Origin of the sequence: Levilactobacillus spicheri DSM 15429, from assembly GCF_001435095.1 — a bacterium.
In the GTDB taxonomy this organism is placed as follows: Bacteria; Bacillota; Bacilli; order Lactobacillales; family Lactobacillaceae; genus Levilactobacillus; species Levilactobacillus spicheri.
This window is the reverse complement of sequence record NZ_AZFC01000015.1, coordinates 73,864-304,549: the sequence shown is the minus strand read 5'-3', so window position 1 is coordinate 304,549 and position 230,686 is coordinate 73,864. Positions and strand designations below refer to the sequence as shown.

General features: G+C 55.9%; 203 protein-coding genes, 2 tRNA genes, 1 pseudogene and 1 riboswitch (1 of these 207 cut by a window edge). Of the genes and pseudogenes, 80 read left to right on the top strand and 126 right to left on the bottom strand.

The window, feature by feature from the left end:
* Positions 1-416 precede the first annotated feature (416 nt).
* The gene (locus FD37_RS05215) at positions 417-1,649 is read left to right on the top strand and encodes an MFS transporter (protein ID WP_045807531.1); all 1,233 of its coding nucleotides are present in this window, start codon (positions 417-419) and stop codon (positions 1,647-1,649) included.
* Positions 1,650-2,078: 429 nt separating this feature from the next.
* On the opposite strand, the gene FD37_RS05210 is transcribed toward FD37_RS05215, so the two are convergent.
* A complete protein-coding gene (locus FD37_RS05210; protein ID WP_056963961.1) occupies positions 2,079-2,570 on the bottom strand; it encodes a Rossmann-fold NAD(P)-binding domain-containing protein in 492 nt (163 codons plus the stop codon).
* Positions 2,571-3,022: 452 nt separating this feature from the next.
* On the opposite strand from FD37_RS05210, the gene FD37_RS05205 reads away from it, so the two are divergent.
* The 5 genes from FD37_RS05205 (at position 3,023) to FD37_RS05185 (ending at position 7,942) form a co-directional block, all read left to right on the top strand.
* The gene (locus tag FD37_RS05205; RefSeq protein WP_056963959.1) at positions 3,023-4,228 is read left to right on the top strand and encodes a betaine/proline/choline family ABC transporter ATP-binding protein; all 1,206 of its coding nucleotides are present in this window, start codon (positions 3,023-3,025) and stop codon (positions 4,226-4,228) included.
* Entirely contained in the window at positions 4,225-4,851 is a 627-nt protein-coding gene (locus FD37_RS05200; RefSeq protein WP_056963957.1) for an ABC transporter permease, read from the top strand. The genes FD37_RS05205 and FD37_RS05200 overlap by 4 nt, the downstream gene beginning before the upstream one ends.
* Before the next feature lie 10 nt (positions 4,852-4,861).
* On the top strand, positions 4,862-5,791 hold the full coding sequence (locus tag FD37_RS05195; RefSeq protein ID WP_056963956.1) for an osmoprotectant ABC transporter substrate-binding protein: 930 nt from the start codon (positions 4,862-4,864) through the stop codon (positions 5,789-5,791).
* A gap of 1 nt (position 5,792) precedes the next feature.
* Positions 5,793-6,455 carry an ABC transporter permease gene (locus tag FD37_RS05190; protein WP_045807536.1) on the top strand — a complete coding sequence of 221 codons (663 nt, stop codon included), beginning with the start codon at positions 5,793-5,795 and terminating at the stop codon, positions 6,453-6,455.
* Between the two features lie 125 nt (positions 6,456-6,580).
* Positions 6,581-7,942, top strand: a complete 1,362-nt coding sequence (locus FD37_RS05185; RefSeq protein ID WP_056963954.1) for a hypothetical protein — start codon at positions 6,581-6,583, stop codon at positions 7,940-7,942.
* 147 nt (positions 7,943-8,089) lie between these two features.
* Here FD37_RS05185 and FD37_RS05180 read toward each other — a convergent pair whose 3' ends face one another.
* The 4 genes from FD37_RS05180 to FD37_RS05165 all read right to left on the bottom strand — a co-directional run bounded on the left by FD37_RS05180 (position 8,090) and on the right by FD37_RS05165 (position 15,025).
* Complete coding sequence (locus FD37_RS05180; protein WP_056963952.1) at positions 8,090-9,424, bottom strand: glycoside hydrolase family 30 protein; 1,335 nt, start codon at positions 9,422-9,424, stop codon at positions 8,090-8,092.
* 24 nt (positions 9,425-9,448) lie between these two features.
* Complete coding sequence (locus tag FD37_RS05175) at positions 9,449-10,708, bottom strand: MFS transporter (protein ID WP_056963950.1); 1,260 nt, start codon at positions 10,706-10,708, stop codon at positions 9,449-9,451.
* 72 nt (positions 10,709-10,780) lie between these two features.
* A complete protein-coding gene (locus FD37_RS05170) occupies positions 10,781-13,006 on the bottom strand; it encodes a beta-glucosidase (protein ID WP_056963948.1) in 2,226 nt (741 codons plus the stop codon).
* A 12-nt stretch (positions 13,007-13,018) separates the two neighbouring features.
* Positions 13,019-15,025 (bottom strand): beta-galactosidase, encoded by a 2,007-nt coding sequence (locus FD37_RS05165; protein ID WP_056963945.1) that lies wholly within the window; start codon positions 15,023-15,025, stop codon positions 13,019-13,021.
* Between the two features lie 164 nt (positions 15,026-15,189).
* Between FD37_RS05165 and FD37_RS05160 the strand changes: the two genes are divergently transcribed.
* Entirely contained in the window at positions 15,190-16,071 is an 882-nt protein-coding gene (locus tag FD37_RS05160) for a helix-turn-helix domain-containing protein (RefSeq protein WP_056963943.1), read from the top strand.
* A 209-nt stretch (positions 16,072-16,280) separates the two neighbouring features.
* On the opposite strand, the gene FD37_RS13145 is transcribed toward FD37_RS05160, so the two are convergent.
* The 6 genes and pseudogenes from FD37_RS13145 to FD37_RS05135 form a co-directional block, all read right to left on the bottom strand.
* Positions 16,281-17,123, bottom strand: coding sequence for an autotransporter-associated beta strand repeat-containing protein (locus tag FD37_RS13145; protein ID WP_225436301.1), 843 nt, complete (start codon positions 17,121-17,123; stop codon positions 16,281-16,283).
* A gap of 33 nt (positions 17,124-17,156) precedes the next feature.
* Positions 17,157-17,498, bottom strand: a pseudogene (locus tag FD37_RS13140) (phosphatase PAP2 family protein); the annotation flags it as partial.
* Positions 17,499-18,205: 707 nt separating this feature from the next.
* Entirely contained in the window at positions 18,206-18,649 is a 444-nt protein-coding gene (locus tag FD37_RS05150) for a hypothetical protein (RefSeq protein WP_056963941.1), read from the bottom strand.
* Positions 18,646-20,148 carry a Y-family DNA polymerase gene (locus tag FD37_RS05145; protein WP_056963939.1) on the bottom strand — a complete coding sequence of 501 codons (1,503 nt, stop codon included), beginning with the start codon at positions 20,146-20,148 and terminating at the stop codon, positions 18,646-18,648. The genes FD37_RS05150 and FD37_RS05145 overlap by 4 nt, the downstream gene beginning before the upstream one ends.
* A gap of 120 nt (positions 20,149-20,268) precedes the next feature.
* Entirely contained in the window at positions 20,269-21,801 is a 1,533-nt protein-coding gene (locus FD37_RS05140) for a hypothetical protein (protein WP_056963937.1), read from the bottom strand.
* Positions 21,802-22,022: 221 nt separating this feature from the next.
* Positions 22,023-24,287, bottom strand: coding sequence for an ATP-binding cassette domain-containing protein (locus tag FD37_RS05135; protein WP_056963935.1), 2,265 nt, complete (start codon positions 24,285-24,287; stop codon positions 22,023-22,025).
* 179 nt (positions 24,288-24,466) lie between these two features.
* Between FD37_RS05135 and FD37_RS05130 the strand changes: the two genes are divergently transcribed.
* The 3 genes from FD37_RS05130 to FD37_RS05120 all read left to right on the top strand — a co-directional run bounded on the left by FD37_RS05130 (position 24,467) and on the right by FD37_RS05120 (position 27,004).
* A complete protein-coding gene (locus FD37_RS05130; protein ID WP_056963933.1) occupies positions 24,467-25,069 on the top strand; it encodes an NADPH-dependent FMN reductase in 603 nt (200 codons plus the stop codon).
* Positions 25,070-25,152: 83 nt separating this feature from the next.
* Positions 25,153-25,671 (top strand): DUF1440 domain-containing protein, encoded by a 519-nt coding sequence (locus FD37_RS05125; protein ID WP_056963931.1) that lies wholly within the window; start codon positions 25,153-25,155, stop codon positions 25,669-25,671.
* A 19-nt stretch (positions 25,672-25,690) separates the two neighbouring features.
* Complete coding sequence (locus tag FD37_RS05120) at positions 25,691-27,004, top strand: glycoside-pentoside-hexuronide (GPH):cation symporter (RefSeq protein ID WP_056963929.1); 1,314 nt, start codon at positions 25,691-25,693, stop codon at positions 27,002-27,004.
* Positions 27,005-27,204: 200 nt separating this feature from the next.
* On the opposite strand, the gene FD37_RS05115 is transcribed toward FD37_RS05120, so the two are convergent.
* Together FD37_RS05115 and FD37_RS05110 are read right to left on the bottom strand one after the other, a co-directional pair.
* Positions 27,205-27,600, bottom strand: coding sequence for an iron-sulfur cluster biosynthesis family protein (locus tag FD37_RS05115; RefSeq protein ID WP_045807548.1), 396 nt, complete (start codon positions 27,598-27,600; stop codon positions 27,205-27,207).
* Between the two features lie 115 nt (positions 27,601-27,715).
* Complete coding sequence (locus FD37_RS05110; RefSeq protein WP_052957209.1) at positions 27,716-28,264, bottom strand: MarR family winged helix-turn-helix transcriptional regulator; 549 nt, start codon at positions 28,262-28,264, stop codon at positions 27,716-27,718.
* Between the two features lie 254 nt (positions 28,265-28,518).
* Between FD37_RS05110 and FD37_RS05105 the strand changes: the two genes are divergently transcribed.
* Positions 28,519-28,749: a hypothetical protein gene (locus tag FD37_RS05105; protein ID WP_045807549.1), complete on the top strand. Its 231-nt coding sequence runs from the start codon at positions 28,519-28,521 to the stop codon at positions 28,747-28,749.
* 339 nt (positions 28,750-29,088) lie between these two features.
* Here FD37_RS05105 and FD37_RS05100 read toward each other — a convergent pair whose 3' ends face one another.
* The 6 genes from FD37_RS05100 to FD37_RS05080 form a co-directional block, all read right to left on the bottom strand.
* Complete coding sequence (locus FD37_RS05100) at positions 29,089-30,564, bottom strand: DUF4097 family beta strand repeat-containing protein (protein WP_056963927.1); 1,476 nt, start codon at positions 30,562-30,564, stop codon at positions 29,089-29,091.
* A gap of 2 nt (positions 30,565-30,566) precedes the next feature.
* Complete coding sequence (locus FD37_RS05095) at positions 30,567-30,914, bottom strand: PadR family transcriptional regulator (RefSeq protein WP_082078046.1); 348 nt, start codon at positions 30,912-30,914, stop codon at positions 30,567-30,569.
* 185 nt (positions 30,915-31,099) lie between these two features.
* The gene (locus tag FD37_RS05090) at positions 31,100-32,266 is read right to left on the bottom strand and encodes a family 8 glycosyl hydrolase (RefSeq protein ID WP_082605130.1); all 1,167 of its coding nucleotides are present in this window, start codon (positions 32,264-32,266) and stop codon (positions 31,100-31,102) included.
* Positions 32,267-32,280: 14 nt separating this feature from the next.
* Complete coding sequence (locus FD37_RS05085; RefSeq protein ID WP_056963923.1) at positions 32,281-33,579, bottom strand: glycosyltransferase family 2 protein; 1,299 nt, start codon at positions 33,577-33,579, stop codon at positions 32,281-32,283.
* Positions 33,572-33,724 (bottom strand): hypothetical protein, encoded by a 153-nt coding sequence (locus FD37_RS12780; RefSeq protein WP_156652726.1) that lies wholly within the window; start codon positions 33,722-33,724, stop codon positions 33,572-33,574. Before FD37_RS12780 ends, FD37_RS05085 begins: the two co-directional genes overlap by 8 nt.
* 14 nt (positions 33,725-33,738) lie before the next feature.
* Positions 33,739-34,602 (bottom strand): GGDEF domain-containing protein, encoded by an 864-nt coding sequence (locus FD37_RS05080; RefSeq protein WP_147007680.1) that lies wholly within the window; start codon positions 34,600-34,602, stop codon positions 33,739-33,741.
* A 387-nt stretch (positions 34,603-34,989) separates the two neighbouring features.
* On the opposite strand from FD37_RS05080, the gene lepB reads away from it, so the two are divergent.
* Positions 34,990-35,574, top strand: a complete 585-nt coding sequence (lepB, locus tag FD37_RS05075; RefSeq protein ID WP_045807555.1) for a signal peptidase I — start codon at positions 34,990-34,992, stop codon at positions 35,572-35,574.
* A 107-nt stretch (positions 35,575-35,681) separates the two neighbouring features.
* On the opposite strand, the gene FD37_RS05070 is transcribed toward lepB, so the two are convergent.
* The 3 genes from FD37_RS05070 to FD37_RS05060 form a co-directional block, all read right to left on the bottom strand.
* Positions 35,682-37,376: an oleate hydratase gene (locus tag FD37_RS05070; RefSeq protein ID WP_045807556.1), complete on the bottom strand. Its 1,695-nt coding sequence runs from the start codon at positions 37,374-37,376 to the stop codon at positions 35,682-35,684.
* 317 nt (positions 37,377-37,693) lie between these two features.
* Positions 37,694-38,401, bottom strand: a complete 708-nt coding sequence (locus tag FD37_RS05065; protein WP_235807853.1) for a hypothetical protein — start codon at positions 38,399-38,401, stop codon at positions 37,694-37,696.
* A gap of 494 nt (positions 38,402-38,895) precedes the next feature.
* Positions 38,896-40,851 carry an acyltransferase family protein gene (locus FD37_RS05060; RefSeq protein WP_056963920.1) on the bottom strand — a complete coding sequence of 652 codons (1,956 nt, stop codon included), beginning with the start codon at positions 40,849-40,851 and terminating at the stop codon, positions 38,896-38,898.
* A gap of 492 nt (positions 40,852-41,343) precedes the next feature.
* Here FD37_RS05060 and add point away from each other — a divergent pair, with 492 nt between their 5' ends.
* Together add and FD37_RS05050 are read left to right on the top strand one after the other, a co-directional pair.
* Positions 41,344-42,384, top strand: a complete 1,041-nt coding sequence (gene add / locus FD37_RS05055; protein WP_056963918.1) for an adenosine deaminase — start codon at positions 41,344-41,346, stop codon at positions 42,382-42,384.
* Between the two features lie 73 nt (positions 42,385-42,457).
* The gene (locus FD37_RS05050) at positions 42,458-43,282 is read left to right on the top strand and encodes a phage integrase N-terminal SAM-like domain-containing protein (protein ID WP_056963916.1); all 825 of its coding nucleotides are present in this window, start codon (positions 42,458-42,460) and stop codon (positions 43,280-43,282) included.
* 136 nt (positions 43,283-43,418) lie between these two features.
* On the opposite strand, the gene FD37_RS05045 is transcribed toward FD37_RS05050, so the two are convergent.
* A complete protein-coding gene (locus FD37_RS05045; RefSeq protein ID WP_056963914.1) occupies positions 43,419-43,922 on the bottom strand; it encodes a prolyl-tRNA synthetase associated domain-containing protein in 504 nt (167 codons plus the stop codon).
* 230 nt (positions 43,923-44,152) lie between these two features.
* On the opposite strand from FD37_RS05045, the gene FD37_RS05040 reads away from it, so the two are divergent.
* Both FD37_RS05040 and FD37_RS05035 read left to right on the top strand, forming a co-directional pair.
* Entirely contained in the window at positions 44,153-45,013 is an 861-nt protein-coding gene (locus FD37_RS05040) for a polysaccharide deacetylase family protein (RefSeq protein WP_082605129.1), read from the top strand.
* Between the two features lie 457 nt (positions 45,014-45,470).
* A complete protein-coding gene (locus tag FD37_RS05035) occupies positions 45,471-46,322 on the top strand; it encodes an alpha/beta hydrolase (protein ID WP_056963910.1) in 852 nt (283 codons plus the stop codon).
* A gap of 140 nt (positions 46,323-46,462) precedes the next feature.
* Here the strand turns inward: FD37_RS05035 and FD37_RS05030 are convergent, their stop codons facing one another.
* Complete coding sequence (locus tag FD37_RS05030; RefSeq protein ID WP_056963907.1) at positions 46,463-47,734, bottom strand: D-alanyl-D-alanine carboxypeptidase family protein; 1,272 nt, start codon at positions 47,732-47,734, stop codon at positions 46,463-46,465.
* A 293-nt stretch (positions 47,735-48,027) separates the two neighbouring features.
* Between FD37_RS05030 and FD37_RS05025 the strand changes: the two genes are divergently transcribed.
* From FD37_RS05025 to FD37_RS05015, 3 genes are all read left to right on the top strand, one after another.
* Positions 48,028-48,474 carry a CopY/TcrY family copper transport repressor gene (locus FD37_RS05025; RefSeq protein WP_056963905.1) on the top strand — a complete coding sequence of 149 codons (447 nt, stop codon included), beginning with the start codon at positions 48,028-48,030 and terminating at the stop codon, positions 48,472-48,474.
* 68 nt (positions 48,475-48,542) lie between these two features.
* A complete protein-coding gene (locus FD37_RS05020; RefSeq protein ID WP_056964135.1) occupies positions 48,543-50,603 on the top strand; it encodes a copper-translocating P-type ATPase in 2,061 nt (686 codons plus the stop codon).
* A 369-nt stretch (positions 50,604-50,972) separates the two neighbouring features.
* Positions 50,973-51,491: a methylated-DNA--[protein]-cysteine S-methyltransferase gene (locus FD37_RS05015; protein WP_056963903.1), complete on the top strand. Its 519-nt coding sequence runs from the start codon at positions 50,973-50,975 to the stop codon at positions 51,489-51,491.
* A gap of 277 nt (positions 51,492-51,768) precedes the next feature.
* Here FD37_RS05015 and FD37_RS05010 read toward each other — a convergent pair whose 3' ends face one another.
* The 4 genes from FD37_RS05010 to FD37_RS04995 form a co-directional block, all read right to left on the bottom strand.
* Positions 51,769-53,193: a C69 family dipeptidase gene (locus tag FD37_RS05010; RefSeq protein WP_082605127.1), complete on the bottom strand. Its 1,425-nt coding sequence runs from the start codon at positions 53,191-53,193 to the stop codon at positions 51,769-51,771.
* 80 nt (positions 53,194-53,273) lie between these two features.
* Complete coding sequence (locus FD37_RS05005; RefSeq protein ID WP_056963901.1) at positions 53,274-53,513, bottom strand: hypothetical protein; 240 nt, start codon at positions 53,511-53,513, stop codon at positions 53,274-53,276.
* Between the two features lie 3 nt (positions 53,514-53,516).
* Positions 53,517-53,774: a hypothetical protein gene (locus FD37_RS05000; RefSeq protein WP_056963899.1), complete on the bottom strand. Its 258-nt coding sequence runs from the start codon at positions 53,772-53,774 to the stop codon at positions 53,517-53,519.
* A 147-nt stretch (positions 53,775-53,921) separates the two neighbouring features.
* On the bottom strand, positions 53,922-54,116 hold the full coding sequence (locus tag FD37_RS04995) for a hypothetical protein (RefSeq protein ID WP_225351238.1): 195 nt from the start codon (positions 54,114-54,116) through the stop codon (positions 53,922-53,924).
* 421 nt (positions 54,117-54,537) lie between these two features.
* Here FD37_RS04995 and FD37_RS04990 point away from each other — a divergent pair, with 421 nt between their 5' ends.
* A complete protein-coding gene (locus FD37_RS04990; RefSeq protein ID WP_056963896.1) occupies positions 54,538-55,911 on the top strand; it encodes a sugar porter family MFS transporter in 1,374 nt (457 codons plus the stop codon).
* Positions 55,912-56,497: 586 nt separating this feature from the next.
* On the opposite strand, the gene FD37_RS04985 is transcribed toward FD37_RS04990, so the two are convergent.
* The 3 genes from FD37_RS04985 to FD37_RS04975 form a co-directional block, all read right to left on the bottom strand.
* Positions 56,498-57,133 (bottom strand): HAD family hydrolase, encoded by a 636-nt coding sequence (locus FD37_RS04985; protein WP_045807572.1) that lies wholly within the window; start codon positions 57,131-57,133, stop codon positions 56,498-56,500.
* A 79-nt stretch (positions 57,134-57,212) separates the two neighbouring features.
* Positions 57,213-57,842 (bottom strand): hypothetical protein, encoded by a 630-nt coding sequence (locus tag FD37_RS04980; RefSeq protein ID WP_056963894.1) that lies wholly within the window; start codon positions 57,840-57,842, stop codon positions 57,213-57,215.
* A 149-nt stretch (positions 57,843-57,991) separates the two neighbouring features.
* Positions 57,992-60,745 (bottom strand): HAD-IC family P-type ATPase, encoded by a 2,754-nt coding sequence (locus FD37_RS04975; RefSeq protein ID WP_056963892.1) that lies wholly within the window; start codon positions 60,743-60,745, stop codon positions 57,992-57,994.
* 364 nt (positions 60,746-61,109) lie between these two features.
* Here FD37_RS04975 and FD37_RS04970 point away from each other — a divergent pair, with 364 nt between their 5' ends.
* The 7 genes from FD37_RS04970 (at position 61,110) to FD37_RS04945 (ending at position 66,938) form a co-directional block, all read left to right on the top strand.
* Positions 61,110-62,318, top strand: coding sequence for an MFS transporter (locus FD37_RS04970; protein WP_056963890.1), 1,209 nt, complete (start codon positions 61,110-61,112; stop codon positions 62,316-62,318).
* Between the two features lie 256 nt (positions 62,319-62,574).
* On the top strand, positions 62,575-63,066 hold the full coding sequence (locus tag FD37_RS04965) for an RNA-guided endonuclease TnpB family protein (RefSeq protein WP_162256117.1): 492 nt from the start codon (positions 62,575-62,577) through the stop codon (positions 63,064-63,066).
* Between the two features lie 640 nt (positions 63,067-63,706).
* Positions 63,707-64,270 (top strand): hypothetical protein, encoded by a 564-nt coding sequence (locus tag FD37_RS12775; RefSeq protein ID WP_147007681.1) that lies wholly within the window; start codon positions 63,707-63,709, stop codon positions 64,268-64,270.
* Positions 64,271-64,318: 48 nt separating this feature from the next.
* Entirely contained in the window at positions 64,319-65,113 is a 795-nt protein-coding gene (locus FD37_RS04960) for a hypothetical protein (RefSeq protein ID WP_045807576.1), read from the top strand.
* Positions 65,097-65,813, top strand: coding sequence for a hypothetical protein (locus FD37_RS04955; RefSeq protein ID WP_045807577.1), 717 nt, complete (start codon positions 65,097-65,099; stop codon positions 65,811-65,813). Before FD37_RS04960 ends, FD37_RS04955 begins: the two co-directional genes overlap by 17 nt.
* A complete protein-coding gene (locus tag FD37_RS04950) occupies positions 65,803-66,462 on the top strand; it encodes an ATP-binding cassette domain-containing protein (protein WP_045807578.1) in 660 nt (219 codons plus the stop codon). The genes FD37_RS04955 and FD37_RS04950 overlap by 11 nt, the downstream gene beginning before the upstream one ends.
* Entirely contained in the window at positions 66,459-66,938 is a 480-nt protein-coding gene (locus FD37_RS04945; RefSeq protein WP_045807579.1) for a hypothetical protein, read from the top strand. Before FD37_RS04950 ends, FD37_RS04945 begins: the two co-directional genes overlap by 4 nt.
* Positions 66,939-67,167: 229 nt before the next feature.
* Here the strand turns inward: FD37_RS04945 and FD37_RS04940 are convergent, their stop codons facing one another.
* From FD37_RS04940 to FD37_RS04920, 5 genes are all read right to left on the bottom strand, one after another.
* A complete protein-coding gene (locus FD37_RS04940; RefSeq protein ID WP_045807580.1) occupies positions 67,168-67,359 on the bottom strand; it encodes a hypothetical protein in 192 nt (63 codons plus the stop codon).
* A 341-nt stretch (positions 67,360-67,700) separates the two neighbouring features.
* Entirely contained in the window at positions 67,701-68,606 is a 906-nt protein-coding gene (locus FD37_RS04935; protein WP_056963886.1) for an ROK family protein, read from the bottom strand.
* A 13-nt stretch (positions 68,607-68,619) separates the two neighbouring features.
* The gene (locus FD37_RS04930; protein ID WP_056963884.1) at positions 68,620-69,963 is read right to left on the bottom strand and encodes an APC family permease; all 1,344 of its coding nucleotides are present in this window, start codon (positions 69,961-69,963) and stop codon (positions 68,620-68,622) included.
* Positions 69,964-70,380: 417 nt separating this feature from the next.
* Positions 70,381-71,229 carry an aldo/keto reductase gene (locus FD37_RS04925; RefSeq protein ID WP_056963882.1) on the bottom strand — a complete coding sequence of 283 codons (849 nt, stop codon included), beginning with the start codon at positions 71,227-71,229 and terminating at the stop codon, positions 70,381-70,383.
* A 372-nt stretch (positions 71,230-71,601) separates the two neighbouring features.
* The gene (locus FD37_RS04920; protein WP_082605126.1) at positions 71,602-72,030 is read right to left on the bottom strand and encodes a MarR family winged helix-turn-helix transcriptional regulator; all 429 of its coding nucleotides are present in this window, start codon (positions 72,028-72,030) and stop codon (positions 71,602-71,604) included.
* A 123-nt stretch (positions 72,031-72,153) separates the two neighbouring features.
* Between FD37_RS04920 and FD37_RS04915 the strand changes: the two genes are divergently transcribed.
* A complete protein-coding gene (locus FD37_RS04915) occupies positions 72,154-72,711 on the top strand; it encodes an NADPH-dependent FMN reductase (protein ID WP_056963877.1) in 558 nt (185 codons plus the stop codon).
* Between the two features lie 75 nt (positions 72,712-72,786).
* On the opposite strand, the gene FD37_RS04910 is transcribed toward FD37_RS04915, so the two are convergent.
* The 7 genes from FD37_RS04910 to adhP form a co-directional block, all read right to left on the bottom strand.
* Positions 72,787-73,212 (bottom strand): SRPBCC family protein, encoded by a 426-nt coding sequence (locus FD37_RS04910; RefSeq protein WP_056963875.1) that lies wholly within the window; start codon positions 73,210-73,212, stop codon positions 72,787-72,789.
* 75 nt (positions 73,213-73,287) lie between these two features.
* Positions 73,288-74,109 (bottom strand): helix-turn-helix domain-containing protein, encoded by an 822-nt coding sequence (locus tag FD37_RS04905; protein WP_235807852.1) that lies wholly within the window; start codon positions 74,107-74,109, stop codon positions 73,288-73,290.
* A 106-nt stretch (positions 74,110-74,215) separates the two neighbouring features.
* Positions 74,216-74,911, bottom strand: coding sequence for a glycerophosphodiester phosphodiesterase family protein (locus tag FD37_RS04900; RefSeq protein WP_045807588.1), 696 nt, complete (start codon positions 74,909-74,911; stop codon positions 74,216-74,218).
* 171 nt (positions 74,912-75,082) lie between these two features.
* On the bottom strand, positions 75,083-76,216 hold the full coding sequence (locus tag FD37_RS04895; protein ID WP_056963873.1) for a vitamin B12 independent methionine synthase: 1,134 nt from the start codon (positions 76,214-76,216) through the stop codon (positions 75,083-75,085).
* Between the two features lie 798 nt (positions 76,217-77,014).
* The gene (locus FD37_RS04890; RefSeq protein WP_056963871.1) at positions 77,015-78,544 is read right to left on the bottom strand and encodes an ABC transporter permease/substrate-binding protein; all 1,530 of its coding nucleotides are present in this window, start codon (positions 78,542-78,544) and stop codon (positions 77,015-77,017) included.
* Position 78,545: 1 nt separating this feature from the next.
* A complete protein-coding gene (locus FD37_RS04885) occupies positions 78,546-79,478 on the bottom strand; it encodes an ABC transporter ATP-binding protein (RefSeq protein ID WP_056963869.1) in 933 nt (310 codons plus the stop codon).
* Positions 79,479-79,724: 246 nt separating this feature from the next.
* Positions 79,725-80,741: an alcohol dehydrogenase AdhP gene (gene adhP / locus FD37_RS04880; protein ID WP_056963867.1), complete on the bottom strand. Its 1,017-nt coding sequence runs from the start codon at positions 80,739-80,741 to the stop codon at positions 79,725-79,727.
* Positions 80,742-81,093: 352 nt separating this feature from the next.
* Between adhP and FD37_RS04875 the strand changes: the two genes are divergently transcribed.
* A complete protein-coding gene (locus tag FD37_RS04875; protein ID WP_056963865.1) occupies positions 81,094-82,326 on the top strand; it encodes an ArgE/DapE family deacylase in 1,233 nt (410 codons plus the stop codon).
* Positions 82,327-82,567: 241 nt separating this feature from the next.
* Entirely contained in the window at positions 82,568-83,062 is a 495-nt protein-coding gene (locus tag FD37_RS04870) for a GtrA family protein (RefSeq protein ID WP_082605125.1), read from the top strand.
* Between the two features lie 185 nt (positions 83,063-83,247).
* Here the strand turns inward: FD37_RS04870 and FD37_RS04865 are convergent, their stop codons facing one another.
* From FD37_RS04865 to FD37_RS04815, 11 genes are all read right to left on the bottom strand, one after another.
* Entirely contained in the window at positions 83,248-85,344 is a 2,097-nt protein-coding gene (locus FD37_RS04865) for a WxL domain-containing protein (protein ID WP_056963863.1), read from the bottom strand.
* A gap of 20 nt (positions 85,345-85,364) precedes the next feature.
* Positions 85,365-86,378, bottom strand: a complete 1,014-nt coding sequence (locus tag FD37_RS04860) for a WxLIP family cell surface protein (protein ID WP_082605124.1) — start codon at positions 86,376-86,378, stop codon at positions 85,365-85,367.
* A gap of 122 nt (positions 86,379-86,500) precedes the next feature.
* Entirely contained in the window at positions 86,501-87,121 is a 621-nt protein-coding gene (locus tag FD37_RS12585; protein ID WP_082605123.1) for a WxL domain-containing protein, read from the bottom strand.
* A 208-nt stretch (positions 87,122-87,329) separates the two neighbouring features.
* Complete coding sequence (locus tag FD37_RS04850) at positions 87,330-87,992, bottom strand: hypothetical protein (RefSeq protein ID WP_056963857.1); 663 nt, start codon at positions 87,990-87,992, stop codon at positions 87,330-87,332.
* Between the two features lie 433 nt (positions 87,993-88,425).
* A complete protein-coding gene (locus FD37_RS04845; RefSeq protein WP_056963855.1) occupies positions 88,426-89,796 on the bottom strand; it encodes an amino acid permease in 1,371 nt (456 codons plus the stop codon).
* A gap of 321 nt (positions 89,797-90,117) precedes the next feature.
* Positions 90,118-90,666, bottom strand: coding sequence for a GNAT family N-acetyltransferase (locus tag FD37_RS04840; RefSeq protein WP_045807599.1), 549 nt, complete (start codon positions 90,664-90,666; stop codon positions 90,118-90,120).
* Positions 90,667-90,692: 26 nt separating this feature from the next.
* Positions 90,693-91,136 carry a flavodoxin domain-containing protein gene (locus tag FD37_RS04835; protein ID WP_045807600.1) on the bottom strand — a complete coding sequence of 148 codons (444 nt, stop codon included), beginning with the start codon at positions 91,134-91,136 and terminating at the stop codon, positions 90,693-90,695.
* A gap of 385 nt (positions 91,137-91,521) precedes the next feature.
* Positions 91,522-92,526 (bottom strand): tRNA dihydrouridine synthase, encoded by a 1,005-nt coding sequence (locus FD37_RS04830; protein WP_056963853.1) that lies wholly within the window; start codon positions 92,524-92,526, stop codon positions 91,522-91,524.
* A gap of 102 nt (positions 92,527-92,628) precedes the next feature.
* The gene (locus FD37_RS04825; RefSeq protein WP_056963850.1) at positions 92,629-93,612 is read right to left on the bottom strand and encodes a DUF4097 family beta strand repeat-containing protein; all 984 of its coding nucleotides are present in this window, start codon (positions 93,610-93,612) and stop codon (positions 92,629-92,631) included.
* 2 nt (positions 93,613-93,614) lie between these two features.
* Positions 93,615-94,253, bottom strand: coding sequence for a DUF1700 domain-containing protein (locus FD37_RS04820; protein ID WP_056963848.1), 639 nt, complete (start codon positions 94,251-94,253; stop codon positions 93,615-93,617).
* On the bottom strand, positions 94,246-94,563 hold the full coding sequence (locus FD37_RS04815) for a PadR family transcriptional regulator (RefSeq protein ID WP_045807604.1): 318 nt from the start codon (positions 94,561-94,563) through the stop codon (positions 94,246-94,248). Before FD37_RS04815 ends, FD37_RS04820 begins: the two co-directional genes overlap by 8 nt.
* Positions 94,564-94,811: 248 nt before the next feature.
* Here FD37_RS04815 and FD37_RS04810 point away from each other — a divergent pair, with 248 nt between their 5' ends.
* The 3 genes from FD37_RS04810 to FD37_RS04800 all read left to right on the top strand — a co-directional run bounded on the left by FD37_RS04810 (position 94,812) and on the right by FD37_RS04800 (position 97,595).
* Complete coding sequence (locus FD37_RS04810) at positions 94,812-95,366, top strand: cysteine hydrolase family protein (protein WP_056963845.1); 555 nt, start codon at positions 94,812-94,814, stop codon at positions 95,364-95,366.
* A gap of 320 nt (positions 95,367-95,686) precedes the next feature.
* Complete coding sequence (locus FD37_RS04805) at positions 95,687-96,529, top strand: C39 family peptidase (protein ID WP_056963843.1); 843 nt, start codon at positions 95,687-95,689, stop codon at positions 96,527-96,529.
* 82 nt (positions 96,530-96,611) lie between these two features.
* The gene (locus tag FD37_RS04800) at positions 96,612-97,595 is read left to right on the top strand and encodes a DUF5776 domain-containing protein (protein WP_056964126.1); all 984 of its coding nucleotides are present in this window, start codon (positions 96,612-96,614) and stop codon (positions 97,593-97,595) included.
* Between the two features lie 211 nt (positions 97,596-97,806).
* On the opposite strand, the gene FD37_RS04795 is transcribed toward FD37_RS04800, so the two are convergent.
* Positions 97,807-98,937 (bottom strand): glycerate kinase, encoded by a 1,131-nt coding sequence (locus FD37_RS04795; protein ID WP_056963841.1) that lies wholly within the window; start codon positions 98,935-98,937, stop codon positions 97,807-97,809.
* 23 nt (positions 98,938-98,960) lie between these two features.
* Positions 98,961-99,941 (bottom strand): AMP-binding protein, encoded by a 981-nt coding sequence (locus FD37_RS04790; protein ID WP_056963839.1) that lies wholly within the window; start codon positions 99,939-99,941, stop codon positions 98,961-98,963.
* 484 nt (positions 99,942-100,425) lie between these two features.
* On the opposite strand from FD37_RS04790, the gene FD37_RS04785 reads away from it, so the two are divergent.
* Positions 100,426-102,156: an aryl-sulfate sulfotransferase gene (locus tag FD37_RS04785; protein ID WP_147007683.1), complete on the top strand. Its 1,731-nt coding sequence runs from the start codon at positions 100,426-100,428 to the stop codon at positions 102,154-102,156.
* A 77-nt stretch (positions 102,157-102,233) separates the two neighbouring features.
* Here FD37_RS04785 and FD37_RS04780 read toward each other — a convergent pair whose 3' ends face one another.
* From FD37_RS04780 to FD37_RS04745, 8 genes are all read right to left on the bottom strand, one after another.
* A complete protein-coding gene (locus tag FD37_RS04780) occupies positions 102,234-102,869 on the bottom strand; it encodes a M57 family metalloprotease (protein ID WP_147007684.1) in 636 nt (211 codons plus the stop codon).
* A 417-nt stretch (positions 102,870-103,286) separates the two neighbouring features.
* Entirely contained in the window at positions 103,287-103,979 is a 693-nt protein-coding gene (locus FD37_RS04775) for a matrixin family metalloprotease (RefSeq protein WP_045807609.1), read from the bottom strand.
* A 108-nt stretch (positions 103,980-104,087) separates the two neighbouring features.
* Positions 104,088-105,023, bottom strand: coding sequence for a pyrimidine-specific ribonucleoside hydrolase RihA (rihA, locus tag FD37_RS04770; RefSeq protein WP_056963837.1), 936 nt, complete (start codon positions 105,021-105,023; stop codon positions 104,088-104,090).
* A gap of 95 nt (positions 105,024-105,118) precedes the next feature.
* Positions 105,119-105,652 (bottom strand): cob(I)yrinic acid a,c-diamide adenosyltransferase, encoded by a 534-nt coding sequence (locus FD37_RS04765; protein WP_056963835.1) that lies wholly within the window; start codon positions 105,650-105,652, stop codon positions 105,119-105,121.
* 10 nt (positions 105,653-105,662) lie between these two features.
* Complete coding sequence (gene nrdJ / locus FD37_RS04760; RefSeq protein WP_371862581.1) at positions 105,663-107,915, bottom strand: ribonucleoside-triphosphate reductase, adenosylcobalamin-dependent; 2,253 nt, start codon at positions 107,913-107,915, stop codon at positions 105,663-105,665.
* A 262-nt stretch (positions 107,916-108,177) separates the two neighbouring features.
* Entirely contained in the window at positions 108,178-108,894 is a 717-nt protein-coding gene (locus FD37_RS04755) for a class I SAM-dependent methyltransferase (RefSeq protein WP_056963832.1), read from the bottom strand.
* Positions 108,895-109,049: 155 nt separating this feature from the next.
* On the bottom strand, positions 109,050-109,391 hold the full coding sequence (locus FD37_RS04750; protein WP_056963830.1) for a hypothetical protein: 342 nt from the start codon (positions 109,389-109,391) through the stop codon (positions 109,050-109,052).
* 65 nt (positions 109,392-109,456) lie between these two features.
* Positions 109,457-109,528, bottom strand: a tRNA-Gln gene (locus FD37_RS04745).
* A 224-nt stretch (positions 109,529-109,752) separates the two neighbouring features.
* On the opposite strand from FD37_RS04745, the gene FD37_RS04740 reads away from it, so the two are divergent.
* On the top strand, positions 109,753-110,730 hold the full coding sequence (locus FD37_RS04740) for a LacI family DNA-binding transcriptional regulator (protein WP_056963827.1): 978 nt from the start codon (positions 109,753-109,755) through the stop codon (positions 110,728-110,730).
* 6 nt (positions 110,731-110,736) lie between these two features.
* On the opposite strand, the gene FD37_RS04735 is transcribed toward FD37_RS04740, so the two are convergent.
* The 6 genes from FD37_RS04735 to FD37_RS04710 form a co-directional block, all read right to left on the bottom strand.
* Positions 110,737-111,150 carry a hypothetical protein gene (locus FD37_RS04735; RefSeq protein ID WP_056963825.1) on the bottom strand — a complete coding sequence of 138 codons (414 nt, stop codon included), beginning with the start codon at positions 111,148-111,150 and terminating at the stop codon, positions 110,737-110,739.
* 669 nt (positions 111,151-111,819) lie between these two features.
* The gene (locus FD37_RS04730) at positions 111,820-112,209 is read right to left on the bottom strand and encodes a VOC family protein (protein ID WP_045807615.1); all 390 of its coding nucleotides are present in this window, start codon (positions 112,207-112,209) and stop codon (positions 111,820-111,822) included.
* A gap of 3 nt (positions 112,210-112,212) precedes the next feature.
* Positions 112,213-112,962: a DUF6198 family protein gene (locus FD37_RS04725; RefSeq protein WP_056963823.1), complete on the bottom strand. Its 750-nt coding sequence runs from the start codon at positions 112,960-112,962 to the stop codon at positions 112,213-112,215.
* Between the two features lie 79 nt (positions 112,963-113,041).
* A complete protein-coding gene (locus tag FD37_RS04720) occupies positions 113,042-114,052 on the bottom strand; it encodes a zinc-dependent alcohol dehydrogenase family protein (protein ID WP_045807617.1) in 1,011 nt (336 codons plus the stop codon).
* Between the two features lie 32 nt (positions 114,053-114,084).
* Positions 114,085-114,960, bottom strand: a complete 876-nt coding sequence (scrK, locus tag FD37_RS04715; RefSeq protein ID WP_045807618.1) for a fructokinase ScrK — start codon at positions 114,958-114,960, stop codon at positions 114,085-114,087.
* Positions 114,961-115,590: 630 nt separating this feature from the next.
* A complete protein-coding gene (locus FD37_RS04710; RefSeq protein ID WP_056963822.1) occupies positions 115,591-116,385 on the bottom strand; it encodes a DUF6198 family protein in 795 nt (264 codons plus the stop codon).
* A 318-nt stretch (positions 116,386-116,703) separates the two neighbouring features.
* A riboswitch (guanidine-I (ykkC/yxkD leader) is annotated at positions 116,704-116,801 on the top strand.
* 64 nt (positions 116,802-116,865) lie between these two features.
* On the opposite strand from FD37_RS04710, the gene FD37_RS04705 reads away from it, so the two are divergent.
* The 3 genes from FD37_RS04705 (at position 116,866) to FD37_RS04695 (ending at position 119,606) form a co-directional block, all read left to right on the top strand.
* Positions 116,866-117,186, top strand: a complete 321-nt coding sequence (locus tag FD37_RS04705) for a DMT family transporter (RefSeq protein WP_056963820.1) — start codon at positions 116,866-116,868, stop codon at positions 117,184-117,186.
* A 5-nt stretch (positions 117,187-117,191) separates the two neighbouring features.
* Positions 117,192-117,506 (top strand): DMT family transporter, encoded by a 315-nt coding sequence (locus FD37_RS04700; RefSeq protein ID WP_045807621.1) that lies wholly within the window; start codon positions 117,192-117,194, stop codon positions 117,504-117,506.
* A gap of 483 nt (positions 117,507-117,989) precedes the next feature.
* Entirely contained in the window at positions 117,990-119,606 is a 1,617-nt protein-coding gene (locus FD37_RS04695) for a putative polysaccharide biosynthesis protein (protein ID WP_056963818.1), read from the top strand.
* Positions 119,607-119,789: 183 nt separating this feature from the next.
* On the opposite strand, the gene FD37_RS04690 is transcribed toward FD37_RS04695, so the two are convergent.
* A complete protein-coding gene (locus FD37_RS04690) occupies positions 119,790-120,623 on the bottom strand; it encodes a histidine phosphatase family protein (protein ID WP_056963817.1) in 834 nt (277 codons plus the stop codon).
* A gap of 782 nt (positions 120,624-121,405) precedes the next feature.
* Between FD37_RS04690 and FD37_RS04685 the strand changes: the two genes are divergently transcribed.
* The gene (locus FD37_RS04685; RefSeq protein WP_147007752.1) at positions 121,406-123,310 is read left to right on the top strand and encodes a leucine-rich repeat domain-containing protein; all 1,905 of its coding nucleotides are present in this window, start codon (positions 121,406-121,408) and stop codon (positions 123,308-123,310) included.
* Between the two features lie 162 nt (positions 123,311-123,472).
* Here FD37_RS04685 and FD37_RS04680 read toward each other — a convergent pair whose 3' ends face one another.
* The 5 genes from FD37_RS04680 to FD37_RS04660 form a co-directional block, all read right to left on the bottom strand.
* Entirely contained in the window at positions 123,473-125,686 is a 2,214-nt protein-coding gene (locus tag FD37_RS04680) for a glycoside hydrolase family 65 protein (protein ID WP_056963813.1), read from the bottom strand.
* A 438-nt stretch (positions 125,687-126,124) separates the two neighbouring features.
* Positions 126,125-127,192, bottom strand: a complete 1,068-nt coding sequence (locus FD37_RS04675; RefSeq protein WP_225436321.1) for an alpha/beta hydrolase fold domain-containing protein — start codon at positions 127,190-127,192, stop codon at positions 126,125-126,127.
* A 32-nt stretch (positions 127,193-127,224) separates the two neighbouring features.
* A complete protein-coding gene (locus FD37_RS04670; RefSeq protein WP_052957219.1) occupies positions 127,225-128,088 on the bottom strand; it encodes an alpha/beta hydrolase in 864 nt (287 codons plus the stop codon).
* Positions 128,075-129,550: an MFS transporter gene (locus FD37_RS04665; protein ID WP_082078050.1), complete on the bottom strand. Its 1,476-nt coding sequence runs from the start codon at positions 129,548-129,550 to the stop codon at positions 128,075-128,077. The genes FD37_RS04670 and FD37_RS04665 overlap by 14 nt, the downstream gene beginning before the upstream one ends.
* Positions 129,551-129,927: 377 nt before the next feature.
* Positions 129,928-130,497, bottom strand: coding sequence for a matrixin family metalloprotease (locus FD37_RS04660; RefSeq protein ID WP_225436322.1), 570 nt, complete (start codon positions 130,495-130,497; stop codon positions 129,928-129,930).
* 698 nt (positions 130,498-131,195) lie between these two features.
* Here FD37_RS04660 and FD37_RS04655 point away from each other — a divergent pair.
* The 3 genes from FD37_RS04655 to FD37_RS04645 all read left to right on the top strand — a co-directional run bounded on the left by FD37_RS04655 (position 131,196) and on the right by FD37_RS04645 (position 134,647).
* Positions 131,196-133,784, top strand: a complete 2,589-nt coding sequence (locus tag FD37_RS04655; protein WP_056963811.1) for a MucBP domain-containing protein — start codon at positions 131,196-131,198, stop codon at positions 133,782-133,784.
* Positions 133,785-133,996: 212 nt separating this feature from the next.
* On the top strand, positions 133,997-134,311 hold the full coding sequence (locus FD37_RS04650; protein WP_056963809.1) for a type II toxin-antitoxin system Phd/YefM family antitoxin: 315 nt from the start codon (positions 133,997-133,999) through the stop codon (positions 134,309-134,311).
* Positions 134,312-134,362: 51 nt separating this feature from the next.
* Positions 134,363-134,647: a helix-turn-helix domain-containing protein gene (locus FD37_RS04645; RefSeq protein ID WP_056963807.1), complete on the top strand. Its 285-nt coding sequence runs from the start codon at positions 134,363-134,365 to the stop codon at positions 134,645-134,647.
* A 159-nt stretch (positions 134,648-134,806) separates the two neighbouring features.
* Here FD37_RS04645 and FD37_RS04640 read toward each other — a convergent pair whose 3' ends face one another.
* The 3 genes from FD37_RS04640 to FD37_RS04630 all read right to left on the bottom strand — a co-directional run bounded on the left by FD37_RS04640 (position 134,807) and on the right by FD37_RS04630 (position 138,598).
* The gene (locus tag FD37_RS04640) at positions 134,807-136,216 is read right to left on the bottom strand and encodes an MFS transporter (protein WP_056963805.1); all 1,410 of its coding nucleotides are present in this window, start codon (positions 136,214-136,216) and stop codon (positions 134,807-134,809) included.
* Between the two features lie 50 nt (positions 136,217-136,266).
* On the bottom strand, positions 136,267-136,467 hold the full coding sequence (locus tag FD37_RS04635; protein WP_056963802.1) for a hypothetical protein: 201 nt from the start codon (positions 136,465-136,467) through the stop codon (positions 136,267-136,269).
* A gap of 79 nt (positions 136,468-136,546) precedes the next feature.
* The gene (locus FD37_RS04630; RefSeq protein WP_056963800.1) at positions 136,547-138,598 is read right to left on the bottom strand and encodes a glycoside hydrolase family 31 protein; all 2,052 of its coding nucleotides are present in this window, start codon (positions 138,596-138,598) and stop codon (positions 136,547-136,549) included.
* Positions 138,599-138,824: 226 nt separating this feature from the next.
* On the opposite strand from FD37_RS04630, the gene FD37_RS04625 reads away from it, so the two are divergent.
* Positions 138,825-139,706 carry a helix-turn-helix domain-containing protein gene (locus tag FD37_RS04625; RefSeq protein ID WP_056963798.1) on the top strand — a complete coding sequence of 294 codons (882 nt, stop codon included), beginning with the start codon at positions 138,825-138,827 and terminating at the stop codon, positions 139,704-139,706.
* 114 nt (positions 139,707-139,820) lie between these two features.
* Here FD37_RS04625 and FD37_RS04620 read toward each other — a convergent pair whose 3' ends face one another.
* Positions 139,821-140,279 carry a nucleoside 2-deoxyribosyltransferase gene (locus FD37_RS04620; protein WP_045807627.1) on the bottom strand — a complete coding sequence of 153 codons (459 nt, stop codon included), beginning with the start codon at positions 140,277-140,279 and terminating at the stop codon, positions 139,821-139,823.
* Positions 140,280-140,304: 25 nt separating this feature from the next.
* A complete protein-coding gene (locus tag FD37_RS04615) occupies positions 140,305-141,447 on the bottom strand; it encodes a MucBP domain-containing protein (protein WP_056963796.1) in 1,143 nt (380 codons plus the stop codon).
* A gap of 628 nt (positions 141,448-142,075) precedes the next feature.
* Between FD37_RS04615 and FD37_RS04610 the strand changes: the two genes are divergently transcribed.
* Complete coding sequence (locus FD37_RS04610) at positions 142,076-142,540, top strand: NUDIX hydrolase (protein ID WP_056963794.1); 465 nt, start codon at positions 142,076-142,078, stop codon at positions 142,538-142,540.
* A gap of 48 nt (positions 142,541-142,588) precedes the next feature.
* Here the strand turns inward: FD37_RS04610 and FD37_RS04605 are convergent, their stop codons facing one another.
* From FD37_RS04605 to FD37_RS04595, 3 genes are read right to left on the bottom strand one after another with little or no spacing between them, the layout of a single operon-like run.
* Positions 142,589-143,083, bottom strand: coding sequence for a GNAT family N-acetyltransferase (locus tag FD37_RS04605; RefSeq protein WP_056963791.1), 495 nt, complete (start codon positions 143,081-143,083; stop codon positions 142,589-142,591).
* Positions 143,084-143,124: 41 nt separating this feature from the next.
* A complete protein-coding gene (gene lepA / locus FD37_RS04600) occupies positions 143,125-144,921 on the bottom strand; it encodes a translation elongation factor 4 (RefSeq protein WP_056963790.1) in 1,797 nt (598 codons plus the stop codon).
* Positions 144,908-145,573, bottom strand: coding sequence for a TetR/AcrR family transcriptional regulator (locus FD37_RS04595; protein ID WP_056963788.1), 666 nt, complete (start codon positions 145,571-145,573; stop codon positions 144,908-144,910). Before FD37_RS04595 ends, lepA begins: the two co-directional genes overlap by 14 nt.
* A 238-nt stretch (positions 145,574-145,811) precedes the next feature.
* On the opposite strand from FD37_RS04595, the gene FD37_RS04590 reads away from it, so the two are divergent.
* The 5 genes from FD37_RS04590 to FD37_RS04570 all read left to right on the top strand — a co-directional run bounded on the left by FD37_RS04590 (position 145,812) and on the right by FD37_RS04570 (position 150,862).
* Complete coding sequence (locus FD37_RS04590; protein WP_056963786.1) at positions 145,812-146,897, top strand: TcaA second domain-containing protein; 1,086 nt, start codon at positions 145,812-145,814, stop codon at positions 146,895-146,897.
* Positions 146,898-147,326: 429 nt separating this feature from the next.
* On the top strand, positions 147,327-147,767 hold the full coding sequence (locus FD37_RS04585) for a zinc ribbon domain-containing protein (protein ID WP_052957223.1): 441 nt from the start codon (positions 147,327-147,329) through the stop codon (positions 147,765-147,767).
* A 21-nt stretch (positions 147,768-147,788) separates the two neighbouring features.
* On the top strand, positions 147,789-149,243 hold the full coding sequence (locus tag FD37_RS04580; protein WP_056963784.1) for a zinc ribbon domain-containing protein: 1,455 nt from the start codon (positions 147,789-147,791) through the stop codon (positions 149,241-149,243).
* Between the two features lie 12 nt (positions 149,244-149,255).
* Positions 149,256-150,119, top strand: coding sequence for a zinc ribbon domain-containing protein (locus FD37_RS04575; protein ID WP_056963782.1), 864 nt, complete (start codon positions 149,256-149,258; stop codon positions 150,117-150,119).
* A gap of 209 nt (positions 150,120-150,328) precedes the next feature.
* Positions 150,329-150,862, top strand: coding sequence for a GNAT family N-acetyltransferase (locus tag FD37_RS04570; RefSeq protein ID WP_056963780.1), 534 nt, complete (start codon positions 150,329-150,331; stop codon positions 150,860-150,862).
* A 55-nt stretch (positions 150,863-150,917) separates the two neighbouring features.
* On the opposite strand, the gene FD37_RS04565 is transcribed toward FD37_RS04570, so the two are convergent.
* From FD37_RS04565 to FD37_RS04550, 4 genes are all read right to left on the bottom strand, one after another.
* Positions 150,918-151,631, bottom strand: a complete 714-nt coding sequence (locus FD37_RS04565) for a response regulator (protein ID WP_056963778.1) — start codon at positions 151,629-151,631, stop codon at positions 150,918-150,920.
* Positions 151,612-153,231, bottom strand: coding sequence for an ATP-binding protein (locus FD37_RS04560; protein ID WP_056963777.1), 1,620 nt, complete (start codon positions 153,229-153,231; stop codon positions 151,612-151,614). Before FD37_RS04560 ends, FD37_RS04565 begins: the two co-directional genes overlap by 20 nt.
* A 63-nt stretch (positions 153,232-153,294) precedes the next feature.
* Positions 153,295-154,293 carry a 2-hydroxyacid dehydrogenase gene (locus tag FD37_RS04555; RefSeq protein ID WP_056963775.1) on the bottom strand — a complete coding sequence of 333 codons (999 nt, stop codon included), beginning with the start codon at positions 154,291-154,293 and terminating at the stop codon, positions 153,295-153,297.
* Between the two features lie 21 nt (positions 154,294-154,314).
* Positions 154,315-155,388 (bottom strand): AEC family transporter, encoded by a 1,074-nt coding sequence (locus FD37_RS04550; protein WP_056963773.1) that lies wholly within the window; start codon positions 155,386-155,388, stop codon positions 154,315-154,317.
* A 508-nt stretch (positions 155,389-155,896) separates the two neighbouring features.
* Here FD37_RS04550 and FD37_RS04545 point away from each other — a divergent pair.
* Positions 155,897-156,553: an EAL domain-containing protein gene (locus FD37_RS04545; RefSeq protein WP_056963771.1), complete on the top strand. Its 657-nt coding sequence runs from the start codon at positions 155,897-155,899 to the stop codon at positions 156,551-156,553.
* A 121-nt stretch (positions 156,554-156,674) separates the two neighbouring features.
* On the opposite strand, the gene FD37_RS04540 is transcribed toward FD37_RS04545, so the two are convergent.
* Positions 156,675-159,422, bottom strand: coding sequence for a BspA family leucine-rich repeat surface protein (locus FD37_RS04540; protein ID WP_056963769.1), 2,748 nt, complete (start codon positions 159,420-159,422; stop codon positions 156,675-156,677).
* Between the two features lie 680 nt (positions 159,423-160,102).
* Between FD37_RS04540 and FD37_RS04535 the strand changes: the two genes are divergently transcribed.
* The gene (locus tag FD37_RS04535; protein ID WP_056963767.1) at positions 160,103-161,746 is read left to right on the top strand and encodes a peptide ABC transporter substrate-binding protein; all 1,644 of its coding nucleotides are present in this window, start codon (positions 160,103-160,105) and stop codon (positions 161,744-161,746) included.
* Positions 161,747-162,245: 499 nt separating this feature from the next.
* Positions 162,246-163,889 carry a peptide ABC transporter substrate-binding protein gene (locus FD37_RS04530; RefSeq protein ID WP_056963764.1) on the top strand — a complete coding sequence of 548 codons (1,644 nt, stop codon included), beginning with the start codon at positions 162,246-162,248 and terminating at the stop codon, positions 163,887-163,889.
* Between the two features lie 911 nt (positions 163,890-164,800).
* Here FD37_RS04530 and FD37_RS04525 read toward each other — a convergent pair.
* Entirely contained in the window at positions 164,801-165,256 is a 456-nt protein-coding gene (locus FD37_RS04525) for a hypothetical protein (RefSeq protein WP_147007742.1), read from the bottom strand.
* 96 nt (positions 165,257-165,352) lie between these two features.
* Positions 165,353-166,363: a LacI family DNA-binding transcriptional regulator gene (locus tag FD37_RS04520; protein WP_056963760.1), complete on the bottom strand. Its 1,011-nt coding sequence runs from the start codon at positions 166,361-166,363 to the stop codon at positions 165,353-165,355.
* A gap of 205 nt (positions 166,364-166,568) precedes the next feature.
* On the opposite strand from FD37_RS04520, the gene FD37_RS04515 reads away from it, so the two are divergent.
* Positions 166,569-168,245: a glycoside hydrolase family 13 protein gene (locus FD37_RS04515; protein ID WP_056963758.1), complete on the top strand. Its 1,677-nt coding sequence runs from the start codon at positions 166,569-166,571 to the stop codon at positions 168,243-168,245.
* A 134-nt stretch (positions 168,246-168,379) separates the two neighbouring features.
* Here FD37_RS04515 and FD37_RS04510 read toward each other — a convergent pair whose 3' ends face one another.
* The 4 genes from FD37_RS04510 to FD37_RS04495 all read right to left on the bottom strand — a co-directional run bounded on the left by FD37_RS04510 (position 168,380) and on the right by FD37_RS04495 (position 171,773).
* A complete protein-coding gene (locus tag FD37_RS04510) occupies positions 168,380-168,994 on the bottom strand; it encodes a LexA family protein (RefSeq protein ID WP_056963756.1) in 615 nt (204 codons plus the stop codon).
* Positions 168,995-169,236: 242 nt separating this feature from the next.
* Complete coding sequence (locus FD37_RS04505) at positions 169,237-169,473, bottom strand: cytochrome b5 domain-containing protein (protein WP_045807646.1); 237 nt, start codon at positions 169,471-169,473, stop codon at positions 169,237-169,239.
* 147 nt (positions 169,474-169,620) lie between these two features.
* A complete protein-coding gene (locus FD37_RS04500; protein ID WP_052957225.1) occupies positions 169,621-170,238 on the bottom strand; it encodes a MarR family winged helix-turn-helix transcriptional regulator in 618 nt (205 codons plus the stop codon).
* Positions 170,239-170,441: 203 nt separating this feature from the next.
* Complete coding sequence (locus tag FD37_RS04495) at positions 170,442-171,773, bottom strand: dihydrolipoyl dehydrogenase family protein (RefSeq protein WP_056963754.1); 1,332 nt, start codon at positions 171,771-171,773, stop codon at positions 170,442-170,444.
* 229 nt (positions 171,774-172,002) lie between these two features.
* Between FD37_RS04495 and FD37_RS04490 the strand changes: the two genes are divergently transcribed.
* On the top strand, positions 172,003-172,419 hold the full coding sequence (locus FD37_RS04490) for a MerR family transcriptional regulator (protein WP_045807648.1): 417 nt from the start codon (positions 172,003-172,005) through the stop codon (positions 172,417-172,419).
* Positions 172,420-172,522: 103 nt separating this feature from the next.
* On the opposite strand, the gene FD37_RS04485 is transcribed toward FD37_RS04490, so the two are convergent.
* The 3 genes from FD37_RS04485 to FD37_RS04475 all read right to left on the bottom strand — a co-directional run bounded on the left by FD37_RS04485 (position 172,523) and on the right by FD37_RS04475 (position 175,228).
* Complete coding sequence (locus FD37_RS04485; protein ID WP_056963752.1) at positions 172,523-173,539, bottom strand: aldo/keto reductase; 1,017 nt, start codon at positions 173,537-173,539, stop codon at positions 172,523-172,525.
* Positions 173,540-173,732: 193 nt separating this feature from the next.
* Positions 173,733-174,920, bottom strand: a complete 1,188-nt coding sequence (locus FD37_RS04480) for an NADH-dependent flavin oxidoreductase (protein WP_056963750.1) — start codon at positions 174,918-174,920, stop codon at positions 173,733-173,735.
* Positions 174,917-175,228 (bottom strand): hypothetical protein, encoded by a 312-nt coding sequence (locus tag FD37_RS04475; protein ID WP_056963749.1) that lies wholly within the window; start codon positions 175,226-175,228, stop codon positions 174,917-174,919. Before FD37_RS04475 ends, FD37_RS04480 begins: the two co-directional genes overlap by 4 nt.
* A 157-nt stretch (positions 175,229-175,385) precedes the next feature.
* Between FD37_RS04475 and FD37_RS04470 the strand changes: the two genes are divergently transcribed.
* Positions 175,386-175,709: an ArsR/SmtB family transcription factor gene (locus FD37_RS04470; protein ID WP_056963747.1), complete on the top strand. Its 324-nt coding sequence runs from the start codon at positions 175,386-175,388 to the stop codon at positions 175,707-175,709.
* 95 nt (positions 175,710-175,804) lie between these two features.
* On the opposite strand, the gene FD37_RS04465 is transcribed toward FD37_RS04470, so the two are convergent.
* A complete protein-coding gene (locus tag FD37_RS04465) occupies positions 175,805-176,200 on the bottom strand; it encodes a winged helix-turn-helix transcriptional regulator (protein ID WP_045807653.1) in 396 nt (131 codons plus the stop codon).
* Between the two features lie 142 nt (positions 176,201-176,342).
* Here FD37_RS04465 and FD37_RS04460 point away from each other — a divergent pair, with 142 nt between their 5' ends.
* The 3 genes from FD37_RS04460 to FD37_RS04450 all read left to right on the top strand — a co-directional run bounded on the left by FD37_RS04460 (position 176,343) and on the right by FD37_RS04450 (position 178,887).
* Positions 176,343-177,434, top strand: coding sequence for a S66 family peptidase (locus FD37_RS04460; RefSeq protein WP_056963745.1), 1,092 nt, complete (start codon positions 176,343-176,345; stop codon positions 177,432-177,434).
* Between the two features lie 145 nt (positions 177,435-177,579).
* A complete protein-coding gene (locus FD37_RS04455; protein ID WP_045807659.1) occupies positions 177,580-178,221 on the top strand; it encodes an FMN-dependent NADH-azoreductase in 642 nt (213 codons plus the stop codon).
* A 207-nt stretch (positions 178,222-178,428) separates the two neighbouring features.
* Positions 178,429-178,887, top strand: a complete 459-nt coding sequence (locus FD37_RS04450; RefSeq protein ID WP_056963743.1) for a hypothetical protein — start codon at positions 178,429-178,431, stop codon at positions 178,885-178,887.
* Between the two features lie 57 nt (positions 178,888-178,944).
* Here FD37_RS04450 and FD37_RS04445 read toward each other — a convergent pair whose 3' ends face one another.
* Together FD37_RS04445 and FD37_RS04440 are read right to left on the bottom strand one after the other, a co-directional pair.
* A complete protein-coding gene (locus tag FD37_RS04445; RefSeq protein WP_045807663.1) occupies positions 178,945-179,919 on the bottom strand; it encodes a cation diffusion facilitator family transporter in 975 nt (324 codons plus the stop codon).
* 428 nt (positions 179,920-180,347) lie between these two features.
* Entirely contained in the window at positions 180,348-181,106 is a 759-nt protein-coding gene (locus FD37_RS04440; RefSeq protein ID WP_225436317.1) for a hypothetical protein, read from the bottom strand.
* Positions 181,107-181,469: 363 nt separating this feature from the next.
* Here FD37_RS04440 and FD37_RS04435 point away from each other — a divergent pair, with 363 nt between their 5' ends.
* The 4 genes from FD37_RS04435 to asnA all read left to right on the top strand — a co-directional run bounded on the left by FD37_RS04435 (position 181,470) and on the right by asnA (position 185,719).
* Positions 181,470-182,642 (top strand): iron-containing alcohol dehydrogenase, encoded by a 1,173-nt coding sequence (locus FD37_RS04435; protein WP_056963741.1) that lies wholly within the window; start codon positions 181,470-181,472, stop codon positions 182,640-182,642.
* A 111-nt stretch (positions 182,643-182,753) separates the two neighbouring features.
* Positions 182,754-183,413: an HAD family hydrolase gene (locus FD37_RS04430; protein WP_056963739.1), complete on the top strand. Its 660-nt coding sequence runs from the start codon at positions 182,754-182,756 to the stop codon at positions 183,411-183,413.
* Positions 183,414-183,597: 184 nt separating this feature from the next.
* The gene (locus FD37_RS04425) at positions 183,598-184,221 is read left to right on the top strand and encodes a hypothetical protein (RefSeq protein ID WP_056963736.1); all 624 of its coding nucleotides are present in this window, start codon (positions 183,598-183,600) and stop codon (positions 184,219-184,221) included.
* A 490-nt stretch (positions 184,222-184,711) separates the two neighbouring features.
* Entirely contained in the window at positions 184,712-185,719 is a 1,008-nt protein-coding gene (asnA, locus tag FD37_RS04420) for an aspartate--ammonia ligase (RefSeq protein ID WP_056963733.1), read from the top strand.
* 146 nt (positions 185,720-185,865) lie between these two features.
* Here the strand turns inward: asnA and FD37_RS04415 are convergent, their stop codons facing one another.
* The 6 genes from FD37_RS04415 to FD37_RS04390 form a co-directional block, all read right to left on the bottom strand.
* On the bottom strand, positions 185,866-186,210 hold the full coding sequence (locus FD37_RS04415; protein ID WP_056963731.1) for a hypothetical protein: 345 nt from the start codon (positions 186,208-186,210) through the stop codon (positions 185,866-185,868).
* A gap of 146 nt (positions 186,211-186,356) precedes the next feature.
* On the bottom strand, positions 186,357-187,523 hold the full coding sequence (locus FD37_RS04410; RefSeq protein WP_082605120.1) for a tyrosine-protein phosphatase: 1,167 nt from the start codon (positions 187,521-187,523) through the stop codon (positions 186,357-186,359).
* Positions 187,524-187,716: 193 nt separating this feature from the next.
* Positions 187,717-189,075, bottom strand: a complete 1,359-nt coding sequence (locus FD37_RS04405; protein WP_056963727.1) for a sugar porter family MFS transporter — start codon at positions 189,073-189,075, stop codon at positions 187,717-187,719.
* A 177-nt stretch (positions 189,076-189,252) separates the two neighbouring features.
* On the bottom strand, positions 189,253-190,077 hold the full coding sequence (locus FD37_RS04400; RefSeq protein WP_056963725.1) for an HAD family hydrolase: 825 nt from the start codon (positions 190,075-190,077) through the stop codon (positions 189,253-189,255).
* A gap of 169 nt (positions 190,078-190,246) precedes the next feature.
* The gene (locus tag FD37_RS04395; protein WP_056964116.1) at positions 190,247-191,389 is read right to left on the bottom strand and encodes an MFS transporter; all 1,143 of its coding nucleotides are present in this window, start codon (positions 191,387-191,389) and stop codon (positions 190,247-190,249) included.
* Between the two features lie 196 nt (positions 191,390-191,585).
* Positions 191,586-192,116, bottom strand: coding sequence for a MarR family winged helix-turn-helix transcriptional regulator (locus tag FD37_RS04390; protein ID WP_056963723.1), 531 nt, complete (start codon positions 192,114-192,116; stop codon positions 191,586-191,588).
* Between the two features lie 152 nt (positions 192,117-192,268).
* Between FD37_RS04390 and FD37_RS04385 the strand changes: the two genes are divergently transcribed.
* The 4 genes from FD37_RS04385 to FD37_RS04370 all read left to right on the top strand — a co-directional run bounded on the left by FD37_RS04385 (position 192,269) and on the right by FD37_RS04370 (position 195,471).
* Positions 192,269-193,204: an ABC transporter ATP-binding protein gene (locus FD37_RS04385; protein ID WP_056963721.1), complete on the top strand. Its 936-nt coding sequence runs from the start codon at positions 192,269-192,271 to the stop codon at positions 193,202-193,204.
* Positions 193,205-193,220: 16 nt separating this feature from the next.
* Positions 193,221-193,982, top strand: coding sequence for an ABC transporter permease (locus FD37_RS04380; RefSeq protein WP_056963719.1), 762 nt, complete (start codon positions 193,221-193,223; stop codon positions 193,980-193,982).
* A gap of 222 nt (positions 193,983-194,204) precedes the next feature.
* On the top strand, positions 194,205-194,624 hold the full coding sequence (locus FD37_RS04375; protein WP_056963717.1) for a MarR family winged helix-turn-helix transcriptional regulator: 420 nt from the start codon (positions 194,205-194,207) through the stop codon (positions 194,622-194,624).
* Between the two features lie 4 nt (positions 194,625-194,628).
* Positions 194,629-195,471: an alpha/beta fold hydrolase gene (locus tag FD37_RS04370; protein WP_056963715.1), complete on the top strand. Its 843-nt coding sequence runs from the start codon at positions 194,629-194,631 to the stop codon at positions 195,469-195,471.
* Between the two features lie 56 nt (positions 195,472-195,527).
* On the opposite strand, the gene FD37_RS04365 is transcribed toward FD37_RS04370, so the two are convergent.
* The gene (locus FD37_RS04365; protein ID WP_056963713.1) at positions 195,528-196,535 is read right to left on the bottom strand and encodes an aldo/keto reductase; all 1,008 of its coding nucleotides are present in this window, start codon (positions 196,533-196,535) and stop codon (positions 195,528-195,530) included.
* Between the two features lie 87 nt (positions 196,536-196,622).
* On the opposite strand from FD37_RS04365, the gene FD37_RS04360 reads away from it, so the two are divergent.
* Positions 196,623-196,994 carry a MerR family transcriptional regulator gene (locus tag FD37_RS04360; RefSeq protein ID WP_056963711.1) on the top strand — a complete coding sequence of 124 codons (372 nt, stop codon included), beginning with the start codon at positions 196,623-196,625 and terminating at the stop codon, positions 196,992-196,994.
* Between the two features lie 94 nt (positions 196,995-197,088).
* On the opposite strand, the gene FD37_RS04355 is transcribed toward FD37_RS04360, so the two are convergent.
* Positions 197,089-197,646, bottom strand: coding sequence for a TetR/AcrR family transcriptional regulator (locus FD37_RS04355; protein ID WP_162256112.1), 558 nt, complete (start codon positions 197,644-197,646; stop codon positions 197,089-197,091).
* A gap of 87 nt (positions 197,647-197,733) precedes the next feature.
* Here FD37_RS04355 and FD37_RS04350 point away from each other — a divergent pair, with 87 nt between their 5' ends.
* The 4 genes from FD37_RS04350 (at position 197,734) to FD37_RS04335 (ending at position 203,139) form a co-directional block, all read left to right on the top strand.
* On the top strand, positions 197,734-199,068 hold the full coding sequence (locus tag FD37_RS04350) for an MFS transporter (RefSeq protein WP_056963707.1): 1,335 nt from the start codon (positions 197,734-197,736) through the stop codon (positions 199,066-199,068).
* Positions 199,069-199,262: 194 nt separating this feature from the next.
* The gene (locus tag FD37_RS04345; RefSeq protein ID WP_147007740.1) at positions 199,263-199,733 is read left to right on the top strand and encodes a hypothetical protein; all 471 of its coding nucleotides are present in this window, start codon (positions 199,263-199,265) and stop codon (positions 199,731-199,733) included.
* Between the two features lie 48 nt (positions 199,734-199,781).
* Positions 199,782-200,177, top strand: a complete 396-nt coding sequence (locus tag FD37_RS04340; RefSeq protein WP_056963703.1) for a hypothetical protein — start codon at positions 199,782-199,784, stop codon at positions 200,175-200,177.
* 334 nt (positions 200,178-200,511) lie between these two features.
* Positions 200,512-203,139: a BspA family leucine-rich repeat surface protein gene (locus FD37_RS04335; protein ID WP_056963701.1), complete on the top strand. Its 2,628-nt coding sequence runs from the start codon at positions 200,512-200,514 to the stop codon at positions 203,137-203,139.
* Positions 203,140-203,331: 192 nt separating this feature from the next.
* Here the strand turns inward: FD37_RS04335 and FD37_RS04330 are convergent, their stop codons facing one another.
* Entirely contained in the window at positions 203,332-203,973 is a 642-nt protein-coding gene (locus FD37_RS04330) for an NAD(P)H-binding protein (RefSeq protein WP_056963699.1), read from the bottom strand.
* A gap of 68 nt (positions 203,974-204,041) precedes the next feature.
* A complete protein-coding gene (locus tag FD37_RS04325; protein WP_056963698.1) occupies positions 204,042-204,902 on the bottom strand; it encodes an aldo/keto reductase in 861 nt (286 codons plus the stop codon).
* A gap of 145 nt (positions 204,903-205,047) precedes the next feature.
* Here FD37_RS04325 and FD37_RS04320 point away from each other — a divergent pair, with 145 nt between their 5' ends.
* Positions 205,048-205,926, top strand: a complete 879-nt coding sequence (locus FD37_RS04320) for a LysR family transcriptional regulator (protein ID WP_056963696.1) — start codon at positions 205,048-205,050, stop codon at positions 205,924-205,926.
* Between the two features lie 74 nt (positions 205,927-206,000).
* On the opposite strand, the gene FD37_RS04315 is transcribed toward FD37_RS04320, so the two are convergent.
* Together FD37_RS04315 and FD37_RS04310 are read right to left on the bottom strand one after the other, a co-directional pair.
* Positions 206,001-207,338: an MFS transporter gene (locus FD37_RS04315; protein WP_056963694.1), complete on the bottom strand. Its 1,338-nt coding sequence runs from the start codon at positions 207,336-207,338 to the stop codon at positions 206,001-206,003.
* Positions 207,339-207,621: 283 nt separating this feature from the next.
* Positions 207,622-208,599 (bottom strand): zinc-binding alcohol dehydrogenase family protein, encoded by a 978-nt coding sequence (locus FD37_RS04310; protein WP_056963692.1) that lies wholly within the window; start codon positions 208,597-208,599, stop codon positions 207,622-207,624.
* A gap of 223 nt (positions 208,600-208,822) precedes the next feature.
* On the opposite strand from FD37_RS04310, the gene FD37_RS04305 reads away from it, so the two are divergent.
* Positions 208,823-209,728, top strand: a complete 906-nt coding sequence (locus FD37_RS04305) for a DNA/RNA non-specific endonuclease (RefSeq protein WP_082605118.1) — start codon at positions 208,823-208,825, stop codon at positions 209,726-209,728.
* A 124-nt stretch (positions 209,729-209,852) separates the two neighbouring features.
* On the opposite strand, the gene FD37_RS04300 is transcribed toward FD37_RS04305, so the two are convergent.
* Together FD37_RS04300 and FD37_RS04295 are read right to left on the bottom strand one after the other, a co-directional pair.
* Entirely contained in the window at positions 209,853-210,812 is a 960-nt protein-coding gene (locus FD37_RS04300) for a DUF5655 domain-containing protein (protein ID WP_056963690.1), read from the bottom strand.
* A gap of 275 nt (positions 210,813-211,087) precedes the next feature.
* Entirely contained in the window at positions 211,088-211,864 is a 777-nt protein-coding gene (locus FD37_RS04295; RefSeq protein ID WP_056963689.1) for an IS256 family transposase, read from the bottom strand.
* A 290-nt stretch (positions 211,865-212,154) separates the two neighbouring features.
* Here FD37_RS04295 and FD37_RS04290 point away from each other — a divergent pair, with 290 nt between their 5' ends.
* Positions 212,155-212,556 (top strand): hypothetical protein, encoded by a 402-nt coding sequence (locus tag FD37_RS04290; protein ID WP_056963687.1) that lies wholly within the window; start codon positions 212,155-212,157, stop codon positions 212,554-212,556.
* 188 nt (positions 212,557-212,744) lie between these two features.
* On the opposite strand, the gene FD37_RS04285 is transcribed toward FD37_RS04290, so the two are convergent.
* Positions 212,745-213,431, bottom strand: coding sequence for an outer membrane protein assembly factor BamD (locus tag FD37_RS04285; protein ID WP_056963685.1), 687 nt, complete (start codon positions 213,429-213,431; stop codon positions 212,745-212,747).
* A 159-nt stretch (positions 213,432-213,590) separates the two neighbouring features.
* Here FD37_RS04285 and FD37_RS04280 point away from each other — a divergent pair, with 159 nt between their 5' ends.
* Positions 213,591-213,968, top strand: a complete 378-nt coding sequence (locus tag FD37_RS04280; protein WP_056963683.1) for a hypothetical protein — start codon at positions 213,591-213,593, stop codon at positions 213,966-213,968.
* 318 nt (positions 213,969-214,286) lie between these two features.
* Complete coding sequence (locus FD37_RS04275; RefSeq protein ID WP_045807706.1) at positions 214,287-214,856, top strand: hypothetical protein; 570 nt, start codon at positions 214,287-214,289, stop codon at positions 214,854-214,856.
* 156 nt (positions 214,857-215,012) lie between these two features.
* Here FD37_RS04275 and FD37_RS04270 read toward each other — a convergent pair whose 3' ends face one another.
* Complete coding sequence (locus FD37_RS04270; RefSeq protein ID WP_056963682.1) at positions 215,013-215,870, bottom strand: KilA-N domain-containing protein; 858 nt, start codon at positions 215,868-215,870, stop codon at positions 215,013-215,015.
* Between the two features lie 501 nt (positions 215,871-216,371).
* Positions 216,372-217,181: a Cof-type HAD-IIB family hydrolase gene (locus FD37_RS04265; protein WP_056963680.1), complete on the bottom strand. Its 810-nt coding sequence runs from the start codon at positions 217,179-217,181 to the stop codon at positions 216,372-216,374.
* 112 nt (positions 217,182-217,293) lie between these two features.
* Here FD37_RS04265 and FD37_RS04260 point away from each other — a divergent pair, with 112 nt between their 5' ends.
* Together FD37_RS04260 and FD37_RS04255 are read left to right on the top strand one after the other, a co-directional pair.
* A complete protein-coding gene (locus FD37_RS04260; RefSeq protein WP_056963678.1) occupies positions 217,294-218,286 on the top strand; it encodes an ROK family protein in 993 nt (330 codons plus the stop codon).
* A complete protein-coding gene (locus tag FD37_RS04255) occupies positions 218,270-219,541 on the top strand; it encodes an MFS transporter (protein WP_235807851.1) in 1,272 nt (423 codons plus the stop codon). Before FD37_RS04260 ends, FD37_RS04255 begins: the two co-directional genes overlap by 17 nt.
* Before the next feature lie 134 nt (positions 219,542-219,675).
* Here FD37_RS04255 and rlmH read toward each other — a convergent pair whose 3' ends face one another.
* The 4 genes from rlmH to FD37_RS04235 all read right to left on the bottom strand — a co-directional run bounded on the left by rlmH (position 219,676) and on the right by FD37_RS04235 (position 223,804).
* The gene (gene rlmH, locus FD37_RS04250) at positions 219,676-220,155 is read right to left on the bottom strand and encodes a 23S rRNA (pseudouridine(1915)-N(3))-methyltransferase RlmH (protein ID WP_045807714.1); all 480 of its coding nucleotides are present in this window, start codon (positions 220,153-220,155) and stop codon (positions 219,676-219,678) included.
* A 529-nt stretch (positions 220,156-220,684) separates the two neighbouring features.
* Entirely contained in the window at positions 220,685-222,025 is a 1,341-nt protein-coding gene (locus FD37_RS04245; RefSeq protein WP_082078059.1) for a S1C family serine protease, read from the bottom strand.
* A 131-nt stretch (positions 222,026-222,156) separates the two neighbouring features.
* On the bottom strand, positions 222,157-222,972 hold the full coding sequence (locus FD37_RS04240; RefSeq protein ID WP_045807715.1) for an MBL fold metallo-hydrolase: 816 nt from the start codon (positions 222,970-222,972) through the stop codon (positions 222,157-222,159).
* Between the two features lie 460 nt (positions 222,973-223,432).
* Positions 223,433-223,804 (bottom strand): hypothetical protein, encoded by a 372-nt coding sequence (locus FD37_RS04235; RefSeq protein WP_056963676.1) that lies wholly within the window; start codon positions 223,802-223,804, stop codon positions 223,433-223,435.
* A gap of 208 nt (positions 223,805-224,012) precedes the next feature.
* Here FD37_RS04235 and FD37_RS04230 point away from each other — a divergent pair, with 208 nt between their 5' ends.
* Positions 224,013-224,534, top strand: a complete 522-nt coding sequence (locus FD37_RS04230; RefSeq protein ID WP_082605116.1) for a helix-turn-helix domain-containing protein — start codon at positions 224,013-224,015, stop codon at positions 224,532-224,534.
* 263 nt (positions 224,535-224,797) lie between these two features.
* On the opposite strand, the gene FD37_RS04225 is transcribed toward FD37_RS04230, so the two are convergent.
* Genes FD37_RS04225 through yycF form a run of 4 tightly spaced genes read right to left on the bottom strand, consistent with a single transcriptional unit; the run spans position 224,798 to position 229,572 of the window.
* The gene (locus FD37_RS04225; protein WP_045807716.1) at positions 224,798-225,649 is read right to left on the bottom strand and encodes a two-component system regulatory protein YycI; all 852 of its coding nucleotides are present in this window, start codon (positions 225,647-225,649) and stop codon (positions 224,798-224,800) included.
* A 17-nt stretch (positions 225,650-225,666) separates the two neighbouring features.
* On the bottom strand, positions 225,667-226,968 hold the full coding sequence (locus tag FD37_RS04220) for a YycH family regulatory protein (RefSeq protein WP_052957230.1): 1,302 nt from the start codon (positions 226,966-226,968) through the stop codon (positions 225,667-225,669).
* On the bottom strand, positions 226,955-228,811 hold the full coding sequence (gene walK / locus FD37_RS04215; RefSeq protein ID WP_045807717.1) for a cell wall metabolism sensor histidine kinase WalK: 1,857 nt from the start codon (positions 228,809-228,811) through the stop codon (positions 226,955-226,957). The genes FD37_RS04220 and walK overlap by 14 nt, the downstream gene beginning before the upstream one ends.
* A 44-nt stretch (positions 228,812-228,855) precedes the next feature.
* Entirely contained in the window at positions 228,856-229,572 is a 717-nt protein-coding gene (yycF, locus tag FD37_RS04210; protein WP_045807718.1) for a response regulator YycF, read from the bottom strand.
* A 1,071-nt stretch (positions 229,573-230,643) separates the two neighbouring features.
* On the opposite strand from yycF, the gene FD37_RS13030 reads away from it, so the two are divergent.
* Positions 230,644-230,686, top strand: a tRNA-Lys gene (locus tag FD37_RS13030) (it continues 63 nt past the right edge of the window).

Genomic DNA, 230,686 nt, shown 5'->3' with positions numbered 1-230,686 from the left:
GTGAACCCTGATGGGACCAGATTTGGTTTCACCAGGGTTTTCATTTGGCCGCCTTTCTGCTGTGATTTTATTCACTATTAGGTCTGCCGGGGCCCGCCGCTACGGGTTGCACGGCAGACGTTCGTCGTTTCCCGCCGCCCAGGTCCCGTTTGTCCGGCCAGTCACCCAACTTAACGACATTGTAATATTTTGACGCTGTCAACCACTCAATCCCGTACTTATCCGCTTTTCGGGTGGGTCCCTGCCAAAATTTTATCAATTGCGAGCGCATACAATAGTTCGCTAATCGTTGACCTTTCAGCCTTATGCGCGTATCTTTAATAGCGATGTTTCCACGATTAAAGACCGTTTAGGGGTCCGCACACGGGTGTCACCCCTGAACAATTCGGTCAGATTTTAGAAGGAGTTGAGTGACTTTGGATGAAGCTGAACGGGAGAGCGGACCATGGCGGCGTAACCTACACGTCCTGTGGTTCTGTACCTTCGTTGCCGGCATGGCCTTCAGCGAAATCATGCCATTTTTATCGTTATACATTAGTAGTCTTGGGGACTACACGAAAGCCCAGGTCACCATGTACAGTGGGCTGGTCTACGCGGCCGACTTCTTCGTCAGCGCGATTGCCTCGCCACTGTGGGGCATCCTCGCCGACCGAAAGGGCCGTAAGATCATGCTGCTCCGGTCGTCACTGGGAATGGGCATCTCCCTAGCGTTGATGGGCTTTGCCACCAGCGTCTGGCAATTGGTCGCGCTGCGGGCCCTGCAAGGGGTCTTCGCCGGGTTCATCTCGAACGCCCAAGCGCTGGTCGCCTCGCAGACACCCCGCAAGCACAGTGGCGCCTCACTGAGTACCCTGATGACCGGACCGACCAGCGGGATGCTACTGGGACCGGTGTTCGGGGGGATCCTCGCACAGATCTTTTCGATTCGGATCACCTTTTTCATCACCGGGTTCCTCTTACTGGTCGCCTTCTTCATGAGTTGGGGGCTGGTCCAAGAAAAGTTCAAGCCGGTCGCCCCACGGCCAGCTGGGGAGAAACGCAGCCACAATCCGTTGGCCGCCTTTCCCAACCCTAAGCTGATCCTGGTGCTGCTGTCGTCGACCATGATCGTCCAGTTCGGGAACATCTCGATCTCGCCGATCATCAGTCTCTACGTCAAGGAATTGATGCATAACGTCGGCCCCATCACCGTGGTCGCCGGCATCATCGCGGCCTTGCCCGGGATCTCGAACATCATCGCCTCCCCACGGCTGGGTCGGTACGGTGACCAGCACGGGTCCGGGAAGGTCCTGCTATTCGGCTACATCTTCGCGGCCATCATGTACGTGCCGCAAGGGTTCGTCACCAGCGTGTGGATGCTGGGGATTTTGCGGTTCATGATCGGGATTTCCGACGGGGCCCTGTACCCCGAGATTCAAACGTTGCTGACCAAGAACTCGCCGGTCGAATTGACGTCGACAGTCTTCAGCTGGAACCAATCCTTCCAGGCCGTCGGGAACATGATGGGCTCGCTGGTCGGTGGCTGGATTGCCGGGGTCTTCAACTACAATGCGGTCTTCATCACCACAGCGCTGCTGATGATCGTCAACCTGGCCCTGGTCTGGTGGCTGATCCCCGAAATTCGCCAACGCAAAACGGCTACGGTCTAGTGTGAGACTGGCCGCTCCACGCCGGCGAGCAAGCCGGCCGAGGTGGGCACGACTTCGCAGCCCCGAAACGCACGGGTCTCCGAAGCTCGGCCTTGATGTAACCTGGCCTAAAACGCCAGGTAACATCAATTTCACCACGGCCAGCAAGTCGCCTCTGTGTCGCTCACAACGACCGGTCATCGTCATTAGCGCGTCACCCACTCGCGGTGCCCTTTCACAACAACGCGTTGACTGATTGCTGTGGGCACGCACACTAGCTCAGCTGGAGGGTCAGCTAAAAACGGGCTCAGGGGGTGAAATTTGTCTTAGTCGGCGTCTTTCAGCCGACCTAGACAAAGGCCGCTTTTAACAGCCGTGCCCACCCCGTTCCAGTCCGATTTTTGGTCGACCCGGAAGTGACTGGTTCAACCAACACATCAAAAAATCCGTTTATCCCGGCAATTGGTCCGGGGTAAACGGATTTTTTTGTGCGGGGTCACGGGGCACCGCGACCGCGGGTTCGGGGAACACCTCTAAGAGCGCCAGGACCCCGGCCAGGCCATCGACCCAGTCGGTCTGGAACGGTGCCACCTGCAACTGACGACGCGCCGCCCGTTGTTCCACCAGCAGCTCGTCCATGTCGTCGGTCCGGCCGACCACCAGCTGGGGCACGGCCACGGCCCGGCCCGCGGTCAGCACCGTCGGCAACAGGCTCGTCAGTTGAATCGTGGGCAACAGGGCCACCACGACGTCTTGGCCGACCATCGCCGCGCTCAGGCCCCCCTCGTCGCTGGGTTCCTGGGTCAGCGCGACCACGTTTTCTGGTAACGTCACGCGACTGGCGGTATACACCGTCAACGCGAGGTCTTCTCGCCGACTGAGCTGGTCGATCACGTGGCGCACTGATACATCCACGGGGCCCGTTAGTAACACGTGTTTCATCAAGATTCCATCCTTTCGTTTGCCGCTGAGAGTCCTAGTATACCGGGTTCGAGTAGGTCGAAGGCAAGCTCTATTTGGGACCATTTTTTCACAAAGTCGGGACCGTCCTCACTAAAATATAAGAGATTGCTTATTAATAACTCATTTAACTATGTTATTGTACTCAGAATACGTTCGAATGATGAATAAATTCGATAGCGTTTAAACGCCGATGATAACTGGATTTTCAACCATTTATAGCATCTATTTATCAACACTAGGAATAGTCATTTCTTGGTAAATGTCCCATTTTCATGTATAATCCAGTTAGTTAAGTTAATTTGCGAAAAATTATAGACGATCGGTCTCCAGGCGTACCCACCTTTGTCGGGACCCCGGTTCATCGGTCGTTTTTTCATTGCTGCCCCGGCTAATCTGCGGGGCCCATCACATTCTAGGAGGACGAACGCTTAATGCTACTTTCAATGGAACATCTACGCAAGGAATACCCCAACGGCAAGATGGCCGTCGACGACTTCAACCTGCAAGTCGACCGCGGTGAGTTCATCTGCTTCATCGGGACTTCCGGCTCCGGCAAGACCACGACCATGCGGATGATCAACCGCATGCTCAGTCAGACATCCGGGACCATCAAGATCAACGGCAAAGACATTTCCCAGATGGACCCCGTCAAGCTGCGGCGGTCCATCGGCTACGTCATTCAAAACGTCGGGCTGATGCCCCACATGACGATCCAAGAAAACATCGAGTTGGTTCCCAAGCTCCTGGGGTGGGAACCAGAAAAGCGCGCCGAACAAGCGCACAAGATGATCCAGCTCGCCCAGTTGCCCGACGAGATGCTCAAACGTTACCCGGGTGAGCTGTCCGGGGGGCAACAGCAGCGGATCGGGGTCGTCCGGGCCCTGGCCGCCGACCAACAGATCATCCTGATGGACGAACCTTTTGGGGCCCTCGACCCGATCACCCGAGAATCGCTTCAAGATCTGGTCAAGCACCTGCAAGAAGACCTGGGCAAGACCTTCATCTTCGTGACCCACGATATGGACGAGGCCCTGCACCTAGCGACCCGTGTGGTCATCATGAGCCAGGGCAAGCAGGTCCAGGTCGACACGCCGGAGAACATCCTGCGGCACCCGGCCAACGAATTCGTCACCAACCTGATTGGGGAAGAACGCTTGATTCGGGCGCAACCGAACATCCTGACGGTCAGCCAGATCATGCGCAAGCACCCGGTCGCCATCTCGCCCGATAAGACCTTGTCCGACACCATCGACCTGATGCACGACAAACGGGTCGACACCCTGCTGGTCACCGACGACCAGGAAAAACTGATTGGCTACATCGACTTGGACGACGTCAGCCGGACCACCGACCCACAAACGCCGGTCAGTCAGCTGATGAACCGCGAAGTCTTTTACGTGCAGGCCAAGGCCCTCATCGGTGACACCGTCCAACGGATCTTGAAGCTGGGCGTGAAGAACGTGCCGGTGGTGGACGACCAACACCGCTTGGTCGGGATCGTCACGCGGACCGCGCTGGTCGACATCGTCTACGACGCCTTACGGGGTGCCCCGGCGACCGACGAACAACCCGCCTCACCGATCAACGCGGACATCCACGCCGCGGCGACCCACGAGGGGAGTGACCCGGTACAATGATCCACTTTTTAGCGACCTACGGCACCCAGCTGCTCGCCAAGACGGGGCAACACCTGTACATCTCGGCGGCCGCCCTGCTTCTAGGCATCATCGTCGCCGTGCCCCTTGGCATCCTGTTGACGCGGATGAAACACGGCGCCAACTTCGTGATGACCCTGGCCGGCGTGCTTCAGACCATCCCCGCCATGGCCCTCTTAGCCATGATGATTCCCATCTTCGGCATCGGGTCAACGCCCGCCATCGTAGCGCTGTTCATCTACTCGCTGCTGCCCATCCTGCGCAACACCTACCTGGGCATGCAGGGCGTGTCACCGACCGTCCGGGACGCCGCGAAGGGCATGGGCATGACCTGGTGGCAGGCCATGCTGCAAGCGGAGATCCCGCTCGCTGCCCCGGTCATCATGGCCGGGATTCGGCTCTCCGCGACCTACGTGATCGCCTGGGCCACCCTGGCGTCCTACATCGGGGCCGGGGGGCTCGGGGACTTCATTTTTAACGGCTTGAACCTCTACCGCTCTGACCTGATCTTAGGGGGATCGATTCCAGTCATCCTGCTAGCGCTCTTGGTCGACTACGTCCTGGGAAAGGTTGAAGTTGCCGTCACACCGAAGCAGATCCGATAAGGAGGTCACCATGCAAAAAAGATTACGTCAATGGCTGGCCGGCTTACTGGTCGTCATTTTACTGTTACCCCTGGGCGGCTGCACGCTGCCCGGGCTGAGCGGGTCGGGTAAGGACACCGTCCGGATCGCCGCGCAGAACACCACCGAACAACAGATCATGGCCTACGTGATTCAGGGCATGATCCAGCACTATACCAAACTCAACACCTCGATCATCAATAACTTGGGGTCCGGGAACGTCAGCTTCAACGCCCTCAAGAACGGTGACGCCGACATCTCATCGATTCGCTTCTACGGGACCGACCTGACCACCATCTTAAACGAGAAATTCGAACGGGACCCGGCCAAGGTCAAGCGCACCGTGACGCGGGATTTCCAGAAACGTTACCAGATGACCTACTTTGAATCTTACGGGTTCGCCGACACCTACGCCTGGATGGTCAAACCATCCTACGCCAAGAAGTATCACCTGAAGACCGTCAGCGACCTCAAGAAGCTGGCGCCGAAGATGACGGTCGGTATCGACCAAATCTGGCAGAACCGGCAAGGCGACGGCTACCCGGCCTTCCAAAAGGCCTACGGGTACCAGTTCGGCACCGTCAAACCCATGCAACTCGGGCTGCTGTACGACGCGCTGGCCGCCAACAAGATGGACGCCGTCTTGGGCTACTCCACCGACGGCCGGGTCGCCAGCTACCATCTGAAGCTGCTCAAGGACGACCGGGACTTCTTCCCGCCGTACGACGCCAGTCCAGTCGCCACGAACCAGGTCTTGAAGCAACATCCTGAACTGCGGTCCGTTCTGAACCGCTTGGTCGGCCAGGTCTCTTTGAAGACCATGCAACGGCTGAACTATCAGGTCGACGATCAGCTGCAGGAACCACAGACCGTGGCCAAGCAATTCCTGAAAGACCACCACTACTTCGAAGGGGGGCACTAATATGAAAGACATGGGACTCTGGTCACAACTCATTTACTATTTTGCGCATAACGGGATGTACGTCCTGAACCAGTTCAACCAAACCTTCCTGGTGTCCATCTACGGGGTGCTCCTCGGGGCCATCGTGGGGATTCCCATCGGGATCTGGACCTCGCAGCACCGGCGGCTCTCGCCGGTCGTCATTGGCTTTGCCAACGTGATTCAGACCGTGCCGTCGCTGGCGATGCTGTCAATCCTGATGCTGGGCCTCGGGCTGGGGCAGAACACGGTCATCGCGACCGTCTTCCTCTACTCGCTGCTACCCATCGTGAAGAACACCTACACCGGCATGCTCAGCGTCGACCGCGACGTGCTGGACGCCGGTAAGGGTATGGGGATGACCCGGATGCAGATTATGACCACCATCCGGATTCCGCTTTCCCTCTCGGTGATCATCGCCGGGATTCGAAACGCCCTGGTACTGGGCATCGGGATCACGGTCATCGGGTCGTTCATCGGCTCCGGTGGCCTCGGGGACATCATCGTCCGCGGGACCAACGCGACGAACGGCGGGGCCATCATCCTCGCCGGGGCGTTGCCGACCGCGCTGATGGCGATCATCACCGACTTAGTCTTATCCTTCATTGAAAAACGCCTGACACCGAAGACGTCTTCGGCGGCTTAGGCGGCTGAAGCGGATGGCGCTGACCATCCGCTTTTTTAGTTATAGGGTGCCCGCTTAAGCGTTCTCGCCCATAACTTGCTATACTAGACCTAATCAAAACGAGTACCTTAAAGGGGGACGCGGTCGTGAACCGCCTTAAACAACTGGGTATCGATGTCTCGGTGGGCACGCTGAACTTCTTGGCGAACACCGGCATCATGTTGCCGTACATTTTAATTCTGTTTCAGTACCAAAAAACGCAGAGTGCCACCTACCTGATCACCCTGGTCGCCGTGTACATCTCGCGGGCCGCCAGCATCTTCTACACCAAGCGGCTCAACCTGCGTTCCAGCACCTACCTGATCCTGACCCTGGTCTTCGGGGCCCTGGGGAGCCTGCCGTTCGCGCTGACCACCTCGCTGGGCTGGTTGATTGCCGGGAGCGTGCTGTGGGGCTACAGTGCCGCTACGATTTGGCCGTACTTCCTGACCGTCAAGCTGCACCTCACGCACACCACCCACTTCAAGATGAAGAGCGTCTACTGGCTGGTTTTCCTGCTGATGGGGCTACTGCTCGGACTGGACTTCTACCTCAAACTCAGCTTCTCACTGTCCTTCGCGCTACTGGCGGTGCTGAACCTGGTGGCGCTGCCCGGCGGACTCCTGTTAAACGAGTTCACCCACGACTTCTATCGCGGGCAACCCAACCAGCGTCACGGGCTCAAGCAGTTCTGGCGGTGGTGGCTCTCGGTGGTCTTCTTCGCCGCAATTGCGCTATTGACCACCCTGCGAAAGGCCAGCCTGAACATCTCCTACTGGGTCACTTTAGGCATTATCCTGGTGGCCCTGGTGATTGCGCTGATCGAGCTTTACGCCGACCGGACCAAGCTGGTCAACTTCAAGTTACGGCTGATCAACCGGGGGTTCATGCTCAGCTACGTCCTGTTGTTCAGTAGTTTCATGGCGTACTACTACTGGGGCAAGCTGGGGATGTACCTGGTCTTCGTGGTCTACCTGATTGGTTTCGAAGGCGGCGCCGGCATTCTCGGCGCGCTGGCCCATCACGATGCGGATCAGAAACGCCGGCTGGGTCAGGGCTTGCTGATTGCCGGCCACCTGCTGGTCCTGATTCCCTGGAAGTGGCCGTACCTGCTGGGGCTTCTCCTGATTGCCCTCTACATCGGGGACGACAACCCAACGGTCAACCGTGAGCTGTACGAGTCCGAAGTGGTCGATGACGACAGTGCCATCATCAATAAGTACCGCTTCTCCACGGCTGGTGGATTGCTCTGCCAGCTAGTCCTGTTCGGCTTGCTGGTCGTGGCCAGCGCCACCCACGGGCTGTCCCTGCTGGCCTTCTTCAAGCCGGCCAACGCCAGTCACTGGTTCCTCTACACTTGGGCCGTCAACTGGCCGTTGGTCCTCTGTTCGCTGGGCATCACCCTCGCGAATATAGTGAACCATCGGAAACAAGCGGCCATGGAAAAAGACGACACGTTGACGGATTAGACATGACTACAAGTAGCGACTGTCGATTGCCTCCGCTCAGCTGGACCGTGACGACCGTGGGCACGACTTCAGCATTCACTTTGATTAACCGAAAAAGCCACACCATCGACAACCGAACATTGTCAATGGTGTGGCTTTTTAATGACTCTAATCAATCACGAACGTGTTAAATGAGTTGGGAGCCAAGGTTGCTTGAACGCCCTTATCCGGGTTCTCCGGATCGGCAAACGTAAATGGTAATTCCCGCTCCAAAGCGTTTTGAACAACTACCACGAGTTGACCGTCCGGGTTGCGGAACGCCTTTCCCATCGAGTTGAAGTGCCCCGTCGTTGCTAACACGTGAGCACCCGGCTTGACGTAGTGGGCGTAGTGCCGCATCACGTAGTATTCAGGGTTGCGCGTAACTTCTTGGGTCTTCGAATCAATGGAGAACAGGGAGTTCTGGTGCCAACCCCAGGTACTGATGGAGTCGCCCAGAATGATGTTCCAGTACGTGTAGGCCGTTGCGCCGGCCGTGAAGTAGTGGTTAACCAGATGGAAGATGTATTCCGCGTAGGACCAGCTATTGTCGCCCATCCCACACTCGGATTCCGTCTGAATCAATTCAATTTCTGGCCAGGACGCGTGCGTCCGCTCAATGGCGTGTTGGCCGGCCCACTGATACCCGATACCCTTGATGTACTTGCGGGCATCTCCGTCGAAGAGAATGTTGTCGACGTACCGGTTATAATTATCGAGTTTCATACCAGTCGGGCTAAAGGAGGTATCCTCAGGGCCGTTCAGGGTTCCCAAGAAGATGTCGGTGTCTAGTCCGGACTTCTCCAAGGTTGGGCCAAGGTAGTCGCGAATAAAGGTTCGCAGATCATCGCTGCTCCACAAGCAGGATGGGAACTTCTGATCGGCAAAGACCTCGTTTTGTGGACAAACCCGTTGCACGTGAATCCCTTGTTCCTCGTAAGCCTGCAGGTACTTCACGAAGTAGTCGGCGTAGGCTTGCAAGTTCTCCGGCGTCATCACGATGCGGCCGAAGTTATAGACCTTCGGGAACTTCATCCAGGTCGGTGGCGTCCACGGACTGGCAAAGAGTTGTAAGTTGGGCTGGTACTTTTGTGCCCGCTTAATGTACGGAATCAGCGTTTGCTTATCATGGTCAACGGAGAAGTGCTTCAACTGGTAGTCGCCCGCCGTTTCATCGTAGCTGTACCAGGTTTCCGCAAAGTCGTTGGCGCCGATGGGCGTCCGGTTAAAGGTGAAGTTTAAACCATCCGGCGAGAACAAGTCCTTGAGGATGTCTTCTTGTTGATCAGCCTTTAATTGATTTAACGGCAAGTAGCCCAATTCATTAAAGCAACCACCGAATCCGCGCAAGGCTTGCAGGGTCTTTCCCGTTAACTGTAAGTCCGCCGATGTGGTGGCGTGCACCCCCGTCAAAGTCTTGGTTTGTAACTGTGACGTTGGCGTACTTTGAATCCAAGTTGTCATAAAAAATTCCTCCTCGTTTTTAACCTACTTCGTAGAACGAATCATTTGAATGAAGATGCAGGCCAGTGCCGCAAAGACAATCGCCGTTGGGAAGACTAGATCGTAGCCGCCCGCCACAACGATGGCACTGGTGACAATGGGACCTGCCGTTTGACCCAGTGTGGTGGCGATGTTTAAAATCCCCAGGTCTTTCCCGGCTTCCGCCTTAGACGGTAACACATCCACGTTCAAGGCTTGATCGACGGCCCCATAGACGGCGTAACCCAGTCCCGCGAATCCGGCGAAAAGTAGCATCGAGAAGGACGACTTCATGACCCAAGGTAAGAGGTACCCAATGGCCAGCAGTACTGACGCCACGATGACCGGTAACTTCCGCCGACCGATAAAGTCGGAGATGGCCCCAGAGGTCAAGGATCCAACCAGGCCGACAATCATCGTAATCACGGACATGATGGAAATGGTGGCCGCTGCGCTGGTCTTTCCCTGGCCGATGTAACTTTCCAAAATGAACAGTTGGTAATTAAAAATCATGTAGTAGCTGAAGATTAAGAGGGTCCGACCAACGAACGCTAACCAGAAATCCCGTGCACCTTTAACTGGAGGCCGGAATGACATCACAAGGTCCTTCATACCACCACTAACGGCGGGCATGTCCTTGGACGACTTCTCTCGTGGCCAGACAATTGCGGTACATAACCCCGCAATTCCCATCAAGACACCGCCCACAACGAATCCTGGAATCTGAATCGTAATGAACCGGGCGCCAATTAAGGTCCCCATGGCGGCCCCACAGGTCGTTCCGGCGGACATAAAGGCGGACATCGTTGCCCGCATGTCGTCGGGAATCCGGTCAGATAACGTCGCAATCACGGGGGCAATCATCATGTTTAACCCGACCATGCTCATGCAGAAGGCAATCCCAATCAACCATGGATTCGCAAAGACCCCAATCAGGAACAGGGAAATTCCGCCAATGATCCCACCGGAGACCACCCAGGGCGTCCGCCGCCCAAAGCGTGAACGGGTTCGGTCCGAGAAATTCCCAAAGATCAGGTTGGCAATCAACGACGTAATGGCCGTGGCCGCACTCAGAACCCCGAAGATGGCGGTGGCCGAGTTTGGTCCCACTAAGTCCTTCAAATGTTGTGGCAACAGCACCGAGTTCACAACGCCCAATCCACTCATCCACAGAAAGGCAAAGATAAAGAAACTGATAGAAAAACGAATGCGATCGGCCTTACCCATCTTACTCGTGGTTTTCGTTTTACTTGCTTGTACGTCCATAATGTTCTTCTCCTTTTATGTAAGAACGTCCGCACCATCACCGATGATGCCGGGTCGTTCCCTGACCAACGCTTACCGGTTCGCTAACCGAATGAACTGCGCGACCTGCTGGCTATCCGCTCCCAGCATGACGGCAGAACGTAATGGAATGTTTTCGAGCAGTTGAGCGTTCTCGGATGAACCGTTTAACGTCGCCAACAGCTTATCCAGGCCCGATTCTTCCAACGCTGCCGTTAAATCACGCCGCCGAATAACGTCACTGAAGTAGGTGTTCTCGGTGACCGGTTGAAGGGTCGTTGAGCCCCATTTCAGAGTCAGCGCTTGACGTAAGACCACGTCCGTGACCGACGTCCCCACTAAGATCTCGTAGGTGCCGGTATCACTTTCCCAGGCTTCGGTCTGCGGATTGAACCAGCTAAACGCCCGTTGATCTAACGTCCGCGTAATGGTCTGACTTTCGCCCGCTTCCAAGGCGACCTTCGCAAAGTCCCGTAATTCCTTGACTGGTTTTTCAATCTGGCTGGTCTGGTTAGCCACGTAAATCTGTGGCGTCGCGACTCCGGCTCGCTGACCGGTATTCGTGACCGTCAATTGCACGGCCACTTGATGGCCCGCAACTTCCTTCACCTGAAGGTCATGGAAACTAAAGGTCGTGTAACTAAGCCCGTAGCCAAATGGGAAGAGAACCGGCAATTTCTTGGTATCGTAATACCGGTACCCTACGAAAAGTCCTTCACGGTAGTTTTCGTCTTCTCGACTGGCGTTAAAGGTCTCGTACGATGGCGTATCCTCAATCCGCAGCGGGAAGGTCTCGGCCAAGTGACCACTCGGGTTGATTGTGCCATCCAGCACATCCCAGGTCGCCTCACCAACGGCTTCACCCGCCAGGTAGGTCTCCAGCACCCCTTTGACCTGGGCTAGCCACGGCATCGTGACCGCCGAACCGTTTTGCAATACCACGACGATGTTGGGGTTAACGGCCGCAATTTTGGTAATCAGATCATTCTGATTAGCCGGCAACTCAATGGTCGTCTTATCGTACCCTTCGGATTCATCCTGTTCAGGTACTCCCGCGAAGAAGATAACCTTGTCCACCGACTTCGCCAACTCTAACGCATCATTAGCCAAGTCGGTATCCACCGTCGTTGTATCTAACGAATAGCCTTGAGCGTAACCGCTTTCAAATCCGTCTGACTGAGCCACTTCTAAGGGAGTCGTGACCTTAAAGGCGTTTACGTGTGAACTACCACCGCCCTGATACCGTGGCTTAGCGGCTAGTTCACCAACGATGCCAACCTGTTCCTCAGGCTTCAATGGCAAAATGTCATCCGAATTCTTTAACAAGACCATGCTTTGTTCTGCCATTTGTTTAGCAAAATCATGTTGTTCGTTTAAGTCATAGTCAACGGTCTCATCGGCCGGCAACGCATAATCCAAGATCATCGTAAGAACCCGTTCCACCGAACGGTCTAGTTGTGCTTCGGCAAGTTGGCCTTGTTCGACGGCCGTGACGATTTCGTCCACGGAGGCCTGACCCTTGCCCGGCATTTCCAGGTCGAGCCCCGCCTTCAACGCCGCCGTATGATCGGCCACTGCGCCCCAATCGGACATCACGAGGCCTTTGAAGTTCCATTCGTCTCGTAAAATATCCGTTAATAACCGCTTATTTTGCGAGTTCAGGGAATGGTTGATGGCATTATAGGAACACATTAACGTAGCCGGTTGTGCCTGCTTGACGATTCGCTCGAAGGCCGCCAGATAGATTTCCCGGAGTGTCCGTTCATCCATGTTGGACGACGCGGTAAACCGTTGATTTTCGCGGTTATTCGCCGCAAAGTGCTTCACACTGACGCCGACGCCCTGAGATTGAACCCCCTGGACGTAGGCCGTTCCCAGTTCTCCGGCGACTAACGGATCCTCGGAGAAGTATTCAAAGTTCCGACCAGCTAACGGGCTGCGCTTAATGTTGATCCCCGGTCCTAATAAAACGGATACCTGGTTGGCCCGAGCGGCGTTCCCCAGGTGCTCGCCCAACTTCTCAAGCATTGACCGGTTAAAGGAACTAGCCGTTAACGCGGAAGCCGGGAAATTAACGGCCTGAACACTCCGATTCAACCCCAAAGCGTCTGCGCTGTCCGCCTGCTTCCGTAACCCCGAGGGGCCATCGGTCATCATGATCTTTTGAAGCCCCAACCGGTCAATTGCTTGGGTAAACCAGAAATTCTTACCACTCACTAACTCGGCCTTTTCCTGTAAGGTCAGTTGGTCGACCAGTGAGGTAACGCGTGTGTTTGTCATTTTTTAAAACTCCTATTCTTTTGGTGAACTTTCAACGATGGCCACACCCCAAGGGTCCAAGCGGACCGGGGCCGTCACCGTCGTATCGGTGATCAACTCTTGTCCTGGTGCCACAAGTTGGGCCGTTTGCGCCTCGCTAGAGTAGTTAAAGTAGAAGGTCACCGTCTTACCGAGTTGATTACGTCCCTGTTTGATAATCACCGGGAAGGTCGCCGCAAACGGCAATAGGTTCAACTCCTGGGCGTACGCCTGAATCACCTGCCGTAAAACGTCCGCCGAAGGGAAGCACCCCAGATAGATGGTTGAGCCGGCGCCAAATTGATTCTTGGTAATGGCCGCATAGTCGTGCCAGTTTGGATCGTCATACTTGGCAATGACTTGGGCCGTGTCGGGCACCAACAGCTCCATCCAATCTTGTAAATGTAGGTCGCTGTGACCGTCGATGGTAGCGTCTTGCGGTACCAGTTGACAGCCATCAGGGTCGACGAATAGCTCGTAGTGCACCCCACAGGCTTCGCTGATAATGCCTGGTTGTTGGACCGTGCGAACCTTTACGTGCTCGTCGGTAAAGCCAGACTTGAAGGTGTAGATAACGTGGCCACCCCGCTTCACGTAGGCGTTCAACGCTTCCAAGAACGTGTCGCTGACGCTGTAGAGTGCTGGCACCACGATTAACTGGTAATCGTCTAACCGAATATGGTGCTCGTCCGTGATGTCCGTCCGAATGTTTAACTTGTAGAACTCATCATAGAGCGCCCGAAAAACGTCGTTGTAGTTACGTTGGTCGGAAAACGGAAAGTTCTGGAGAGCTGACAGGCTTTGATTGCTGACCAGAAAGGCCACGTCGGCTTTCGCCTTTAAGTTCACCAGATGATCCGATAGCTGGGCTAATTGGCCCCCGGTCTGAACAACTTCGTTATAGATCGGGTTTGGCTGGAAATCATGACTGAGGATGCCTTTCCAGTAAGTTTCAGCGGAATTATGGATTGAATGCCAGTGCCAATATTCCACCATGTTGGCACCGGAGGCGATGTGGCTAAAGGCCAATTGGCGAAGCTGACCCGGATAAGGGACCTGCTGCTTAAAGGCTTGGGCCTGCGTCTCCATGATTAAGTAGTTGTCATGCTTCAGGGTTCGTAACAGATCACCGGCGAAGGAAATCTCGGCACCCGTCAGGTGTTTCCGTGACGGGTGATAAACATCCCCACCCGCGTAATCCAACGGTTCGCTGGCCGCAAAGTGATCCACGTCTGGTTGAATGCCGTAGGAGTAACCCCGCCACTCGAAGTCAAAGTTGTGGGTGACGAACTGGTTCGGTTGCTTATACTGGCTGACCAAGTCGACTTGCCACTGTAGGAATTGGGTGACTAAGCCGCGCCGGTACCGGTCAAACTCGGCCTTCAAGCTGCCATTGATGGTCCCGTCCATGGAAGGAAAATCCTCCCAGGCGTTGATTCGATTACTCCAGTAGTCCAAACCGAATTCGTGATTCAGGGCGTCCAGGTCACCATCAAACTGGTCCTTCATGAACTGAACGAATCCCCGTTGAACGTTATCACTTGAGGTACCGTAGTACTTTGTTTCGTTGTCGACCTGATAACCAATCACAGCTGGATGCTGAGCCACATGGCGAATCATCTTACGAATGATCCGTTCGGCATACCGTAAGTAGGCTGGCGCCGTGATGTCAAAAATTTGCCGTGCACCATACGGTTGCCGCTTCCCGTCAATTTGGACCATGATTTCGGGATATTTCTTCGCTAACCAAGTGGGGATGGCGTAGGTCGGTGTCCCCACAATCACCTGAATGCCAGCGGCGTGCATCGCATCTAGCACCTTATCCAGTGTTGAGAAATCGAAGACACCATCCTGCTTTTCGTAGGTGCTCCAAGTACTTTCGCCAATCCGAACGACGTTGATGTGGGCCTTGACCATCATCGCAATATCTTGCTCTAACCGATCATAAGGGAGATACTCATAATAGTAGGCTGTTCCGTAAAGGATCTTTTTTAATGACATAGTTTCCTCCTGCTAACCCGTTTAAAAAGAAAACGCTTTCTTTATCTGAAATCTAGTATGCCAACTTTTTAGAATGGTGTATATCCCGTAATCGAACTTGTAATTGTTCAAATATGACATATAATTAAATTTAATTGTTTTTGGATAGAATTTGGAGGTGTCCCATGGACTTTCTAAAGAACGCCAAACGGTTGCCCGTTTTGGACTGGAATCTGACCTTTTTTGGCGCTCACGAGCAAGCGGTGGCAGACGATTGGACGGTTCCCATCGAAAAACATTCCGCCTTTGAATGCATCTACGTCGTTGCTGGTACCGAACATTTACGTATTCAGCATCACGATTATGACCTCGCCCAAGGTGACTTTTTCCTGATTCCTCCCGAGTTCATTCATCAAGCGTGGGCGGAACATGACCTGACCTACTTTTGTTTTCACTTTGATCTGGATGATCCTAATCTGAAGGCTCAACTAATTCAGGGGCTCACTTACCACTATCCAGCCCAATCACCCCTGTGTAAACGAATCGCACCCCATTTCGACAGATTAGACGGTCTGACGCATCAAGAAAACTTCGACTTCAATACCAAGATGACCATCCAAATTGAACTGTCTAAGATTCTGCAAATTTTCTATAATGCGAGCCGCACTGTCACCAAGAACGGCAGCTCCCCCACCGCCATCGAATACTCTCGCGTGATTGCGGACTATCTCAAAGATGCTCTCACGAACCAAGTTCTCGGTTACGTCAAGAATGGCTACACCCAGCCAGAGACCGGTCTGGTCCAAGCGGCTATCAGTACCGTCGGCATCAGTGACGGTTACGGTTTCCGGATTTTTAAACAAACTTATGGCATTTCCCCCCGCGAGTATCTCACCAAATTAAAGGTCAACGAGGCCAAAAAACTTTTGCTGAAGCCCCAGTATCCGATTGGCGATATTGGGTCCGCCTTGGGGTACACCAACTTAGCTAATTTTAGCCGTCAATTTCACCGCTGGACGGGGATGTCCCCTAAGCAGTGGCAAAAACAACACACGCCGAATAATTGATCGAATAATCAGTTGGTCATCTTTGGATAAGTTTCAAGCGGATTTGGCCTTCTTTTTTCGTCACTATTTTGATGGCATTTAAAATTGGTCTAGTTTTAATGTCTTCTTCTATTCAACCACATTTGATCAATAAAGCCTATCAAAAATCACGGCAATCAGCGCTGAGAGAACGCTGGTTGCCGTGATTTTTTCATTCACTGGTTGCGGAACTAGCCGCGAACGAGTTCTAATTTGTGAGCGGTGTACGTTACGTGCCAGCCCTTTGGTAAGCCGTACACGTGGCTGAACTTCCCTTGGTGACTACCAAAGGTAATCAGGGATTGATGATTCTTCAGGCCTGCCAGGTTCGTCAGCCGCAACGTTCCGGCCAGCTTAGCCTTGCCGTGGATCTTCAAGGCCGTGGTCTTCGTGGTGGTCAGCGCTAACGTCCCACGTTGCGCTTGTTGGTAGCCCCGTTGCAACTTCACGGTCACGGGCGCACTCAGGGTCCCGTCCGTTAACTTCACGTCACCCTTCCCGGCGGCGTTGGCGTTGTTCAGCGTCAGGTTCCCACCATCGACTTGAACCCCACCCGTGAATTGGTTGTTCCCGTTCAGGGCCAGGTCACCGGTTCCTTGCTTGACCAACTTACCGGTTCCCGTCATGTTGTTGCGCCAAACGTCCTTGGCGTTGAAGCCACCCTTGGTCGCATCCATGTTCACCTTGGTCGTACTTGGTAATGCGCCGTAGCCGTTAGCGGCCGAGAAGAGGTCCAGACGGCCCCAACCTTCGACATCGTCTAACAGTGGGTAACCCGATTGAATTTCGGTGGTGGCCAGGGCCATCCGCCGTTGATCATTGCTCAGGTAAGGTAACCGCGTTGCCAATAGGACTTCGGCGCCCTTCGGTACCCGTGGTGCCAGGCCCTTGGCCCCGATTTGCGGCAGGTTGTAGGTCATCCGGTACCGGTAGTTCTTTTGGTTTTCACGGTAACTACTGTAATCATCATGTGCATTAACTAACGGACTAGTTTGTAGATTGCTGGAATGGGCTTCCGCGTAAGCCTGTTTCATGAGATCTTTATTTGCTGGGTCATTTAACACACTGGCTACGACAGCCGTCCCTAACATCCGACCACCCATCGTTGCTAAAGGTGAGTGCCGACCGGCTAAGATACGATCATATCCCACTTCAGAGGAACGCGTAATCAACTGCTGGAAACGTTCTGGGAAAGCGTAAGCAAATGCCTCCCCGGCTTCAAATCCCGCCGTAGTATGTCCACTAGGAAAATCATAGTCCGCTTTCCCAGCTGCACGCATGACGTTATTTAAATATGGGTTAGGTAAAACATCTGGGCTTAATCGGTAAGGACGTTGGTATTGATAGTAGTGCTTAGGCGTTCCCGCAGATCCAAATCTCCCTCGAACAACATTAACTAGCTTAACCATATCACCCAATTTACTATTAGGATCAGCCCATCTTACTCCGGAATAAGGTTTATGTGCTGGATCCGGTGCTGCCGGTAAATCCATATAGGCAGTCTTCGCATCAGCATTTTTGATGAAAGCAGACTCGAAGGGTCCTAAGCCCGCAATCAAGCTATAGGCTAAATCACGCCAATCCGTGAGGTATGACCGCTTTACCTCGGCCGCTGTACGAGTCTGCGTAATCCGAGCTGAAATAGCTGTGTTTTGATTTAAAATGCTAGGGTTTAATTGTCCCTTAGTTGGTGACCAATATTTTGAAAAATTACTCAGCAATCCATCAGCTGGGTTAGTGATGGGATTTGTATTATCATACGTGCTGTTTTTGTAGTTATCAACATAGTAACCATATTGTGCCCGGTGTGGGGCAATTAAATCATCAGTTGACGCCTGGGCGTGAGCAACTGGCGTCATCAAAGGCAACAAAACCAAGGCCGTTGCGAGGGTGGCCCCTAACCGCTGTTTCATTCGCTTCATCAAAAATTCCTCCCTATTCCGTATGGTCAGCGCGCTAACCTGAACCTAGTTTACCTCGTTGAATGGCTGAATTGGGGGGCTTTACGGACTCTGTACATGCCTCATATTAAACATTTACAACCATATAAAAAATCCTATGCAACGATAAAAACGCTGTATAGGATACTATTGAATTGCCAAAATTTATTAATTTTCTAAATAAAGGTCACTGCCTGCAACACCTCAAACGGCAACACCGCTCGATTGACCAGCGTCACCTGCTGGGTCGCGGAATCGACCCCGACGACCCGTGTCTCCAGCGTCCGCGTCTCGCCGGTCTCCGGGTCGAAGTAGGTCAGGCTGACCTTGGGCTTGGTCCGCACTACCCGCGCCAGGTCCCGCAAATGCTGCTGCAGGACCTGGTCCTCCTCGAACGGCAGCCGCGATTGCTGGGCCAAGCGGTGACTGCTCTGCGCCAGCAACTCGTGGTAGCCCGTCAAAGCCGCAAACGGCGCAAACTGAGCGGCCCGCTCGCCGTTGGGCATCTGCGGGTGGCGCGTCGATTCGTGGTGGGGCAAGCGCATGATATCGGCATAGCGGTCCGTGTTATTAAAAAGGGTTGCGGCAATGGCCCGTTTTTCTGCCTGTTCGTGCGTCATGAGCGGTGCCCCCCAATCTCCTGGTTTCGTTTCTTCAACGTCGCGCACGGCTGGAGATCCGCCGCCCGAATCACGGCGTTCTTCCCGAACTTCTCTTGCAACTTCAGAATCGCCTCTTGCGTCTTGCGTTCCTTTTGGCGCGCCTGCTGGACCCGTTGTTGTCGGGCCACCTGATGGGCACTCTGAAACAAGTCGAGTTGCTCGCCGTACACCGTGGCCGCGGCCTGGTCCTCCGAGATGACGTGGTTGACCGTGACCGTGATCTTGCGAATCCGGTACTGGCGGTTCACCTTGGCCGCAAAGATCCGTTCGATGGCTTGCCGCAGCACCTGGGTCGACGAGGTGGGCTCGGTCAAAGTGACGCTGCCGTGCGCGGCCTTGGGCGTCTGACGACCGTAATAGTCGTTGGTCACCGCAGCGGTCGCGGCGGTCAGGCTACTGGTATCGTACGCCACGTGCAGCATCACCTGGTCACAGACCAAGTGTTTTTTCACCAGCTCCAAGGTCAACGAGTCGACCATCTCCCGGGTCACGATTTTCGCTTTGTCATACGGGTACGGCGTCGCCAACACCTGGCCGGACCCAATGCTGTGGTCGCTGGGCTGATAGGCCTTGATGTCGTGCAGTGTGGTCGGTTCATACCCCCAGGCGTGGTCGATAATCAGCTCGGCGACCTTGCCGAATTCCTGGTACAAGTCTTCTTCGTTGTGCCGCTCCGCCAAGCTGCCCAACGACCGGCGGGCAATGTCGCCCATGGTGTGCAGCCCCAGTTTTTCTAACCGCTTGGCGGACCCCCGGCCGATGCGCCAAAAGTCGGTCAACGGCTGGTGGGCCCAGAGATACTTGCGGTAGCTCAGCTCCGTCAGTTTAGCGATGCGGACCCCGTCTTCATCGGCAGGAATCTTCTTGGCCACGATGTCCATCGCGACCTTCGCCAGGTATAAATTGGTACCGATCCCCGCCGTGGCGGTGATACCAGTGTGGTCCTGGACGTCGTGGATGATGGTCTTCGCCAGGTCATGGGCCGTGGTGTGGTACAGCTTCAGGTACTCAGTCACGTCCATGAACACCTCGTCGATCGAGTACACGTGGATCTGCTCGGCCGCCACGTACTTGAGGTAGATCTGATAAATCGAATCACTGACCTGCAGGTAGTAGGCCATCCGCGGCCGAGCAATCAGGTAATCAATCTGATAACCGGGATGCTTCAACAGCCGGTCCTTCTCCACGGCCTTGGGCCCCAAGCGGTGGTGGACCTGCTGGGCGCGTTCACGGTTCAATTGAGCGACCTGTTGTTCCACCTGAAACAGCCGGGGCCGCCCAGGCAGGCCAAAACTCTTGAGCGCCGGGGAGACCGCCAGGCAGATGGTCTTATCAGTCCGCGACTTGTCCGCCACGACCAGGTTGATGTTCAGCGGGTCGAGGTCCCGGGCCGCGCACTCCGCCGAGGCATAGAACGACTTCAAGTCGATTGCAATGTACGTTCGCTGTGTCGCCATCCCGGTTGACCCCCTTCTTGCCCATGTTTCCTTTGGAACCCTATTATACTGGATTTTCCCAAGGGGAACAAGTGTTCAAAAAGTGAAAATAAAAAAAGCCGATCAGCTCCCACTGATTGGCTAGTCGTTTTCGAATAGTTGGTCCACCAGTGCCTGGGTAGCGGCTTGGCGGTGGGCCTGGCGGTCGCGGCGTTGCAGGTAGTACTGTTCCAACGCCGACAGCGTCACGGCCGCCGCCTCTGGCGGCAGATCGTAGAGCCGCGTGAAACGTGCCCGAACCGTCGCGAAGTCCGGTGCTGGCGCCACCAACGCGTGCAACTGGGCGGGCGTTGCGTGGTTCTTGCGGGCCGGGACCCAGGCGTCCGCCGGTTGGACCGCCAGCCGGGTACGCAAGGCCTGGCACAACGCCGGCGGCCAGGTCGCCGGTAGGGTCTGTTCTTGCGTCAGCCGGGCGCGCAGGGTCGCCAGCTCGGCCACCAAATCGGCGGACAACTGGCGCCCCTCCCAGCCTCGCCGGAGCTGGGTCAAGCGGGCTTGGCGCTCGGCTAGCGGCAGGTCAAAGCCGACCGCGGCGTTAAACACGTCGTCGTCCCAATCCCGTTGGCGTTGGGCGGCCAACCGCTGACTTTCCCGGTCCAGGTCGGCCACCAGGTACCGCGGCACGATTTGCAGGCGTTCCGCGCGAATCCGTCCCTGGTGGGCAAATTCACTGGCCATGACGCCCAACTGGTAACCGTTGACCAGCCGGCTCACGGCCTTGGGTGGGGTCACGGTGGCGATTGCCGCTTTGAAGGCGGCCAACGGTTCGCGCCGCACGATCACCGTGGCCACCGCCGTCACCCAGGAACGGTACGGGGCCGACTGGCGCAGCTGCTGTTCGGCCGTGGTCTGAGCGCTGGCCGCGGCCTGCCATGCCGCCTGCTGGGCCCGCTCGGCGGCCGTTCGTTCCTGTGCGACCCGTTGCTCGCGCCGGGCCACGATGGCCGCATGAGCGGCCTGGTCCTTGGCCTGCAGGTCCGCGTAGCCCTGCAGGTACGGCGAAAGCTGCCGTTCGGGCAGGACCGTGGTCCGATGTTCCAGGTAGCCGGTCACCGTGGAGCGGGTGCCCCGCTTGACCCACCGCCGCTGCGCGTGGTGCGCCGCGGGCAGGTCCGGCAAAGCATCCGCCACCCACAAGATCTCGGGGACCTGCGGGTAACGGGCGGCCAGCGCGTCGTACTGGGCCACCGCGTGAAAGTTTTGCTCGGTGGTAATGGTCATCAGGTACTGCATTTCGTCACTCATGAACTTTTTCACACACTCCGACCCCACCACGATTTCCCGGCCATCCGACCGCAAGACCACGTGGTACTCGTAGCGGACGGGCAGGTGGCACAACGCGCAGTGGTGCCACTGACTGCGCTGTTCGCTGGGATTGACGGCGTACGGCAACCGTGCCAGCAGCTTCCAGGCCAGACTCCCCTGGACCAGCCAGTCGACCCGGCTGGCGGTCACGACCTGCTTCGCCCGGGTGGTCAACCAATCACTGTTTGTCTTGACCGTTGGGTGGTCGCGCAGCTGCGGCATCAGCTGGGTCAGCGCGGGGTCCGCCAAGGCGGGATAGGTCAATTGTAAAAACCGGTTCTCAGCCGGCGTCAAAATCGTCGTGGGCACACGCGTCACGGTCCTTTCGGTTGTCAGAATGCTCCTAGTTTACCATAAATCACGCCAAAACAGAACGTACGTTTTCCCAGCATAATGCTTTACGTTCTAAGGCGAGCGCGTGCTTAACCACGATAGGCCCATGAAAAAAGGAGAACCCGAGACGTTGACCCCAGGTTCTCTCTTTTCTTTTTCACTCATTTAGTCACACAGTTAAAATTAAGCGCCAAGGCTTACCGCATCCACTCCCGCAGCGCGACCCCGGTGCGGGACTGCGCCACGTCGACGGCCTGGCGGGGCACCCCGCTGTACTGGATCTGACCGCCGTACCGACCGGCGTCCGGCCCCACGTCGATCAACCAGTCGGCCTGACTGATCACGGCCAGGTTGTGCTCGATGATGATCAACGAGTTGCCCGCCGCGACCAGCTGGTTAAAGAGCTTCAACAGCCGGTCCGTGTCCTGCAGGTGCAGGCCCGCGGTCGGCTCGTCCAGCAGGTAAATGGTCCCCTGCTTGCCCAGCTCGACCGCCAACTTCAGCCGCTGGAGTTCCCCACCGGACAGGGTGGTCAGCGGTTGGTCCAGCGTCAGGTAGCCCAAGCCGACCCGGTCGAGGTTCGCCAGTTGGCGGGCCACGTCCGGCACGTTCTTAAAGAACTCGGCCGCCGCGGTGACCGACAGGCCCAGGACCTGGGCGATGTTGCGGTCGTGGTAGCTGTACTGCAAAGCCTGTTTGCTGTAGCGTTTCCCGTGACACAGCTCGCAAGTCTGCACCACCGGATCCATGAAGGCCATGTTGGTGATGGTGACCCCTTTCCCCTTACACCGCGGGCAGGCCCCCTTACCGTTGTAGCTGAACCAGCCGACCGCCACGCCGTTGGCCTTGCCAAACAGCTTGCGGATGTCGTCCAGCACGCCCAGGTAGGTGGCCGGCGTCGACCGGATGTTGATGCCGACCGGCGTCTGGGCCAGGTCGATGTAGTCGCTGGTCAGCTGCTGCTTCAGCGCGCCCACCAGCGAGCTCTTCCCGGAGCCGGCGACCCCGGAGATCACGGTCATCACGCCCAGCGGCACGTCGACCGCCACGTCCTTCAAATTATTGCGCGTCACGTGACGCAACGCCAAGTGGCCCGTGGGCTGCCGTTCCGGCCCCCACTGGTGCGGCTTGCGCAACCAGGTCCCGGTCAGCGTGTCCGAGGCCAACAGCTCGGGATAGGTGCCGGTAAAGGTCACCTGACCCCCGGCAGTCCCGGCGTAGGGCCCCATCTCGACCACGTAGTCGGCAAAGGCGATCATGGCCGGATTGTGCTCGACCACCAGGATGGTGTTGCCCTTCTCCTTGAGCTTGGTCAGCGCCTGCTTGATCAGCTGAATGTCGTGTGGGTGCAGGCCCACGCTGGGTTCATCCAGGATGTAGACCATGTCGACCAGCGCGCTGGTCAGGTACTTGGCGATCTTGATCCGTTGGGCCTCCCCACCGGACAGGGAGCTGGTCCCCCGGTCGAGCGTCAGGTAGCCCAACCCAATGTCGACCAACGACTGGATCTTGGTGGTCAATTCCCGTACCACGTCGGTCGCCAGCGGTTCCGTGATGCCCTTTAAGAAGGTCAACACGTGGTTCAGGTCCATGGCCGTCACCTCGGCGATGTTCTTGCCGTTGATGTGGTTGGTCAGGACCTGAGCGCGCAGCCGCGTCCCGTGGCAGGTCGGGCAGGGTTTCCGGGTAACGATGGCGTCGATGGCCGCCTTGTGATGGCTGGCCTCCTTCTTGCCGATAATCGACCGGCGAATCCGCGGGACGACCCCTTCATAGAGCGCCGTGCGGGGAAAGCCCTCGCCGGGATGGGCCAGCTTCTGTTGCGGCGCGTGCATCAACAGGTCGTACTCCTCGGGCGTGTAATCCTTGATGGGCTTGTCGTTATCGAACAGGCCGCTGGTCCCGTAGCGCCGCCAACGCCAGGTGTCCGGCGCGAAGCTGACGAAGGTGATGGCGCCCTGGTTCAGCGACTTCTCCGGGTCGATCAGCTGACTTTCGTCGATGTCGTCGACGTAGCCCAGGCCCTGACAGGTCGGACACATCCCCTGCGGCAGGTTGAACGAGAAGGTGTCCGAGTAGCCGATAAACGGCTTGCCGATCCGCGAGAACAGCAGGCGGACCAGCGAGTAGATGCCGGTGTAAGTGGCCAGCGTCGAGCGAGCGTTCTTCCCCAAGCGCTGTTGGGCGATCACGATGGCGACCGGCAGATGGTCAATCTGACCGACGTGCGGCTGCCCGTACTTCGGCAGGTACTGTTGGGTAAAGCTGGGAAAGGTCTCGTTGAGCTCCCGGCGCGAGGCCGCGGCGATCGTGTCGAAGACCAATGACGACTTTCCCGAACCAGACAGGCCCACGAAGACCGTGGTCTGGTACTTCGGCACGCGTAGATTCACGTGCTGCAGGTTATTTTGGGTCGCATCTTGAATATCGATGAACCCTTGTGGAAATTCTGGTGTGTCCATTTTCGACTCCCCTCTCAAACGGTGAAAACAAACGTCTGTTCTCAGTTTAACACAGCGACCTCCCGCACGCCGCTTCCACGTCCTGGACAAAGCACGCGACCGGTGCTAAACTTTTGGAGATTAATTGCTTACTTTTTGTTAGTAAATGATATCACCATTCTTGAGGAGGTATTTCACCCATGAACACGAAAATTGGCGTCATCTTAGGCACATCCCGGCATCCCTCACTCGGCAGCCACCTCTTACGGTACCTACAACGGACCTTTCCCGATAGCGTCGACGTGACCTATACCTGGTTACCGCTGCGCGACTACCCGTTACCCTTCTACGACCACCAGGAGACCCCGCTGGAAACACCCATCCACGACCTGAGCACGCCCGAACAGGCGTGGCTCGACCAGCTGGCGGCGCAGGACGGTTACATCATCTTGAGTCCCGAATACAATCACGCGATCCCCGGCATCCTGAAGAACGCCCTGGACTTCGTGGGACCTGAGGTCGACCACAAGCCCGTCCAGATTATCACCTATTCGCACTTCAGCGACGGCGGCATGCTGGCCGCCGAATCGATGGTCGAGATTCTTCAGATGCTTAAGCTGCTGGTCTTACCAACGCCCGTCTTGCTCTGGAACGCCGACGACAATTTCACGGCTCAGGGTGAGTTGATTGCGACCGCTCCGAACAGCGCCCACTTCGCCCGGCGCCTGCAGGAAGCCTTCGCCGACATCACCTTCTACAGCCGGCTGTTGGCGACCCACCCCTACCGACCACTGTCTAAATAATGTATTGGTAAAGCATATTTCCCGAAAAAAGACCGCGAGGCGCCTATACTCGAGGTAGTCATGAATGAAGGGAGTTTTTTAGTATGTCATTTTGGAAAAACCAACCGGTTCACCTCGCCGCCGCCATCATTGCGGGGGGCGCGGCCGGCATCGTCTCTGGTCTGGTCAAGCTTGGCTGGGAGAACGTCCTGCCTCCGCGGACCGAAGAACGGGACGCCACCAACCCGCCCCAGACCCTGTTGCAGCAGTTCGGCGTGCCGGCCAAGGTGACCCACGCCACCTACCACTATTCCGGTCACGCCCTGCCGTGGGTCAGCTACGTGATCCACTTCGGCTTCTCGACGACCTTCGCCGTGCTGTACCAGATCATCGGTGAGAAGCTGCCCTGGATCAAGAAGGACGCCGGAACCTGGTTCGGCCTGGCCATCTGGATCGCCTTTCACCTGGGCATCATGCCGGCCATGGGCACCGTGCCCAGCGCCAAGGACCAGCCCGAAGAGGAGCACGTCTCCGAAGCCCTGGGCCACATCGCCTGGATGGTCACCAACGACCTAGTCGGCGCCGAGGTCTACCGCCGGCTGGTCGCCGAGAAAAACAAGTAACTAAGGGAAGTGATCGTTCATGCAAACACCTTGGCAAACCAAGTGGCCGGAACGTATCAGCTACGGCATGAGTGACGCGGCGGATAACCTGGTCTTTCAGATGATGACCACCTACCTGCTGTTCTTCTATACCGACGTCTACGGCCTCTCCGCCAGCAGCGTGGCGATCCTGTTCATCGTGGCCCGGCTGGCCGACGTGGTCGAAAGCCTGATCATCGGCCTCATGATCGATCACACCCATTCCCGGTGGGGCAAGAGCCGGCCGTTCTTTCTCTGGTACGCGCTGCCCTACGTGGTCTTCGCGATTCTGACCTTCGTCACGCCCCCGTTTCACGCGACGGGCAAACTGATCTGGGCCTACGTGACCTACCTGGGGCTGGGCTTCTTCTACACCGCCGTCAACCTGCCGATCACCTCGATCCTGCCGACCATGACCCACAACGACCAGGAAATGACCCTACTAGGAGTCATCCGCCAGTTCGGCGGCAGCGCCGTGCAGATCATCGTGGCGGTCTTCACCCTGCCGCTGGTCGCCTTCTTCGGCCGCGGCAACCAGCAAAAGGGCTTCTTGCTGACCATCGTGGTCTTCGGCGGCATCTCGCTGGTCCTGATCTGGAACGCCTTCTGGCAGGTCCGCGAACGGTTCACCGACCCACAACGGTCCCACCAATCCTGGCGGGCGGTCGGGCGCATGCTCCGGCAGAACCAGCCCTGGCTGATCATCTCGGCGGTCATCCTGCTCTACTGGCTGACCACCGCCATCAAGAATCAGACCACCATCTACTACTTTAAGTACCTGTTGCACAACCAGGACCTGGTCCCCATCGCCAACAGTTTCACCTTCGCGGCGCTGATCGGGGTGGTCCTGATCGTGCACGCCGCCGGGCATTGGGGCAAGAAACGCACCATGCTGGGTGGTATCGCCCTGGCCATCATCGGCCAGCTGATCCTGTCACTGGGCACCACGGTGACCCACCTGACCACGATTTTCGTCGGCATCTTCATCAATTCCATCGGTAACGGCCTGATCATCGGGCTGGTCTCGATCATGATTGCCGACACGATCCGCTACGGGGCGACCCTGGGCATCCAAGCCGAGGGCATCCTGGCCTCGACCGACGATTTCGGGGTCAACGTGGGGTTAGGGCTGGGCGGTCTGATCACCGCCGGCCTGTTCCACCTCTCCGGCTACGTGGCCAACCACGGGCAAAACCTGGCGACCCGACACATGATTATCCTGAATTACGCCTGGCTGCCGCTGCTCCTGTACGTCGCAATGCTGATTATCTTGCTCTTCTACGACGAACGCCGGATGCAAGCGGCCCTGGCCTAAACACCAAACGAGCTTGAACGTGACCTGTGACGGTCGCACTCAAGCTCGTTTTTTAATCAGTTTTTGGTAAAAAACATTTCAATCAGGTGCTGATTCTAAACTCTTCAAAAATGGAAGTATCCTTCCATTTTTAGAAAAATTAGTCAAAATTGGAAGGATACTTCCAATTTTTCCGAACCGTCATCGCCCACACGGGACGCCTAGCAGGTCTCCCCGTGTGCCGTGACCCCCTGCTGGAAGGCGGCCAGCACGGCTGGGCCATCGGCGATTTGGACGGCGCTGTCCAGCAGATGGGCGTCGTCCTTGATCAGGATGCTGTGGTGCTGCACGTCCAGGGTCAAGCCCGTGTCGAAGAAGTACAGGTTGTACGCCGACGACCAGAGTCGCAGCCCGCGCTCGTTGTTTATCTTGACCGCGTAATCGGGATCCGGTTGGTCCAGGACGATCAAGGTGAACTGGGTGCCAATCGTACAAGCCCCGCCGTGCAGGGAGTACTTGCCCCCACCGTCATCGGCGATCAGGACCAGGTCCTTGTCGGTCAGGTGCTTGCGCTGCAAGAGCGCCCACATGCTGTCACTTATTTTGATTTGGGTCATTTTAGCCACTCCTATCAGATTGGATTGCTTACTTTTAAGAAGGATTATACACCGTTTTGGCCCACAAAAAAATCCCAACCCTGGGTTGAGATTTTACACAATTAACGACTTCAGTTTACAAGTTGCTCAACCGGCCGCCGTGCTTCTCGGCACTACGGTTCGAGTTGCGGCGCTTGTCGTGCAGGCTGTCGAAGCCGACAAAGCCCGCCGCAACGGCCCGGTCGTTGGCCTTGTGCAGCACGTCGATGAAGTGGATGGCTTCATCGCGGCCAAAGAACCCTAACCAGCGGTGGAACCGTTCGTCCGTGGCCTGGGCCAGGTTGCGTTGGACCCGGCTGCCCGCCGCCGTCAAGGTGATGTACTTCACCCGCCGGTCGTTCGGGTCGACCTTTTGCATAACGTAGTTTTCCTTTAAGAGCACGTTGACCTGCCGGGCAATCGCACTCTTGGAGACCCCCTCCAACTTCGCCAATTCCACCAAGGTCTGACCGTTCTTACTCCGGGCGACGTTTTCCATCACCATGTAAGCCTCAAACGTCAGGTTGTACTTCTGCGTCGGAATTGAGACGAAGTCACCGATGTACTTGAAGATGTGCATGTACAGGTCGTCAAACTCCTGCTTTAATTGTGCTTCCGTGATTGCGTCGTTCGTCGTTTCTGTCATTGTTTTACCATTACTCCTTCGTGGTCTCGCGTCGTGCGGACCAATTTATTGATCTGTCTGCGGCGACTCGGGTTCCCCGCCCTGTGTTCCCAATTGTTCACCATTAAATAACTGCTAAGGGAGTGATTGGACCATCTATTCGATGATTTATCACTAAATCAAATTATCCGATAAAACGAAAAATAGGGTTCCCCAAACCGGAACATATGTTCTATAATGGATTTAATCTTTGTCGCAAGGATGTGGTGAACAACATGCAACGTGCCAGCCAACAAATCAGAACATTACTCCAAACTGCCTACCAAAAAAACCAGATAACCTCTCTCATCTCGCAGGGGATGACCTATACCGGAACCGTGGACTTCATTTCCGCAACCACCGTTTACCTGGGTCTGGCCGCGGGGGAATCCTGCCAGATTCCGCTGGGGCAAATCAGTCGGGTCCACTTACACCAATTTCGGCCTTGGTGGTATCTTTACAATTAACGGTCCCAATTACCCACTCATAGTATCGCCTCTCGGGACGAAAAAATAAACCTTTTTTTAAAAATTGTCGCTTTTTATTTTACAATTTGCGGAAACCTTGTCTTTTCGGGGACCATCCCCGAAAATGGTCTACTCCAAAGTCGTCAATCTTCGGAAAAATGTCCGCCAATCCCTTTTGATTATACTACCCCCATACCAATAAAAGGAACCCCAAATCGTCTTAGATGGTAACAATCCAAATCTTGCATAGAATAACCTTTTCCTAGGAAGCAATACTTAAAACCCTATAACTAAAAAACCGCCGTTCTGTCAATACGCAGAACGACGGCTTTTGGCGTCTTATTTCAATCGAATATTGCCGTGATCGGTGGCCAAGGTGACCTGGGGATGGGACCCCGTTCCGACCGCACCAATTTTGTGATGATCATCATTTAATGTGAGGTGAACCTGCTGGGGGAGCCGGATCTTCCCCCGTTCGGCGACCAGGTCAAAGCGGTAACCAGTCGTGGTCGCGATGGCCACGTCGATGTTACCTGCCCCGTTCACCGCGAGATCTTGCGTCAGGTCCGCCACGTCCAGGTCCAGGCTGCCATGGTGGCTCCGAAATTGGCCGCCACCGTGCAATTCCTGGGCGACCAGGCTGCCGTTGGCCGTGTGGCCGTTGAGCTGGCCGGTAAAGTTGGTAACCTTGACGCTGCCGTTGTGGCTGCTGACCTCGCCGTCACCGGTGAAGTCGCTGACCTTAACGCTGCCGTTATGGGAGGAGACGTTGAGCGCCCCCTGCGCCTCCCGGACCACGACCGAACCGTTCTGGCTGGTGGCCGTCAGCTGGTTGGCCTTGACCTGCTGGACCTTTAGGCTACCGTTCGTCGCCCGCAAGTTTAGCGTCGTCAACTGGTTGTTGAAGACCCGAACACTGCCGTTGGTGGCGTGGGCCTGCAGGTCGAGGGCCAGGTGCAGGTCCCCGATTTCCAGGCTCCCGTTGCCCGCCTCGACGGTCACGGCGCCCTGCAGCTGGGCCGGCAGGAAGATCTCGGTCCGCAGGTGCAACGACCACAGCCGCGGCCGGGCCCCCTGCCGTAACGTCAATTGGTCGTCGCTCTGGTCGGCCTGCAGGAAGTAGCGGGGATTGTCCCGGCTCATGTACTCGTTGACCACGATCTGATCACTGTTGGCCGGGCCAATCTTGACGGTGGCGTCCGGGTAATCGATCCGGACCTTTTTCAAGCCCGTCACGTCAAAGGAGCGGGTGTTCACCAGCTGCAGGGACTCGACGAAGGTCCGCTGGGGACGGTGGCCGTTGATGGTCACGTCGTCTCCATTCACGTCGACCAGCCCGTTGGCGACCCGGACGTGATCCCCGTCGACCTGGACCAGCTTACCCAGGTGAACCTGGTCGCCGTCCACGATGGTGTGGCCGTGCCACGTCACCTTGTCCCCGTGGACCCGCAGGCCGTGGGGGCCCCCGATGGTCACGTCATCGTCGTCATCCACGTTGACGTCCCAGTCGTCACCGGCCTGCTCTTCTTCCCGGTCGCGCCGGTCCTGCGCGGCCTCCTTGGCCCGCGCAGCCTTGTTCGGGTCGGCCGTGGTGCCCGTGATCTCCTTCAGTAAACTGTCCACGTCGCCCAGCGAGGCCATGGCCGCATCGATGGCCTGCGGAACGGCCGCCCCGTCGTTGACCTTTTCGGAAACCGCCTCGGTCAAGTCGGCGACCAGTTCCTCCTTCAGCTCCGTTAACTCCCGGGACGCCGGGTAGCCGCTAAATAGTTGGTCCAACCGCGTCCGAATCTCTAAGGTTATCTTTTCGTCCATGCCTAATCCTCCTTGATCTGACCGGTAATCAACTGGTCGATAATCGGCTTGGCCACCTGCCAGGCCGCCGTATTCTCAGCAAGCACCTGCTCGCCCTTTTCCGTGATGTGGTAGTACTTACGCCGCGACCCCTGGGTCTCATCCCCCCAGTAGTTGGTCACGGCCCCGTTCTTGCCCAAGCGGCGAAAGACCGTGTAGAGGGTCGCCTCATTCAAGTCGTAGTGTCCATCGCTCAACTCGCGGACCCGCTTCGCCACCTGGTACCCGTAGCTATCACCCTGATGTAAAATGTTCAAAATAATCGTGTCCGTGTGTCCCCGGATGAGATCTTTGGAAATCACCTCAGCCAACCCGACCAGCTCCTCTCGTCTTTCTTGCAACTAATGTATCGCCAATTACTGTGTGTGTCAAAGTAATTTATCACAAAAGTCTCGCCAGCACAAAAAAGCCTGAGCACATTGGCTCAGACGTTGGGTGTCTGTTTAGGCTGGTCAGCGGGTAAGCTCCGCTAACCGGCCACCATTTTCGGCCACTCCTAATCGTGGGCCAACTCCCCACTCTGCAGGAGCAACAGCATCTGGAGCGTGGCGGGGTAGTAGGCGTTGCTGGCCCCGACCCGTTTCAGGCTCGGTGCATACCGGGTCACCAGGCGCTGGTGGCCCATGACCTGGGCGGCGTAGGCCACCGGCGCACTGAAGGCCTGGTTGGGATAGGTCTCCACGGGCCGGCCCGTCAGCGTGTACACGGCGGTGATCCGCGACTGGCGGGCGAAGAAGGCCAGCATCTTGGCCGTCACGTCCCGGCTGACCGGACTCCGCGACAGCTGGTAGTCGTAGGCGACCCGCCACGGCACCCGACAGGCGTTGAACCCGTACTGGTTATCGTACGGCGACGCCACCTGCCGCGCGTGTACCGGCCGAATGGTCAGGTGGTCACCACTGACCTGGGTGAAGTCGGGCATCAGGCCGCTCGACCGTTGTTGGCTCAGCTTCTGGAGGACCGTTTGGCTGTTCAGGGCCACCTGGGTCCACTCCCCGTCCTGCATGTAGCGGGCGAACCGCCGGAAGTAGGCCGTCATCAGATCCGACGGGCGAACCAGGTGCTGCGTCGCGGGGGTGGTCGCCCAGTTGCCCACCCGGGGCAGCTGGGTCACGGGATTGATCTCATACTGTTTGATTGCCCGAATCAACTGCTGGGCCAGGCCTTTGTAGTCCACCGACCCGATACTCCCCCACTGGTCGTCGGCCAGGATCAACGCGTAGGCGATATCCAGGTCGCCATCGGTCGCGCTGGTCATCTCGGCGGGCGTGCTGTGCATCCGCTGACCGACCTGCTTTTGCCGCCAAGCCATCAGGGGATTGGTGGGACTAACCCGGTGAGCCAGGTAGTAGGCCACGAGTTGGTCAAAGGTCTGGCGGGTCGGCATCCCGTGCTTGGCCGCGAGCACCGTGATCAGCATGCCGTAGCCCTGGGACTCTGAGAGCGCCTGGGGATGCTCGGCGCCCCGGGTCAGGACGAACTTCTGTTGCTGACCGCTGAGGTACTCGCGTTGCCACTGCCGGTAATGGACCCGAATCAGGTCGTCGTTGACCGTCGTGAGGCTCTTAGGCCGGCGCTGGGTCTGGTAGACGGCCAGGCCCACCATGAAGGCGACCAGCAGCACCAGGCCCCCGATCACCCATTGATATCGATGTCGTTTCATTCATGAACTCCTTGTCAGAATCGCTGTGTCTTGTACCAGTGCGTGTGCCGTTTGCCGGTCAACTTATCGCGCAGGATATCGCCGACGGCCGCCAGCGACACCACGATGAACAGCTGGCTGTAGGTGAAGTAAGCGACCAGGCTGTAGAGAAAGTTCACCACGGTCGCCTGGCCGTAATCGCTGGCCAGCGCGATGTTCATCTGCAGGATGTACAGGTAGAACATCGCGACCCAGTTCAGCAGGAACAGGATCGACAGCGTCTCCCCCATGGCGATCGCCGGGTGCAGCAGCGGCACGTGGCCCTGCAGCACCGTGGCGAGGCCGTTAAACACGAAGAGGCCGTTCGACAGCACGATGGCCGCGTTAAACCAGAAGAAGGTGCACAGGTAATACAGCACCTCGACTTTGATGCGCCACGGCGAGCGGTCCAGCAGGTGTTTCAGGTTGGCCGCCAGGACCTCGTAGTTGCCGCGGGCCCAGCGCTTCCGCTGATTATAATAGGCGAACAGGGTCTCGGGCTCCTGCTGGAAGGCCTCGGCACGGTGGGCCAGGGCAATCAGCTTGCCGGCCCGCATCAGGCTAAACGAAATGGCCGTGTCCTCGGTCAACGCCCCGTGGTGCCAGCCCCCCAGGTCGGTCACCATCTGGCGGTTGATGATGAAGTTGGTGCCCGGAATCCGGCCAATCTTAAATAGTTGCCACAGACCGGTGTGCTGAATCCGCTGCGTGTTGATGATTTCGAGGTTAATGCAGCGCGTCAGGAAGTTCTGCTGGTAGTTCCGGGTCTTATTGCGCCCAAAAGCCGCCGCGTAGCGTTCCGGGTCCTCCAAGACCTTCTGGACCAGGAAATACAGCGCGTTGTGTTCCGGCGCGGCATCGGCGTCGTAGACCCCCAGGTACTCCCCGGTGGCGATCTTTAAGGCGTCGTTCAGCACGCCGGCCTTGCCGCCAGACCCGGTCCGCTCGATGACCCGCACCTGCCGGCCGGCGTACTTGGGCCGCTGCAGCAGGTCACGGACCCGTTCGGCGGTGCGGTCCTGACAATTATCCGCGTAGATCAAGACTTCGAGGCGGTCGGCTGGGTAATGCAGTCCCAGGATGGCCCGCACGGTCTCGCGAATCACCCGCTCTTCGTTATGCGCCGGCACCACCACCGTGACCCGCGGGTAGCGGGAGAGCTCGGGCAACCGCGCCACGTTGGTCCGCCGCAGATGGGTCAGTAAAAAGGTCACCCCACCGGCCAGCGTGACCAGCGTCAGCACCAACGACGCCCAAATCGTCAGGATGGTCAGAATGTATAGGTGTTCAATCATCCGCCGGCCCCTCCACGTTGAACTGCCGAATCGTGGTCCGTAAGATGTGCCACCAGCAGCCCGCCAGGATCACCAGCGCACCGCCAAACGTCAGCAGGATTCCCCAACTGAGGGTCGTGAGCCAACCGCTCGTGTCGTTAATCATGTTATCAATCCCCTCTAAAAGTATTCCTTGACGATGTCCGTCTCCGCACTGCGTTCGAGCAGCGCCAGGACGCTGGCAACGCTGTGCCCCGTCGCTTGCGCTTCCAGCGAGGCCACCTGTCCCACCCGTAGCACCAAAGCACGGCGGGCCAGACCGAAGTCCTCGCCGATGTCGTCGATGTGGTCCTTGACCCGGCGTTTCATCACCGGCAGGTCCGGCGCTTCCAACATCGGTGAGAGCACCACGAAGGTCCCCGCCCCGATGTAGAAGAGGCGGTCGACCGACGAGAGCACCGCCGTCAACTGCCGGGCCGTGACCTGCAACAACTCGTTGAACCGTTCGTGACCCAGGAAGTTGATGACGCTCTCCAGGAAGTCGATCTTGACCAGGGTCAACGCAAACTGGTAGTCCGGTTCGTGGAAACGGGCCAACTCCAGCTCCCGTTCGACCGCCTTTTCCAGCGCCCGCCGGTTAAGAGCCCCGGTCACGGCCTCCAGGTCCGGCTTCTCCTGCTGGAGGTGTTGGAGCTGTTCCCGCAAGGCCTTGCGTTTCAAAAGCCGGTGGTCCAGCAGGTACATCAGGTACGTGGTCAGCGGCGTCAGGGTCACCAGCGCCAGCGCCGACCACAGGTAGGGCTCGCGCGTCATGGGCAACACCAGCATCAGCGCGCCGGCACTGGCACACACGAAAGACAGGATGCTGCCCAAAATAATGTAGGTCGTTCGACCCAACAAGAGGCCCAAAATGAACGCCCCCGTGATGACCACGACGTTGCCCACCTGACCGTCCAGGACGCTCAAATACAGCAGGGTGTTTTGGTAGACCAGCAACAACACCATGCCAAAAAAGACTAAATTATCAACTGATTTAATTTTCATGGTCACTTTCCCGTTCTTTCCTTTAGCTGAGCTTTAGGGTAACACGGTGGTCTAGACAGGTGGTGATTGTGCAAATTTTCTAAGAAATTTCTTTACAGTTTGCGCAACGGAACTATTGGTATCGCTTTATATTTAACCCACTATCAAATATGTAATTTATTGATGCGAATCTTAATAATATCCGGTGCTCATGGGCTAGCAAACGGCAGCTGACGGAACGACTTGTCCAGTCGGCCCAATTGGATGGCCATCCAATCGACCTGGCAACTCCCAATTGCCCTGGCTGAAACCTGCGATTTTGGTTAAGTTTTCGCCAAAGCCGCTGACCGTTTGACCGACTGTGCTACAATGAAGCCAATTTTGCAAAAATGGGAGTAAACCAAACTCATGAAAACATTCCGCAACATTCTCAGCTGGATTGTGCCCATCCTGGTCGCGCTGGTCATCGTACTGCTGGTCCGGACCTACCTCTTCGAAGTCGTTGGCGTCCTGGGCGACTCGATGGAACCGAACCTGGCCAACAAGGAACGGATGATGGTCATCAAGCCCCTCACCCTCAAGCGCAACAGCGTCATCGTGTTTGACGCCTACGGGGAAGACCCCACCGCCAAGCCCAACACCAACTACGTCAAGCGGGTCATCGGGATGCCCGGAGACACCGTCGCCAGCAAGAACGGCCACCTCTTCATCAACGGCAAGCAGGTCAGCCAGTCCTACATCAGCGCCAGTGAGCGCGCGGCCGGCACCGGCAACTGGACGCTCAAGAGCCTGGCTCAACAGCGCAACTGGTCCTACAAGGGCAGCACGGTTCCGCAGGGCAAGTACTTTGTCTTAGGGGATCACCGCAGCGTCTCCGAGGACAGCCGCTACTGGGGCTACGTCGACGCTAAGAAGGTCATGGGGGTCGTCAAGATCCCGTTCTGGCAAAGTACCGCCACCTATCGCAACAACATCAACAGCATGGCAAAGTAACTGCCGTCTTTAAAAAGCGGCCGTTTCCCTCACATCGGGAGACGGCCGCTTTTCGTCTAAAAAACCGCCCCTCCCACCGGAGCGACGGTTTCAGACGCTTAAACTAATTAACTAAACATTTTCTTCGTTGCCCGCAATAGGGTCTTCGGATCCTTGTCGTAGCGCGGTGTGTCGACCAGATTGTCCATCGAGATCCCGGCAAAGTGGTACGCCGCGATTTCACCGGAACGAACGGCACTCTGTTCGGTAAAGATCATCTGGTACGGTTGTTCCGCAAACTCACCGGTGAAGGCTAAGTTGGTGGAGTGCGCCGGAATGACCTCTGGCCGGTCGGTCTTAGCCCGGTTGTTGAAGAGGGCCGAGGCGTATGGCATGTAAACCGGAATGTTGTTGATGATGCTGTCCAGGATTTCCGGTTCCTTGTCCTTGATGTTGTTCGGACCCGGATCGACCTTGGCCAGTTGCCCAATCAACTCCTGAGCCATTTCCTTCCCGGTCATCTTGATGTATGGCTTGTGGACGAACTCACCGGTCCGCCGTGGGTACAGGAAGTAGCCCCAGATGACGGATTCATTCGGCTTCTGGGTCGTAAAGTGGGGTTGGTGGTGCACCACGATCGACATGTTGACGTCCTTGTGGCCCAGCGGCGTGATCGGCGTGGTCGACAGGAAGGAGTTCAGCGCGTTCCCGGGAACCTGCGTGGTGATCCGCGTGATTTCGTTCAACAACAGGTGGTTCTTGGTGGTCAACGTGAAGCTGACCCATTCGGAACTCTTCCGGTCGTTAAAGAACTTGTCCGGAGTCCCCAGGTTGTAGAAGTGCTCGGTGGCCTTCTTCCACAGCGCCGCACTGATGCCGTACTCCATGTTTTCCGGTGCCGGCGTGTTGTAGTCGCCCATCGTTGCGGAGTCGGTGATCGACCCGTTAGTGAAGATGACGGCCGTGTCCCCGTCGATTGGCACAACATCCTCGTCGCCGGTCTCCAGGTTCTTCACGTGCAGTCCGGTGACCGTGATTTCGTCTTGCAACTCGCTGTTCGCAAAGTCCCAATCCGTGACGATCCGGTTGTCCAGGAACGTGACGCCCTGGCCTTCAAGGTACTTGATCAGGGGTAACATCATGCTTTCAAACTGGTTGTAACGGGTCCGGTTGACCCCTACCAGGTGTTCGATTTGCGTAAATTCATAGATCATTTGGTGCATGTAGCGCCGGAGTTCTTGGGCCGAACTCTGAACCCGGAAGGCGAAGGTCGTTTCCCACATGTACCAGAAGTTAGTCTGGAACATGTGCGGGTCGTCCTTGAAGTAGTCCGCGATCGACACGTTGTCGAGCTTAGTCTCTTCGTCGTCCGGCATCATGACCAGCTTGGAGAGCAATACCCGGTCCTTGTTGTTCAGGCCCAGCTTGCCGCCGTCGATGATGCCCTTGCCGCCTTGCAACAACCGGGCCTTGTCATAAGTCCGGTGGTGCGCGTCAAAGTCGTGCGTGTCTTCCGCAGCGGTCATGCCCGATTCCGTGACGGATGGGATCCGGTCTAACAGGTCCATCAGGTCGACGTAGGTCCGGTAGTTCAACATCCGACCGCCCCGCGCAACGTACCCGGTTTGGTTGTCCATCGGGTGGGCTTTATTCCAATATTCGTTGGTAAAGTCACCCGTGGGTCCGCCATCGTTCGCTCCGTGCATATCCGCCCCATAGAAGGTGATTTGATCACCCTGCCAGTGAGCTTCTTGAATCAGATAAACAGCGGCGGCCATGTTTGCCAGGCCGGCACCAATCATTACAGCTTTTGTCTTAACCATAAGAACACCTCCGTATGATCATAGCGCTTTCACACCTTCATTATGCGAGCCTCACCCACGAGGGTCAAGTGATTATGTGAGCGGATTAACGATTCTTACCACTTATTAGCAATTTTTTAGAAAAGCGACCGTTTGGGCGGCTAAATCCCGGCACGGCTATCCTGCTAAACCCTATCAGGTCAAGCTTAACGTGGCCTTAGCTAGCGTTGACCGGGGCCACAGGTTAGCTTGCTCGTGGCGCCTGCTGGTCCCCGACACGAGACCAAAAAGAGTTCGGCACTGGCGCACCGAACTCTTTATTAAAACTGACGCACCATTTAATACTTGCCGGCGATCAGGCTGGATGCCAGGACAAAGCCCTTGGTCTTGCCGTTGGTCACGTAGAGGTACTTCACGTTCTTCTTGTTTTGCTTAACGGTGATTTGCTTAGTTGCGTAGTAGGTCTTGGCCTTTGGCAGAACGCCCCGCTTACTCAGGGTCACCTTGGCTTGGTCCGCCGCGAACTTCCCGGTGAAGTAAGCTGGTTGGGTGCCCTTGAAGTGGTATGCCGTCTTCTTCACGGCTTGGCTCTTGACCAGCGTGTAGGTCTTCGCCGTGGCCTTCTTCGCCGCGCCCTTGGTCAGTGCGCTCAGGGCCACGTAGCCCTTGACCTTGCCGTTAGCGCTCTTTACGTAGACGCAAGTTTGGGTCTTGGCCTTCGCCTTCTTGGTTGCCTTAGTTTTCACGACGATCTGCTTGGTAGCGTAAACGGTGGTCTTCGCCGCTAACGTGCCCTTCTTGGTGAAGGTGACGCTCGCCCGGTCGGCCGCAAAGGCGGCACTAAAGAGGTCGGTCTTCCCGCTCTTCACGTGATAGGCGGTCTTCTTCAAGGTCTTCGCGCTTACTAAGCCCACCGTGGTCTTCGCGGCGGCTTTCTTAGTGGCCGCATAAGCGGTGGTGCTCCCCGTGGTCACCGGTGCCAAAACGCCTAATCCTAAAGGCAGAACCATGGCGGCAGCGGCCGCAACCATTGCAACTTTCTTCATCATATGAATTACCCCCAAAATATTTGATAAATACCCATTTTGAATTCGTTTTCGCGAATCCAGCGTTAGTATAGCAGGTTGCTCGACCGGTGGCGGATTTTTCTCTCAAAAATCGGAACTTTTTGCGTGAACCACGCGGCTTTATCATTAGCGTAATTAACAAATTGGTGGGTGGCAAAGCAGATTATTCGCATCCGGCGCCCTCGCGACCCTCAATCAGTGACTGCCATCGATCGTTTCCACTCAGCCAGATTGTGATAATGGTGGGAATTCACCAGGATTGTCCGCCACTAGAAATGGCCACCCATGAAAAATCATTCCGATGGTCAACAACCTATGTCGCCGGCTTGTTTGGCATCCACCTGTCAGCTGCTACGTGAGCGCAACAGAGGCGACTTGCGGGTCGTGGAGCGCCATCCCCCACACCCCAAGCTCAACCTACCGCATAAGAAAACGCCATCCCTAAATCGGATGACGTCGTTTTTGCAACTTCTTTACTTGGCTGCCGCGTTTGCGTTCAGCTGTTTGGTAATCGTTTTGGCAATCAGAGACGTGAAGTACCGGTTCCCGTGGTCGTTCGGGTGCACGTTGTCGTCGGCGAACCAACTGGTGTGGCCCTTGGCCGTGGTGTACCAATCGATCACGTGGACGTTCTTGTACTTCTTCGCCGTCTTATGAATCATGGCGTTGACCTGACCCTGCCACTCCCGCGTTGGCACGTGAGCCGTGACCCAGAAGATCTGGCGGGTCGGTCCGATGTCGTGAATCATCTGGTCGGCCTGGGCCTGGGTCACCGTGCCGTTGGTCCCGACGTTCAGCAACACGTTCTTCGCGAGTTGCCCCCGTTGGGAAATGCTGGCGATGACGCCCGGCATGGCGGACGCTTGACGCCCGACCTGCCCGTCGACGACGGCGCCCGGGAAGACGTGTTGCAGGTCGGCGGAGTCGTCGAGCAATACGGAATCCCCAATCGCCGTTAACGGCGTGGCCTTGCTGGTGTTCAGCTCGTCAGCCGTTAAGAAGTAGTACTTGGCCGTCTCCTGATCCTTCTTCGACAGCTTGGAGAAGACCGCCTTGTCGTGCTTCTTCTTCGACGCCGCCTTGGCCAGGGCCTTTTGCTTCTTGGCCGCCTCGATGTTCTTCTTCTTCGCCGCTTCCTGCCGCTTGGTGATGGTCTTCTGCAGCGCCGTCGGTTGGGCCTTCGCCGGTTGTTGCACGAAGCCCACCGCCGTTAAACTAAAGCAGATGACCGTCAGCACGGCCAACACGCTGGTGGCCCGGTGTGCCGCCGGATTCATCACGACCTGCTTCAGGTCGCGGAAGGTGTCGCCGTAGCGGTAGTGCCGCAACGGGTTTTCAATCAGACGGTAACTGGCCTCGGTGACCAGCATGATCAGCGCGATCTCGATGATCGAGTTCACCAGCAAATGGTCGCCGATGTTCTTGACCCGGGCTTCGTAGAAGATCATGACCGGGAATTGGTACAGGTAGATCCCGTAACTGCGCTTCCCGATGTAGCTAAAGACCGGGTTGGACAGCAGGCGGTTCATGTCGCTGCCCGGATGGGCCACCGTGGCCACCAGAACGGCGGACAACACGGTGAACCAGAACATGCCGCCCTTGTAGGTGCTGGCAGCCTGGCCGTCCATCGTGAAGAACATGTAAATCAGTGCCAGCAACGAGACGATTCCAGCCGCATCCAGAATCAGCCGGTGGCTGCTGGTAATGTTATCTTTTAATTTATACGCCGGCCAGATGAAGGCCATGGCGGCCCCAATCAGGATGGCGAACATCCGCGTGTCGGTCCCGTAGTAGACCCGGTTCAGGTTGTTCGGGTCGTACAGCAGCGCCATGGCCACGGCCGACGCGATGGCGACGGCCAGCAGCAGAATCATGGACCGCATCTTATTGCGGACAAACAGCAACAGTAAGAGGACCACGATCGGCCACACCAGGTAGAACTGCCCTTCGATCGACAGGGTCCATAAGTGGGTAAATGGTGACTCCCCATTAAAACGGTCGAAATAGGACTGCCCGTGGTTGATTTCAAACCAATTATAGACGTACAGCAGGTTGGTCATCACGGTGCCCCGAATATTCAAGAGCAGCGAGCGCTGAAAGAGCGTAATGTACGCCGTGGTGCCTAGCAACATCGTGACCAACGCCGGGTACAGGCGTTTGACCCGCCGGCCATAAAAACTTAGAAAGTTAATGCCGCCGTGGGTCTCGTATTCTTGAATGAGTAAATAAGTAACCAGGTAACCCGAAATCAGAAAGAAAATCGGGACCCCTAAATAGCCACCCTGTAACGACGATGGCACCAAGTGATAGATAATCACTCCCAGAACGGCCAGGGTCCGTAACCCATCGAACCCCGTAATATACCGTCGTTTTCCAGCGCGCTGATTGCGCCACGAGGCGCGCGTAATCGGCGTGTTCCATTGATCCATATTTTTCTCCCCCTAATAAAAACACCAGTCGTTCAGCCCGTCACACCGGCGTGTCAAGCGATGGCTCATATGCCGTTAATGTTCTTCTCATCGTTAATCATGTATGAATTTTAAAGTCAAAACGTTCGATCGCTGCCGGCCTGAACTCCGGTCGGCGTCTTGGTTGTGCTCCATCTTTCTCAGACAAACCCAATTCTATAATGTTTTGTCCGTGGAAACAACGGTTTTAGCTGAAAAAGGCAAATTGTAAAATTTCAGTCTAAGCCTGTATGCACGGGGATTCGACCAAGTTGCCGTTAAACCGGTCACGCTTAAGCTGCTGAGTCGTTCAGGGGTTAAACCACTCTAATAAGTTGAGTTGCTTAACCGGTCTAGGCCGAGGGGAAACATGCTATACTGTGAGGTAAGTTTTTCCCGGTTGGGGCCATCCCCTCAATCGGCCACAGATGTCGCTTATCGGTTAGTTACATACAAATAGGAGGAGTTCTCAGCATGTCTCAACTTACGCCGTTCACCACGGCTGCCGTTCGTCACTTTCCCAAGGTCGAGTTGCACTGTCACCTCGATGGCTCGCTCTCCTTGGCCGCCCTGCGCCAGATGGCGGCCGTCACCGGGGCCAGTCTGCCCAGCGATGACGCCGACCTGCGTCAGTTGGTCACCGCACCCATGGCGACCGTCAGTCTTCTGGATTATCTGAAACGCTTCAAGCTCGTCACCGACCTGATGCAAACGCCCGAACAACTCGAGATCGCCGGTTACGATATCGTCAAGACCGCGGCCGCCGATGGCCTGATCTACCTGGAGACCCGCTTCGCGCCGGCCATCTCCACCGCTCAGGGACTGACCGTCCCCGCGGTGCTGACCGCCGTGTTGCGGGGCATCCACCGGGGGACCGCCGACTTCGGCATTCCGGTCAACGTCATCGTCTGTGCCATGCGTGACCGGCCGAACGCCGAATCTGCGGCCGTCTTCAACGCCGCCGCCCAGTTCGCCGATCAGGGCGTCGTGGGCCTCGACTTCGCCGGGGACGAAGCCAACTACCCCACCAGCGCCATCGCACCGGCCATCCGCGCAGGGCTTGCGACCGGGTTACCGGTCACCCTGCACGCCGGCGAGGCCGGCCCCGCCCAGAACGTCGCCGACGCGTTAACCTTGGGCGTGTCCCGCATCGGGCACGGGGTCCACATGAGCGGCCATCCTGACGTAATCGCCCAGGCCAAGGCGGCCGGTGCGACCATCGAGACCTGCCTGACCAGTAACCTGCAGACCAAGGCCGTGCAAGGTATCGCCGACTTTCCGCTCAGTGAATTTCTCAGCGCCGGCCTGGCCGTGACCGTCAATTCCGACGACCGCACGGTTTCCGACACCACCCTGACCAACGAATTCTGGCAACTCCACCAACACTACGGCCTTGACTGGTCCCTGCTGACGCGGCTCACCCTCAACGCCATCGCCGGGGCCTTCACCACCGCCGACCAAAAGGCCCACTTGCGGGCCACCGTTCAAGCGGCCGCCCAACAAGTGGGCGTTTAACCCCCGCCCGTCCGCCATCCGTGGACGGGCTGATCACCCCTCGTTAAAGTAATATCTATCAGGAGGAATTTTTATGACCATCCTTTATCCCTACCAGGACGCCTTCGAACGCGCCCTGCAACAGCGCGATATCGCCCAGGCGACCCGCGCCGAATACACCAGCACCCTGCAAGACTTCTTCCATTACCTGGAGAACTTCAACCCGACCTACCAGGCCAGCCACCGGGTCAATCAGCTCCAAACGCAGGACGCCGAGCAGTACCTGGCCATGCTGGTCGATCAACGGCAGATTCAGGCCATGACCTACAACAAGGTGCTGTCCCACCTCAACGTCTACTTCAAGTTCCTCTTCTCCCACGGCTGGACGCCCTACCTGCCCACGCTGGACCTCAAAAGCAAGCCGCTCGCGGAATCCCGTCCGGTCAACTTCCACTGGGTCGACGACCTGCCGGACCTGCTGACCGACCAGCGCCTGCACGTGTACACCCGGGCCACCCTGCTGCTCACGGCCCACGGGGACCCCGCCCAGGTCTTCCTGCGGCCCGGCTACACCGCCCAACTGCAAACGGCGGACTGGCCGGCCAACGAACAAGCCTTTCTCCAGGAATGGCGGGCCTTCGTGACCCCGTTGCAGGCCCGCTTTCAGACCCCCGACTGGTTCCTCAAGCAACGCGCGGCGGCCGACCCGCACCTGACGCTGCCCGGCCTGCACAAGTACCTGCGGCCGAACGAGGCCACCGCGGGCTTTCGCCTCAGCCCCTCGACGCTGTATCAGGGTTACCTGGTCCACTACCTGCGGCGGCACCCCCGGCTCAGCGACCAGGAGGCCACCGACCGGCTGCACCTCGACCCGGACTCGATCGACTACTACCGTAAGCTGGCCCGCCACGCGGAGTAAGGCGGCCTGGCACTTTGCATTCCTCTAAAATTTCTCGCTAAACGCCCAAAATGACCCGTGACCTAGGTTTCCGCCCGGTCACAGATCATTTTTTTGGTTTCTTCACGATAGTCTGTATTCAGTGACGCCGCATCCCTTAGTCTTCCGCGTCGTCCAGGTCTAAGATCTGGTAGTCGTACCCCAGGTTCTGCAGGAACTTCAAGAGGTCCCAGGTCGCAACGAAGATCGTGCTGGTATTAATGTTGGGGTGGAAACTCATGCGGGCCTCGTCCATGATGGCCCGGTCAAAGTAGACCTGCACGTCGTGGTCCGCGTTGTTCAGCAGGCCAAAGATGGACACGATGCCCGGCTGCAAGCCCAGCTTGGCCGCCAGCAACTCGTCCGACGCCATCTTGGGCCGCTTCGCCCCCGTCAGCTCCTGGAACCGGTGAAAGTCCAGGCGCTGGTGATCGTCCATGATCAGTAGGTAGCAGGCCGTCTTTTTCTTGTTCGTCAAAAATAGGGTCTTCGTTCGCACGCCCGCGATGCCCTCGATGTAATGGTCGGCCTCTTCCGTGGTGGTGGCCACCGGATGGTGCACGATTTGGTAAGAAATGCCCATCTTGTCTAATGACTGTTCCACCTGTTCTGCTGGTGCCATCGTCAAGACCCCTTTTCAAGTTAATGTTAGCGCATTCATTATGTGATTTTAGTATAGCACCCCCTCATGGCCTTGAACACACATCACTTTTTATGAATAACTACGATAGTTTTCATTAAATTATGTAACCATCCCAACTGCTCCCTGCGACTGGCGATTAATGGCATTTTAAACTGTTGCCCCTATACTAAGAAGTAGCTGAATCAATTCGTGATTTTGGGGGAATTCACATGCGACATAATTGGAAAATCTGGGGCGGCAGCCTCCTGCTGATCGCCTTGATTGGGGGCGCGGTCGCGTGGCGACAAGCCGTGACGCGCACCGCACCGGCCACCACCACGGAAACCACGCGGGGGACCCACGCCGCCACGGCCTCATCGGCCACCGTGACGCGGACCCGGGCCACGACCTGGCAGACACTCAAGCACCCGCTCAAGTTACCGATCCTGATGTACCACAGCATCTCGCACGGCAATCAGTTGCGGGTCCCCGCGGCCCAATTTCGCCGGGAGATGGTCTACCTGAAGCGCCACCACTACCGGACCCTGACCACCCAGGAGGCCATTCGAGCGCTGACCACCAACACGGTGCCCCAGAAGAAGGTGGTCTGGATTACCCTGGACGACGCCTACCGGGACAACCTTACGCGCGCCCTACCGATCCTCAAGGAAACACACCTGCACGCCACCATCAATGTCATCACCGGCTTCACCCATAAGGCCAATCACCTGAGTCTCGCGGAGATGCGGGCCATGCGCCGGACCGGGACCGTCGACTTCGCCAGTCACACGGTCCAGCACCTCGACCTCAACGCCCTGACGGCGGCGCAGCAGCGCCAGGAGTTGGTCGCCTCGAAACGCTGGTTGGACCATCACCTGGACCAAAACACCCGGCTGTTGTGTTATCCGGCCGGGCGGGCCAACGCGACCACCCGCAAGTTGGCCAAGGCCGCCGGGTATCAGCTGGCCCTGACCACTCAAGAGGGCGTGGCCCAGCTGAAGCAGGGCCGCTACAACCTGGCCCGGCTCCGAATCACCCCGGGCATGACCACCGCGACCTTCGCCGCGCTGGTGAACGTGACCAATTCGTGACACTGACGATAGAATCACGCGCTTGGGATAGCCGTCTCAGGCGCGTTGTTAGTTGTCGAACGGCTGGTGGCACATCGTCACGATCCAGCTGAGCGGAAGCCATCGCCAGCTACCACTATGAATGAGCACGGTGCGTTTTTATAAATATATTTGTAAGCGGTTCCTATTGCGTTATAGCGGGCTTCGCCGTACAATGAAGTTAGTTAGAATGTTCACGAGGGAGGCCGTTCAAATGGGAGACACTGCAACGATTATCACCTGGTCCGCCATGCTAGTTTTGATTGGCGGCGAAATTATTCGGGGAATCTTTATGTTCCGGCACTAAGTTAACTACAGGGTTTGGGCCCAGCGCCCAAGCCCTTTTCGTTTGCCTAAAATTGCGTTGGCCGACCCATCTGCGGTACGATAACCATATTCAGTCGACGCTGCCCGCAGCGTCCCCAAGGAGACGATGTTTATGGAATCAGCTCACCAACTTGCCCAGCAATTACGGGCCCAACAAGCCGCCAAGACCGCTCCGGTGACCGCCGCCGACCTCAGTAGCGTGCTGACGCGCACCCTGATGGTCCCGACCAGCGCCGGCACCATCCCCGTTTACGCGCAGTACCCCCACTTTCACACCGCGACCGGCATGGTCATCAACCTCCACGGCAGCGGGTTCATCTTCCCCCACAACGACCGCGACACCCTCTTCTGCAAACGCCTGTGTCTGGCCGCGAACCTGACCGTGTTCGACGTCGACTACCCGTTGGCGCCGGAACACCCCTTCCCGGTCCCGCTGCAGGCCACGTACGAGGTCGTCCAATTTCTGACCCAGCGGTACCACGACCAGTTGGGCTGGCCCACGCTGATCGGCCATAGCGCCGGGGGCAACCTGGCGATTGGGACCCAGCTCCTAGCTCGCCGGCAGGACAAACCGCTGGTCCAGCAGGTCATCCTGGATTACCCGGCCCTGGATCTGGACACCGACCCCCGGGAGAAATCCTATCCCGCCGGGGCCGCCGACCACATCTCGGCCAAACTGGCCCAGCAGTTCAACGCCTTCTACCGCCCCGACGGTGAAACGGGCAACCCCCTGATTTCCCCGGTCACCGCCCAACCGGCGGACCTCCAGAACTTCCCCCGGACCTTCATCCTGACCGCCGACCACGACACCCTGATGGCCGAGGCCGAACGGTTCGGTCAGCTTCTGGTCGCCGCCAACGTGGCCGTCACGACCCACCGCTACCCCAACTCCCACCACGGGTTCACCGTTGGCGGCGAAGGCGCGGCGGCCCAGGCCTTTCAGGATATCTTGGCTTGGCTATAGGAGGGGGTCTGGCAATTTCGGTCCACAAATTGAGCCCAGTTAAGACGGACATTAAAGCTGATTGAACGCCAAAACAGGAAGCACCCTCTCGAAAAATAACGCGAGAAGGTGCTTCCTGTTTTGATTTAGTTGCCTATTAGTTAACCGGCCAGGTGCGCAAACACCGCCGTTTGTAAGGTCAATCGTTTTAACACCGGATCAACCGTCCGCTGGTGCGCCGTGAAGGTCTGGTGACTGCTGAACAGCGTGACCGGGCTCTGGGCGCGGTAGGTCACGTGCTGGGTGATGCCGGTCTGACGATCGGTCACGGTCATCGTGCCCACCGGATCATCCGCCTGAACCGCCCCGTTCTGCAGCTCCTGACCCGTTAACTGGGTCTTGAAGCTGGTGGTGATCTGGTCGTCCTGCTGGTTCTGGGTCCACGACCCGACCTGGGTGGTCTCCGGCGTGGCCAGGACGGTCGCCCCGTTGGCCAACGTGACCGACCGCGTCGCCAGCGACGTCGCCTGCAGCTGATACTGCTTCTTGACCTGCTTGATCAGCTTATTCATCGCGGTAAACGTGGTGTCGCCCCCCAGAATCGTGGCGATCATCCGCTCCCCGTCAACGGTAAAGGTTGCGGTGTAGCACAGCTTCGCGTTCTCCGTGTAGCCGGTCTTCAAGCCGTCGATGTTGGTGGTCTTGTCGTAGTTGGCTTGGCCCGGCAAGCACCCGTTTTCGTTGTAGATCTTGGTGCCGTTCACCGTCGACTCGGTCTGACTGGAGGTCTTGACGATCTGCGGGTCGGCCTTCAGGAGTTGTTGGGCCACGACGGAGATGGCCTTGGCCGAGACCAGGTTTTCTTCCTTGGCCCCGGTCCCCGGCAAGCGGTAATTGTACTTGTTCAGGTCGGAGTTATCCAGCCCGGACGAGCTGATGAAGTGCGCGTCGATGTTCCAGTCCTGACACTGCTGGTTCATCAGCTGGATGAAGGCGGCGTTACTGCCCGCCACGTAGTCCCCCAAGGCCGAAGCGGCACTGTTGGACGACGCGACCATGGCGGCCTCCACTAATTGCCGCACGGTAAATTTATCACTGCTTTTCATGCGTAACGAGGAAAAGACCGAATTATGGCTCAGGCGGATCAGGTCACTGTCGATGGGGACCTGGTCATCCCAGTTGATTTTGCCGTCGTTGATGGCTTTGACGGTCAGGTAGACCGTCAACAGCTTGCTCAATGAGGCGATGGGGTACCGTTTGTTCGCGTTCTGCTGGTAAAGCACCTGCCCACTCTGGGCGTCCATCACGTAGGCTGCGCGGGCCGGGACCTTCGTGACCCCACTGGCGGCTTGCGCGGGTAAGACGGGCACAAGACCCGCCACCACGGCAAGACCGACGAGGCCGCGAACCAGCCACCGTTTAAAACTTTTCACGAGCGCCAAGCTCCTTTCAGAATTGATGTCTAGGATTCATTATAAGAAGTGTACCAAGAAATAGGGAATAATCGGCTAATCTTGCCAAAAATTTAACTCATTATAAAATTAATTGTTATAACTGTCATCGTTTTGAGATGGGCGTCCAGCCAGGCCACCCGGTAACGCCGGTGACCCCCGTTACTCACAGAAGGCTCCTTCCCCCAGGAGCTTTGCTTGACATGTTTCGACTACAGTTGTAAACTCAAAGCAGCAATTAAGGATTACGTCCGTAAACAAAGGAGCTGAGGACCATGGCGACTACCGAAGTCACCGCCACCATTTCCGATGCGGAATGGCGCGTCATGCGGATTGTCTGGACCCTGAAACGGGCCGACAGCCGCACCATTATTTCATTACTCGAACAACAACACGATTGGAAGGCCCCCACGATCAAGACGCTGATTGGGCGGTTGGTCAAGAAGGGCGCGCTGGCCACCACCAAGCAGGGGCGGCAATTCATCTACACCCCGAAGATTGCCGAACAACCGGCGATGGACAGTGCCCTGCTACGGGAGCTCAATCAGATGTGTGCGATGCACCGGGGGACCGCCCTGGTGCACGTGGTCGACCAGCTCGACTTGAGCCACGCCGACGTCCAGGCACTGCTCGACCACTTACAAACCAAGTTAGAAACCGCTCCGGACAACGTCCCGTGTGACTGCTTGCCCGACGGCTGTGAAGGGAGCTGTGAACCATGACGAAACACGATGAGTCGACTCAGATGGCCATGCCGCATGACCCTAAAAATACCACGCAATCGATGGACATGTCCCAGATGGCGCACTCATCCATGGGGCACGACCACATGCAGATGAACGGCCACGGCGACATGGGTTCCATGGACATGGGCGGCGGCCACATGATGCACATGGGCAACCTGCGGCGCAAGTTCTGGGTCTCCCTAATTTTAACGATTCCGATTATTCTGTTGTCGCCCATGATGGGCATGCGCCTGCCCTTTCAGCTGACCTTTCCCGGCAGCGACTGGGTCGTGGCCCTCATCGGGTCGGTGCTCTTCTTCTACGGTGGGGCACCGTTCTTTAGCGGCGCCAAGGCCGAGCTCGCGCAGAAGAAACCCGCGATGATGACCCTGATCACCATGGGCATCGGCGTCGCCTACGTGTACAGCATCTACGCGGTCATCGCCAACGACGCCCTGCACGTGACGCCGGTCGTGACCGACTTCTTCTGGGAGCTCGCCACCCTGATTGACATCATGCTGCTGGGGCACTGGATCGAGATGAACACGGTAATGAACGCCGGGTCCGCCGTCGATTCGCTGAGTAAGCTCCTGCCCCAAACGGCCCACGTCATCGCCGCGGACGGCAGCGTCCAGGACGTCGCCTTGCGTGACCTGCAAGTCGGTCAGACCGTGGCCGTGCGCGCCGGGGAACAGATTCCGGCCGACGCCACCATCCTGACCGGACGCTCCGCCATCAACGAGTCGCTGGTGACCGGGGAATCGAAGGCCGTCACCAAGGCCGTGGGCGATGCCGTCATCGGCGGCTCGGTCAACGGCACCGGGACCTTCACCGCGAAGGTCACCGGGACGGGAGATTCCGGCTACCTGGCCCAGGTCATGGACCTGATTCAAAACGCCAAGCAGGCCAAGTCGCAGTCCGAGAACCTAGCCAACCGGGTCGCCGGGTACCTCTTCTACGCCGCCCTGTTCGTGGGGATTCTCGCCTTTATCGTCTGGTTGAACCTCACCAGCCTGGCCGTGGCCTTGCCCGTGGCCGTGGCGGTCTTCGTCATCGCCTGCCCCCACGCGCTGGGACTGGCCGTGCCGCTGGTGGTCGCCCGCAGTACCGCGTTAGCCGCCCAAAACGGGTTGCTGATCCGGAACCGGGACGCCATGGAACGGGTCAACCAGCTCAAATTCGCCTTAATGGATAAGACCGGAACCCTGACCCAGGGCCACTTCCAGGTCAACCACCTGCTCAGCCTCGACGCCGCGTACAGCGAGACCAGCGTCTTACAGCTGATGGCGAACCTGGAAAGCGGGTCAAGTCATCCCCTGGCCACCGGAATTCTGACCGCCGCCAAAGCCGCTAAACTCACGGTCACGGCCGCCACGGAAACCCACCAGGAGACCGGGCTGGGGCAATTCGGGACGATTGACGGCACGACCTACGGAGTCGTCGCCGTCAGCTACCTAGATCAGCACCACCTCGCCTACGACCAGGCGCAGTTCAAGACGCTGGCCGCCGAGGGCAACTCGATCAGTTTCCTGGTCGCCGGCGAACGGGTCTTGGGCCTGGTCGCGCAGGGTGACCAGATCAAGCCGCACGCGCAACAGATGGTCGCGGCCCTGAAACGCCGGGGCATCACGCCGGTTATGCTCACCGGGGATAACCAGGAGACCGCCGACAAGGTCGCCCACGCAATTGGCATCGAACACGTCGAGGCCCGCCTGTTGCCGGAAGACAAGGAGCGCTTGGTCCACCAGTACCAGGCGAAGGGGCAGGTCCTTTTCATCGGTGACGGGGTCAACGACGCGCCGAGTCTGGCACGCGCCGACGTCGGCATGGCCATCGGTTCCGGGACGGACGTGGCCATCGAGTCCGCCGACATCATCCTGGTCGCCAGCGACCCGGCCGACGTGATCCGCTTCCTGGACCTCGCCCGGGCGACGAACCGTAAGATGACCGAGAACCTCTGGTGGGGGGCCGGGTATAACCTGATTGCCATCCCCCTGGCCGCCGGCGTCTTGGCCCCCATCGGCTTCATGCTGGATCCGATGGTCGGCGCCGTCGTGATGTCGCTGAGTACCATCATCGTCGCCATCAACGCCATGACGTTACGGCTCAAGCGGTCGGCGGACTAAAGCAATTCTGGTAGGCGAAAACCGCCGCCACACGCCGACCACCAAGTCGCCTCTGTTCCGTTCACCATCGTCCGCCTTCCGTCATTAACGAGACAAATTGGCCATCATTGCAATTGCCAAGTACGAAAGGCCTGACCTGCTCATGATTAGCCGACTGGCAACTAGCTGCTGTGAGCGCCATCGGTATCAATGAACCTAAATTGTTTCTATTCAGATGACTAAAACACGGTATCAATCCTTAACTATTGGACCATGAAACTCGGAACGATAACGGTTCCGAGTTTTTTTATTGCTTCATAAACTTATCGCCAACTAGTGTCCCAACGGTGGTATGCTAGCTCCAACCACGACTGTTAGGAGGTCCTTTCCATGTTCTATCGCACCACTACCCCATCGCCGCTAGGTCCCATCACCCTGTTGAGTGACGAACAGGCCTTGCGGGGACTCTGGTTCGCCGACCAGCACTACTTCGGGGCCGGTTACGACCTTAACCAGGCCGCGGACCAGGCCACGCCCGTTTTAACCACCGCCAAACGCTGGTTGACCGCTTACTTTGCGGGCCAGCAGCCCACCAGCGACGACCTGCCCCTGGCCCCCGCGGTGACCACCTTTCGTCAGCGCGTCCTGCGGGTCATCGCCAGCGTACCGTACGGCCAGACCATCACCTACCAGGCCATCGCCGAACGGTTGGGCCAACCGTCTGCCGTCCGTGCCGTCGGGGGCGCCGTCGGCCACAATCCGTTGTCCATCGTGATTCCCTGCCACCGGGTCGTCGGTAGCGATGGCTCGTTGACCGGCTACGCGGGCGGCCTCGACCGCAAGATCGCCCTGCTGACGCTGGAGGGCGCCGACCCCCAGGCCCTGGCCACCGGCAAGCTGCGGGTATAAAAAAAGGCCCTCGCCAGCGCGAAAGCCCGTTTCAACGGTTGATCAAAGGTGACGCAAGCATGATGGTAGTCGCTGGGTAGCCCCCCGAATTCCGTTGATGCCGGATGGGTCGTCCGACCGCATCCTTACCCCACATTCTACCGGGCGACCCCGGTCAGTCGGCCATCTGAGCCCCCAGTTGACTGGCTCAGCAAATTAAGGGCCACCATGACGTTCGACACAAAACATCGCCAGCTCACACGGTTGTGGGTTGGCGATGTTTTTTTCATATTTAAATTTAGAGGTTCTGGCCCTTTTCCCAAGCGGTCTTGGACAGGTTCAACCCGTGCTTGACCAGCTCGTCGAACAGCGCGTGGGTCCGACGGGAAACTTCTCCGGCGGTCGTGGCGTTGCTGGCGGTCAGGAAGGCCGGCACATCGGTCGCGTCACTCACGGCGTTATCGGTGGCCTCGACCCGGCTACGGGCGTAGGACTGTGCCGCTTCCCGGTAGGCGTTGACGGCTTCGACGTACTCGTGGAAGTGCGGTTCGATGATCACGGACAGGGTCTTTTCCAACCAGTAAACGTTGTCGGTCGAGACGGTCGTCGTGGTGTTCTTGTAGTCCTCCGGCGTGTCAGTGATGTTGGTAAAGAACGGCACATATGGGCTGTAGGCAAAGAAGCCCATGGCGACCCATTGGATGGCCGCGTGGTCGTCGTCGACGTCGTTGCGAATCTGCAGGATCGAGGAGCACTGGTTCCGGTCCATGGCGATGGGCCGGTACTTCTTCTGCTCGTCGGCCGTGCCGGACGCGAAGGTGCCGAACGGGTCAAACTTGGTGCCGTTGTAGTGGGACGACAGGAAGAATTGCACGTCCTCGATGGCGATCTTCTTGGCCGGTTGCCGCGTAAACGGCATGTCTTGGCTGGTCGGTTCCTGGGTAATTTCCGGGTTAAAGAGCTTCTGCCCGTACCAGGTCCGCGGCGTGTTGTAGTAGGCGTCGGCTTCGCTGTGGGTCCCGAAGATCTCCCGGAAGTTAAAGTGACCGGGTTCGGGGTTCAGGTGGTGCTGCGCCACGAAGTCCACCAGGTCGGTGGCGACCAGGAAGTTGTCGGTGTCGTTGACGTCGACCTCCTGCATCAGCGTCTGGTTCGGCGCGATGGCGTAGCAGTCTTCCGGTAACCGCATCGCGGCCCAGTGGTGACCACCGGCCGTTTCCAGGTACCAGATTTCGTTTTTATCATTAAAGGCGATACTGTTGCTTTCGCCCGTCCCATACTTTTCCAGCAGAGCACCCAAGCGTTGGGCCCCCTCCTTGGCGGACTTGATGTACGGCAGGACCAGCGTGACCATGGCTTCTTCGTTGATACCATCGTCGACGAGCGGGTCGTAGCCCAGGACGCGGGCGTTGGTGGCCGTGGTCTCGGTCGCGCTCATCCCCACGTTAAATTCGTTGATGCCGGCTTCTTCGTACTGACCATCGCTCTGGTCGGCTTGGGGCGTGCCGGTGTACCGGTAGGCGTGATCGGGTAATGGAACGGTCACACCCGTGGTAATGGATGTAAATGACGCGTGCTGCTGATCCGTGGCTGCGTGAACCACGAACTTAATTGGATTGACTGGGCCGTAACCATCCTCGTTACGTGCGACAATCGTGGAGCCGTCCATACTGGCGGCCTTACCGACTAAAATCTCGGTGCAATCGGAACTCTTAGTATTCAACTGTTCCGCCCCCTTTAGCTACTAGTATAGGAGTATCTGGGAGTAAGGGCCACCCACTTGGTGCGAAATCCTGAAAAAGGTCACTTATAATGGATGGTTCCCCGTTTAAGGGCCCGGTAATCACTGATAACGACCGCGACGAGCCACCCCATCATAAACAGGAAACTCACTCCTTCTAAGAGACTCAGCCACAGGTTGGCATGCCAAAGCGTCACCAGCCCCGCCACAATGGTGATGGTCAGCGCCCCATCGGCCAGGTGCGACATGACGTGCCACCAACGTGGAAAATCACTGCGATCAATGCGTGTTTTTAAGTGCATGGCTTACCTCTTTTGATTCTGGCGATACTGTCGACGCGCGTACCGATAGTACAAATGGTGATCAAACAATTCAACGAACCCCCACCAAGTGATCACCACAAGGGTACTCCCCCCTAACAGGTCCGTTGCCCAACCACTCGGGCGCCAAAACGACCAAACAATCCCCAACAGCATCCCCCACTGGGCCACTTGGGCAATGTGATTCAAAACGTGCCACCACCGCGGAAAGTTCCGCCGGTCAATCTTCCGACTACCAAACATCTTCCCCAACTCCTTCGATTAGCGATTATCCCACTCGCTACTCTCCAGTATACACTTAGTGCCGGTCACCAAGGGGCTTGCCCCAGGTAATGCAAAAAATCGCCGCCAATGAGCTATCGTTGGCGGCGATTCGGTGATCCAAATAGGTTACTTTCCGGCGTTAGACAACAACATGAAGACGATCGTGGCGGCGAGCGACGCGAAGGTGCACAACCCGTAGTGCCGTTTGTGCTTCACCTGGCTCTTATCCAGTCGGGCATAGTCGAACCCCCACAAAAAGATGAAAACCAATAACGCGAGATCCGCAATCCCGGACAAAACAACCAACGCGGTGTGCATCATGAAAACCTACCTTCTTCAAATCATTCTCAAATTCCAATTTTATTCGGATGAATTTCTAAACAGCTAATGATAAATCAGACCAGTTGTATTCTACCCCTATTGGTACCGGTTACACAAGGGGCAATTGACCGCCAAAAATTTTTAAAATTTTTTCGATTACCGCAATCAGCCCCACCTCACCCGCTTTATCCGTTAGCAATCCCAGCTCTATCAAGGGATTTCAATCGGACGCATCGTCAACATTTAAGCGATGAATTCGTGGAAATTCTGCTAATTTTTATTTTATAAATAATATGGGGATTGATTTGTCCGGACAATATGCCTATACTATTTTTGTAAGCGATTACTAAAGCGTTTACAGATTAATTTCATCTTTTCAGGTTTCTGCTATTTATTTCATATTTTCTAAGGAGTGTCAAAGTTGAAAAAAGTTTCAAACGGATTTATCTATACGTTTGGCGCTTTAGGTGGACTACTCTTTGGGTACGACATCGCCTCCGTTTCCGGAGCGATCCTCTTTATCCAGAAGCAACTTCATTTAGGGCCGTGGCAACAAGGTTGGGTCGTCAGTTCCGTTTTAATCGGGGCGATTATCGGGGCCTTGGCCACCAGTAAGTTCTTGGATAAGTATGGTCGGCGTAAGCTCCTGATCTGGGCGTCCCTGATCTTCTTCGTCGGGGCCATCACCTCTGGGTTCGCGCCCGACTTCTGGGTCCTGCTGATCACCCGGGTCATCCTGGGGATCGGGGTTGGGATCACCTCTGCGTTGATTCCGGCCTACCTGCACGAACTGGCACCGAAGAGTATGCACGGGGCCGTCGCCACCATGTTCCAACTGATGGTCATGATTGGGATTCTGTTAGCTTACATCTTAAACTACTCCTTCGCCCACATGTACACCGGCTGGCGGTGGATGCTTGGTTTCGCAGCCTTACCAGCGGCCATCCTGTTCTTCGGGGCCATCTTCTTGCCCGAAAGCCCGCGGTTCCTGGTCAAGATCGGCAAGCTTCAAGACGCCCGCGACGTGCTGATGAGCACCAACAAAGGCAACACCGAAGCCGTCGACAAGGCCTTATCCGAAATCCAAGAGACCGCCCAACAAAAGACCGGTGGTTGGAAGGAACTCTTCGGTAAGGGTGTCCGTCCAGCCTTGATCACCGGGCTCGGCGTGGCCATCTTCCAACAAGTCATCGGGAGTAACAGTGTCATCTTCTACGCGCCAACCATCTTCACCGACGTCGGCTGGGGGGTCATCGCGGCCTTACTCGCCCACATCGGGATCGGGGTCGTCAACGTCTTGGTCACGGTCGTAGCCATGTTCTTGATGGACAAGGTCGACCGGAAGAAGATGCTGATCTTCGGGGCGTCCGGCATGGTCCTGTCCCTGCTGGTTATGTACGCCATCCTGAAGTTCGACAACGGCTCTCAAGCCGCGGCCATGGTCAGTGCCATCGCGTTGACCGTCTACATCGCCTTTTACGCCTGCACTTGGGCGCCCGTTACCTGGGTTCTGATCGGGGAAGTCTTCCCGTTGAACATCCGGGGCTTAGGGACCTCCCTCTGCTCGGCCACGAACTGGTTGGCCGACATGGTCGTTTCCCTGACGTTCCCAATGATGTTGAGCTCATGGGGCTTGGACAACGCCTTCCTGTTCTACGCCGTCATCTGTGCGGTTTCCGTCGTGGTGGTTCACACCAAGTTCTTGGAAACCCGCGGGAAGTCACTCGAAGAGATCGAACTCGACTTACACAAGCAGACGGCCACCGCTACCAACAACAGCAAGGCTGTACAATAAGGTAACTTAGCGACAACCCATTTCATTCAAATACCTCAAGGGCGCCTGGAATTTCAATTCCGAGCGCCTTTTTGTCTGACGAAACCAGCGCTTCACGCCGGCGAGCAAGCCGGTCGAGGTGGGCCCGATTCCGAAGCCCCGAAATGCACGCTCCAGTTGAGCGGACGCAAGCGTCATCTTCCACTGCGCCAATAAAAAAACGACCAGCCCCTCACACACGAGGAAGCTGGCCGGTCAGTGGTCAGACTAATCGCCCCAGACGTGACCGACTTCCCGGTCACCATTCGGCCGTTGGTAGACGGTCAGCTGGAGATTTTTTTGCGGATTGCGGAACAGAAAAACGTCTTGTTCTGCCGACGTCGCAAACAAATGCCATTTACTGGCGTCGCGGCCCAGCTTCGTCAGCTCGGCGGCCGTCCAAGTTTCAATATCAGTGGTCTTATCTGGTGTAATACTCGTAACTCCCTTTCAAGTGGCTCAGTCAATCGGCACCTAATTATTACTCTCCTAATAATTAGCGTCAAACATAATTGCTAACAATCAGTATACGCCAATTAAGCTTCAGCACAACTTAAAATAGGTTACATTATAATGACAATAAATCCTTTGGGGACTCCAATAGATAAGTGGGGTGTTCTGCTTTAACGGCCGCCGGATCACTGGCCCCCCACATGGCCGCCGCCGTGGCAACGTGGGCGTTGTGGCCCATCTGGATGTCGTAGATGGCGTCCCCAATCATCACCCCATCGCGGGGGTCAAGGTCGAACCGGTCGATCAGGTTCAGGATGCCATCGGGAGCGGGCTTGTAATGCGCCACCATGTCCGACCCGCACAGCGCCTCAAACGTCTGGTCCAAGCCAATCTGCTTCAGATTACGCTTCAACGGCGTGGAGTGTTTACTGGAGACCACGAACAGCCGCGCCCCCCGGTCCTTGAGCGCCTGCAGCGTCGGGCCCATCCCCGCGAACAGCTTGATCCGGTCGTCGGCCAGGCCGTACTGCCGCCGAAATTCCGTGAACAGGTCCTCGAGCGCCGCCTGGTCCAGCGGCTGGTCGGCCATCTTGGCAAACGAGACCTCGATGGGCACGCCCATGTAGCTGGCCACCACGTCCGCCGCGGGCACTGTCAAGTGTTTGGCCGCGTAGGCCTTTTGGGTCGCCGTCACGGCCACCTCGCGCGTATCCGCCAGGGTCCCGTCAAAATCAAAGAAAAAGTTTTGCATCGTCACTCACCTCTGTTGTTAGTTTACCCCGATAACCCACAAAAACGCCAGTCATCGCGACCGGCGTTTTTTATGCCACTCAATTCACTTCAATCGTTTTGACCGAGTAGACCATCCCCAACCCCAAGCGGTCGAGCCGGTGGCGGGCCACCGTCACGACCACGCGGTGGTGCCGCGCATCGTTCAGGTGCCCCGTGTAAGTCAGGTAGTGGTTGCTCCCGGCATCCTCGCGGGTCAGCCGCACCGCCGTGGCGTGGCGCAGGCGCCGGTAGCTCGCCGGCGACCAGCTCAACTGCCGCAATTGATCGGCGTCTTGGGCGCGCAGGTCACGGGTCACCGTCTTTTGCGCGTAGTGCAGCGGGTGGTAGGCCTGGGTGTAGGTGTTCAGACCGCCCAGGAACAGGGCCACCACTACGATGACGCCCCGCGCCCACCGAGCGGGTCGGCCCCAGAGCCCCTGCCGGAGCAGTTGCTGGTGGTCGGTCGGCAGGATCAGCTGGCCCACCAGGTAGACCACCCACATCAGCAGGTAGGCCAGGACCAGCCCAAAGAGCACGGCACGCAGGTCGAGCCTCCCCACGCCCCAGCGCGTCGACAGGTCCACGGTGTGGCGCGGATGCCGCGCCCACCAAGCCCCGACACCTAAAATCACGCTAAACCAACCGGTCAGGCCAAACTGCCGCCATCCCGGTGTTCGTTGTTGTTCCATCGAATCTCCTCCGTTGTAAACTCCCCATTAGCCATCAATGGCCTTATTCATTATAGGATTGATTGGCCTACCTGCCTAGGGGCGCCGGGCAAATCAAAAGGACGTCACCCAACCGGGCAACGTCCTTCCTTCATTGTAATGGGTAAAAATTAGTCTTGCGACGTCTCGGCGGCCGCGCGGCGTTCCTTGTTCCCCACCGCATTGCGCCAGCGGTGCCGCAGCGCCTTGGCGATTTCGGTGATGACCAGGACCACGATCCCGGCCAGGATCGGCACGCCCCACCCGTAGGTGAAGTTGGCGCTGGTCGTGTGGAAGACGCTTTGCATCGGCGGCCAGTAGATGATCCCGGCTTGCAGGACCAGCAGGATGGCCACGATGACGAAGCTCATCTTGTTCCGGAAGAAGTACTTCGACAGGACCGGGTGGTCGTTCTGCAGGTTAAACAGGTAGAAGACTTTCCCGAAGATAATGACCTGCAGCGTCATGGTGCTACCGATGACGGTGTTGAGGCCTTGGCCGGTCAGCAGGTCGTAGGCGAACATCCCCAATCCGGAAATCAGCAGTGACACGTAGACGATCTCGAAGTCATCGTACTTCGACAGAATCCCCTTGGTCACGTCCCGCGGTCCGCGGCGCATGATGCCCTCCTCGGTCGGTTCAAAGATGAAGGCAAACTGAATCGTCAACGCCGACACCATGTTGATCCACAACAACTGGGTCGGGAACAGCGGCAACGACTGGCTCATCAGGATACTCATCACCACGATCAGTCCTTCGGCGAAACTCGTCGGGAGCAGGAAGCGGATAGTCTTACGGATGTTGTCGAAGACGTGCCGGCCTTCGCGAACGGCCCCCAGGATCGAGGTGAAGTCGTCGTCGGCCAGGACCATGTCAGCGGAGTCCTTGGCGACGTCGGTTCCCCGAATCCCCATGGCCACCCCGATGTTGGCCTGCTTCAGGGCCGGCGCATCGTTCACGCCGTCCCCGGTCATCGACACGATGTGCCCCCGTCGCTGCTGGGCCTGGACGATTCGGAGCTTATCGGCCGGCGTGGTCCGGGCGAACACGGTGTATTGATCGATTTTGGCGGTCAACTCGTCGTCGCTTAACTGCGCCAGCTCGGGACCGGTAATCGCCTTGGCCCGTTCGGCCAGGTTCAGTTGTTCGGCAATCGCCGCGGCGGTCTCCGGGTCGTCCCCGGTGATCATCTTCACCTTGATACCGGCATACCGCAGCTGCTTCACGGCGTCGGCCACCCCGGGACGTGGCGGGTCAATGATCCCGGCCATCCCGGCTAAGTGGAAGTTCTGACCCACGACGATGTCATCGACCTCGTCGGCGTCACTGGCCGCGGGCTGGTACCCCAGGGCCACGACCCGTTTACCTTGGCGGGTCAGCTGCGACAGCCGTTCCTGCCAGGCGGCCGCGTCGATGGTCTCACCACTGGCTTGCATCTTGGCAATCAGCGTTTGCGGCGCCCCCTTGACCAACAACCAGCGTTGGCCCCGGTGGTCGACCAGCCGCGCGGAGTACCGGATGGCCGAATCGAACGGCCGCGAGTCGATCTCGGCGGGGGCCGGGTCGGCGTGGACCATCTTATGGTAGAGCGCGGTCAGCGCCCCGTCGGTCGGTTCACCGGTCAGGACCCACTGGTCGTCTTCCTGGTGGAATTCGGCGTCCGAGGTCTGCCCGGCAATCTGGACCAGCCACTCGAGGTCAGGCTCGTGTTGCCAGTCGACGGTCTGGTTCTGGTCATCCATGATCTGGCCGGCGGCATCGTAGCCCACCCCGGTCACCGTGTAGGTGTGGTCGGCGGTCAGGATGTCGGTCACGGTCATTTCGTTTTTGGTCAACGTCCCGGTCTTATCGGTGTTGACGATGTCGACGGCCCCCAGCGTTTCCACGGCGGGCAGCGTCTTCACGATCACGTTTTGCTTCGTCAATTGCTGGGTCCCCATGGCCAAGACGACCGAGGTACTGGCGGGCAGCCCTTCCGGCATCGAGCCCACGACCATCGTGATGACGGCGATCAGCAGGGTCGGCAGGCTGTACACGTGGGTCACCATCCCGAGGATAAACAGGAGGGCGGCCACGACTAAGATCGCCAGCGACAGGCCTAAACCTAATTGGTTCAGGTTCTTCATTAATGGGGTCGGTTGGGCCTTGACCTTGGCCACGTGTTGCTGGATACTCCCGATTTCGGTCTGGGTCCCGATCACGGTCACGATTCCCCGGCCGGAGCCGTTGGTCACGGCCGTCGAGGCGAAGGCCTGGTTGGCCCGTTCGGCCAGCGGCAGTTCGGTCGCGGTGATGGGTTCCTCGATCTTATCGACCGAATCGGTTTCCCCGGTCAGCGCGGATTCCTGAATCTTCAGGTTATCGGCCTCGACCAGGCGCAGGTCGGCCGGCACGGTATCGCCGGCTTCCAGTTGGACCACGTCACCGGGGACCAGGTCCCGCGATGGCAAGGAGATCTTCTGGCCGTTGCGGATCACGACGGCTTCGGACACCAACAGCGCCTTAATCTTCGCTAAAGCGTTGTCCGCCGACCGTTCCTGGAAGAACCCGATAAAGGCGTTGGCGATGATCACCAGGCCAATAACGATGGAGTCGGAGTAGTGGTGCATGAAGAACGTCATGATGGCCGCGGCGGCCAGGATGTAGATGATGCTGTTGTTGAATTGCTTCAGGAAACGCAGAAGGTTCGACTGCGGCTTGGCCGTCAGTTCGTTGGCCCCGTATTGGGCTTGCCGGTGCTCGGCCTCGGTGGTGCTCAGTCCTTGGTCGAGGTCGGTGTGGTAGTCCGTCTTGAGCTGGTCGGTCGTTTGCTGCCACAGGGGCTGCTGTCTGGGACCAGGGTCGGTGGTTTCTGCGTTCAATGGTGCGTTTGGCTGTTCTGCCATAAGTGGTGGTCATCCTTTCTTAGTTCAGTGACTTATCGATCTGGTATGCGCAATGCTTGGTAACCGTGGTACAAGCCGGCCACCCCCCTTTTACAGTTTTTGTGTAAGCCTATTTTATCAGGTTCTCATCCTATTTTCAGGGATTCACCATTAAAGTCTAAAAGAATTCACAATTGGAAGGGGTTTTCCGGTTAACTTGTTCACCGTGCCCGCGACCTGCCGTCCCCTCAATTTCCCCGCAGGCCCCGTGACACCGCGATGCTTACCGCCAAGTACCTAGGCCACTTTAAAGTGCCGTCTACCCTTCGAGCGCGGGGGCCCCTATACTGTGAAACATCGATAACATCAAAGGAGGTCACGCCCTATGCAGCGGACTATTTCATCAAACTGGATTCTGTTCTCCCTGGCCATCAGCGCCTTCGCCATCGGATCCACCGAATTCATCAGTGTCGGATTACTTCCCTTATTAACCCAGAGTTTTGGCATCTCCCTGGCCCAAGGCGGGTCAACGGTCTCCATCTACGCCGCCGGTATCACGGTGGGCGCCCCGGTCCTGGCCCTGATCACCAACCGCTGGAACCGTAAGCGGCTCCTGATCGCCATCATGGTGACCTTCCTGGTCGGCAACCTCTTGGCCGCCCTGGCCCCGACCTTCGGCATCTTGCTAGCCGGCCGGGTCATCGCCGCCGTGGCCCACGGCATCTTCATGGCCATCGCGTCCCTGATCGCCGCGGACGTCGTGGCTCCCCAGAAGCGGGCCTCCGCCATCGCCGTGATGTTTACCGGCCTGACGCTGGCCACGGTGACCGGCGTTCCGTTGGGGACCTTCATCGGTGAAACGCTGGGCTGGCGAGCCTCATTTGGCTTCTTACTGATTCTGGGAACGATTGGCCTGATCACCAACGCCCTCCTCGTCCCAAAGGACCTGCCGCTGCCCCAACCGACTAGTATCAAAGGCATCTGGCGGATCTTGAAGCAGCCGCAACTGCTGCTGATTCTGATCATCACGGCCTTAGGGTACGGGGCGACGTTCCCGGTCTACACCTACCTGACGCCCATCCTGAGCCAACACATGGGTTGGTCCAGCAGCGCTATCGTGGTCATCCTGGTCTTCTACGGGGTCGCCGTGGCGATTGGGAACACGCTGGGCGGTCGTTTCGCCAACCGGCGTCCCCTTCCCGCCATCATGAAAATGTTCGTGGGGCTGGCTGTCGCGCTGTTCCTGGTCCGGCTGACCGTCAACCTGCACGTCTGGGGGCTGCTCGCCGTAGTGGCCATGGGGCTGTTCGCCTTCATGAACGTCCCCGGCCTGCAACTGTATATCGTGCAGTTGGCTGAGGCTTACACGCCCAACGAGGTCTCCTTAGCGTCCGCACTGAACATCTCTGCCTTCAACATCGGGATCATCTTGGGTTCCGGGCTAGGTGGTCAGGCGGTCGCCCAGGACCAACTGGTCAACACGCCCTGGTTAGGGATTGGTATGTTGGTCTTAGGCGTGGGGGTCGCCGCCATCCTCCAGCGCATGGAACAACGTCAGGGACAACGGGACCTACGTCACCAAAATGCGAAGTAACCCAACCGGGTTCGGCCATGGCTGAACCCGGTTTTTTTACTAAGTGATTATTATCACCAGATTTGGACATCTGCTAAAAACAACTGGAACAACACTGGAGTTTTCAAATGGACTCAATCTTCAAACGTAAATTGCCGAACTTTTACATCCTCAGTAGATTGTTCTAACGGCGATTGGGCAACCATCACGGGAATGACATACGATGTTAATGTCAAAGCTTAGATTAGGCTAGTAGAGGGGTGAGATGTCGTTGTTAATGATAATTGTAGAAAAATTTCCCACTTTCCAGGCTAAATCCTTAGAAATGAAGCTTATTAGTGAACAACGTAAACTTGCTCGTCGCCGGCGACTGGTTCAAGCGAAGATTGCCTGGGATTACCATCGTAAAGTACCTAATCCACGGGAGTTAAGCGACTACTCGAATTACCAGAAACAGAAACGTCTCGTAACTAGAATTTATGCCCGGATTCGCCAGCAGCACCATGACTATCTGCATAGGTTAACGACTTGGTTGGTCAAAGATTTCGACATCATCATTCTAGAGGGCTTACAGATCAAAAATCTGCTCAAAAATCATCGTCTCGCTAAGTACATCGCCACTGCTAGCTGGTCGCAATTCAAACAACTAGTCATATATAAAGCCGATTGGTATGGCAAAACGGTGGTGACTATTAACCCCCAATATGCGTCACAGCTCTGTGCTGATTGTGATTATGCCAGCGGTCCTAAGCCCTTCGCGATTCGTTAAATGGACGTATCCTCACTGTGGTCGACACCATGATTGTGATGTTAATGCCACCCGAAATATTCTTAAACGCTGATCAAAGCAACTTAAGGGCCAGAAAACGACCTTAGTAAAATGGCTGCGCCGCTACACTACCGGCTGGCGTAAAAACTAGCTGATATTGCAAGCTTGGTATTCCTAGAAACGTGGTATTTAATACCGATGTCGTTCATTTACCAATCACCTCTAGCTTTTCGTATTTATCCTTTTTCGTGAAAATACTTTAGATGAGCAATTCGGCAGCAACTAAGCTAATGAAATCTAACGATAGTTCTTGAAGTACAACCAGATTTTTAGCTAGGCCCCCTAGGAGAACTTACTTATGTTTTTACAAGCCTATTTTCTACGAATATTATGTTGCTCTCTAAAATAAAAAATTCCACGTATTTAGATTAATTCTGATTATCGATTTTTAAAAAATCCGGGCATCTTCGTAGATATTCTAATGGAAACCAGGACTGGTACAACAGTCTTTATCTTGATTCAAAAGTATACATTAACCAATAATTCATTTAATTTAGTAAACAACTATTATGATTTACAGGATAACTTTTGAGGAATTTCTGATATAGTTACTTACATCACATAGAAGGGAACAACAATCATGTCCTCAGTCCTCAAAAAGTCTTTACTCGTTTTAACGCTGGTTAGTACACTAAATGTTCCATCACTCATCGCCCATGCCTCTGTAGGAGATACCAACACTCAATCGCATGCAGAAGCAGCACGTGAGCTTGGTATTTCAGAAGATGATTTTGAAATTCAAACTCAAAAAGGGGCCAATCAAGAACCCAAGGCTAGTGGAAGTCGTGTGAACGATACACGTATTCACTTCGAATTCCGAACTTTCAATCCCTATGATCAATCCTGGGCTATTAAAAAGACGACAAGAAGTGCCTATCATCTAAAGTCTAATACGGTTACTCGTCCCTGGTACAGTGCAGAGGCTTACGCCAACGTCAAAGAAGCAGGGAACAATGGTAACATCAGCGTTTCTGGTAAAAGAAAAGGTGAGACGAAAGTATACAAAATTTACGGGAATAAACGTTATAAATTAACGAACTACTTAGTAGAACGATATGGTAATAACCGGAAAGCATTTATTCTAGCTTGGTCCCACGGGGACGGAAGTGCATGGGGATATTGGCATCCCGACGTTCAGCAGTAAACTAGAAACTGGGGATGGACAAGTTGTTCATCCCTTTTTGGAGGAGAAATGAAAATTAAAAAACAGCTATTTAAATTGCCATTATGCTTAGGCATTACCTTGGCAACCATTCCAATAGTTTTACACATTACTTTAGTAGTAATTCCTATCTCCCAAGGATTATCTACCGAAGAAATCAATCACACGGCGATAACTGAATGGATTGGATTTAGTCAACATCTTAAGTACCCATATATTTTCTATTTAGCTTTGCCATTTACTTGTTGCTTAGGAATTAACCAACTAGTTATAGAAAAAATAAATAGTGTATTTATAAAATATGCCATTATTAAACAAGGAATCAATCGCTTTTGGCTTAAGTCAATTGCCTTAGCCTTCCTCGATGGGTTCTTAATTGCGACCCTTCCCCTGCTAATTGATTTGTGGGCGACCTGGACGTTTCTTCCTTCAATCACTTCTGACTGGATTAATAATACAATGGTCGTCCTACCACGTCTAACCTTCTTCCACACTCTTTTCTATAGCACCCCTTATTTGCTGATTATAATTTATATTCTTATGGCCGGTTGCTTAGGTGGAATATGCTCAATGTTGTCGATATTCGTAGGTCTATTTACCAATAAAAGATTTATCAGCACCACCGCTTCCACGGTACTTTGCCTTTTATGCGCCATACTAGCAACCACTTGGCCCAAATCATTTTTTGATCCTACCACAGTCATTATTGCCTACAGTCCAGACTATTTGCCGCCATTTAATTTACTGGTTTTGAGTTTCTTTTTTACTATTCTTATCATTTGGAAACTAGGAACATGGAGGTTACATAATGTTGCTAACTCGTAAAGCTTTAACTATCAAAATAATATTTTTGAGTTTGTTTTTTTCTATTTTATTTGTAGGACTTGTTAAATTCGCTGGTATCAATCCGGATGGTACTGTCGACGTCATTCAAACTTTCTGGGGAACACTCTTTTCTGAAACTTTTAACTTTTACAAGATAATCCCTACCCTAACACTTCTATTCACTTTATTTATTCATCGACCTGATCCATACACAATCCTTATAAAACTTCGAACTACCAGTAAAATTATTTGGTACTACTATCAGCAGATTTTTCAATTTTTTGTTCCAATTGGTTTTTCCTGGGTAATCACTATTTTTTACCTAAAGTCTCTATTAAGTGTTAACCCAGAAAACATTAATTTTGGAATTATTTTAGGCGGACTATACAGCCTCAACCTACTAGTCTATCTAACCCTTTTATTGCTAATCATCATTCACTATGGTCGAATATTTGCTTTCGTCTCCGCTACCATACTGCTCTATGCTGATCAGTGGTTGCATTTAAACTTAGGGGTATCTCTTCTCTTTTACCACGGAATATTTTCCAATGCTTTACAAGCCGGTTCTGATTTAACAACTGTATTTGGCGATGCTACATGGAACATCTTACTAATGGGCTTATTGATTTTAGTAAACAGACGACTCTTCTATGTATACCCCACAATAAATTTCAAGGAGAAAAAAACAAATGATCAATAGTGTAATCTTGAACAACGTCGCTAAAGATGTTAAAAATTATCATATCCTTCAACCTATTGACTTAACCATACCAGTAGGCAGTGTTTGGGGACTCACCGGACCTAATGGATCTGGTAAAACAACACTTCTTAAACTAATTACGGGTTTTATGAGACCTAGTAGTGGCTCAATCACAATTTTAGGGACAGAACTCAGTAAGAAAGAACCCTTTGCACCAAACACCGGATTCTTCTTTAAAGAATACGGACCATTACCAAACCACTCTGCTTTAGGTAATATGCTGGCCGTATCTCGTTTACACAAAAGAAACATTAAAAAGGCTGCCCTAGAACAGCTTTTATCTGACGTTGAATTGGACGCCGCCAATGTCACTCATGTAAAATCATTCTCAACGGGTATGCAACAAAAATTATTGTTGGCAATGTCCCTAATCAATGAACCACGTCTTTTAATTTGGGATGAACCTGATAGTGCGCTTGATGTAGTAAGTCGGAAGAATCTGTTGCATCTAATTACAAAGCAAAAGCAAAAGGGGACTACTATTTTAGTATCCAGCCATAATCAAGAGCTATTAGCAAGTTGTGCGGATAATATGGCTTTACTTGAGAATTCAAAAGTGATGCCTATCGAAAGGCGGCATTTAAAATGAATCGAGACTGGTTACTAAAGATTTTACTGACCTTAGTATTAATTGCGTCCATGGGGGGCAGTAGTTTTTATAAACATCAGAAAGTTCAGCAAACGTTTAAAAACTATTCAATTAAAAAGTACACCGTCACTCATACCGACCAGGTCAACATCGCCCAAACACCCATAACCATTTTACATTATAAACAGTTTGCCGAACACAATCGTCTCTGGAGCTATTTGACCATCACTTCACCCATTAAACAAAAAATTAAAGCAAATAAGTTTACACTTTATCGCGGAGAAAAAGAGGCACCAAATATCTATTGGGATGAACAAATCAAGGTCAATTCGAAGACTGATCTTACACTTAAAAAGGGAATCAATAAAATTCTTATGTATACGGAATTTTCATTTTCGAGTAAAGATTTAAGGCTCGTTATTTCCAACAAGAATGGCCTACATTATACGCAAAAATGGCTAGGAACAGAATTTTAATTCTGGAATTCAAAATGCAATGAAAAATGGATCAATATTGTGTCTTTCCCATTACTAAGTTCCATTTCACCAGCCGTCAATCGCGGGCCACATCGCCCGTTGCTTCCGCAAAATAACCGACAGCAAAAAAGTGGTCAACGACCGTCGTCAACCACTTGCTAACCAGTCTGGTGTGAGTCCTTGCCAACTTGGACGCTTCGCTACTCGCATCGCTCCCCAAGCAACGCCGTTATTCCTTCCAAAACTGGATCCCCGTAGGCCGCATCGAGGCCATCCATTTCCGGTGATCCCGCCACTTCTTATTGGCCTGCCAAGCTCGGTAACAGAACGTGACCAGCCCGTAAACAAAGAAGAAAATCAATAAGAAGGTCGCCACTAATGACAGTCCAGAAAGCACCGAATCATTTAAGAATCCCAACATATGATTACCCCCCGTCAAAGATTAGATTCCCCGGGGCGGCTCATTCGCGCACCGCCTCAGCGGTGTTCGAACAATTCTCCCCCTCCACGATAAATATACCGTATCTGTTAGAATCATTGTCACGTGAGGGCCTCAATACTCCGATTTTACATGATAAATTACCAAACTATTGAAACAAACTGATTATCCAACGGATGGATAATTGCGACCCACTCATATCCGGGTTCGCCCATACGGCAACAAAAAACAGGAAGAAAATTCTCATTAAGAGGGTTTTCTTCCTGTTTTGGCTAAACCGCGTCCTACCTGATGTCTTAATGCGGGGTCCCCCACGTAACGCCCTACGCGTGAGCCTGCCCGGCATGTAACGCCAGGAGAGCGATGCCGTTTAGTGAGGCATTTTGTTGGTAAAAAGCGGGCTTCAGGACCGGTGGGAACGGCACGCTTTGGCGCAGTCGTGCGGTGAGGACCGGCGCAATCTGGTCGTAAGCCGCCTCCATGCCACCCCCCACGGCCACCACGGCGGGGTCCCAGGCGATGCACAGGTTACTGAGCTGAAAGGCCCAGAGGTCAAGCAAGCGTTCCTTGAACCGCCGCACGGGCGCCGTGGGCTGGGAATCGTTCCAGAGGTCCTTGGCACTGTACGGGTGACCCAGCAGTTGCGTCAGTTGACGGCCAATCGCCTGCCCCCCGGTGACCTCCTCGAACGGCGCGTGGCCGGTCGCAAAACCATCCTCACTGGCGGCGTCGATCTGCAGGTAGCCGATCTCCCCGGCTGCCCCGTGACTGCCGTGCAGGACCCGGTCGCCCAGGGACAGGCCGGTCGCGATGCCAGTGCCCAGGTTCAGGTAAAGGCCCGTGGTCGTTCCCTTCAGGGCCCCGTTGAGGACCTCGGCGTAGGTCGCCGCCTTCACGTCATTTTCGAGCCAAACGGGGACGTCCGCCACTTGGGCCTGTAACGCTCCCCGCAGGTTGACCTGGTCCCAACCCGGAATCGTCGGCACCAGCTTGAGGTGATCCCCGTCGACCACCCCGATCGTACTGACCCCGATACCGGTCAGCGTCAGGTGTGTCTGGGCTTGCAGGCGCTGGCAAGCGGCCACCAGTCGTGCCACGATGGCTGGGCCGGCCAGTCCGGCGATGATGAATTTTTCCTGGGCCAACCAGGTGCCGGCCGCGTCAATCGCCGCCAGCGCAATCTTGGTGCCCCCGATATCGATGGCGAGCACGCCGTCTGTTTTTTTCACAATGATTCCCCCACTAGGCTTGTTTTTTAAAGGGCCAGTCCGTCTTGACCACCCATGACCGTCCTAAGAATACCAGAATCCCGACGACCGTCCAAATCACGGCCAGGCTGATGGCGCTGGTTCCCGAGGAGAAGAAGACGAAGCCCCAGCCCAGAAAGGCGATGAGACTCGGCAGCGGGTACAGGAGTTCCTTGTACGGCCGCTTGAGGGTCGGCTGCTTCTTGCGCAGCACGGACAGCGCGATGATCTGCATCATGAACTGCACCACGATCTGGACCGCCATCAACGCGTTGATCACGGTCGTCAAATCGAAGAAGCAGCAGACCACCATGATGGCCCCGATTACCAGCAACGAATAGTTCGGGAACTTCATCTTGGGGTGCAGGTGGGCGAATTGCTTAAAGAACACGCCATCCTTGGCCGCGTTGTAGGGAATCCGCGAGGCGCCCAGCAGGCCGGTGTACACCGACGCGAAGCAGGTCCAGATGATCAGGACCGTGATGATGGTCCCGCCAATCGGGCCCCAGGCGCGGGTCATGAACAGTGACCCCACGTTGGTGCTGTGCGCGGCCTCGCGCCACGGCACGTAACCGATGATTCCGATGTTCATCAGCAGGTCGATCAGCGCCACGAACAGAATCGACAACGTGATCGAGCGCGGCAGCGTTTTGCCCGGCGTGGTCAGCTCGTCGCCCATGTAGGCCGAGGTGTAGTACCCCAGGTAATCGTAGATGGACAGCAGCATGCCGGCCCCCAGGCCCAGGAAGAACTTGTTCGGGACGAAGGCCCCCTTAGGAAAGTCAAAGGCCAGCTGGGGGTCAAAATGCAGGACCCCGGTGACCACGATCAGGACGACCGTCAGGATCATGCCGATCCACAGTACCAGGGAAATCTTGGCCACGCTGGTGACCCGCCGGTACAGGAGCGCGACCGCCAGCAACGTGACGGCAACGGCAATCAGCTTGGTCTGTAGGCCGGTCAGGCCCGGCACAAAGAACTTCATGTAGTTGGCCAGGCCAATCGCGCCGCTCGACAGCGTCAGGGGCGTCGCCAGCAGGACCGACCAGATGAAGAGAAACGGCATCAGGTTCCCCGTCCTGTCGTGGAAGGCAGCCTTCAGATAGTTGTAGGTCCCTCCTTCACCGGGCAGCGAACTGCCAAGCTCGCTCCAAATCTGACCGTCGAGCAGGGCCAGAATCGCCCCGGCAATCCAGCCAAACATCGCTTGGGGTCCGCCCATGGCGGTCAACACCAACGGAATGGTGATGAACGGCCCGGCCCCCATCATTTGGGACATGTTAATCGTAATCGCTTGAAAGGTCCCAATCTTTCGTTCTAATTCTCCCTGTTCTCTCATGCTCTCCATGACTCCTTCACCTATGTTCTTGTCTATTAAGATAGACTTATCGACTGCGCCTGTAAATAGATTTCGCGCCATTTTCACAAGTTTTTACGGTGAAGAAAGCTAAATTGGTATAGTCCTAACAAATCGATTGGTGCAGGGTACTCCGTTTACGGGCTGGCCGTTATCAGTCGGATTGGTTTAACCTGGTAGTCTTGATTGGCTTAGATTGAATTTTCATCCCCTCACACCGGCATGTGAAGTCGTGGTTCGGTGAGTTTTCATTCTCACTGAAAACTCCCAGTAGGGGCTTGCTGCCATGTCGAGTCGGTTCGGCAGGTACCGGCCCACCCCCCCTGACGCGCTACTCGGTTTCACGCAAAAAACGACCCATCTCCTTCAGCGGGAGTGGGTCGTTCCGAAAGTTTTCAATTACCCTTGCGTGGCATTGTGGAAATGGTTCGCCGCGGTATCGGCCATCCCGTTCAGCGTGACCATGTCGGCCGCACTGATTGAGAAGTCCAACTGCGCGTTGGCTTCGATGTGATCTTGGCTCGTCGCCTTCGGTAATGGGAGCACCCCATTCTCCAGGCAGAAGCGCAGGGCCAGCTGAGCCGCGGAAACGTGGTACTTGGCCGCCATTTCCTTCACGGCGGGGTTGTTCAACATGTCCCCAGTCGCCAGGGGTGAGTAGGCCTCGACCAAGATGTTGTGCGCGTTGGCGAACTTCACGATCTTCGGTTCCGTGTAGCCCACGTAGTACTGAATCTGGTCGACCATCGGCGCCACCTCAGCGTGGTTCAGCACGTTTTGCAGGTCGTGGGTGTTGAAGTTGGAGACTCCAATCGCCTTGGCCTTGCCGGACGCGTAGATCTCTTCCATGGCTTGCCAAACCTCGAGGTTCTGGGCGTCACAGTCCTTACCGATTTCGTTCCATGGCCACGGCGCGTGGATCAGGTACAGGTCGACGTAATCGATGTCCAGGTTCTGCATGGTCGTCTTGAAATCGGCCAAGGCCCCCTTGTACGACTTGGTCTCGGCCGGCAACTTGGTGGTCACGAAGAGGTCACCGCGATCGATACCGGAGTCCCGGACGGCCTTGCCAACGCTGGATTCATTGGCGTAGGCCTTGGCCGTGTCGATGTGCCGGTAGCCGGTCTTCAGGGCGTTGGCCACGGCGTCATAAGCCGTTTGACCGCCCGGAATCTGCCAGGTCCCAAAGCCCACCTGCGGAATGTTCGTTCCGTTTGCTAAACTGAATGTATCCGTTAATACTGCCATTTACGAAACCTCCAATTAGTTTAATTGGTCTCAGTATAACCCCTTCAGCCCACTCGAAGGCAAGGATTTGGCCGGACAAATTTCGACCGTCGCCGATCCCCGTCAACCCTAAATGACCGAGCCGTTAAATTTGTAATATTACAAATCGTCTGGAAGCCCCAAATCCGACCGTTTCTCTGTTATGATAAATCTGTCGTAAAGATTGCTTAACAAACAGACGACAAACTAAAGCTTTTTTGATGACAGGGTCGAGGTACCCGGAAACTACCTTCACTGAACTGTCCTCAAATTCATAACCCCATTGAATCAGACTAAATCCCAGTTTGATTCAATGGGGTTAATTTTTGTCGTTTGCGGGTCGACTCGCTCAAATCACTTGGTCAGCAAAGTCTTGGCCAACCGCCGCAGGACCCGCAGGAGCTCGGCCTGCTCGGCGTCGCTGTACCCCGCGAGTTTTTCCTGCATGGCCGCCTCCCGGGCGACCTTGATCTGCGTCAATCCCCGCTGCCCCGCCGGACTCAGGGTCAGCCGCCGCACGCGTTGGTCCCGTCGTTCGGATTCTTCCAGCCAACCGGCGGCCATCAACTTATCCACTTGCCGACTGATCGATGAATGGTTCCGCCCAATCTGGTCGGCCAACTCCCCGATACTCAGACCGGGGTGCCGCCCCACGCGGACCACGATGGGCAGCGCGGCGGGGTCCAACTGCACCCGGGCCGCCTGCAAGAGGTGGCGGTCCTGCTGGGGTTGATTAAAGAAAGTGACGATATCAAATAACGCTTCAAAAATTTCATGATTCATGCGCTCACGCCTCTCCATCAATAAGTTCCGTCAGACACCAATCGGCTTCTGATTCATTGTTAGTATACCAGAAATATGCTATTATGTGCACGATGCACGAACTAAGTAAAGGAGTGAAGCGCTATGTCTAATCCGAAAATCGGTATTATCGTCGGCTCAACCCGGCCCAGTCGTATCGGGCCCAGCATTGCCGACTGGTTACAAAAACACCTCAAGACGCCCGACCTTGACGTCGACGTCATCGACCTGGCTCAGATCAATCTGCCCCTACTCGACGAAATCGCCATGCCCAGCGATCACCACTACGAACTTGAGCACACGCAGCAATGGAGCCAATTGATTCAGAGCTACCAAGGGTTCGTCCTCTTATTTCCACAATATAACTGGGGCTACCCGGCACCGTTGAAGAATGCGCTGGACTGCCTGTACGACGAATGGCGCGGCAAGCCCGTCAGCATGGTCTCCTATGGCGGCCACGGCGGGTTCCAAGCGGCGCTGGCCCTCTCCTTGGTCTTACGGGGACTGAAGTTCAACCGCCTGAGCACGAACATCGAGATTTCGCTCAAGGCCAGCGACCTCGATCACACCGGCCACTTCAAGTACGCCAACCAGTCGTTGGCACCGTACGAATTCGACGTTCAACAATTGAGCGCGGCGTTTAGCCACGTACTCGCCAACTAAGTCTCAATCGAAAGCCCGACTCACAAAAAACCGCCAAAATTGGCGGTTTTTTGACGATTCCTGTAATCGCCGTCCCTACACCGGCCTATCAGCTTCAGCCAGTGCGATTAACCGGCTCAGGTTTTGGGCAAAAGCGTGTTTCGCAACTGGTGCCACTAGGCTGACCGGAACTGGCAGGTAGACCGTGTCCGTCAGGTAGAGCCTTTCTTGAATCGTAGTTTGTTGCGGCGTCACCGGCACTAGCTCAAATACCAATTGATAGCGCAAACGACCACCCGTACTAGTGTAAGTCACCCGGTGATCAACCGTCGTCACCACGATGGTTTCTTGCGAGTTCAACGCATTAGTCGTTCGGGTGATCTGAAACCCGGTCGCCGTGGGTGTTACCCGCACAACTTCCGGCGCCCAACTGGGGAGCGCCCCCAGATTCTGCAAGAGTGCCCTCATCTTGGGTAATGGTACTTGCGCAGCAGCAACGTTGGTTAACAAGGCTGATTTCATGATCAAGACCTCCTTCATAGGATGGCCTTACCTTACGCCAATTCACTTTCCCGGCCTAATCAGTATTCTGATAACTCAAAATTTTTCGGGCACCTTTTCGTGAAAAAGTTCGCTCAAAAAGTGTTGCTTCTGTAGCGCTGTCAACCGGGAGCCATCATTTCCCTGCCGGGCGGCAATCTCGGCTAACAGACGGTAACAGTTGGCCAACATGTAAGATGCCTGGTGATCCGTAATGACTGTAATTGTGGTCATCACCTGCGCCGTTGCGGCCGGATAATCGGCCAGTTCGGTGAAAACTAACGCCGCTAAATAATCAACCACACTAAGATTGGCACTAAAGCCCCCGTCCGTGATGTGGGCCAATGCCTGGTGGGTTAACGCTAAAGCCTGCCGGGATTGCCCGCGTTTCGCCAATACCACGGCTAACGATACCGTTGCGAGTCGTGTCAGGACCGTCAATTGCTTGCCTTCGGTCATTTGTATCGCAAACCGGAGATCCTGAATCGCTGTCGCACTAGATTCGCCAGTCTGAAATGCAGCAATTCCCAAATAATAATAGTAAGCCTGCGTTTGGGTCGCGGTCTTCACGGCATTTAGCGTAGCCGGGCGTTGCAGGTAGGCCTTCAATTGAACGTACTGGTGCGCGTTACAATATCGTTGCAAACAATCATTGAGCTGGTCATCTGTGCTGATGGTCAACCCATCGACCAAACTGAGCCGGTCTAACGAGATGTCCAAACGTTGGCATAAGCGGACCAACAGGTGAGCGTTAGGCACGTATTGATCGTGTTCAATGGCTGAGAGCATCGACTGCGCACAAATCCCCGCGGCAACTCGTTGTTGCGTTAAACTGCGTTGTTGCCGGCATTTCCGTAACGTTGACCCTAATGACACCATCCGTCCCCCCTTTCGGTAATGACCGTAGCCATAACACGACCAGCGCCATACTGGACGCACAAAATCCCAGTACCGACAATCACGTCTGGACTGGGATTTTATTGATTTATTCCGCAAATAATTGGTGTTTTAAGTCCATCATGGTCACAAAGTCGTCAGTAAAGATACCCTCAACGTGGTCGTTGAACAGTTTGGTCGCCTGCTTGACGCTGTCGACCGTCCAGATGCGTTCTACCACGGGCACGTCGTCTTGATAGTGACTCAGGTGCAGGCCGGCCAGGTGCTCCTTGGCGACCAGGCCGACCGGGTCCTTGACCCGCCGGTCCGTTAACCAGCAGTACAGTTCGTCTGGCGCCAGAACCTGGCACCGTTTAATCGTCGGCAAGTGAAAGGACGAGAAGATCACCGGATGCCGCAGCGGCGTCGCGTGGACCATCCCCAGGACGATCCGCTCGATGTTCGGGTACTGAATCTTATCGGTCTTGAACTCCAGGTTCAGCTGCACGTCCTGGTTCGCAACCACCCGCAAGAATTCCGCCAACGTGGGGACCGGATCACCGTTCGCCAGTTGGAACTGCCGCAACTCCGCCAGGGTGTAGTCGCGAATGTAGCCCTTACCGTTGGTGGTCCGGTTGATCTTTTCGTCGTGCATGATCACCGGAACACTGTCCTTGGTCAGATGAACGTCGAATTCCAACCCCTCGATCTGGTGCTGAACCGCGTACGTGAACCCCGCCAATGAATTCTCGGGAAACTTCGCGGGATACCCCCGGTGCCCAAAAACCACCGTTTGCTTAACCATACTAAATGACCTCCTACCGATTGCCCATCGGTTGATTTAGGCCTAGTGTAGCGCTTCTACCGCGAAAATGCCGACTTTTCCGTCGATTTTCCGATTTCTTAGACCCCGCTTAATGAGTTTAGCAAAGGCGTGTAACGATTGGGTGGCTAATTCGTAAAAGGGACGTAAAACTTACTTGCCCCACACGTCAGTCGCAATCTGCTTGACCAGCTTCAGCTTGGCCCACTGTTGGTCTTCCGTCAACTGGTTCCCCTCTTCGGTCGAGGCAAAGCCACACTGCGTCGACAACGCCAGGTTGTCCAACGGTACGAATTGGGCCGCCTGCTGGATCCGCGCCTTGATGTCGTCCGGATTCTCCAGTTCGGGGAACTTCGACGTGATCAGGCCCAGCACGATGCGCTTATGAGCGTCGTTGTGCCAGATTTTCTTCAACGGGGTAAAGTCCCCGGCCCGGTCGCTGTCGTATTCCAAGAACAGCCCGTCGTAGTGCAGCTGCCCCAGGTAATCGGCCACGTCGTCGTAACCGCCCGAGAACAGATAGGTCGACTTAAAGTTCCCACGGCAGATGTGGGTCGTGACGGTCAGGTCGGCCGGCAAGTCCGCCAGCACCTGGTTGATCACCTGAACCGCGTCCTGCGCCAGCTGCTGGTACTTTGCGTGTTCGTCCGGTTGGTCGGCCGTGGCGTTCAATTGGCTGATCAGAAATGCCCAGGTCGTGTCGTCCAGTTGAAGATAGCGGCAACCGAGGTCGTAGAAGTGTTGGATCGTTTGGTGGTAGGCCGTGGCCAAGTCATCCAGGTAGGCGTCCCAGGTCTCGTAGAACTCGTGCCAGTTGTCACTCCGGTTGTCCCGGAACAACATCGTCGGGGACGGGATGGTCTGCTTGACTCGCACGCCAGCTGGGACCAGCGTTTGCAGGTAGCTAAACGTCTTGAAGAACGGGTGATCTGGGTTGTAGGCGATTTTGCCAACCAGGTCCGCGTTGTCGGTCCGGGTCTTACTGCCGTGGAACTTGTAGCTCTGCTGGTAGTCGTAGTGACCGACCCCGGTTAAGCCCCACAGGAAGTCGAGGTGCCACCAGCTCCGGTTGAATTCACCGTCGGTCACGGCCTTGAGTCCCAGGTCCACCTGTTTCTGGACCACGCGCTTGGTCTCATCGTGCTGGATGGCCGCCAGTTCGTCGGCGTCGATCAGGTGCTTGGCGAAGCGGGCCCGGGCCTGCTTCAGGGCTTGGGGCCGTAAGAGACTCCCGACGACATCGTAGCGGTACGGGTATGTAATGGTTGTGGTTTTCGTGGTTGTCATGGGCAATTCCTCCTAAAAAATCATCAGTTATTCTAATCGAGCCATCAAAAAAAGCGCCCGTCCCCAGAACTATCGCTAGTTCTAGGGACGAACGCATCGTGTTACCACCCTACTTCGCCGACCACAGTGGTCAGCCTCATCAGTACCGCAGCGCGATACCTGGGAAGGTAACGGTTCCTACCGATCAAGCAGCGTGAACCGCTTGATAGCTATTCGGAGCTCATCTTCGTGTTGGCGTTACCGGCCCGATCTCACCATGGGGGCTCGCTTAGCGGACAGCCAAACACTACTCTTCTCCTAGCCAATTATGACAGAACGATTAGAATTTAATTGTCATCTTAGGCGTCTTCTGTCGCAATGTCAAGGGGCCGGGTGGCGGAGATTTTAAATACGCAGCCTGCTGACTAATTTCAATCAGTGGAAGCTGTCGATTGCTTCCGCTCAGCTGGGCCGTGACGACCGTGGGCACGACTTCAAGCCACGGAAAGTCACCGTGTCTTGAAGCTCGGCCTTGTGGTAAGTCAGCTGAAAAACGCTGACCAACCACAATTTCACGGTCTGGGCCCATCTGAGCACCAGCAATCTTGACGATAGTGGGGAAAACCACCATATCCTTAATCCAACGTAACAAAGAGACGTTTACGTTTTTTCCGTGACGTTCACCACGAAGGAATACCAACCGCTAGAACGACGTGTCAATAGCACGACTTTTTTTACCAACTAGCAGAACACGTATCTTAAATGGATGAAAATTGTCGCCTCCACCAGCAAGTGAGTAGGCATTCGCCACCCCATCGTCTAGTTGCCCGTCTTCAGCAAGCCCTGCTTTTGCAAGTACTCGCGGGCCACCGTGGCGGCCTTGTGGTGCTTGACCGTGACCAGGTAGTTCATCTTGCGCATGTCCGTCGTAGAGACCCGACCGGCCAGCTTGTTCAGCGTGGTGCGTAGCTCGGGATGCTCCGTCAGCAGCTTTTCGGTCATCAACGGCGCGCCCTGGTACGGCGGGAAGAACTTCTGGTCATCCTTCAGTACGACCAGGTGGTACTCCTGGACCTCGGGGTCGGTGGTGTAGCCGTCGACCAGGTTGATCTTGCCGTGATGGATGGCCTGGTACCGAATCGACGGTTCCATGGTCTTGACGCTGCCGAACTTAAAGCCGTACGCCTTGCTCAGGCCCGGATAGCCGGCACTCTGCTGGTAAAAGTCGGGGTCGAACCCGGCGTGGACCTTGCCCGCGACGCGTTGCAGGTCACTGATCTTCTTCAAGTGATACTTGGTCGCAAAGGCCTGCGTGATCGCAATCGCGTAGCCGTTTTGGTACTTCATGGGTTTTAAATAAGCCATCTGGTATTGAGCCTTCAACGCCTTTTGGGCCCGCTGATAGGTCACCTGCGGGTTACGGCTCGCCGACGACTCGTGCTTGACCAGCGACTCCAGCACCGTCCCGGTAAACTCGGGATAGATGTCGATGGACCCGCTCTGCAGCGCCTTGAACAGGAAGGTCGTCGCCCCAAAGTTGGGCTTGGTCGTGACCTTGATGTTCGGGTGGTCCTGTTCGATTAAGTCCTTGTACATGTTGATCAGGATTTCGGGTTCGCTGCCCAGCTTCCCCGCCACGGTGATGGTCGCCTGGGGTTGAACCAGGTGCCGGTAACCGGCCACGCCCCCGATCAGCACGACCACGACACCCAGCACGATGCCGACCCGGCGAAACGACAGCTTGCCCAGCCAGTCGATGGCCGCCCCGAATAGGAGGGCCAGGGCGGCCGACAAGACGGCCCCGATGATCAGCAACGCGTTATTGTTGGTCTCAATCCCCAACAGGATGTAGGTCCCTAAGCCACCGGCCCCGATCAGGGCGGCCAGCGTGGCGGTCCCGATGATCATGACCAGCGCGATGCGAATCCCGGAGATGATCATCGGCAGGGCTAACGGCAGCTCGACTCGAACCAGCTTCTTCTGGCGCGACAGGCCAAAGGCTTCGGCGGCCTCCTCGAGGTTCGGGTCGATGGTGGTCAACCCGGAGTAAGTATTTTGAAAAATCGGCATCACCGCGTAAATCACCAGCGCGATGATCGACGGAACGGTCCCGATGCCGACCAGGGGAATCAGGATTCCCAAGAGGGCCAGGCTAGGAATCGTCTGGAGAATACTGGTGATCTGCAAAGCCACGTTCGCCGCGCGCCGGTGGTTCATCAGCAGAATCGCCAACGGAATCGCGATGAGCGCCGCAATCAGCAGTGAGACCAGGGAGATGGCGATGTGCTGGCCAATCGCCTGCACGATCTCGCTCCCCTGCGTTTGGATAATATGATTAATCTGTTGCACCCTAGTCGCCCTCCTTTACCGCCAGATAATCGAGTAGGTCCGGGGTCGTCACCTGCCGGGGGCCCTGCGCCGTGGTCACCACGACGGCCGCCTGCTGGCGCAATGCCTGGGCCAACGTTCCCAGCGAATCCGTGGCCATCAGGGTGGCCGGCGCCTGGGTCGGCGTGCCGTAGCCCGCGTTGAGCAGGTTTTGAATCGTCACGGCGCGGGGCGCGGACTGGTTCTGGAAAAAGCCGCGCACAAAATCGTTGGCCGGGTGCTGCACGATGTCGGTCCCCGTCCCGATCTGTTGAAGATGGCCGTTGCGCATGATGGCGATCTCCTGACCCAACCGCAAGGCCTCCGGCATGTCGTGGGTCACGAACACGAAGGTCATCTGAAGCTCGTGGTGCAGTCGCAAGACCAGATCCTGGAGCTGCTTGCGCGAGATCGGGTCGAGCGCGCTGAAGGGTTCGTCCATCAAGACCACGTTGGGCTTGGTGGCCAGGGCCCGCACGATGCCGACCCGCTGCTGTTCCCCACCGGACAATTCACTGGGCATCCGGGTCGCGTACTGGTCCGGGTCGAGGTCGACCTGCGCTAGGAGTTCCCGCGCCCGGTCAATCCGTTGCTTGCGCGGCCAGCCCAGGGACTCCGGCTGGATGGCGATATTTTCTTGGATGTTCAGGTTGGGGAACAGCGCGATGTTCTGCAGGACGTAGCCCATGTTCAGCCGCATCTCGCGCAGATCCGTGTCGCGCAGGTTCTTCCCGTCGACCAGGATGTCCCCACTGGTGGGTTCGATGAGGCGATTGATCATTTTAAGGGTCGTGGTCTTGCCACTCCCGCTGGGGCCGACCAACACAAAAAAGTCCCCGGTCGGGATCGTCAGATTCAGGTCCGCGATGGCCACCTGATCGTCATACCGTTTGGTTACCTGCTTAAACTCTATCATGCGTACCCTCCCATACTTGTAACTTTAAAATTAACAATGATTAAAGCATACCACACTCGTTTCTGGCTGTAAACACACGTTCCCCTTTTTGGCCGTTTATCTCAATTATACCGTTTAGCCTCCAATTTCCTACCGAAGCGCCTTACCCACCCAAAAACGGCCGCGGACCCCCTCAGGGATGCGCGACCGTTCGTCGTTGATTGGAATGAAATCAGGATGTGCCTGCATCCTGTGAGCTGAGTTTAGCTATTTCGTGAAGTCGACGACCATCCGGCCCTCAATCTTTCCGGCCTTCATCTCGTCGATGATGGTGTTGACCTCATCCAGGCGCCGTGTCGCCACGATCGGGTGCACGTCGCCCTCGGCGGTCAGCTGGAAGGCCTCGGCCAAGTCCTGGCGTGTTCCCACTAGGGAGCCAGCGATCTCGATGCCGTCCAAGACGACCTTGGTGATGGCAACCTCCATGGCCCCCTTCGGCAGACCCACGGCGACCACCCGCGCCCCGGCTCGCACGGAATCGATGGCTTGGTTAAAGGCAATCTGGGAGACGGCCGTCACGACGGACGCGTGGGCGCCGCCAATCCGTTCTTGGACCCAGGCGCCGGAGTCGGCGGTCTTAGAGTTAAAGGTCAGGTCGGCCCCGATGCGCTTGGCCGTGGCCAGCTTGTCGTCGTTGATATCAATGGCAATCACGTGGGCCTTGAAGACGTTCTTGGCCCACTGGATGGCCAGGTTGCCCAGACCCCCACAGCCGTAAATCGTGACCCACTGGCCGGGACGAATGTTCGCGACTTTCAAAGCCTTGTAGGTCGTGACGCCGGCACAGGTAATCGAGCTGGCCGCCACGGGATCCAGGTCTTCAGGGACCTTCACGGCGTAGTTAGCCTTCACGATGACCTGTTCGGCCATGGCGCCGTCGACGTTAAAACCGGCGTTTTCCACGTTGCGGCACAGCGTCTCCCGCCCGGTCAGGCAGTACTCGCAGTGACCACAGCCGGCGAAGAACCACGCGATCGAGACCCGGTCGCCCACGGCCAAATTCGTGACGTCGGCGCCGATCTGCGTGACCCGGCCAACCCCTTCGTGACCGATGACCCGGCCTGCGGTGTTACCGAAGTCACCCTGTGCCACGTGCAGGTCTGTGTGACATAACCCACAATATTCCACATCCACCAGGGCTTCGTTCGGCTTTATCGGCCGTAACTGAACATCTTTAATATCAACGTATCCATCTAAATTATCGCGCACAACAGCAGCTTTCATAATTGGAGGCTCCTTTTTCACTTCTAATGATAGGTCTTCTAGTAGGTGATTCCAGCGTATCGTAAGCGCTTACATATTTCAATAGAAAGTTTTTCACCCTAAGATGAATCGCCCATTTTCGGCTCTTCTTTCATTTTAATGAGCATTTATGGAAACCTAAAAGCCGGTTACGTAACTTTATGAAATCAATAATAGTGGAACTTTTTCAATCGTTAACGCGATAAATAATCGTCTTGTAAATTATTTATCGGCTGGTATCTTGACCGGTAAAAAGAAAAGTGCTGTAATCAAGGTAAGTCGCTGTGGCCGCGTTTTCACGGACCGCAACCCGGAAAAATGAGGTGGAACGAACATGGATGAAATTGTTCAAACATTAAGCGATATTGTGAAGCTCGACACCGTGAATGGGTCAGAAAAGCGTGTCGCGGATTACCTGGAGAAGCTCCTGGCCGCCCACGGCATCGCCGCACACCAGGTCGCCTACCAGCCCGACCGCATCAGCCTGGTCGCCGAAATCGGTGACGGCAACGGTCCCGTCGTCGGTTTCGACGGCCACGAAGACATCGTGGCCCTGGGAGACGCCAACAAGTGGCAGGTCGACGCGCTGTCGGCCACGATTCAGGACGGTAAGATGTTCGGTCGGGGCACGTCCGACATGAAGTCCGGCTTGATGGCCGGCGTCTGGGCCATGATTCATCTGAAGGATGCCGGCGTGCCGTTGCACGGGACTCTGCGCCTGATGGCCACGGTCGGCGAGGAGCTGGGCCAATACGGTGCCCGGCAGTTGGCCGAAGCCGGCTACGCTCAGGACCTCGACAGTTTGATCGTCGGGGAACCCAGCGGGGCCGACAAGCGGCTCCTGCAGCAGCCCCAGATTCAACAGATGTTGGCCATCGATGCCGCCGGTGCCGAGAAGATCGCCGCGGCCAACCACACCGATGAACAACACTTCATTGAATTGGCCCATAAAGGGTCGCTGACCTACGTGGTCCACGCCAAGGGCATCGCGGCCCACAGCTCGATGCCGGAGATCGGCAAGAACGCCATCGCCGATTTAATCGCCTTCTATGAGAAGGAAGACGCCTACTTCCAGACGCTCACGGCCACCAACCCGTTGCTCGGCCAGACCACGCCGGTCGTGACCATGGTCAAGGGTGGCGAGCAGATCAACACGGTGCCCGCCAGCGCCGACCTCTCCGTCAAGATTCGGACCATCCCCGAACTGCCGAACGCCCAGATCACGGCGGCTATCAAGCAGATTATCGCCGACCTGAACGCAAACGGCGCGCAGCTGTCCTTCGAGATGATCAGTGACTTCATGCCGATGCACACTGCGGACGACGCACCGCTGGTTCAGGCGGCCGACGACATCGGTAAGGTGGTTCTGGAACAGGCTCTGCCAAAGATCGGGGTCTCCGGGGGCACCGACGCCTCGTCGTTCTTGGCGGCTAATCCCGACATCGACGTCATCGTCTTTGGGCCCGGCAACATCACGGCCCACCAAGTCAACGAATACGTCGACCTCGACATGTACCGGCGCTTCATCACCCTCTACGAGCGGATGATCACTCGGTTGTTGTCCTAAGGTGGTACCGGCTCCATTTCACCACGGGGAAAAACGCCGACACCGCGCTGCTAGATTGACCGTTCCCGCGTCGTTGTGGACGGTCACCAGCAGAGTTGTTTAATCAAAATCGATTCGGGTTAAGTTTCCCAACTAGCAGCACTATTTGTTCAATAGTGTGCCCCGAGGAAAATTTCCCGTCATCAACCATCCATTCTCCATCAACTTCCAGTTCCGTACTCAGAAAGGAAACTACCCAGTTTTGAACGAAAATTCCGAATTACACCAACACAAGCACCCCACGACCGAAGCGGAGTTCGAAGAAGAACTCGACGCGGTCGAAACCAAGGCCAACAACGAGCTGCAACTCTACGCCGTGTGGGGCGTCATCACCGTGGTCTTTAACGTGGTCCTGTTCTACCTGCTGTACCACACCTTACACGTCGAATACCAAGTCGCCAACCTGATCGACTGGTTCTTCAGCGTCCTGTTCGCCTTCGTCGTGAACAAGTTCTTCGTCTTCAAGCACAAGACGGAGAGCCTCTTCAAGGAACTGACCACCTTCTACGGCACCCGGGTCGCCACCTACCTGATTGAGTTCGTCATCCTCTGGATCGGCATCTCCCTGTTAGGCGCCAATGGGACCATCACCAAGGTCATCGGCCACGGGATCGCCATCGCGGTCAACTACGTGCTGTCCAAGCTCTTCGTCTTCAAGAAAAAGGAGACCCCCGCTGGCGAACCTACCAGTCACTAACGCGTCGCACCAGTATTCACCAACTCACCTGAGTCGGTTGGCGCAGCCTCTCCACCCGACTTTTTTGGGCCCAATCGCCAACGTGACGCGCACTAATCGGCTTTCAAAGCAGATACCCATCAACTCATAATTTGCCAGAAAAAATCCCCGTTAGGTCGTAGACCCTAACGAGGATTTTTTTGCGCTCATTCCGGCGCATCGCTTAACGTCCAGGTGAGGCTGCCCCGGTAAGTGCCGGCTGGGGTTCCGCCATTTACCGCCAGCAGGACACCCGTCTTATCGGTCCACTGACCGGTCACGTTCGTCACGCCATCGGCCGTGTTGTGGGTCGTCTGCGTCATGATGGCCGTGGGACGCGCACCCAAGGGGGTCGTTCCCTGACCATCCACGTAGACCGGCTGCCCCGCTAAGGGTTGGCCAGTCTGCGTATTCACGAACCGCGTTGCACTCGCCAGCAGCGTCCAGTGATGCCCGGCGCCCCGGGTATCCTGCACGATGATCCGCCAGCCAGGATTACGCGGCATCAAGCGGTTTTGACCGGTTAATGCGGTCGCTTGAAACCCACTCATCTTCAGCGCCGCGAAGCGCAGGCCGCCCCGGACCGTCACGGGTAAGGTGACGGCCGGCGCGGTGTCGCCAGTGGCACTGGTGGCCAGTAATTTCAAGTGATTCAGACCGGTACGCCATTGATTGGCGGCGACCCGCAGGGAAAATTGTCCTTGGGGGCCGACCACAACGGGCGTTAAGGCCCGGCCGTTAAGGGTTGGCTTGACCGTCAGCTTGGTCGTTGACGCCGGGGTCACGGTTACCTTGCCCCGCACCGTCAGCGCGTGTCGGGAGGACAACGCGTGCGGTGCCGGACTGGTCACGGCCAGTCGTAAGGCAAGGTGGGGATTCACGTCAAGTTGCGGCGTGGTGGCCGTAACCGCCGTCGTGGGCGACGTTATCGTACTGATTGTCGGCGCGACCGACTGAGTGGTGGGCACAGTCGTGGCGCGTCCAATGAGCCGTAGAGTCACTGCTTGTTGGCGACCCAACGACTGGGCCAGTGTGGCGGCCAAGTGGTGATTTTTAAGCGCTGACTTCGCCAACGTTGTGGTTTTTCCAGTAGCGGAGATCAGCTCAAGTCGTTGATACTGAATGTTTTGGGGGAGCGTCAACCGCCCCAGCGTCTGCGCCAGGGACTGCCCGCTCGGATTGGTGATGCGGTAGTCGAGACGTAGCGTGTCGCGACTGACGACCGGCGTCTGCGCCGTGACCGTGGTGTGCTGGTTCAGGTCCGTCAGGGTCGTGGCCACGTGGATCGGCACGCTTTGCGGCGTTTGGTCGACCACGACCAGGTCATCGGCCGCCTGGGCACCCGATGTGGCCGTAAAGCCCCAGCGTGCCCGGTGCGATGCCTGGGCCGCCACCTGTTGCGGGGACAGGGCCACGGTTCGGCTCTGCCCGGTCTGGGCGGCGTCGGTCGTCGCGTTGCGGTCATTGAGCGTATACGTCATGGTCTGCGTCCGCGCGTGCCACCGCAGCGTCAGATGATGCCACTGACCGTCCGCCAGGAAGTTCCCCTGGTTGGCCGCCGTGAGCGTCCCCTGATGGACCAGCGTCGTCGCCAGTGCCGATTGACCACCGTGCGGCGCGCCAGCCGCGGTGACGGGCTGTTGCCGATAGGTGCTGGCGGCGCCGGGAAGTCCGGCGGCCACGTTGTCGGCGGGATACCCCGTCTGAAAGGCGTTGGTATCGCCGGCGGTCGGCTGCCGGTCACCCGCGGCCGTGTTCAGTCCGAGCGCCCAGCTGTGCTGGATGGCCGTTTGTCTCAACTGTTGCGGCGTTTGATGGGTCCCGGACACGACCGCCCAGGTCCCCAGCGTTTCCCCGACAGGTTGGCCGTGAAACTGCGGTTGCGCGGTCGCGCCCCGGGCATCGTTTTGCAAGACCAGCGCGAGGCCGTTCCCGGCCGTGCTGCCCTGGTTGCCCAGGTAGAGCCACGCCCCCACCGTTTGGTCGCGGTCGAGGCGAAAGTCGGCCGTGGGAGACCAGGCGGCCCCAAACTGGTGGGCGCCGTCGGTCAGCCGCAGCGCCTGGGCCCCGTCGGCCGCGGTCACGACTTGGGCGTGACTGTCGGCTTGCGGGGCCGGTGTCAAGGCCGCCTGCCGTGTCTGCAGCGTGACACCCTGAGGGGCCGTTGCTAAGGCGTTATCGTCACTGTCGGCAGGCAGACTGACACTCCCGGTCAATCCCAGGGTCAACACCATTAAACCGACACTTAACCAACGTTTCAGCATTTTGATCCCCCCTCAAGAAATTACGCTTGCGATTGTTGATTCTTGTGGTTGCGGTACAGCAGGTAAGCAATCGTTGCCAACAACAAGGCAATGATGATAGCTAACAGGATGTACAGCCACAGACTGTGCTTGGCCCGTGGATTAGCCGGCGTCAAGCTCTGGGTCTCCTTCTGCGTCACGGTAAAGTTCTTCACGAAGAACCACTCGTGCTGACCGTTGCGCGCGGTCATGTGCAGCGTGTACTTCCCGGGCTTCAAGATCGTGTTGCCCCACGGCAACTGGTAATTAAAGTTGCTGTTGGGCGCCATCTGCACCGGCTTGTTCTGACTCAAAACGATCTTGGTCGAGCCCATCGGCGTCACCGTGGTCTTGGTGCTCAACGACCGCATGATTCCCGGTTGCGCGTTTTGTAAGTTGGCGTAGACCAGGCGGTGCTGGTTATCCTGCGACACCCCGACCCGGTGCATGTGGAGGTCGGCATTGACCGACGCCCCTTCCTGCATCAGGATGCTGACGTCGTAGGCGTACAGGTTCCGAATCGCGATTCGGCCCTTATTTGTTCGCTTCCCAGGTTGCGTCTGCTTGATGTACAGACCACCTAGCAGTTGACCCTTAAAGGGGGTCGTCGGGACCTGGTAACCCAACGTGATTTCCTTGCTCCCGTCGGCCGGAACCGTCACCGTTTGGTTCGGTTGACTGAAGAGCTTGGGCATGTTCACCTGTAACGTCGGGTCGAGTTCCGGGTGTGCTTGACTGTAGTCAATGACCCCGGCCGAGTCGGTCACCGCTTGGTTGACCTGGACCTGTAAACGTTGCGGCTGCGACTGCGTGTTCTTGATGACGACCGCGATCTGCTGGCGTTGACCCGGCTTCACGTGGACGTCGTAATACGTGACCTTTCTGTTCTGTTGATTTGTGGGTCGCAAAGGCAGGATGGAATATCCAACCCCTTGGGCGTGAGCAACTGGAACCCCCAGCAGAAGCCCGCCGAGTAAACTCCCCAAAACGAGCATCCATTTCCAAAACTTTCTCATGTTCAAGCCTCCAAAACAAACATCCTAATTCCAAAAAGAAGGCCGACGCCAACAATTGGCACCGACCTTCCAACATCCCCGGTTCATCTTCATTCAGTTATCGCTCAGCGTATCCGCAGAAGTTAAGCAACCGTGTTGCCCAGCGTCCAAGTCAACGTTGACGTGTAACTCCCTGGTTCTTGCCCAGCTGGAACCGTCAAGTTGATGCCACTAGCTGTGTAAGGAGAGTTCCAAACACCCAAGCCACCGTTGGCAGAGGCTGTTTCAACCACTTGGTTGGTGTTGTCCCCGCTCAAGGTGACGGCTGACGTAACGGGTCCCGTGGAAGGGTTACCTTCGTTAGCCGCAGCGGCTGCGGGTGCTGGCAAGTTCAGAACCGCACCGGACAAGACCTTGCCGTCGCCCGCCGTAGCGGTGGCGTCAGAGTTGTTGAATGGCGTGTTTTGAACGTCGACCGTGTACCCAGTCGCATAACCAGGGTTGGTAACCGTCAATGGATTATCAACGGAAGCCGCGTTATAACTCCCGTTGGTTGCCGTATCAGGAACCAAAGTTGATGCAAAGGTAATGCCTGGCACAGTCGTCAAAGACATCGGTTGCGTCGATGCCGTGAAGGTTGTGCTAGCGCTACTTGTAGATGGGGTGGCTGGTGTTGTTGCGGCAGATGCTGGAACAGCCGCACCGAGACCCAACAACAAAGCAGCTAATCCACTAAATAAAGTGACACGTAATGTGCGCTTCATAATCTCAACTCCTATATTGAATCTTGAAGTTCAGATATCGTGGTTTGCGCGTTTAGGCGTAAATCATAACTCTGTCGTAAAGAATTTCCAATCATAATTAAAAACTAACTTGTTCCAAAAGTTTCACCTGAACCGGTGATTCACTTTAGATAGTAGTCGGTCCCACGAAAAAAGGCCAGTGTTTAGCTGGCCTTTCGTATCGAGGGTTTTAGTCATGAAAGTCGCTGATGGTTAAGGCCTGGAGGTCATTCAACCACTGATAGGTGTCCCCCTGCTGATCGGCGGTGTTTTGGAAACCCAGCGGGCTAAACAACGCGCTGACGGCGGTCCAGTTCACCGTGTCGTTCGTTAAGAGGCTGGTCACAAGCCGCTCCCGCTGGGCGGCCGTGATGGGCGCGGCCGTAACGGTTAGTAAGTTGAGTGCCAATTGCTGGGCCACGACCTGCGCCCACGCCGCCGCGTCTAACGGCTCAATGATCTGGCGCCGGGGACTGAGTGGCATGGCCGGCCCCTCCTTGCGTAGAAAGTGCTGCCACCGTGCGGCCTGCCCCAGCAGGACCGCGTAGAACTGCCAGGGCACCTGGTTGCCGATGCGCTTCAGCGTGACCGGCGTCAAGGCCGTGAGCGACCACTGGACCTGGTCGGGCCCGGCGGCTTGGGCGGTCGTGAGCCATTCACTCATGAACCGCTGAACGGTCGCGGCGACCACCGGCGGCAGTTGCCGGCCCTGGGTCAGCTGGTAGCGGCCCAACAAGAAGTCGGTGACCTGTTCCCAGGCGATGGTGGTGCCGGCCTGTTGTTGCTTCCGGCGTTTAAATTGCCGCAACTGTTTGATGCGGCTCGATTTTGCAAATTTTCCTGGACGACTCATGCTGACCCTCCTAAAAAACCGTTCGGCACCCCCGGGCACCCGCGTCAAACAGATGGCCCAGCGGGAAGCACCGAACGGTTGATGTGTTCTAATTGTTTGTTATAAGCGTAGTGCCCGTTAAAATCGGCGGAGTTGCCGATTGCTTCCACTCAGCTGGGCCGGTCCGAAACGGCTGTGAATAACCAACGCTTCACGCCGGCGAGCAAGTCGCCTCTGTTGCGCTAACACGGTATCGTTACCCTGACGAAACGAGGCCGATTGGCCGCTAACGTTCAATTCATGCCGGTCCCGCAAACGCTCTTGCGCCGGCGTAACCGGCAAAAGACCGTCGAAAATCACGTCACTCACGGATGGTCAGCAGGCATCACTGCCTGCCAGCACACCGCAACAACCACAGTCCCGTCAGTCTGAGCTGGAGGAAGCGCTGGTCACGCTACTCCTCTTTAGCCGCCTTTTCCCGTGGCTGGTACTTGCGGAAGTAGATGATGGTCATGATGGCCAAGAAGACCACCCCGACCAGGATGGAGACCCGCGTCTCGGGGTTCAAGAACATGAAGATCAGCGTCACGAAGAGGAACGCTAACGTCAGGTAGTTGGACCACGGCGAGAACGGCATCTTGAACGGATGCTCCGCCATGTGTTCCATGTTTTGCTTGCGGAACTCGATCTCACTGACTAGGATCACGAACCACGGCACCATGCCGGGCAGCACACTGGAACTGTAGACCATGACGAAGATCTGGCTGGCGTCCTTGAAGAACATCGGCAGGACCACGTTCAACACGATCCCGATGGCGATTCCCAAGGAAATGGCCACGACGGAGTAGAACGGAACCCCGTGCCGGTTCAACAGCGTCATCTTCTTCGGCAGCTGCCCGTTTTCGGCCAGCGTGAAGGTCATCCGGCTAGCACTGTAGATTCCCGAGTTGGACCCGGACAGGGCAGCGGTGATGACCACGAAGTTGATGATCGACGCCGCGGCGGTAATCCCGATTTTGGCGAAGGTCTGCACAAACGGTGAGCCGATCTGGTTCAGCTTGTCCCACGGGTAGATGCTGACGATGACGAAGATGGCCCCGACGTAAAAGATCAGGATCCGGGCCACCGTCGAGCGAATCGCCGCAACCAGCGTGTGCTGTGGGTTCTCGGCTTCCCCCGCCGTGACCCCGATCAGCTCGATTCCCTGATAGGACGCTAACACGATCGACAGGGCAAAAATGAAGCCCTTGGCGCCCCCGGTGAAGAAACCACCGTTTTTCCAAAGGTTCGAGATACCGACCGCATCGCCGCCGTTCCCAAACCCGAACAAAATCACGCCTAATCCGGCAATGATCATCAAGACGATGGTCACGACCTTGATCAGGGCGAACCAGAATTCCAATTCCCCGAACATTTTCACGGAGATCAGGTTGGCGATACACAGGAAGGTAATCGCCACCAGACCGGGAATCCAGTCCGGCAGGTTGGGCCACCAGAAGCGGAAATAGCCACCCAGGGCAATCATTTCACTCATCCCCACGACGATAAACTGGAACACGTTGCTCCAGGCCGTGAGATACCCAAACACGGGGTGCATGTATTCAGACGCGAACGTCGCGAACGACCCGGTGGTTGGATGCACGTACAGCATCTCCCCCAGAGCTCGCATAATTAAGTATAGGAAAATTCCGGAAATGATGTAGGCGATGAGGACGGAAGGCCCCGTCCACTTGATGGTGGAACCAGACCCCATAAATAAACCAACGCCAATGGTCCCGCCCAATGCAATCATCTGCATTTGACGCGAGCTAAGTCTTCTTTGCAATCCAATTCCTTCTTTCTATAGACTAGTTGCCGTCACGCGGACGGCCTTTGAAATGAGAAACCTCACACTTTTAATGGTTAAGTCCCGGTAGTCCTGGACCGCTTCATTAAAAAGCGGTAAAAAAGGTTATTCCCATATGCTACTTGGTTCGTCCCTTTTGCGCAAGCTTTTTCTGTTCCCCGCGTCAAAAGGCGCAAACCACTTTCACCATTATGCCCCAAGCACCGGCCTTATTCAAACCCGGACCACCGCAAAAACGGGCCGTCACCGCCACTTGGCGGTCACGACCCGTTCCTCTCAAAACTTTTTAAGTGTGTCCTGTTAGCTCGCGTGCGCCGTGACGTTGGCGTGCTTCAAGTCCTTTTCGTAGACGTAGCAAGCATCGTCCGGATGGTAGACCCCGACGATTTCGCCCACCTTTTGGAACCCGTTCTTTTCGATCAGGTGTTGCATCTTGGCGTTGTCCTTGTGCGTGTCGATCCGGATGCTTTCGCTTTCCGGATGGTTGTTGGCGATGTACGCGAAGAGGTCTTGGAACAACTTCGACGCGTAACCCTTGCCCTGGTGGTGGGAGAAGATGGCGACCCGGTGCACGGTCACGTACTTGTCAGTATGAACCAACCAGTCACCCTGCAACGTGTCGTAGGCGTGATCCGGGGCTAAGACCACCGAAGCCACCCCTAACGTCTCGTGGTCGTCACTGTTGTAGATAACGGCCCGACCGGCATCGATGTCGGCCTTGATGGTGTCCTTGTTTGGATAATCGTTTTGCCATTGGTCGATCCCGGCGTCCGCTAACTGCTGCTTACCGTCCTCGATAATGCTCAATACTAAATCCAATTCATCTGCTTTTGCTTTCCGTAAGTACATGCATGTCACCTCATTTTTGATTTGCTTTACTCAAAACTCTTTAAAACGCGTTGGGCCAACTGATCGACCCGTTGCCAATCGGCATCGTCCGGGTCCTGGTCAATCTTCACGGAGTCGGCCACCTGCTCACCATTGCTGGAATTCAGCTGAATGGTCAGGTAGTCGACCGCGCGCCCAAAGTGCCGGTGCTGCTTCGAACTGGACCCACAAACCGCAAACTTGGTGCGGTCGAGGTCGACGTCCTTCAAATCTTCGTAGAAGTCCTGGACCTCATCGGGCAGGTCCCCGTCGTGATAGGTGTAGCTCACCAGAATCACGGCGTCGGCGTTCGGTAAGTCGTAGGCGTCGGCCTGGGAGACTTCCGTGACCACCGTCTGGGCGTACGCGGCCAGGTCAGACTGCAGGTGCATGGCGATGGCCTGGTTGCGGCCGGACATGCTGGCAAAAATAATTTGAATCATTGGCGTCATAAGTTCTCTGCTCCTTGCGTTAAAATCATGGTGCTGTCGATGGTTGGTCACCGTTGCGGAAATTTTCCGACTCGTTATTATAGCGTATTTCGAAAAAATCCCCTAGTCATATTCCTCAATTTTCTGAATTTTTTTATTCATTTAATAGTGAAATACTTATCGAAGTGGCCGCCATCAAGACGACTGGTCAGTCGGTCGGTTCCTCCTTAACTTACCACTTTTAGCCGGCAGCACCCTAAAATTTGCTTAACCGGTGACGCGTCCTGCTAGTGGCGGCCCATCAGATTGCTTCCGCGCAGCTGGGCCGTGACGACAAAAACAGGAAGAAAATCCCCGATTAACGTCGAGAACTTTCTTCCTGTTTTTAGCATTCAAAGGTTATTCCTTACTGCGCCGTTTTCATCAGCGGTGAGTCGGCGATCAGTTGCCGGACCTCGTCGGTAGTGTGCGTCTCCATCATCGCGTTCCGCAGTTCCGCCGCGTGGGGCTGACTGCGCACGTAGATCTTGAAGAAACGCTTCAACGACGCGAACCGTTGGGTATCGAAGCGCTCCGAGAAGTCGTCGTACAGGTCCAACTGGTAGTTCAGCAGCGTCAGGAGCTCCTGCACGCTGTGGGCCCGCGGCGTCCGCTCGAAGGCAAATGGGCTGGTGAAGATGCCCCGGCCGATCATGATGCCGTCGACCCCGGGGTGTTCCGCCGCCAAGCGGCACCCGTCCTGGTAGTTTTCGACGTCGCCGTTGATCTGCAACAGGGTGTTCGGGGCGACCTCGTCCCGCAACTTCACGATGTCGTCGATCAGCTCGTAGTGCGCGGCGACCCGGCTCATTTCCTTCTTGGTCCGCAGGTGGACCGTCAACAAGGGAATGTCCTGTTCCAGTAAGAAGCGCAGCCAGTCCGGCCACTCGTCGAGGCGACTGTAGCCCAGCCGCGTCTTGACGCTCACGGGCAGACCAGCCTGCTTGGCTGCGGCGATCACCGCGCCGGCATCGGCGGGGTTGCGAATCAGGTCGCTGCCCCCGTGGTTCTTGATGACCGTCGAGTCGGGACAGCCCATGTTCAGGTCGATGGCCTGATAGCCCCGGTCCTTAACGTTCAGGGCGGCCGCCTCGAAGGCTTCCGGTTGGTTGCCCCAGAGTTGGACCACCGGCATGTGGGCCTCTTCAGGCGCCACGTAGAGCCGGCCCTGGACCGTGAACTTGGCCTTGGGGTGGGTCACGCTAATCGCATTGGTAAATTCGGTAAAAAAGACGTCGGGTGCCGCTGCGCGGGCCACGACCCGCCGGAAGATGGCGTTGGTCACGGCTTCCATCGGAGCAAGCGAGAAAAAGGGCCGGTTTTCGGTCCGGGCGTGCGCGGCAATGGTTTGCCAGTAGTTCGTATCAGACACGGTAAAAATCTCCTTATCACGGTTTAAATAGCCCGTGCCACGGTGCTGGCTACTGCGGCACAAGTCCCCTTATTCTACCATCCCCGTCAAGTCGCCGCCGACTTAACGCACCGTGATGTCGCCATCGTCGCCCACGGAGAAGGTGTACTGGACCTTGGCGTGGGGCCGAATCTGGGTCCCCGACTTGCGCGACCGGCCGAAGAGCGTGATCTCGCTATCGCTGGTCCCGTTGGCCGTGACCCCGGCATCGGCGGCGACCAGGCCAGAGAGGTCGCCCTCACTGCTGGTCACGGTCAGGTGGTGGGCCAGGTCGTTACTGCGGATGTGGACGTCCCCGTCCCCCGTGGTCACCCGACCGCCGCCCAGCTGGGTGGTGGCCAGGGTCACGTCGCCCTCGTCCGAGGCGATCAGGTTGTCGCGACTGGTAAAGCGGCTCTGCTTGACGTCCACGTCGCCGTCATCGGTGTGGAGCTGCAGCTGCGGGGCCGTGACGTTGGTCAGATACACGTCAGCATCCCCCTGCCGCAGGTCCAGCGCCTGCTTGACCGTGACGTTCTTGGCCTTAAAACTCCCCCCGGTCGGGCCGGTGATTTGCTTGAGAGTCAGGTCTTCTAGCCGGACCGTCCAGCTTTTCTGGAGCGTCACCTGCTGAACGCTGGTCCGTTGCGGGACCTCCACGATGATTCGGCCGCTGGTGTCGAAGGCCTCGTCTTCTCGCGTGATGCTGGGACCATCGAAAGTCACGTTGTGCTGGCGACTGTCACCGCCCCGGATGGTCAGCGTGTGGTCCCGGACCGTCGTGGTGACCGGTTGGCGCTTTTGGTTGAAGTTCTGTTGCTGGACCGTCACCCGGCTGACGTTGCTACGGCGAATGGTCACCGGCAGCTTGGTGTCGACCACGATTTTCTGATAGGCCGCCGGGCGGCTGGTCCGGCTGACCGTCTGGCTCACGACCAGCTTATGGTCGGCCGAATCCCACACGACGCTGCGCATCCCCTTGTGTGCGATCCCCCAACTCATCAAGATGCCCCCCACTACGATGGCCACGACACTGATGATAACATCCAATTTTTTCCGTCGTTTCATGTCTATTTCCCCCGTTTCGTTGCGTGTGACGCCTTGGATTGCGGCATCCAGCGGTCATACGCCCACTTGGCGACCTGGGCCAATCCCCGGATCAGCAGGCTCCCCAGCCAAATGGCCATCCGGGTGAGCAACCAGCTGACGCCCAGCATGATCAGGCCCAACCCTAAGTAAAAGATTCCCGTGGCTGGCACGCTAAAGAGCATTAGGAGACCAACGGCAAGCACCACGACGCCCCCGACTAGGCCCGCGAGTAACAAGCCTACCGCGGCGGCGACCAGGCCGAAGAACACGCCGGCCACCGCCACCACCATCGCAATCAAAACCAGGACGATGGGCACGGTGATGGGCGACGAGAGCAACGCCAAGATGATCAGCCAGATCATCCGCACGTTTTCCTTCGTGCCCTGCTTACCGGTCGGCGTGGTGCCCAGGTCGGCGGCCCGGTCGCTCATTTTAATGGAGTAATCGGCCAAGGCCTTGCGGGCGACCTTCTGCGGCGTGCCCAAGAGGTCCACGGCCCCCTGATAGGTGGTCACCCCGGCGTCTTCTAGATATTCGCGGTAGTACTCCACCACGTCCTGTTGTTCTGCAGTTGTCAGCTGCATCAGCAGCCGTTGCAACGTTTGGATGTAGTCATTCATCCTGATTCCCCTCCAATAGTCCCGACATCGCGGTCTTAAAATGCGTCCACTCGGTCTGTATCGTCGCCAACTGTTGCTGACCCGTCCGCGTCAAGCGGTAGTAGCGCCGGTTTCGGCCCTGATAGGCTTCGTCGTAGGTGGTCAACCAGCCGTTCTTCTTGAGCCGGCGTAACACGGGATACAGCGTCGATTCCGAGATCGGCAGGTGTTGCCGGACCTCCTGGGTCAACGCGTAGCCGTAGTAGTCCTGGCGGCTGAGCACCCCTAAAACGCACCCGTCCAGCAATTCCGTTGGTACCTGAATCGCCATGTTCTGGTCCCTCCCTCTATGCTATATGACGTATAATATCAATTTAGCCACAGTATAAGATATTAAATAGTGTCTGTCAATCACGATTAGCTTAATGGGACGATTTCCCAGGTTAAATAGCTGACCAATCCCATCAAAACCCAGGGAACCCGCGGTCGACCGCCATTATAAATATTTCGTTGAGCGGCTTCGTTGACGAAACTGGGGCCCAATCAACATACTAGTGAGCAGACGAGGAGGTCCTTTTTATGGCAACTGATCAAGCGTTACTCATCATTGACTACACCAACGACTTCGTGGCCGACCAAGGCGCCCTGACCTGTGGGCAACCGGGACAGGACCTGGCGCCGACCATCGTACAACTGGCTGACCAGATGGCCCAGCGCGGCGACTGGGTCCTGCTCCCCACGGACGTCCACACACCGCACGACCCTTACCATCCCGAAAGCAAGCTGTTCCCACCGCACAACGTTCGGGGCACCTGGGGGCGGGAGCTCTACGGGCCACTCAAGGACTGGTACGCCCAACACCAGGCCGACGCGACCGTGTGGCAGTTCGACAAGACCCGCTACAGCAGCTTTGCCGGCACCGACCTGGACCTGCGGCTGCGCGAACGGCACGTGACCACCCTGCACCTGGTCGGCGTCTGCACCGACATCTGCGTCCTGCACACCGCCGTCGATGCGTATAACCTGGGTTATCAACTGGTGATTCACCAGGACGCCGTGGCGAGCTTCGACCAGGCGGGCCACGAGTGGGCCCTGCGCCACTTCCAGAACGCTCTGGGGGCCAAGGTCATTTAAGAAAAGTGGGACAAAAGACGGTTAGCTGACGTCGTTAAGCGGAAACAGCTGTCTTTTGACGCAAACTCAGTTATTCAAAGTGTCCACGTAGCTGGCACCCCCGATTACCGTCGAACGGCTCCGGTCGTTCGGCGGTTTTTGGGTGGCCCGGTCCCTGGAACCAACCCTCGCAGGGCCGTGCCATCCGGTTACGGTCCCCTCACTGATGGCTTTTCCCCGTCAACCGCTTAATCGCGTGATGGCTAAATCATGATTGCTCCGAACTATTCACAAGACTATACTGAGGGAAGCACACCACATCCCCAAAAGGAGGAATTCCCATGCACCATCGTTTCTTGGCGGGACTCGTGGCGCTAACGGTCGGCAGCCTGCTCGGGCTCACCACCGCACACGCCGCGACCACCGCGCAACCGGTCACCTACCAGCCCGTCATTAGCCGGACGACCGTCAACTACTACACCCAAATTGGGGCGAACCAGACGCATAATTACAAAATCTACGCGACCGGGGCCGCCAAGACCAGTCAGCGCAACCTCAAGCCCATCGCGACCGGGCGGCAGTACGCCCACCGCGCCGTGCACGTCACCCGGCAGGAACGGACCGCCAAGGGGACCTGGCTCAAGGTCACGGCCAATCACGTGGTCGTCGGTTGGATCCACCAGAACGGCACCGTCAAATCTCTACATAAGCTCCACGTCCCCCTGATCGCCCAACGGCCCGAACTACCAACCGGCTGTGAGATCACCGCGACGACCATGATGCTCCAGTACGCCGGTGCCAAGGTCACCAAGATGCAGCTGGCAAAAGAGATGCCCCGCAGTCACGACCCGAATAAGGGCTTCGTGGGCAGTCCCTACTCGCCAACCGGCTGGTGGATCTACCCCAAGGGGTTAATGGGCGTGGTCCGACACCACCTGGGTAGCGCTAAAGACCTGACCGGGGCGTCGTTTGCCACGTTCCGCAAGCAGATCAACCAGGGGCACCCGGTGGTCATCTGGGTCGCCGGGGTGGACGGCTTCGTCAACCACGCCATCACCCTCAGCGGCTACAGCGCCAAGCGGGCCTACTACAACGACCCGTGGACCAAGAAGAAGACCAGCATGACCCTGTCGCAACTGGCCGGTCACCGCAAACGCGACGCTTACCGCGCCTTAAGTTACTAACCAATTATTGAAGGGGAGGATTCACGTGTTTCAGAAAAAATTACTCGCTGGGGTGCTGCTAGCCACCAGCCTGGTCACCGGCATGGGCACCGTCTCGGCGCACGCCGCTAGCGACTACTACACCACCAATCCCAAGATCATCCGGACCAAAAAGACGGTCGTCTATTACCGCGACGCCGCCCGGACGCACCGGGCCCAGACGGTCAAGAAGAACCACTACGCCAAGATCACCCAGCTGGTCACCGTTAAGGGGCACGCCCCGGCACTCAAGACCAATACAGGCAAGTACCTGACTGCGAACAAGGCCTTCGTTGCCAAGACAGCTGGTTACCAGAACCCGCAGAAGTACTACCAGGTCCATAACACGCAGATCAAGCCCTACGGCAAGGTTGGCTACACCGTCAAACGTAACTACGAGGGCATCAAGACCTGGAAGATCATGCGGCGTCTAGGAACCGCCAACGGGTATAACAAGTACAACCAGGCGACGTACAACGCCGTGAAGGCCTTCCAACGGCGTCACGGGCTCAAGGTCACGGGGAACGTGAACGAAAAGACCTGGGTCAAGCTGGGCTTCTCCAAGTCGAGCTTCAAGAGTATCGACAGCTACGTCGCTCCCCTGGGCGCCCACGCCTGGAACGGCCGCTCCGCACACATCGAGGCCATGATCCATCAGGCCTACAAGTACTTAGGCAAGCCGTACTTGGTCGGCTCGTCGTCGAAACCCATCTACGGCACGGACTGCTCGGGCCTGGCCATGCAGGCCCTCTACGCCGGCGGAATCGATCCGGCGCCGATCAGCGCGATTCACCACGCTTACCCGGGCAACGAGTGGAATTCCCGGAACCTCTGGGCCAGCAAGAAGTTCCAGCACGTGGCCTACCGCAACCGGCAACGGGGCGACCTGGTCTTCTATTACCAACCAGGAACCCACACCATCTGGCACGTGGCCATCTACCTGGGCCACAACAAGGTCATTGAAAGTTGGCCACCACGCATCATGGTCCAACCGATCAAGAACGGCCAACGCTCGGACGTCGCCGGCATCGCCCGCGTCTTCCATTAACCCGCATCATTGATCACGACACAAAGACCCCCGCAAAACCCAAACAAGTTTGCGGGGGTCTTTTACTGTTATTACGGGTTACTTAGCATACTGCATCAGGCCCTTTGGAGGGCGAATCGTTGCTCTACCGCGACCGGTGCCCCACCCCGACCTCACAAAATAACCCGGGAAATCGTGATCATTTCCCGGGTTATTTTGACTGAGATTTCCTTTATCGTTGGGTCAGCTGGAAGGCGTGCATCGCCGTCACGCCGGCCTGGGTCAGGAGCGGGGCGACCTGTGCGACGGCCTGGTCGACCGTCATGGGGGAGACGGTTGAGGAGAGGACCAGGTCAACACCGGTGCCGTAGATGGCATCGAGGTCGTCCCCGACGCTGCCGGCGATCAAGAACACCGGCAACTGTAGCTGCTTGGCCAGGCGCACCACGCCAATCGAAGCCTTGCCCATCAGTGATTGGCCGTCAATGCGGCCCTCACCGGTGAGCACCAGGTCGGCGTGGGCTAACCGGTCTTGGAAATGGGTCAACTTGAGAATCGTCGCCGTGCCGGGTTGGAGGCGCGCACCTAACACGCGCAGGCCAAAGCCGGTCCCACCAGCGGCACCATCGCCCGGACAACTCTGGGGGAAGTCGTTCTGGGCGGCCAGCGCCGCCTGGTAGTGGTCAAGATTCTGGTCCAACTCGGTCACCATGGCGGGCGTCGCGCCCTTTTGCGGACCATATACGGCCGCGGCACCAAACGGACCGGTCAAAACGTTGCTGACGTCGGTGAGGCCGATCACCGTCACGTCCGCCAGCTGGGGCGTCAACGTGCCCAGGTTGACCCGGGCCAACTGGCGCAGGCCGGCCCCGCCCCGGGGAATGGGCGTGCCGTCTGCGGTCAGCAGTTGCGCACCCAGCGCCTGCAACAGGCCACTACCGCCATCGGTGGTGCCACTCCCACCGAGGCCCAGGTAAATCGTGGTCGCACCAGCCGCCATGGCCGCGGCCATCAACTGGCCCACACCATAGGTACTGGCTGCTAAAGGGGCCAGGTCGGGCTGCACCAGGTTCAACCCAGCGGCGGCCGCCATTTCGATGATGGCCGTGTGGTGGTCGTCTAAGAGCCCCCACTGCGCCTCAACGGGCGTACCGAGGGGGCCTTCGACCGTGGTGGTCAGGGTCTGGCCACCTAAGGCCGCCAAGACGCTGGCGACCGTGCCGTCCCCACCATCCGCGATGGGCACGGTGGTCACCTCCGCCGTAGGGTCGACGCGATAAATGCCGTTGGTCAGGTACTCGCCGACCTGCTGAGAGGTCGCGCTGCCTTTGAATGAATCCGCTGCGATCACGATGTGTGTCATGCTATGCCGTCCTTTTTCCTAAATTAGCCGGTACTGCGGAACCGTGGCGTTCCCGCCAGATGGGCCCGTAAGTACCGTCCCGACTGTTCACTTCCTTTCATGATAGCCTTCTTTGCGTGATTAGTGAACCACGATCCGGCACCCACGGGCTGCCGGATCCGGTAATGGACCGCGGGCTGGGGCGTCGGGGTGGTCGGCGCGGTCATGAAATGCAGCTGGTCCACCAGCGGACTCGTCGCGAGCGTCCGTAAGAGCGTCGCTAACCGCCAGGGCCGGACACTCACGTGGGTGATCTGGTTCGTCTCGACCTGGGGCCAGAACTGCGAGGCCGTAAACGTCGGCGTCACCACCACCTGTCCCCCGCTCAACCGGGCGGCCAATAACGCGACCTGGGCCTCGCGGTGCGCCAGGGGAGTCACGACCAGGGTCCGGTCAGTGGCGGTCAGCTGATAGTCGGCAATCGCGGCCGTCACGTCGGTCGTGAGTTCGGCGTAGGTCAAGCCCACCGGACTACTCGCTTGAGGGGTCGTCACCAGGAGGGCCACGTCGGCCTCGGTCGGCGTCGCGGCCACGTTTCCGGGAACGGCCAGGTCCCGGACCAGCGTCAGCTCGTCGGTGGTGTTCAATTGAAGCCGGGTGACCGTGGTCAACGCCGTCACCGCAGCGTTTAACAGGTCGGGGGCCACGACACAGGCGGCGAAGGCCCGCTGGCGCATCAGGGCCTGCAGCCCGGCCGGCGTGGTGGTCGCGGCGACCGGCATGACCACCGCGCCCAGTTCCCAGATGGCCTGGACCAAGACGGGGTACACGGCGGAATTCGGTAAGGCGACCAGGACCACGTCGCCGTGCCCCACGTGGAGGCCGCGCAACTGATCCTTGAGTTGGTCCACGTCGGCGGCCAGCTTGCCACCGGAGAACCACCGTTGCGTGGTCTCATCCTTTAAAACGGGGGCTTGCGGCGTGCGTTGCAGGTGTTGCATTAACTTTAATGTGATTTTAGACATAGGGGAAAACTCCTTTCAAGATGGGGAGCAAGTCCCGCTCACGGGCGGGAAGACTTACTCGGGTAACGCCCGATGAGGGTACACGAATCACCGCCGGGGTGATGGCCATTGGCTGTTCCAATAGCGTACCCTAGTTATAGCATGGGGCCGGGACCCCCGTCCTAATCCTGGCGTAAGGAACAAATAAGCTTTTCTTAGAAAGGCGCGGAACCCCGCTGGCGGGGCCGTTGACTGCTCCTACGCAGGGTGCCCATTTTTTGATTAATGCGCCCAGCGGCACGCGGCCCTGCCCACCTGCTGCCATCCCGTTAGGCAACTCACCGACCCAACTTCACAGTTTCATCACATTTTTTTCATTGTTTCATTAGACTTTTGTAACAGAACTGATTTACAGCGATGGTATATTGGGAGTGTTACATAAACATTGGGGGATGTTTTGGGCCGTGGCCCAAACGCCCCCTTTTTTAATGAAGTCTATAAGGAGATGGCGCACGTGCAACGTAAACACAAACGGCTGTGGACCTTGGCAGTCGCCTCACTCGCAGTATTAACGGTCGGTCTAGCCGGCTGCTCAACCCAGAAAAAGGCTACGGCGAGCTATCAAATTAAGAACAACAAGGTCGACCTGACGACCGCCCAGATCAAGAAGAACCTGGACGTCAAGATTTTGACCACCCGTCAGGATGAACAGAAGAGTCTGACGGCCACCTACAAGGCCGCGGCACAAAACAAAAAGTATACATTTAACAACCCCTACGTGAAGGTCAACCCCTATGGGTCCTCCCCCCTGTCCGCGCTGGTGACCTTCACCACCAGTGACCCGGTCAAGGTCAGCTACACGGTCGTCGGCAAGACCGACCGGACCTCGATCACCAACACCGTCAAGGGCGGCTACACGACTAGCCACCAAGTGCCGGTCGTTGGCCTGTACGCCGACACCAACAACACGGTCAAGATCACCCAGACCACCAAGAATGGCAAGACCACGACCAAGACGCTGAAGATGCAGACGGGCTCTTTGCCGAAGTACATCAAGGACGCCACCATCACGGTCACGAATAAAGACAAGTCCAAGATGTACATTGGTAAGAATCAGCTGACCATCTTGAACCGGACCACCAAGCAACCACTAGCCGTCGACGCCGACGGGGCCGTTCGGTGGTACGACACCAACTACTCCCAACACATGATTGAGCAGTGGTCCAACGGTCACATCATGATTCTGTCCAAGAAGAACGTGGACTCCGACATCTACAACGACCTGCTGGAGACCGACTACCTGGGCCGTGTTTATAAGGAATACAGCTTCTCCGGCAAGACCAGTAGTTCCGATTCCGGCAGTATCAGCAAGGCCGCGGCTAAGGCCAACCCCGAGACCACGGTCATTCACCACGACCTGGTCGAGCTGCCCAACCACAACCTGTTAGCCACGGTTTCCGACGGCTCGAAGTATAAGGAAGACACCATGGTCGAGGTCAACTACAAGACCGGGAAGATCGTCAAGGTTATCGACATGAAGAAGCTCCTGCCGAAGTCCATGTGGAAGAACTACAAGAAGGGCGCCGACGGGAAGATCGACTGGCTGCACCAAAACGCCATCGACTACGACAAGAACGACAAGAGTATCACCATTTCCAGTCGGAACCAGGACATGATCATGAAGCTCGACTACAAGACCAACCACATCAAGTGGATCTACAGCGGCAAGAAGAAGTCCTCCTGGCCAAAGGCTTACCGGAAGTACGTGCTGACGCCGACGAAGGGCACCACCATCACCGGGGGCCAACACGGGCTCTACCTGTTGAACAACGGGAATGGCGCCAAGGCCAGCAGCGAAGACTTCATCCTGTACGACAACAACATTGCTGTGACGAACGGGAACAAGAAGACCTCGGGCAAGTACTCGCAGGCTGTCCAGTACCACGTCAACACCAAGAACATGACCATCAAGCAGACCTGGGCCTACGGGAAGTCGCTGGGCAAGGCCAACTTCACCTCCGTCATCGGGTACGCCGAGAAGCAACCGAACGGCAACGTCCTGATCGACTTTGGCTTTAAGAATGGCGGGAAAGAAAGTAACGTCATCGAAGTCACCAAGGATGGTAAGCAGGTCTTCAACCTGACGCTGAAGAACGCCGGTTCCAAGGCTTACGCCTACCGGGCTTACCGGGTTCCGTTCTACAGTTCCAGTTACCAATTTGATGCCACAAAATAACTGTTAACTAAAAACAGCGTCACTCTCACAACTTGAGAGTGACGCTGTTTTTAGTTGTCTTGGGTGGGGGAATCCCCTCACTTCGGGGGATAAAGCGACCGTAAGGCGGTCAGGTCGGCCTTGGTCAGGTCGGTATTTCCCTGATCGGTGGGATACATCACCGAGTCACGCACCTGGCTGTGTTCCAGCCCCAAGGCGTGACCCAACTCGTGAACCGCCACCGCATCGTTGAAGGCCTGAGGATAGGCCGTGTTCAGGCTGGCCGTGGCTTCGTTATAGGCGGTCGAGCCGCCGTCGTTCCAGCTCCGGATGATTTCCGGGCCCCCGTGACCCAGCTCGATTTTCCCCGTTCCCCGGGCCTTTTGGTGGTAGGCGCCGAAGGTAATCTGATTGCCCTCCAGGGTCGCCGTGCCGGGCTTCAAACGGACCAAGCCGGTGCGGTTATAGGCGGCAACGGCCGTTTCGAACACGTCCCGGCCGTCCGCCGGCAGGTTCGTGTTGAACCGATAATAGTAGGTCTTCGACAACCGGACGTTCCGTACGATGCTAAAGACCGGGGTCTTCCCGTGGCTCACCGACGTCGCCTGCGCGCCCCGTGATAACAGGCCCTCGGAGATGGTCAGCGATAGCGCCGTGTGACACCGGTCGATCAGCCGGTTCACCGGGGGAATCGCCTGACTGCGATACAGTCCCCCCATCACTAATAAAACCACCAAACAGCCCACTCCCCATAGTCGTCGTTTCCGTGTCAATTTTAGTCCCTCGCTTTACTCCTACGCCGATCACACTGGTTTCGGCGCCCGTTATACCACGAAACGGCCGCTAACGGAACTTTTTCTCACGGTTATCCGCTATGGCCGGTGTCAAACGCCGACATGACGGGGCTGTAACCGGTCACGCCGGTCGTCATCTTCGGTTGCCGCCACAACGAAAGATGATTCCACCAAAACGAGAGTGGGACAAAAGGCGGTTAGCTGGCGAGCATTAACGGCGTCAGGCGGCTAATCCCGAACTTGGATTAGCTGTCTGACGGGGTTAAGCGGAGCCAGCTGCCTTTTGGCGCACGTTTTGACACCAGATAGTCGAAAAACGAGCCTGAGACTTTTGTCCCAGACTCGCTTTAACGATTCTTATTGTCGATAGATGGCTTTCAGTCCAGCGATATCCCCGGCTGACAGCTTGCTACGACCTTGACTGATCGGATACATCACCGACGTCAACGACGAGCTGTGGTCCAGCCCCAGGGCGTGACCCAGTTCGTGGGTTGCCACGGCATTGCTAAAGGCCGCGGAGTAGTCGGCGTTCAGACTAGCTGACGCGTTGTTGGTGCTCGACGTCCCCGCCAAGGTGACCCGTTGTGTGATCTGCGGGCCCCCGTGACCCAGTTCGACCTCGGCCGAGTTCTGGGCCATTCGCTTATGGTAGACCGAGAAGGTAATCTGGTTTTGACCACTCGGCGCGGTTCCTTCCACCAGATGGACCACACCGGTCTGGTTATAGGTCGCCACGGCATGGGCGAAGACTTGCCGCCCCGCCGCCGGTAGCGTCGTACTATAACGATAGTAGTAGGTCCGCGACAGGTGGACCCCCTGGACGATGGATTCCATCGGAGTGGTGGTCCCCGTCTGACCGGTCGTGGCCACGTCCGTCTCGTTCGTCGTCAGCTGATGCAACAGCTGACCGGAGAAGACCTGGGCCAACTCGGTGCGCACGTGCTGGACCGCCGTGGTCAGTTGGGGCAGCTGCGACCCGTAGTTGCGGTAGCCGATGAACAGGGCCCCCAGCAAGACCAGGGTCCACAAGAAATGTCTTAACGCTCTCACGTGTGTTTCGCCCCCTTGTGTTCATCTTTATACCACAGTTTCGGGGGTGAACCGTACTGAAACGCGCCATTCCGTCGCAATCTTTAAGATATCGCAACCATCGCCGGCCTAATCAAAGGTCCGCAGCGAGTCCATGATGAACTGGATAAACTTTTCCCGTTGAATGCCCAACAAGACTTCCGTGTTTTTCGGTTTGCCGGTCAACTCGTAGTAGTCGCAGACCGTCTCGCCCCGGGTCAGCTCACCCGCGGTCTCGACGTCGACGTTCATGCGTTCACTGGTGAACCACTCGGGGTGGATCAGCCAGGTGATCGTGCACGGATCGTGCAGCGGTGCACCCTTGAAGCCCCACTTAGGCGCTTCGTGGTAGCGCTCGAAGAAGTTCAGCAAGCCGTAAAAGGCGTGGGCCACTGGATTATCGATTTGTGCAACGGCTTCGATCTCGGGCTTGAGAATCTGGGCCTGGTGCGTCACGTTCAGCGGCGCCATGACCAACGGAATCCCCGCGTTCATCACAATCTTGGCGGCCTCGGGATCAACGTAGATGTTGAACTCGACCGACGGCGTCCAGTTGCCCAGACCCATCGCCCCGCCCATGTAGACGATCTGTTCGATCTTCTCCTTGAGTTCGGGGTAAACCCGCAGGAACAGCGCGGCGTTGGTCATCGGGCCGGTCACGACCAGGGTCACCGGCGTGGGACTCTGCCGCAACGTCTGGGCCATCAGTTCGATGGCGGTCAGCGGTTGGACCGCAAAATCGGGATCGGGCAGGTTGGCGCCGTCCAGGCCGGACTTGCCGTGGACGTTGCCCGCCGTTTCGAGGGGCTTCAATAGCGGTGTCCGGTTCCCGCCGGCCACGGGAATTTCCTGGTGGTGCATCAACGTCAGCAGGCGCATGGCATTGTTCAGTGTCTTTTCGGGGGTCTGGTTCCCCGCCGAGGTCGTGACCGCTAAGAGGTCGATCTCGGGGTTGGCCAGGGCCAGCATCAGGGCCAGCGCGTCATCGTGGCCGGGGTCGCAATCGAGAATAATTTTGGTTGTCATCAGGTTTTAGCTCCTTTTCCAGCAAAATTGATACCGGTTTCATCGTACCACAGAAAAACCGGGCGGCCCAGAGGGGGTCGCCCGGCAAACATTGGTTAGCGTTTTTTACTCGGGACTTCCTGGTAGTCATCACGCCAGTTCACGTAACGGGCTAGGGCAAACAGAAAGTCGGATAAACGGTTCAAATACGTCAGAATCTCCGGGGCCAACGGCTGTTCCTGGTTCAGCTTGACCGCCGACCTTTCGGCACGGCGGGCCACCGTCCGCCCGTACTGGAGCGCCGCGCCGGCAGAGGTTCCGCCCGGCAGGATAAACTCCTTGATGGGCGGCAACTCAGCCATCATCTCATCGATGCGGTTCTCCAAGTCGGTCGTATCGGCCGGCACCATGACCCGGTGCCGCTTGACGCTGATATCGGCCTGCAGGTCGTACAGCTTGCGCTGGATGTCCTGCAGCTCCTGGCGTTCACTGGTGTGGGTCGTGCCCATGACGGCCACGACGTACCCCAGCCAGGATTCCAGTTCGTCCAGATTGCCCAACGCCACGATTTGGGCGTCGGTCTTGGCGACCATCCGGCCACTGACCTGCTTAGTCATTCCCTGATCACCCACGCGGGTATAAATTTTCATCGGTGGCCTCCTAGCGAATTGGGCAAGCCCCACCGGCACAGTCGGACTGGTCGACTAACTCGATGTCCTTCTGGTCGTGGTGGTTGTTCTGCAGATCGAAGACGTGGGCCACGTCACCGGTAATGGCGGCGCACTTGGCTTCGTATGTCTTGGCATCGATGGGTTCCTTCGGCGCCTGCTTGAAGCCGCTGCCGCTGTATGGCAACAGGGACGTCGACTTGGTGGTGTGCCGGTACTGCTTCAGTAGGCCCGCGATTTCATCGGCTTCTTCGGGTTGGAAGGTCACCGTGCAGCTGACCGCGTTATCGGACCAGTACGTCTGGAGGAAGGCCTGCGTCGCGAACTGTTCGGCGATCGAGACGTTCCCGGCCGAGGCGAAGTGTGGGTCGTCGGCGTTCGCCGCCTTCACGGGGAACTCGACACACATGGTGTTCTTGGTGTAAACGTCCGGTTCGATGTGGTAACCACAGGCCGCCAGTGCGGGCAACAGCGGATCGCTGTCCTGGAAACGAATCCGTTGGATCAGGTAACCGGCGTAGTGGAAGTGCATCCCCTCGGAGACGCCGGCCAACTTGGCCACCGTCCCGGATGGCTTGACCGTGGTGTGCTTGATGGACGGCTCACAGCCCAGCTCATCGGAGTAGTCCCGGTCGGCCGCAACGACCGCCTGATACAACGCGTCGACCCGCTTAACGGCCGCTTGGTTGTAGATTGGCTTGGCCACTAGGTCGCCGGTCTCGGGGTCCTTGACCTCGTTGAAGCCCGTGACGACCCGCGTCTTGAAGGTGTCGAGGATCCAGTCTTGGATTCCCGACATCGAGATCCCGATACGCCGGTTCTTTTCAATGGCCTTCCGGGAGACCTCCCAGTCGTAATCACTAAAGGTGACCCGCTTAGCGAACCGGGTTCCTAAGGCGTAGGCGTCCTCGAGCTTCCAGCCCTGGGCTTCCGCCACACCCGGGAAGACCTCAAACAGGTTGCAGGGTTCCCCGTTGCTCAGGGAAATTTCCCCACACGGGTTGGTCCCTTCGACCGCGTCGTCGATGCCGGCCTGGTAGCCATCGGCCATCCGACCATAGTGCTTCGACAATTCCAGGTTCACGATGCCGGGTTCCCCGTTTTGGGCAATTGCGTCGGCAATCGGTTGGTAATTCTTGAATTCGGAGTCGACCGCGACACTGTTGTTCGACGCCCAACGGTGGTGGTACAGCTTGTCCTTGTCCTGCTTCATGGTGATGAAGGCCTCATCGTCGGCGCCACCCAGCGCCAGTTCGGCGGAACGACGGACGTTCCCCGCGACAACGGTCTTGCCGATCAGGTTCCCCAGGTCGGTGCAGTCCACGGAGGTCAACTTCTGGCCCACCTTCTCGTTCAAGATGGTGTTGATATCAAATAACATTTCAATTAAAGGCATCGGACCCGAAGCAGTCCCGCCGAAGCCCTTGATGGGGGCATCCTTAGGCCGGATGTTCGACATGTCCAAGACCACTTGGTCGGCGTTTTCGGCATTCGTCGCATCGAAGTGGGCGTCGATCATGTTCGCGTTGGCTAAGACCCAGCCCTCCCGCGTATCGGGCAGCTCGTAGTACCGGGCGTCCTTGAGGTTGTGGGCGGCCAACCAATCGTCCTTGTCCACGGCCCCCAACTTCAGGGAGTCGTCATAGGATTGGCTGTCCCGGTCGATCAGGATCGTGAGGTCGATGGACCGGTCCACAGCCGGAATCTGCGCCACGTTAGACGGTACGACGGAGAAGCCGACACCGCCACCCTTCATTAATTGGTCGAACATGAAGGAGTAAGGCATCGAAACGGCCACCTGGTCGGGTTGTAAGTAGTCCGGCACGATGTGGCTGTGACCGTAGGCTTGGGGCCGCACTGCGATAAACCAGCAGTTGTTCAGGGCATCCCCGTTGCGGTGCTGGTAGCCGGTCCCGGAAATCCAAAGGTTCCGGCCGGACGGCGTGGCACTCAAGCCGTAAATCAGCTTAAAGAGGTTCTGGGCTTCTTCCGTTAAGGCTTGCTTGACGTCGTCACTGACGTCCGCAGCTTGTAGGCGGGGATCCAAATTGACGTTCCCTTCAACGACCCGCTTGACCGTTTCCGGCCATTCCTCGGTCCGTTGTTGGTCCGGTAACCACCGCGCGTAGGTTCGTTTATAGGTCACCCAACCGAGTTCACCCCAGTGTGGCGTGATCGTTTGTTCGACGTCTTTAATAAATTGATCTGACAGCGTAATCGGCGCTGCAGTTACCGTATTCATCATGCGAATCTCTCCCATCTCGTTTGAAACTACGCAATATATAGTAGCACCTCGGTGGTCGGTAGCACAATATATAGTTAGTTGGAAATGGGTGTTGACAGTCGCCCTTTTAGAAAAATTCGGCATTTGGACAATCACCATTTTAGCGGTTTACGGAGCGAGAACTCGCGCTTTTGCCTGGTGAACCGTTTCGGCATTAAATGGTCATTTTGCCGATTTAACTTTTTTCTGACACCACGTTCCGTTAGGTCGGTGACCGCCCTATCTAGGGGGTCGGCTTGCGCGCGGTCAGCGTCAGCGTAGGCATCCAGGGCCCACTCCACCAGCCATTGTAGCCGTTCCCGGTCACCCGAATGTCGGTGAACCCCAGACGACGCAACGCCTCGTGGTACTCCTGACAGGTGAATCCTAAGTCGACAATCACCAACCGGCCGCCCGGTTGCAGGACCCGGTTCATCTCCTGGAGACTCTCCAGGCGTCCCGTCTTGGGCTTCACGTTGTGGACGGCCAGGCTGGAGACCACCAGGTTGAACTGCTGATTCCGAAACGGCAGGTCCCGCATGTCGGCGGTCACCACACTGGCCTGCGCCGTTAAGTCCGCCGCGGCGATGCGGTCCGTCGTGGCCTGCAGCGAGTTGTGCGTCTGGTCCTGTTGCCGCCAGATATCGATGCCCGTGACGTGGCCGCCCAGGGGCAGTCGTTCGGCGATCTTCAGCATGACCAACCCGTGGCCACACCCGACGTCCAGCGCCTGTGTCTGTGCCGACAGGTCCAGCTGCGGCAGTAGGCGGTCCCAGATGACGCCCTTGCCGACCAGCGTCGTATGTAAGAAACAACCTCCTAGAACGCCATAAATCAAGGCTCCCCAGAGCCACCCCAGTTGGTGACTCCCCAGACCAACGGCTAAGCAGATTAGACTGCCCACCCCGCACACGGCGATTCCCGCCACGCCATCAATCCCATTTTCACGTACTCGTTGCATCCGCAACGCCCCCTCTCATGTACCGTTGAGTATACCCGAGGAGAGGCCAGAAACCCACTGTTTGCACGCGTTTCACGCGAATTTGCTATAATTATCCTTATACTAAAAAGGGGTGCAAGCGCCCCGTTGGCACCCCACCCCGTTTCACAAGCATCCTAATAAAAACTGCGCCAAATCCCGCTGGGGGCCACGACCCCTAACGTCAAGAGCGCTAGCCAGATTCCGACGACGGTCCAGATCAGGTAGAACCCCCATAGCGCCTTCCGGTAGCCGGGCACCCGTTCACGGCCACCCCACAACCAGAAGATCAGGTAGGCCAGTAAGGTAATCAGGCTGATGACCCCCATCATCAAGCCGCCAAACTGGACGAACGCGTCCGGGTAGGCCGGATCGTTCTGCCACACCCCAATCAGCCCTTCCCCGATGAGCCCCAGGGGACCGATCACTAATAGGAAGTTGACCAATAGTTCAAAAAATAGTGAATCACGGCGTTGCATCTGCGTCTCCTCCTCTAAGCCACAAAAAAAGTCGTTAGAACAAATTGCTCTAACGACCATTCTGATTGGGCTAGCTGGGTTCGAACCAGCGCATCACGGGATCAAAACCCGTTGCCTTACCACTTGGCTATAGCCCAATAATTGCGTCATTGATGACCCAACAGGTAATAATTTTAGCATTTCACCCGGCGGTTACGCAACCCCCTTTTTCAAAAAATTTCGAGGTGCGCGCCGGTCCCCAGCGGCGAATCAGTTGCGTCCCTCCCGCCAAACCGCTACCATGGGTTTTGAAGGTAAATCCTTATACGTCAAAAATCAATTATCAATGATTATTAATAACAAAAAAGCAGGTGACCCACCCTTGTCCGGAAAACCAACCATCAAAGACGTGGCGGCCCAAGCGGGTGTCTCAGAAGCGACCGTTTCGCGCGCCTTAAACCACAGTGACCAGGTCAAACCCGCGACCCAACACAAGATTCAGCAGATTGCCCAGCAACTCGGCTACCACCCCAACGGCCTGGCCCGCAGCATTCGCGTCCAACACACGCACACACTGGGCATGATCATCCCCGACATCTTAAACGCCTTCTTCACCCAAATCGTCCGGGCGGTCGAGGACGCGGCGGACGCCACCGGCTATGACGTCTTCATCGTGAACACCGACGAACACCTCGACCGGGAGTCCAAGGCCCTCAACCTGATGCTCGAAAAGCAGGTCGACGGCGTCATCATCGCCAGCGCCGGCGGCCCCACCAACTACGTCGAGTGGCTGGGCGGGACCCCCGCGGTCTTCGTCGACCGGATGCCCCCGGCCCTGATTGCCCGGCAATACGACCGGGTACTGGTCGACAACGTCCAGGCGACCCAGGCCGTTGTGACCCAGTTGATCAGGCGCGGCGCAAAACGTATCGGCATCATCAACAGCGCGGTCTCGGTCACCGCGACCGAACGGCTCCAGGGGTATCACCAGGCCCTGGCCGCGGCCGGTCGGCCCTTCGATGCGGCCATCGAGACGACGGCCTGGACCGACAACAGCAACGTGGCCCAGATGACCCGACAGTTGCTGGTCAACCAACAATGTGACGGCCTGTTCGCCGCCGACAACACCATCATGGACACCGTGCTCCACCGCATCCCCGAGCTCGACCTCGCGCCGTTTCAACTCGGCGGCTTCGACGACCAGGACTGGTTCGACTTTCTGCCGTACCACATCGTCACGGCCCAGCAACCCATCGTCCAGTTGGGCCAGACCGCGGTCGACCGCCTGATTGCCCAGATTACGCAACCGGACGTAGAACCCCAAGAATTTCGCTTACCGGCAACGATTGTGACCCACTAAGCCTTCTTAAACTGTTCCATGATGATACCAAGGCCAATTACCAGTCTTCAATTTACCGTTATTTTTAACGAAAGTTAACGTCATATAACCGCCCTTGTCGCCATAACTCTTTTTAATAATTCGACTAAAGCAATGAATCTTATACTTACCATGGCCTAGCGACTTGTACTTCAAATGCGTAAATAAAACTTTCGGCATATGTTGGTCCTGATTGGTCATCTTATTCGCGTAAATTTTCCGTTGACCCCAACCAGGCGTCCCTGAAGAAATACTTTTATGGCAGACCCAACTACCTCGAATTGCTTTTGGCGTCCCCTTGTGCCAAGTTGCCGCCTGGGCCGGCGTTGCTGACCCGATACCCAAAATACTAGTCACTAACATACACATCACTATTTTTTGCCCAATTTGTTTAGGTTTCATCTTATCACTTCATCTTCTTCGCTTTTACATCAATGTATTTTCAACATGCTTTAGTATACACAACCTCCGTGTCATAATATGGCATCTCCCCCAACCCTTCTTGAATTGATTCGCGTTAACTCTATTTATAATAGCCCTGATCAGAATTAGTCCTGTGTTTAGTGAACTAGTCGGCCGTAAACAACCAAGTTTCTGAAAATGTTGCGGAATGTTTAGGATGTGACATCGGTATCCCGAGAACCTATCTCACAAAAACCAATTAGTCCACCCAAGTTATTCCCTAGTTCTTTTCCAGACACTTCTAAGACCTCACCAAGGATATATCGGTGAATTTCACAACAGGAGCGAATCTTAGGCGGCTTCTAATCACTTTGAAAACCGTCTTTTGAATACTGTTGCCTGGTTTAGCTGCCACAACCATCACCATCAGCGCAACAGAGGCGACTTGATGGTCATGGTGAAATTGATGTTAGTCGCCGTTTCTCAGTCGGCTTACATCAAGGCCGAGCGCCGGAGACCTGCGTTTCTTGCAGGGCTTCGGCGTCGTGCCCACCATGACCATCTTGCTCGCCGGCATGGAGCACAATGATCGAACTCTTTACATGACAAAAAGCCGCCCAGCACCTGCTGGACGGCTTTTCGTCGTTTGAGTACGGTCTTTCATGAACGCTAGAGAATCTGGCAGAACTCAATCGTTTCGTGGTTCGGGCCCAAGATGTTAAAGAACCGAATCCCCTTGTCCCAGAAGGATGGGATGGATTGAATCTCGTCATTGACCAGGTCTAAGCCCTGTTCCTTAGCAGCGGCGAAGGCCTTGTCGACGTCCGTCGTGTTCAATGAAATGTGGTTGATTGCGCCAGCCTCAGGGTTGGTGGGATCACCTTCCCAGGTTTCGATGGTCAGGTTGTTCAACCGCATAAAGGCGCAGCGGTTCTTGCCATTTAAGAACAGTCCGGCTTGTTCGAAGCCTAAGCTTTTATAAAACGCAATCGTCTTGTCTAAATCGATGGATGGAATCCCCACGTGTTGAATCCCATCAATAAAATCAGCTACTGCCATGAGTTACTCCTCCTTAGGGGTGAAGTCCTGCCCCACATCCAGCGCTTGGTGCTTGAGGTGTGGGAATACGAGTTTATCGGCAATCCCGGTGATACTGCCCTGGGCCAAAAAGGCGAAGAGCGTGCCCAACCCGAAGTTGGTAAACTGCCGGGTGATCACCAGTGCCACGATGGCCATGATGGTCGGCGGGATGTAGGAAGCCCACATCGCCCGCGTCGCGTTGCCTTTGAAATAGCGGAAACGCAGAATCTGCATCAGGTCATCGGCCGGGTGCAACACCAGGTTGACCCGCTGGTAAATCGAGATTGCCGTGGCAATGAGCGCAACACCCAGGAAGTTCAGCGCGACGTAGAAGATCACCATGCCGGTGCTATGCGCGTCCGGCAACCCGGTGAAGAGCGCCGGATACTTCCCCTCGAAGAAGTCTTCGAAGATCTGGATCAGCGCGGAGAACGGCACCATGAAGACCATGTTACCGGCCACCCGTTTCCAGTCCCAGTGGTGAATCAGAATCGCGTTCAGCACCGAGGTCAAAAAGCCCATGATGAGAAACGCCCAGAAGAGGTTCCAGTGGAACGCCGTGCCCAGGTTGGCTTCCGCCGCCGACCAGTACGCGGCCCCTAAAAAGGACGGGTGAATCTTGGCACTGGTGACCAGCGTCAAGACGTTTCCAGCGGAGTTGATCACCAGCGACAGAATGAAGTAGGTCACCGCCCGCGACATCGAAATCGTCCGGTGGTTCTGCTGCGTCATCGTGGTCGCCTCACTTAAGTTGGATGTAGTTGCTACTTTCACATTAATCCCTTACCTTTACTATGCGGGAAACAACGGTTTACTTGTCGCCGCCGACCTTCACAACGGCCTTGCTGACACCCTTCACGTTGCCGTTCAAGACGTCTTCGACCTGTTCTAATTCGACTTCGTGACTGATCAACGGTTCAACGTTCACCTTGCCACTGGCCAACAGGGCAATGGAGTCCTTGAAGGAGTATGGGTTGATGAAGGAACCTTGGATGGTTAATTGCTTTTGGTAAACTTCGTACGTGTTCATGGAGAAGTGTTGGTCCGGCTTGCCGACACCAAACATCAGGACTTGGGCGCCCTTCTTAGTGGCTTCAACAGCTTGTTCCTGCGTTTGTGGCAGGCCAACGGCTTCGATCACAACGTCGTAGTCGGCAGGAATCTTGTCGCCCTTCGCCGTGTTGTAAATGTTCTTCACGTTGAACTTGTCCTTGTTCAAGTTGAGCTTCTCGTCCACGACACCGGCCAAGTCGACTTGGTGAACACCGTAAGCTTGCAACAATTGAACGAAGAGTTGACCCATGAAGCCATCCCCGATGACCAAGGCCTTTTGGTAAGGCGTCAACTTCAATAACTTGACCCCGTGAACCGCGCAGGAGATTGGTTCCGTTGTGGCCGCCGCCTTCAAGGAGACGTTGTCAGGAATTTGGTAAACGACGGAAGCGGGTGCTGTAAAGGACTTTTCCAACCCACCATCGCGGGTAACCCCCACGGCGGACAGGTGGTCACAGAGTTCTGGACGGTCCGTCAAGCAGTATTCACATTCGCCACAGTAGATGTTCGGGTCAACGGCTACCCGGTCACCGACCTTCACGTTGGTGACGTCAGCGCCAACCTTTGCAACGATCCCGGAGTTTTCGTGGCCCAGGACAATTGGTGGCACAGCATCGGCAGAGCCAGGAAGGCCGGCGTATAATGCCCGGTCCGTCCCACAGATGCCGGCGTAAGCGGTGTTGACCAATACTTCGTTGGACTTAACTTCTGGCGTTGGTAAATCTTGGATTTCAAACTGCTTGGTACCCGTTAAAACTAAGGCTTTCATAAATTAAAAACTCCTTTTATTAATTGATTAGCTTATTTATTGTATTCCCGTAAGGCTAAGGCGAAGTCCCCGAGAGTGGCGGACCCGTTCTCCTTGACCTTCGGCATGACGATGTAGTCGTTCAGATCACCGACGTCCACGTAGCCGTTCAACAGCTTGGCGAACTCGGCACGGACCTTTACCAGGAAGGGCTCGCTGACGACGCCCCCGCCAAAGACGATCTTGTCGGGCCGCAGCAGCAGCGTTTCCTGTAAGGCCGCTTGGGCCACGTAATAGGCCATGATGTCCCAGACGTGGTCGGTCAACGGCACGTCCTTGCCGGGCTTTCCCACCCGCGCATCGAACGTGGGACCACTGACCAGGCCTTCGAGGCAGTCACCGTGGAACGGGCAGATGCCGGGGAAGTCCAGGTCGTCGGGGTGGCGCTTCAAGCGCACGTGCCCGACCTCGGGGTGCCCCATACTGCCGACGAACTTACCATTAATGATGGCGCCGGCGCCTACGCCGGTCCCGATGGTGAAGTAGACCAGTGAGTCGACCTTTTCGTTGAACAGCGTGGACATCACGTATTCTCCGTAAGCCGACCCGTTCACGTCGGTCGTCCAGAAGATGGGAATATCAAAATCCTGCTTCATGCGACCCACGAAATCGGTGTTGGCCCACCCCTTCTTCGGCGTATCGGTAATGTACCCGTACTTGGGCGAGTTACGCCGCAGTTCGATGGGGCCAAACGATGAGATCGCGATGGCCTTGAGATCCGGAAACTTCTTGAAATAGGCAACGGTCTGGTCCAACGTTTCTTGCGGCGTGGTCGTTGGAATGCGAACCTTATCCAAGGTCCGATAATCCTCGTTGCCAACTGCGCAAACAAACTTGGTGCCGCCCGCTTCAATACTGCCTAATTGCATCGTTGCCACCTCCAGTGGTTGAGAGCCCCGAGCAAGCTCGGTCTCTTTTTGACTTAAATAAATTCGTGTTCGTGATTGATTTCATCACCTTTAAAACGCTTTCAGCATATCATCGAACGCCGACCTTGCCTACCCGTTTTCAGGGGGTGATTTTTCGTGAAAAGGGCAAGAAAACGGACGATTGTCAAAATGTAATCGATTACATTATCCCCACATTTTCTGATAACTTTCGGCCTTTTCATGGTGGCGGACCACCCAATCACGTGACGCGGGCCTCAACTCCCTTCTATATAATAAGTCTGATTATATTGATGATTACCACGCTTCACGCCGGCAGCAAGATGGCTGTTGGTGGGACGAGGTCGAAGCCCCGAAGTGCACGGGTCTCCAAAGCTCGGCATTGATGTAACCTGGCCAAGAACACCAGGTAACATCAATCTCACCACGGTCATCAAGTCGCCTCTGTTGCACTGACCTATGCGCTGATTCTCACCAGCAAAGTGAGGCAATGCCAACACTTACCTGAACTAACAAGTTACCGTTGTTGCCTGGCTTGAATGAACCGTCTACCTGCCGCTACTTTCGACGAGAGCGCTAGCTAGTTGTGTGTCTAGAAAAACTTCTTTTAATCTACTCTTCAACCGTTGCCGTTGTATCGCCCTTAATATCCGTTCCCACGTCCAGCGCTTGGTGCTTCAGCTTGGGGAAGATCGTCTTATCGGCGATTCCGGTGATGCCGCCCTGCGCCACGAAGGCGAAGATGGTTCCCAACCCGAAGTTGGTGAACTGGCGGGTTACGATGATGGCGACGATGGCCATCAGGGTCGGCGGAATGTAGGACGCCCACATCGCCTTGGCCGCTTGCCCCTTGAAGTAGCGGAAACGCAGGATCTGCATCAGGTCATCGGCCGGGTGCAGCACTAGGTTGACCCGTTGATAGATGGAAATGGCCGTCGCAATCAGCGCGACCCCCAGGAAGTTCAACAGGACGTAAAAGACGACCATCGGTAGGCTCCGTGCGTCCGGCAGACCGCCGAACAGGGTCGGATACTTTCCCATGAAGAAGTCTTCAAAGACCTGAATCAGTGCGGAGAACGGCACCATGAAGACCATGTTGCCAATGATCCGTTTCCAGCTCCAGTGGTGCATCAGAACGGCGTTTAAGACCGCCGTTAAGAAGCCCATGATGAGGAACGCCCAGAACAGATTCCAGTGAAAGGCGGTCCCCAGGTTTGCCTCGGCAGCCGTCCAGTAGGCGGCCCCGAGAAACGACGGGTGAATCTTGGCGCTGGTGACCAGCGTCAAGACGTTACCGGCCGAGTTAATGACCAACGAAAAGGCAAAGTAGGCGATTGCTTTGCCCATCGAGATGGTCCGCTGTGAACTCGGCGCAGCGGTTAAATCGGATGTTGCGTCAACTTTCATCGTGATGTCTCCTTCTCAATTATGCGGGTTGTCGGAACGGTCAAGGTAATGGTGATTTTAGGCACAATCTGTCGGCCAAGCGCCCCATCGCCAGCGTCCCCGGCAACTAAGAACGAGAATTAGTATAGCACCCGCTTATGCGAATTCTAGGGACTTTATCGTGCCTTGATTGATCGAAAATCCGGCAAATCCGCGTGGTTTTCTTGATGAAATCGATTGTATTTTTTCGTGATTTTTATCACATTAAAGATTTTCTCCAGTCGGTTCATTGCCGAAATTTCAAATTCGTGCTAAGCTAGCGTCAATTCATCAATCGCATAAATGGCTTTCTAGGGTTCCGCGACACGGTCGGTCTGGTCCGAGAGAAAGCCCCGGATCTTAGATTCGGCACACGGAAGGGAAAAAGCCTGGGAGATTTTGTCATCACGACAGAATTTCTCAGGCTTTTTCTAGGTTGCGATTCTTTAGGAGGAACTGATTATGCTCAAACATTGGTTATTGGTCGTCTGCGGGGCCGTCTTCGAGGTCTCGTGGGTCGTCGGCTTTAAGCACGCCGGGACTTGGTGGGAGTGGGGCTTGACCGCGGTGGCCGTCTACCTCAGCTTCTACTTCTTGATTGCCGCCAGCCGCCACCTGCCGGCCGGCACGGCCTACGCGGTCTTCGTGGGGCTAGGAACGATGGGGACCACCACGGTCGGCATGCTGGCCTTTGGCGAACCGATCAGCCTTATCAAAATCGGGCTGATTGCCCTGTTATTGATCGGTATCGGCGGGTTACAGACCGTCACGAAAGGAGCGTGAGACCCATGGCATGGCTTTTCCTCATCATTGCGGGCTTATGTGAGATGTTGGGCGTCACCTTCATGAACTGGGCCCTGCACCGGCACACGGTACGCCTGTGGACACTGATGATCCTGGCCTTCTGCGGGAGCTTCGGCTTCCTCGAGTTGGCCCTGCAGACGTTGCCGATGGGCACGGCTTACGCTATCTGGACCGGTATCGGGGCCGCTGGCGGGGTCCTGACGGGCATGCTGTTCTTCGGCGAGTCCCGGGACTGGCGCAAACTGCTCTGGGTCGGTGTCATTTTGGTCGCCACCGTGGGTTTAAAGTTGATTGCGTGATGGTTTCACCCCAAGGCCAGCGAGATGGCCTTTTCTTTTACGCGGAGAACCTTTAAAATGGGAAAATATGATCTGGGAACCCTCGCGATGATTGAAACAGACCGTACTGGACTAAAACAGTCGCTCCACGCCGGCGAGCAAGATGGCCGAGGTGGGCACGACTCCGAAGCCCTGCAAAGTTCGCAGGTCTCCGGAGCTCGGCCTTGATGTAATCTGGCACAAAACGCCAGATAACATCAATTTCACCACGGCCATCAAGTCGCCTCTGTTGCGCTAATATCGTCGGATATCAGCAACAGCCCCCGGCGTGATGACAACCTGCGGCTGCTTTATTGACCAATTCTTCTGATGACTACGAATACCATCAAAGGGGTTGCCTTAAACTAGTCCTCACAACTACCTAGTAGAAGCATCTAATTCACTAAACGAGCTTTCCATTCACAACGACCTAAATTCTGCCAAACGAAAGAGTTCACATACATTATGAATAAAAAAATTATCTCGGGTACCTTCTGGCTGTCCTTCGGGAGCATCGCGTCGCGTATCCTGGGCATCGTCTACCTGATCCCCTGGCTGTACATGATTGGGTCGCCCTACCACCAAACGGCCGCGCAGGCCCTGTTCAACACGGCCTACACCCCCTACGCGCTGTTCATCGCGCTGGGGACCGCGGGCTTTCCGTCGGCGGTCGCGCGCCGCGTCGCCTACTTCAACGGGAAGGATGAGCCGGAGAACGCCCGCCGTGTCGGGCACATTGGGTTTGCCGTGATGCTGCTGTCCGGGGTCATCTGCGGGGTGCTCCTCTACGGGCTGGCGCCGCTCATCGCCCGCAATAGTCCCGTTGCCTCCACCAACGACGCCATCATCGCCATCCGCAGCCTGGTGCCGGCCATCGTGATCCTCCCGTCCATGAGCGTCCTGCGGGGCTGGTTCCAGGGAAATTCCGACCTGAAGCCCTTTGGTATCTCCCAACTCTGGGAACAGTTCATCCGCATCGTGACCATCCTGGTCGGGACCTACCTGATCATCGAGGTCTTCGGCAACAATTATAAATACGCGGTTTTCGTCAGCGTCTTCGCCGCCTTCGTCGGGGCCGTCGCCAGTTACGCCTACCTCCTGAAGAAGTTGGCGGCGTACCGGCAGCCCACGACGTCCACGGCCAACCAGGCCAGCCGCCGCGACCTGCTGCGGATGATTCGGGTCATCGTGTACGAGTCCATCCCCTTCATCTTCGTGGGGTCCGGCATCACGCTGTGCCAGCTGTTCGACCAACTGTTCTTTAAGCAGATCATGCAGGGCGCGCTGCATTTCTCGGCCGTGCACACCCAGTACGCCTTCACCATCTTCTCGGCCAACCCCAACAAGATCACCACGGTGGTCGTCTCGTTGGCCATGGCGATCTCCGAAACGTCGCTGCCGCTGATTTCCAGCAAGATTGCCGACATCCAGGCCAACCGAACCGGCATCCAGCGCGACATCACGTCCAACCTGAACCTGATGGTCGTGTGCCTCCTGCCGGCCGTCCTAATGGTCTGCGCGCTGTCCTACCCGATCTACGGCATCTTCTTTAACTTCGACCGGCTGGGCGGGACCTACCTGATCTACAACGTCCTGCAAAGCTTCATCCTGGGCATGGCCATCAACGTCTTGACGGTGATGCAGGCCCTGCGGATGAGCAAACGCGCCACGGTGATTCTGCTGGAGGGGTTGGCCATCAAGCTGGTGCTCCAATACCCGCTGGTCTACCTCTGGCAGGGACTGGGGGCCATTCTGGCCACCGGCATCGCCTTTGGCTTCGTGCTCTACATGAGCGTGCGGGTCATCCGGCGGCACTACGCCCTGAACCTGCATAGCCTGAAAACGATTGGCCTGGTCAACCTGGCCTTTCTCGCCGTCATCCTCCTGATCACGGTGGGCATGCACCTGGTCTTCCCGCTGACCGAGCTGACCAGCAAGCTGGTCGCCATGGTCTACGTGGCGGTCTTCGGGCTGCTGTACCTGGCCATCTACCTGCTACTCATCAACCGCACCGGGCTGTCCGAGCAGCTGTTCCACAAGAAACTCGGGTATAAGTATTTCCGTTATAAGCATTTCGGGTAACCTCTTGAGCGTTGCCTTGGGAGTCATACGACAAAACAGGAAGATAACCCTCACGTCATCATTGAGGATTATCTTCCTGTTTTTGGATACCGCGGGGCGCCAACAAAAAACTATCCCCGCATGGCAGTACAGGGATAGTTCCGTAATCAAGTGTTATTTTGTATTTCGAAGAAGTGGTTGTGCTTATTTGGCGAGCTTGGCACCTTTATCGACGTAATAAAGGGACCCAATCTTGCCAGAAACGGCCAGTTTGCCGTTCTTGTAGGTCAACTTCGTCACGGAAGCGTTCTTTAACGGCGCCCCCGTGTAGTCCTTGGCCATGGTCGCCAGGTACTCGTTGATCGACATCCCGGAGCTCACGACTAAGACGTTCCCGCCGCCGTGGTTCTTGGTGGTCTTGGCAATCTGCTTCAGTTCCTTCGCCATCCGTTGTTGGACTTGGCGGGAACTTTCGGCGCGGTCACCGGCGGCCAGCGTGGTCTTTTGGCTGTTCTGATTGTCCAGCGTGAAGTAGGCGTCCTGGAGCTTGGTCCAGTAGTCCTTCCCCTGCTTGGCCATCATTTCGTTGCCGTCCTTGTACCCGTAGACGCCGGCGATCAGGGCGTTGTCGGTGGCGATGCTGTCACCTTCAAAACTCCCATAACCCCCTTCGCGCAGGTACTTGGAAATGTTGACCTTGACCTTGGCATTCCCCGAGTACTTCAGGGCGTGCTTGGCCGTGACCTCTTGGCGGGTCAGGTTCCCAGCGTAGGCGGCTTTAAAGGTCTTGCCCTTCAAGCCGCGACCCAGGTTGTTGGCAACCTGTAACCCGTTGCGGGTCAAGGGAAAATCGCTCCAACCTTGCACGCGGCCCATCACATTACCCGTGGTCTCGCCATGGCGGGTCAAATAGATGGTCACCGGCTTGGTCGTGGTTTTCTTCTTGGCCTGTGCGGTGGTCGTCCCAGCTAAGGCCAGCGCCCCGGTGGCAATGACTACCACACTCAGCGCGGTCTTGAGTGTCCGTCCTAACTGCATACTGTCTCCTCCTAAATATGTAAGTCGCAAGTGGTCTAGTTTTCAGTGATTGGCTGGTTTGCCGGTTTACTTCAAACGAAATCGCTTACATATTTAAACCTACCACACTCGATTATTTCTGACAACCCCTTATTTTATGCGATTAGTGGTTATTGGCTAAACTAGTTGCACCCTTTCTGAAAGCAATAGTTGGTTTGATAGAAATACTAATTGGTCTAGGTATGCATTTTGACTGTATAAATCGTATTAAGATCTTTATCCCCCGTTATTATTTTATTTATAAGTAATTTAGCTTGCGATTGATCCAAATCTGATTAGACTAAAGATGATTTAAAGTTATAGTGTAAACCACATTTTTATTCACATGTCATTCAGAGGAGGATGTTGTCATGTTGCTTGATTCAGGTCGTTTCCGGAACATCTTATTACCGTCTAAAGCCAGTAAAGTTGGGATATGTACGTCGCTTTTTCTATTTAGTCTGGGGTTAACCACCTCCCAGGCACACGCCGATACGCTTGATAAAACTACCCATTCAGAAGAAAACGTAACACCTTCCAAAAATGCGTCGCTCACCGCTAAAGTGGTGCCCCTCGCCCCTAAGTCGGCCCCGACGACCCCCACTCAGTCAGAAGTGACGCCCGCCACACGGTCTATAACGTCTGCCACGGACCAGTCACCACAACCCGCGCGCCCTCACCAGGGCCCAGCTGCACCAGCCACCACTCCGCAGGCAACTCCTGCTCAACCAGTCGTCCAACCACGGACCACGACCCCCACCACAATGACGAATCAGGACGCCAGTGTTTGGATGCCCGACCCCGTTTTACGTGAGTGGGTCAAGCAGTGTCTCGAACACCCGAAAGGAAACGACGCCCCACTCGATGACCAAATCACCGACGCCAACCTTTGGCAGCACACCGGTGACGTGCTCAATTTATCCGACCTCGATCACGCCATTTTAACCCCAGATCCTCATCGGGTGCCAAGCTACGATAATAATTGGCCCGCCGATCAGGATTATGATAATCCTAAGCATCCCCAGCCAGACATTCACGATACCGGTACAATCATGCATCCCGGTACCATTCACGACCTTAAGGGACTGGAACAATTCTCCAATCTCCAATCATTTACAATCAGCCAGCTGGTACAGAAAGACGTGTCTGTTGCCAGTGGCAATAGTAACGGTGACCCCATTTTTTCTAATGAAGCGTTGACCCTCACCCCGCAAGCCTTACTTAATTATCTCGATTATCTCAATACTCCCAACCACAAGATGGGGCTCTCCGCTAATCTGACCCACTTTGAACTCGGAAGTGCCGAAAGCCTCAATTGGAATATCTCCGCTTCCGACATCGTCAATCGGCTCCTATGGCACAGTCCTAAGTTATTCAATCTAACGCTCTCGGGACTGGGGTTAACCGGCGAAATGCCAGATGTTTCCGGTTTTTCACACCTGCATCAGCTTATTTTGAGCCACAATCGCTTAACCGGTACCCTCGATTCCCTGCCAGCTCTCGGAACCGGTCCCTATAATTCCTTCGATTCCCAGGCACCCAAACTGTATCTTAATGATAACCAGTTCACCGCCATCACCGCCTCGATTCCTAAAAACGTCAACTTTACCTGTGATGGCAATCATTTGCAAACTTTTATCCGTAGTAACGATGATGCGTACATCGTTACCTCCGATGGTCAAAATATTGACCTGGGAACGTTAACGACTTCCGCCCAATCGCCGAGTATCGACCTGACCCAACTGATTAAAGACCATTTTAAAGGCATCCAAACGGTCCAATCAGATACACAAAATAACGACATGGCCCCCACGGCCCCACACGATCCCCAGTCTTCAAAAGCCGGCCAGTTAACCACCCCCGTTGCCATTACCTTAATGCCCATTCAAACTCCCCTTCTTTCTGACGCTCTAACCTCCCACCCTATTTTTCTTCATCAGGAACAGGACTCATTTGCCGACTCTGATGTCTCCATTGGGACCGATGATAACGGCGACGGCTCTTACCACGCACCCTATACCGACCGCGACGGTGATCAGCAATTTAAGTTAGGCATGGATCCTAAGCATCCCAGCATTCTATCCACGCTCACGGCTTCTAAAAAAACGCCTTCCGATTTTTATTGGTTTACCGTTGCCCCTGCCCCGTCTGATGGCAGTTTCACAGAAACCTTCACCTTCACCCTCGACAACCAAATGAATCCCCGGCCCATCACGCCACCGACGCCGGTCGATCCCGAGAACCCGGACATCCCCACGCCACCAACGACCCCGACGGTGCCCGTGACGCCCGCCCCGCAACCCGAAGACCCAACGCCCGTTCAACCGGTCCAGCCCGCACCCAGTCAACCGACGCCCCAACCCCAGACCGCTGGGCAAGGTGACCATGGAACGACCGCTACGAAACCCGGCCGACCAGCCGGCCAGGGGGCGACCATCACGCCGCAACGGCCCCGGCCAACCACTCCACGGCCGCAGCGGTCACACCCCCGCACCGTGGCACTCCGGCGCACGTCCCGCCACGCGACCGCACTGACGCGTTCATCCCGCGTGCCCCAGTCGGTCGCCCAGCTCCCGCAAACGAACGAATCAACCGCTCACCGGCTGCAGCTGATCAGCCTGGGCCTCCTGACGCTGACCGGCGCCCTGCTTTGGCGGAAACGCTCCTAACGCCGCCCGCGTCAGTACTCCATCAAAACCGTTTCGGAGACATCTCGCAATTACTAAAAAAACAGGAAGGAACTTCTCCAATCGAGAGGTTTCTTCCTGTTTGCGTTTCTTCAGGTGGTGCCAACGGCTGCTAACCGCCCTTGGCCACCCGTTCGTTTTTCATCAATCCGTCGGTGCCGTGACCGCCATCAGCGTTTCCGCCTGGCCGTTCACGTCGATGTGCACGCTCGGGCCGCTGATCAGCTGCACGTGGGTCTCATCCGGCTTCAAGTCAACCTGCAAGACGCTCTTGCCGACCGTCAGCCGGTAGGTCAGCGCCGTCAGTTCCTGCGGCAGGTGGTTACTGATGTGGACCACCCCGTGATCGACGTAGAACCCGGAGAAGCCGGCGACCAGCGCCAGCCACGAGCCCCCCAGGTTAGCCAGGTGCAGCCCGTCCGCCGTGTTCTTCTGCAGGTCGACCAGATCCATCCGCGCCGTATCCATGAAGTAACGGTAGGCCTTCTCGGTGTCCCCCAGCCGCGCCGCCAGGATACTGAAGATCGACCGCGACAGCGAGGAATCGTGCGTGGTGACCTGTTCGTAGTAGTCGTACTCGCGCTCAAGCTGGTCATGGGTCAGGTCCTGCGGGAACAAGTAGTCCGCCAGCATGGTATCGGCCTGCTTGGCGATCTGGTACCGGTAAATCGTCAGCGGGTGGTAGTGCAGCAGCAGCGGGAAGTTGTCCGGCGCCATCCGGTCTTCCGGCCAGCGCGGCTTACTCAGGAAGCTGTCGTCCTGCGCGTTGATCTGGTACTGCTGGCTGTACGGCAGGTAAATGTGGTCGGCGATGTCCTGGAAGTGCTCCAGGTCGGCCGGCGTCACGTTGAACGCCATCAGCCGGTTCGGGTCGTGCTTGGCCAGTTCCGCGGCCAGCTTGACCACCAGCTCCAGGTTATGCTTGGCCATCCGGTTGGTGTAGTAGTTGTTGTTGACCAGCGCCGTGTACTCGTCGGGGCCGGTGACTGTCAGAAATTCGAAGCGCTTGGTCTTGGCGTCGAGCTGGTGCCAGGCCCCGAAGTCGACCCAGAAACGCGCCGTTTCCAGCACCATTTCAAAGCCGCACTGGGAGATGAAGTCCCAGTCGCCGGTCACGTCGTAGTACTTGCCCACGGCGTACGCAATGTCGGCGTCGATGTGGTACTGCGCCGTGCCGGCCGGGTAGTAGGCCGAGGCCTCCTCACCGTTGATGGTCCGCCAAGCAAACAGCGCCCCGTGGGCCACCCCCATCTCCCGGGCGCGGTCCCGCGCCTGGGGCAGCACCTGGTAACGGTACTGCAGGAGCTGCCGCGCCATCTGCGGGTGTGTGTAAATGAAGTACGGCAACATATACATCTCGGTGTCCCATAAGTAGTGACCCTCGTAGCCGGAGCCGCTGAGTCCCTTGGCCGGGATGTCCGTTCGGCCGTCCCGCCCGGCGGACTGGTTCAGCTGGAAAATGTTGTAGTGGATCGCCAGGTCGAGCTCCGGATTGCCGCCGACGCTGACCTCACTGTGGCGCCAAATTTTGCCCCAGAATTCGCGGTTGTCGTCTTCGAGTTCCTCCAGCGACGCCGCCAGGACCGGCACGATGGGGTCGATGGTGTTGTGGCGACTGACCACGCCCACGTAGGCCTGATAGTCCAGCGCGTGCGGCTGGCCGTCGCTGAGGTCGACCCGGTAATTCAACAGACTCCCGCCCGGCGTGGCCATCTGCAGGTGCAGGGTCACGGCCAGCTGTGAGGCCTTGGTCTGAATCTGATAGCGCTGCGTGTTCGGCGCCGTGAAGTCGGTCTTGCAGTCGGGAATCCCGGCCATCCGGGTCTTCCGCGGGTCAGCGGAGGCAATCTCTTCGGCCGCGGCCGGCACAGCGATCGACTTGCTGACCACCAGCGGGCCGGCGTAGTTATCGGCCGCCAGCGTGTAGCGAATCGCCCAGAAGCTGTCGCGGTTCTGTCCGATCACGGATTCCACGGTGAGCTGGATGGTCTCCCCCTGTTGCGAGCTGGCCTGGTACTGTTCCGTTAAGACGCCCGTATTCAGGTTCAGGTCGGCCGCCAGGCGTTTGCTGGTGGTAAACGGGTGCCCGTTGAGCGTGCTGATGCTCAAATGCCGCAGGTCGGCCAGGTTCACGATGGTCTGGTGCAGCTTGGCGTAACCGAAGCCGCCTTCCCCGTAGGTAATCGGGGCGGTCTCGTAGAAGCCGTTGATCAGGGTCCCACTGATGGGGTTGCCGCTGATGGGATCGTTGGCCCGGACGCCGAAGTGCCCGTTCGCCAGGGAAAAGATGGTCTCCAGGTATTCCGGCTGGTGGCCCCCCACGTCCTTTAAAGTTAAGTGATAATCGCGTGTCGTCACAAGAAAAACCTCCCTAAGTGCTGCTTATGCCGTTTTTAGATACTAGTTCACATGTCGCGCTGGTTGATCTCACGTAGCAGCAATCTAGATGATGGGCAATTGCCCCGTCATTGATTTATCACCACTACGGCGCGTTAAGCTCACGCTCGCTTTTATCAACCAGCAGGACACATCCTGGTTCGAACCTCATTTTGAGGATTGGTGCCAGTGCTCCCCACAATTCTAGTGCCTCGAGCACCCAAAGTTAACCGGGGGCGCCACCGTTAGCGAAACAGAGGCGACTTGCTAGTCGTGGTGAAATTGATGTAACCTGGCGTTTTGGGCCAGGTTACATCAAGGTCGAGCTCTGGAGACCACGGGTTTTGTGGGCTTCAGAGTCGGGCCCACCTCGACCAGCTTGCTCGCCGGCGTGGAGCGCCTGTCACCGTCTATCCATTCCTAAATCAATCCCGCCGCCATCTTCAAGGCGTCCTGGACGGCCGGGACGTTGCCGGTGAAGTTCAGGAAGGCGTGACTCAAGCCGCCATAACGGAGGTAATTCGCGTCGTCGTTGGCCTGACCCACCCGGTCGATGAAGGCCTCGGACTGGAGCCGGAACGGGTCGAACTCCCCGATCAGGATCGACGTGTTTTTGAAGATCGCCGGGTCCGCCAGGAAGGGCGAGATCAGCGGCGCCGTCAGGTCGTAAGGCTGGTGGTTCATGTAGTAGTCGCTCATGATGGTGTCGAGCTGTTCGAAGAGCTGGTAGAACCGGTGCAGCGCCGTCCGCTGACTGGCCACGACGGGGATCTTGGTGTCGTCCCAGAGTGGTCCCTCGTGGTCCGACCCCTGGATCAGGGTCGGGTAAAACAGGATGTGGCTGCGGATCTCGCAGATGCCCATCAGCCGGCAAAGCTGACTGACGGCCAACGCGATGGAGGCCCCGGCGGAGTCCCCACTCACGGAGATCTGGCTGTGCTTGGGCGCCAGCTGCTCGATCACCGCCAGGCCGTCCAGAATCGCGGCCGGGTAGGGTTGCTCGGGCGCCAGCGCGTAGTCGACGTTGTAGACCACACAGTTGGCCTGTTCCGCCAAGTAGCGCATGGCGGTCATCACGTCTTCCGGCGTCCCCCCGTAGTAGGCCCCGCCGTGAAAGTAGACCAGGACCTGGTCGGAACCCAGGTGGTCCATCCGGGCGATCCGAATCGCCCGCACCCGCCGGTTCATCGCCACGATCTGGCGCATCTGAACCTTCATCGGTACGGTGGTCAGGTCGCGTTGCCCCGACGTTTCGGTCCCCTGACGCAGGCTGGTCAGGTCCGGACTCAGCTGCGGATTCTCCGGCAGGTCCTTCACCGTGTCCCAGATCAGCGGTTCGTAGGTGTGGGCCGGCTGGCGGTCCTTGAACCAGGACGTGACCCCGGCCTGCAGCTGACTGACCGGGAGCTTTCCCAGCCGGGTCAGTTCCGCCTCGTAATCAGTCGACCGCTGGGCCGTGGCGTCGTTAATAATCGATTCTTTTGTCATGTCAATAACCTCCCCCGAGATGGTGCGTGTGTTTATTGGTCGCGCCAGAAATCATTTAGATTCCAGAGGCGCGTCAACCAGTCAAGTTGTTGCGGGAACCAGTGGGCCACGTGGGGCTGGACGAAGGCGGCGCCGAAGTCAGGGTCGGCGGGGTCGAAGCTCCGCGGAAACGCCGTGACCGGGCGGGCCAACGCCAGACCGTGGGGTCCTTGGTCGTAGATGGTGCTGTGGACCGGTACGCCGGCCCGTTCGAGTGCTTGGACGTAGTGTTGGGTGTTGGTGACCGGGACCAGTTCATCGGTCTGGGTCGCCCAGATAAAGGTCGGCGGGTTCTCCCCGTTCACCAGCTGGTCGGCCTCGTGATACGGCCAATCGCCGACGATGGCGGCCCGCTCACGCGCGGTCGGGGGCCAGCCCAACCGCAGCCCAATCACCGGGTAGGCCAGGCCCACCGCGTTGACTTGCAGGTCCGCGCGGGTCACCCCGACGGCCTGGGTCAGGAAGGGCGCGGCCCACTGATCGGCGTAGAGCGCCGTCACGTAGCCTCCCGCTGAGAACCCGGCCAGGAGAAATTTATCCGGCGCCAGGTGGTACACCACGGCGTTCTTCCGGAAGTAGGCGACCACCGTGCCCACCTGATAGAGGGCGCGGGGCAGGACCGGCGGCTGGTCGGCCAACTGGTAGTCGACCACCACGGCCGCAAACCCCTGCGCCAGGTAGTTCAGCGCGATGATCTCGCTTTCCCGTTGCGAGTAGAAGGTAAAGCCCCCACCCGGTAAAATGATGGCTAACGGTCGACGTTGAATCACGTGCAGGTCGGCAATCGGGGCCGGCTCATAAAAGGTGACCGTCACCTGATTATCGGCGGCCCCCAAGGTTAATTTAGAGATTTCCATCGCTCAAGTCCTCGTCCGATTCATCATCGGCCACCGCGGAGTCCGCGGTGACGGCGGTGTCGGTCGTTTGTGCCTGTTCGGCCGCCCGCTTTTCCGCTGCGGCGGCTTGGGCCTTGACCTCGGCCGCGACTTCGGCTTCGTCCAACTTGTAGAACTGCAGGATCACGCAGATAGCCACCGCGATCACGATTGGAATCCAGATGAAGCTGGCGCTAATGGCGGACAGAGCCTTGGCGTCCTGAATCTTGGCGCTGGCCTGGAAACCACCCCAGGACAGGATCATCCCGGACAGGAAGCCACCCAGTCCCATGCCCAGCTTGGCGCCGACCATTGGAACGGAGGACAGGATTCCCGGTTCGTCGATTCTTAATTTCAACCGTGAGTACTCAACGGTGTCAGCAATCATCACGAAGGAGATCGAGAAGGCGGCCCCCATGGCGATGGTCGAGATGATCATCCCCGTAAAGAGCGGAATCATACTCCCGGAGCTGAGCCCCAGCGGCATGATGGCCTCCCCCACGGCAAAGCCCAGTAAAGCGACCACCATGACGTTCCGGTGCTTCATGAACTTGCTTAAGAGTGGCACGGACAGGTTCCCGATGACCGCAACGATGATCAGACCGTTAAACAGGCCGATCATGTCGGTCCGCCGGTAGACGTAGGTCAGGTAGTAGACCGCCGTTTGCATCCGGATGACCCAGAAGGTCTGTAAGAGAATGAAGCCGATACTCAAAAGGACCCACGGTGTGTTCTTGGCGGCGCCCTTCAGGGATTCGCCGACCGATAAATGACTCTTGATGTGGTTGGCTTCGTCAACCGCGGTGTTGTCCACGGCGTTGTGTTCCCGCAGGTTCGCAAAGGCCCCGAAGAACAGCAACATGATGACGACCCCGATGATGGCGGCCCAAATCGTCCAGCCGAGCTTGGTGTTGCCTCCGCCCAGCTTGGCCACCATCGGTAGGGAAATCGCCCCGATGACAGCGGTTCCAATATTGGTCATGACCATCCGGGCGCTGGCGAGGTTGGTCCGCTCGTCAGGGTCGGAGCTCAGACTCGGCAGAATCGCCGTGATCGGCGTGTTGGCCCCGGAGTAGACCAGGCTAAATAGCGTGTAGACCAGGGAAATCCAGGCCAGTTGGAAGGCTTTGTTGCCCCCAAAGGTCGGATTGAAGAACAGCAGCATGGTCAGAATCCCCAGCGGTACCCCGAACCACAGGAAGTAAGGCCGCGACTTGCCGTACTTCGAATGGGTGTGGTCGATCAGGTAGCCGTACACGACCCCATCAAAGGCATCGATCACCCGGACCACCAAGAACAGCGTCCCCACGAAGGCTGGCGAGATGCCCAGCACCGTGGTGTAGTAGAACAGTAAGTAGAGTCCGACGATCTGCCAAATGAGGTTACCGGCCATATCCGTCGCCCCATAGAAGATCCGTTGTTTCCAAATTTGTACTTTACTCATATGAAACACCCTCCCCCGTTAAAGTGGGTTAATGATTGGAGAATAACAATATAATTGAAATCGCTTTCATGTATTCAATATAATCGCTTACCCTCTAAACGGTAATCCCACTATTTGACGTTTAACTTACCTTTTATAACTCTCTTACCCATTTAACCCAATTTTGAATTAAGTCACAAATATAAACGGTTTTTTTACCCCGTTTGCGTGTCCGGCCTAACTAACTGTGCCCGCTGATGGTTGAGCCACGCCACCAACCGGGACTTTTCATGGCCCGTTTAATCATTTGTTGAACTAACTGACGACGCCATAAAAAAGGCGCACCCATTTGCTGAGCACGCCGGATACTAGTGTTATTTAACGTTTCTAATTAGCTGTTACGAATGGTAGGCTTTGTCCAAAGCCACCTTGTCCTGGTGGCTGATGTTGGCGTAGCGGTTGGTCGGGTACATCACGCTCTTGCTGCTCTTCGAGTGGCTGAGCCCCAAAGCATGGCCCAGTTCGTGGGTCGCCACGTTCATCCGTTGGGTCTTGGTGTACTGAAAGCTGGTCAGCAGCCCCCGGTTCAACGTCGACGTCGCCGAAACGATCTCGTTATCTTCCTCTTTATGGACGTACGAGTAATTGGTGTAACCACTCAGTAAGCCCGTCTTAGTGCTGAGCGAGGCGCTGGATTCCAGTACCACGTCGGCCTTCTTCACGGACGACACGGCCTTGAGCTTGACGATGCCGGTTCGGTTCCACTTCTTGACCGCCGTCTTCCAGACGCTCCGGTAGTACTTGGAGGAGCCGTCGTAGGTGTAGGTGATCTTGGTGGAGTCCCAGTGGCCCCAGGAAGGGGTCTTAGCGGCCGCAGCCGCGGAAGTCGTGGTCAGACCGAGAAAGACCGCCACCGTGAGGCAGGCCACTAGCAATGTCGTCTTGAATCCGTGAATAATAATCAGCACTCGCTTTCCGTTTCTTGATGTTCTCTAGTATGAGAGCAAAAGGAGAAGCGTAGCATGCTCATTATTAGCGGTGTGGATAATTCTACCACTCCATTTAGGGCGATGTGGGGTAATTCTGGTGTTTTTTTCTGTAAATGGAAGGTACGAGAAGTCTTGATTTACCGGCAATCCGTTCTATCACATGATAAGTCATTGTCAATTTGGTCACTTTTTTCAGCCAATTTTCAGTGCTGACATTCATTTTTGAAAGCACCTTTGTCCGACGTCCCTTGCCGAACATACCGACCCGAACGACGGCCTGAGGACCCGCCACTGATCGTTATGCTGTTATCGCCCGATAATTAAGCTGTGACGCCATTCGATGGTGCAGAAGTCGGCTATCGTGCAACGAACATTAAGCTGATTTTTTTTAGTCTTGTTCATCCGTATACAATTATTCATTTTTGATTTATCCGTGAAATTCGGACATAAGTTCGTAAATGAGCAGTCTCTCATTTAACTCAAAGTCTTCTTATAAAAGCCGTTATTATGGTAATTTAATTGGATTAACCAATTAAAACTCACAATTGAACATTTGTAGTGTGGACTAAATAATCAAAGCATGTTATGCTTAATGCAATTAATGGGACTAAATAATTCGTCTCGATTGGTTTTGCCATAAACCCGAACTTTACCAGCCATAAAGGAGGAGCTTATCCATGACTTTATCAGAAATGAAAGCGGTTACTAAGAAACGTTCTTGGTTATACCTGAGCACCGCCGCCCTGACCCTCTCGCTCATGACCCTGAACGGGACCACGGCCCAGGCCGACACCAACGAGGCCCCGGCAGCGGACAACCAGGCCCAAGCCAGTGACGCCAGTGCCACGCCCGCCAAAGAGGTGACCCTGACGACCGGGAGCACCGAGACCAGCGAACCAGCGGCGGAAGAAACGACCCCGGCGGCCACCCCGGAAGAGACCACCGGTAATGAAACAGCGACGCCGGAGGAGACCACCAACACCGATCCCGTCACGAACGATACTGACGAGACCACGGGCAACGGCGACCAGGCCACGGGCAACGACGTGACGCCGGGGAACGCAACGGACGGTTCCGACACGACCGAAACGGGGACAGATACGAACACGGACACGACTGGCAACGATGATGTCCAAACCCCGGATCCGGAAACGCCTGATACCACGACTAATGCTGAAACGGATGAGGACACCGTCACCGAACCGACTGGTGACGAACCGACCGATCCAATGGCAGAAGCCACCAACGATGCCCTCACCCAGGACGATACCGAAACCACGACGCCCGCCCCGAGTTTCCGGGCGGCAGCCGTTCCAACCAGCGCGCCCGTCCTATTCGCGGCGGATGATGAGACCATTGATGATTGGATGCCGAACAAGCTTCTCCAGCAATGGATTCTCAAGGCCTTACAGGGACTGAAGGGCCAGAGCAAGACCTGGAATAGCGTCGCTGACATCACCAAGGAAGACATGGCACTCCTGGATTCGCTCTCCAACAACGAAACCCATATTGATGGGAAAACATCCTACTCATTGCAGGGGCTAGAATACGCCGTTAATTTAACGTACCTGTCGCTTAACGCGGGATTGAACTCCCCGTCCGGGTACTACTACGGGGACGTGACGGACTTAACTCCGTTAGCTGGATTGACCAAGCTCGAGACCCTGTACATCTCCAACAACCGGGTCAGCGACGTATCACCCTTAGCCAACCTGACGAACTTAAAAATGTTAGAAGCGACGTTCAACCACATTTCGGACTTCTCAAGTCTAAAGAACATTCCTAACCTCGATGTGTCTTATGGCCACCAGTTCATCCTGTTGCCACCCGTTTACGTCAGCAAAACCGACCGGACTGCGCACATCCCCGCCATGTTGTACTTGGCCGATGGAACCCAAGTAGCGCTGGCCCCAGCTCAACAAGTCGGCGAACCGGTTCAGTTAACGCCTAGCTTCCAGTTCTATTACAGTTGGTACTTCAACGGTGGTACTGCAACGTCCGATGGCAATAACGGCTTGAATTTCACCGATATTCCGGACCAAAAGCCGGGCATTACCGGTGAATACAACGGCGCTACTGTGGTGCCAGTCGATGACTATTACTACCTAACCGGCAAATACCTGTACAATGACAACGTTCAGTTTGCAATCGTTCAACCGTATATCCTGGCCGACACCGCCGCCAGCGTCACCGTCCACTACCAAGATGAGGACGGGAACCCGATTGCGGACGACGTGGTGCTCGACAACGGCCACATCGGCGAGACCTACACCACCGAACAAAAGGACCTCGACGGGTACACCTTCAAGGAAGTTCAGGGGAACCCGACCGGTGAATTTACCGACCAGCCGCAGGAAGTGACCTACGTCTACACGGCCAACGTCACGACCGGCACGGTCACCGTCCACTACGAAACTGAGGACGGCACGGTCATCAAGGATCCGCATCAGCTCACCGGGGACATCGATGACACCTACACCACCACGCCCGAGGACATCGATGGCTACAAGCTGGTCACCACGCCGGCCAACGCCAGCGGGACCTTTACCAAGGGCAACATCGACGTGACCTACGTTTACGCCCCGATCTCGACCGGGACCGTCACCGTCCACTACGTCGACACGTCCGGGAATATTCTGAGTACCGCGACCCAGAGCAGCGGCGAAGAGGGCACGGACTACACCACCACGCCAATCACCATTAATGGTTACACCGTTTCCCAAACGCCAAGCAACGCGAGCGGCAAGTACACCGCCGGCAACATCGACGTCACCTACGTCTACGTCCAAACGAACACGGGCGGCGGTGGCGATGGTGGCAACGGGGGTGGCGAGACCCCCGGTGGTGGTGACGGCGGTAACGGGGGCGGCGAAGTCCCTGGCGGTGGCGATAACGGCAACAACGGTAACAACGGCGGTGGCGACGTCAGCGGTGGGGACGGCGACGGGGTCGATCCCGACACCCCAACGCCGCCAACCACTCAACCGAGCCAGCCGGATACTGACCTCTCTACGGGCGGTAACGCAGCGACTGGCACGCCAAGCACCAATGGTCAGGCAGCCAAACCGGGCCGGGTAACGTCCCTCAACACCGGTTCAGCCGCGGCCAAGGCAACGCCAACCACGACCAAGGCGGCCATTACGCCGAACGCGGCGACGACCCTGCCACAGACCAACGAGCAACACCGGTCGACCAGCGCCGTCGGTTGGATCCTCCTCGGTTTCACCAGTTTAGGCGCCCTCCTCTTCCGGAAACGGAAGTCATAACCTTTCACAGCAGTCGCTCCTGGTCGGGAGCGGCTGTTTTTTGTCGCTAAGTTTAGCAGAACGACCAAAGGATCAGGTTCCCGGCTAGAAACATGGGGGCCGTGATTTCTGCGCCGTCCCCCTTCCCTCAGAACCCGTTTTTTGAGTGATATCGATGACTTTTAAAGGGAGTTAAGAGATGCTATATTATGTACCCAAAGGGAGCTGAGTAAATGAAGCATTTAGAGGTCCCCACGCGCACTATCAATGATTTAAAACGGTCACCCCAAGCGGTCTTTGAGCAAGCTCAAGCCGCTGATACTGGCATTTACATCCTTAACCACACTACGCCAGCTAGCGTGGTTCTATCGGTTACTGGTTATGAGAACCTCGTGAAGAAAAAAGAAGACCTGCAAGACCAGCTGTTTGACTTAGAAGCGTTGGCACGTAAAAGTCACGGTGGTCCAACCTGTACCGATGAACCAGTTTGCGGCCACGCCTTAGCGAATGCTCAACCCAAAATCAACCCGCAGGATGGCTGGGAGTAGCTTATGACCCGTGATTCTTGTTGCGCAACGACCACCCTCCAGGAGGCAATGATGACGACTATTTTATTTGACGACTATTTAAATGATCGGTTAAAGGATCCGCAGGAACGCCAGCTCTTTGAAGCGGCCAGCGTGAAGTTTGACGTGGGCTACCAGCTGTATCAAGCCCGCCAAACAGCCGACCTATCGCGCCAGCAGTTGGCCCAAAAGGTGGGGCTCACCGCTGACGTCATCGGTCAAATCGAGCAGGGAAACGAGGTCCCGTTAAGGACTTTACAGCGTGCCGCCGGTGGCTTAGGCCTCAAAGTCACCGTGAGCTTGGAACCACGTCCTTAAGAGTCAGACTCAGCTAACCAGCTGAGTCTTTTTTGCCCATCGGCATTAAAAAAGACCTGGGACAAGTCCCAGATCCGCTTTCGTTTCATCATATGGTGCTTAAAACCCATGATTCAATTTTAGCTTAGTTATTTGCTTACGCTCCCCCACTTCAACTCACTATTCAGCGGTTGGCGCTTCTTCTTGAACCCGCCGTTCGGCTAATTCTTCAGTTACGACTGGTTCATGCTTTTCCCACTTACGGTAGAAGACCATACACAGTGCGCTAAATGCATAAACAATCACGGGAACCCAAATAAACGTGAAGTTAATGGCAGATAAACTTTCAGCCGTTTGAACCGCTTTGGCTGCCGTAAATCCAAATGCTGCCAGAATTCTTGCAGCAATGAAGGACCCAATCCCCGATCCCATCTGGATACAGAACGACGCACCCATGGCAGTTAAGAACCCATTGGCTCGAATGCCGTTTTTCCATTCACCAAAATCAACGGTATCGCCGACCATCGAGAAGAACATGGTCATCGCCGAACCGGAACCAATGCAGGCCAGACTCCAACCAATTAACGCTGAGGTGACGTTGGTTCCTGCCATTCCAATCCAGACTTGTCCCACCATAGTCATGGCCAACATCAAGATTGTCGTTCCCCATTTATGTAAGTACTTAACAACAAAGGGGACTGAGGCCATTCCCAATATTTGAATAATGGAAAATCCATTAAAAATTGAAATCAAGTTTTTATTACCCAGATTGTATTGGAAGTAATACGGTAACGCCGCGTTACGTGCGGAATAAGCCGTCCACAATAGTAAGTTTGCCGCAACGATCAAGACCCATGGCCAGTTATTTTTAGTGGCCTTAAGACTTTCTCGAATCGTCACAATCTTTTCTTCACCGATATTCTTTTCGCGCATATCCAAGAAAGCAATCATTAAAACAATAAACGCGATAACCGCATACAACCCAACGGCCAAGGACCAACCACGCCGTTCATTACCATTTCCCAGTACCGACGCCAATGGCATCACAAACGTGACGGCAAAGAAGTTCCCAACATTCCCTAAGACCATCCGAATTGAGTTGGCTGAGGTCCGCTCGTCAGAATTGGCTGAAAGGTTCGGTAAAACGGACGTGATGGGCGTCGACAACGCCGTGTAGGTTAATTCTGCAATGATGTACATTGCCCCGGCATAGATGATTTTTGCCGTACCACCCAGCGAAGGAGTTGTAAACAGCAACCAAACCGAAATGGTGAATGGCAATGCCATCCAAAGGAACCACGGTCGGTTTTTCCCGTATTTACTATGCGTGTGATCGACCAAGACCCCCATGACAGGCGCCCCCAAGGCATCGATAAACCGTCCTAAGAGGAGTAACGCCCCGGCGGTCCCCACCGCTAGTCCAAAAACGTTGGTGAAGAAGTACAGCATGTAGGAGCCAACCAACGTATACAGCAAATTCCCTGCCATGTCGGTGAACCCATACGTCAATTTTCTGTGAAATGGTAATTTGTCGCTGGCAAGCATTGCCTGAGCAGCAGCAACGTTTTGGTCCGTATTATTCGAACTCATTTTAAAAACCTCCATTTACATTACGTATGCAATGACACGCATGACGTGCCTTACTTATCTGAAATTCTTTTTTGACTGTCGTGGGCCAAGCTCACATAAATTACGATCATAAACACTGTTCCGCCAATAATCGTCATGAGATTGTTGGGAATGGTGTGATCAGCAACCTTCCACGCCAATCCAATAAAGATAATCTGCAGAATCCACGAAAGAATCGACTGACTCGCAAATAACTTTCCAAATAATTTCATTGTCGACGTTCCTTTCCTTTAATGTTTAATCGTCATTTCTAGTAAACAGTCCCTAATGACAATCACCAATTCGTCCTTTTTACTTTAAGGCTTCAAACGCTGGCAATAACTCTTCAGCAACCGATTGCCGAATGTAAACTGGAATTTCATTGATTGGTGTTTGCGCACTAATCGTTTGACCCCCTGGCAACACGGCACCCGTCATGGCATCAACCCAACTATTCCCTGCTGGTAAGTAAACGTCTCGTTGTGCAGACTTTTCATGTAATACGGGAGCGACCAAAATCGAATCACCAAACAGGAATTCGTCTTCCACCGACCAGGCCGCTTCGTCTTGGCTGTAGTTATAGAAAAGTGGTCGAATGACTGGTGTGCCTTTTTCATGAGCCGCCTGCATTTGAACCCGGATATAGTCCTTGAGATTTTCACGCAACGTCATGTACTTCTTCATAATGCCATACGCTTGATCCCCGTACGCCCACGGTTCAGTAGGACCACCCGATGGCATCTTTCCACCACCAACCGAGCTAAGTGGAACGGTATGCGGTTCACGATCCCCATGCATTCGCATGACCGGACAGAATGTCGCAAATTCAAACCAACGCGTTACTAATTCCCGGAAGTTCTCATCATCGTCAACTCCCCCATGGAAACCACCAATATCGGTTGTCCACCAAGGAATGCCTGCAATTCCCATGTTGAGTCCAATTGCTAACTGGTTCCGCAAAGATTGAAAACTTGAATCAATATCACCCGACCAGACTAATGCGCCATACTTTTGACTGCCTGCCCAAGCACAACGAACCAAGTTAATCACGTTTTCCTTACCACTTGCCTTCTGGCCATCATAAATTGCCTTAGCATAGTCGACCGGATAGGTATTCCCAATTTGCAGATTAGTCCCGTTAGAATAACGATAATTATCAAAGTCGTAAACCGTGTATTCTGGTTCGGCTTCATCTAGCCAGAACAAATCAACACCCTTATCCTGGTAATTCTTCTTTAGTAATTGCCAAATATAGTTTTGAGCATCGGGGTTGGTGAAGTCGACAAAGCCGTTATTGCCCAGGAAGTTCATGGTAATCGGAACGCCTCGTTCGGTTTGAACCAAGTATCCCTTTTCGTCCATTTCTTGGTAGTGTGAACTGGTTTCATCGATGGTTGGCCATACGGATACCATCAGCTTGATACCCATGCCGTGCAGCTCTTTAATCATCTGATCTGGATTTGGCCAGTACTCTTCATCAAACGTGAATTCGCCGGACTTAGGCCAGTGGAAGTAATCAATCACAATCACGCTAATCGGTAAATGTCGCCGCTTAAACTCTCGTGCCGCTTCCAACAACTCTTCTTGCGTCCGGTAACGTAACTTGCATTGCCAGTAACCCATGGCAAAGTCCGGCATCATCGGTACTTTACCAGTGACCGCGGCGTATTGTTCTTCAATCTCACTCGGCTGGTCGCCACAAGTTACCCAATAATCTAGTTCCTTTGTCGATAATGCATGCCACTCCGTCATGTTCTTCGCAAAGTTGACATCCCCGATGGCGGGGTTGTTCCAAAGCAGACCGTACCCTTTACTGGAGAGCACAAAGGGCACACTTGCCTGCGAGTTTCGGTGAGCCAACTCCAATTTAGCATTCTTCAAGTTTAAAAAGTCTTGTTGGTACTGCCCCATCCCAAACAGTTTTTCATGCGGATCTGATTCAAACCTTGCTTTAAGTTCAAAGTCACCGCCTAAGATTGGTCTGAATTCGCGTGAATCAATGTTCAAGGCGCTGTTAAAATGTTGAACCGTCTCCTCATCAACGCCTGCAGACATGTCCCCAACTCGGTTCCGCTGGTAGCCCTTCAAGAGCAACTCACCTTTTTGGTTATAAAAGCTAAGATTCTTGAAAGCGTCAATTTTGGCAGTCAAATTACCATTGGTAATCGCTCCTTTACGCTTTCCATCGTCTACCGTCACAACCGCCTGCTGGGTCGCTACGGGTTCACTCAAGGCGTTATCCCGTCCTGTGTAGGTGGTGTATTTACTACTACGAACCCGAAAACTGTTTTTTCCCCAAGGCTTAACTTCTAATAATTCATGGCCGTTTCTCAAGTACAAACAATTATTGTCTTCATAAATCATCATGATCGCTCCTTTTTATGTATGACTTATTTTCCAAAAATGATGGGTTCCATCTGCATCATCAGTCTTCCGAAGGGTCGTCAAACCAATCGACGTTATTCTGATCAGTGATTCATTAGCATTTCTAGTAAGCGCTTACAACTACTAATGTTAGCGCTTTACAGACACGCTAAAAACTAATAAAATGAGCACAAAGGTCTCTATATCAAAAGTGAAGGTATCTATTATGAATAAAAAAGTATACAAATTTTCATTATACGATCCCGTCAAATTTTTTAAGGCCGGTCAATATTTCGCTGACGCTGGTTGGCGTCATAAAGACATTACGAACGACGGGGACTATGAGCTCTTTATTATGCTGTCTGGCGCCGCCTTTATCCAAATCGGAACGGTTCAGTACGCCCTTTCTGAACATGATTGCTTACTCATTCCACCATACATTCGCCATTTCGGATACCGCGATTCTCCCAACGGCACGGTCTATTATTGGATGCACTTTTTTCCCAACGGAACGGTAACCACGTCCTATACCGTTAACTTAGCGGGGAACGAAAACGAGGTAACCTTGCCGCAGCAATTTATTCCTAAGAATTTTGAACGCGTCGCCTTACTTATTCGTCAACTACTCGATAGTGCCAATGATAAAAGCTCCTCACAGTTGGCAACGAACTACTTTGTTTCCAGTATCCTAATTGAAGTCTCTCGTCAATTCATCGCGACCATTCATCCTGCCCCCAAGTCCTCCAGTCGTTTCGAATTAATCAAGAATTGGATTCGCATCCATAGCCATGAAAATCTCACTGTTGCCCAAATTGCTGCCGAATTTCAGATGACACCGGTCTATCTCACCCGACTCTTTAAGCTGTATGAGGGTGTCACGACGATTCACTTTATTAATTCAATCAAGATTAACCAGGCCCAGGAGTTACTACTCACGACCGACAAATCAGTCAAAACCGTGTCTCTCGAACTCGGTTTTCGTAATGAGAAGTACTTCCTTCGTGTCTTTAAAAATATGACGTCACTTACTCCGACCCAATTCAGAAACTCTTATGCTAAAACCTATTTGAATAACATCGAAGTTGATCCAACAATTCCTAAACCCTAATCTGTCACCTTACGACTACACCTTTGTATTTGCCCATGAGGAATCGAACGGGAAGGTTACTTGGTCAAAACAAAAAGGCATCCGATTGAAATCAATCGAATGTCTTTTCTGCACTTAACGAATTGCCCCGTGGTACGTGAAATCCCCGGACGTGGGGTCGGTCAGGTAGGCCCGGGCCTGTGCCAGGTCCTGCAGGACAGCGACCGCCGAATTGGCCAACATCACGTTGAACGTCTGGCCGTCCTTCAAGGTCTCGGCGTAGTAGGCGATGGGAATCTCCCGGCCGTACGCCATCCCCGTCTCCCAGATGGTCCCGGTGTCGTTATCGTCGACCACCGCCAGGACCAGCTTGGCGGCCTTCAGGTGGGCCGTATTGTCGTCAAAGACGGCTTGCCGGTCGGCATCCGTCGCGTCGGGCGTCAGGTCGATGCCGTCGAGTCGGGGCGAGTAGTAGCTGATTCCGAGCTCGTTCATCAGGTTCTCCAGGGCGGCTAAACGTTCCGGTTCGCCGGCCGTGAACCAAGGGCCCGCCAAGTAGACCTGGGGGTGTGTTGCGTGTACGCGTGTTGCCATGTGTGACCACTCTCCTCTTAGCTGATTAGGCTAAAGGATACGCCAAATCCGGCCGGAACGCCAGACTCATCTGAGAGGAGGTGGCCCTTGACGCCGGCACGCCCAGCATCGGCGCCCCTGCCGCTTGGGACCGCCGCGCCTTGACGTAGGTGTAGGTCACCGTCCGCGGGGCCGCCGTCAACCGACTGGTCCGTTGCCCCGTGGTTTGCTGGAGCCGGTAACCGGTAAACGTCTTGAGGGGCGGCGTCACGGCTTGGCCGACCAACCCCGTCCGGGTAACCGTGGCCAACGCCTTACCCTGCGCCGTCACGTAACGGGCGGTCAGTTGGCCCAGGTTCGTCACCGGTGGCACGGGCGCGGCGACCGCACCGCGCAGCACCGCCAAGGCCATGGTGACCGTCCCCGCCAGCGTCGTGCCCTGGCGCGTGGTGGTCAGGTAGCTGGCCAGCGGCGCGTTCAGCTGGGTTTGGACCCGTTGCGCGGTCTTAGCCGGATCGATGGCCGCCAGTTGCCGGACCGACTGGGTCGTGACGCCGTACCGCTCAACCAGCGGTTCGTACAGGTTCGGGACGGCCAGCCCGGTGAACGTCACCTCGCTGGCAAACATCTGGTCATACCGGGCCACCAGCGTCTTTTGCGCCACCGGTTGAACCTGGTAGACCGTGCCTAACCGAGGCCGTACCTGCGCCCGGTAGGCCTGCTGCAGGTCGCTAAACGACAAGGCCCCCGCCTGATAGCGGCTGACCCGACTCAACAGCCACGCGTTGAGGTAGCTCTGGGTCACCAGTTCCCGGCGTAACTGGGACGTGGTGGTCGTTTTCCCCATGGCCGTGGCTTGCTGGGTCACAAACGTAGCCAATAACTCACTGGTCGTGGCCGGCAGCGGCGTAGTCAGGACCCGCTGGAGCAGGCCATCGTCAATCGTGCTCGGCAGCCGCTCGCTCAGCTTGTCCATGGTCGCGGGCGTATTTAGCTGTTGCGTACTCAGCGTTTGCGGCCACTGTTCCAAAATCGGCCGCTGGGTGGTCGTGGTCGCCGTGGCCAGCGTCACGGTCGGCATCGCCCGGCGCTGAACTGCGGTGGTCGCCGCCCGGGCCGGCGCCAGTCCCCCGATTCCCAGCAGACCCACGCTCACCGTCATCAAGATTCGAATCCCCGTCCCCTTCATGATTCCGTCGCCTCCAAATTTTTTAGCTGTTAGTCATTCACATCCTGACTCGATGCTACCATCAACTGATTGTGCAGGGGCTATTGCGACTATTTGTAAATTAACTAACCTTTTAGCGGCCCTCAAAATGGCTCATTCAGCAAAATTTTGTCACACCCAAGCACCGTTGCCGGGATTCAGATGCCTGATGGCAATCAGGAGATTTCTGCCTGACTTCAGCGTATCATTCAGGGGAGTTGCATAGGAAGAGATGAGTTCATGCAACCCCAAGAACCGACTAAAAAGATGGTGTCCCTAACCATTGATAGCGCGTTGTCAGATCAAGCCCGCGCCATTCTAAGTACGATGGGGCTTACTCAAGCGTATCGTCGCTGACGGAGCGGTCCCCTTTGACGTTAAGTTGAGTGATGCCCAAAAGCCATGCTGGAAATTCAACGCATGGCACAGCAACTTCCTGTCGACGACCTGACGGACAAAGACGCCCTGAAAGCGTGGTTCGCTGATGACTCCCAAGACGATTGATACTAGTGGTACGATGCCGGTTTATAGCATCGACATCCCGAGCAGTTCCCCAACGCCCGGCCGTTGCGGTAGAATAGAGGCAACTTGACCGAAAGCGGGGGATCTCATGGCAAACTATATTCAAGAAATCCGGGCACTGGTGGGGCACAAACCCATCATTCTCAACGCCAGTGGCGGGATACTGCTCAACGATCGGCAACAGGTCCTGTTGAATCTCCGGACCGACACCCACAACTGGAGCCTACCGGGCGGCTACCTGGAGTACGGCGAAACGTTCGACCAGGCCTGCATCCGCGAGTACAAGGAAGACGCCGGCCTCGACGTCGCCATCGTGCAACCGCTGGGCCTTTTCGACCAGGGCTACACCACCTACCCCAACGGCGACCAGGCCCAGGTGATCTCGCGGCTTTACCTGGTGCGCCCCACTGGCGGCCATCAGCTGGACCACGCGACCGACGAGACGCTGGATCTCCAGTACTTCTCGTTCGACGACCTGCCACCCCTGTTGAATCAGCAGACGGCCGACATGTTGGCGGCCGGTCGGCGGTACTGCCAGGAACATCTCGATTAAACCGCAAAGAAGCGACCCGCACAGATTGGCGGATCGCTTCTTTTTTTATTATAGTGTTGGAAAACCGAGAACGGTGGTCGCAAAAGTTTGCCGATTCGCCCGGTACACGCCCGTTTGCAGGTCGCGTCCGCCCTGCCGGTGGTAAAAGGCCAGGGCCACCTGGTTGGTCGCCAGACAGTCGAGCGTCACGGCCGTCCCCAACGCGCGGCGTTTCGCGGTCAACAGGCGCCAACCCACTCCCTGGTGCTGACAAGTGGGCGCTACGTAGAGGCCATAGACCTCGCCCGGATACCGGGACGCCAGCGCGGAATGACTCCGCTGAGCCCCACCCGCCACGAACCCCACGACCTGGTCAGCCACCAGGGCGACCAAGACGTGGTCCTGGCGGTACAGCCGGGCCCATTGTTGCCGGCGAAACGCCTCATCGCGCTGGGCCAAACTGGCCGCCGGTAATTTTCCCCGATAGGTCTGCCGCCAACTGGCCGCGTGGACGCGGGCGATGGCCGCCACGTCCGCCGCGGTGGCCGGTCGAATGTCTAGCATGTCCCCACCTCCTACAAGTGTTTGTTTCACGTGAAACACCCCTACCGTTCGAGGTCCAAGACCGCATTGAAGACAGCCTGGGGCAACTCAATCTCGCTGTGGCTGGCCTGGCGCTTGTTCTTGCTTTGGCGGCGCAACAGGGCCTGCTTCTTGGAGGTACTGCGCTGCTCGCCATTCACCGCGGCGTTCTTGCGCAGTGGCGGGACGTCCACCCTGGCGACCGCCTTGCCCTCGACCACGGCCTGGACCGGCATCGGGTACAGCTTGCGTGGAATCACGGTTTTCAGCTGGTGGACCAAGGCCTGGGTGACCCGCGCGACATCCTGGCGGTGCACCACGAAGGATAAGGCGTCCACCCGGGCGTAGTTGACGTGCACCTCGATCTTCACCACGTCGGCCGGCGCGTATCCCGCCAACTCGGTGGTCAGCGTGGCGTACCCGTGGGAGACCGACTTCAGGGTGTTAAAGAAGTCGTAGGCGATCTCCGAAAACGGTAGTTGGTAGGTCAAAACGATCAGGTCACCCTGATTCGCCATGTCTTCCAACGTCCCCTGGTGTTGTTCGGCCAGCTTCATCACCGCACTCAATGTGTCGCTGGTGGTGGTGATGGTCGCTTGGGCCAGCGGTTCCTCGACCCACTCGATCTGTGAAAAGTCGGGGAACTTGATGGGGTTGTCGACCACCACTGGGTCCGTCTCGCGGGCCACGTGGACCCGGTACGTCACGTTCGGCGCCGTCGTCAGCACGTCCAGGCCGTACTCGTCGTGGAGCCGTTCCCGAATGATCTGCAGGTGAAAGATTCCGAGGAACCCGCAGCGAAACCCGGGGCCTAACGCGTCCGAGGTCTCCGCGCGGTAATGGAACGACGAGTCGTTCAGCGCCAGCTTTTCTACGGCCAGCTGGAGGTCCCGGTAGTGGTCCCCCTGCGGGTAGAAGCCCGCGTAGACCACCGATTGGGCCGGCTGGTACCCCGGCAGCGCGGTCGCCGTGGGGGTGGTCGCACTGGTCAGGGTATCGCCAACGCGCAACGCGTGCGGATCCTTGAATCCGGTGATCACGTACCCGACCTCGCCGACCCCCAAGCGGGCCGTGGCCGTGCGGTTGGGTGCCAACACACCGATCTCCTTTGCCGTGAGCGCTTGGTTGTGGGCCATCAGGCGTAAGGGTTCCTGCGCGGTCAACTGACCGTCGACGACCCGGACCGCCGCGATGATGCCCTTGAAGGCATCGTACTGGGAGTCAAAGACCAGGGCCTTGAGCGGGGCCGTGGCCCGACCACTGGGCGCCGGAATGGTGGTGCGAATGGCCTCCATCACGGCGTGCACCCCCAACCCGGTCTTAGCCGAGATGCGATAAATGGTGGCCGTGGCAAGGTCGCCGCCCAAGGCACGGATCTGCTGGGTCGTCCGGTCGACGTCCGCGGCGGCCGCATCGATCTTGTTGATGACCGGGATCACCACGAGTTGGTTCTCCCGGGCCAGGCGCAGGTTCGCGACCGTCTGGGCCTGCACCCCCTGGGTCGCGTCGACCAAGAGGATGGCGCCGTCACTGGCGGCCAGGCTCTTCGAGACCTCATAGGTGAAATCGACGTGGCCGGGGGTGTCAATGAGGTTGTACTCGTACTCTTGGCCGTCCTCGGCCTGGTAAAAGTTCCGCACGGTGCGGGACTTGACCGTCACACCGTGGGCCCGTTCGACGGCCAGGTCGTCGAGGAGCTGGTCTTGGCGCTCCCGCTGGCTCACGGTCGCCGTCTGCTCCATGATGCGGTCGGCCAGCGTGGACTTGCCGTGATCGATGTGGGCGATGATGGCAAAGTTACGGATATTACTGGGTTGCATGCGAGTCCTCCTTGAATAATTGGGTGAGATAACTACCGAATAGCTGACACGACTCCCGTTCCAGGTCGACCTGGAAGTCCGGAAAGTCCACCGTCAGCGGGTGTTGGTTGAATTCATCCAGTCCCGCCAGGTTCATCAGACCACTGATGACGGCGCTTTGCACGATGAATAGGTGACTGGCCGTGTGGGCCGTGAGCCCGAGAACCTTGGCCGCGATCGTCGCCCCCAGCGTGTGGCTGGTCGCGTAGAGGGCCTGCCGTTCGGCCAGCGTCTGGGCCTGGTCTGCCCGGGCTTCGAGGACCGGTCCCCGTAAGGCGTTCAACCGCACCAACGTCCCGTGTTGCCGAATCAGCTGGGTGGTCTCGCGCAGTAGTTCCGCGGTCAGCGCGGCCGGCGTCAGGCGCGGCCCCTGGGCGAACTGGCGGGTCAGCTGGTCGAAGTAGGTCCGGTAGCCCGTCAGCAAGAGGGTCATGAAGATATTTTCCTTGGTCTCGTAGTAGTTGAAGAGCGTCCCCTTCGCCACCCCAGCGCGCTCGGCGATCATCGCCATTGAAATGTCGTTGAACCCGTGGTGTTCGAAGAGTTGCCAGGCCGCCGCGGCAATCTGATCCGCCTTGGCCCGCTTCTGGGCGTCCGTTTTGATATTGGCCATGCGCAGCACCTCCGTTTTAAAATTGACCATTAGTCATTTTTGGATAGACGTAGTTTACGCCACCCAGCGCTCACTTGTCAATTAATTCATCAAATTCGCTCATCGACTTTCCCCGGTTTAGCGTATAATAAACCTGTGTTAACTGTTGAAACCGTGCCTCGTCTGCGCACCCAACAGGTGGGATGGTGTTTCCCCCACACAATTTGCCAGTCAATTCATTCTGTAAAGGAGCTTCGTTATGCAAACCTGTCCCAATTGTCACCAACCCATCACGCCCGGCAGCCGGTTCTGTGAGCACTGCGGGTTCGACCTCGAATCCGCGCCCGCTAAGCCAGCAGCCCGGCGACAAGCCGCCGGTCAGCACCCCAAGGCTAAGCGGCCCAAGAGCTGGCTCACCCGGCTCATCTGGGGCGTGCTGACCGTCGCCGTTTTGGTGGTCATTTTCCTCGGCGTCGGCTTCTACCACCGCCAGGCCGGCAAGCCCAAGCAGATCACGCTGATCACCGACAATATCACGGCCAACCAGAGCACCGACCTGGCCAAGAAACTGGTCAGCGACGACCCCAGCCTCAAGATCACCAGCGACACCGTGCAGCCCTTCCTGGACTACACCCGCAAGCATCCCCAGTACGTCAAGAACATGCGCAGCGACCTGTTAAACTCCGGCGAGACCCGCGACCACACCTTTAAGCTGGTCACCAGCGGGCACACGCTGGGCGTCCTGCCAGTGTACAAACTACAGGTGGCCACCATGCATCCCCGCCTGAGCACCAACGTGGCCAACGCGACCATCATGGCCAACAAGACGGCCGTGATCACCGCCAAGAACGACCACTTCACCTACACCGCCGGGCCGCTGTTCCCCGGGCACTACACCTTCAAGCTCTCCGGCAGCCGCAGTCAGGCTTCACAAACCGCCAACCTGATTGGCAGCCAAGACCGCAACCAGGCCATCGACTTGTCGGCCAAGGCGGCGAAGGCCACCAAGGAAACCACGACCAAGCAGACGACTGCCGATAGCGGCAGTGGCGAGACGCCAACGCCGGACGACCGGCCCACCACGACCAAGACGGGCAAGGCCGAAAGCGACATGTCCAGTGACGCCCAGGTCGCCATCGACGCGGCCAGTGATGAATACGGGTTCGACACCGACGACGAGACCTACACGGTATCCGAGCCCCACCCGCAGGTCCTGGAGATCAAGACCTACGACGCGGACAGCGGCCGCCACGACGACACCTTCCGCTACGATCAGGTCCACAGCATCGTCAGCGTCTACAATTCTTCGACCGGCAAGTTCGAGACGAACGATGATGATGATTAAGTAGTCGGGTTCAGCGCTTCCGGGCCGGTCGAAAATCGACTTAGCCCGGAAACTGCTTGACCACTGAATTGTACCCAACGTCCCGTAGCCCACGTCCAACTGGCCAGTCAATCGGGGTGCGTTGGTCAACCGCCAGCGCGTGACTTCGGTTCCACGAGGTGCTGGCCCACGTTACCCTCGACCACCACGTTAAGGGCGCTTCACCACTCACGTGAGCTGGAGGGCCGGTCGAAAAATGGTTCAGGGGTGAAATTTGTCTTAGTCGGCGTTTTTCAGCCGGCTTAGACAAAGGTCGGTCTGGGAGACCTGGGTTCCGGGCTCCCAGCCGTGCCCACCCCGTTCCAGCCTAATTTTTCGACCGGCCCGGAAGCGCCTGAAACGATCAGTTTCTCCAATCAATAACCCTATAAAAAAGGATGGTAAATACATATGAAACAAACCATTAGTCGTATCTGTTCCCAATGCGGGTACCAGAACGCCGGCGACGCAAACTTCTGCCTGAAGTGTGGCGCCAAGCTCTCCGCCGCCGACGATTACATCATGGTCCCTCACAGCAGTGACCTGTCGTTTCCCCTGACCGGCCTCGAGCTGACCGACGACGAGATCGCCCAGACCAAACGGTTCCTGATCACCCAAGACACCACATTACCGGCGGGCTACCGCAGCGCCGGTCTGGTCTTCGCCGAAAGCGCCGTTGCCCCGCAGGCCGGTCAGAAGGCCGCCTGGGAGGACCTGATGAAGCACCTGTTCGCCCTGCTGCTCGCCAAGCACTACGATGGCTGCTACCACATCACGCTGCAGCCCCAATCGACGAACCCCAGTCAATTCTGTCTTTACGGTGAGGCCATTGTCGCCGCACCCCACGCTTAATCTACATAGGAGGCTTCATCCATGTCAATGACTCACTTCGCTGCGCCCGCCGACGACCACGATGGCCAGCAACCCCGTTTCTGTCCCCACTGCGGCCACCCGGTCGATCCGGCCGATACCTTTTGTCAAAACTGTGGGTATAACCTGGTCACGGATCAGGCCACGGCACCGGATCACTCGGCCGTCACACCCCCGACGACGCCTAACCAGCCCACGCCCCAACCCCGGCGGCAGCGCCTCACGAAGAAGCAGAAAACCCGCTGGTGGCTGGGCGGCCTGGTCGCCGTCATTTTAATCGGCCTCGTCGTGTGGGGTGGCCAATACTACTCGCGCACGGAGACGCTGAACCGGATCACCGCGGACATCCAGAGCGGCAAACACCTGACCCGCGACTTTACCACCAGCAGCACCGACCTCAAGCTGAGCGCCAGTAAGCTGGCCCCGGTCAACCGCTACTACCGTGACCACGCCCAGGCCCTAAGCGACCTGAAGCAGCAGCTCGCCGCGGGCGGTCGCAGCACCGACGGCACCTTTGCCTACCGGTCGACCGGCCGGCACTGGTTGCTCTTCCCCAAGTACCAGATCAGCGTGAGCCCCGTCTACCCCACGGTCACGACCAACCACGCCAAGACCGTGATCACCCTCGACCAAAAGACGGTCGCCACGGCCAGCAGCGACAGCTACACCAAGAAGCTGGGCGCCCTGGTGCCCGGGGAGTACCACCTGCAGGCCAGCGGTAAGGTCGGCGGCCACCAGCTGACCAACAGCAGTGACTACCATATCACCAGCGACAAGACCTACGACCTGGAGCTTAAGACCGTGTCGGTCACCTTCAACACGGTCCCGGCCTCGACCATCACCCTGAACGGCAAGAAGATCGGATCCGCCGATTCCAGCGGGACCTTCGCCTTGAAGAACGAACCGTGGTCGGCCAACATGAACATCCAGGCGACGTACAGCTCGACGGCCGGGACCGCCAAGAGTAACAGCGTGCTGCTCGATAAAAACGCCGACGGGACGTCCGTCGACCTGAACTACCCGGGAGTCATCGACCAGAGTGACGCCGACGACTTCTTCAGCAACCTGTTCTCTTCCGTGCAGGACGTTGCGAACGGCACCGACGATGACAATGACGACGCGCTGGACAGTTTCTTCCAGAACGGCAGCGGCAACACCGAGTACCAGCAGTTGAAATCGATGGCCGATGGCTACTATAAGGACGACGACATCGACTACACCGACATGACCACGACCATCAAGGACATCAAGCCGGGACCCAACCGGACCAGCCTGGTCGCCTACACCGTCAAGTACGACTTCACCCTCGACGATTACGACTACGACCACATCCAAACGTTCCAGTACACGGCGACCGTCAAGGACACCAGCCGGGACAGTTCGGCCGATCAGAACAACCAGATCATCAAGATCTCGCCGGCCCAAAAGATCAACGATTACCACGACGACAACGATTAGGAGGCAACTTTCATGAACGATGACACACCCAAATTCTGTCCGCACTGCGGACAACCCTTAGCACCCGGTGCTAAATTCTGTACCAGTTGTGGGTACCAGCTAAAGACGGCGACCGATGCGGCCGACACCCCCGACGCCGCCAACGACACCCAGTCCGCACCGCAGGACCAGCTCCAACCGACCCCGGAATCGACCGGTGCCCGGGCCAAGCGCTTCTTCGGCAACGTCTTTGCCTGGTGGCTCGCCACCATCAAACACCCGGCCCAACCGGATCTCCAGACGCCCGTTTTGTTCGGCTACCTGGCGCTGGTCTTAGAGGCCCTGTTCCCAACGCTGATTGTGGCCGTGCTGGCGCATAAAGCGACCAACGCAGCCAACCAGGCGGCGAACCTGGCCATCAACCTGAACGGGATCATCTGGCGGCTGTGCCTGACGATCTTCGTGGTAGTCTTACTGGCCCTGTTCATCTACGTGGGCATCGGGTTCGGCATCCGGCGTATCAACGACCCGGCGACCACGTTCTCCAGCTACCTGATCCGGTTTACCAGTCTGACGAACCTGGTCATCGGCTTCGGCCTGCTGGGACTCCTCATCAGCTTCTTCCTGCACGTCGACTTCAATGGCGGCTACGGCGAGGTGGGCATTCTGATCCTCTTGCTGGGGTTAACCAGCCTGGTCACCACCGTTGGCTACCTCTACAGCCTGGTGGTCGACGTGGCCCAGCCGCGTTTGGACGCCTTTTACCTGCTTCTGATCGGGGAAATCGCCCTGGCAATCGGCCTGGCCATTTACGGTGGCCTGGTCGGCGGCTTGATCGGTCAGGCGCTCAGCAACACCTTCGCTCAAATTGGTGATAGCTTCTCCGCTGGCTGGTAATTAGCCCTGAGAGAGTGGGACAAAAGCATTAACGGCGTCAGGCGGAACCAGCTGCCTTTTGGTGCACGTTTCGGCACCAGACGTTCGGAGAATAAAGTGCTTGAGAATACCGACGTCATCCCGAACGTATCCAGCTAACCGCTGGCGGGCACCCGCACCCATTTCGTGGTATTCTAGAAGGTAACTTTGACGCACAGGAGGCTCTTCGAATGAGCTTAATTTATATCAAACGGGCGACGCAGGCTGCGCTGCCCACCATCATGCAGATTATCGACCACGCCAAGGCCCAGCTTAAGGCCGATGGCAGTCCCCAGTGGCAGGACGGGTATCCGGACGCCGCGACGTTGACCCAGGACATCTCGACGCAACAATGCTGGCTCCTGATGGTCGACGGCCAGATTGCCGGCACGGCGACCATGATCATCGGTAACGACGCCAACTACCGCGAGATTTTAAACGGTGACTGGCAAAACACCAGCGACCCGTACGCCACGGTCCACCGCATCGCGATTGGCGCCGGCTTCGGCGGCCAGCACCTCAGCCACTTTTTCTTCTCGAACCTGATCAGCCAGGCCTACCGTGACGGCATCCGTAATTTCCGGATCGACACGCACGACCTGAACAAGCGGATGCAGGCCGTGGTGACCGGCCTGGGCTACCAGTACCGGGGTAAGATCTACGTCGACGAACCGGCCGAGAACCACGAGGACAACGCGCGGCGGGCGTATGAATTGAATCTGTAAGCCACAAAAGGAGCAGGTAACCGCGAAGTGACGGTGACCTGCTCCTTTTTTAGACTTAAAGGTACTGATTCACGCTTTGCTGCTGGGCCGCATCGGGGTAAAACTTGGTCAACGGCCGACCATTGCCGCGGTAGACCACCCGCGACTTTAGATAGCCAATCTCGACCAAGAAGTCAAGATACTTCTTGGTCGACACCCGTGATAAACCGGTTTGGTCAGCCACGTCCTGATTAGAAAAATCTGTGACTAAGGTCTTCACTGTGGCCAAGATGCGCTGCAAGGATAATTTGGCCAGGCCCTTCGGTAATTCCGTTGGCCGGTCATCAACCTCACCAGTAGCCTCTCCCAAGAACAAGCTATCCAGGTCCTGTTGGGACACCGTCGACTGCTGGTCGACCGCCATGACCCGTGTGAATTTGGCCAGAGCCTGTTCAAACCGTTCAAACGTGAAGGGCTTGATGAGAAAGTCCAGCACTCCATAGTTAACGGCATCCCGGAGTGTTTGTTGATCATTAGCCGCGGTCATCATGATGACCTGCGGATGTAAGCCCCGTTGCGTTAGCACCGCCAGAAAATCGGTGCCGCTCATCTTCGGTAGGTACATGTCCAACAACACGAGGTCATAGGTGGGCAACTCTGGTAGGTCACTGGCCATTACCGCACTTTCACATTCCGTAATCTGGGCCGCTTTGAGGGCCGGAATCCGCTCCAAAAAGCGGTGATTAATCAATCGAACCATCGGATCATCTTCAATGATGAGTATCTTCATCTTGCGTTCCCCCCGCTGTTAAGTTTACCATGACGGTCATTTTAGTCCCGTGCGGGTCACAGTCCTGAACGGTCAACGTGCCGGACAAGGTCCTGACCGCTGCTGTAATCAGGCCCATCCCATATCCTCGATGGCTGCCCTTGGTCGAGTAACCCTGTTGGAACATCTGTTGCCGGACTTCCGGCGCGATTCCTGACCCATTATCCGTCACCACAATGGTCAATCGTTGCGCATCCGCCGTAGTTTGTAAGGTTAAAGTGACCGTACCATCCGCTACCGACTGACAAGCGCTCAGCGCATTATCCAGTAAATTGCTGACGATTCGCAGCACCAGAATTTCGACGTCGTTGGTCATCGTGACCTGGGGAACCGCTGATGCCTCGTCCACCAGCAAGGTCACCCGTTGTTCCTTAGCTTCTTTACTCTTTCCCAGAATGAGGCCAACCATCGCCGGCCACTTAATGTGGTCAGACACATGGCCCACTTCCTGATGGTATGTCTGGGTAATCTGCTGAATAAAGCTCAATGCTCGGGGATATTCTTCCAGTTCTAAAAGACCATTGATGACTTGTAACTGGTTCATAAACTCGTGAGTCTGGGCGCGTAACGATGAGATGTAGTGCTCCGTGCCCGAGAGCTTGTCGACTAACCCGGCAATCTCGGACATATCTCGAATCAAAGCCACCTGACCAATGTGTCGATGTCGGACCGTCAACTGATTGATGGTTACCAAGAGCTGTTTTTCTTGATAATCGACCTCACCACCGCTTGTCGTGCCAGCCGATGGTGTAAAGAGTAACGCCTGTAGATACGGTGATAGCGTCATTCCAGTTGGTAGTGACGTGCGAAAAAGACGTTCGGCAGCTTGATTAGCAGCTAAGATTTGGCCCCGTTGGTTAATGGCAATGATACCTTCGGGCAACGAATCATCAATTAACGCTTGGCGGGTCGTCTTTTCCGCAATCTCGCGGGGCGTCATCCCCAAAAGAAGATAACGCAAATACAAACTCAGCCCTAAAGCCAAGAACGCCCCCACAATCAAGCCGATGATGCCTCCCACTAAGATGGGTTTCGTTTGACGCCGTAGTTGATCGTCCAGATTACGTTGCGTGATTCCCACGCAAACGACCCCAATCACGGTTCCCCGGTCGTTTCGAACCGGATAGAAAACCCGGTATTCTGGGCCCAATACCCCCGCTTTTTGTGAGTAGTGGGTATGTCCCTGTAAAGCGGGCTGGGGATCCTTGGACGAACTAAACGGTTTACCAACCTCATCGCTGTTGGGATGGGATAACCGAATCGTGCGGCGATTCAGGACCACGATAAAGTCGGTCTGTTCGTGGCGGTTCAGCCGCTTGACGTAGGCCTGTAAATTTTCCGTAGATCCCTGATTCGACTGGGTAATGACTCGCTTGACCGTTGCCAGCCTAGCCGTCGACTTGGCCACCCGTAAAATTTGTTGTTGTGTACTCTTGCGCCCCGCCTCGACCGTATCGTGCCGAATCAACAGCGCCGTGGTACCAACGGAGGCGCCAATCGCAAGCGTCATCACGACCAGGACGACGACCCAAAAGGGCAAGCGGCGTTTAAACTGCTGCATCTTTCCATCCCCTTACAAGCAAAAAGCCAGCCGAAAAAGTCTCGGCTGGCTACTTCATTTTATTTACAGATGAATCGCGTTTTTCGTTTGACCGGTCGTCAAGATATCGTGGAAGTTTTGATAACTGATACTGATCATGTCTTGCAAGGCCGATTCCGTGTAGGAGCCAACGTGCGGCGTTACCAGGACCTTCGGGTGCGCCATGAGTTGACGAACGGTGTCGTTCGGAACGTCACTCGCTTGAGCGAACTTGTGGCCAATAATGTCCACTTCGTCCAAGACAACGTCGGTACCATATCCCGTCAAGTGGTTCGCGTCCAATCCCGCAATAATCGCAGGAACGTTGGCCAGCTCACCCCGAGCGGTATTGATCAAGACGGCGCCCTCTTTCATCTGGTGAACAAAGTCTGCATCAATCAGATCTTCGTTTTTACCAGGGAAGTACGGCACGTGAACGGACACGATGTCGCTTTGAGCCAGCAATTCAGGTAATTCACACAATTCCGTCACGGCTTTGGCTTCATCCGATGGGTATGGGTCGTAAGCCAAGACCTTCGCCCCTAATGCCTTGTACAGCTTAGCTTCCGTCAAACCAATTCGGCCAGCACCGACGATTCCCACGGTTGCAGTATGGATTTCCTTGCTAAACATTGCGGGGCTAATCGTAAAGTTCGCCTGCCGCGTTTGGTCAACGGCTAAGTTAACGTGACGGAAGAGGTTTAACCCCAACGTCAAGGCCAATTCGGCAACGGCATATGGTGAATATCCCGGTACCCGGGCCATTTCGATGCCTAAGTCTGCGCCCGCTTGCAAGTCCATGTGGTTGTACCCCACGGACCGCGTGAAGACGTACTTGATGCCCCAATCTGCGAATTTTTGCAGGTTTTGCCGGTCAACCACACAGTTTCCGCGAACCAGAACCGCATCGGACCCTTCAGAAGCCGTCACGTTGTCGTGAGTGAGTAGGTCTTCGACGTAGTTCATGTCGAACCCAAACGTGTTTAATTGGTCGAAATAGGGCCGTTCAATGGGCCGAACACCGTAAGACGTAATTTTAACCATAATTTTACTCCACTCCTTTAATTAATGAAAGATACCTAAACCGTTGATGACTTCCAGAACAGCAATCCAAACCGGCATCATCACAACTGCCAAGATGGTTGAAATCAATGACGCGTTCGAGGCCATCAGGGCTTGTCGGTCGAAGCTGATCGCGTATGCTGAGGCAACCGAAGCGGTTGGCGTCGCCATCATGACCACAATCGTTGCCACGGCAACGTAGCTCAAAGGCAGGATACCCGTTACACTCAACAGGTAGAGAATTACCAAGTTCAATAATGGCACAATAACTACCTTGTTGAAAGCGTAGTACCATGGCGTCTTGTCGGAAGCCGCGTCCTTGAAGGAAATCGAACCCAACGTTACACCAATTGCTAACCAAGCCAGTGGTGACGACAAGTTTGCCAGATACGTCAACGGCTTGTAGAGCCACAGGGCCGTCTGGTCAATCCGGTAAAAGGCCACTTGCGTCAATTGAGACGTTTGTACCCCGTTGACCACGGCGTGAACCGTTACTTGTGGCACCATGTGTTGGCCTAACCACATGAAGAGACCTAAGAAGGTGGCAATCACGATTGGGTTCATGAACATCTTCTTAATGTTCTTACCTTCCATCTTCAGGCCGGACATCTTGATGTAGGCGTATGAGTATAGGAAGATTCGGTAACCAATGTTGAAGATGGAACTGTACATAACCCCTTTGGCCCCGAAGACGGCCCCAACGATGGGAATCCCGAAGAAGGTCGTGGACCCAAACGTCGTCAAGATGGCCAACACTTCACGTTCATCCTTCACGTAACGTTGATAAAGGAATGGCGTGACGAAGATCAAGAGAATGTAGATAACGATTCCCCAGACCAGAACGCCCATCCCTTGGCGGAACGCGTCCCCGTCCATGGGTTGCATGAAGGAATTAAAAGCCAGGGCTGGGATTGCCGCACTCAAGGCGACTTTCGTTAAGACCTTCCCAAAGTTTTCGCCGAAAGTTCCCTTCCGTCGTAAGTAAAACCCTAATAAAATAATGAAAATTGTTGAGGTGATGGAACTAATAATTGCAGCGCTTGTGAATGTGGATTCAACTGCTTTAAGTACACTCATGTCTGTGCCCTCCGTATGTTTGTTTTAATATGCACTTAGTGTACGGCGACTTTGCTCACTAGTATACTTAACGAAAGTTATGTAAGTATTGTAAGTTATGTAAGCGACAATCCTTAAAAGCGGTTCGACTTAATGATTGGGTGCACAAATCAATCGATTAATCAGCTAACTTATAGAAGCATTCGAACAATAGTTAAACCCACAATATAAATCGCTCTCAAATCAGATAAGTTGTAAACCGCCATGACTGTCAAAAATTTAAGCATTTCACCTGCGAGTGAACACTTGCAAAAAGCCCGGTCCACCGGGGTTAACTGGCGGTCAATTGCCGCCGAGTAATCTCCTGATAAGCGAACGAAAAAGCCGTAAATTTGACGAATTTTCGGAGCTAATGTGACGGGTTCGCCGAATTGGATAGTCGCTTTCCATCGCATTCTCCGGAATTAGGCTGTATAATGACGCGTAACCAGAGGGATTCTGGTCAAACGGAAAGGGGATCTTAATCTCAATGTATCGATTCTTTGTACAACCACAAATCAACGCCGTCACGCAAAAGCTGGCCGGCTATGAGCTCCTATTACGGTCTTACTGCCATGATTTTTGGGTTACGCCCAAGGATTTTACCGCGGTTCCCATGGACCAACAGATGTCGTTGTCCTACGAAGAGATTACGAACATTTTTCGTGACCACCAGGACAACCCCCAAATCGCCTTTAACCTGAATCGGGCCCAGTTCACCGATCAACACACGATCGGTCACCTGATTCACCTCAAGAAATCCATCCCGGGACTGCGGCTGGTGGTTGAACTCACCGAAGCACCCACGTTAACCGAGATTCACCAGTACGTCGCCTTGTACCGGGCCTACCACATCGAGTTGAACCTCGACGATGTCGGCACCGACAACCCCTGGCATCCCGCGGTTCGCGAGATTCTACCGTTCATGGACGGCATCAAGTTCGCGATGCAAAACTTCCGGCTGCAACACCGGCAGGCCGACCTGTTAGGCAGCTTAAAAACCTGGCGCGCGGTGGCTGACATGTACCAGCTCGGGTTTACCGTCGAAGGCATCGAAGACCAGGACGACGTTGCCCTGGCCCAAGAGTACAACGCCGAACTGACGCAAGGGTACTATTACAGCAAACCCGTGCCCTACTGTGGCTAGAGAAAACGACCTTCCTTAACACCTCGCGATGCTAAAGAAAGCCGTTTTCGTTTCTGTTTACATAAAATAGCTTGAAGCCAAGATCACGCCGAGGTGGTCTTTTTTTCTGCCCATTTTTAGATCAGCGGATAAACTGCCGGTTGGCCGTGACGTAGCCCCCGGCGACACGGTAGCGTAACGTGCCGTGGTCGGAGTAATCCCAGCCCAGGACGGTCAGCGCCTGTCCAGGCTTGACGTGGCCCACCCGCCGGCGGAAGTTCACATCCCGGTAACGGTAAAGGGACCGTTTCGCGGTGATGCGTCGCGGCATCGTTTGCCGGCCCATCTGGACCAGCTGGCGGTTGGCCGTGACGTATTGGCCGTTGGTCAGCTGGAAACGCGTCGTGAGGTTGTAGGTCACCAGCCGTTTGACGCGTAATGACTGCCCCTGCCGGTAGTGCACGACCTTACCCGTCAGATTCGCTCGCCGATAGCCGTTGACACCCCGCGGATTCAGGACCGTGATGGTCTTGGCCGTCTGGGTACGGGCGTAGTAGGTCGGTTGCACGTAAGCGGCCCGGGTGGTCACGTACCCCGTCAGCCGGTAGGTCCGGGAGTGGCGGTTGACGTCGCGGACCTTGTAGCGGGCCACCCCATTCCGCGAGGTCGCCTTCCCCGTGACCACGAACTGCGGTTGCCGCGTCCGGGGACGCTTGGCGTACCAGGTCACCCGGTTGGCCGCGGTGAAGGTCGGCTTGCGATAGAGACCCACCTTGCGCACGGCGTTGATGCTGGCGTTCACGGGCACTTCGGGGGTGGGCTTCACTGGCGGCACGATGGGCGTCGGGGTCCCCGGGTCCGGCGTTGGGTCGACGGGTGTGCCCGGATCAACGGGCTTCTCCGGATCGACGGGCGTTCCGGGATCGACCGGCAGCGTGGGCCGGTGATCATCGGTCGGCTGCCAGACGTAGGTCACGCTCCCCGCCGGCTGGGTCGCCCCACCGTACCGGGTCACCAACTCGCTGCTAGTCAGGCTGTCCGGTCCCTGCGGGTTTGCCGGGGTCCCCTTCCCCACGGCCTGCCACTTACCGGTGTAGGCGGTCGAGACCGGCGGATTACCCAGCATGGGGTTGGTGTTATCAGGGTCATCCGCAAAATTATCAGGGTCATCCGCGTTGAGCCAGGTCCGTGACCCCAACGTCAGCTGTGCCAGTTGGTCGGTCCCGTAGAACATCCCCACCTCGTTGACCCGCTCGACGCTGAGCGCCACGCCCGCACCCGTGTAGCCATCGAGCATGTCGCCCAGTTTTTGTTGCAAAGCGGCATCGATGGACCGCGGCCCCTGGAGGTTCCAGTTAGCCAGGTTCAGCTGCTTCAGGCGGCTATCTCCCCCGAACATGGTCTGTAGGCTCATGACCTTGCTGGTATCAAAGTGGGAGACGTCCACGGTCGTCAGTTGGGGATCCATTATGAACATCGACGTCATGTCGGTCACGTTACCGGTTTGAAAGGCCGACGAAAGGTCGACTTGTTGCAGGTTGCTCATCCCCATGAACATGGTCGTCAGCCACACCACGTTGGGAGTCGCAAAGTTGCGCAGGTCCAACCGGGTAATCTGTGACGTCATCGCAAACATCCCGCGCATGTTCAGGACCTGGCGCGTGTCAAAGTTGCTCACGTCCAAGCTGGTGAGCGACTGGTCTTGCTGGAACATCTCGGCCATGTTCACGACTTTTCCCGTCCGAAAACTGCGGATATCCAGGGCGGCTAACGCGGTATCGCCACTAAACATGCCGCCCATATCGGTCACGTTTTCCGTCTGAAAGTTGGGCAAGGTCAGGGTCGTCAACTGGGTATCGTCCGCAAACATGCGGTACATGTTGGTGACCCGAGCGGTGTTCAGGGTGTCCAGGGGCAGGCTCGTCAGCGTCAAACCGCTGAACATCTTCGCCATGTTAGTGACCTGGCTGGTGTCGAGATGGGAGACGTCCAGGCTGGTCAGGTTCTTCGCCCGCCAGAACATCCGGGACATATCTCGGACTCGGCTGGTATCAAAGGTGAGCGTCAGGTTTTTAGCTCCTATCGCCGAAAACATCCCCGCCATATTGGTAACCTGCCGCGTGTCGAAGCTGGCAACGTTCAACTTAATATCATCATTAAGGTAGCCACAACCGGAAAACATGTCGCCCATGTCCGTGACCCGACCCGTCTGAAAGTGCCCAACATCCAGGGATTGGAGGCCGTCCGTCGCAGCAAACATGTGATTCATCGTGGTGACCTGCCGGGTGTCAAATCCCGCCACATCAATCTGATACAACTGATGCAATCCATCAAACATGTAAGACATATCGGTCACGTTCGCAGTATCGAAGTGGGAAACATCTAACTCGTGATTATCAGCAGCGTTATCCAGAGACTCGTCCATGTAAAACATTCCCGCCATCGTCGTTGCCTGGCTGGTGTCCAGCCGGTCGAGATGCTCGATGGCCTTGAGACTCCGTAAGCCTCCGAATAAGAACTGAGCATTCTGTCCCGTCTTGACCGGTCCATCGAAGACAATCTTCACAATGGCATGATTGCTAACGTTCGACTGCTTAAAGATGTCGTTGATCCACGGGTTATCAGTATCCCAAACGTTCTGTCCGGGCTTTACCAATTCATCTAAATCGACCGGATTATCTGGTAAGGTCCCGCCATTCAGGTGTAACTCATACCCGACGCTGTCCGCATCCTTGAGGGTCCAGTGCACCCCCTCGCCAATCGTGCCTTGCCGGGTCGTGGTGGCCGCTGCCGCCTGGGCCGGAATGGCCGGTGCCGCCGCAACGGTGGTCCCCACGAACAAGCCCCCCAAAGTCAGCCCCATCAATAGAATTGCCGATTGATACCGCATCTTGACGTCCTCCTCATTCTTGACACGCACATCTTTTATTATATGAATTATATCATCAACCATCACCAACGACTATTTTGTTGCCTGACAATTATCCAACTAAGCGGTTGCACTGAATGATTACTATTTTAATTTTATTATTAATAATAAGCTAGCAATCAATTATTGGGGACCTGCATATTTTTCGCAACGGCCGTCCCCTGAAAATCCTTCGCCTCGCCAGTTCCATTGCCCCCTTATGCAAAAAAATTCATAAAAAATTTTCTGCATAATTCTTCTATAAGTTACCCATCATTTTTGCCCTGGTCCATCACCCACTAACCTAAATGTTGCGGTTGACAACCCTTTCAAACCGGATTAATGTGGGGGCATATTCGAAGTGCATCGTTCAACGCAATACCAGGAAGAGTAGTCGTTTCCGCTCACAACCAGAGACCACCGGCAGCTGAAAAGGTGGGTGACAACCTCACGACGAAGATGAGCCTGGGTGCTGGCTATCAGTGCAAGCTGTTAGCTCGATTCGTGACCCGTTACCGTCACCGACTTTTCCTGCGGGAGAAGTTACGGAGCTGGTGGGCGTGAGTCCATCACAAAACGAGGTGGCACCACGGGAAATCGTCCTTATGTAATTACACATAAGGACGATTTTTGCGTCCAATCGGAAAAGGGAGATGGCTTCAATGCAACATAAGGGAACGTACTTATTCATTTCGGCCCTCAGCCTCCTGGCGCTTGCCGGGTGCGGCTCACAGGCCAGTGGGAACAACGGGAATTCGAAATACGCGGCGAAACAGGTCGTGAATTGGTCGGAGAATCAGGAACTCGCCACTTCTGATCTCTCGAAGGTGACCGACACCGTCAGCTTTACCATGCTCCAGAACACCCAGGAAGGCCTGTACCGGCTCGACAAAAACGGCAAGCCAGCCAACGCGATTGCTACGCACACCAAGATTACCAACGGCGGCAAGGATTATGTCGTCAAGCTGCGGCACAACGCCAAATGGTCCAATGGCGATCCCGTGACCGCCCACGACTTCGTTTACTCCTGGCAACGCTCGCTCGATCCGAAGACAGCCTGCCAAGACGCCTATTACATGTATGCCGTGAAAAACGCCTCGGCCATCAATCACAATAAAAAAGCCCCCAGCACGTTGGGCATCAAGGCCGATGGCAATTATCAATTGGAGATTCACCTGACCCACCCGGTCTCCTACTTCAACAAGCTGCTGGCCTGGCCGCTCTTCTACCCGCTGAACCAGAAGGCCGTCAACAAGTACGGCAAGAAGTTCGGGACCACCTCGGCCACGACCGTTTCCGACGGGCCGTACAAGCTGACCAAGTGGAACGGGACCAGCAAGTCCTGGACCCTCGCCAAAAATGACCAGTACTGGAACAAAGCGAACGTCCACCTGACCGCCATCAATGAGCAGGTTAGCGAAACGACCACGACCAGCTACAACCTGTTTAACGCCAAGAAGGCTGACGAAACGCTGCTGAGCGGCCAACAGGTCAAGAACAACTTGAACAACCCGAACTTCGTTAAGCGCCTCCCAACCGGGACCCAACGCCTCGACTTCAATCAGAATAAGATCAAGGCCTTCAAGAGTCTCGCTGTGCGGCAGGCCATCTCCGCGGCCATCGACCGCAAGCAACTGGTCAACGACGTGCTACAGGACGGGTCCGTGGCCTCAAACGGCTTCGTTCCCCACGGCATCGGCAACAACCCCAAGACCGGCGAAGCCTTCGACCAGGAGTCCCAGGTCCCCGGCAGTGCGACCTATGATTTAAAGCGCGCCAAGACCCTCTTATCCAAGGGCTACAAGGAAACCGGCACTAAGAGCATCGACGCCACGTTGTCCGTAGCCGACACGGATCAGGCCAAGCAAGTTGCCGAGTTCGTTCAGAGTTCGCTGCAGAAGCTGCCCGGCGTCAAGATCACCATCAAGAGCGTGCCGTACGTGCAATTGTTGACCCAGCAAGCCAACGGTAATTACCAGCTAACCTTTAGCGGCTGGCAGTCCGTCTTCGCCGACCCAATCGAGTTCTTGAACGTCTTTGCCAAGGGATCCAGCTTCAACACGACGGGCTGGAAGAACACCCAGTTCTACGACTTGCTCGACCAAGCCGAGAACCAAGACGGCAACCAACCGGCCAAGCGTTGGAACAAGCTGGTCGCCGCGGAAAAGATCTTGATGAAGACCCAGGCCACCGTGCCACTCTACCAGCAGGCCAAGTCGCAACTGCTCCGCACGAACATCAAGGGCATCATCTACAACCCCGCCGGCGTGCCGTTCGACTTCACCCACGCCTACGTCGCTGGCTAACTTCGGTTCCACTGTTTTTCCTAAAAATATCGAAAGGTCGCCTTTGCACGGGCGGCCTTTTCTCATTTTTTTAATTTTATTTTTGATCATTCCTTCTATAAAGGGCTCCTCAATCCCGTCCCCACCCCCTTCACCCATTTCAAAATTCCCCGTTGACAAACCCAGCCCCATCGCTTATTGTTAGAGACACATTAGAACTTTATCATTTAACGCAACGCCAGGAAGAGTAGTCGTTTCCGCTAAGCACAAGAGACCACCGGTAGCTGAGAAGGTGGCTTACAACTTAACGACGAAGATGAGCCTGGTTCGCTGGTGGGCAGTGCAAGCTGTCCTCCCGATTCGCGACCCGTTACCGTCGCCGACTTTTCCCGCGGGAGAAGTTACGGAGATGGTGGGCGCGAGTCCCCCATAAAACAAGGTGGTACCACGAGCAATCGTCCTTATGCATAGACATAGGGACGATTTTTTTATACATAGATATCTAAAGGAGATGGCTTCAATGACCCGCAAAAGTACTTACTTACTCGTTTCCGCCCTCAGCCTGCTGACCCTCGCCGGCTGTGGCACCCAATCCACCAAGAGCACCGGTTCCACCCGCTACGCCGCCAAACAGGAACTCAACTGGACCGAATCGTCCGAACTGGCGACCGCCGACCTGGCCAAAGCCACCGACACCCTGAGTTTCACCGTTTTACAGAACACCCAGGAAGGCCTGTACCGCCTGAACAAGTCCGGCACCCCCAAGAACGCCCTGGCCACCAGCACCAAGGTCACCAACGGCGGCAAGACCTACACCTTCAAGCTCCGGAAAAACGCCAAGTGGAGCAACGGCCAACCCGTGACCGCCAAGGACTTCGTGTACTCCTGGCAACGCACGGTCAACCCCAAGACTGCCTCACAGGACGCCTTCTACCTCTTCCAGGTCAAGAACGCCGAGGCCGTCAACGCCGGCAAGAAACCACTCAGCGCCCTGGGCATCCGGGCCACCGGCAAGTACCAGCTGACGGTCAACCTGACCAAACCGGTCTCCTACTTCAAGAAGTTGCTGGCCTGGCCGCTCTTCTACCCGCTGAACCAAAAGGCCGTCAACCAGTACGGCAAGCAATACGGGACCAGCTCCGCCACGACCGTCTCCAACGGGCCGTTCAAGCTGACCAAGTGGAACGGGACCAGCAAGTCCTGGGTCCTCGCCAAGAACCAGACCTACTGGGACAAGTCAGCCGTGCACCTGACCAAGATCAACGAGCAGGTCACCGAAAGCACGACCACCAGCTACAACCTGTTTAACGCCAAGAAGACCGACGAAACGCTGCTCAGCGGCCAACAGGTCAAGAACAACCTGAACAACCCGAACTTCGTCAAGCGCCTCCCCACCGGGACCCAACGGCTCGACTTGAACGAAAAAAAGGTCAAGGCCTTTAAGAATAAATCCATCCGCCAGGCCCTCTCCGCGGCCATCAACCGCCAACAACTGGTCAAGAACGTCTTGCAGGACGGCTCGGTCGCCTCGAGCGGCTTCGTCCCGGCCGGCATGGGCAACAACCCCAAGACCGGCGAGGACTTCAGCAAGGAAGCCACGGTCAAGTCCGCCGTTTCCTACGACCTGAAGCGGGCCAAGCGCTTGCTGGCCAAGGGGTACCAACAGACCGGCACCAAGAAGCTGGCCATGACCCTGTCGATCTCCGACACCGACGCCGCCAAGCAGGCCGCCGAATACGTCCAAAGCGCCCTGGAAAAACTTCCCGGCGTGACCATCAGCATCAAGACCGTCCCGTACGTCCAACTGATCACCCAACAACACGCCGGTAACTACGAGCTGACCTTTAGCGGTTGGCAATCTGTATTCGCCGACCCAATCAACTTCCTGGACGTTTACGAGAAGGGCTCCAGCTACAACACGTCCGGTTGGTCCAACAGCACCTTCGACAAACTGCTGACCCAATCCGAGAACCAGTACGGCAACCAACCGGCCAAGCGCTGGGCCAACCTGGTCAAGGCCGAACAGGTCCTGATGAACGACCAGGGGACCATCCCGCTGTACCAGGCGGCCAAGTCCCAACTGGTTCGCAAGAACGTCAAGAACATCGTCTACAATCCTGCCAGTGTCCCTTACGACTTCAAGACGACCTACATTGCCAAGTAATTCACCTCTATATATAGAAGAAACCCGTGACGATTTCGTAACCGTCACGGGTTTTTTGGTGGTGAAATTTGTTAGATGGCTAATGGCCCTCGCTTCACGCCGGCGAGCAAGATGACCGAGGTGGGCACGACTTCGAAGCCCTGCAAAAGACGCAGGTCTCCGGAGCTCGGCCTTGATGTAAGCCGGATAAAAACGCCGACTAACATCAATTTCACCACGGTCATCAAGTCGCCTCTGTTGCGCTGACATTGTCTGGTAGCCATTAGACTGTGTCCGATAGAAAATAGCCACTATTATTTTGTGATTATCTGGCAACCTTGAGGAGACTGGCGCACCGTTCTGCCGGCTTCATTTTCCCGAGGTGGGCACGATTCCGAAACCTCGCTAAACCCGCGAGTTTCCGGAACTCGGCCTGATTGTAAGCCGGCCCAAAACGCCGACTAACAATCATTTCACCACGGGAAAAACGCCGACGCCACGGTGCTGAATAGTCGCTGACCAATCACACTGGTTAAGAAGGTGGGCATCCTGGCAAGTTACATCGGTCACCATTCCATCCCCTTACATCAAACACAACAGAGAGCGTTACTTTAATTCATATAACAATACGCATCCTGCTAGTTGGTGATAAGTATCAATTTATCGTGCTGTCGCCAAGCACCATCGCCACTCGACTACAGCGGCATTTAAGACGAAGTGGCAAAATGACCGCCATATCAAGATTGCTGGAGCGAAGCTGGGCCGGTGGCCGTGAAATGGTGGTCAGTCAGCGTCCCTCAGCTGACTGACCGCTAGGCCGCCCTTCAAAACGCGGGTGGGTTTCCCGGCTCGAAGTCGTGCCCCCGGTCGTCACGGCCCAGCTGAGCGGAAGCAATCGGCAGCCGCCAACTTTTACAATCAACTTGTTAATCTTAGCAGTCCCACCGTAGCGCCTTCACCGGCGTGCGGAAGGCCAGGTCGCTGCGGTGGTCGCTGCCCGTTACCCGCAAGGCGACCCGCCGCTTTCCGGCCACCGTTACGTGAGTGGTTCGTAGGTCATAAGTCGTGCCCGCCACTCGCAGCCGGTAGCCGGTCTTCTGCCGCAGCAGGCGCACAGGGACCCGTTTGACGCTGCGCTGGGTCAGCTTGCTCAGATTCGCGTGCCGTGTCACGTGCAGGCCCACCGTCAACGTCCGCGGCGTTAAGTTGAACCGCAGGACCGCGTACGTCCGGTAATGGTCGATCCGTTGGACCCCGTCATAGGCGTACCAGCTCCCGCCATAATTGGCCGGCACCCGGGTCGCCGCCTGCGCGTACAAGCCGTTCCCCAACCACAGCGCCAGCAATCCCATCATCAACCCAAGTCCCACGCGTTTTAGCCTTCGCACAAGTCCTCTCCCCCTTCATCGAATAGTTTCAGGATAGTTCGCCCGCACAGAAAAAACGAGTGTCGGCCTTCGCCGCACCCGTCTTTGGTTAATCGCCTAAATATCTGACCGGTGGGCGCGCGGCGCAATCACGCTCTCCCGTTCGACCACGTGAATCGCGGTGGTCTCCCGCGGGGGCGTGGACTGGTCGGCCAACAGCCGCCGGACCCCGGCGACTCCCATATCGTAAAAGCTCTGCGTCAGGCTGGTCAGCGTCGGCTGCACGATATCGCACAGCTCCGTGCCGTCGATGGCCATCACCGACAGGTCGGCCGGGACCAGCAGCCCCAGCGTACGCGCCTGGTTCATGACCCCGATGGCCGCCATGTCGCTGCCCGCCAGCACCGCCGTCACCGCGGGCTGGGCCCCGTACGCCTGCATGGCTTGCTGCCCCGCGGCATAGCTGTAGTCGCCGGCCTGGAACCACGCGGCGACGGGCCGCACGCCGGCTTCCATGAGCGCCTGCCGGTACCCAGCCAGCCGTAGCTGTCCCGTGATCTGGTGGTCCACCGCCGCCAAGCCGATTCGCTGGTGCCCCCGTTGCAATAGATACTGGGTCGCCTGGTACCCGACCTGCCAGTCATCCGAGGTGATGGCCGGTGTCTGCGGGGCCTGCATGGAAATCGACAGGAAGGTGTAGGGAATCTCGGTCGACCGCAGTAACGCCAGGTTGGCCGGCGCTAGATTGACCGACAACAGGAGAATCCCGCGGACCGCCCGTTCGATGACCGTGGTCAACGCCCGCCGTTGCCGCTCCTCGTCGGCATCCCCGGCGTACAGGATGATGACGTTCAGGTCCGCCGGAAAGGCCGTCGCCTGAATACCCTCGATGATCTGGTTGGCGAAGTTGGTCTGGGTCGCGTTGACGATCACGGCCAGGTCATGGCTCCGCTGGGTCACCAGTTCCGTGGCCGCCGTGTTCTTGCGGTAGCCCAACTGCCGGGCGGCTTCTCTGACCCGGACCGCCGTTTGGGCCCCGAAGAACCCCTCCTTGTTCGCCAATACCCGCGAAACGGTCGCCGGTGAGACGCCCGCCGCCTTCGCAATATCCTTAATCGTGGCCGCCATCGCCGCCACCTCCTCACTCTGGTCTTCTGATTCCTATTCTACCGGTTTTTGTCGCGATTAAACAGCCCAGATTCCCTTTTTCCGCAAACGTTTGTCCTTTTTTCGTCAAAGCCATTGCAAACGTTTGTGCTACCTGCTAGAATCATAAATGTAAACGGTTACTTAAACAAGGCTTAATTCATAAAAATTTTGGAGGTTTTGACGTATGACGAAAAAATGGTGGCAGGGCTCCGTCGTTTATCAGGTATACCCACGGAGTTATCAAGATAGTAATGGTGACGGCATCGGGGACCTGGCCGGACTGACCCAGCGGCTCCCGTACATCAAGCGGCTGGGCGCCGACGTCATCTGGCTCAACCCCATCTACTCCTCGCCGGACAAGGACAACGGCTACGACATCAGCGACTACCAGGCCATCCAACCGGCCTACGGGACCATGGCCGACTTCGACCAGATGCTGGCGACGGCCCACCACCTAGGGCTCAAAATCTTGATGGATCTGGTGGTCAACCACACCTCCGACCAGCACAAGTGGTTCCAGGAGAGCCGCAAGTCCAAGGACAATCCCTATTCCGACTACTACATCTGGCGCGACCCGGTCGACGGCCACGCGCCGAACAACTGGGGCTCCTACTTTAGTGGCGGGACCTGGACCTACGAGCCGCAACGGGGCCAGTACTACCTGCACCTGTTCGCGCCCGGCCAACCCGACCTGAACTGGGAGAATCCTCAGGTCCGCCAAGAGGTCTGGCACCTGATGCGCTTCTGGCTGGATAAGGGCGTCGACGGCTTCCGGATGGACGTCATCAACCTGATCTCCAAACCCGCCGGCCTGCCGGATGCCCCGGTCGCGCCCGGTGCCAAGTACGGCAACGTCGAGCCCCTGGTCTCCGACGGCCCACGCCTGAACGAGTACCTGCAGGAGATGAACCGCGAAGTCCTCTCCCACTACGACGTGATGACCGTCGGCGAAATGCCGGGCTCCACGCCGCAGGACGCCATCGCCTACACCGGCCTCGACGCCAACGAGCTGAACATGGTCTTCCAGTTTGAGCACGTCGGCCTTTCCGCCAACCCGGATAAGCGTCTAGGGAAGTGGAACGACCAACCGGTCAAACTGACCGAACTGAAGCGCGCGCTGTCCCGCTGGCAAACGGGCCTGGACGGCAAGGGCTGGAACAGCCTCTACTGGAACAACCACGACCAACCCCGCGCCGTTTCCCGTTTCGCGACTGACGACCCGCAATACCGCGTCCGCGCCGCGAAAATGTTGGGGACCACGCTGCACATGTTGCAGGGGACGCCCTACGTTTACGAGGGTGAGGAACTGGGCGAGACCAACGTGCACTACACCCAGCTCAGCGACTACGAGGACCTGGAAAGCCTGAACGCTTACCGGCAAAACGTCGAGGAGGATCAGATTGTCGACGGACCGACCATGCTGAAATACCTAGCCAACATGTCCCGGGACAACGCCCGGACGCCGATGCAGTGGGACGACTCGGCCAACGCCGGTTTCACCACGGGTAAGCCGTGGTTCGCGCTGAACCCGAACTACCCGACCATCAACGCTCAGTCGCAGGTGGACGACCCCGAATCGGTCTTCAGCTACTACCAACGGCTGATTGCGCTGCGCCACAGCAGCGACCTGATCGTCCTGGGTGACTACCAGGAACTCGACCCCGACGACGAGCAGGTCTTCGCCTACCAACGGCACTACCAGGGCCAAACGTTGCTGGTCATCAGCAACTTCACCGCTGAGACGGTGACCCGCGATTACGACCAGACGCACGCCAGCCGCCAGCTCATCGGCAACTACGCCGACGACCAGGGCACCACGTTGCGACCGTACGAGACTAAGGTCTACCTGTTCGAAAAATAACCGACCGCTACGCCTATACGCTGGGCCGCCCGTTGTAATATCCGGTTCTAATCAGCCACCATCCACGTTACTTTGGATTAATAGCGTCAAAAAAGCCGCCCTGCAGTGATTGCAGAGCGGCTTTTGGACTGCCTTTATAAATCTCGGGTGGCTCTCGTCGCTTTACCTAAGATAGAATGGGCATCTTCCGGGCTGATGACCACGGGATCATAGACGCGATTATCTGGGCTTAAAACAATACCGTTCTTCGTTTTAACGACCCGTCTCAAGGTCACCACATCGTCTATCAGGACTGCGGCAATCTCCCCGTTTTCTACAACGGATTGTTGTTTGACCAACACTAACGACCCTACCTTGATAGTTGATTCCATTGATTGATCTTTAATTCTCAGATAAAACAAGTTTCCTACGGGGAGGTTCTCTTTGACCTCTTTGATATAACCATCAATGTTTTCGTCCGATAGGATTGGTGAACCAGCAGTAACGGTTCCGATGACTGGTATCGAAACGATTCCATATAAAGTATCAGTAGGAGTCGTGTGATCGGTGATTAGTGCTGACACCGTCACGTTAAAGTAACTTGCTAACTGCGAAATTGCGTTCACTCGCGGGTAGGTTCTCCCATTAGCCCAATCAGACAGCGTTGAATATTTGACATCAAGGTCGTCAGCCAGCTTAGTGCGGCTAATTCCCCGCTTGTGCATCAGGTCCTCTAAGTTTTTAGCTAACGCATATTTGCCATCTACCATTGCGTTGTTTCCCCCTTACTTTGTCTTTATAACACATTCTAGTGGATCATGAATCAAAGCTAGGATTGCTAAGCCCAGTAACTAGTCCACTATTATTATCTCGCCCCCGTCACCTAGTTGCCAGTGCTTTTCCTGACCATAACAAAACGTCTCCTTGGATAGGAAAGCGACAATCATTGCTTAACCATCCAAGGAGACGTCCACTCAGCAACCACATTAGGTAACCGAGTCCCTTTTCAATTCTATTCTGCTAAGATGCCGACCTTGGGCAGCTTGTTCAAGACGCCCTTGCCGTGCGGCGACTTCAGAATCGCCGCAGATAAGTTCTTGCCGGCCACGTTGCCGTGGTGTTGCCCGGCATCCCAAGCATCCACCGCGGAAACGTCGTAGACGGTCCCGTCAATGGCGACGTACGCCGGTTGTCCATTTTGTCCATCGAATTGACTGAGTTCCGTCACCGTAAACGTTTTATCTGCCATTTCACACCACTCCGTTCGTTTAGTTGGGTCAAGCATACCGAAAACCAGTTCAATAATCAACTGATAAGGTGCACTAACGTTAAAAGCGACCCACCGCTCGGGTGCGCCGCTCCAACGATCGTTTAATTCTGGTCATTCTGATGAAACCTAATCGCGGTCCTGCGGGTGCCACGGCTCGTCGCGGAACATCCCCCGCATGTTCGGGCCGATGCCGCCGCCCATCATGCCGCCATGCCGGTGCATCCCGTGCCCCCGGTGCAGCGCCTGCGCCTGTTCCATGAAGGCCCGGAAATCGGCCGACTGGTCCCAGTCGCTGGGCTGCTTGGCCTCGAGGTCCTGCAGCAGCTTCTGTAGGAGGTCCCGGAGTTGGGTCTGTTCCGCCGGGCTGAGCGTGGTAAACAGGGATTCGGACAGCTCGTCCTTGGCCTTGTGCGCCGTCTCCAGGAACTTGCGGCCGTCTGCCGTCAGCGAGATCAGGGACACGCGCCGATCGTCCGGGGACTCCTGGCGTTCGATCAAGCCGGCCGTTGCCAGCTTGGTCACCAGGACGCTCACGGAGCTCGGGCGAATGTCAAGGTCCTCGACGATGTCGGAATTGGTCAGGTGGTCATGTTCGGTCAATAAGTGAAGCAGTCGAAGTTGATTGGAGGTTCGTTGCGGATCGTGTTCGTTCATCCGCGTGCTGCGCACGGCCGCCGTTACGAAGGCCCGCTGCTGAAAGAGCCGGCCAAAGAGGGTCAGTAAGGCTTGTGAATCGTAAGTCATCACGGTCACTTCCATCGTTTTTATTTAGTTAGTCATTATCTGTTAAAACTAACTGAATACAGAATAATCCCTTAGTTAGTTTTTGTCAACTAAAACTAACGATATGGTCACCTCATTTTACCGACAGCAAAACCAGGCAGGTCCGCCGCTTCGTGCGCGGGGCCTGCCTGGTGGTTTAGCTGACTTTTTCGCTGGCTAACTGCTTAGAGTTCGCCCAACGCCGACGCCCCAATGGTCGGGAACAGCGGCACCAGGCGCTCCAGCTCGGCCGGGCCGTACTGGAAGACGATGGCCGGCAACAGCGTGTTGATCACGTCGGCGGCCTGGGCACTGACCTCGGTGGCCCCGACCAGGTGGTGGGCCTGGTCAAAGATCAGCACGTTGTCCCCGCTGGTCTCCTGACCGACCTGACGGTACCAGTCGTCCGGAATATGGTTCTTCACCAGGGTGTACTGGTCGGGGTGCTGTTCGGCCGTGGCGACCGTCACGCCGACCTGGGCAATCCGTGGCGACGTGAAGACCACCGTGGGAATGGCGGGATAGTCGATGGCCGCCGTGGTGTCCCCCGCGAACAGGTGCATCAGGTAGGTCGATTCAAAGATGGCCGTGGGCGTCAGGCGCGGCTGGGATTTATCGATCACGTCACCCGCGGCGTAGATGCTGGGAACGCTGGTCTGCAAATGGTCGTTGACCGTGATGCCGGCCGGCGTGTAGGCGACCCCGACCTCGTCGAGACCCAGGTCTGCCGTGTTCGGCACCCGCCCGGTCGCGTCCAAGACCCAGTCCGTGGTCACCGGTGTGCCGGTCGAGGTGGCCAGCTGATAGCCGGTCGCCGTCTGGGTCACCGCCGTCACGGCCGTATTGGTCACCACCGTGACCCCGCGGGCCGTCAGGTCGTCTAGGACCTGGCGAACGAAGGGCTGGTAGAAGTCCCGCAACGCCTGGTCGCCGTGGAGCAAAAGCGTGACGTCGCTGCCGGCGGCGTTAGCGATGGTCGCAAATTCTAACGCGATGTAGCCACCCCCAATAATGGTCAGGTGCGCCGGCAGCGTGGGCAGCGCCAAGAAGTCGGTGCTGTCATGCAGCCACTTCTGCCCCGGAATCGCCAACCGGTGGGCGTGCAGGCCCGTGGCCACCACGATTTTGTCCGCCGTGTAGGCCGTGCCGGCGACCGTGACGGTGTGGGCGTCGGTCAGCCGACCGCGGCCGTGGATCAGGTCGACCCCGCTGGCGGTCAGCAACCCGCCGATCATGTCCGGCAGCGGCTGAATCACCGCGTCCTTGTGCGCCAGGTTGGCGCCCCAGTGAAGCTGCGTTTGCCCGGTCAGGACCGGATTCAGTGCGGCCAGTTGCCGCTGTAACGCGACCGGCGCGTCCAACGCGATTTTCGCGTTACATCCCCGGTTCGGACAGGTGCCCCCGATCAAGCCCGCTTCGATCACGCCCACGTGCACGCCCCGCTGCGCCAATGGAATGGCGCCATCGAACGTCCCGTGACCGCTGCCTAAGTACAGAATATCGTAATGTTGTGTCATCAGTCATGACCTCCCCAAAAAGTCTAGTCAACAATTAAATTGTACTCAATCTTTTATCAGTCTACTCAATTTCCGCGGCGGTTGCAAGCATTCGCCCCGCCCTTTAGCTGGGGTGGTTAAATCATAAAGTCCCTCATTGAATCGTGCTGTCGATTAAATCCTTGAGCTCGCGGCCAGCTCCGCGTAAAATAGCCCTATCTGAACCCCACTGTCTAAAGGAGGAACCGCTTTGTCCTATAGTATTCACGAAGTTGCCGAAAAGTTCGGCATCTCGACCTACAGTATCCGCTACTACCACGACCACGGGATGTTGCCGTTCGTGAAGCGCGACGCCAACAATAACCGGGTCTTCAGCGACCTCGACGTGGAGTGGCTGAGCATCATCATCTGCCTGCGCGCCACCGGCATGCCGATCGAACGCATCCGCCACTACCTCGACCTGGTCCAGGAGGGCGAAAGTACCGTCAACGAGCGGTACGCCATGATGAAGGCCCAGCAGGACCGGACCTTGGCCGAAATCGACACGCTCAAGCACCACCTAGCGACGATCAATTACAAGGTCGATTCCTACGCCGACATCCTGGCCAACGGCGCCCCCGACCGCTTCACCCCGAAGAACCTGCCCCAGCCGGAACCACAATCCTAGCGCTGTGGCGCCGATTCACTCGTTTATTTAATTATTAATAATTAAAAAGGCACCTGGGCCGCTGCGCCCAAGTGCCTTTTGTCGCTTTTCAGAAAGTGCCCCGTTAATGCGCCCCCCAGGAAATCGGTCCCTGGTCGGCTAAGATCCGGTCGATCTCCCGGAGTTCGGCCGTGCTAAACGTCAAGTTTGCCAGGGCGCCCACGTTGGCCGCGACCTGTTCGGGCCGACTGGCGCCAATCAAAACGCTGGCGATGGCCGGCTGACGCAGGTCCCAGGCCAGCGCCATTTGGGCCAGACTCTGGTGGCGGTTGGCGGCGACCGCATTCAACCGTTTGACCGTCTCGAGGGTCTGGTCGACCTGTTCGGGATGCAGGAACGGGATCGTCGCCTTGCGCGCCCGCGAATCGGCCGGAATCCCGTGTAGGTATTTATCGGTCAACAGCCCCTGCGACAGCGCACTAAAGCCGACCGCCGACTTATGCTCTGCGGTCAGGACCGGAAAGAGGTCCCGCTCCACGTCGCGGTTGAACAGGTTGTAGCGTGGCTGGTGGATGATGAACGGCGTCCCCAGGTCGCGGAAGACCCGGGTGATGGCCCGCGTCTGAGCGCCATCGTAGTTGGAGATACCCACGTAAAGCGCCTTGCCGGCCCGCACCAGCTGGTCCAGCGCCCCCGCGGTCTCCTCGATGGCGGTGTGCGGGTCCGGCCGGTGGGAGTAGAAGATGTCGAAGTAGTCGAGCCCCGTGCGTCGGAGACTCTGGTCGGCGCTGGCGATGATGCTCTTGCGCGACCCCCAATCGCCGTACGGCCCCGGCCACATCAGGTAGCCGGCCTTGCTGGCGATCACCAGCTGGTCGCGGTACGGGTGCATGTCGCCGGCCATGATCCGGCCGAAGTTCTCCTCGGCGCTCCCCGGGACCGGCCCGTAGTTGTTGGCCAGGTCGTAGTAGGTGATGCCCAGGTCGAACGCCTGGTGGATGATCGCCGTCTGGGTGGCGATGTCATCGACGCTGCCGAAGTTGTTCCAAAGCCCCAGCCCCAGCGCGGATAATTTCAGGCCGCTATCGCCGACCCGGTTATAGGGCATGTCGACGTAGCGGTGTGGATTTGCTTGATACATGTAAACGGCCTCCTTCAAGGTTCGTTGCTTTTAGGATACCGCTTTCATCGCTGAGCTAACAGGGAAATTTATCAAAAACGTGAGTCGCCAGGGCGGTGAGCCCCGGGACAAAGGAAAGGGCCTTCTCAAGTTTCTGAGAACGCCCTTTCTTTATCTTATTCTCAAACGCTGTGGACCGGTTCACCGGCGCTACTTACATCTTCTTTTCGAAGCCTTCCATCGGCGCGGCGGCGTTCTGATAATCCGCGGCCGTATTCGGGTCCGTGGTGAAGTGCATCACGGAGTAGAAGGCGCCCTTCAGGTAGGCCTGCATGGCCCGCGGAATCCGCAGCTCGTCCATCTCGGACGGTGACAGCTGGTAGCGCAGGCTGGCCTCGTCGTGGTCAAGTACCTTCTCGACCCATTGCGGTTCGCGAATCATCTCCCGACCCATGGCCACCAGGTCGGTCCCCAGGGCGAGCACATCCTCGGCGTCCTGCGGCGTCTCGACCGAGCCCACCCCGATCAGCGGCTTGCGGCCGGCCAACCGGTCCTTGATTTGTGTCAGGATTGGCATGTGGTCACTTTTATCGTTCAACGACGTCCGGTGCGCGGACCCCATCGACACGTGCAGGTAATCCACGGGCGACTCGCCTAACATGTCCACGAAGGCCAGGGAGTCGTCCAGGCGAATGCCGGGCGTCTCGATCTCTTCAGGCGATAACCGGTACCCCAAGAGAAACGGCCGGTCGGCGAACTGGTCGATGGCCGCCTGGGTACTGGCAATGACGGCCTTAGCGAAGCCCATCCGTGCGTCACGGTCGCCGCCCCACTTATCAGTCCGCCGGTTGGAATTCGGGGAGAAGAATTGCTGTAACAGGTAGGTATTGGCCCCGTGGAGCTCGACACCGTCGAAGCCGGCCGCGATGGCCCGCCGCGTCGCATCACCGAACGCCGCAATGATCTCGTCGATCTCGGCGGCCGTTAACGCCCGCGGTTCCTGGGAGTCTTCCGGGAAAACGGCCTTGACGGCGCTGGCACTGACCGGCTGCTGGCCGCGCAGGATCCGGTCGTTGGACTTGCGCCCGGCGTGGAAGATCTGAAGGACGGCCTTGGTGCCGTTGGCCTTCATGGCGCTGGCCAATCGGCTCAGGCCGGCGATGTCGTCGTCACTGGCGATTGACAGCTCCCCCTCGAAGCCCTTGCCACTGGCGATGACGTTGGCGACCTCGCCCACGATCATCCCCACGCCACCAGCGCGAGCGCCGTAAAAGGCGATCTCGTCGTTGGTGACCTGGCCGTCGTAGAAGCTCGACATGGTCGTGGTCGGGGCCATGACCATCCGGTTCTTCAGGGTCACGCCGTTCTTAAACGTAAAAGGTTCCATAAATTGATAACTCATTTTGTTGGGCCTCCTGTAGGTTGGGTACATGGTTGGGTGCAGGTGAGAATCGCCGCCAGGACGGGGCGTAAGCCCGCGCCCTTGGTCGACAACGCCCAGGTGCGCTGTTTCACGTGAAACACAATCAGGTGGTGGCGCCACAAGCCAATCAGGGCTCGTGGACCGTGCCACCGGTCGTGTCGGGGTAACTGATACCAAAGCGTGCTCAGTGATTGCGGGCCGTCCGCCAGGGCCAGCAAGAGCCGCCACTGGGCCGGACACGAAATCACCGCGCGAATCGCCCGTAAACCATCGTTGGTTGCGTCCATCGGCGCCACCTCCTTATGGGTCCTAGTTTACGAGCTCCCTCAGTAAAAAAGAAGAAGGCACTTTCAGGTGCCCTGGAACGCGTGAAAGTTGCCTTTTTCGTGAGATTCGTTATAATAGTTTAAACGTTTAAACGACATCAAAAAGGAGTCTTGTCCCATGACCACTCGTCAACAAGCCGCCACGGCCTTCGAAGCCGCCGCGCCACTCTTCACGGTCCTGGCCGACCCGTACCGCCAGCAGATTCTGCTGGACCTCGGGACCACCGCCGAAGGCCGCAACGTCAATGAAATTACCGAAAAGCTGGCCCTCTCCCGGCCGGCGGTCTCCCACCACCTCCTGCTGCTGAAGCAGGCCGGGCTGGTGGCCGTCACCAAGCACGGGACCCAGAACATCTACACTCTGACGCTCAAGGCCCCGATCCACCAGATTCGCGCGTTGATGGACCTGCTGGAAGCCAGCTGCGAGCGCGGGAATCACTGATGAAAGCACCCTCGCTCAGTAATCGTCATCCCAATCGAAAACAGGAAGCCCGCTCTCGCCTTGGGAGAACGTGCTTCCTGTTTTTTCATTGGTGGTTAAGTCGTCGATTGTAAGAGGTTTTCGAACCCGCTGTGGTCGTTTTGTACGCTGGCATCGGCCAGGCCGGCTTCGCGGAGTTCGTCGACGTGGTGCTCCCCCCAGATGGACATCTGGACCAGGACCGTGCCCAACGAACGCCCCATCGCTGTCAACGTGTAGACCACCTTGAAGGGCGCCTTGTCGCCGTAAACCTGGCGCTCCACGATGCCGTCCTCGGCAAGTTCCCGGAGCTGCTGGGTCAGGACCTTCTGGGAGATCTCCGGCAGGTCGTGGCGCAAGTCGCAGGTCCGTTGCGGCCGCACGCTGAGGTGGCACAGAATCCGCGGCTTCCATTTACCACTGATGACGGCTAACGTTGCTTCGACCCCAATATTGTAAGTTTTCTTGGCCAATTGCGGCGCCTCCCTGTGTCTTTTTGACGAGTATAGTCGTTTTACTTACTTTTGACGAGTAGGCACTTTTTGGTAACCCTGGACCATCCCCGGTCTGACGCCTATACTAGGAGGTATCTAACTGCACGAGGAGGGGATTCACATGCAAAAACCTGCAGCGTTACAGCGTGGCGATCACGTCGCCATCGTGAGTCTGTCGGCCGGGACCCTCGGGGAACCGTTTGCCGCTCACGAATTGAAACGGGGCCAAGAACGGCTCCGCGACCTGGGGCTCGTTCCCGAGTTCATGCCTAACAGCCTCAGGGGCGTCGACTACCTGTTGGCCCACCCCGAGGCCCGGGCCGCCGACCTCAAACAGGCCTTCACCGACCCGCACATCGCCGGCATCATCTGCGCCATCGGGGGGATCGAGACCTATCGCTTGGCCCCCTACCTGCTGGATGACCCCGCCTTCGTGGCCGCGGTGCGGGCCCATCCCAAGCTCTTCACCGGCTTCTCCGACACCACGGTCGACCACCTGATGCTCTACGGGCTGGGGCTGACCACCTATTACGGTCCCAACTACCTCAACGACCTGGCCGAGTTCGCCCCGCAGCTTTTGCCCTACACGCAGCGCACGCTGGCCCACTACTTCACCAATCCCGCGACGACGCCCATCACCAGCAGTCCGACCTGGTACGAAGAGCGGACCGATTTCTCGGCCGCGGCGCTCGACACCCCGCGGATCAGTCATCCCGAGACCCGGGGCTACCAGGTCTGGCGCGGGTCCGGCGTCGTCACCGGACAGTTGCTCGGCGGCTGCCTCGATAGCCTGAACAGCCTGATGACCGACGTCCGCTACCCCGACGAGCCCCGCATCAGCGACCGCTACCACCTGTTGCCCAGCGCGCAAGACTTCGCGGGCAAGATCCTATTTCTGGAAACCAGCGAGGAGCAACCCACGCCGGCCGCCTACCGGACCATGCTCGAGCACTTAAAGGACCGGGGCATCCTGGCCAAAGTGGCCGCCATCATCACCGGCAAGCCGCAAAATGAAGTCCACTACGCCGCCTACTGTCAGGCGCTTCAGGACGTCACGGCGGACCTGCACACCCCGCTGATGACCAACCTGAACTTCGGCCACGCCTACCCCCGGACCGCGTTGCCGTACGGACTGACCGCCGCGCTGGACTTGGACCACGCGACGTTGACCGTGACGGAACCCTACTTCAGCGGTCCCGTTACCTCAGATTGATTGGAGCATCCCCGCCTACTGTCCGGTGAGCGGGGATTTTTCGTGCCGTCCATGACGCCTATTTGTGAAACTTTTATCCAGAGCACTTTATAATGTAAGCGCTTTCTGATATACTAAATCTATCGTTAGGAAAAGAGGAATTATCATGACAAAGGTCTTAGTAATTTACGCTCACCCTGAAACGAAAACTTATTCCACCACGGACAAATTCTATCAACAATTTATCGGCGCTTACCGCGAGGAGCACCCCGAAGACGAGATCATCGAACACAACGTCTCGGAGTACATGCCGTTCCCGCTCAACAAGATCGCCGTTTCCATCTATAACAAGGCCCTGGTCAACCAGGAGCTGAACCCCGACGAGGCGCGCTTCCAGGACGCCCGTCAGAAGTGGGTCGACGAGTTCATCGACGCGGACAAGTACGTCTTCGTGAATCCGATGTACAACCTCTTCATCCCGAGTGAAATGAAGAGCTACCTGGACATGATCATGCAGATTCCGGACACCTTCCACTACACCAAAGAGGGCACGATGGCCGGCATGCTGCACGACAAGAAGGCCATCCACCTGCAAACGGCCGGGGGCGACTACCACGGATCCACCGGGGCGCCCGACATGAGCCAGCTGGACCTGGGTCACCAGTACATCGGCGCCATTCTGCACGTGATGGGCGTCGACGACTTCACCGGCGTGTACGCCGAGGGCATGGACCACGACCCGGCCAACGCACCGGAAATCATGGCCGACGCCTTCCAGCGCGCGGAAGATGCGGCGCGGGCGTTCTAGGACCGGCCTGACTGGCACACTGCCGACAACACGCTCATGCGAAGACTGTGTTCAGGCCACGTCGGCCCGAACCGACAAAAAACGTTGTCCCCGATCTGTGAGTCGGGACAGCGTTTTTTATTTAACGAATCAAAAATCCGCTTAATCATTAAGCTGCATGATAAAATTGTGAGTAGTTGCTGAAGTCATTTAGGGAGGGATCCATTGATGAAAACCTCAAAGATCGTCTTAGCCAGCGCCCTCAGTTTAGCCCTATTAGGCGGCACCTCAGTCGTGGCCAACGCCGATACCCAGGGCACCCCGCGCGTTCTTCGGGGAACCTGGTATTCTAAGTACACCAAGGTGCCTAAGGGGAGCCGGACCAACCAAGCCTATTACAACCGCTTAGTCGTAAAGGTTCAAAAGAAGGCCGTCAGAACCTATAACTGGACCTACACGAAAAAGCACAAACTATTCGCCAGTTCCCCCGATGAAGGCATTAATCTGAATCTGACTTACCAACACACCAAGAAACATCAGTATTACATAACCGGTAGCAGTTGGAAATTCAAGGGAGACTATGTCGACTACGAATTCAATCTGAGCAAGCATAACCGAAAAACCGTTATCTGGTCATCACCCGAAGAAGCCTCCAAGGTCTACTATTTTGGGACCTTTTACAAATAGGTTGCACGAAAAACCCGTTACCCCTTTTCACTGGGAGCAACGGGTTTATTTTACCTTTTAAGCCGGCACCACCATCACGTCGGTGTCGACGATGCCAAACTGTCGACGCATCTGGGCTTCGATGGTCTCGCCCAGCCGGTAGCTGTCCTTGACCTGCATCTGCGCGTCGACCGCGATGATGACGTCTAAGGTCACCACGTTGCCGCTGTAGTGGGCCTTCAAGTCCTCGACCCGTCGAACCTGGTCGAAGCCTTCGATGACCTGGCGGAACTGTGCTTCGGCCTGCGGGTCAAAGTAGTCCGCGAGGTTCAAACTGCTCTCGCGGAAGATCTTGACGCCGGCCGCCAGGATGAACAGGCCGACGATGATGCTGGCCACACCGTCCAGCCATTCCAGCTGGAAGAGCAGCGCTCCGGCAATGGCCACCAAGGTCCCCAGGCTGGTCAGCGCGTCACTCAGGCTGTCCTGGGCGGCAGCCGTCAGCGCGGCATTTTGGAGCTTGCGCCCGGCCCGCCGGTTCAGCCACCAGACCACCAACATGATGACCATCGCGATGGCCGCCCCCACCAGCGTGATGGGCCGCGGAACCTCCTGGCTCTGTGGGTTCATCAGGCTCTTGATGCCGCCGAAGATGACGCTGGCGGCGATGGCGATCATCACGATCCCGGTGATCAGGGTGAAGACGGTCTCGTAGTGAAACCGTGTCAATTGGAGCCGCTGCCCGTTTTGCTGGAGGTCTTCCGGCAGCGGCCGCCCCATCAGGTCATCGTCGTCGATGTCGCGGGCGATGAAAATGCCGATCAGGAGCAGCGCCGCCGACACGATGCCGGCCAAGTTGTTCAAGGCGTCGGCCCGCAACGTTTGCGAGTGCCCGACGATGGCCAGATAAAATTCGATCACCGAGATGGCCAGGTAGGCCGCCACGTTGAACCACAGGTGGTGCTGGGCACTGTGGAGTTTGGTCAATTCTTGTTGCTGAAGCCGTTGCCACGCCGCCGTTTCCGCCTGGCGATGCGCTTGTCGTTCTTGCATGCTGTCGCTTCCCGTTTCTAAATTCCGGCGCGGCTATCACGCCCGGTCGCGCCCCCTTAGGGATACCACAAATGGGACACTAACCGGTCAATTTTGCCTAGGGGCATTGCTCGATGTAGACCCACTGGTTGAACGCCCCACATCAAACGGGGTACCCACCCTGGATAATAGGCCCGGGTTTCCTTCGTCAGATTGCTCACAGACAATCACCTAGCGCCATCCAACCGCGCGGGTCAATCGCTAAGATAATAATGCCGTTAATCTACGCTGAAGGGCCAGGCAAAAACGGGCTCAGGGGTGAAATTTATCTTAGTCGGTGTTCCTCAACCGACTTAGATAAAGGCCGGTATTTGAGACGCTCTGGGGCTCAAATCCGTGCCCACCCCGTTCCAGCCCACTTTTTGCCTGGCCCGGAAGCACCGTTTTAGCTAGTCTTGCGTCCAAACCTCGTTAACCTGGTCGTGGTGGTAGCTTTGGCCATCGGTCAGGACCGTGCTACCATCATAGGCCGTGTAACCGTAGTAGGTCTCGGTCTCCCCGTTGCTCCAGGTCACGTCGATGGCCACGTTGGCATCGATGGTCTTGGTGTCGTTGGTCCCGGTCGATACGTCGTAGGACAGCACGCCCTTGGCACTGGACGGCTTGATGGTCGCGTAGCCGTGAAAGGCCGTGCCGTCATTGTTGTTCTGGATGACCGTCCCGTCGGTATCAATGTCCAGTTCGGACTGGATCCGGTCGCCATCATCGTCGTTGTAGAACAGGTAGTCGCCGGTAAACTTGTTGTAGCTGTCGAAGCTGTGGTTGGTGCCCGTCGTGGTCGTCGCGTGGGTCGCGTGATTGGTCGTCACCGACTTGGAGCCCTTGGCCGTCTTTAGCAGGAACTTGTCGTTACTCTTCTGCAGGTCGAAGAACTCCGTCTTGACCGTGCCGTACCCCTTGTGGTTCAGGTCGGCAATGTTGATGGCGCTCAGCTTCTTGTTCGAGGCCTGGTAGTGGCCGGCCACGTTCAGCTTGCGGGCCGCCTGGATCACCGCCTCATCTTTCGCCAACTTACTCGACGACTGGGTCGAGCTGCTGGACGAACTGGCCATGTTCTTGGGTGACCCGAACGAGCAGCCGGTCAGTCCCACGGCGGCGACCAGTAAGGCGGCGGTCGTCACGAGCCGCTTATTTTTTGTGATGCGCATGTTTGTCAGACTCCTTCATTTTTCATCATCGTTTCATTCTATGTATCCACTTAATTATTTTAAGCCAATCCTTTCAGAATCACCATCATTCAGCGCCCTTCTCAAAAATTCACGATAAAAATCCTCATAACGGAAAAGTTTGTTTAGTCTTTCATCATCCTAACTGCCCCGATGAAAGCTCCTTTTGAATTTTCTTGAGAGGTGCTTAACCCTACGGAGAACGGCGGTTTATCACCTTTTTAACGGCCAACTAACAAACTTTTTATCGAAAACGGTTGCATACTGTAAGTATCTAAGTTATAATTCATTTGTGAATTAGGTATTAAAGATTTTCAAAACTTCTGAAAGAAGGCATTTTGTATTATGGCTGAACGTAGTTATGACTTTTTGATGCCCAGCGTCAACTTTTTTGGCCCTGGTGTAATTAGCAAGATTGGTGAACGTGCCAAGATGCTCGGGATGAAGAAGCCCGTTATCGTTACGGACAAGTTCTTGGAGAGCATGAAGGACGGAGCGGTACAACAAAGCTTGAAGTCCTTGGACGCTGCCGGTGTTGACTATGTAATCTACAACAACGTCGAACCAAACCCCAAGATCCGCAACATTAAAGAAGTTAAGAAGCTTTATGAAGAATCCGGTGCGGACTCCATCATCACCATTGGTGGGGGCTCAGCCCACGATACTGGTAAGGGTGCCGGCATTATCTTGACCAACGGTGATGACATCACCAAGTTGGCCGGGATCGAAACGCTCGACAAGGCCTTACCACCACTGATCGCCGTTAACACGACTGCCGGGACCGGTTCCGAACTGACCCGTCACGCCGTTATCACCAACGAAAACACGCACTTGAAGTTCGTGGTGGTTTCATGGCGGAACATTCCGTTGGTTTCCTTCAACGACCCAACCCTGATGCTCGACGTGCCAAAGGGCTTGACCGCAGCGACTGGGATGGACGCCTTTGTCCAAGCCATCGAACCTTACGTGTCCGTTGACCACAACCCAATCACCGATTCACAATGTATCGAAGCCATCAAGTTGATCGAAACTTCCTTACGGGAAGCCGTTGCTAACGGCCACAACCTGGAAGCCCGGACCAAGATGGTCGAAGCTGAAATGTTAGCCGGGATGGCCTTCAACAACGCCAACTTGGGTTACGTTCACGCCATGGCTCACCAATTAGGTGGTCAATACGATGCGCCACACGGTGTTTGCTGTGCTTTGCTGTTACCTTACGTTGAAGAGTACAACATCATCGCCTGCCCAGAACGGTTCGCTGAATTGGCCAAGATCATGGGTGAAAACACCGATGGCTTGTCCACGCGTGACGCTGCCGAATTAGCCATCAAGGCCATGAAGCAAATGTCACAAGACGTTGGTATCCCAGCTTCCATCAAGGAAATCGGTGCTAAGCCAGAAGACTTCGAACTGATGGCCGAAAACGCCTTGAAGGACGGGAACGCCTTCTCCAACCCTCGTAAGGGGACCAAGGAAGACATCATCAAGATCTTCCAAGCTGCTTACGACGCTAAGTAATTTGAAATAAACTGAACTACAAAAAAACCTGTCGGTGCGCCGGCAGGTTTTTTGTTTATACTAGAGGTAGTTCGGCCATTGATTCAATTGGCCACTGGAGGAGGAACCTCAATGTCTGAAAAGTTTTTGACCTTTGATTGTTACGGTACCCTGTTGAACGAGGAACCGACCTACGCCGCCGTGGCGGCCGCGGCCCAGCGAATCGGCGTCGATCCCCAGGTCGCCCGGCAACGCTTCATCGCCTACCAGAGCAACCGCGACAACATGCACCCCTACCTGGATTACGCCGTGCTGACTCGCAACAACCTGATCCACCTGGATTACCAATTCGGCTTACGTCACCAGTTCGAACGGGCCTACGTCGACGTCCTGATTGCCCACCGGAGCCTGCCGCCGTTCCCCGAAGTCATCCCGACCCTGGAAACGTTGCGCCAACGCGGGTATCACCTGATTATGATGTCCAATTCGTCGTGGGACATCATCCCCGCCAACGTCGCGGCCCTGACGGTTCCGTTCGACGTTTGGACCGCCGAGGACGTCCACGCCTACAAGCCCGACCTGCACTTCTTCAAGACCATCGAACGGGAATACGGCCTGACCCCGCAGAACCACTGGCACATCGCCCAGGGCTACGGCAGTGACATCGTCCCCGCCAACCAGCTGAAGTGGCCGTCCATTTGGGTCAACCGGGCGCAGGACGCCCCCAGTGCCGCCGCGCGGCCGACGCAGATGGTCACCACCCTGGACCAGGCGTTGGCTTACCTGCCCTAAACACCGGTTCTAACGGACCAAAAACGATTGTGCGCCACCACGTCAGCGTGTTTCACGTGAAACACGCTGACTTTTATTGACTGACAGTCCTGCCAACCGAGGGGTTCGGCCATTTTAATCAGCCGCCGAATCGTTTGGGGAATGTGGTACACTCAAGAAAATCGCTCACGAAGGAAGTCTCGCTATGTTTATCCCCCTGATTGTCGCCATCGTCTTCATCAAGTTCATCAAGGACCAGTTCGAGTTCAGCGCCATTCGTTGGATCAGCTACTGGTTCATCCCCATCTTCTGCCTGTACCAATTCGCACGGACCTTCACCTGGTCCCCACTCAACGTCCTGTTAACGGTGGGCTTAATCTTGGTCGCCTATCTGGTGGGCCACTACCAGACCGCTCACACCCAGGTGCGCCTGGAGGAGACCGGCAGCCAGTACTTCCGCGACGCGAACGGCCAGGAGGTGCCCATCTACCGCAAGGTCGTCACGGCCCAGGGCGGGCGCCACTACCTCTACGGCTGGCTGATCATCCTGGTGCTCCAGATCGTCATTGAGGGCACCTACCTCCACGAGGTGCTGACCGTCGACCACGTCTTCGAGGCCACCTACAAGGAAGTCCTGGCCGACGTTTTGATCTTCTACCGTTTCAGCGGCGGCCGTCACAGCAGCTGGATTCTCTGGGGATTAACCGCCTTTTCCAGCCTGAGCTACACGCTTCTGTTAGCCCACAAGTCCCCGCTGGCCAACCGGGTGCTGTTCGGGAAAAAGAAGTACCAGCACGTCGCCGAGAATGAGGACCGCAACGCTCACTAACGCCGTCGGACGATCAAAAATTTTTTCATCGTCACGTACCAGGTCGCCAAAACGCCGGTAGCTCGGGATTTTCCCATTAAAATTACATGGCGAAATCGGCCGGGCAACTCATGAATTTCAAATTTTTCTTTTACATTTTCGGTTTTAGTGCTATTCTATTGGCAACAAGATAAAGGCGATAAGAAAGCAGAGTAAGTTTGCGCACACTGCCAGTGAATTGGGGATAGTGGAAACCCAACCCAGAGGATGTGCTTACCGAATAACCCTTTCTTAGGTTTCTGGCTGAAATGACACGCAACGCGTTCACAGTAGGTTTAGACGTTGACCGGTACGTTACCAGCGGTGGAGCATGGTTGTGCTCTTATTTGAGGAGGCCTATTTAATTAGGCAATCTGGGTGGTACCGCGAAAAGTCTTTCGTCCCTGTATTGGGACGGGAGACTTTTTTATTTTGGTGAAAAATGTATAAAAAACAGACAGGAGTGGTCATGATGCACTTAATTATCCCTAAGAACTACGATCCAAAACTCGACGTGATTCAAACACAACAGGCGATCCGCTACATTCGGGAAACCTTCCAAGATGAATTCGGCAAGGAACTGAATCTGTCCCGGCTCTCCGCCCCCATGTTCGTGGAAAAGGACACGGGTCTGAACGACAACTTGAACGGCATCGAAAAGCCGGTCTCCTTCACCATGAAGGACATGCCCGGCAAGACCATCGAAATCGTCCACTCCTTAGCCAAGTGGAAGCGCCTGGCGTTGAAGCGCTACGGGTTTGCCATGCACACCGGTCTGTACACCAACATGAACGCCATTCGGAAGGATGAAGACCTCGACAACATCCACTCAATCTACGTCGACCAGTGGGACTGGGAAAAGATCATCGCCAAGGAAGAACGGACCACGGCCACGTTAAAGGACACGGTCAAGACCATCTTCAAGGTCATCAAGCACATGGAGCACGAGGTCTGGTACAAGTTCCCCGAGGCCGTGCACCACTTGCCTGACGAGATTCACTTTGTCACGACCCAGGAACTGGAAGACGAGTTCCCCACGTTGACGCCCAAGGAACGGGAAGACGCCATCACCAAGCGTTACGGCGCCGTCTTCTTGATGCAGATCGGTGGTAAGCTCAAGAGCGGCAAGCGCCACGACGGCCGGGCCCCCGACTACGACGACTGGAAGCTCAACGGGGACATCTTGTTCTGGTATGAACCACTCCAACACGCCCTGGAAATCTCCAGCATGGGGATCCGGGTCAGCGAGGAATCCATGCGTGCTCAACTGAAGGAAGCGGGTGCCGAGGACCGGGCGACCCTGCCGTTCCACCAGATGCTCTTGAACGGCGAACTGCCATACACCATTGGTGGCGGGATCGGTCAATCCCGGCTGTGCATGTTGCTGCTGGGTAAGGCCCACGTTGGGGAAGTCCAAGCCAGCGTTTGGCCCCAAGACATGATCGACGAGTGCTACGCACACAAGATCCAAATTCTCTAAACTGATGACCCGCCAGGTCCCCTCACCGCACGACCGGTATGGTCGGTGAGTGCTCAGCCAAGGCCAGCTCACGTTCCCTTAGCTGTCAGTCATCAAAAGACCGCTTCATTCCCGTATTTTACCGGGAACGGAACGGTCTTTTTCAATCATTTAACCAGCCCCAGCAGGGACAATAGCCACTCTGGCGGGTACCCTGCCAGCCAGACCAGGAGGAGGCCCGCCACCAGGGAACCGCTATATAGCCCCCACAACCAACGCTGATAGCGTGGCTGACGTCGCCGCACCCTGGGCGACCACAGGCGACCATACTTCCACTGCGCTATCAGGCCGACCCCCACCAGTCCCAGGGCCCCTAGTAGCACGAGCGCATCTGGATGGAGCGGGTTGCGCCGGATGACCTCGAGAATGCCATTCCCCGTTAACCACCAAGGAAATCCCAGACTGACCAGGGCAATTCCCCAGGCCATTAACACGGGTTTCTTTTCTGCCATCACAGGCACCTCCGTTCGTTTTCCCTGAGTATATCAATTATACGGGCGTCATTCCCGCGCAAAAGCCCCCGTATCGGCATCAGTCCGGTACGGGGGCTTTTAAGTTTCGAGCCCATTGTCTTCGTTTTCGGGGGAGAAATATGACGTTAGGCGTGCGTAATACTCGTGGTACGAACCCAACGGTGGTCACCGTGCCGGTTTTGAACCTGGACGTAAGTCACCGTCTGGCCATCTTCATCAACCTGAGCTTCCCGAACCGCGTGCCACTTCGTCAATGACACCTTTGTCCGTCCGCTCGGCTGGGATTGATGTAATTCATGGAACCAGACTTGGTGCGGCTTCAGGCGCACCAAGAATTGCTTGAGTTGCTTGATGGTCAAAATCTTGATTTTATGGTGCTGCGTAGATTGTGGCTTCGTGGTGGTCGCACCCGGATACGGCGTCTGGTGACCGTCCGTGGACACTAAGTATTGGGCACGTAGCTGCTCACGCTTGGTTGCATCAAACCCAATTAACTGGTCCAAATAATTGGTCATCGACCCGTAGTTTTGTTTCACTTCTTTGAGGTACTCTTTGATCCATTGATAGTCCACGTGATGATGGTACGTTTGCGACAACATGTAGTCCTTAATAATCGTCGCCTCATCCATCCCCAATGCGGACATGATCAACACGGTCGCAATCCCCGTGCGGTCCTTACCAGATGAACAATGGTACAGCGTGGCGCCGGGCTGGGTCAGCAACTGGTTCAGGAATTGGCGATACCCGGTGACGGCCGCGTAGCCAAAAGCCAACCGTTGCTTATAGAATTCCCCTTCACCCCAGCCACCCGCGTCAACGTAGGCGTGGGGCCCCAGGACGGACAACTGGGTCATAGTTGTTCCCGGAATGGCAACGTCCGGTTTCCCCTTGGTTTGTCCCGGGGTCCGGAAATCCACCACTGCCCGCACATCATAGTCATGACTCAGCGTCTGAACATCCGCCGAGGACAAAGACCCTAAATGGGCAGAACGAATCAACCGGTGTGGCTGAATCTGCCATTTGCCATCCGCTGTTCGATAACCCGCTAAATCCCGCGTGTTATCGTTACGCCCACTTAAGGGAATCCGCGAACCGGGTTCGCCTGCTGTCGGCACCGCCGGTACGTAGCCCGTGTTATATGGAAAGTCCGGGCTGGGATGACCATTATCAACGTGCGTCACCGGGGGTAACGTAATGGTTGAAGCTGCAGCTTGTGCGAGTGGTAGGCCCGTTGACGTTAACGATAAAGCTAACATCGCTAAGCCCGCCGAACGGTACAAGTTACGATTCATCAATCTAACCTCCAAATCTAGTTTTGACACTAAAATTAGTCTACCGAAGGGATATTGAATATCGATTAATATCTGGTAATGATTGTGTATTCTAGATATTTATCCCATTATGATACCGCTTTTCCAGCGACAAAAAACGTCCCGCGCAACCGCTCGCAGTCGGCTACAGGGGACGTTTCATCACTTGATTCAATTATTCAGCGTGCCGCAGATCCAGTTCGATCTGTTCCAAGGACTTGCCCCGGGTTTCCGGAACCAAGTAGTGCACGAAGAAAATGGACAACACGGAGAAGACGCCGAAGATAGCGAACGGCCCACCCACGTTGTTGTTAAAGGCGTCCAGCAGTACCAGGAAGAATTGGGACACGATGAAGTTCCCGATCCAGTTGGCCGCGGACCCGATGGACGAGCCCACACCCCGGACACTCAACGGGAAGATTTCCCCAATCATGACCCACGCAATCGGTCCCCAGGAAATGGCAAACCCGAAGATGTAGATGGCGATCAGAATCATGGTTGGAACGGCCGTCTGTTGCACGCTCATGGTGAAGTTCATCACCGCTAAGATGCCCAGCGAAACGGCCATCACGATCGACCCGAAGATCAACAACTTCTTGCGGTCGAACTTGTCCATCACGCTGTAGGCAATGATGGTGACCAGGAAGTTGACAATCCCGATGCCAACGGAAATCCAGATGGCACTGCTTTCGGCGAACCCGAAGCCTTTAATGAAAACTTGGGGCAGGAAGTAGATGACGGAGTTGATGCCGACTAATTGTTGCAGCAGCATGATGCCCACGGCCACGATGACGGCTGGCCGTGCGACCGTGAAGAGTTCCTTCAGGCCGCCCTTTTGTTGGTGGGCGATGCTTTGGATGTCGTTCAGTTCCTTTTCCGGATCGACATCACTGTCTTGACGTAAGTACTTTAAAACGTTGCGGGCGTCGTCGACCTTGCCCTTTTCCACCAAGAACCGGGGTGATTCGGGCAACAGGAGTCCCCCAATCAGCAACGCGGCGGCTGGAATCAACGCGGACCCCAGCATCCACCGCCAGTCACGAATCCCCAGCAGGTTGTGGTGCAGGAAGCCCAGGTTGGACACGTAGGCCAGCAAGATCCCCAGCGTGACCATCAGTTGGAACATGGTCCCCAGTGACCCCCGCCGGTCGGCCGGCGCCAATTCAGCCAGGTAGGCCGGCGTCAACGCGGACGCGGACCCGACGGCCAACCCTAAAATGATCCGGGCGATGACCATGGAGACGAACCCCATGGCGACCATCGACAGCGACGAGCCGACTAAGAACAGGATGGCTGCCAGGATCAGCAGCTTCCGCCGGCCGTAACGGTCCGCCAGCGGTCCGATTGAAAGCGCTCCCAATGAAGAGCCAATTAAAACGGACGAGGTGATGAATCCGGTTTCAGCGATGTTTAACGAAAAGTTCGTTTCAATCAATGGTGAGGCACCCGAAATGATCCCGGTGTCGAAACCGAACAGCAATCCCCCGAGGGCTCCGAATATGAAAATAAATGATGTACTCAAACGATGTTGCATGACTTTTGTCCCTCTCCTTCAATGGTCTTTTTTCAACAGAAATTATAATAAAACATTTTACTAAAAATGTAAACGGTTTCACGTTAGTTGTGTGGTTAGACCAATTAAGAAAGCCGATAACCGCGGTATTTTCACGCGATTATCGGCTTTGAAAAAAATTTTCATTAACAGTGCTAATTAGGAGACTAAGCGGTCCAAAACGTCCAGAACCCCTTCTGCGTTGTTGGTTCCGGTGTGGTGGATCACCCGCTGCTTGACCGAGTCGGTGGCGTTGGCCATGGCGTATCCGTGGGGCGTCAACGTCAACATACTCAGGTCGTTTTCATTATCGCCGAAGGTCATCAGCTCGTCGTCGGCAATGTCGAAACGGGCCTGTAAATGCCGCAATCCAGCCGCTTTATTGACACTACTTTCACTGATCAACTCGGTATTGTAACCGGATGTTTGACTGGCCAATTCGGTCGGCAGCGCCTGACGCAGCGTCCGCATGACCGCCGCGAAATCGACGCCCGGTTGGAAGGTCACGCCAATGCTGGTGACCTGGTCTTGGAGACGCGCTGGCGTAATCGTCGCGAGACTTGGCACCCGGGTCAGGTGGTCGTAGTAGCGGTGGGTCAGCTCGTAGGCCGCCGCGGAAATCTGGTCATCGACGTAGGCCGACTTGAGCCCCGCCACCAGATGCTCGGCGATGTCGCTCGGGGCGAATTGCTGGTGGATGACGTCGAGCGTCGCGGCTACGGCCTCGGCGGGCATGGCCGTCACGGACAGCAGTTGGCCGTCACTGTGGACGACCGCGCCGTTTTGCGACACGAAGTCCATCTGGTCCTGGAAGTCCTCGAATTGCGTCTGGAGGCGCTGGTACTGCGACCCACTGGCCGCCACCACGCGCACCCCCTGAGCCCGCAGCTTGCGTAAGAGTTCCGCAAACCGGGCGTGGTTATAGGTGTTTTGGTCATTTAGAAACGTGCCGTCCATGTCAAACGCCACTAGCTTAATCGTCATGCGCGTTCCTCCTTCATTAAATTCAGTTTAGCATACCACAAAAAGTGGCCGTGTTTCACGTGAAACCGGCTGACTTTTTATGACTAGCACAATTAGGATTGGTGAACATTTCTCTAAAAGTCTTTGAAAAAAGCGTTCGGCCAACGCCCAACGCTTCTCCATTTATTCATTAATCTGTGGTTAACGTTTCCGGTTCCCCAATGATCAGGTGCCCCAAGAGCGCGACCACCAGGAAGGCGGCCGCGACCAGGCACACGCCGGTCCAACCGGCTTGACTCCAGGCCCAGGTCGCCGCCAACGTCCCCAGCGAGCCGCCTAAGAAGTAGCTGAACATGAAGACGGAGTTGTTCCGGCTACTCTGCTGACGGTTGAGCGACTGGACGATGGCCTGGTTGGAGACCTGACTGAACTGGGTCCCCAGGTCGAGCAGGATGATCCCCACAATCAGGCCGATCAGCCAGAAGCCGACCAACCAGAAAATCACAAACGCCAGCCCGGAGAGCACCATGCTCAACCCGATCGTTAACCGGGGCGAGCGTTGGTCGACCAGGTTGCCGATCCAGGGCGCCGCGAGCACCCCGGCAATCCCCAGCAGGCCTAAGAGTCCGGCGACGCTACTGCCCAGGTGGTACTGGGCTGCCAGGTAAAAGGCCAGCGTCGACCAGAGCACGTTGGACATCCCGAAGAGGCAAAAGCCGTTGATGGCCGACCCGCGTAACGCGCGTTGGTGCAGGAACAGCTGGGGCAGCGTCCGGATCACCGGCCAATAGCGCAGGTCTTGGTGCCCACGCGCGTCGTGCGGCAGGTACCGGTGGACGATGAGCAGGAAGACCAGGTCGATGACCGCCGCAATCAGGTAGATGTCCTGCCAAGGCAGAATGCTCCCGAGCAGGCCACTGAAGGACCGCGAGAGCAAGATCCCGGTCAACAGGCCGCTCAGGACGACGCCCAGAACCTTCCCGCGTTGCAGGCTGGGCGCCAGATACCCGGCGTAGGGAATGATGATCTGCGGGGCAACCGAGGTGATGCCGACCAGGGTCGTTGCCACGGCGAACACGCCGGCGTTGGGCGCCCAGTAGGCCAGCAGGAGCGAGCCGATCGACAGGACCATCATGACCTGAATCAGATGGTAACGGTCGAAGATGTCGCCCAACGGAACGATCAAGAGCAGCCCGAAGGCGTACCCCAACTGGGTGACCATCGCCAACGCCCCGACCACGGATTTAGATAGGCTAAACTCCGTGGCAATCAGGTTCTCGATGGGTTGAATAAAGTTCAGGTTGGCGACGATGACCCCGGTCACCACCGCCATTAATAGAATCGTTTTGCGCGATAACGTTGCTGTCTCTTTCACTTGCCAAAACCTCCTACGTTCTAGGATAACGGTTTGGGCGTGAAATGAAAACCGGTGATGACGGCGTTCATCCCCGTGCACCCTAAAAAACCACCCACCCCAACCGCAAATTCCGGTTGAAGTGGATGATTTATCGTATTGATCCTATTGCGTCTTAATCGTGTTCAACCGACTGATCAGGGTGCACCTTGTTCAGGACGTGGTGCAGCATCAGCTGGTGGTACTTGTTGTGTAACGTCGGGTCCTCCTCCTGGATATCTTGGAGCATCCGTTCGTTGACCTTGTCCAGGATTCGGTTCAACTGTCCTAGCTCCTGATCCGTCAGCACGCGCAGGTACTGGGGGATCACCTGCATGCGCTTTTGGGTCTCCGCGCGGCCCTGATCGGTCAGGCTGACGATGGTCACCCGCTTATCCGCGACGGACTTTTCCCGGGAAACGAACCCCTTCTTCTCCAACTTACGCACGAATTCCGCCGTCGATTGCGGTGTCAAATCGAGGCGCTCGACCAAGTCCTTCTGGGACAAACGGTCGTGGTCGCTCAACGCCAGAAGGATCTTCCCCTGGCCCTGGAATAGCATCTTATAATCGCTTTGGTGCTTGGAATCGTCCTCCGCAATATTTTGGAGAAGGCCGAATTCCACCAGCTTCCCCGCCGTTTTTCCCTGCTTCATCAAATCTGCCATCGCTTAAACACCTCCATGACGCCTATTATACGCGTTACGCCCGATTAATTCAGGTCAACCTGATTAATTTTACTTGCCTTTTAGTCAGGGGGACCTTATAATCTAATTCGTTCAGGTGGACCTGATTAATTTAGTAAAAGGAAGCGTTTCGTATGTCAGCTCAAACCGCTATTCGTGTCACCCATCTCTCTAAAACGTTTAATCAGCACCGCGTAGTCGACGACGTGTCGTTCACCGTGCCCGCCGGGGAAGTCTTCGGCCTGTTGGGCCCCAACGGCGCCGGAAAGACCACGATTCTGCGGATGCTCACCACACTGCTGACCCCCAGCGCGGGCCACATCGCCATCTTCGGGCACGACCTGCAAACGGCCGGTCGCGCGGCCCGGGCGTGCTTCGGGGTCACCGGCCAAAACGCCGCCCTCGACGAAGACCTCTCCGCCCGCGAAAACCTGCTGATCTTCTCCCGGCTCAACGGGCTTACCCGCGCGCAGGCCCGGCAACGCACCCAAGAACTCCTCAATGAATTTTCCCTGACGCACAGTGCCGATAAGCCCATCGCCACCTTTTCCGGAGGCATGCGCCGGCGCGTCGACCTGGCCATCAGCCTGATTACCCGGCCGGCCCTCATCTTCCTAGACGAACCCACGACCGGCCTCGACCCCCGCACCCGTACGCAGATGTGGACAACCATCCGACACCTGGTCGCCCAAGGCTCGACCGTCTTCTTGACGACCCAGTACCTGGAGGAGGCCGACACCCTGGCCGACCGAATCGCCGTCATCGACCACGGCAAGTTGATTCGCACCGGCACCCCCGCGGCCCTCAAGGAAGCGACCGGGGCCTCGAAACTCGTCCTGACCATTGCCGACCTGGACCAGGTGACTCCGGCAGCGCAGGTGTTGGCGACCGCCCTTGAGGCCCACCCCCAGGTCAGCGGCCACACCCTGACCACCCCCTTTCACACCACCGACCAGGTCGCCATCGGTCTCTCGGCGCTGAAACGCGCGGCCATCCCGGTCGCCCACCTCGCCGTGCAGGCCCCCACGTTGGACGACGTTTTCATGGCGCTCACCGTTGGCCAGAATTAAGTTAGGAGGAAGAAAAATGACCCATTCCCTATTTCAAAATATCGGCACCATGGCCTACCGGAACCTGCTCAAGACGTTGCACAACCCCGACCAGTTCATGGACGTCCTGATTCAACCCATCTTGTTCATGATTCTCTTCGGCTACCTCTTCGGCGGTGCCATCGCCGGAGGGGTTCACGCCTACCTGCCCACGATTGTCCCGGGTATCCTCGCCCAAACGGTCCTCTCTGCGGCGTCGGGGTCCGGCGCCCAGATTCGCGAGGACGTTGACGCCGGGGTCTTCGACCGTTTCAAGTCCCTGCCCATCGCCCGAATTGCCCCCTTAGCCGGCCAGCTACTCGCCGATAGCCTGCGTCTCCTGGTGGCCACGGTTGCCTCGCTGCTGACCGGCTACTGCATGGGCTGGCGGCCGAACGTGGCTTTCGGTTGGGTGGTCGTCATCTTACTGCTCGCCGTCTTCATCGGCTGGGCGATCTCCTGGATTTACGCGCTGGTGGGCCTGCTCTCCAGTAGTGCCGCGATGGTCCAGAGTTTCTCGCTGATGACCATGTTGCTGCTGGCCTTTCTCTCCAACGCCTTCGTGCCCATCAAGACGCTGCCCAAGCTCCTGCAGATCATCGCCACGCTGAACCCGGTCACCTACGTCATCACGGCCATCCGGCAGATTCTGGCCCGGGGGACCCTGACGCCGACCGCGGGCTGGGTGTTCCTCATGGGCTGGGGCATCGTGCTGGTGTTCGCCCCGCTGACCATCTGGGCGTACGACCGGCGGAACTAGGGTAACGAGGCGTTAAGAAAAACGGATTCAGCGACCGGATTTTAGACGATTGTGTGGCTGGGTGAATCCTTGCCACATTAGCTCCGTCCGACCGCACCGCTGCCTAGGAGACGACTGATTCTGGTCGTCTCTTTTTTCTGACCTGCCGCTGAAACGACTTTGGCCTGGTCATCCGCTGCTGACGGTGTTATAGTGTACATACACGATAAGGAGCTGATTACCATGACCCACCACTTCTACGAGACCTGTGCCTACTTCACCGCGGCCCGCTACATGCGCACCGTCGAGGGTCTCGCCACCCAGACCTTTCAACCGACCGGGATGAAACCCGCCTATTCCTACATCATGCTGGCCTTAGAGGACCGGCATCCCCAGACGGTCACCGACCTCGCGACCACCCTGGGCTACGACCGTTCGTCGATCTACCGGATGGTCCAGCGCCTCGAACAGCGCGGTCTGGTTCACCTGTACCCCGTCGGCAAGTCCGCCACCGTCGACCTGCTTCCCGACAGTGCCGCCTTTTTAGAAACGGCCAACCAATGCCTCAGTGCCTGGGGGCAGCTTACGGACGCCAAACTGGGGCCGGATAAGGCCGCCATGACCCGCCTACTGACCACCAACAACGCAAAACTAAGGAGCTAAACCTATGACCACCTACCACACCATCACCATCGACCACCTCACCATTTTCTACCGCGAAGCCGGTGACCCCCAGAAACCGACCATGCTCCTGCTCCACGGCTTCCCGTCCGCCAGCCACATGTTTCGCGACCTGATGCCGCTATTGGCGGACCACTTTCACCTGATTGCCCCGGACTACCCCGGTTTCGGCCAGTCAAGCCTGCCCGACCCCGCCGACTTCGCCTACACTTTTACGCACCTGGCGGCCGTGATGACCGACTTCATTACCCAGCTGGGCTTGTCAAAGTTCTACCTATACGTCTTCGATTACGGGGCCCCGATTGGCTTTCACATCGCCGCGGCGCATCCCGACTGGATCGCCGGCATCGTCAGCCAGAACGGCAACGTCTACCGCGAGGGCCTCGGCGCCAAGTGGGCCACCCGCCAGGACTTCTGGGACCACCCGACCGCGGCCAAACGCGCATCCTACCGCAACGCCTTCGCGCCGGACACCATCCGAGGTCAGTACCTCACCGGCACCCCGGCCCACAGTGTCGGTCCGGACGGCTACACGCTGGACATCGCCTACACCCAGCGGCCGCACTACGCCGACGCTCAGCTCGACCTGATTTTTGACTACCAAAATAACATCAAGGCCTACCCGACGTTCCAGCGCTACCTGCGGGACTACCAGCCCCCGTTGCTGGCCATCTGGGGGAAAAACGACCCGTCCTTCATCTTTCCCGGCGCGCAGGCCTTCACCCGCGACGACCCCCACGCCATCGTCCAGGGCGTCAACAGCGGCCACTTCGCACTGGAAAGCCACGCCCCGGAAATCGCGCAGGCCATTCTGCGGACGTTTGCCTAAGCAGTCAAAAAGAGACGCGCATCAGCCACTGCCGGCGATGTACGTCTCTTTTGGCGCTACTTCTTCTCATCAATCAACATCGTCCCGGCAGCCGGGTTGTGGTCGAGGGCCCCGACGATGGGGTGCGGCACGTACGGTTCCTCGAGGCTGGCGATCTCCGCGGGCGTCAGCGTCACGTCCAACGCGGCGGCCGCCTCATCGAGGTGTCGGGCCTTGGTCGAGCCAACGATCGGCGCGGTCACGCCCTTGGCCCACTGCCAGGCCAGCGCGATTTGCGACATCGAGACGCCCCTGGATTCGGCCAGCTGGTGCACGCGATCCACGATGCGCTGGTCCTCGGTCTCCATCCGGTCGTACTTGCCCATCGCCACCCGGTCCGTTTGGCTCCGCAGGGTCGCGGCCTGCCAGTCCTGGTGGCTCAGGTGCCCCGCGGCCAGCGGGCTGTACGGCATCAGGGAAACGCCCTGCTGGCGGCAAATCGGAATCAGCTCGCGCTCGTCCTCGCGGTACAGCAGGTTGTAGTGGTTCTCCATGGTCTGAAAGGCCGCCCAGCCGTGGTCCTTGGCGACCTGCTGCAGATTGGCGAACTGGTAGCCGTACATCGCCGAGGCTCCGATGGCGCGGACCTTGCCGGCAACGACCAGGTCGTTCAAGGCACCCATGGTCTCCTCAAGGGGCGTGTCGTAATCGAAGCGGTGGATGATGTAGAGGTCCAGGTAGTCGGTGCCTAAGCGCCGCAGGGTGCCGTCAATCTCCCGGTGAATCGCCGCTTGGGACAGCCGTCCCGGATTGAAGTAGACCTTCGAGGCCAGGACGACCCGGTCGCGGGCGACGTGGTTTTCGGTCAACGCCCGGCCGAGGTATTCCTCGCTGGTCCCCGCCGAGTAGCCGTTGGCCGTGTCAAAAAAGTTGATGCCCAGGTCTAAGGCGTGCTGGATCACCCGCGCGCTAGCGGGATAGTCCAGCGTCCAGTCGTGCATCGTACCCGGCTGGCCAAAGCTCATGGCCCCGACGCAGACCCGTGAGACCCGAATATCCGTGTGTCCTAATGTGGCAAATTTCATCGTCTTCCATCCTTTCCGTGTACGACTGTCTTAACTGTTGCAAAGCTTAGCACTTAAAGTATACTTGAAGTCAAGGAGGGACCTCTGATGAAAATCGAAACCGTTGCCCAGCAATACCACCTATCCACCCCGACCCTGCGCTACTACGAGCAGCAGGGCCTCTTGGGCCCGGTCCACCGCATCAACGGCATCCGGGACTATCAGCCGGCCGATCTGGCCCGCCTGGACTTCATCATCTGCGTGAAGCGCTGCGGCATGACCCTGCACCAGATCCGGCACTTCATCGCCATCTACGAACAGGGCGACGCCACGATTCCGGAACGCCTCGCCATCCTGCAGGACCAACTGGCGGTCTCCCGCATTCGCCAGGCTCAGCTGGCCGACTCCATCGACCATTTACAGGAAAAAATCGCCGACGTCCAGGCCCTACAGGCGGCCACGCCGACGCTGGAATCCTAGCCATCTGTGTTTCACATGAAACAATTGACCGGACCCGCTATAAATAGGCCCCACCTCGACAACCTGTCGGGATGGGGCCTATTTTTGATTTTAGCTATTCAGCGACCGGAAACAGGAGGGTCATGAGTTGGTTTAGAATTTCCGTTTCGGAATAATGGCGCACATCCCGCTGCAACGCGTAGCTATCACTCCGGAGAAAGGCGATGAGCAGGTCCGTCTTGAACGTCACGACCGCCGGTGCCAGGTGCGGATCGACGCCGTGAATCAACTCCGCGAACAGGTCGACCAAGTCTTGGTAATCCGACCGTTGATAGTACTGACTGGCGGGCTCCAGGCTCCCCTTCGGCAGGACCTGGTACCGGTTCTCCCGGAAGGCCAAGTAGCCCTTTAACGCGTGCTTGAGGGCCGCCCGATCGACGGGATGGATCGCTAGGTAGGCCCGCTGCTGCCGCACGTAGCTTCCGAGCTGATCGTAAGCCAGCGCTAAAAAGAGGTCCCCCTTGGTGGGAAAGTTCCGATACAGCGTGCCGACCCCGACCTGAGCGGCCCGAGCCAACTGGGCCATGGTCACGTCCGCGGCCGTGTGCTCGCGAAACAACTGGTTAGCCGTGGTGAGAATTTTTTGTCGATTTTGCTGTGCATCCTGGCGCACGTTCCCCATCTCCTTATTGACATATTCATCGTTACCTTCTAGTATAGCATTATACTAAGCGGAATATATTCCGGAAAGGATCTTTTTATGTCAGCACAATCCCGGCAACGCGTCGTTTTGATCATTGCCATGCTCAGCTACTTTTTAACCGCCCTCTCGAACTCCTTGGTCCTCACCAGCCTCGCCAAGCTCACCGCGGACCTGAATCTCACGGCGGTCAGCCTCCCGTGGGTCCAAAACGCCTACGGTCTCGCCTTTGGGAGCTTCCTGCTCATCGGCGGTCGGCTCAGCGATGCCTTCAGCCGGCGCCGGGTCCTAGACATCGCGCTGGTCATCTTCATGTTGGGATCCCTGCTCTCCGGACTGGCCCCCAACGGGTTCATCATGATCGCCGCCCGCTTTCTGCAGGGAATCGGCTCGGCGCTGCTGGCACCGACCAGCATGGCGCTACTGATCGACTACTTCACGGGTCCCAGCCTGGTCAAGGCCATCGCCTGGTACAGCTCCGTCGCCGGTCTGGGCTCCAGCGTCGGTCTGGTCGTCGGGGGCGTCCTGGCCAGTTACCTGTCCTGGCGAATCGGCTTTTACCTCAACGTGCCCCTGTGCCTACTGATGTTGGGCCTGGCTTGGTGGGCCCTCCACGAGAACCCGGCAACGACGCACGAGCCACTCGACGTCTGGGGCACCCTGACCTCGGTCCTGGGCTGTGGCTTACTGGTCTACGCGTTAAACGGCGCGGCCCAACCCGTGGTCACTCTGCTGGCCGCCCTCGTCATTCTGGCGGGTTTCGTGGTCATCGAAAAACGCAGCCCGCACCCGACCTTACCGCTCATCATCTTCCATAGCTGGACGCGCACCAACGGGTACCTGAGTCGGGCTCTCCTGAACGGGGCGGTCATGGGCTACTGGTTCTTTATCGCCGAATACCTCCAACAGGTGCGGCACTACTCGCCGTTTAAGGTGGGCTTGGCCTACCTGCCGCTGTCGCTCACCATGTTTCTGGGGGCGATGATTGTTCCCCGACTAATCGACCGCTGGTTAAATAAACGGGTGCTGGTCGTGGCCGTCGCGATTGAATTTGTCGGCTTCGCGCTGTCCCTGCTGGCGTTCGGTCAGACGTACTGGCCCAGTGTCGGCATCCCCATGATGATCATCGGGATCGGTCAGGGGTTAGCCCTCGCGCCCCTCACGAACATGGGAATCTATCAGGTGGCCGCCGATCAGTCCGGCGTCGCCTCCGGATTGGTGAACGCGGGCCATCAACTGGGTGGGGTCTTGGGCCTCGCGTTGATGGTCAACGTCTCCGCCCTGCTGGTCCCCACCCAGGCCATCGCCAGCGAATTTCGCATCGCCCTCATCATCGCTTTGGTCATGGTCGCCGTCGTGACGGGCCTCGCGTTAACGGGCAAGCGCGACGTTTAGCAATCCCTTATGAATCGTAAAAAGCGGCGTCTCACGCACGGAACCGGACCGCGTGAGACGCCGCTTTGCGGTCTTTTAAGCCAACCTTCGTGCTGTGACCTTTAATCAATCCCTTATTCAACCCTGAAACGCCATATTATGTCATCCCCTCCGCGTATAATGCCAGGTAGTCAGACGAGGAGGTTACATCCATCATGAAAATAAAAGTCCTATTGAGTACCCTGTTACTCATCACCACCGTGGGCGGCGTCACGGCGACGGTCACGCCCGCACAGGCAGCGGAAGCCAGCCAAACGAAGCTAAAGACCTTTCCCAAGCAACTGCGGGGCACCTGGTACCACTACTATGGTAAGAAGATCGGTCTCCATAAAATGGTGATTACCAAACACCAGCTAAAGGTGGTCCTGAAGTCCAAAAAGAAGACCGTCAAGGGAACCTTAATGAAATACCGTTATCCCGGAAAATGGGCGACCTATGATTTTGCGGACAAAGAGAATCCCTTCGACATCGCCGCATGGGTCCCCACTAAAATGACCATCAAGGGTCAGACCCATCCCATCATCGCGGAACTAAAACAGGATGTTTCCAAGCCGTGGGCCTACACCCACTTCAATCCCGGCAAGCACCAGTACATGGCACCACTCAGTACGTTACGTCATATTTAGTAAACCACGACTACTTGAAAAATAACTCAGCGAAATTGGAGATGTCTCATGACTCATTTCAAAACCCTTAGTACCCTCCTAATCACCGCGCTTAGCTTAACGGTTCTACCGACAACGACCGCGCCCGTCGCCCAGGCGGCGACCTGGCACCGCGGGACGCCCAAAGCCCTGCAGGGCAAGTGGCGCCTCGGTAGCGTCACGACCGCCTTTGTTCATTTAAAGGTCACCAAAACGCGGTTCTACTTTTACTCCTTCGGCCCACTCTACTACCTGAAAAATGTTCGTTATCGCCAGGTTAAGCCACATACGTACCAGATTCGCGGTTACGAATACTCCCACCAAAAAATGACCGACACCCTCAACATTCGTCGCCAGAAGCCCCAGTCTTTCCAGTTCAAGGGCATTTACCCGAACGATTCTTGGTTGGACTTTAACCGGCGCTGATCGTCATCCGTGATCTTTAAGCAACAACCGCCATCCCAGGCGGTTATTGCGTATACCGTGCTCAGCTAGGCTCAATGAATCATCATGAAGCGGCGTCTCACGTACTAAAACTGCGTGGGGCGCCGTTTTGCGGTCTTCTGGTGACCAGCATCCATCGTCACCGGTTCGCCGCTGAATCAGACCTGGCTCCGCACCGACTAATCCTGGGATGAATGATATATTATGTTAATTGATGATAAATATATTGAATGCGCCTAAACTAATAATGATTAGGTTCACATTTTGTAACACAATTATTTTGAGGTTGTGCTACAGGTTTAGGAGGCTTATAACCATGCTACATATGAAATCGACGCTCTTCGTCGCCACCCTCGCGCTGGGATTCCTGATTCCGGCGGGGGTGGGAACGTCCACCGCGCCATTCGCCAGCGCACCCACCATTGCCCACGCCGAGGGGACCGTCCCAAAGTCGGGCACCATCGGGCAGGGGTGTCACTGGGAACTGAACGATAACGACACCACGTTGACCCTCAGCGGGGGGACCCTGCCCAACGGTTCATTCGATGATGATTCCAGTCCCATCGTAAACGATATTCGCGCGATTCAAAGACCGGACGGCAGCGATGTTTCTTGGTCCGAGACGATTCAGCCCGAGAACATCACGAAGCTCATTTTAAAGGGGCCTATCAAGACCGGGACCAGTGCGGCCAAACTTTTTTATGCCTTCTTGGGGACTAAAACCATTGACGGCTTGGACCAGTTAGATACATCCGCCGCCACGGACATGCGCTCAATGTTCGATAACGATCAGGCCCTCACCCATCTGGACCTGAGTCACTTGGATACCCGCAACGTGACCCAAATGACTAACATGTTCTTTGCAGACTACGAACTCGCCTCACTGGACCTCAGCAGCTTTCAGACACAGAACGTCACCGACATGGATTATATGTTTTCCTCTGACAGTCAGCTGACAACGCTCAACTTCGGTCAGAACTTCGACACACAAAATGTCACCAACATGAATTCTATGTTTGAAGATGACCCGCAATTAGCCACCCTTGATCTTCGCCAACTAGACACGCAAAACGTCAAGACCATGGCGAGTATGTTCAGTAACGATTTGGCCTTGAAAACGATTGACTTGAGGGGCAAGTTCACGACAGGCAAGGTCACTGACATGAGTAGCATGTTTTACAATGATTACGCCCTCACCAGTCTGGATCTCAGCAATTTTGATACCCAGAACGTCACCGATATGGGTGGCATGTTTACTGCGAATCATGCGTTAACTAAACTCGATCTTAGTCATTTTAAAACCCCAAAGTTAAAGACGATTTCTGGCATGTTTAACGATGATCCGGCGCTCACGACCCTGACCCTCGGCAATGACTTCAGCACGGCAAACGTCACCGATATGGGGGATCTATTCAATGGCGACGTTGCTTTAACCGAAGTTGACGTTCAAAAATGGGATACCGCCAACGTCACAGATATGCATAACATGTTTAAGGACACCGCAGCGTTAACCACCCTCGACCTCAGCCACTTCAACACCGCCAACGTGACCACCATGAACGGCATGTTCGCTGGTACCTCTAAACTTACTAGCCTAGACATTTCCGGCTTCAACACGGGTCAGGTCGTCGACTTCGGTGACATGTTCAACGGTGCGGCTAGCCTGACCCACCTCGACCTCTCAAACTTTGTCACGACCGGCATCGTTCCCATCGCTGAAATGGTTAGTGGCGGCGCATTTAACAAGATGTTTGCCAACATGTCCGCTTTAAAACAGCTGAATATCGCCCCCTTCGACTCCCGCATATTGTCCACCGTGGAGTACCTTGGCCAAGACGCCACCACCGATGCCTTCTTCCAAAACGATCACCAACTGAGCGAATTGACGCTGGGACCTAACATGCAATTTCTTACTAGCGTCCACGATGGTTACCAAGGTGACCCCGCGGCCGTTCATTCACCCGAGCTCCCGGCCATCACCCCCTCGACGACCTACACGGGCAAGTGGCGGGCGGTCGCCGGTGGCACCACGACCGCGCCGGGTGGCAAGACGGCCTACACCAGCGACGACCTGGTCAAGCTGTACGCCGGCGACACCCGGCCAGCTGCCGTGACGACCTACGTCTGGGAACCCTTGGTCACCCTGGGGCAACCCGTCACGATCCATTACGTCGACCAACGGGGCAAGTCGCTTCGCGCTACCAGCGAGCTGTCCGGCAACGTTGGCAGCTCCTACACGATCAAACCCGCCAAGATTCGGGATTACCAGTTCGTCAAGGTCAGCCAGGGCGCGCTCAAGGGAACCTACAGCGCCAAGCCACAAACGATCACCCTGGTCTATCGCAAAACCACGACCCCACCGGTGACCCCAACGACGCCGAGTGGCAACTCGAACACGAACACCAGTAACAGTAGCAGTAGCGCCACCAGCAACAGCGGTTCGTCCACCACGTCCAGCACCACGCCGACCACGCCCGCGCCCACATTAAAGAAGGGCCAGGCCATCACCGCCGTCAAGAAGCTGGCCCTGTACCGGACGCCGAACTTCAGCAAGCACACGCGCAAGTTCTACTACGCGAAGCAGCCCCGGACCAAGCGGCCCCAGTTTCTCATCACCGGCGTGGCCAAGTCGCGCGCCGGCCACCTGCGCTACCTGGTACGGGACGTAACGCCGAACACCCAGCGCACCGGTCAGACCGGCTACGTGACCGCCCAAGCCGCGTTTACGGTCAAGACCTACTACCAGCACGCGCCCAAGCGCGTCAAGCTCCTGACCGGGACCAACGCCTACCGCGAAGTGGCCCTCAAGCACCGGGTCAAGCACTTTAAGCGCGGCCGGGTCCTGCGGGTCAAGAAAGTCGTGACCTACCACCTGACCACCCGGTTCATGCTGACCAACGGGACCTACATCACCGGGAATAAGGCCCAGGTCTTAGCCCAGTAACGCCCTGACACATGAAAAAAGTCGTCCCAGCCGCTGTTGAATGACAGTGACTGGGGCGATTTTCTACCCTCTACAATGACCAACGACACACCGGTTACCCGGGTTTCACGCGAAACATCCGCCGCACGTCAAAAACCAGGCCCCGTTCGACAGTTCGTCGTGCGGGACCTGGTTCGTGGCTAGACGATTCGTTTAGTAGAAGCTGGGCTTGGTCCATTCGGTATTCGGTTCGCCGATTCCCAGGCTTTCCTTGTGGTAGTCCTGCTTCCCCGTCAGTAAGTCACTGGCAAAGGTCGCGACCGCCTCCCGGCTAATCTGGGCGTCCTTGAAGGGTTCGCCCTTCTTGGTCACGTCAACGGCCGTCTTGGACGCGTCGTTATACAACCAGGTCGTCCGTAAGATGACGTAGTCGAGGTCCGAATTTTCGACGGCATCGACCGTGTCCACATAGTTGGTCTGCCAAACCAGGCCGGTGTGTTCGCGGTACCAAGCTTGGAAGGGCCCCGCCACTTCTTGGTACACGTCCGGAACGGACATCGTGACGAAGCGCTTCACGCCGGCGTCGTCCAACGCCTTGATCAGGGGCACCATGATGTCTGGCGTAGCAACGTAAGCCAGGAAGACGGCGTTGGTCCCGGTAAAGGCCTGCTTCAACGCCGCGGGGTCCTTGAGGTCACCATCGACAAAGCTGACGCGGTCACCGGCGAACCGGCTGAGGCGCTGGCTAGCGTTCCGGCCGAATAAGACTAGGTCGGCATCGCTGTGGTCTAATAAGTCTTGAACGGTTAATTGGCCAATTTGGCCAGTGGCTGCTAAAACGGTGTATTTTGTCATACTCTAAAATCAATCCTTTCAAATTTTAAGTTATCTATTCTGCTTCATTGTGCGTTGACGCCTAACGACTAATCGCGCAGGGCCTTCAGGCTTTGACCGAAGATGCTTTCGATGGCGGCGGGGTCACGGTGGTCAAAGAACTGACTTTCGTTCTTGTCGAGACCGTTCAAGACCTGCATGTCAGCATCGCTCAATTCAAAGTCAAAGACGTTGAAGTTTTCGGCCATCCGTTCCTTGTGAACGGACTTAGGAATGACCACGATGCCCCGTTGGAGTAACCAGCGCAGGATGACTTGACCATTGGCCTTGCCGTACTTTTTCCCGATGTTCGCGATCGTTTCGTTGGTGAAGATGTGGTGTTGCCCTTCAGCAAACGGTGCCCAGGCTTCGACCTGGATGTCCTGGCGCTTGGCGAAGTCCACGGCAGCGGGTTCTTGGAACCACGGGGAAACTTCAATCTGGTTCAAGGCTGGCTTCACGTCAGACATCAGTTCCAGGTTCATCAACTGGTCGGGCGCAAAGTTCGAGACCCCGATGGACTTGATCTTGCCGGCCTTTTGCGCGTCAACTAAGGCCCGCCAAGCACCGGCAACATCACCATACGGTTGGTGCAAGAGGTAAAGGTCCAGGTAATCCAGGCCCAACTTGGTCAAGGACTCATCGATGCCCTGCGTCGCCTTTTCGTAGGTAAAGTGGTCGACCCACAGCTTGGACGTCACGAAGATGTCCGACCGGTCCACCGAGCTCTTCTGAATCGCGGCACCGACCGCTTCTTCATTCCCGTAAGCCGCCGCGGTATCGATCAAGCGGTACCCGGTGTCCAGGGCATCACTGACCGCCTGTTCGGCCTGGCTTAAATCGGGAACTTGGAAGACCCCGAATCCAAGTTGGGGCATCTTGTGACCATCGTTTAACGTAACGTATTGCATAAGTGATAATCTCCTTTAGTTTTTTATGATTTAAGTTATCAATCTCTCAACGCTTATTAGTATAGGGCCGCACCCTCAGAATGAAAATTACCGCTTGGGTATGCTACTATACAGGTAACGCATAGTGAACGAAGGAGGAATTAAGTTGGTTCTCAACTTAGAGCTATTGGCGGAATTAGTCGCCTTTCAACAATACGGGACCCTCAGCGCCACTGCCGAACACCTGATGATTACGCAGCCATCCGTGACCCGCGGGATGCGGCGGCTGGAAGCTGACCTGGGCGTCACCCTGTTCGACCGCCGCGTCAGCAACCACATCACGTTAACCGATACGGGGGCGTTAGCGGCGACCGAGGCCCAAAAATTACTGGCGGCCAGCGACCGTTTCGCGGAAACCGTCCACAACTATGACAACGCCCAACACGAGATGACCGTGGCCTCAGTCGCCCCCGGCCCCATCCGCTTCGTCGACGAAATCCACTCCCAATTACCGGGACAACTGACCCTCAGCCACACCAGCATGACCGCTGATCAAGTCATCCCCGCCCTCCAAACCTTCAAGGCCCGGTTGGTATTCACCAACACGGAAATCATGACCGACGAGATTGAGTCGCTCTACCTGGGAACGGAGTCGATCGGCCTGGGCATCGACAAGTTCAATCCCTTGGCCCAGCGCCAAGCGGTGACCTTTAACGACTTGACCGGGATGAGTTTTCTGGTCGTTCAGGATATCGGCCCCTGGAAGAAAATCGTTGAAGATAACATCCCCGACGCCGCATTCCTCTACCAGGCCGATCTGGGCGCCATGAGCCAGATTAGTCGTTACTCCAACTTTCCGTTCTTTTTCTCCAACCTCACGCAGGCCACCTCGGCTACTGCGGCCCGGTTTGACAACGACACCCGCAACCGGGTTCCGATTGAGGATCTCCACAACCAGCTGGAATTCTACGGAACTTACCTCAAGCGCGACCGCCAGACGATACGCCCCCTCCTGCAAAAAATCAGCCAACTCTGGCCCGCTTAACGCCAGTCAAAAACCCAGCCGGGACTGCTCAATTGACGAGCAATCCTGGCTGGGTTTAATCATGGAATTTTAGGTTAATGGGCGCGACGTTCTAATCGCACCACGTTTAACATGGCGACCAGGGCCACCACGGCGTAACCCGCAAGCACAACGGCGGCGGTGTTAAACGCCGGGGCAAAGGCCCCAATGTTGGCGGTCAATGCCACGACCACGGCTAACCCAATTGATTGGCCGGTCTGGTGGAAGGTGTTAATGACCCCCGAAGCGGCCCCGGCAATATCGGGGGTCGCGTGCGCCACACCCAATGTGGTCAACGGGCTCATGGCGAAGGCTTGGCCGATACCGACTAAGACTAGGGGAGCCGCCAGCGATAACCAGAAGCCCCGTTGGACGCCCACTAAGGCGATCCACACCATCGCCACCACGGAAATGGCAGCGGCTAGGACGACGATTTTAGCCGCCGATAGATGTTTACTAAGCCGCCCGACCTGGGTCGCAAAGATAAACTGCGGCACCGACATCAATAACGTGGCGATAGACGCCTGTAACGGCGTGTAATGGTACAGATTTTGCATCAACTGTGGTGCCAGATATAAGAACGAAAAGCACATCCCGATGATGAAGAAACGAGTCATGTAGGCCCCCACCCGGGTTGGATCTCGGAAGAGTTGTAGCGGCATAATTGGCCCCGCGGCCCGCCGTTCCTGTAAGATGAACAGCACTAAAAAGAAAATTCCCAGGATCAACGCGACCAAACGATACGTCTCACCATTGATACTGTAGATGATGCCCGCGATACCTAAAACGGAGAACAGCGCCCCCGGAATGTCGAGCGCTTCGTGGTGCGTTGCTGGTCCCGGTTTCACATAACGTAACGTCAATCCAAACAAGATGACGCCCACGGGAACGTTAATCAAAAAGCCCACGCGCCACGAGGTGAGGCTGGCGATCAGCCCCCCAATCAACAAACCCAGGCTTGAGCCTAAACCGGCGGTCATGCCGTAATAGTTAAACCCCTGCTGCAACATCTTGCCCTGATAGTTATCCAACAGCAACGCTAACGTGGTGGGCGCCAGCACGGCGGATTCAATCCCCTGAATGGCGCGCATGGCAATGATCATGGGGCCGTTGACCGAAAACCCCACGGCTAGTGAGGACACCGTGAACAGACCTAACCCCATCAGGAAAAGCCGCCGGCGACCGAAGATATCACCCAAGCGGCCGCCCAAGAGTTGGAGGCCACCAAACGTCAACACGTAGGCAGTCGACACCCACGCCAACGCTTGCGGTCCCATTTGGAGGTCGTGACTAATTTTCACGGTACTGGTGAAGACCACCGAATTATCTAAAAGGATCATGAAGTAGCTGATTAAGACGATTGGCAACACGATGCCAAAGCGTTGTTTTTTCATTTTATATTTCCTCCCACGTTTAAGCTAACGTTGCCTAGTGTAGGGGGAAACGGTCCCGAAGAAAATTACCGATAGAGAATGCTACTATTCGACAAACGCATAGTGGTGGGCCGGAAGAGCACCGCGGCGGTCCATCTACGGCAGTTACGTAGTCGTTTTGAATGGGACGAGCCCACTCGAAGCAACCGTCAATCCTGATTCAATTCAACGCTGGTCATTAAAAATGGCGTCCCAACCGCTGATCCCTCAGCGGGTAGGACACCGTTTCCAATCCTAATGCCACTTATTCTTGACGTGCCCCATCCAACAAAACGATGACCTTGCCGAAGCTCCCGGCCGACTGGAGGTAGGCGTGCGCGGCGGGAACCTGGTCGAACGAGAAGACCTTGGTCGGGGCCACGGGTACCCGGTAACGGGCGATGAAGTCGAACAGCTCCTGCAACAGGGCCTGCGACACGTCCCCGGACGAAAAACCCGTGAGGTAGGCGTTGTTGGGAATGTCCATGATGGGGTCCAGGTCGAGCACGGTCCAGACGCCCCCCAATTCACCCGTAGCGTTCACGATGCCGTTTTCGTTCAGGTGGCGCAACGAGTCCTTGACGCTTAACGGTCCAATCAAATCGATGATCTTGTCGAAGTGCGCGGTCCCGGCCGGCAACTGTGCGCTGTCGGGGGCCACGATCACGGCGTCGAAGCCGGCATCCAGTAACTGTTGCCGCTTAGCCGCACGCCGGCTGGTCCCGGTGACGTGAATTTGCGGGTTAAAGGCCTTGATCAGGCGCAGGTCCGCCAAGCCGACCCCACTCGTCGCGGCCCGGATCAATACCCGGTCGGTTGCCTGGAGGTGCAGGCTCTTGAAGATCCCGTAGGCCGTGTAATAGGTTTCCGGCGTGGCCACCAGGTCGGCGAGCGGTAACGTGGTCTGCACGGTGTAGAGCTGGTCATTGGGCAGCAGCACGTACTCCGCGTAGCTCCCGTCGTAGGCGCGGCCCATCTCCCCCATGATGGAGACCACCCGCTGACCGGGGGCAAAGGCCGTCGGGTCGCTGGTCTCGTCGACGAGGCCCACGACCTCGATCCCCAGGATCCGGGGGAACTGCACGCTGGGCGACTGGCCCTCCCGGGTGAAAATCTCCGAATGATTCACGCCAAATCCCAGGACCTTGACCCGGGTCCAACCGGGCTTGACCGGTGGCGTGGGGACCGTGGTCAGTTGCAGGACTTCCGGACCCCCGGCATGGTTAACAACGTAGGCTTGCATGAACGCTCATCCTTTCTCGACTGTGGTTAATTGCTTCCAGCATGCGCCTTTACGCGCGGGGGCGCAACGATTCACCCTCGCAGTCCCCGCGTCTGGTGGTCGTTTGTCCATCCCATCTTTCCCCGGTTCATCACCCCACCTTTCCCCAATTGCGGTGGCGTTTGCATAATTTTTGCTATAAACTAATCAAGTGAAACGAAGCACTTTTAGAGGAGGAAACATGATGCATACGCACACAACTTTTGGGGTGAAGTGGCTGGTCATCCTGGCGCTCTTTTGGGGCGGCCTGGTCACCACGACCACGCTGACGCCGACCACCGTGGCCCACGCCACCACGGTCTACGTCACCCGCACGGGGAAGCACTACTTTTATCAACGGCACGACCGCGGGCTGAATCGGGCCAAGAAGGTCTACGCGGTCTCGCTGGCCGAGGCCAAGCGGCGCGGCCTGACGCTGTCGGCGACCGAAAAGGCCCCGGCTAAACGCCGGACACCGAAACGGCGGACCGTCAAACGGGTCAAGCGCCGCACGGTCAAGCGGGTCACCCGGCCACGCGCCACGACCAAGCAGACGCCGACCTACCGGGTCCGGGTCGTGAACCACAACAACCCCGGCTTCAGCAAGGCGACCCTGTCGACCAAGCACGGCGCCTGGCAACGCTACGGCAACCTGGACGGTTATAACCGGGCCACGGTGGCCAACGCCCTGCTGAACCGCAAGCTGATGCCCAAGGGCCAACGGGAGGCGCTCTACGTCAACCCGACCGCCTGGCACAACAAGAAGATCAAGACCGGCTGGTTGTATAACCGCTGCCACCTGATCGGTTACCAGCTGACCGGGCAGAACAACAATCTGAAGAACCTGATCACCGGGACGCGTCAGCTCAACGACCCGGGGATGACCACCTACGAGAACCGCGTGGCGGCCTACCTAAAGGCCAGTCCGAAGCACTACGTTCGTTACCGGGTAACGCCCGTCTTCAAGGGCCACGAGCTGTTGGCCCGCGGCGTGAAGATGCAGATGCAGTCGGTGGGTTCGAACAAAATTCGCTACAACGTTTACCTACCGAACACCCAGAGCGGCATGCGGCTGGACTACGCGACGGGGTATAGCAAGGTCGCGGCGTAAGCTCATTCACGCATTACGTCTGAATAGCCTTTTTAAAAAGCGTCTGGATTCCGTACACAATCGTACGCAATTCAGACGCTTTTTTATGATAGTCACTCTAGAAAGGTAAGCGGTCTTCACACAATTACTTTCGCTTTCTCCATGACTGCTTGATTAGGCTCATGATGTATTCCAAACGCTCATCATTTACAATGGATAGCTCATACGCCCCGTTACCCCAATGCCCCGTATCACTGACATCTCTAAATAAGCCTTCCGGATCATCCAACTCCCCTTTATCTAAATTAATCCAGATTTTAAGTTTCCTTTTTTGAGGTAATAAGTCCACGACGTTATGGCGATTTAACCGAAATCCAATATACACTTTGGTTGCTTTGATTTCGAAGTTAGCATCCCAGTCCAATAATGTTTCCTTTATTTTTTCATATAACTCCTGAACACTATCAGACCCCTTACCAACCAAATCACTTTCCTTAATTGGCGTAAGCTCTTTAATGTCTTTCACTTTAACGGCATCATTTTTAGACAATTCCATGTTGTCATTTCCAACGTTATTGGCATTGCGTGGCACATTGTTCGTCTTCTCTAGCTTATTTAAACTCACTACGCCATTGGCAAAGCAATCCGCCGTATACAACTCAATGGGCAGGTCTGGGTTACTTGCAGCATCTCGTTGATACTCATCAAATTTCTGGGCAATAAAAGCAACCCGGGTTTGTGTCCAATCAAAATCATTCGTCCGTCGCCGCTCATTGAATTTTTCATTATAGGCCAACACAAAATCTGCCTTATGATTAATAAGCGTATTTAGGTAAGCCGTCCCCTGATCAATAACGCTGTATCGCTGGGTTCTTTTATACTCAATAATGACGAACGCCCGCATATCCCTATCATACCCAATGGTATCCATCCGGTACTTCCCAACTGTAAATTCGGAAGCTATAAAGTCAATATCCATCGTTAATGCAAGATTTGCTTCTATGATGTTCTGTAACTGCCTTTCCTTGTTAAACCCAACGGCCGTCATTTCATTTAAACCAACTTTTTGTCCTGCTTCATTCATCTTCAACTGATAAAGTTTCACGGTATCCTCACTTCCATTGCTGATACTTCCCCAATTACCTGATTTTAATAAAGGACACCTGACACGGTCTTACTCGACCGGTCATCCTCTCTTTTAACCAGTTTACACCACTTTCCCCAAAAGCTCCCCTTGCATCAATGACCCCCTGATTGGCACAAAATGTTATGATGATGGCATCAATCATCATTCATCCCGGTCCGCCTATTCGGTAAGATAGACGGGTGCGTCAAGAATCTTGTGTAAACTCGTCTTTGTATGATTGATCTTTTAGAAGTTTAATCGAACATTGAGTCTAAAGTATCTTGGCAACTGGCAAAGCCACGGTGGGTCCGACCAGCATTGCGGTCGTTATAGTCGAGACATCGGGTAACCGTGAATCGGGACAGAGAATCTTCATTCGGGAATTGTTGTTTCTTCCGAATATTGGACTTAAATCCCTTGTTAAAGGATTCAATCAGGTTAGTCGAGTAAATACTGCCGCGAATAGCTTTGGGGAAGGCGTAGTAGGTAAACAGATGCTCCTGCTGGGCTAGGTTTTTGAGGCTAGGATATTTCTTTCCCCACACTGCGATAAATGCCGTTAAGGCTTCTTTGGCGGCCGCTAATGGATGGAAGCGTTCGACCTGTTCGGCGATGTTTTGAGTGATGTTGGACATGGTCGCTGGCGTGTAATAACTGCCATACATTTTCTCCATCAGTTCGGCGATTTCTTTGGTGGTGATTCCCCGGCGATAAAGGTGAATCACCATATCTTCTAAACTATCAGTTCGGCGTTGATAACGATCAATCGTTTGTTGTTTAAATTCTCCGGTGCGGTCCCGAGGGACCTGCACCGTGATGTCACCGTATTTCGTCGTTAATTGCCGTTCATACGAACCATTCCGATAGTTGTTAGTTTGGTCAGGCCGTTGATAGGCCTGATAACCTAGGAAGACTGTCAGTTCATTTTTAAGCAGGCCGTTGACGGCCTGCTCAACGGCTTGACGAATAATTTCACCAACATCTTCTTTTTTGGCTAGTGCTGCCATGATTTCTGTGCTAAGCTCATTCATATGGGAACGTCTCCTTTGTGATTGTGGTGTGGTGCTTTAATCATACAGGGAAGACGTTCCCTTTTCTAATACATATGTGAATCAGCGTTTACACAAAATATTTTACGCTCCCCAAACACTAGGAAGTGGTAGAACTTTCAATTTACTACCCGCTTGAAATGTCATTAATGCCATGTATACTAAATGGTATAAGCTTTCATCCTTCATTAAATTTACATAGATTCATTGGGTTCTCACTAATTGTCCAGCTTCCCATTCATTGCAATAATTTTCTACAGGGGGATACAATCATGAAAAAATTAAGACTAGCCATCTTTTTAGGTATAACAAGTCTATTTTTAGGCATTGGTATCTTATCGACAGTAAATATTCCGGAGGCATCTGCGTCACATGTTGTCCACTATGTACCCAAGGCCTATCGTCATACGTGGCATGGGTGGGATGGTGATTGGATAACATTCAAAAAGCATAGTTTGTCCGCAGGATACCTTGAGCAACGGAATGTATACGCTGGCGTTGGATTTTCACGAATTTATTCTAGCAAGCATATTCGGGTTTACTCTGATAACATGCCCGTTTATGATTTAAAATTAAAACACTTTAAGAATAAATTCTATCGTGATAAACAGAAGCATTGGTATCTGACTATTCACGCCCTAGGCGAAAGCGGTAGTATCCAATACCGAAAATAATTACTACTTTGTAGTAATAAAGAAACGGACTGCCTTCTAAATAGCAGTCCGTTTTTACGTAACCTTTCACAACAATTCCTAGACGATTTTATTGAATCTCATCAAGCAACCCCCAAGATCCTACTTGACTAAGGAATCACGTATTTTTACTTGCTCTGAATTATATTCAAATTTCAGTCCTCGTTTAATTACTTCAGTTCCGGATACTGCTTCACTAAAGTTTCTGCTGCTCGCGCAATGTCCGCATTAGTCGCCATGCTTGGTTGAGCGGCCGCAATAATCACAGAATCTGGAATACTCTTCAAAACGGAAGATGAGAGATCTTGATTTAAAGCCAAAATATTTCTAATCGCATTGGCCTGTTTATGATCAGCCGCGGTCGTTTTAGTATTTGAGGAGCTGGAAACCTGACTTGATGACTCCGACGACACATCCTGTGAACTCGATGCTACTGATTCAGCCTTACCGATTTTGTCAGAAAGTTGTTGCAATTTAGTCGTTAGTGCTGACGAGGCATCCTTATTTTTAGGAGCTTTCTCTAATTCAGCCTTTGCCGTTGTATAATCTCCGTCCTTATAAGCGGTGGTAGCCTGGTTAAGGGCCTTCACTTGAGCTAAATACGTCTTAGCCCTTTGCGATTTTCCATTCGCATCAACAGCATTTTCAAAATACGATTGCGCTTTGTTAGTATCATCAGTGGCAACGGCATCTAAGCCCTTTTCCAGCATCTTTTGATAATACGGCTTAGCTGAACCTACCTTTGAAGATGAAGTGCTCTCCGTTTTAGCAGGCTTCGATTCACTACACCCTGCTAATGTGACTGAAGTCAAGCCCACTAAACATAGTACTGCCACTATCTTTGTACCTTTTCCCATTAGTAATCCTCCAGAAATGTAACCGTTTTACGTATTATATTACTAAGTATACTTCAAATCCTAAAAAAGAGTCGCACCCTTCTTACAAGCCGACTCTCGTCCAATTATTGAAATACCATTAATGATGTGTATACTAAACTCTGTGAGGAGGTATTACCCATGAATAAACTAAAGACAACCGTTTTGATCACTGTTGCAACATTGGGATTGACGTTAGCCACCCCGGCATCCAACCAAATTGCACAAGCTGCAACTTGGCATAAGGGCACACCGAAAGCGCTTCGTGGCAAATGGCGTGTCAAAGGACTTCCATCCGACGCGGCTAGGTTACATATCACTAAATCACGCGTATATTATTTTTCTGCTGGGCCATATTATTTAAAGGACGTGACTTACAAAAGGGTGAGCCATAACTCATACAAAGTGCGTGGTTATGAATACACTTACCGATTCCAGTACGACACAATGAAATTCAAAGTAATTAACCACAATCACATCAAGCTATCTACCTACAGTACGGCGTTCTACAGAAAGTAAAAGATAACCTTCGCATTATTTATGATGTGGCGACCGTAACACCTATAATACCTGATGCCAATCAGATTCATCTATGATTATCGGATAACTGGCAATTATAACTATTCAAGAAGTTAGCCACAGTTCCAGCCATGTTCGCTTTATCTTTAAGAATCGTTTCACATAAGCTGAACCAGTCTTATTGCTAAAACACTACCCGACCTGGTACCGGATCACAATCATTTTTCTATAAAAGTTTCCCCTTTCCCGGCAAACGACAGATTGTGTCGCCGTGATTTCGTATACTGTTATCAGGAATCACGAAGGAGGAAGTTTTACATGAAAATCACGAAGATTTTAGGAGCCCTGCTAGCGGTCGTTACCTTGGGAACGGCCGTCGCATTGACCCCTGACGTTTCGGCACAGGCAAAGGCGAAGGCCCAGTATAGTTTGAAGTCTGTCCCGAAGAAATTCCGGGGAACCCGGTACAGCTACTCTAAGGGAGCCTACACGAAGCTCGTCATCAGTGCGAAAAAGTTCGCTACATACTACTCTGACCGTCCGGAATATAACTCTGCTGTTACAGTAAAATCGCTAAATCTGAGCCGTGATATCACCAAACATGATTTTAATCGTGCCGACAATAGTGGCAACGGCTGGCAAGCCATTTACGTCAAAAAAGGGATTCTTTACGATTTCAACTGGTTCGACTACTATAAAGATAAGAAAATAAGTCACATTCGCTATAAGGTTATTAAAAAAACATATAACGGTAAACGGATCAAGGTGTTGCATGAAGTCTACGCAAATGTTAAAAATTACCGTGACCCGTCCGTGGAGTACAGCTCTAACGAAATTACCAACTATTACTCAACCAAGGCCCAAGCCAAGCACTTCGGTTCTAAGTAGCACCCCTTGGTTCCCATCGACCCACCAAACGCAAAGGCGGCTTCTCTGGAATCTAAGAATTCCGGAGAAGCCGCCTTTTTTTGAAACGTAACCCATCGTTACGCTTCCTAAATCTCCAATTTATTTCCTGATAAATTGGTTATTTCGAGAAAATTTCTATTTCAATCTCTTCTGTTGCTCTAACTCTTTTAGTCTTTTTAATGATGCCGTATTTGTGGTCAATGTTTCCAGCTGCCTAACAGCCATCTGATTTAACTTTTCAGTTCGCTCAATATCGGGTATTCGACTAATTATTAGTTCGGCATTATAACTTTCTAGATTGGTTAGAACCGTAAGCTGCTCTAAACTAGCATTATCACGAATATTACCAGTAGCTTCAGGATGTCCATTTTTCCATTCGCGAGCAGTCTGTCCAAATAATGCCACATTTAAGCGATCAGCCTCAGTAGCATATTTATAGCTAGTTTGCTTAGAAGACAGAACTGGAACAATATTATTCTTAATCGCGTCAGTATGAATTCTATAATTAATTTTTGCTAACTCACGATTAATATTCCAATCAATATTAAGATGGCTATGACTATCGTGTTTTAATTGCTGATAGTCCTTAATAAGATAAAGCTTGAATTCTGGTGAAATCCACGCTGCAAAATCGAACGCAATGTCAGAATGCGCATAAGTACCACCATAACGACCTGGTCTGGAAACAATACCAATTGCTGAGGTTTCTTTTATCCATTTTGTGGGAGATAGAATAAAAGAATGGGATCCCGCCTCATCAAGCAAATGATTTAGTCCGTGAATATTAAGTTTATCATTATGAAGTTTCTCCCAGGTTCCTAAATATTCAATAGTATTTCGGGAACGTATCCAATTACGCAATAATTCATTAGGCTCATCAGGCGCTTTATACTTAGCAATATCCGTAAGACTGATATAATCAGTGGCTCCATCATATTGAAAAACAGAAATAGCAACTCCCGAACTGTGGATTGTCCCTCTATTATTTGACATTATTTAGCCCCTTTTTAAACCCGTCGATTTCGACGGGTTTAGAATACGAACATTGACTTAACGCTGATATAACAAGGTTTCTACTTGTGGATAACTTTTGAGACTTCACGATATATGATTAAATGTGTCTATATTATATCACGGGTATCTGGGTCACGGCCCAAGGTTAAATCAGCATAAACAATAAAAATTAAACACTACGGTAAATACTTACAACTTGAGAGTTTAACCATGCCGGCCTGTCATCAAACATAAATTTGTCATCGAAATTAGATGGATTCTAATTTTTCTGTCTGCGCTATGCATGCCAGGATGGAATGATAACGGTTGTATTTTTAGAAAAACCACTAACCAATAGTTAATCAATGCCTCTATCATTTTCAAAAATCGTATCACTTATGGTACGGCGACCCGTAACACCCGACACAGCGGTTCTTAAAAACACGCCGTAACCTCATCATACCAGGTTACGGCGTGTTTACTCTATCTGACAGCTATTATTTACTCAGCCAATAGTCGATCGATGGCTTGAGCAACCCCATCATGGTCATTATCCGCGGTTACCCAATCGGCCGCTTGCTGAATTTCGGGATGTGCATTTCCCATCGCAACAGCGGTGCCAACCGTTGTGAACATCGGTAAATCATTTGCTTCATCCCCAATTCCGACTAACTCATCGGACTCTAATCCTAAATGAGTCATCAAATCCGTTAAGCCGTGTCCTTTATCCGCTTGGCGGTTCAAGACTTCCAAGAAGTAGGGTTGTGACCGGACAATGTAATACCGTTCCCCAAAGAGCGCGCGAAAAGCTGATTCAACCGTGTCGAGCTTCGCCGGTTCATCAGCCAACATCACCTTAGCCAGCGGGAAACGAATGGGAAAGTCTTGTGGCGCCAACATCTGGATGCCCGCTTGATTTTCCGCCGCCTGTCGGACCGTCTGCCAACTGATTTGTTGATTTGGGGTATAAATCTGGCTTTGATCATCTAGCGCGTTGAAATGGACTTGGTGCTGGTCACAGAAGACCCGAATACGCTCAAAATCATCCGCCGATAAGAGGTGCTTCCCTAAAATTCCCCCCGTCACTGATTGCGTTACCGCGCCATTGTAGGTCACCACGTACTGATCAGCTCCCTGAATCCCGAGTTCTTGCAAGAAGGGACGCAACCCCGCTAATGGACGGCCCGAACAAAGTACGATTTTTACTCCCAGTGTCATCGCCCATTGAATCCGGTCTTTAACGGTTGGCGTTACCTCCAACCTTGAGTTGAGCAACGTATCATCAATATCAATTGCAATTACCTTAATCATCGTTGATGCCTCCACATTTATAATATACAATCTTTATAAATTAAGTTTAATATGTTACGCTATCAATATAGCATCAGACTTTAAACTTGTCTACTTACTTCGGAGGTCAACCATGCAAGGCAATATTCCAGAAAAAATGCGGCAACGTAACTTACATCTCATTCTAAAAACCATTATCACGGAAGGCTCCCTTTCCGTTAAACAACTCGCAACTTACACCGGACTCAGCGTCATGAGCGTCCACAACCTCATCAACGTACTCCAGGCCTACCACCTGATTAAGACCGATCCCCACCCCGTCAAGACCCGGGGACGCAGTGCCGCCTGTTTCGTGGCCGATACCACCACGTTCAGTCTCCTTTCCATTCGCATTTTCGAGCATTTGAACGGGATGACCGCTAAATTGGAAATCATCGACTTAGGCGGCAAACGGCTCGCCGGTATCCTTGAACAACCCATCTCCACGCCAGAATCGCTCCTGAATTTAGCCCAGCAGCTCCTCAAAACCGTGAACCGGCGTCCCCAGGGAACCATTATTGGCCTTCCGGGGGCAGAGATCGCCAGCAAGGTCAGCATCAGTGACCTGCCCGGTTGGCATGACGTGAAGCTCAGTCGTTATTTCTACGAACAAACGGCCATCAAGACCACCATCATTAATGACGTGACTGCGTTGACCTATGGTGCCATCGGCAAACTAGATTCTGATGGTTCAGCGGTCGGGCTCTACTATCCCCTTAACTTTGGTCCCGGGATGGGCATCGTGTTGCACGGCCACTCTGAAAATGGCACGACCGGGATGGCTGGAGAGATTGCATCTGGCCCGGCCTACCAAGGTCAGACTTTCCCCATCGCCGCCACCGAGTTCCAAAAGATTGTTGCCCGTGACGTACTCAACGTTGCGACAATTCTCGACCCGCAAGCGGTATTCATTTACGCGCCCGCTCATCCTCAACTAGACGCGGAACAGCTCCAAGCAACGGTTCAAGCGGACCAGCCGTTACTCACCCATTGCCAACTCAAACTCGATGGCGATTTTGATGATGATTATTGCTTCGGGCTCCTTCGCTTCGGTCGTGAAATCATCTACCGTGATCTCATCAACTAAGGGGGCGTTCATCACGGAAAATAATCGTTTCAAACTTCAAAGCTTATTGCTGACCGCTACGGCCTTCATTCTAGGGTTTAGCGAGTTCAACATTATCGGCGTACTTAACGACATCGCTCACCAATTCCACGTCAGTGTCTCCAGTGTGGGCTACCTGGTCACCATCTTTGCGCTAGTCTACGCCATTAGCACGCCCATCTTCACGACTTTGATTGAGCAACACCGCCTGCTGCCCGTCTTATTAAGTCTCATGGGCATCTTTACCCTCGGGAACCTCATCACAGTCTGCGCCCCAACCTATGCCGTCCTCACCCTATCGCGAATTATGATTGCGTTGGTCTCGGGTGTTGCCATCTCCATCACGATGACGTTTGCGATTAAACTCGCGCCAAAGGACCGGCGCGCATGGCTGATTGCCTGGGTCTATTCGGGCTTCAGTATCGCTGCTGTATTGGGTATGCCCATTGGCACCTGGGTCAGTGAACATTGGGGCTGGCGGATGTCATTTCTGGTGATTACCCTGCTCAGCGTGGTTCTCCTCATCATGCTAGCCAGCTTTCTCCCCCGCCAATTACGACAGAGTCAGGAACAAAAGGTCAGTCTCGGTTCCCAATTAATCATCTTTAAGGACTGGCGGATTCTGCTCGGCGTGTTGGTTGTGATTTTCAACTTTACCGGCATCTACGTTGTTTATACGTATCTCCGACCAATCTTCGTCAGTGGCATGGGGATTGCGACTACCCTCATCACGCCATTATTCATGGCTTACGGGTTCATGACGCTGGGCAGTAATCAGTTCAGTGGTCGCCTAGCCGCTCACTCGGGCCTCACAAAGATGCCTAGAGTTTACGGTGTCTTAGCAATAGCCCTGGCCTGTCTCCCCTTAGGTCTTCAGCTCACGTGGGTAGGTCTGTTAATCGTCTTTATCATGGGGTTCAGCATGTACCTCATCAACTCGCCCATTCAACTCCACTTCTTAGGCATCACGGAGAAGGATTATCCTCAATCAATGGTCCTCGCGGCTTCGCTTCATTCCATCTTCTGTAACGTGGGCATTGCAACTGGTTCGGCCATTGGTGGACTGCTGGTCGCTCATGGTGGTCTCAACAGTATTGGACCTGGTGGCGCCATCTTCATCCTCGTCACCTTAGGCTTGGTGGTCAGTCTAAATCACCTCAATCAGCACTGGGACCAGCATCCCCATACGACGTTATCAGCAGATGATCATGTCCGCGGTGAAACATCGCATCAATAATCCACGTTTAGCTGTTTCTTCAAATCATCATTTCACATACGAAAATAACCTATACTAAAAACTCGGCAAGTCCATTAGGGCTGTGCCGAGTTTTATTTAGTTACTGTTCAGTTGGCGCTTAATTGAAACTCGCATCACTTGTGATATGGAGACCCCTCATTAATCATAAACGCCCGGTACACCTGCTCGGTCAGCACCAACCGCATTAGCTGGTGGGGCAGCGTGAAGCGGCCGAAGGAGATCTGGGTGTTCGCGCGCTTCAAAACCTCGGGAGCCAACCCCAGCGAGCCCCCAATCACAAACGTCAGGTCCGAGTGGCCGTAGGTGGTCAGATCCTTGATTTCCTTGGCGAATTCCTCCGAGGAGCGCTCCTTGCCCAGGATGGCCAACGCAAAGACGTACTCGCGGTCCTTGATCTTCTCCAGGATCCGATCGCCCTCCGCCTGCATCACCTGGTCCATCTGGGCCTGCGACAGACTCTCCGGCGCCTTTTCATCCGGCACCTCGACGATGCTGAACTTGCAGAACCGCGACAGACGCTTGGCGTATTCCGCGATGCCCTGCTTGAAGTACTTCTCCTTTAACTTCCCCACGACCACAAACTTGATGTTCATAAATGTCCTCCTATGCACAGGTTGTCCACAAAGTTATCCACAGGTGCACAATCCGGCTTCCTAGATATGGTGGGTCCCCATTTGGCGGCCCACCATATCTATTTTTTGGCAAAATGTCAATCCCTTTTTAGTTATCCACAATTATACCCCGAAACACCCGTTCGTGGCAACCGCCATCAACGCCGAGATGGCCGGCTTTCAGAACACCCCTCGGGGTATTTTACTTTCTTTATCCACCGCTATCCACCGAACCTGTGGATAACTTTTCAACCGGCCGGGTTCCCGGTCTTATCCCCTTCAGTTATTATCCACCGCGGCCGATCGTCAGTTATCCCCAAGTTATCCACAGCTCCGCACGCCCGTTTTTTTCTGGCCTGAATCTCCCCGCTTGCTGGGACCCCCTTCGTTCGGCCGGCCACCCAGTGGCGCCATTTTCATCCCCGCCGGCCGCTGTTAAACTTCGTCTTTTCAATTTTACCGCCTAAAAAAAGACGCCCGGACTTTTCCGGACGCCATGTTGCTAACCTATTTAACTTTCCGACGTGGCACTCGTGGTCGACTTCAGCTGGGAGGACGTTTCCGTCAACTTCACGCTGGTCGTCTTCTTCTTGCCATTGTGGTAGTAAGTCATCGAGACCGTGTCGTTCAACTTGTACTTGTACAGGATATCCCGCAACGTGGACTGGGTACTAATCTTGTGCCCGCCCAGTTCGGTGATGACGTCGTACTTGGCCAGGCCGGCCTTCTTAGCTGGTGAGCCGGACGATGCGCCCATCACCACGACCCCGTTGGTCACGCTAGACGGCAACTTCAGGATTGACTTCTGCTGAGAGTCCGAAACGTTGGCCAGGTCGACGTAGGTGATGCCCAGCGCTGGCCGGACGACCTTACCCTTCTTGACCAGCTGGTTGATGATGTTGACCACTTCGTTCGACGGAATGGCAAAGCCCATCCCCTCGACGCTGGTCCCCTCGGTGTCGCTGGCGATCTTCGAGGAGGTGATCCCAATCACTTGGCCCCCCACGTTGATCAGCGCACCACCGGAGTTCCCGGGGTTGATGGCGGCATCGGTCTGGATGACCGTCGCGTTCCCGGTCTGGGTGCCGGCCGAGTTCGTGGTCTCAATCGTCCGCTTCTTGGCGGAGATGATCCCTTCGGTCAGTGACGTCGCATACTGGCTGCCCAGCGGTGATCCGATGGCCAAGGCGGTCTCACCGACCTTGATCTTATCAGAGTTCCCGAACGAAGCGACCGTCTTCAGCGACGAACCGTTGACCTTCAGCACGGCCAGGTCGGTCACGGAATCTTTTCCAACGAGCTTGGCCTGGAGCTGCTTACCACTGCTGGTCACGACCCGCAGCGCCGACGACCCGGAAACCACGTGATTGTTGGTCACGATGTAGGCGGTGTTGCCGTCCTTCTTGTAGACGACCCCGGACCCTTCGGAGGCCTCTTCCAGCGAGGACTTCGAACTGGAGCTCGACGACGATTGGCCGAACAGCTCACCCAGGGTGTTGTTACTGCTTTGTTTCTGTAAATTGATGACCGAGACCATCGCACCCTTGACCGAGTTAAAGGCCTTGGTCGACTGACTGTTGACGTTGACCGTGACGTTCGACGTCTTGGTGTTCCCGGTCTTGTTGGTGCCGGCCGGAACCGCCGTGTCGTTCAGCCCACTGTTGCTCAGGTAGTTGAGGCCGCCGTACGCGACACCCCCACCTAATAGCCCGGCGACCGCCGCCGTGACCGCGACCTTAGTCAGGGTCAGACCCCGCTTCTTGCGGGGTTGTGGGTCATTGGGTTGTTGCTGGTCTTGATTCTGCATGTTTAAGTTATTCAGATCTTGATTATTGTTGTTATTATCAGCCATTCTCCTGCGCGTTTGCGCTAACCCTCCTCGTTAACGGCCATTCGTGCGGCCGTTATTTTTTAATAACCCCATTTTAACGGGGGAGTGTGAAGTTTTTTTGATGAATGTTTGTGGAAGTCCTAAAGTTTTGCCTACAGGGTCACCAGCGGCGTGGCCTGTTCCGGCTGGGTATCGAGCAACTGAAAATCGTGCCCGACGCCGAAGTCGTGATTCTCCATCATCGAGGCCACGGTCAGGTGACACAGCGACTGCATGTTGTTATGCAGGCTCCGGTGCCCCAGGTAAATGCGCTTGGTCCGGTTACCCAGCACGTCCATCAAGACGTCGGCACCCTCCTCGTTGGACAAGTGGCCCTTGTCCCCCAAGATCCGTTGCTTCAGCGGCCAGGAATAGTCGCCCATCCGCAACATCTCGACGTCGTGATTACATTCCAGCAGGTAGGCGTCGGCGTCCTTGATGACGCCCTCGACGTGCTCGGAGACGTAGCCCGTGTCCGTCAGAATGACGAAGGTCTTGCCCTCGTAGTGGATCGCGTAAAACTGGGGTTCGGCCGCATCGTGCGAGACGGAAAAACTCTCGACGTCGATGTCGCCAAACGTTTGGACCGTGTCCGGGGCGAACAGGTGCTTCTGCGCCAGGTCGACCTTGCCGATCCGCGGCGTCATCGCGTCCCAGGTCCCCTGGTTGGCGTAGACGTCCAGTTGGGCGTAGCGCCGGGCCAGGATGCCCACGGCCTTCCGGTGGTCGGTATGTTCGTGCGTGACTAACAAGGCATTCACGTCGGTCAAACTGCGATCGATGTCGCCCATCAATTTCTCAATCTTCTTACCACTCAGTCCCGCGTCGATCAGCAGGCGTTCGTGGGGACTTTCAATGTAGCAAACGTTCCCGGTGCTGCCGCTCGACAACACGCTGATGCGCAAGCCATCTTTTTCTACCGTACTCAACTAATATCGAACCCTCTCTTAACCTAATACCGCTATGATACCGCATCTGCCGGCGCTTGTAACCAAATTTAGTCGCTCCCTATCGATAAGCAAACGATTTTCTAAAAAGCTGGCTTTTTCAACCCAAGCTTCATCATCAATTAATAAGGGGGTCTATGATGGTTGACGTTCATGGGTTGTCAGCATGAACGTCAACCATCACAGAACCCCTCAACACCATCCAACCCGTTCCCCAATAATCGGCAGTATAGTGGTAGCACCCATTTTGGCTATTTATTCAAAAAACGGCTCTTAAAAACCAGTCCAGCCAATATAACAAGTGTTACTACCAGTGTGGCTTTAAAATCCGTAAAAGGCTAATTATCAAAAATAGTAATAAGCCACTAATGATTATTAAACACACCAGCTCAATCGATTTTTCATTGATCCTATCGACTCACTGATTTAAACCGCTTTCTCATCATCGTTTTTCCACAAGATAGCCGTAACCAACGGCAATGAGCAAGACGACCAGGCCTAAGCATAAGAAACCAGATAACCACCACAGCCATGCGAGCCAACCGACTAAGCCGGTAGCAGCTTTTGTCAGAAGCACGAGTATCAAAACACCACTCACCAGCGTTAGAAACAGGCTTTGGTAGGGACTATAGTCCAAGCTAACAATCTCACGCCACCGATTAACCAACAGCCACGTAGCAATCGCACAGATGAGCATCGCCGCAATGGTTGCAATCGTCCTAACCTCAAGCGAATACGCGAGATTCATGCCCCAAAAAGCCGCGATGATTACGCTGGCCAAGACCGCCACACCTTTTCTGACAGATAAAGTCATCGCGTCACACCTCCCTAAAATAGTTTATGTACGCACCCGTTATCCTATATTCTTAATGCGAAGTCACGACGCGTCCATTGATACCTTGATTTTACCGTTGTCTACGACCTATGAGAAGGAACGACTTGTTTACATCCCGCTTAATCTTGGTTAACGCCATGGATTCGCGTATACTATCACTATCATTCATCTTCATTAGGAGGTACCCATTATCGAATTATCGACTCAATTGAAAAGGGCCCGGATGGCGCAACATCTTTCCCAGAATGAGGTGGCGACCATCCTACACGTCTCACGCCAATCTATCTCTAAGTGGGAAAATGGGCGCGGCTATCCCGATTCAGACAACCTGATCCGCCTCAGTGACCTTTACCATCTCTCGCTGGATGATTTGGTTCAGCACAACTTCGACCAGCCGACGCCGCCTCATACGGCAAATCATCTGACCGTCAGGCAAAGAGAAGTGCCCCCCGTCAACACTTCTTTCCATCAAAATACCGATGAAGGTCTCTTATTGCTCCTGTTGACCCTAGCCTCCGCCCTATTACCGCCCGTAGGTATCTTTTTACCACTCTACGTTATCTGGCGTAATAATAAATACAATAGTCTCCATAAAACGATCATTGTGATTTCCATTCTGGTTTCCCTCTACAGTCTGATGGGGACCTATTCCATCATTAGTGATGACTGGATTAAGCCCTCACAAACGACCGTTTACCGAGTTGATTAGGGTCATTCATTGAGCCCGCGTTTTCTCAGCGGGTATCCACCGGGCCAAAATCAACTTTTCAGAGCGACCGATTTTCTTTACATATCAGGTTCCTGCATTAAAGGAGCCTAACCGTGCACCTTTTTCAACGCCACTTTCCGGCACTATTCACCGGAGTGGCGTTTTTTCCAGGATTCATTACCCTTTCTCCCGTCATACAGAATCTACCGGTCAAAAAAAGCGCCCAGCCACCAAATGGCCAGACGCCGGTAATTGCCTTTCAGTTAGTTCGTTGTTTCCGTCCCACTGACCGTCTTGACGTTGCTGTCCGACGTCAGGATGGTCCCAGTAAAGGCGTTCACGTGCTTCAGCTGCAGCGTGCCCGCGTCGTTGCCACTCGTGGGTTTGACGGCGATGATCCAGGTCGGGATGTACACGCTGCTATTCTTCAGGGTGAAGTAGCGGGTGTAGGCCAACTTGGTCCAGACGACCTTGGTGTTGTTCTGAATCTGGTTGTACTGGTACAGCCAGATCAGCGCCTTACGCTCGGAGATTGTCGCCGTCCGTTCCCGCAAGGTCGACACGTCGTTGAGGTAGCCCTGCGTGTAGCCGGTGACCGTCCCGTCGTTGGTCAGGCTAAACCGCAACTGGCCATAGCGGGTGTAGAGTTGACTGCCCGCGACCCGCTGCGTGTAGACCACCGTGTTTTGACTCGACAACTGGGCGTTGTACTGGTACTGCGCCCCGTTCAGGATCAAGGCGGTGTTCGCCACGACCGCATCCAGGGTCTTGTCCGGGTGCTGGGTATCGACGTTGGTGATCGCCGTCTTGAAGGTCGAGGTAATCAGCCCCTCGTCGTACTTCACGGTCTGGTCGGACAGGCTGGTCAGGTCACTCTTGATCTCACTATCGTTCGTCGTGGCGATGTAGTAGCCCTCGGTGCTCTTTTTCGACGGGGACTTAAACGTGATGTTGTCGGCGCGCATTTCCTTAATGATCGTCGTATCACTGTTGGTCGTCCGACTCGAAGTCGTGTCCGACTGGCTACTGGTATCGCGTTGGAAAGCCGCGAACAGGAAAATGTCAATGACAATGAAGGCGACTAAAAATAGCCACTCGATGCGTCGAAAATCCATGCCGGACTGTCCTCCCTTTACCCGTTTGTCTTCAGCATCTGCTTATAGGTCTTCCACGTGCCGTCGTAGTTGACGTACCAGGTCGGCGTCAGGTCCACGACCTTGTCGGAGACCGACGACGCCGCCCACTGGTATCCCAGCTGGATGCTGCCGATCTTCTTGCGGTTGTACCCGGCCGCCGTCAGCTGGTCGATCACGGCCTGAGTTCCCGGTAAGGTGATTGATTTCTTATCGTTCGGCACCGGGACCTGCAGGCTATACAGCGAGAAGTTGTACCGCCGGACGCCCTGTGACAGGATCTGGATCCGCGCGGCCCCGTAATCACTCTGGTTAAAGATCGGGAACCCTTCGACGAAGCTCCGGTAGGTCACAGTGTTGTTATCCCCATCGTAGCCGTAGTAGCGCAGGTTTTCCATCGGGATTCCGATGGTCTTGACCGCCTGGTAGCTGGCCTTGAGCTGCTGGCTAAAGGTCAGCGTCGCCTGCATGGCACTGTAGTCTTCGTACAGCGCCACCCCGGGCTTGTTGTAGACCGTCAGCTGCTTGGAGGTCCCATCGCTATAGATGGTATTGTCCTTGTTCTTCTTGGCCGTGACGTTGGTCGCTTCCCCGTTGTTCAGCAGGCGCGTCGTGAAGTAGTCGGTCGACTGGTGGTTGACCAGGTAACTATACGACGGCACCGTCACCGAACTGGGCATGTAGGCCATGGCGCTGCCGTTTAACCACTGCATGTGAATCGGGATGCGAAAGAGGTTCTCGCGCAGGATTCCCCGCAGCGGTTTGGCCGCCCCACTCTTGACCGTCACCCGGTACATCTCCTGATTGGTGTCGTTCAGCAGGTACAGGTGTTTGTCACCGTTCAGCGGCACCATAATCCGGGAAAACTGGGTGTTTTGCAGGGACACGTTGCTGCTGAAAACGGTGTTGAACAGCTTAACGTTGATCGGACTGGCGTACGACAACAGGAGGCTGTCCTTTTGTTTCAAAGCGTTCAGATAATCCGTGTGCGAGACGTCGCGGACCCGGCTGATCCGGCCCAGCTTCCAGTTGGACAGGGCCGTGCGGATTTCGGACGTCAGGTTGATTTTTCGGTTGTTTAACAGTTGTTGATTGCCGGTCGCGTCGGTATGCACCACCTGCGTCGGAAGATAAACGTCCTTTTGCGGCCGTGTGTTGAGCTCGGTCGTCGGATTGTTCGAGCTTCGTTGCCGGTTCCGTTCATACTGCGCGGGGTTGGTCCAGATCAGCGCCGATAACGTCACGCTAATGGCGACGGCGATGGTCAGGCCGATGGGCAACAGAGCCTTAGTTATCTTCATCCCAGAGATCCTCCTCCTCGTACGGCTTGTATGGCAAGGAAATGTAGAACGTGGAGCCACGGCCTTCGCGGCTGTCGACCCAGATTCGGCCGCCCAGCATCTGGACGACTTCCCGGGAAATGGCCAGCCCTAAGCCGGTCCCACCCTGGGCCCGCGAACGAGCCTTGTCGACCCGGTAGAACCGGTCGAAGATCCGTGGGATGTCGGCCCGCGGGATCCCTAGGCCTTGGTCGGCCACGCTCAGGATCACGTTGTTGTGGGTCTCGAGCAGCCGGCAGGTGATGACCCCACCATCCGGTGAGTACTTGATAGCGTTGTTCATCAGGTTATCCAGCACCTGGGTGAAGCGGTCGGTGTCGATTTCGACCCACAAATCGCGCTTGGTAAACTCGCGTTTGATGGTGTAGGTCTTCTTCGGCTGATCGTCTTGTTCGATGATCATGTCAAAACGGTCCAGGACGTAGTTGAAGAGTTCGTTTAAATTGACCATTTCCAGGTTCATCTTCTGGGTCCCGGAGTCCATCCGTGACAGGGTCAACAGGTCGTTGATCATCCGGATCATCCGGTCGGTCTCCTCTTGGGTGACCTTCAAGAAACCGGGGGCCACCTTGGGATCCTTCCAGGCCCCTTCGGACAGGGCCTCGATATACGAGCGCACGCTGGTCAGCGGCGTCCGCAGTTCGTGGGACACGTTGGACACGAATTGTTTCCGGTCCTGGTCAATCTTTTGTTGTTCGGTAACGTCGTGCAGGACACAGACTAGCCCGGAAATAAAGCCGGACTCCCGTTGAATCAACGAGAAGTAGGCCTGCAGGATCAGGTCGTGTTCCTTGGTCGAGAAGTCTAAGACCAGGTCGTCCGGGTCCTCCAGCAGCTCGCGGAGGGTGTAGTCCTTGCGAATCGCCAGCAGGTCCAGGATCGACTTGCCTACGGCGTCGTCGGAATCGGTATCCAGGAAACTCGTCGCCGTCTCGTTAATGATGGTGACGTTCCCCCGGCGGTCGGTGGCGATGACCCCATCGGTCATGTGAGCCATCACGGAATCTAGCCGGCGCCGTTCGGACTCGGTCGATTCTTGGGCCTCCTCGACCCGCACGGACAGGTTATTGACGGCGCTGGCCAGTTGGCCCAACTCGTCGTTGCCGTAGACGTGCACGTGACCGGAGTAGTCCCCCCGGGCGATGCGCAACGTCTGCTTCTTCATTTCATCAATTGGCCGGGTAATAGCCCGGGAAATAATAATCGCCATGACCAGTCCCAAAATGATCGCCACGAAGGTCGCGGAGACGTAAATCAGCGTGATCTGGTTGATATTTTGGTAGACTGAGTCCAGGCTGGCCCGCATGTAAATAACCCCCACTAGCTCACTGTTGTTGCCCTGGCTGCGAATCAGCCGGGTAATCGTGGTGTAGTATCGGCTATTGTTCTGCGAGTTATAGGTCGTCCGGACCACGTCGCGGTTATTATAAATGGCGTTTTTAATGTCGTTATCGGTGGTCTTCTGGCCGACAATCCCCTGATTGTCGACCTCGTTGGTCCCCCGAATGGTTCCTTTGTTATCGATCACCCGAATCTGGGCGTTGTTGGTATTGGTAATTTCCGAGAGGGTCGACTTGATCTGCTTGTTGGCCCCCGTCGTGTTGGTCTTCACCAGCTCATCCGACAGGCGGTTGGTGATGTAGGTCTGCACCACCTGCTGTTGCTTGAAGGTGTTCAAGTTTTGGTGCTCCAACTGTCGGACAAAAACGGCCCCGACGATTTCCAGGGTCAGTAAGAGCAATAGGGCAAACACCAACGCAATCTTAAAGTGAATCGATTGAAAAAATCTAATTTTGCTATTCACGAAGTCACATTCTCCTCCGCCAGAGATTTAGCGTCGCCGCTAGCTTAGGCCTGATCGGAATCAGGGTTACGCAAATAGTAGCCGACGCCGCGCCGGGTGACTAACCAGGTTGGGTGACTCGGGCTATCCTCAATCTTTTCCCGTAACCGCCGAACCGTCACGTCGACCGTCCGCACGTCCCCGAAGTAGTCGTAGCCCCAGACCGTCTGTAACAGGTGTTCACGGGTCATGACTTGGCCAATGTGTTGGGCTAAGTAGTGCAATAATTCGAATTCACGGTGGGTCAACTCGATGTTCGCCCCCCGCTTCGAAACGGAGTAGGCTTCCGGATGAATCGTCAAATCGCCAATTTCAATGTCTTGGTTCTCGGGTTCTTCGGGTTGGGCGTGGGCCGCCGTGTTCTGGCGCCGCAGGTTGGCCTTGACCCGGGCCACGAGTTCCCGGTTAGAGAAGGGCTTCGTCACGTAATCGTCGGCCCCTAATTCTAGCCCCAAGACCTTGTCCAGTTCGGAGTCCTTGGCCGTGACCATGATGATCGGCATGTCGTGCTTCTTCCGGATTTCCCGGGCAACTTCCAGGCCGTCGATTTTCGGCAGCATCAGGTCCAAAATGACCAGATCGGGGGTGTTTTCTTCAACGTGTTGCAGGGCGGCTTCCCCGTCATAGGCGACGTCGACCTCGTACCCTTCTTTTTCCAAACTAAACTTCATGATATCCGAAATCGGCTTCTCGTCGTCGACAACTAGAACTTTTTTAGGCATATTAAAAATTTCCTCCTTAAGGGAAATACAGATCGATCCGGTAATTGCAGGATTACCGGCAGGCCGGCCGTTGGGTGTCACAGTACCACCGCCAACGGGGCCACAGCAGTTTTGGTGTTGCGTTAAATTTCATCGTTTAAAGTCAAGGAATGGTGGGACGAGCCATTGCTCAAGTCCCGGTGAAACACAGGGGCGCCGGAGTGGCTGAGAAATTTCCAGCCACCGATAAAAGGCGCTACTTGAATTATAACACATCGTGAACTTGGTTTCAGGCCAGTTCTCTCAACGCTTTAAGCTGAATTTAACTTAGAATTTCCCGGGAAATAGTTCTTTGACCAAATTTGCCGGTGATTTTTTGGTTTTGGCGGTCAGTCACGCCCCTTCTTTTCTCCAGTCTAAACCGGCCAGCCACGGAACCGCCCGCCTTGGTTTCTACCAGCGTGATAAGTTCAGTGAGCAAAGAACACAGAGTGAGGTCCAAGGCGGTTAGCTGCCGCCATTAAGCGGAACCAGCTGCCTTGGGGCGCACGTTTCGACGCCGTAACGGAGAGTGACTGTCGTAACCCCCCGCTCCACGCCGGCGAGCAAGCTGGCCGTAGGTGGGACGACGCCGGAGCCCACAAAGCCCGTGGTCTCCGAAGCTCGGCCTTGATGTAAGCCGGCCCAAAACGCCAGCTAACATCAATTTCACCACGGCCATCAAGTCGCCTCTGTTTCGCTCACATCGTCGTTTCCCTTTCCAACCTCCGTGAACTGGCCGCTTGAGTGGACATCCCACATGCTTGTAGCTCCTTGCCAGATAAACGCGTCTAAAATCACCCTTTCAGGTTCAAAAGACTGTTCGGCCAGCCTAACCTCTAGGTTCCCCAAAATTTCCCGAATTGTGCCCCACTTTTCTTCGCTATAGAATCATCCTCGTTAATCAGAAATCGGTGGTGACTCTGTCAGCTGGTGCTACCCATGATGGACCGGAGGAAATACCGTCACGGCTCAGCTGAGCGGGAGCAATCGGTAACTATCGCCGCACGATGCGGTACAATTTATCGCTTTTATCAACTTTTTTAATAAAAGGGGTTGCGCCAGGTGGGGGTCACATGATACGATAGTTCTCGTC

Coding starts and splice junctions, on each gene's coding strand:
- FD37_RS05210 (WP_056963961.1), bottom strand. CDS start 2,570: ATGAAACACGTGTTACTAACGGGCCCCGTGGATGTATCAGTGCGCCAC.
- FD37_RS05205 (WP_056963959.1), top strand. CDS start 3,023: ATGCTACTTTCAATGGAACATCTACGCAAGGAATACCCCAACGGCAAG.
- FD37_RS05200 (WP_056963957.1), top strand. CDS start 4,225: ATGATCCACTTTTTAGCGACCTACGGCACCCAGCTGCTCGCCAAGACG.
- FD37_RS05195 (WP_056963956.1), top strand. CDS start 4,862: ATGCAAAAAAGATTACGTCAATGGCTGGCCGGCTTACTGGTCGTCATT.
- FD37_RS05190 (WP_045807536.1), top strand. CDS start 5,793: ATGAAAGACATGGGACTCTGGTCACAACTCATTTACTATTTTGCGCAT.
- FD37_RS05180 (WP_056963952.1), bottom strand. CDS start 9,424: ATGACAACTTGGATTCAAAGTACGCCAACGTCACAGTTACAAACCAAG.
- FD37_RS05175 (WP_056963950.1), bottom strand. CDS start 10,708: ATGGACGTACAAGCAAGTAAAACGAAAACCACGAGTAAGATGGGTAAG.
- FD37_RS05170 (WP_056963948.1), bottom strand. CDS start 13,006: ATGACAAACACACGCGTTACCTCACTGGTCGACCAACTGACCTTACAG.
- FD37_RS05165 (WP_056963945.1), bottom strand. CDS start 15,025: ATGTCATTAAAAAAGATCCTTTACGGAACAGCCTACTATTATGAGTAT.
- FD37_RS05160 (WP_056963943.1), top strand. CDS start 15,190: ATGGACTTTCTAAAGAACGCCAAACGGTTGCCCGTTTTGGACTGGAAT.
- FD37_RS13145 (WP_225436301.1), bottom strand. CDS start 17,123: ATGAAACAGGCTTACGCGGAAGCCCATTCCAGCAATCTACAAACTAGT.
- FD37_RS05150 (WP_056963941.1), bottom strand. CDS start 18,649: ATGACGCACGAACAGGCAGAAAAACGGGCCATTGCCGCAACCCTTTTT.
- FD37_RS05145 (WP_056963939.1), bottom strand. CDS start 20,148: ATGGCGACACAGCGAACGTACATTGCAATCGACTTGAAGTCGTTCTAT.
- FD37_RS05135 (WP_056963935.1), bottom strand. CDS start 24,287: ATGGACACACCAGAATTTCCACAAGGGTTCATCGATATTCAAGATGCG.
- FD37_RS05130 (WP_056963933.1), top strand. CDS start 24,467: ATGAACACGAAAATTGGCGTCATCTTAGGCACATCCCGGCATCCCTCA.
- FD37_RS05125 (WP_056963931.1), top strand. CDS start 25,153: ATGTCATTTTGGAAAAACCAACCGGTTCACCTCGCCGCCGCCATCATT.
- FD37_RS05120 (WP_056963929.1), top strand. CDS start 25,691: ATGCAAACACCTTGGCAAACCAAGTGGCCGGAACGTATCAGCTACGGC.
- FD37_RS05115 (WP_045807548.1), bottom strand. CDS start 27,600: ATGACCCAAATCAAAATAAGTGACAGCATGTGGGCGCTCTTGCAGCGC.
- FD37_RS05110 (WP_052957209.1), bottom strand. CDS start 28,264: ATGACAGAAACGACGAACGACGCAATCACGGAAGCACAATTAAAGCAG.
- FD37_RS05105 (WP_045807549.1), top strand. CDS start 28,519: ATGCAACGTGCCAGCCAACAAATCAGAACATTACTCCAAACTGCCTAC.
- FD37_RS05100 (WP_056963927.1), bottom strand. CDS start 30,564: ATGGACGAAAAGATAACCTTAGAGATTCGGACGCGGTTGGACCAACTA.
- FD37_RS05090 (WP_082605130.1), bottom strand. CDS start 32,266: ATGAAACGACATCGATATCAATGGGTGATCGGGGGCCTGGTGCTGCTG.
- FD37_RS05085 (WP_056963923.1), bottom strand. CDS start 33,579: ATGATTGAACACCTATACATTCTGACCATCCTGACGATTTGGGCGTCG.
- FD37_RS12780 (WP_156652726.1), bottom strand. CDS start 33,724: ATGATTAACGACACGAGCGGTTGGCTCACGACCCTCAGTTGGGGAATC.
- FD37_RS05080 (WP_147007680.1), bottom strand. CDS start 34,602: ATGAAAATTAAATCAGTTGATAATTTAGTCTTTTTTGGCATGGTGTTG.
- lepB (WP_045807555.1), top strand. CDS start 34,990: ATGAAAACATTCCGCAACATTCTCAGCTGGATTGTGCCCATCCTGGTC.
- FD37_RS05070 (WP_045807556.1), bottom strand. CDS start 37,376: ATGGTTAAGACAAAAGCTGTAATGATTGGTGCCGGCCTGGCAAACATG.
- FD37_RS05065 (WP_235807853.1), bottom strand. CDS start 38,401: ATGAAGAAAGTTGCAATGGTTGCGGCCGCTGCCGCCATGGTTCTGCCT.
- FD37_RS05060 (WP_056963920.1), bottom strand. CDS start 40,851: ATGGATCAATGGAACACGCCGATTACGCGCGCCTCGTGGCGCAATCAG.
- add (WP_056963918.1), top strand. CDS start 41,344: ATGTCTCAACTTACGCCGTTCACCACGGCTGCCGTTCGTCACTTTCCC.
- FD37_RS05050 (WP_056963916.1), top strand. CDS start 42,458: ATGACCATCCTTTATCCCTACCAGGACGCCTTCGAACGCGCCCTGCAA.
- FD37_RS05045 (WP_056963914.1), bottom strand. CDS start 43,922: ATGGCACCAGCAGAACAGGTGGAACAGTCATTAGACAAGATGGGCATT.
- FD37_RS05040 (WP_082605129.1), top strand. CDS start 44,153: ATGCGACATAATTGGAAAATCTGGGGCGGCAGCCTCCTGCTGATCGCC.
- FD37_RS05035 (WP_056963910.1), top strand. CDS start 45,471: ATGGAATCAGCTCACCAACTTGCCCAGCAATTACGGGCCCAACAAGCC.
- FD37_RS05025 (WP_056963905.1), top strand. CDS start 48,028: ATGGCGACTACCGAAGTCACCGCCACCATTTCCGATGCGGAATGGCGC.
- FD37_RS05020 (WP_056964135.1), top strand. CDS start 48,543: ATGTCCCAGATGGCGCACTCATCCATGGGGCACGACCACATGCAGATG.
- FD37_RS05015 (WP_056963903.1), top strand. CDS start 50,973: ATGTTCTATCGCACCACTACCCCATCGCCGCTAGGTCCCATCACCCTG.
- FD37_RS05005 (WP_056963901.1), bottom strand. CDS start 53,513: ATGCACTTAAAAACACGCATTGATCGCAGTGATTTTCCACGTTGGTGG.
- FD37_RS05000 (WP_056963899.1), bottom strand. CDS start 53,774: ATGTTTGGTAGTCGGAAGATTGACCGGCGGAACTTTCCGCGGTGGTGG.
- FD37_RS04995 (WP_225351238.1), bottom strand. CDS start 54,116: ATGATGCACACCGCGTTGGTTGTTTTGTCCGGGATTGCGGATCTCGCG.
- FD37_RS04985 (WP_045807572.1), bottom strand. CDS start 57,133: ATGCAAAACTTTTTCTTTGATTTTGACGGGACCCTGGCGGATACGCGC.
- FD37_RS04980 (WP_056963894.1), bottom strand. CDS start 57,842: ATGGAACAACAACGAACACCGGGATGGCGGCAGTTTGGCCTGACCGGT.
- FD37_RS04975 (WP_056963892.1), bottom strand. CDS start 60,745: ATGGCAGAACAGCCAAACGCACCATTGAACGCAGAAACCACCGACCCT.
- FD37_RS04970 (WP_056963890.1), top strand. CDS start 61,110: ATGCAGCGGACTATTTCATCAAACTGGATTCTGTTCTCCCTGGCCATC.
- FD37_RS04965 (WP_162256117.1), top strand. CDS start 62,575: ATGATAATTGTAGAAAAATTTCCCACTTTCCAGGCTAAATCCTTAGAA.
- FD37_RS12775 (WP_147007681.1), top strand. CDS start 63,707: ATGTCCTCAGTCCTCAAAAAGTCTTTACTCGTTTTAACGCTGGTTAGT.
- FD37_RS04960 (WP_045807576.1), top strand. CDS start 64,319: ATGAAAATTAAAAAACAGCTATTTAAATTGCCATTATGCTTAGGCATT.
- FD37_RS04955 (WP_045807577.1), top strand. CDS start 65,097: ATGTTGCTAACTCGTAAAGCTTTAACTATCAAAATAATATTTTTGAGT.
- FD37_RS04950 (WP_045807578.1), top strand. CDS start 65,803: ATGATCAATAGTGTAATCTTGAACAACGTCGCTAAAGATGTTAAAAAT.
- FD37_RS04945 (WP_045807579.1), top strand. CDS start 66,459: ATGAATCGAGACTGGTTACTAAAGATTTTACTGACCTTAGTATTAATT.
- FD37_RS04940 (WP_045807580.1), bottom strand. CDS start 67,359: ATGTTGGGATTCTTAAATGATTCGGTGCTTTCTGGACTGTCATTAGTG.
- FD37_RS04930 (WP_056963884.1), bottom strand. CDS start 69,963: ATGAGAGAACAGGGAGAATTAGAACGAAAGATTGGGACCTTTCAAGCG.
- FD37_RS04925 (WP_056963882.1), bottom strand. CDS start 71,229: ATGGCAGTATTAACGGATACATTCAGTTTAGCAAACGGAACGAACATT.
- FD37_RS04920 (WP_082605126.1), bottom strand. CDS start 72,030: ATGAATCATGAAATTTTTGAAGCGTTATTTGATATCGTCACTTTCTTT.
- FD37_RS04915 (WP_056963877.1), top strand. CDS start 72,154: ATGTCTAATCCGAAAATCGGTATTATCGTCGGCTCAACCCGGCCCAGT.
- FD37_RS04910 (WP_056963875.1), bottom strand. CDS start 73,212: ATGAAATCAGCCTTGTTAACCAACGTTGCTGCTGCGCAAGTACCATTA.
- FD37_RS04905 (WP_235807852.1), bottom strand. CDS start 74,109: ATGGTGTCATTAGGGTCAACGTTACGGAAATGCCGGCAACAACGCAGT.
- FD37_RS04900 (WP_045807588.1), bottom strand. CDS start 74,911: ATGGTTAAGCAAACGGTGGTTTTTGGGCACCGGGGGTATCCCGCGAAG.
- FD37_RS04895 (WP_056963873.1), bottom strand. CDS start 76,216: ATGACAACCACGAAAACCACAACCATTACATACCCGTACCGCTACGAT.
- FD37_RS04885 (WP_056963869.1), bottom strand. CDS start 79,478: ATGATAGAGTTTAAGCAGGTAACCAAACGGTATGACGATCAGGTGGCC.
- adhP (WP_056963867.1), bottom strand. CDS start 80,741: ATGAAAGCTGCTGTTGTGCGCGATAATTTAGATGGATACGTTGATATT.
- FD37_RS04875 (WP_056963865.1), top strand. CDS start 81,094: ATGGATGAAATTGTTCAAACATTAAGCGATATTGTGAAGCTCGACACC.
- FD37_RS04865 (WP_056963863.1), bottom strand. CDS start 85,344: ATGCTGAAACGTTGGTTAAGTGTCGGTTTAATGGTGTTGACCCTGGGA.
- FD37_RS04860 (WP_082605124.1), bottom strand. CDS start 86,378: ATGAGAAAGTTTTGGAAATGGATGCTCGTTTTGGGGAGTTTACTCGGC.
- FD37_RS12585 (WP_082605123.1), bottom strand. CDS start 87,121: ATGAAGCGCACATTACGTGTCACTTTATTTAGTGGATTAGCTGCTTTG.
- FD37_RS04850 (WP_056963857.1), bottom strand. CDS start 87,992: ATGAGTCGTCCAGGAAAATTTGCAAAATCGAGCCGCATCAAACAGTTG.
- FD37_RS04840 (WP_045807599.1), bottom strand. CDS start 90,666: ATGTACTTACGGAAAGCAAAAGCAGATGAATTGGATTTAGTATTGAGC.
- FD37_RS04835 (WP_045807600.1), bottom strand. CDS start 91,136: ATGACGCCAATGATTCAAATTATTTTTGCCAGCATGTCCGGCCGCAAC.
- FD37_RS04825 (WP_056963850.1), bottom strand. CDS start 93,612: ATGAAACGACGGAAAAAATTGGATGTTATCATCAGTGTCGTGGCCATC.
- FD37_RS04820 (WP_056963848.1), bottom strand. CDS start 94,253: ATGAATGACTACATCCAAACGTTGCAACGGCTGCTGATGCAGCTGACA.
- FD37_RS04815 (WP_045807604.1), bottom strand. CDS start 94,563: ATGGCGATTCAGGTACCAACGGAATTGCTGGACGGGTGCGTTTTAGGG.
- FD37_RS04810 (WP_056963845.1), top strand. CDS start 94,812: ATGGCAACTGATCAAGCGTTACTCATCATTGACTACACCAACGACTTC.
- FD37_RS04805 (WP_056963843.1), top strand. CDS start 95,687: ATGCACCATCGTTTCTTGGCGGGACTCGTGGCGCTAACGGTCGGCAGC.
- FD37_RS04800 (WP_056964126.1), top strand. CDS start 96,612: ATGGGCACCGTCTCGGCGCACGCCGCTAGCGACTACTACACCACCAAT.
- FD37_RS04795 (WP_056963841.1), bottom strand. CDS start 98,937: ATGACACACATCGTGATCGCAGCGGATTCATTCAAAGGCAGCGCGACC.
- FD37_RS04790 (WP_056963839.1), bottom strand. CDS start 99,941: ATGTCTAAAATCACATTAAAGTTAATGCAACACCTGCAACGCACGCCG.
- FD37_RS04785 (WP_147007683.1), top strand. CDS start 100,426: ATGGCGCACGTGCAACGTAAACACAAACGGCTGTGGACCTTGGCAGTC.
- rihA (WP_056963837.1), bottom strand. CDS start 105,023: ATGACAACCAAAATTATTCTCGATTGCGACCCCGGCCACGATGACGCG.
- FD37_RS04765 (WP_056963835.1), bottom strand. CDS start 105,652: ATGAAAATTTATACCCGCGTGGGTGATCAGGGAATGACTAAGCAGGTC.
- nrdJ (WP_371862581.1), bottom strand. CDS start 107,915: ATGATGAATACGGTAACTGCAGCGCCGATTACGCTGTCAGATCAATTT.
- FD37_RS04755 (WP_056963832.1), bottom strand. CDS start 108,894: ATGCAACGAGTACGTGAAAATGGGATTGATGGCGTGGCGGGAATCGCC.
- FD37_RS04750 (WP_056963830.1), bottom strand. CDS start 109,391: ATGCAACGCCGTGATTCACTATTTTTTGAACTATTGGTCAACTTCCTA.
- FD37_RS04735 (WP_056963825.1), bottom strand. CDS start 111,150: ATGAAACCTAAACAAATTGGGCAAAAAATAGTGATGTGTATGTTAGTG.
- FD37_RS04730 (WP_045807615.1), bottom strand. CDS start 112,209: ATGGCAGTAGCTGATTTTATTGATGGGATTCAACACGTGGGGATTCCA.
- FD37_RS04725 (WP_056963823.1), bottom strand. CDS start 112,962: ATGACGCAGCAGAACCACCGGACGATTTCGATGTCGCGGGCGGTGACC.
- FD37_RS04720 (WP_045807617.1), bottom strand. CDS start 114,052: ATGAAAGCCTTAGTTTTAACGGGTACCAAGCAGTTTGAAATCCAAGAT.
- scrK (WP_045807618.1), bottom strand. CDS start 114,960: ATGCAATTAGGCAGTATTGAAGCGGGCGGCACCAAGTTTGTTTGCGCA.
- FD37_RS04710 (WP_056963822.1), bottom strand. CDS start 116,385: ATGAAAGTTGACGCAACATCCGATTTAACCGCTGCGCCGAGTTCACAG.
- FD37_RS04705 (WP_056963820.1), top strand. CDS start 116,866: ATGCTCAAACATTGGTTATTGGTCGTCTGCGGGGCCGTCTTCGAGGTC.
- FD37_RS04700 (WP_045807621.1), top strand. CDS start 117,192: ATGGCATGGCTTTTCCTCATCATTGCGGGCTTATGTGAGATGTTGGGC.
- FD37_RS04695 (WP_056963818.1), top strand. CDS start 117,990: ATGAATAAAAAAATTATCTCGGGTACCTTCTGGCTGTCCTTCGGGAGC.
- FD37_RS04690 (WP_056963817.1), bottom strand. CDS start 120,623: ATGCAGTTAGGACGGACACTCAAGACCGCGCTGAGTGTGGTAGTCATT.
- FD37_RS04685 (WP_147007752.1), top strand. CDS start 121,406: ATGACGAATCAGGACGCCAGTGTTTGGATGCCCGACCCCGTTTTACGT.
- FD37_RS04675 (WP_225436321.1), bottom strand. CDS start 127,192: ATGACAAAAGAATCGATTATTAACGACGCCACGGCCCAGCGGTCGACT.
- FD37_RS04670 (WP_052957219.1), bottom strand. CDS start 128,088: ATGGAAATCTCTAAATTAACCTTGGGGGCCGCCGATAATCAGGTGACG.
- FD37_RS04665 (WP_082078050.1), bottom strand. CDS start 129,550: ATGAGTAAAGTACAAATTTGGAAACAACGGATCTTCTATGGGGCGACG.
- FD37_RS04655 (WP_056963811.1), top strand. CDS start 131,196: ATGACTTTATCAGAAATGAAAGCGGTTACTAAGAAACGTTCTTGGTTA.
- FD37_RS04650 (WP_056963809.1), top strand. CDS start 133,997: ATGAAGCATTTAGAGGTCCCCACGCGCACTATCAATGATTTAAAACGG.
- FD37_RS04645 (WP_056963807.1), top strand. CDS start 134,363: ATGACGACTATTTTATTTGACGACTATTTAAATGATCGGTTAAAGGAT.
- FD37_RS04640 (WP_056963805.1), bottom strand. CDS start 136,216: ATGAGTTCGAATAATACGGACCAAAACGTTGCTGCTGCTCAGGCAATG.
- FD37_RS04635 (WP_056963802.1), bottom strand. CDS start 136,467: ATGAAATTATTTGGAAAGTTATTTGCGAGTCAGTCGATTCTTTCGTGG.
- FD37_RS04630 (WP_056963800.1), bottom strand. CDS start 138,598: ATGATTTATGAAGACAATAATTGTTTGTACTTGAGAAACGGCCATGAA.
- FD37_RS04625 (WP_056963798.1), top strand. CDS start 138,825: ATGAATAAAAAAGTATACAAATTTTCATTATACGATCCCGTCAAATTT.
- FD37_RS04620 (WP_045807627.1), bottom strand. CDS start 140,279: ATGGCAACACGCGTACACGCAACACACCCCCAGGTCTACTTGGCGGGC.
- FD37_RS04615 (WP_056963796.1), bottom strand. CDS start 141,447: ATGAAGGGGACGGGGATTCGAATCTTGATGACGGTGAGCGTGGGTCTG.
- FD37_RS04610 (WP_056963794.1), top strand. CDS start 142,076: ATGGCAAACTATATTCAAGAAATCCGGGCACTGGTGGGGCACAAACCC.
- FD37_RS04605 (WP_056963791.1), bottom strand. CDS start 143,083: ATGCTAGACATTCGACCGGCCACCGCGGCGGACGTGGCGGCCATCGCC.
- lepA (WP_056963790.1), bottom strand. CDS start 144,921: ATGCAACCCAGTAATATCCGTAACTTTGCCATCATCGCCCACATCGAT.
- FD37_RS04595 (WP_056963788.1), bottom strand. CDS start 145,573: ATGGCCAATATCAAAACGGACGCCCAGAAGCGGGCCAAGGCGGATCAG.
- FD37_RS04590 (WP_056963786.1), top strand. CDS start 145,812: ATGCAAACCTGTCCCAATTGTCACCAACCCATCACGCCCGGCAGCCGG.
- FD37_RS04585 (WP_052957223.1), top strand. CDS start 147,327: ATGAAACAAACCATTAGTCGTATCTGTTCCCAATGCGGGTACCAGAAC.
- FD37_RS04580 (WP_056963784.1), top strand. CDS start 147,789: ATGTCAATGACTCACTTCGCTGCGCCCGCCGACGACCACGATGGCCAG.
- FD37_RS04575 (WP_056963782.1), top strand. CDS start 149,256: ATGAACGATGACACACCCAAATTCTGTCCGCACTGCGGACAACCCTTA.
- FD37_RS04570 (WP_056963780.1), top strand. CDS start 150,329: ATGAGCTTAATTTATATCAAACGGGCGACGCAGGCTGCGCTGCCCACC.
- FD37_RS04565 (WP_056963778.1), bottom strand. CDS start 151,631: ATGAAGATACTCATCATTGAAGATGATCCGATGGTTCGATTGATTAAT.
- FD37_RS04560 (WP_056963777.1), bottom strand. CDS start 153,231: ATGCAGCAGTTTAAACGCCGCTTGCCCTTTTGGGTCGTCGTCCTGGTC.
- FD37_RS04555 (WP_056963775.1), bottom strand. CDS start 154,293: ATGGTTAAAATTACGTCTTACGGTGTTCGGCCCATTGAACGGCCCTAT.
- FD37_RS04550 (WP_056963773.1), bottom strand. CDS start 155,388: ATGAGTGTACTTAAAGCAGTTGAATCCACATTCACAAGCGCTGCAATT.
- FD37_RS04545 (WP_056963771.1), top strand. CDS start 155,897: ATGTATCGATTCTTTGTACAACCACAAATCAACGCCGTCACGCAAAAG.
- FD37_RS04540 (WP_056963769.1), bottom strand. CDS start 159,422: ATGCGGTATCAATCGGCAATTCTATTGATGGGGCTGACTTTGGGGGGC.
- FD37_RS04535 (WP_056963767.1), top strand. CDS start 160,103: ATGCAACATAAGGGAACGTACTTATTCATTTCGGCCCTCAGCCTCCTG.
- FD37_RS04530 (WP_056963764.1), top strand. CDS start 162,246: ATGACCCGCAAAAGTACTTACTTACTCGTTTCCGCCCTCAGCCTGCTG.
- FD37_RS04520 (WP_056963760.1), bottom strand. CDS start 166,363: ATGGCGGCCACGATTAAGGATATTGCGAAGGCGGCGGGCGTCTCACCG.
- FD37_RS04515 (WP_056963758.1), top strand. CDS start 166,569: ATGACGAAAAAATGGTGGCAGGGCTCCGTCGTTTATCAGGTATACCCA.
- FD37_RS04510 (WP_056963756.1), bottom strand. CDS start 168,994: ATGGTAGATGGCAAATATGCGTTAGCTAAAAACTTAGAGGACCTGATG.
- FD37_RS04505 (WP_045807646.1), bottom strand. CDS start 169,473: ATGGCAGATAAAACGTTTACGGTGACGGAACTCAGTCAATTCGATGGA.
- FD37_RS04500 (WP_052957225.1), bottom strand. CDS start 170,238: ATGACTTACGATTCACAAGCCTTACTGACCCTCTTTGGCCGGCTCTTT.
- FD37_RS04495 (WP_056963754.1), bottom strand. CDS start 171,773: ATGACACAACATTACGATATTCTGTACTTAGGCAGCGGTCACGGGACG.
- FD37_RS04485 (WP_056963752.1), bottom strand. CDS start 173,539: ATGTATCAAGCAAATCCACACCGCTACGTCGACATGCCCTATAACCGG.
- FD37_RS04480 (WP_056963750.1), bottom strand. CDS start 174,920: ATGAGTTATCAATTTATGGAACCTTTTACGTTTAAGAACGGCGTGACC.
- FD37_RS04475 (WP_056963749.1), bottom strand. CDS start 175,228: ATGGACGCAACCAACGATGGTTTACGGGCGATTCGCGCGGTGATTTCG.
- FD37_RS04470 (WP_056963747.1), top strand. CDS start 175,386: ATGACCACTCGTCAACAAGCCGCCACGGCCTTCGAAGCCGCCGCGCCA.
- FD37_RS04460 (WP_056963745.1), top strand. CDS start 176,343: ATGCAAAAACCTGCAGCGTTACAGCGTGGCGATCACGTCGCCATCGTG.
- FD37_RS04455 (WP_045807659.1), top strand. CDS start 177,580: ATGACAAAGGTCTTAGTAATTTACGCTCACCCTGAAACGAAAACTTAT.
- FD37_RS04450 (WP_056963743.1), top strand. CDS start 178,429: ATGAAAACCTCAAAGATCGTCTTAGCCAGCGCCCTCAGTTTAGCCCTA.
- FD37_RS04445 (WP_045807663.1), bottom strand. CDS start 179,919: ATGCAAGAACGACAAGCGCATCGCCAGGCGGAAACGGCGGCGTGGCAA.
- FD37_RS04440 (WP_225436317.1), bottom strand. CDS start 181,106: ATGCGCATCACAAAAAATAAGCGGCTCGTGACGACCGCCGCCTTACTG.
- FD37_RS04435 (WP_056963741.1), top strand. CDS start 181,470: ATGGCTGAACGTAGTTATGACTTTTTGATGCCCAGCGTCAACTTTTTT.
- FD37_RS04430 (WP_056963739.1), top strand. CDS start 182,754: ATGTCTGAAAAGTTTTTGACCTTTGATTGTTACGGTACCCTGTTGAAC.
- FD37_RS04425 (WP_056963736.1), top strand. CDS start 183,598: ATGTTTATCCCCCTGATTGTCGCCATCGTCTTCATCAAGTTCATCAAG.
- asnA (WP_056963733.1), top strand. CDS start 184,712: ATGCACTTAATTATCCCTAAGAACTACGATCCAAAACTCGACGTGATT.
- FD37_RS04415 (WP_056963731.1), bottom strand. CDS start 186,210: ATGGCAGAAAAGAAACCCGTGTTAATGGCCTGGGGAATTGCCCTGGTC.
- FD37_RS04410 (WP_082605120.1), bottom strand. CDS start 187,523: ATGAATCGTAACTTGTACCGTTCGGCGGGCTTAGCGATGTTAGCTTTA.
- FD37_RS04405 (WP_056963727.1), bottom strand. CDS start 189,075: ATGCAACATCGTTTGAGTACATCATTTATTTTCATATTCGGAGCCCTC.
- FD37_RS04400 (WP_056963725.1), bottom strand. CDS start 190,077: ATGACGATTAAGCTAGTGGCGTTTGACATGGACGGCACGTTTCTAAAT.
- FD37_RS04395 (WP_056964116.1), bottom strand. CDS start 191,389: ATGGCGGTGGTGACCGGGGTCATCGTCGCCAACCTGAACTTTATTCAA.
- FD37_RS04390 (WP_056963723.1), bottom strand. CDS start 192,116: ATGGCAGATTTGATGAAGCAGGGAAAAACGGCGGGGAAGCTGGTGGAA.
- FD37_RS04385 (WP_056963721.1), top strand. CDS start 192,269: ATGTCAGCTCAAACCGCTATTCGTGTCACCCATCTCTCTAAAACGTTT.
- FD37_RS04380 (WP_056963719.1), top strand. CDS start 193,221: ATGACCCATTCCCTATTTCAAAATATCGGCACCATGGCCTACCGGAAC.
- FD37_RS04375 (WP_056963717.1), top strand. CDS start 194,205: ATGACCCACCACTTCTACGAGACCTGTGCCTACTTCACCGCGGCCCGC.
- FD37_RS04370 (WP_056963715.1), top strand. CDS start 194,629: ATGACCACCTACCACACCATCACCATCGACCACCTCACCATTTTCTAC.
- FD37_RS04365 (WP_056963713.1), bottom strand. CDS start 196,535: ATGAAATTTGCCACATTAGGACACACGGATATTCGGGTCTCACGGGTC.
- FD37_RS04360 (WP_056963711.1), top strand. CDS start 196,623: ATGAAAATCGAAACCGTTGCCCAGCAATACCACCTATCCACCCCGACC.
- FD37_RS04350 (WP_056963707.1), top strand. CDS start 197,734: ATGTCAGCACAATCCCGGCAACGCGTCGTTTTGATCATTGCCATGCTC.
- FD37_RS04345 (WP_147007740.1), top strand. CDS start 199,263: ATGAAAATAAAAGTCCTATTGAGTACCCTGTTACTCATCACCACCGTG.
- FD37_RS04340 (WP_056963703.1), top strand. CDS start 199,782: ATGACTCATTTCAAAACCCTTAGTACCCTCCTAATCACCGCGCTTAGC.
- FD37_RS04335 (WP_056963701.1), top strand. CDS start 200,512: ATGCTACATATGAAATCGACGCTCTTCGTCGCCACCCTCGCGCTGGGA.
- FD37_RS04330 (WP_056963699.1), bottom strand. CDS start 203,973: ATGACAAAATACACCGTTTTAGCAGCCACTGGCCAAATTGGCCAATTA.
- FD37_RS04325 (WP_056963698.1), bottom strand. CDS start 204,902: ATGCAATACGTTACGTTAAACGATGGTCACAAGATGCCCCAACTTGGA.
- FD37_RS04315 (WP_056963694.1), bottom strand. CDS start 207,338: ATGAAAAAACAACGCTTTGGCATCGTGTTGCCAATCGTCTTAATCAGC.
- FD37_RS04310 (WP_056963692.1), bottom strand. CDS start 208,599: ATGCAAGCCTACGTTGTTAACCATGCCGGGGGTCCGGAAGTCCTGCAA.
- FD37_RS04305 (WP_082605118.1), top strand. CDS start 208,823: ATGCATACGCACACAACTTTTGGGGTGAAGTGGCTGGTCATCCTGGCG.
- FD37_RS04295 (WP_056963689.1), bottom strand. CDS start 211,864: ATGAATGAGCTTAGCACAGAAATCATGGCAGCACTAGCCAAAAAAGAA.
- FD37_RS04290 (WP_056963687.1), top strand. CDS start 212,155: ATGAAAAAATTAAGACTAGCCATCTTTTTAGGTATAACAAGTCTATTT.
- FD37_RS04285 (WP_056963685.1), bottom strand. CDS start 213,431: ATGGGAAAAGGTACAAAGATAGTGGCAGTACTATGTTTAGTGGGCTTG.
- FD37_RS04280 (WP_056963683.1), top strand. CDS start 213,591: ATGAATAAACTAAAGACAACCGTTTTGATCACTGTTGCAACATTGGGA.
- FD37_RS04275 (WP_045807706.1), top strand. CDS start 214,287: ATGAAAATCACGAAGATTTTAGGAGCCCTGCTAGCGGTCGTTACCTTG.
- FD37_RS04270 (WP_056963682.1), bottom strand. CDS start 215,870: ATGTCAAATAATAGAGGGACAATCCACAGTTCGGGAGTTGCTATTTCT.
- FD37_RS04265 (WP_056963680.1), bottom strand. CDS start 217,181: ATGATTAAGGTAATTGCAATTGATATTGATGATACGTTGCTCAACTCA.
- FD37_RS04260 (WP_056963678.1), top strand. CDS start 217,294: ATGCAAGGCAATATTCCAGAAAAAATGCGGCAACGTAACTTACATCTC.
- rlmH (WP_045807714.1), bottom strand. CDS start 220,155: ATGAACATCAAGTTTGTGGTCGTGGGGAAGTTAAAGGAGAAGTACTTC.
- FD37_RS04245 (WP_082078059.1), bottom strand. CDS start 222,025: ATGGCTGATAATAACAACAATAATCAAGATCTGAATAACTTAAACATG.
- FD37_RS04235 (WP_056963676.1), bottom strand. CDS start 223,804: ATGACTTTATCTGTCAGAAAAGGTGTGGCGGTCTTGGCCAGCGTAATC.
- FD37_RS04225 (WP_045807716.1), bottom strand. CDS start 225,649: ATGGATTTTCGACGCATCGAGTGGCTATTTTTAGTCGCCTTCATTGTC.
- FD37_RS04220 (WP_052957230.1), bottom strand. CDS start 226,968: ATGAAGATAACTAAGGCTCTGTTGCCCATCGGCCTGACCATCGCCGTC.
- yycF (WP_045807718.1), bottom strand. CDS start 229,572: ATGCCTAAAAAAGTTCTAGTTGTCGACGACGAGAAGCCGATTTCGGAT.